We start from the raw sequence: 219505 nt of genomic DNA, 5'->3' as shown, positions 1-219505 counted from the left end.
TGCCAGGCCGGGGTGCCCGGCACACCGGCGATGCCGGTGCCGCGGTGCGCAGCCGCCTGCCACACGCCGAAGACGGCACCCGACGGGTCCGAACAGATGGCGAGGCGCCCGGCCTCCTCCGCGTCGAGCGGACCCACGCCGAGGGTGCCGCCGCACAGCCGTACCGTCTCGGCCGTCTGATCCACGTAGTCGGAGGCGAAGTAGGGGGTCCAGGCGATCGGCAGGTGCCGGTCCGGAGGAAGCCGGCCGATGCCCGCCACCTCGCGGCCGTCGAGCAGCGCCCGCACATAGGGGCCGAGTCGCTGGGGGCCGGGACGGAACTCCCAGCCGAACAGCGATCCGTAGAACTCCTGGGTCGCTGCCACCCCGTGCACCATCAGACTCACCCAACAGGGCGTGCCGGGCGTGTACCGGGCGTGTGCTTCGCCGTTCCCGCCGGCCGACCCCCGTGCTTCGGTCATCGTCACCCTCTCCTCGGCCCCTCGCGGTGGCCGTGTCGCCTGCGCTCTCCGGACCCCGTGCCGATGCTCGCACCGCCCTCGGTGTCGCGCGCTCCGGGCGCGCCGCCGCATCCTGGCCTGCCCGTGCTCGGAGGATGCCCGATCTGCGGTTTCTCACCTTGTCCAGGCGATTGCTCCCGGGTGTCGATCGGCTGTACAGCATGTGCCCGATCCCGTACGCCTTGTGATCGAACCTGTCCGGCCGAGCAGAGTAGTCGGACATGGACGATGCGGCCACCCCATAGGCGAGGATGGTGGCCATGAACGCCATCATTTCCGCATCCGAACTCGCGGGCGTCCTGGCGGGCGCGAACCCGCCCGTGCTGCTGGACGTCCGTTGGCAGTTGAGCGTGGCCAAGGCGGCCGGTGAGCCGCCGTTCGACGGGCGGGCCGAGTACCGGGCCGGGCACATCCCCGGCGCGGTCTTCGTCGACCTCGACCGGGAACTGGCGGGGGCGCCGGGCGAGCGGGGCCGGCATCCGCTGCCCGACCTGGCCGAGTTCGGCGCTGCGATGCGTCGGGCGGGTGTGTCGTCCGGGCGGCCGGTCGTCGTGTACGACGGTGGGCAGGGCTGGGCTGCGGCCCGGGCCTGGTGGCTGCTGGGGTGGACGGGGCATCCGGATGTGCGGGTGCTCGACGGGGGACTGCCCGCGTGGGAAGGTCCGCTGTCGGTGGAGGAGCCGACGCCCGAGGAAGGCGATTTCCAACCGGTGCCCGACCCTGAAGGGTTCCTCGACGCGGACGCGGCTGCCGCGCTGGCCCGCTCTGGTGTGTTGTTCGACGCGCGAGCGGCGGAGCGGTATCGCGGGGATGTGGAGCCGATCGACCGGGTGGGCGGGCATATTCCGGGGGCGGTGTCGGCGCCTACGACCGAGAACGTGGGGGCGGACGGGCGGTTCCTGCCTGCGCAGGAGCTGCGGGCGCGCTTCGGTGCGCTGGGGGCGCACGACGGTGCGAAAGTCGGCGTGTACTGCGGCTCGGGTGTTTCCGGGGCGCATGAGGTGCTGGCGTTGGCGGTCGCGGGGATTCCGGCGGCGCTGTACGTGGGGTCGTGGTCGGAGTGGTCGTCGGATCCGTCGCGGCCGGTTGCGGTGGGGCCGGAGCCGCAGTAGCGGGCGTTGCGGCTGGGCGGACGGGCGTGGTGCGCTCGCCTGCGCTGGCGGGGTGCCGCTGCGCCCACCCGTGCCGCCCCAGCGGCACTACTGTCCGCAGCTACGTCTGGTACAGCAGCCGCGGCCACCTGTGCCGCCCTGGGAGTCCCCAGGCCCTTAAGGCACTGGGGAAGGCACGGTTGCCCGCAGCTAAGTCTGCTGCTGCGGGCTCTCGTTTTCGTGCGGTTGCGTACTACTCCTGCTTCTTCCGTCGTGTCCCGAACACGATCTCGTCCCAGCTCGGGACCGCCGCTCTGCGGCCGGGGCGGACGCCGTCGGCCTCGGCCTGGCGGTCGGTGGCGCCGACGAGGCGGTCGCGGTGGCTGCCGACGGAGCGCGGCATCAGGACGTCCGCATAGGCGGACCCGGCCGAGGCGGCGGGAGCCGGGGGCTCCTCCGCCGCGGGCGGCTCGGCGGGTTCCTCCGCAGGCTCCGGCGACGGGCGCTCCGGTACGACGAGGTCGCCCCTGAAGCTCGGCACCGCCTCCAGCAGGCTGGTCAGCGAGTCCCGCTCGCCCGTGCTCTCCTCGGCAGGCTCCGGCGACGGGGCCGGCAGGACCGGCCGCTCCCGATCCGGGGCACGCTCCACCGAGCGGTCGCGCGGCAGCCGTGCGATACGCGGGACGAAGGGAAAGCTGGGCTCGGGCGTGCCGAGGTCGTCGGACTCGCCGATCAGCGAACGCGCCTCGTCGTCGACGGCCTGGACGAGCCGCCGGGGCGGGTCGTACGTCCAGCTCGCCGAGTGCGGCTCGCCCGCGACGCGGTAGACGAGCAGGACCTCCCAGGTGCCGTCGTCGCGGCGCCAGGAGTCCCACTGCACGGTGTCCTTCTCGGCGCCGCGCAGCACCAGCCGTTCCTGCACGGCCTCGCCGAGCAACGGGCCGGAGTTCTCGCCGGGGCGACGCACCGGTGTCTTCCGGGCGCGCTCGGCCATGAAGGCACGCTCGGCCAACACGGGGCCCTCGAACCGCCGTACGCGATCGACGGGGATACCGGCCATCTGGGCGACCTCTTCCGCGGTCGCACCCGCACGTATCCGCGCCTGGATGTCTCGCGGGCGGAGATGGCTCTCCACCTCGATCTCGATCTGGCCGAGGCGGGGACGGTCGCCGCGCACGGCGGCGCGGAGCCGTTCGTCAATCGGAAGCGTGTACTCCGTGCTGTCCGCAGCCTTCAGCACCAGCCGTGTGCCGTCATTCGAGACGGCCACGACACGCAGTTCGGGCATGGGGACCTCCCGGGTGGTGCCTGCCGACGTCACGTGCGTCGCTGCTTCCGCTAGTCGAGTGTGGCCTGCCCGGGTGCAGCCTGCCACAACCTTGCCGAGTTGCCCGGCGTGTCGGGCGCGGGCCCTGGATCGCCGTTATGGCACGGTTACCTATCCGCAACGCTAAGTGACAAAATCCGTCACCCTGTGCAACAAGCCCCCTCCCGGCGGTCCTTGAAGGCCCCGGACACCCTGGCGGGAGACCGGACCCAGGGCTCGCAACAGTACTCCATTCGGACCACGTGCGTGGATTGCCGCGCCGCCAACTTCGTCCCGGGGGCCGTACTTGGCCGCAGCCGGCCGGATTTCTCGATCACAAACGTGGCGTACTTCACGGATTCACCAGAAACGGAACCAGCGGTTTCGTCGGTACGTGTCCGGGTCCGAGGGCGGCACCGGTGACTGTCCGGACGCCGGCCACCACGCCCGCTACGACCCCAGAACCCTCCGCAAGTAGTCGTTCTGGAACCGCCGTTCCGGGTCAAGCCGATCCCGCAGCGCCGTGAACTCGCCGAAGCGCGGGTAGGCCCGGGCGAAGTACTCCGCGTCCCGGGTGTGCACCTTGCCCCAGTGGGGTCGCCCCTCATGCGCGGTGAAGATCCGCTCGGCGGCTGTGAAGTACGCCTGATAGGGGGTGCCTTGGAACATGTGGACGGCGATGTACGCGGTGTCCCGGTCCGATGCCGTGGACAGCGTGATGTCGTCGGCCGGGGCGGTGCGCACCTCGACGGGGAAGCTGATCCGCAGGCGTGAGCGGTCGACCATCGCCTTCAGCTCGCGCAGCGTCTCGACGGCGGCCTCGCGCGGGACGGCGTACTCCATCTCGACGAAGCGCACCCGGCGCGGAGACGTGAAGACCTTGTAGGGGATGTCCGTGTAGGTGCGCGCGGACAGGGCCTTGCTGGAGATCTGGGCGATGGCCGGGATCGTGGCCGGCGCCGCGCGGCCGACCCAGTTGGCCACCTGGAAGACGCCGTTGGAGAGGAACTCGTCCTCGAACCAGCCCTTGAGCTGCCCCACCGGCCGCTCGGGGCCGGCGCTGCGGTTGTTGCGCTTGGTGTTGGTGCTGCCGGTGTGCGGGAACCAGTAGAACTCGAAATGCTCGTTCTCGGCCCAGAGTTCGTCGAAGGTGCTGGTGACCCGGTCGAAGCTCATCGGCTCCTCGCGGGCGGTCAGCAGGAAGATCGGCTCCACGGCGAAGGTGATCGCGGTGATGATGCCCAGCGCGCCGAGGCCGATACGGGCGGCGGCGAAGACCTCCGGGTTCTCCTTCTCCGAGCAGGTGAGCACCGAGCCGTCGGCCGTGACCAGCTCCAGGGCCTTGATCTGGGCGGCGATCGACGCCGACTCACGGCCTGTGCCGTGAGTGCCGGTGCTGGTGGCCCCGGAGACCGTCTGCTCCATGATGTCGCCCATGTTGGTCAGCGACAGACCCTCACGAGCCAGGGCCATGTTGAGCCTCTTGAGCGGCGTGCCCGCCTCGACCGTGACGGTGCCGGCATCCCGGTCAATGTTGCGTATGCCCGTCAACAGTTGAGGGCGAATCAACACACCGTCGGTCGCGGCGATCGACGTGAACGAGTGGCCGGTACCGACCGCCTTCACCTTCAGGCCGTCCTCCGCAGCCCGCGCCACTGCCGCGGACAGCTCCTCCACGGAGGCGGGCATGACCGCCCGTACGGGCCGGGCGGTGACGGTGCCGCCCCAGTTACGCCACGTGCCGTTCTTCCCGCTCGCTGTGCTGCTCAACGGTGCCTCCCCGACCCGGAGCCGGCTGCTTGAGCCGGCGGTACCCGAGGAAACCGACCGCGACCGCGACGGCCCCGGCCACCGCCGGAACCCCGTACCCGGAGCGCGCACCGGCCGCGTCGATCACCCAGCCGGCCACGGAGGAGCCGAGGGCGACCCCCACCGCGAGCCCGGTACTCACCCAGGTCATGCCCTCGGTCAGTTGCGCGCGTGGTACGTGCTCTTCAATCAGGGACATCGTCGTGATCATCGTGGGAGCGATGGACAGGCCCGCGACGAAGAGCGCCACGGCCAGAAACGGCAAGTTTCCGACCAGTAGGAGGGGGATCATACTCACGGCCATGGCGCAGACGCCCAGGAGCCAGCGAGGTTCGGGCGCCCCCTTGAAGTGCAGCAGCCCGAAAACGGCTCCCGCCACACAGGAGCCCAGCGCGTACACCGCGAGTACGACGCTCGCGGCGCCCTTGTGGCCCTGCTCCTCTGCGAAGGCCACCGTGACCACGTCGACCGCCCCGAAGATTGCCCCGGTCGCCACGAAGGTGGTCACCAGTACCTGCAGACCGGGTGAGCGCAGCGCGCTGCCCCCGCCGTGCCGCTCGCGCGGGTGCGGCGCGGGCTCGGTGGCCCGCTGAGCGGTGAGCCAGAAGACACCGGCCGCGAGGAAGCAGGCGGCCAGCAGCGGGCCGGCCTCCGGGAACCACGCCGTGGACAGGCCGATGGAGATGATCGGCCCGAAGATGAAACAGATCTCGTCCACCACGGACTCGAAGGAGTACGCGGTGTGCAGTTGCGGCGTGCCGCGGTACAGGGCGGCCCAGCGTGCCCGGATCATCGCGCCGATGCTCGGCACGCAGCCGATGGCCACACAGAACACGAACAGCAGCCAGTCCGGCCACCTGTAGTGCGCGGCGAGCAACAGCCCGGCCGCGCCCAGCAGCGCTATCAGGGTCGCCGGGCGGAGCACCCGCCGCTGCCCGTACTGGTCCACCAGGCGCGAGACCTGCGGGCCCGCCACCGCGGCCGCCAGCGCGATCGTGGCCGACAGCGCACCCGCCAGCCCGTACCGCCCGGTGAGCTGCGAGACCATCGTGACGACGCCGATGCCCATCATCGACAGCGGCATACGGCCGAGGAATCCCGCGGCGGAGAAGCCCTTGGAGCCTGGGGCGGCGAACAGGGCGCGATAGGGGCTGGGCACTGGGTCTCCGGCGGCTCGGTACGGCGTATCGGCCGGCGTGACGTGGCCGATACGGCTGCGGTAAGGCATAAAGGTGGCTGATACAGCTTACGAGTCGGCTGCCGTCCGAGACACCCCGGGAGGAGGCCAAGAACACGTCGGTCACCCGCCGTTTCCCGGCTGTCAGTGCCGGGTGGCAGGATCGACTCATGCCAGACGCGCTCGATGCCACCCCCTACGACGCCTTGCTCCTGCTCTCGTTCGGCGGCCCCGAGGGGCCGGACGACGTGGTCCCGTTCCTGGAGAACGTGACGCGCGGGCGCGGCATCCCCAAGGAACGCCTGAAGGAAGTCGGGCAGCACTACTTCCTGTTCGGCGGGGTCAGCCCGATCAACGACCAGAACCGCGCCCTGCTGGACGCCCTCCGCAAGGACTTCGCGGACCACGGCCTGGACCTGCCGATCTACTGGGGCAACCGCAACTGGGCCCCGTACCTCACGGACACCCTGCGCGAGATGATCCGCGACGGCCGCCGCCGCATTCTGGTCCTGGCCACCAGCGCCTACGCCTCGTACTCGGGCTGCCGGCAGTACCGCGAGAACCTCGCCGACTCGCTCGCCGCCCTGGACGCCGAGGGCCTGCCGCTGCCGAAGATCGACAAGCTGCGGCACTACTTCAACCACCCAGGCTTCCTCGAGCCCATGATCGAGGGCGTGCTCCGGTCCCTGGCCGACCTCCCCGACAACGTCCGGGACGGAGCGCACATCGCGTTCACCACCCACTCCATCCCGAACTCCGCCGCGGACAGCTCCGGCCCCGTCGAGGACCACGGCGACGGCGGCGCGTACGTCAAGCAGCACCTGGACGTCGCGCAGCTGATCGCTGACGCCGTCCGCGAGCGCACCGGCGTCGACCACCCCTGGCAACTGGTCTACCAGTCGCGCTCCGGCGCCCCGCACATCCCGTGGCTGGAGCCCGACATCTGCGACCACCTCGAGGAGCGCCACGCCGCGGGCGTCCCGGCCGTCGTGATGGCCCCCATCGGCTTCGTCTCCGACCACATGGAGGTCCTCTACGACCTCGACACGGAGGCCGACGCCAAGGCCGAGGAACTGGGCCTGCCGGTGCGCCGCTCGGCCACCGTCGGTGCCGACCCGCGGTTCGCCGCCGCGGTCCGCGACCTCGTCCTGGAGCGCGCCGCCGTCGAGCGCGGCCAGGAGGTCACCCCCTGCGCCCTGGGCGCCCTCGGTGCGAGCCACAACCTCTGCCCGGTGGGCTGTTGCCCGGCCCGCACCCCCCGCCCTGCCGCCGCAGGCGCCGACAGCCCCTACGCGTGAGGAGCACCGTGACCGACACGCTGCACACGGACCTGCTCCAGCTCGCCCGGGAGGCCGCCCGCCGGGCCGGCGAGCTGCTGCGGGACGGGCGTCCGGCCGACCTCGCGGTCGCCGCCACCAAGTCGAGCCCCATCGACGTGGTGACGGAGATGGACATCGCGGCGGAGAAGCTGATCACCGACCTGATCTCCGGCCACCGTCCCGACGACGGCTTCCTCGGCGAGGAGGGCGCCTCCAGCGAGGGCAGCAGCGGCATCCGCTGGGTGATCGACCCCCTGGACGGCACGGTCAACTACCTCTATGGGCTGCCGACCTGGGCCGTCTCCATCGCGGCCGAACAGGACGGCGAGATCGTCGTCGGGGTCGTCGCGGCCCCGATGCGCGGCGAGGCCTACGGTGCGATCCGCGGCGGCGGCGCCTGGGCCACCGGTGCCTGGGACGGCGAGCGCACCCTCGCCTGCCGCCCGGCGCCGCCCCTGGACCAGGCCCTGGTCTCCACGGGGTTCAACTACGTCACCGGGGTCCGCACCCACCAGGCCGACGTGGCTCGCAGGCTGATCCCGCTCCTGCGCGACATCCGGCGCAGCGGATCGGCCGCCGTCGACCTGTGCGACGTCGCCGCGGGCCGCCTCGACGGTTACTACGAGCGCGGACTGAACGCCTGGGACTTCGCGGCCGGCGACCTGATCGCCCGGGAGGCGGGCGCGCTGACCGGCGGACGCCCCGGAGAGCGCCCGTCACGCGACCTGACGGTGGCGGGCACTCCGGGCGTCTTCGAGCCCCTCCAGCGGCTCCTGGAGGACTTCGGCGCCTGGCACGACTGACGAGTCAAAAAACTACAGCGGGCCCCGGCGATGGATTCGCCGGGGCCCGCTGTCGTACGTGTGAGCCGGTCAGACGCCGGACGCGCCGACTTCCACGCCATGCTCGGCGGCGAGGCGGCGCAGGTCGTCGAGCTCGCCCTGCTCCACCTCGACGAGGAAGTCGTCGCCCTCATCACGAGCCCGCGTCAGGTCGGACTCGGTCGCCCTTATGCGCTGCAGAAGTCCTGCGGTGAAAGCGTCCATGCTGCGCCCCCTCGTCCTGGGTCGTGGGTCGGTGGCACGGGGGTGTGCCTTCGGGAGGGGCGATCACGTCTGTGGGTGCCCAGCGCTGCCCTGCTGGGCGGCGACGGTGCCGGACACCCACGCCCACTCTGCGGAAAGCGGACCGCGGTGTACCGCATGGTGCTGCGGCACAAGCAGAGCGTGATCGCGGGGTGTATTCGGTCCTCCCCCCGCTCCCTTCTGCGGAAACCTCAACCGGAGGAGAAAATCTCGCATTCCCGGATCCGGCAACCCGTCCGCGCGGGCTTCGCGCAGGGTCCGCCCGGTGCCCGCTCCGCCGTCTTACTGCCCACTTATGGCCGAAAAGGGCAGGATGGAGGTCAACACACCCCCGAAGACCCCTGCCCGCGTGTGCTCAGGCGCTACGCGGGTGGACACAGGAAGGACAAGCGACGTGCGCGTACTCGTCGTCGAGGACGAGCAACTGCTCGCCGATGCGGTGGCCACCGGACTGCGCCGGGAGGCCATGGCCGTCGACGTCGTGTACGACGGTGCGGCCGCCCTGGAGCGCATCGGCGTCAACGACTACGACGTGGTCGTCCTCGACCGCGACCTCCCCCTGGTGCACGGCGACGACGTGTGCCGCAAGATCGTCGAGCTCGGCATGCCCACGCGCGTGCTGATGCTCACGGCGTCCGGCGACGTCAGCGACCGGGTGGAGGGCCTGGAGATCGGCGCCGACGACTATCTCCCCAAGCCCTTCGCGTTCAGCGAGCTGACGGCACGCGTGCGTGCCCTCGGCCGGCGCACCAGCGTGCCGCTGCCGCCCGTCCTGGAGCGCGCCGGGATCAAGCTCGACCCGAACCGCCGCGAGGTCTTCCGGGACGGCAAGGAGGTCCAGCTCGCGCCCAAGGAGTTCGCCGTCCTGGAGGTGCTGATGCGCAGCGAGGGCGCCGTCGTCTCCGCGGAGCAGCTCCTGGAGAAGGCCTGGGACGAGAACACCGACCCGTTCACGAACGTGGTGCGCGTGACCGTCATGACCCTGCGCCGCAAACTGGGCGAGCCGCCCGTCATCGTCACCGTCCCGGGCTCCGGCTACCGGATCTGATCGACCGTGGCAGCGAACCCCGCGCCTCCCCAGGCGCCCCCGAAGCCCACCTGGGACCCCAGGAAGCCACCCCCGTTCCCGATCCTGCGCCCGACCATCCGGATAAGGCTCACGCTGTTGTACGGCGGCATGTTCCTGATCGCCGGCATCCTGCTGCTGTCGATCATCTACCTGCTGGCGGCGAACGCGCTGAACGTGGGCAGTGACCTGCCCTTCAAGATCCTCTCCGGCCAGGTGGCGAGTGAGGCCTGCAACTTCCCGTCGCAGCCGACCGCCACCGAGCTCAACCACGCCATGAACGACTGCGTCAACGAGCAGCGCCAGCACGCCCTGGACAATCTGCTCAGCCGCTCGCTCCTGGCGCTCCTCGGGCTCGCCGTGATCGCCTTCGCCTTCGGCTATGCCATGGCCGGCCGTGTCCTGTCGCCGCTGGGCCGGATCACCCGCACCGCGCGCGCGGTGGCCGGCTCCGACCTGTCCCGCCGGATCGAGCTGGACGGACCGGACGACGAGCTGAAGGAGCTGGCCGACACCTTCGACGACATGCTGGAGCGGCTGCAGCGGGCCTTCACCGCACAGCAGCGCTTCGTCGGGAACGCCTCGCACGAGTTGCGGACCCCGCTGGCGATCAACCGCACGCTTCTCGAGGTGCACCTGTCCGACCCGAGCGCGCCGATGGAGTTGCAGCAGCTCGGCAAGACGCTGCTGGCCACCAACGAGCGCAGCGAACAGCTCGTCGAGGGGCTGCTGCTGCTCGCCCGCAGCGACAACCAGATCGTCGAGCGCAAGCCGGTGGACCTCGCCGAGGTGGCCTCGCAGGCCATCGACCAGGTGCACGCCGAGGCGCAGGCCAAGGGCGTGCAGATTCGCGGCAAGCGCGAGCGCGCGGTCATCCAGGGCAACGGCGTCCTGCTGGAGCGGATCGCCCTGAACCTCGTGCAGAACGCCGTGCGCTACAACATCCACGAGGGAGGCTGGGTCGAGGTCACCACGGAGATCCAGCACGGGCAGGCCGTCCTGGTCGTCGCGAACACCGGGCCGGTGGTGCCGGCGTACGAGATCGACAACCTCTTCGAACCGTTCCGGAGACTGCGTACCGATCGCACGGGGAGCGACAAGGGCGTCGGCCTCGGCCTGTCCATCGTCCGGTCCGTGGCCCGGGCGCACGGCGGGCATATCGCGGCGCAGCCCCGGGAGGGAGGAGGGCTCGTGATGCGGGTCACCTTCCCGATCTGAGACCATGGAGCCGACACACCCGAGGAATGTTCGCTTTGCGCGGAATTTTCGGGGCACCCGTCCGGCTGTCCTATGTGTGATCGATCACAAGGGCGATTTTCAGGCCATCTACTCTCCGTGATCATTTAGCTGCCGGAAAGCCCAAAAAATCCGGGTTTTCCAGGGGCTTGATCACGGGAAGTACACGATGAGGCCCCTTTGAAGTGCGACATTCGGACCGTGTACGGTCCCGATCGCCATCCAAGCCGATCACTCGTGAGGAGTCCGGTTGGGTGTCGATTGAGTAACAGACCTTGATGTGAGGCAAAATCTCCGCCTCGGGTCGGGCACAAGTCCGGCCTCTCACGCGTTACGTGCGCTGGAGACACCGCAGACACCCGGAGGGGGAGAGCGACATGGCAACCGACTACGACACCCCACGCAAGACCGACGACGACGTCGACTCGGACAGCCTGGAAGAGCTGAAGGCCAGGCGGAACGACAAGTCCGCCTCGGCGGTCGACGTCGACGAATTCGAGGCCGCCGAGGGCCTGGAGCTTCCCGGCGCCGACCTCTCGAACGAGGAACTGGCGGTCCGTGTGCTGCCGAAGCAGCAGGACGAGTTCACCTGCATGAGCTGCTTCCTGGTGCACCACCGCAGCCAGCTGGCCCGGGAGAAGAACGGTCAGCCGATCTGCCGCGACTGCGACTGAGGCGGGGTCGGCCGTGACTGGCTCGACCCCACCTCGGAAGCGCCGCTTCCACTGGGGAGCGGACCCGGGGCCGTCCGACGGCCCTCACGGCGTGCGTGACGACGAGCGAGGCTCCTCCGGTACGGGACTGCCGGTCCCTGCGGAGTCAGCCTCGCTCGAACCGGCCGGTGACCGGGCCGACCTCCCGGTACCGGCTCAGGGTCCCACCCCCGTCGCCAGGATGGGGGTCCCCCCGCTCGAGCGAAGCCGAGAGTGGGGGAGGGCGGCGGTGATCCGGGACAGGGCCAGGGACCTGGCCAAGGCCGGCGTCCGCAAGAGCGGCAGCGGCGCCAGGGCGGGCCTGGCGTATCTCGCCGACCGGATCATCGAGATCGCCCCGCGGATCCCCGTACGGGACCTTGCGACGCTGCGCAGGCAGTTCCCGGGCCTCGGGCCCGAGCAGCTCGCGGACAAGCTCGTGGCGGGCGCGGCGAACGCGTCGGCGACGGTCGGAGCGGGAGTCGGCGCGGCGGCCATGCTTCCCCTGCCGCCCGCGATGCCCACGGAACTGGCGGCAGAGGTCACCGGGGTGGCCGCGATCGAGCTGAAGCTGATCGCCGAGCTCCACGAGGTCTACGGCGTGCGGCCGCCGGGCAATCTGAAGGACCGCAGCAGCGCGTATCTGAAGTCCTGGTCGGACGAGCGCGGCATCGACCCCATGAAGCCGACCACGGTCAATGCGGCTCTCGGCGGTCAGATGAAGCGGGAGCTGCGGCAGCAGATCATGAAGCGCATGATGCGCAATCTGCCGAACCTGATGCCGTTCATGGTGGGAGCCGCGGTGGGCGCGGTCATGAACCGGCGGGACACCAGGAAGGTCGCCGCGCGGATCCGGACGGACCTGCGGAAGATGCAGGTGCCGTGGGACCGGCTGTCGGAGCTGCCGCCGCTGGAGCGGCCCGCGGATGCGCTGCCGATCGAGAAACCCCTTGAGGAGCCCGGGCGTCCGGGCCCGAACGCGACCGAGTGATCGGCGTAGTCGGCTACGCCGTACACGCCGCCTTGGCTGCCCTGATGGCCTCCGCCAGCCGCTCGGGCTCACGCGTCGACAGGTACAGGTACGGCGTCGGGTCGGCCGGGTCGATGACCTCCACGCGCAAGGCCGTGGGGATGTAGGCGCGCAGCAGCAGGAAGGCGCGGGTGTCGGCCTTGTGGGTGCGCCAGGCGCGGGCCTCCTCGGGCTCCAGGATCTCCGCCTCGCCCAGGGCCGTGACCGGGATCTTCGCCTCGCCCGCGATCAGAGAGTCGTTCACCACGCGGATGCGGACCGAGCCGTACGAACTCGCCGCGACCGCCGCGACCGCGGTGCCGCCGGCCAGGCCCCCCAGCATCGGCAGGATGCCGAAGGGCAGCAGGATCAGGGCCATCGAGACCCCGGTCAGGAGGCTGACCAGCCACCAGGAGCGGGGCGCGGTGAGGCGTTCTTCGTACGGGGCGGCGGAAAGCTGCATGGAATCAAGCTTGGCACGGTGTCCGCGGGGAGGCAGGGTCAGGGGGGCCGGGGTGAAGCGCCGGGTAAGGTCTGCGGCTGTGAGTGGTACATCCGCAGCTCTGGAGCCTCCCGTCGGCGCGACGAAGCCGGTGCGGCACCCCGACGCTCCCGCACCCGGCGAGCTCCTCGGCCCGCACTACGGTGAGTGCTTCGGCTGCGGCGGCGACCAGCCGCACGGACTGCACCTCGCGGCGCGGGCCGGCGAAGGGGTGTCGATCACCGCCGAGTTCACCGTGCGGCCCGAACACCAGGGCGCTCCGGGCCTGGCCCACGGCGGAGTGCTGGCGACCGCCCTCGACGAGACCCTCGGCTCGCTGAACTGGCTGCTGCGCACCATCGCCGTGACCGGACGGCTGGAGACCGACTTTGTGCGTCCGGTGCCGGTGGGGACCACGCTCCAGCTGGCCGCCGAGGTGACGGCGGTGGCGGGGCGGAAGATCTACTCGAGGGCCACCGGACGCATCGGCGGCCCCGACGGGCCCGTCGTCGTCCGCGCCGAGGCGCTCTTCATCGAGGTCGAGGTCGACCACTTCATCGACCACGGCCGCAAGGAAGAGATCCAGGCCGCCATGAACGACCCCGACCAGATCCGGCGCGTCCGCGCCTTCGAGGTGAACCCGTGAGCCGCGACCCCGTGAACGTGCTGATCCGGCGTGTCGATCCGGACGTACCGCTTCCGACGTATGCGCACCCCGGCGACGCGGGAGCCGATCTGCGCACCACCGAAAGCCGTGAACTGAAGCCGGGTGAGCGGGCCGTACTGCCCACGGGGGTGTCTGTGGCACTCCCGGAGGGGTACGCGGCCTTCGTGCACCCGCGTTCCGGTCTCGCCGCCCGCTGCGGCGTGGCCCTCGTGAATGCCCCGGGGACGGTTGATGCCGGGTACCGTGGGGAGATCAAGGTGATCGTGGTGAATCTCGACCCGCGCGAACCCGTGCGGTTCGAGCGCTTCGACCGGATTGCCCAACTGGTCGTCCAGCAGGTCGAGAGGGTCCGCTTCCAGGAGGTGGCGGAGCTTCCCGACTCGGCACGGGCCGAGGGGGGCTTCGGGTCCACCGGCGGCCATGCCGCCGTGGACGGCGGGCGCGGCACAAACGGTCAGGCCGCCATCGGCGGCAACGCGGGTGGGAATCGATACGCTTCGGTCGTATCCGACCGGGAAGGACAGTGACGTGTTCGGACGTCGCAAGAAGAAGGGTGCCGCCGAGGACGCGGCCGGCGAGGCCGAGCAGGTCGTCGACAGCGTCGACACTGAGGCGGACGAGGTCGAGCGCGAGCGGGTGCGGCTCGAGCCGGAACCGCGGCCCGACGGGCCCTGGGACAGCACCGAGGTGCGGGACCCGGCCGAGGGGCGGGTGGACCTGGGTGGTCTGTTCGTGCCGGGCGTCGACGGCATGGAGCTGCGGGTCGAGGTCGCGGGCGACGCGATCGTCGCGGCGACCGTCGTACTGCGGGACAGCGCCATCCAGCTGCAGGCCTTCGCCGCGCCCAAGCGGGAGGGCATCTGGGGCGAGGTGCGCGAGGAGATCGGCTCCGGCATCACCCAGCAGGGCGGCATCATCGACGAGGTCGAGGGCCCGCTCGGCTGGGAGCTGCGGGCCCAGGTGCCGGTGCAGCTGCCGGACGGCACGGGCGGCTTCCAGGTGGTCCGGTTCGTCGGTGTGGACGGGCCCCGGTGGTTCCTGCGGGGTGTGATCTCCGGGCAGGGTGCCGTGCAGCCGCAGGCCGCCGGCCTCCTGGAGCAGATCTTCCGGGACACGGTCGTGGTCCGCGGCGACGGACCGATGGCGCCCCGCGACCCGATCGTCCTGAAGCTGCCGAACGACGCGCAGATGGTCCCCGAGGGCGTCCAGCAGGACGACCAGGCCGGTTCCCGCTTCTCGGGCGGCATGGGGCAGCTGCAGCGCGGGCCGGAGATCACCGAGGTTCGTTAGACGTCAGCGCACGCAGGGCCGCATCCCCCGGAGGGGTGCGGCCCTCGTCGTGTGCGAACGCTTGAACGGGTGGGCGTCGCTTCGTGATACTGGCGCCCGGATCACGGGGGAGGCGACATGAGCCAGGTGGTCACCGAGACCATGGTGCGCGTCGAGAACGTCCACAAGTCGTACGGCGAGGGAGCCGCCGCCGTGCACGCCCTGCGCGGGGTCTCCTTCGACGTCCCGCGCGGTGAACTCGTCGCCCTCAAGGGGCGCTCGGGGTCCGGGAAGACGACGTTGCTCAACATCGTCGGCGGCCTCGACGAGCCGGACCGGGGGCGGGTCGCGGTCGACGGGCTCGATCTGTCGGGGCTCGGCGAGAACGGCCTGCTGGAACTGCGCCGGGACCGCATCGGCTTCGTCTTCCAGTCCTTCGGGCTCATCCCGATCCTCACGGCCGCCGAGAACGTCGGCGTACCGATGCGGCTGCGCCGGGCCGACCCGCGGGAGCGCGAGGAGCGCGTCGAGCTGCTGCTGTCCCTGGTCGGCCTCGCCGACCACGCCGCCCAGCGGCCCGGCGAGCTGTCCGGCGGTCAGCAGCAGAGGGTGGCTATCGCCCGGGCCCTCGCCAACAGCCCCTCGCTCCTCATCGCCGATGAGCCGACCGCCCAGCTGGACGCGGAGACCGGTCACGCGGTGATGGAGCTGCTGCGGGCCGTCGTACACAGTGAAGGCGTCACGGCGCTGGTCGCCACGCACGACGCGACCCTGCTCGACCTGGCCGACCGGGTCCTGGAGCTGAGCGACGGAGCGGTCGTCGAACGCTAGTTCGTTCAGCGGGGTGCCGTCAGGGTTCTGTCAAAGACGCCCCCGGCCCTCCCGGCCGCCCCATTTGCCCGGAACGTTGGCCGTAAGGTCGACGCTGCGTACGCGCAGTTTGCAGAAGACGGACAATGAGGCCATGGCACGCGGCAAGCTTCGGATCTACCTGGGTGCGGCACCGGGGGTGGGCAAGACGTACGCGATGTTGTCCGAGGCGCACCGGCGGGTGGAGCGGGGCACGGACTGCGTGGTGGCCTTCGTCGAACCCCACGGCCGGCCGCGCACCGAGGTGATGCTGCACGGGCTGGAACAGGTGCCGCGCAGGGAACTCGAGTACCGCGGCGGGGTGTTCACCGAGATGGACGTGGACGCGGTCCTCGCCCGGCGGCCGAGGGTGGCCCTGGTCGACGAGCTGGCGCACACGAACATCCCCGGCTCGCGCCATGCCAAGCGCTGGCAGGACGTGGAGGAGTTGCTGGCGGCCGGGGTCGATGTGGTCTCGACGGTGAACATCCAGCATCTGGAGTCGCTGGGTGACGTGGTGGAGTCGATCACGGGGATACGGCAGCGGGAGACCGTCCCCGACGAGGTGGTGCGGCGGGCGGATCAGGTCGAGCTGGTGGACATGTCGCCGCAGGCGCTGCGGCGGCGGATGGCGCACGGCAACATCTACCAGCCGGACAAGGTGGATGCGGCGCTGTCGAACTACTTCCGGCCGGGCAATCTCACCGCGTTGCGGGAGTTGGCGCTGTTGTGGGTGGCGGACCGGGTCGACGAGTATCTGAATCAGTACCGCAGTGATCACCGGGTGTCGAGGATCTGGGGTTCGCGGGAGCGGATCGTGGTGGGTCTGACGGGGGGGCCGGAGGGGCGGACGCTGATCCGGCGGGCGGCGCGGCTGGCGGAGAAGGGGGCCGGTGGTGAGGTGCTGGCGGTCTACATAGCGCGCGGTGACGGGCTCACGGCGGCCTCGCCGAAGGAACTCGCGGTGCAGCGCACGCTGGTCGAGGACCTCGGCGGGACCTTCCATCACGTGGTCGGCGACGACATACCCGCTGCCCTGCTGGACTTCGCCCGCGGTGTGAACGCCACCCAGATCGTGCTGGGTTCGTCGCGGCGCAAGAGCTGGCAGTACGTGTTCGGTCCGGGGGTGGGGGCGACGGTCGCCCGGGAGTCCGGTCCCGATCTGGACGTCCACATCGTCACGCACGACGAGGCCGCCATGGGGCGCGGGCTGCCGGTGGCGCGCGGTGCACGGCTGGGGCGGGCCCGGATCATCTGGGGCTGGCTGGTCGGCCTGGCCGGGCCGGTGATCCTGGCGGTCCTGCTGAACACCGTTCACCTCGGCCTCGCCAACGACATGCTGCTGTTCCTGACGCTGACCGTGGCGGCGGCCCTGCTCGGCGGGCTCTACCCGGCGCTCGCCTCGGCGGCCTTCGGAACGTTTCTGCTCAACTACTTCTTCACACCGCCGCTGCACCGGCTGACCATCGCCGACCCGAAGAACATCGTCGCCCTGGTGATCTTCATAGGCGTCGCGGTGTCGGTGGCGTCGGTGGTCGACCTCGCGGCCCGGCGCACGCATCAGGCGGCCCGGCTGCGGGCGGAGTCGGAGATCCTGTCGTTCCTCGCGGGCAACGTGCTGCGCGGCGAGACCAGCCTGGAGGCGCTGCTGGAGCGGGTGCGTGAGACCTTCGGCGTGGAGTCGGTGGCGCTGCTGGAGCGCGAGAGCGACGTGGCGCCGTGGACGTGCGCGGGCCGGGTGGGCCTCGGCGGCCCGGTGGAACGGCCCGAGGAGGCGGACGTCGACATGCCGGTCGGCGACCACATGGCCCTCGCGCTGACCGGACGGGTGCTGCCCGCCGAGGACCGCCGGGTGCTGGCCGCGTTCGCCGCGCAGGCCGTGGTCGTCCTGGACCGCCGCCGGCTCCGGGAGGAGGCCGACCGGGCCCGCGCGCTGGCCGAGGGCAACCGCATCCGCACGGCCCTGCTGGCGGCCGTCAGCCATGACCTGCGGACGCCCCTGGCCGGCATCAAGGCGGCCGTCTCCAGCCTGCGGTCCGACGATGTGGCGTGGTCCGAGGAGGACCAGGCCGAACTGCTCGAAGGCATCGAGCAGGGCGCCGACCGCCTCGACCACCTGGTGGGCAACCTGCTCGACATGTCCCGCCTGCAGACCGGCGCGGTCACGCCGATCATCCGCGAGGCCGACCTCGACGAGGTGGTGCCGAGGGCGCTGGGCGGCGTGCCCGGGGACGGCGTGGAGCTGGACGTCCCGGAGACGCTGCCGATGGTCGAGGTCGATGCCGGACTGCTGGAGCGTGCCGTGGCCAACGTCGTGGAGAACGCGGTCAAGTACAGCCCGCCGGGTGCGCCCGTGCTGGTCGCCGCGGGTGCCCTCGCGGACCGCGTCGAGGTCCGGGTCGTGGACCGCGGGCCGGGCGTTCCCGACGAGGCGAAGGAGCGGATCTTCGAGCCGTTCCAGCGTCACGGCGACGCCCCGCGCGGTGCCGGCGTCGGCCTGGGCCTCGCGGTCGCCCGGGGCTTCGCCGAGGCCATGGGCGGCACCCTCGACGCCGAGGACACACCCGGCGGCGGCCTCACCATGGTGCTCACCCTCCGCGCGGCAGGAGCGCGCCCCGTGCTTCTTTCCTCCGCACCCCGAGAAAGGCAGGCTCAATGAACCGGGTGCTCGTGGTCGACGACGAGCCGCAGATCGTTCGCGCCCTCGTGATCAACCTCAAGGCGCGCAAGTACGAGGTCGACGCGGCCCAGGACGGGGCCACCGCCCTCCAGCTCGCCGCGGCTCGCCACCCCGACGTCATCGTCCTCGACCTGGGGCTGCCGGACATGGACGGCGTCGAAGTGATCAAGGGCCTGCGCGGCTGGACCCGCGTGCCGATCATCGTGCTGTCCGCCCGGCACTCATCCGACGAGAAGGTCGAGGCACTCGACGCGGGCGCCGACGACTACGTCACCAAGCCCTTCGGCATGGACGAACTGCTGGCCCGGCTGCGGGCGGCCGTCCGCCGCGCCGAGCCCACCGGCGCCGGCGAGGACGAGGTGATGGTGGAGACCGAGGAGTTCACCGTCGACCTCGTCGCCAAGAAGGTCAACCGCGGCGGCAAGGACGTACGGCTGACCCCCACGGAGTGGCATCTGCTGGAAGTGCTGGTGCGCAACACCGGCCGGCTGGTCAGCCAGAAGCAGCTGCTGCAGGAGGTGTGGGGACCGTCGTACGGGACGGAGACCAACTACCTGCGCGTGTACATGGCACAGCTGCGCCGCAAGCTGGAGGCCGACCCGTCGCACCCGAAACACTTCGTCACGGAGCCGGGGATGGGATACCGCTTCGAGAATGAGCTTCCGAGCTGTGACAAAGGGGTTACGTGACTGTCGGTGCACCCCGGTAGGCTTCAGACATGAGTGCTGTTCCTCGTTCCGAAAAGCCGGTGGGCCGGTTCCGGCGCATGCTTGACCGGCTCTCCTCTTCGCAGGAGGACCTGGAGTCCGAGGAGCTGCGGGAGGACGCCGAGACCGCGGGCTGTACGCGGATCGGTGACTGCCACGACCGGCAGATCGTCACGGTTACTGGTACCTTGCGCACGGTCACGCTGCGTCCGCGCGCGGGAGTCCCGGCCCTGGAGGCCGAGCTGTTCGACGGCTCCGCCGCACTCGACGTGGTGTGGCTCGGCAGGCGCTCCATCGTCGGGATAGAACCGGGGCGCAAGCTGATCGCATCGGGCCGGATCTCGATGAGCCGGGGCCGCCGGGTGCTCTTCAACCCGAAATACGAACTGAGACCCCTCGGACGGGAGTAGCCGGTGACGTCGCTCGACAAGCCGACTGAACACACCGAAGACACCGATCAGGACGCCCGCGCGGTCACGGAGGCCGCGCTGTTCGAGGCGTTCGGCGGCGTGCGGGGCATGGTCGAGACGGTGCTGCCGGGCCTGCTCTTCGTGACCATCTACACGATCAACAAGGACCTGCACCTGTCGGCGATCGCCGCCCTGGGCGTGTCCCTGCTGCTCGTCGTGGTCCGCCTGGCGATGAAGGACACCGTCAAGCACGCCTTCAGCGGTGTCTTCGGCGTGGCCTTCGGCGTCGTCTTCGCGATGATGACCGGCAACGCCAAGGACTTCTACCTGCCCGGCATGCTCTACACGCTGGGCCTGGCGCTGGCGTACATCATCACGACCCTGTGCGGCGTCCCGCTGATCGGCCTGATGCTCGGCCCGGTCTTCAAGGAGAACCTCTCCTGGCGCACCCGCAACCCCGGCCGCAAGAAGGCGTACGCCAAGGCCAGCTGGGCCTGGGGCCTGATCCTGCTCACCAAGTGCGCGATCCTCTTCCCGCTGTACTGGTGGGCCGACACCACACAGCTGGGCTGGGTGCTGGTGACCCTGAAGATCCCGCCGTTCCTGCTGGCGGTCTGGCTGACCTGGGTCTTCCTGGCCAAGGCGCCGCCGCCCATCGACGTGTTCGCCGAGATGGAGGCCGAGGAGCGCGCCGAGCAGGAGCGCCGGGCGTCCGCTGCGCGGTCGGCCGAGTAGGCACACGGACTGGAAAACGAGGGCGCCCGGAAATCACCGGGCGCCCTCAGCCGTCGTACGGCTCGCTTCGGCTAGCTCGTCGCGTCTTCCCGCCGCACCGACAGCAGATCCTCCAGCTGCTCCTCCCGGGCCGGCGCGGCCACGAACAGCAGCTCGTCGCCCGCCTCCAGGGAGTCGTCCCGAGTGGGCGTGAGGACACGGGTGCCGCGGATGATCGTGACCAGGGAGGTGTCCTCCGGCCACTGCACATCGCCGACCTGGGTGCCGGCCAGGGCCGACTCGTCCGGCAGGGTCAGCTCGACGAGGTTGGCGTCGCCGTGGCTGAAGCGCAGCAGGCGGACCAGGTCGCCGACGCTCACCGCCTCCTCGACCAGGGCCGACATCAGACGCGGGGTGGAGACGGCGACGTCCACGCCCCAGGCCTCGTTGAACAGCCACTCGTTCTTGGGGTTGTTGACCCGGGCGACGACGCGCGGAACGCCGTACTCCGTCTTGGCCAGCAGCGAGACGACCAGGTTCACCTTGTCGTCGCCCGTTGCGGCGATGACGACGTTGCAGCGCTGGAGCGCCGCCTCGTCCAGGGACGTGATCTCGCAGGCGTCGGCGAGCAGCCACTCGGCCTGCGGGACGCGCTCGACCGAGATGGCGGTCGGCGCCTTGTCGATGAGCAGGACCTCGTGGCCGTTCTCCAGCAGTTCACCGGCGATCGACCGGCCGACCGCGCCGGCTCCGGCAATGGCGACCCGCATCAGTGACCGCCCTCCTTCTCAGGGCCCTCGGCGAACGCCGCCTCGACCTTCTCGACGTCGTCCGAGCGCATCATCACGTGCACCAGATCCCCCTCCTGCAACACCGTCTGCGAGGTGGGCAGGATGGCCTCGCCGAGGCGGGTGAGGAACGCCACGCGGACGCCGGTCTCCTCCTGCAGCCTGCTGATCTTGTGGCCGACCCAGGCGTTGGAGGCGTGCACCTCGGCGAGCTGGACGCCGCCGGTGGGGTCGCGCCACAGCGGCTCGGCGCCGGACGGCAGCAGCCGGCGCAGCATCTGGTCCGCCGTCCAGCGGACCGTGGCGACCGTCGGGATGCCGAGGCGCTGGTAGACCTCGGCGCGCCGGGGGTCGTAGATACGGGCCGCGACGTTCTCGACGCCGAACATCTCGCGGGCCACGCGGGCGGAGATGATGTTCGAGTTGTCACCGCTGGAGACGGCGGCGAAGGCGCCGGCCTCCTCGATTCCGGCCTCGCGCAGGGTGTCCTGGTCGTAGCCGACCCCGGTCACGCGGCGGCCGCCGAACGAGGATCCCAGGCGTCGGAAGGCGGTGGGGTCCTGGTCGATCACGGCGACCGTGTGCCCCTGTTGCTCCAGGGTCTGGGCGAGAGCGGAACCCACTCTGCCGCAGCCCATGATGACGATGTGCACGACCGTCCTTCCGATATCAAGTTGCTGACTTGCCTTGATTTAGGGTCTCAGACCGGCCACCAAGCTACACACGCACGGTCCGCGGAGGGCACCCCCGTGCACGGTTTGCCCAGATCAGCGGCGGCTGATGCTCCACACGCTGAGGACGGTGAGGATTCCGAGGCCGACGAGTGCGGCGGTGGCGCCGATCAACTCCGCGGTCGCAGACATGGGACCTCCCACGGTTTCTGACATAAGGGTTTTGTCATATAGGCATGAGGGCCCTCGTGTCGGCCGGACCCGTGGCCTGACCGGCCCGGTATTCACTCGTGGGGCAGATGCCGGGAAGGCGGGTGGGCGAAGCCCTGTTCGAAGCCTTACGATCCTCTGTTGTGTCCAAACTGACCGACGTGCCCAAACGGATCCTGATCGGGCGCGCACTGCGCAGCGACCGGCTGGGCGAAACGCTCCTGCCGAAGCGCGTCGCACTTCCCGTGTTCGCCTCCGACCCGCTGTCCTCCGTGGCGTACGCGCCCGGAGAGGTCCTGCTGGTCCTCTCCATCGCGGGCGTGTCGGCCTACCACTTCAGCCCCTGGATCGCCGCCGCGGTCGTCGTGCTGATGTTCACGGTCGTCGCCTCCTACCGGCAGAACGTGCACGCCTATCCGAGCGGCGGCGGCGACTACGAGGTGGCGAACACCAATCTCGGCCCCAAGGCCGGCCTCACCGTCGCCAGCGCCCTGCTCGTCGACTACGTCCTGACCGTCGCCGTCTCCATCTCCTCCGGCATCGAGAACCTCGGCTCCGCGATCCCCTTCGTCGTCGAGCACAAGGTGCTCTGCGCGGTGGCCGTGATCCTGCTGCTGACGCTGATGAACCTGCGCGGGGTCAAGGAGTCCGGCACGCTCTTCGCGATCCCGACGTACGTCTTCGTCACGGGCGTCTTCGTCATGATCATGTGGGGTGCGTTCCGCGGGCTGGTGCTCGACGACACCATGCGGGCACCGACCGCCGGGTACGAGATCAAGGCCGAACACGAGGGCCTCGCGGGCTTCGCCCTGCTCTTCCTGCTGCTGCGCGCCTTCTCCTCCGGCTGTGCCGCGCTGACCGGCGTGGAGGCGATCTCCAACGGCGTGCCGGCCTTCCGCAAGCCCAAGTCGAGGAACGCGGCCACCACGCTCGCGCTGATGGGCCTGCTCGCCGTCACCATGTTCTGCGGCATCATCGGGCTGGCCATGGCGTCCAACGTCCGGATGGCCGAGAACCCGGCCCACGACCTGCTCGACAAGGGCGTCCCGGTGGGCTCGGACTACGTCCAGAACCCGGTGATCTCGCAGGTCGCCGAGGCCGTCTTCGGCAAGGGCAGCATCCTGTTCCTCGTGCTCGCCGCAGCCACCGCGCTGGTGCTGTTCCTCGCCGCGAACACCGCGTACAACGGCTTCCCGGTGCTCGGCTCGATCCTCGCCCAGGACCGCTACCTCCCGCGTCAGCTGCACACGCGCGGCGACCGCCTGGCGTTCTCGAACGGCATCGTGCTCCTGGCCGGCGCGGCCGCACTCCTGGTGTGGGTCTACGAAGCCGACTCCACGCGTCTGATCCAGCTGTACATCGTCGGCGTGTTCGTGTCCTTCACGCTCAGCCAGACCGGCATGGTCCGCCACTGGAACCGCCACCTGGCCACCGAGCAGGACCCCGCCAAGCGCCGCCACATGATCCGCTCCCGCGCGATCAACGCGTTCGGTGCCTTCTTCACCGGTCTCGTCCTGGTCGTCGTCCTGGTCACCAAGTTCTCCCACGGCGCCTGGGTCGCGCTGCTCGGCATGGTGATCTTCTATGTGACGATGACGGCGATCCGCCGCCACTACGACCACGTCTCCCAGGAACTCGCCGCCCCCGAGGGCCCGAGCGACGACAGCCTCCGACCCTCGCGGGTGCACTCCGTGGTGCTGATCTCCAAGATCCACCGCCCCGCCCTGCGCGCCCTCGCCTACGCCAAGCTGCTGCGCTCGGACACCCTGGAGGCGCTCAGCGTCAACGTGGACCCGGCCGAGACCAAGGGCCTGCGCGAGGAATGGGACCAGCGCGGTATCGACGTACCGCTGAAGGTGCTCGACTCGCCGTACCGGGAGGTCACCCGGCCGGTCATCGACTACGTCAAGAGCCTGCGCAAGGAGTCCCCGCGCGACGTGGTCTCCGTGATCATCCCGGAGTACGTCGTCGGCCACTGGTACGAGCACCTGCTGCACAACCAGAGCGCGCTCCGGCTGAAGGGCCGGCTGCTGTTCACGCCGGGGGTCATGGTGACCTCGGTGCCCTACCAGCTGGCGTCGTCCGAGCTGGCCAAGAAGCGGGCCGGGAAGCGGCAGGAGTGGAACGCTCCGGGTTCGGTGCGGCGTGGTCCGGCGCAGGTGCGGCCGAAGGAGCCCAACGCCAAGGACTGACGTGTGCAGGAGCACGTAGACTGGTGGGCTGTTGTCCAGCCGTAGTCCTTCTCATCTCTGGAGTCACCCCGCCATGCAGGCAGAACCGAAGAAGTCGCAGGCGGGGTCCCTGGCCGGGCGGGAGTACGAGGTCGAGATCGGCCCCGTCGCCCACGGCGGCCACTGCATCGCCCGCACCGAGTCGGGCCAGGTCCTGTTCGTCCGGCACGCGCTGCCCGGCGAGCGGGTCGTGGCCCGGGTGACCGAGGGCGAGGAGGGCGCGCGGTTCCTGCGCGCGGACGCGGTCGAGGTGCTCTCGGCGTCCAAGGACCGCATCGAGGCGCCCTGTCCCTACGCCGGTCCCGGCCGCTGCGGCGGCTGCGACTGGCAGCACGCGAAGCCGGGTGCCCAGCGGCGCCTCAAGGGCGAGGTGATCGCCGAGCAGCTGCAGCGGCTCGCGGGCCTGACGCCTGAGGAGGTCGGCTGGGACGGCACGGTGATGCCGGCCGAGGGCGACAAGCTGCCTGCCGGGCAGGTGCCGCAGTGGCGGACGCGGGTGCAGTACGCGGTGGACGCCGACGGCCGTGCGGGCCTGCGGCGGCACCGGTCGCACGAGGTGGAGCCCATCGACCACTGCATGATCGCCGCCGAGGGGGTCAGCGAGCTCGGCATCGAGAAGCGCGACTGGACCGGCATGGCCTCGGTCGAGGCGATCGCGGCGACGGGTTCGCAGGACCGCCAGGTGATTCTGACGCCCCGGCCGGGCGCGCGCCTGCCCATCGTGGAACTGGACAAGCCCGTGTCCGTGATGCGGGTGGAGGAGAAGGACGGCGGGGTGCACCGCGTCCACGGCCGGCCCTTCGTCCGTGAGCGCGCGGACGGGCGTACCTACCGGGTCGGGAGCGGTGGCTTCTGGCAGGTCCATCCCAAGGCCGCGGACACGCTGGTGACGGCCGTGATGCAGGGCCTTCTCCCGCGCAAGGGCGACATGGCGCTCGACCTCTACTGCGGCGTCGGCCTGTTCGCGGGCGCGCTCGCCGACCGGGTCGGCGACCAGGGCGCGGTCCTCGGCATCGAGTCCGGCAAGCGGGCCGTCGAGGACGCCCGCCACAACCTCGCCGACTTCGACCGGGTCCGCATCGAACAGGGCAAGGTCGACTCGGTCCTGCCGCGCACCGGAATCACCGAGGTCGACCTCATCGTCCTGGACCCGCCCCGAACCGGGGCCGGCCGGAAGACGGTCGAGCACCTGTCGTCGCTGGGCGCGCGTCGCATCGCGTACGTCGCGTGCGATCCGGCGGCACTGGCGCGGGATCTGGGGTACTTCCGGGACGGGGGGTACCGGGTGCGGACGTTGCGGGCGTTCGATCTGTTTCCGATGACCTCGCACGTGGAGTGCGTGGCCATTTTGGAGCCTGCCGCGAAAAGCCTCTGACCTGCTGGTTCTCGGCTTTTTGAGGTTCCGGGTGGGTCGGTCCGACCTGTTTCCTAAGTGCATGACGTGAAGCGCGTCGTATGCTCACGTACGCCGCTGACCTGCCGTTCCATGGCGTCGTGCCGGGATGACGGGTGAATCTCCTCCGTTTCGGCCCGGACGGCGGCAGATCGTTTCGACGCTGAGATGACGCTCCTTCTGACGTGCTGTCACCTTGCGGCTGGACCCATTGAGTGATCTTCTCGCTGGTGAAGCGCTCGTATGTGAGACCTGCGGTATTCCGTGGGGTCTGCTCGGCGAGGAGATCGTCAGTGCCCGCAGGAGCACCTGCCGATGTGAGGCCGAGAGCGTGTCTCTTTGGTGGGTTGATCAGTTGATCGGATGTGTCCGTCCGATCAGTGATCACCGATGCGATGTGGGACCGGATCGAGCCGCTGATGCCGGCGGATCCGGTTCGCGGGCGGCGATGGGCCGACCACCGCCGCACTCTCGCGGCCATCGCGTGGAGGTACCGCACCAACTCGCCCTGGCGGGACCTTCCCGACGAGCTCGGCTCTTTCCAGACCGCTCACAAGCGGCTGATCAGATGGGCCCTCGATGGCACCTGGGAGAGGATCCTCGCCGCGCTCCTGGCGGCGGCGGACGCCGACGACGACCTCGACTGGACGGTGTCGGTGGACTCCACGGTCGTCCGGGCCCACCAGCACGCTGCCGGAGCACTCAAAAAGGGGCGGCCCACTCCGACGAGCCCGCCGATCACGCGCTCGGACGCTCCCGCGGCGGACTGAGCACCAAGGTCCACCTGGCCGCAGACGGCCGTGCACGGCCCCTCGCCTTCACCGTCACAGCAGGCCAGGCAGGTGATGCACCCGCATTCGAGACGCTGATGTCCCGCATCCGTGTGCCCCGTACCGGCTCGGGTAGGCCCCGGACCCGGCCCCTGGCGGTTCTGGCCGACCGCGCGTATTCCTCACGTGCCATCCGCAGCCACCTCCGGCGCCGGGGCATCCGTGCGGTCATCCCGCAGCCGTCCGATCAAGTCGGCCACCGCCTGCGGCGAGGCCGACTCGGTGGCCGCCCGCCCAGTTTCAACAGCGAGGCGTACAAGCAGCGCAATGCCGTCGAGCCGCCCAGCCAACACGTTGCCTCAAGCAGTGGCGCGGCCTCGCCACACGGACCGACAAGCCCGCAATCGCCTACCAGGTCGCACTTCACCTCGCGGGCATCCTCATCTGGACCCGACGCTGGCCGAAGACAGAACCTAGGTTTCGCGCCCGATGGAGGTCATGACCAGCAAAGGGTCGATGGGGTGGTGCGGGGCCTGGTGTTCGAGGTCCACGTCCAGGACCGGGGTGTCCGCGAAGAACAGCAGTTGGATCTTGCCGCGCTCGGCGGCCTGCGCGTACCGCACGAACTGGTCCATGTCCGTGTAGCTGGACAGGTTCGCCCCGGGCAGGCGCCATGCTCCGGGTTCGGCTCCGTAGCCGCTGGTGAACTGCATGCACAGGAGCATCTGTCGGTTTGTCATGGTCGCTCCTCCAGACTGGGCGAGAGAAAGCGGAAGGAGCCTCCGTTTACTTCCCCGACAATACGGAGGATGCCTCCGTATTGTCAAAGGAGCGCGGTGTGGCGGCTGACAGGGGTGGCGGACGTCGAGGACCAGGGCGCGCAAGTGGAGCGCGGGCATGCCGAACCCGGCCGTAGCGCTCCGCGCGAGAGGAGCCGTAGGGGGACCTCTCGCACGGGGTGTGCACCGCGGCCGGTGGCAGGTGTTGTCACCGGTGGGCGGCGCGGTTCATCTCGACGACGTCCTCCAGGGTGGGATTGGCCCCGAGGGCGGCGAAGCGCTCCGGCATGCTGTCACGGACGGCCGCGTCCTTGACGCGATCGGCCGCGGCCAGGGCTGCCGGCAGCTCCTCCAGGGTCAGTTCGGTGCAGTAGGCGGGGCCCATCGGCTGCTGACGCCAGGAGTCGGCCAGTGTGCCGGCGTCGTAGGGGTCGAAGCCGGTGTCGTCCACCAGGCGCATGGCCACGCGCTTGGCCTCCTCGGAGTCGCCGGCGACCGGGATGGCGATCCGGCCCTCAGTGCCCGCCGGAACACCCTTCGTCCGCTGGGTCTCGGCCAGGGCGGCGTTCCATGCCTTGACGACGGGGCGCCCCAGGAGTTCGGAGGTGTACACGCTCTCCACCGCGCCGTTCTCCACGGCCTCGATCCGCCCGTTGAGGTGCGGGTAGTAGTTGGAGGTGTCGATGACCACCGTCTCGGCGGGGACGGAGGCGAACGGATCGGCCGGCTGTCCGGCCACTCCGAAGGGGATGGCCAGGATGACGGCATCCCTGCCCTTGACGGCGTCCTCAAGTGCCACGGCGCGGGTACCGGTCTCCAGGACCTCGGGCGCGACGGCCTCGGGGCCGCGGGCGTCCGCCACCTCGACGTCGTGACCGGCTCCGCTGAGCTTGCGGGCGAGGTTGCCGCCGATCACGCCGGCACCGATAACGGAAATTTTCATGATTTGTCCTTCAGGAGGTCGCACCGCCCCCAGGGTGGTGCAAAGTGATCACTGTGGGATGGAGGTGCCGGACACCGCCCGGAGCTTTCCGGGCGTTCCGGTGATCGACAGGCGGGGGCCTACGCCTGGGTGTCCCGTTTGCGGTAGCCGGCGGCGATGAGCGCGCGAACGCGGTCCAGCGACTCCTCTTCGGCGGCGCCGGCACCCTTGAGCCAGGCGACGGAGAGGGCCGCGAGGAACAGGTCGTACCCCTTCACCGACTCGCGCACGTACCCCGTCCGCTGAGCGGCCTGCACGTACTCGTCGGTAGCGGTGATGACCGTGTCACAGGGGAGCGTGAGCGGGTTGTCCGGATCCTGCGCCCTGGCCGCGGTCATGAGCGGCTCCGGCAGTCCGCTGAACGCGCTGAAGTACTCCTCCAGCGCGCGCAACCACTGTTCCAGCGCTGTGTCGGCGTCGCCGAGCTGCGCGATCTCCGCCTGGCGGGCCACCAGCTCCTCGGAGCGCGCCTGCAGCACGGCCGCCAGCAGCGCTTCCCGGGTGGGGAAGTGCCGGTACAAGGTGCCAGGCCCGACGCCCGCCTCCTTGGCCACCGCCTCCAGGGACGTGCCGACCCCATACTTCAGGAAGTGATGCTGTGCCGCTCCCAGGAGGGCGGCACGGTTGCGCTGGACGTCCGCACGGGGCTTGCGACCCTGCTGTCCACCGGCATTCATACGCCCTCCTGGCACTTCCTAAAACGGAGGCTACCTCCGTACTGCTTCCACAGTAAAGCGGAGGCACCATCCGGTCAAATGGCGACTCTCCCGCGCCCTCCTCCGGACACTGTGGTCAGGGGCTACGGCCGTGAACACTGCCAGGCGGCAAGGCAGGGAGCCCAGCTGTTCCCGGCAAGCTGGGACCAGCGCTGGGCGGTCGCGGGACTGATGCCGAAGAGGTCTGCGGCAACGATGGACGGCAGGTCGGTGACGGCTTCCATCAGCGCTGTGTTGCGTGTGGCGCGTACAGGAAGCCCGTGTCGCCTCATTTGGTCGGCCAGGCGTGCAGGGTTGCGGGGGCGGCCGGGCGCGGCCCCCGGCGGAAGGCATCGGGGGCTCGGGAGGGCGGGGGCTCGGGAGGGCGGGGGCTCGTCGAAGTGGGCGATCTGCTCGTCCACGAGATGGGCCGGCGCCGGTGGGGCAGGGTTAAATATGGAAACCGATCGGTTTACGGTGAGCGTGAAACCGACCGGTTTCCCGTGTTGACGGTGGTCTGAACGTGATCTGGGAGCCGTCGCCGACGGCAGATGGTCAGGAGCGCACCGCCCTCAGTCGGCCGTGTGCGCCGGTGGTTTCCGAGGGACGCCGGCCTGCGATGGCACTGTCCGGTCTCCTCTCGATATGGCTGTGCTGTCGAGACCGGAGTAAGTCATGAGTGGGATTCATCCCTTCCGCGTACTGCGTGCCAAACCTCTGCGGATCGCCAATGGCGTCATCACGGGCCTTCTCGCGCTGCTGTTCACGGTGTTCTACGTCGGCGCCGACATCGATCCGGTCGACCATGTGAAGAAGCTGCCCGTCGGGCTGGTCAACGCCGACAACGGAGCCGGCGCCGGCAGCAAGCAGGCCAACCTGGGGGCGCAGATCACCGAGTCGATCAAGAAGTCCACCGCGGGTGGGGGCAAGATCGACTGGAAGGTGATGGACGAGAAGAAGGTGAAGGAGGAACTCGGAGAGGGCAAGCTGTACGGCGCACTCGTCGTCCCCGCCGACTTCACGGCCTCCACCTTTGCGTTGACCGGCACCGCGACCACCGTGGCTCCGGCCCGCCCGACCCTGACGGTGCTGACCAACCAGTCCGCTGGCAGCCTGGGCTCCAGCCTGGCCCGGTCGGCGACGACGCAGGCGGCCGAGAGCGCCTCGCTCCAGGTGGGCAAGGAACTCATCGCACGGACCGGGCAGGCGAAGCTGCCGGCCGCGGCGCGCATCCTGCTCGCCGACCCGGCCGCCGTCACGGTCGAGGACGGCCATCCGCTGGACTCGCACAGCGGCCTGGGACTGACGGCGTTCTACTACGCGCTCGTCCTGGTGGTCTGCGGCATGCTCTCCGCCAACGTCATCAGCGGACAGGTGGACCACGCCCTCGGCTACACCCACAACGACATGGGCCCGCTGCGCCGGCACCGCCCGCTGATCCGGGCGACCCGGGTGCAGACCCTCGCCATCAGCAGCACCCTCATGATCGGCCTGTCCCTGCTGATGGGCGCCCTGGTCACCGTGGGCGCGGTCGGCATCATGGGGATGGCCGCCTCCCACCTGCCGCTGCTGTGGCTGTACTCGGTGTGCGCCATCGCGGTCTCCGGGATCGGCGCGCTCACCCTCCTCGCCGTCTTCGGCACCCCCGGCATGCTGGTGGTCACGCTGGTCTTCATCGGGATGGCGGTGCCGACGGCCGGCGCCACCACCCCCATCGAAGCGCTGCCCGGCTTCTACCGCTTCCTGGCGGAGTTCGAGCCGCTGCGGCAGATCACCGGCGGCGTCCGCTCGATCCTCTATTACGACGCCCAGGCCGACGCCGGTCTGACGCGGGGCTGGGTGATGATGGCCGTCGGCCTCATGGCGGCCGCGCTGTTCGGCTTCGGCGTGACGGGCTAGTGCCGCGGCAGGCAACGTTCGCCCCGTCGCGACGCCCGGCACGCCCTCTCGCCGCACCGGCCGAAAGCCCAAGTACGTCCAGTACGAGGACTTCCGGCCGGCACGCCGAGAGCACGCACCGGACGCCGCTCCTTGACGGGCAAACGTTGCCTGCCGCGGCACTAGTAGGGCTTTGTTAGGTCCTGTGGTGGGGTTCGGGTGCTGGTGCGGGTTGGCCGCATATCGAGCAGGCGCCGGTCCAGGTGGCCAGGAGGGCCTGGAGTTCGCGGAGGACCGCGTAGAGGGTCAGGCCGGCGCAGGGGCTTTTGGGTCGAGCCTGAGCATGGTGCAGAAGGCCTGGGCGAGGGACGCGAGGGTGACGTGGCGGTGCCAGCCGAGGTAGTTGCGGCCCTCGAAGTGGTCCAGGCCCAGACCGTCCTTGAGCTCGCGGTAGTCGTGCTCAACTCGCCATCGGATCTTGGCGATTCGTACCAGTTCGCGCAGTGGGGTGTCGGCGGGAAGCGTCGAGAGCCAGTAGTCGGTTGGCTCGGCGGAGTCGGGTGGCCACTCGACGAGCAGCCAGCAGTCGGGCAGGGAGCCGTCGGCGGCGCGGCGGATGGTGCGGTTGGCCGGTCGGACCCGCAGGGCCAGGAACTGCGAGCGCATCTCGGCGTTCGGGTTGCGTCTGGTGGCCTTGCTGCCCTGGCGCCAGGTGACGGTGCGGGTGGCCGCTCGGCCGACGGCCAGGGCCAGGGCGCGCAGGGTGGTGTGCGGTTGGGGGTAGGCGGACACGGGAGGGCGGCCCTGCCCGGAGTACGGCGGGCGTTGGGGTGTGGCATTGCCGGGGTGCGCGGTCGTGGTGGCTTTGACCGCGACCGCGTAGGTCAGGCCGCGCTCGGTCAGGCCCTCGCGAAAGCCGGTGGCGTCGCCGTATCCGGCGTCGGCGGCGACCGGAAGGTCGGGCAACTCCCAGTTGTCGCGCACCTCGTCGAGCATGTCCAGCGCCAGGCGCCACTTCTCCCGGTGCCGCTCGGTGTCCGGGATTCCCGCCTTGGCGCGGCGGCGCCGGATCGCCTCGGCCATCAGCGCGTCCTCGCCGTACTTGGTGTCGTCCCAGCTCTCGGGCAGGAACAGGCGCCAGTCGACAGCCGATGACGCACGGTCACTGACCAGGTTCACACTGACGCCGACCTGGCAGTTGCCGCGCTTACCCAGGGCGCCGCAGTACATCCGCGCCACCCCCGGTGAGTCGTAGCCGTCCTTGGGGAAGCCGACATCATCGATCGCGTACGCCTCGGGAGAAATGTGCGCGGCAGCCCAACGGGCCAGCCGCTCACGGACCTTGGAGTAGTCCCAGGTGGACGATGAGACGAACTGCTGCAGCTGCTGGTGGTCCACGCCCAGGCGCTCGGCCATCGGCTGCATGGACTTGCGCTTGCCGTCCAGCATCAGCCCGCGCAGATACAGCTCGCCCTTGGCCCGCTGGTCCCGACGCGCCAGCGAACCGAGCATCTCCGCCGCGAACGCCTCCAGGCGCGGGCGGACCGTCTCCATCTCCTCAGGTGTCACACCTGACAGAACATCACAATCTACCTGACGATGATCAATCGGGGTACCTAACAAAGCCCTACTAGTACGACCGCAGGGGGCTACACCGCATCCCCGTCGAGACGAAGCCCGGGAAGACCGCCGCCCTGACGTAGCGGACCCGTGACCCACCCGGACGGGGCTGCGGTGCGGAGTGGCCCCGGTGTGCGTCGCCCTGCTGGACGGCAGGCGCGCACACCATCAGGGCTCGGCGACGGTACCTTTCCCCCGGGGGCCGTCGCCGAGCCTCTGTGCGGCCTTCAGGTGTCCGCTCCGTCGCGTGGGCAGCACCGGTCGTCCCGGCCAACCGCGGAAACCGATCGGTTTATATTTCGCCGGAATCGAGTTAACCTCACACTATGAGCACCGAAGTGAAGGCAAGTCCCCGAGAGCGACTCCTGGAGGCGGCGGCCACACTCACCTACCGAGACGGCGTCGGCATCGGCATCGAGGCGCTGTGCAAGGCGGCGGGGGTGTCGAAGCGGTCTATGTACCAGCTGTTCGAGAGCAAGGACGAACTGCTGGCGGCGAGCCTGGAGCAACGCGCTTCCGCCTTCGTGGCGACACTGCTGCCCGCGACGGACGATGGCCGCTCACCCCGCGAGCGGATCCTCCACGTCTTCGAACAGGTGGAACTGCAGGCGGGTGCGCCCGAGTTCCGAGGCTGCCAGTACCTGGCCGTCCAGATCGAACTCAAGGACCAGAGCCATCCCGCGAGCCGGGTGGCCCACCGCGTCAAGGGAAACCTGACGGCCTTCTTCCGGGCCGAGGCCGAACAGGGCGGAGCGAGCGATCCCGACCTGCTGGCCCGACAGCTCAGCCTGGTCTTCGACGGCGCCAGCGCCCGCGCGGGGATCGGAGCCGACACCCTCACCGGGCTCATCGCCCCCACGGTGGCCACCCTGCTCGATGCGGCAGGCGTGCGCTGACGCACCACCTTTTCGAGCAGGCCCGGCGACCGATGCGCTCTCAGGGCTGACGCCTGTCTCCGGCAGTCGGAGCAGCTCCGACGGATCACGGCTTTGCTTCCCGGCAGTCGGGGGGAAGCCCGATGGCCGTAAGGGTGTTGATGAGCATGCCGTGCGCGAGGAAGGCCGTGGCCTCCTCGGCATTTGCGCCCAGCGGCAGGCGCACGGCTTCCCAGAGGCTCATCCAGCCGGCGCGGACGAGCTCGCCGATCTGGTCATCGCCCTGTGCCTCGGCGGCTGCCACGAGGGCGTATCCCTGCATCTGCATCAACAGCGTTTCCGGGTGCGCGGAGACCAGTCGCGCGTAGGCGTTCACCATGGCGTGGAGGGCCTGCTCGCCGCCCTCCACCCCTTCGGCTGCGCGCTCGAAAGCCAGCCGGGTGTCTTCCATGCTCCGCGTCAAGGCTGCGATGAAGATCGCCCGCTTGCCCGGAAAGAGCCGGAAGAGGTACGGCTGCGTGACACCGACGCGCTTGGCGATCACTTCGGTGGAGGTGCCGTAGTAACCCCTGAGTGCGAACTCGGCGATGGCCGCGCGGATGACACTCTGACGTCTCTCCTGTGCGCTGATCCTGCCCATGCCGCCATTCCTGCCGGGTGCCGGTCGGGGTGCTCCCCGGACTTGCAGCCGGAAACCGATCGGTTTACGGTAGCAGAAACCGATCGGTTTCTCAGTGAGTCCGGGAGTCCATGATGAGCACGCATCGGCCGGTGGCACTCGTGACGGGTGCATCATCCGGCATCGGGAAGGCAGCCGCGCTCGCGCTGGTCGAAGCGGGGTTCGACGTGGTCGGCACAAGTCGTGACACCTCCCGCGTCACCCCGCTCGACGGCGTGACCTTCCTCGACCTCGACGTGACCAGTGACGCGTCGGCCACCGCCGTGGTCCAGCGGGTGGTCGACCGGCTCGGGCGGATCGATGTCCTGGTCAACAATGCCGGCGTGGGCTTGATAGGGGCGGCCGAGGAGAACTCGGTCGCGCAGGCCCAGGTCGTCTTCGACGTCAACGTCTTCGGCGTGATGCGCATGGTGCAGGCGGTCCTGCCGCACATGCGCGCCCGTGGACGCGGACGCATCATCAACCTCTCTTCCGTGGTCGGCTTCCTCCCTTCGCCTTACATGGCCGTCTACGCCGCGTCCAAGCACGCGATCGAGGGGTACTCCGAGTCCCTGGACCATGAGATCCGCGGGCACGGCGTCCGGGCGCTTCTCGTCGAACCCGCCTACACCAGCACTGGTTTCGAGGCCAGCAGCCCGCGGCCCGACACGCCCCTGCAGGTCTACGCGGACCAGCGGCGCGCCTTTGACCGCATGATGCAAACAGCGATCAAGGACGGCGACGATCCCGCCGTCGTCGCCAAGGTGATCGTCGCGGCGGCGACCGACCCGAAGCCGAAGTTGCGCTACACCGCCGGCCCCCTGGCCGGACGTGCCAGCGCACTGCGCCGCATCGCCCCTGCCGGGGTCTTCGACAAGCAGATCCGCAAGCTCAATCGGCTGGCCGGCTGATCCTGCCCGCACCCAGCACACCCACGAGAAAGCGACGCACAGGAGCGGCACATGGCGCAGATCCAGATCGACTTCGACGTTCCGGCGCAGATGCGTGACGGCACGGTGCTGCGCGCGGACGTCTACCGGCCCAGCGGCAGCGGACCGTGGCCCGTACTGCTCACTCGGCTGCCGTACGGCAAGCACACGCCCGTTATGGCCATGATGCTCGATCCCTCGGCGGCGGCGCGGCGCGGCTTCATGGTCGTCATCCAGGACACCTGCGGACGGTTCGCCTCCGAGGGGGAGTGGGGGCCGTTCACCTACGAGGAGAGCGACGGCTACGACACCGTACGGTGGGCCGCTGCCCTCTCCGGCTCCAAGGCTCCGTCGGCATGATCGGTGGCAGCTACTTCGGCAACACCCAGTGGATGGCGGCGCTCTCGAAGCCGCCGGAGCTGAAGGCGATCGCACCGATGATCACATGGTCCGATCCGGACGACGGACTGTGGACGCGCGGCGGCGCGATCGAACTCGGCATCACCGCTCCCTGGTCCCTCATGCACGGCGCCGACACCCTGATGCGCCGTCACCGCACCGACCTCGACGGGCTCGTGAGCAGCATCACCGGGCTCGTGCAGGAACTCGACGGCCTCGCGACCGCCGGTTCCGGGAAGTTGCCCGCCGGAATGTTTCCCGCGTTCGCCCGGCACGACCTGCCCTAGCTCGGCTACGAGCGTTCCCGGCGGGAGCCCGACTGGGCACGGTTCTGCCGCGTCGCGGGTCGTCACGACGAGGTCGACCTGCCCACCTTCCAGGTCGGCGGCTGGTACGACATCTTCGGCCAGGGCACGCTCGACAACTTCACCGCCATGCGCGGGGCCGGCCGGTCCGCCACGCTGATCATGGGACCCTGGGCCCACACCAACTGGCAGCACGTGGTCGGTGACGTCAACTTCGGGTTCGGCGCGAACTCCGATTTCATGGGCATGCGGGGACGCCTGCACGACCTGCAGTTCGACTGGTTCCGGCGCACGATCGGCGACGGCGAGGCGCCGGAGCCGGACACGGGCAAGGTGCTGCTGTTCGTCATGGGTATCAACCAGTGGCGCGGGGAGACGGAATGGCCGCTGTCGCGGGCGGTGGACACGGACTTCCACCTGCGCGCGGACGGATGCCTCACCCCTGAGCCACCGTCCACCGCCGAGCAGCCCGAGGAGTTCACCTACGACCCCATGGATCCGGTGCCCACCACCGGCGGCGCGCTCCTCATGTCCGACGAGTTCCGCCCCGGGCCGCTCGACCGGACGGCCGTGGAGGCGCGCGAGGACGTCCTGGTCTTCACCACCGAACCGCTCGCCGAGGACGTCGAGGTGACCGGTCGCGTCCGGGTGGTGCTCTTCGCCGCCACGGACGGGCCCTCGACCGACTGGGTCGCGCGCCTGTGCGACGTGGACGAGCACGGCGTTTCCCGGAATGTGGCCGACGGCGTCGTGCGGGTACGGGCGGCGACACCGGGCGAGGCGGCCGAGCACGTCGTGGATCTGTGGTCGACCAGCATCGTCTTCCGGGCGGGTCACCGCATACGGGTCCAGGTCACCTCCAGCAACTTCCCGCGCTGGGACCGCAATCTCAACACTGGTGAACCCGAGGAGAGCGCGACCACGGCCCGAGTGGCCCGGCAGCACATCTTCCACGACTCCACCCGGCCGTCCCGCATCGTCCTGCCGGTGGTTCCGGCCCGGTAACAAGCGCTGCAGGTCCCATGGGTGAGGTGGTCGACGCCATCTAGCCCGGATCGGCCTTCGCCAGGCCGCGGCCTCATTCGTGGACGGGGCCGCACGGGGACCTCGACGCGGCCGAGTGCTACGTCCGTAGAGCCGCCGCATGTGGGCTGATCGTCTCCCGGCAGCTCCCCGGGCGCGGGCTGGGACACCCGGAGGGTGCGGCCTGTCCGCGCATGTCCTGCCCGTTGGCCCCCTGCGGACTGGACGACGGCCTGGGACACACGGCTACTTCACTGATCAGTCACCCGAGGCGGTGGGCCAACCGCCGCACCGATCCCTGCAGCGGTGACCTCGCGCCCCGAGTCCCCGTCGGTGCCGAGGCCGTCACGGCCGCCCGAGTGGCTGCCGCCCCTGACTTCCCCGTGCTGCCGGAAGCTGGTCGCTCCTGATCGCCGACCCGGGTGGGCCCGTAAAGCCGCTGGCGGGGCATCCATGCGACGCCGAGCCGTAGGGCGGCTACGCCTCATTCGCCGCCGGACTCCGGACCAGGTCATCGCTCCCCGTGGCTGCTGACGAGACGCAACTATGACCCGACTTGCGCGAGGAAACCGATCGGTTTACGGTGAGGGAAACCGATCGGTTTCCAAGCTCTTGGGGGTAGTCGTGACCGCAATCGAAGGCGCCACCGTTCTCGTCACCGGAGGCGGCCGGGGTATCGGCAAGATGCTCGTCGAGGAGCTCTACGGACGCGGAGCCGGCAAGGTCTACGCCACGGCCCGTGATCCGCGCACGGTGACGCACCCCGATGCCGTTCCGCTGGCTCTTGAGGTCACCGACCCCGCATCTGTGACGGCCGCCGCCGAGCAGGCCCAGGACGTCACCATCCTGATCAACAACGCCGGCGCCTCGGTCCGCGCCTCGTACCTCGACTCCCCGATGGAGGAGGTGCGCCGCGACCTGGAGACCAACTTCTACGGGCCGCTGCTGGTCACCCGGGCCTTTGTTCCGGTCATCGAGCGCAACGGCGGGGGCCACCTCCTCAACGTCCACTCCGCCCTGTCCTGGCTGGCCGACGGCACGCCCTACGGCGCCTCCAAGGCCGCCCTGTGGTCGCAGACCAACTCCCTGCGTCTGGAGCTGCAGCCGCGCGGCATCGCGGTGACCGGGCTCCACGTGGCCTACGTGGACACCGACATGACGTCGGGCCTCGACGCACCCAAGGCCGACCCCCGCGACGTCGCCGTAGCCGCACTCGACGGCATCGAAGCGGGGGCGCACGAGGTGCTGGCCGACGACACCACCCGCTGGGTCAAGTCGCAGCTGTCCGCCGATCTGGAAGCCCTGTACCCGCAGTTGAACAACTAGTACGCACTCACCGATTTCAAGGTAATTCTCATGGAAAGTTCGCTCACCCACCGCTTCGTCGACGTGAACGGGGTCAGACTGCACATCGCCGAGCAGGGGCAGGGGCCGCTGGTCCTGCTGCTGCACGGCTGGCCGGAGAGCTGGTACTCCTGGCGTCACCAGTTCGGGGCGCTGGCAGCGGCCGGGTACCGGGTCGTCGCCCCGGACCAGCGCGGCTACGCCCGCAGCGAGCAGCCGCCGGACGTCACCTCGTACACCCTGCTCCACCTAGTCGGCGACGTCATCGCCCTGATCGAGGAACTCGGCGAGGAACAGGCGGTCGTCGTGGGTCACGACTGGGGCGCACCCGTCGCCTGGACCGCGGCGATGCTGCGCCCCGACAAGGTCCGTGCGGTGGCCGGGCTCAGTATTCCGCCGATCCTGCCCGGCGGGATGGTCCCGCCCTCGATCACCCGCACCCAGTACGGCGAGGGCTTCTACCAGGTCTACTTCCAGCAGCCGGGAGTCGCCGACGCCGAGTTCGCCAAGGACGTCCCGGAATCCTTCCGCCGCCTCCTGGTCGGTGCCTCGGGCGACAACCCGCTTGGCAAAGAGCCCCGCCCGCTGGTCATACCCGACGGCCTGGGCCTGCTGGACACCATGCCGGTCTCGCCCGACCTCCCGGTCTGGCTGACCGAGGAGGACATCCAGGCGTACGCCGAGGACTTCGCCCTCCATGGCGAGCAGGCGTTCACCGGAGCCTTCAACTGGTACCGGAACATCGAACGCAACAACGAACTGCTCGCTGCTTTCAGGGGGCGCGGGATCGACGTCCCCGCACTGTACGTGGTGGGAGACCGCGACATGGTCACCTCGCTGCGCGGCCCGGACGGGGGCAGCTCGCTGAGCGACATGCTTCGGGGCGAGGGCGGTTCGGGCAACCCGCTGACCGCTGTCGCGCCTCAACTTCACGACGTGGTGGTGCTTTCGGGCTGTGGGCATTGGACGCAGCAGGAGCGTCCGGCGGAGACCAACGCCGCACTCTTGGCCTTCCTCGCCCACATCGACGGCCTCGCGCCCCGATGACACTGCGCAGAATCCGCCTGGCCGGCACGGTTCGGCGGGAGGAGGGCCCAAGGCCCGCGTGGAGGCGGCCATCGAGCCAGGCGGCTTCGCCGTCATCGACCGCTTCCGGCGGGCATGGTCACGTCCGCGAGTGCGACCGAGACCCTGGCCTGCCACCTCGCCGAGCAACGGCATAGACGCCCCAGGCGACCGGAGCGGCGCATAACGATCGCCGGCCACATCCCGTGGCTTTCCGTACAGCTGACTCACCGCAACCAGACAGAGGAATCATCGATGTCAGAGCGCAATCCCATCCTGATCACCGGAGCCGCCGGCCATATCGGCGGTGTGAGCCGAACGATCGTCGACATGCTGCTTGAACAAGGGCACCCGGTGCGCGCGTTCGTGCGGCAGGACGACGACCGCGCGCAGGCACTCCGCCAGGCCGGCGCCGAGGTCTTCGTCGGAGACCTGCTCAACATCGCCGACGTGACCGCCTCGCTGAAGGGCGTCCGCCGCATCTACTTCAGCATGAGCCTGTCGCCGTACTACACCGACGCCGTAAGCCTGATGGCCGCGGCGGCACGGGCCAAGGGCGACATCGAGGTCTTCGTCAACATGTCCGAGTACGAGCAGTCGTTCATGACGTTCGAGAAGATGACCGCGCCGGACGAGGAACGGCGTGCATGGCTCGGCGGACTCGTCGCGGACTGGTCGCCGCAGCAGCGCGCCCACTGGGTCGCCGAGCGGGTGCTGGAGTGGTCCGGCCTCCCGACCGTCAACGTACGGGCGGCCATGTTCGTCGAGAACCCCCTGATGACCTGGCTGGCACTGGGCCCGCTGAGCAACGGTGAACTGCGCCTGCCCTTCGGTAACCACCGGATCGCGCCCATCGCGGGTTACGACGTGGGGGAGGTGTGCGCGAAGATCCTGGCCGACCCCGCGCCGCACATCTCGAAGTCCTACGAGCTCAACGGTCCGGAAGTGAAGGACATGCACGGGTTCGCGGAGGACTTCGCGGCCGTGCTGGGACGCCGGGTCACCTACGTTCCCGAAGAGGTCGAAACCTGGAACGAGACCTACGTGGACCCTGCCCTGGCCGAGTTTCCGCACACCGCGGAGCACATGAAGACCCTGACCCGGCTGATTGGCGGCGGCGGATACCGCGGCGTCAGCGACCAGCTCCAAACCCTGCTCGGGCGGCCGCCGAAGACCGTGCGCTGGGCGCTGGAGAACCATCCGCGCATCCAGAAGCTGGCGACTGGCTGAGTCGCCGAGCGGTCGAACTGCGGTCATGAGCGAGGAGACGAGCGGTGATGTTGCCGGGATCTATGGAGGAACAACCTTCACACTGGCAGTTGGAACGCGTCGACTTGGGAGAAGTACCCTACGCTGCGGCGCAGGCGGACATGGCCCGCTGGGTTGAGGAGCGCAAACAGGGCCTCGCTGCCAACCGGCTCTTCCTTCTCACGCACCCGGCGGTGATCACCTACACCGCCCGGACGTCGAACGACCAACTGCCCGACGCGGACTCAGCCATCGCCCTGGTGCAGACAGACCGCGGCGGGCATGCCACCTACCACGGTCCCGGCCAGCTGATTGGCTACCTCGTGCTCAACGTGCGCGAGCTCGGTCCCCGTGGTCTGATCCGCCGCGTGGAGCAGGCGCTGATCGACGCGCTGGACACCCTCGGTTTCCCAGCGATCCGCCGCGAGACGCCGCCGGGATCGGAGAGCCTGGTGGGCGTGTGGACCCCCGATCACCGCAAACTCGCCTCGATCGGCATGCGCATCAGCGGAAGCGTCTCCAGTCACGGCTTCGCCCTCAACATCGACCCCGACCTGAGCGTCTACACCACCTTCACCGCCTGTGCCCTGCCCGGCGTCCGGATGACTTCCCTGACCGAACTCGCCGCCGAACGCGGCCTGCCGACCCCAACCCACACCGAGGTGCGCGACGCGGTCGCACGAGCGGTCACGACGCACCTGACACCACGCTAGTGCCGCGGCACTAGAAAACAGGAAAGGATGCCCGATGGCCAGCAAGAACAAGCTCGCCGACCATCCCACAGTCGTCAAAGTTCGCCAGCGGCAAGATCGCGCCGTCACCCGGCCCGCCGAGCCGCTGGATGCGTCCTGGCTGCGGCAGCTGTGTCTCGACGCGGGTGCGGACGATGTTGGTTTCGTGGAGATCGACCGGCCAGAAATCGCCGACCAGCGAGCGGACCTGGAAGCCGCGCTGCCGGGTGTCCGAGTGCTGATCAGCTTCGTGACCCGGATGAACCGGGAGAACATCCGCACCCCAGCGCGCTCGGTGGCCAACCTGGAATTCCATCACACCGGCGACCACTCCAACGAGGTCGGCCGGCAAGTGGTCGGCAAGCTGGAAGCGATGGGCGTGCGCGCCATCAACCCCGCGATGGGTTTTCCGATGGAGATGGACAAGTTCCCCAGGAAGACGTGGGTCGTCGGGCACAAGCCGGTCGCCGTGGCGGCCGGACTCGGCAAGATGGGCATCCACCGCAACGTCATCCACCCCAAATTCGGCAACTTCATCCTGCTGGGCACCATCCTCATCGACGCCGAGGTCAGCGACCTCTCCCAGCCCATCGAGTACAACCCCTGCCTGGAATGCAAGCTGTGCGTGACAGCCTGCCCGACCGGGGCAATCGCGTCCGACGGTCACTTCAACTTCTCCGCCTGCTACACGCACAACTACCGTGAGTTCATGGGTGGCTTCGGCGACTGGGCCGAACAGGTCGCTGAAAGCCGCAACGCCCACGACTACCGGTCGCGAGTAAGCGACAGCGAGAGTGCGTCGATGTGGCAGAGCCTGTCCTTCGGCGCCAACTACAAAGCGGCCTACTGCATGTCGGTGTGCCCGGCCGGCGAGGACGTCATCGGCCCCTGGTTGGAAAATCGCAAGTCACACCTGACCCAGGTCGTGCGCCCACTGGTGGACAAGGAAGAGACCGTCTACGTCGTCCCGGGTTCCGACGCCGAGCAACACGTGGCCAAACAGTTCCCGAACAAGCGGACGAAGCACGTGGCGATGAGCTTGCGAGCGAACAGCATCGACGGTCTGATGGAAGGCCTGCCGCTGATCTTTCAGCGCGAACAGGCCAAGGACATGTCCACCACCTACCACTTCACCTTCACCGGCGACGAGTCCAGGCAGATCACCGTGACCATCCGCGACCGCGAACTCCATGTCACCGACGGACATCACGGTGAGCCGGATCTCAAGATCACCGCCGACACGGCCACCTGGCTGCGTTTCCTCACCAAACCGACGTTGCTGGCGTGGGCACTGGTCCGTCGCCAGATCAAGTTGCAGGGCTCTCCTCGACTGCTGCGCGACTTCGGCCGTTGCTTCCCGTCCTGATCAGTCAGAAAAGGACGCATCACCGAATCATCACTGTAAGAAATGGAAGGCCGATCATGAGCACACTCAGCACCGAAGTCGAACTCGACCTCGTGTTGGAACGTAAGGAAACGATCGCCGAAGGTGTCGTGCTGCTGACACTGCGCGACCCGGAAGGCCGTCCGCTGCCGGAATGGCAGCCGGGAGCCCACATCGATCTGGTACTGCGAGCCGACCTGGTCCGGCAGTATTCACTGTGCGGGGACCCGGGAGACCGGTACCGCCTTCAGGTCGCGGTGCTGCGTGAACCGGAAAGCCGAGGCGGGTCGAGCTACGTGCACGACCTGCTCACGGAAGGTGAGTCGGTACGCATCCGCGGGCCACGCAACCACTTTCCGCTCGTGAAGGCCAAAAACTACCTGTTCATCGCAGGCGGAATCGGGATCACCCCCATCCTGCCCATGGTGGCAGCCGTCAACGCGACCCGCGCCGACTGGCGCCTCGTCTACGGGGGCCGCACCCGAGCTTCGATGGCGTTCGGTGAGACGTTGCAGCGGGCCTACGGAGAGCGGGTGAGCCTGCGGCCACAGGATGAACACGGGCTGCTGGACCTGCCTTCGCTACTCGGCAAGCCGCAACGGAAGACAGCCGTCTACGCCTGCGGTCCGGAACCGCTGCTCGCGGCGGTCGAGGCCGGCTGCGAGAAGTGGCCGAGCGGATCTCTGCACCTGGAGCGCTTCGCCCCGAAGAAAGACGTCACCGCCGGGCCGCAGAGCAGCTTCGAGGTCGAGCTGGCCCAGTCCGGCAGGACGCTGCTGGTCTCTGAGGACATGTCCATTCTTGAGGCCATCGAAGCTGCCGGTGTGCCGGTGATGACCTCCTGCGAGGAGGGAATCTGCGGAACCTGCGAGACGAAGGTGTTGTCCGGGGAGATCGACCACCGCGACTCGGTCCTGGACGACCAAGAGCGCGCCGCAGGCGACACCATGATGATCTGCGTCTCCCGAGCCAAGGGCGACCGCCTGGTCCTCGACCTCTGAAACTCCTTGTCTCCCGATCGTGACGCTCGTTTGACGCTCCGAGGGCCTGAGTGCCCGCCAGAAGAGCCGGAAAATGCGGTCTGAACCGGGGTTTCTTCGTCCCGTGTCTCATATGGCATGTTTTCGATGACGCATCATGTGGAGTGCGTGGCGATTCTGGAGCCTGCTGCAAAGAGCCTCTGACCTGCGGGTCTTCTGGATTGCCCGGGCGTGGCCGGGTGCGTTTGACCTGTTTTCCGAAGTCCACCGCGTGGAGCGTGTCGCAGGCTCCCGCCACGTGTCTCACCTGCGGCTTCGCGCAGCGGGGCGCGGGTGGGGAGCGCTCTGCCTCGACTCCGTGAGGGGCGGCCGGGGGAAACGTCTTGACGCTCGTTCGACGCTGATTCTGGCGGAGCGTCATGACGCTCGCTCGGCCGGCTGTCGAGACCAACTCGAACATCGCGCCGATGCACGTCCGGGCTGCGGGCTGGGCCGGCAAATTTTCTCGCCCGCCGGTCACAGGCTTGACCTTGACATAGTGACAAGGTGTCCCCTGGGTGCAGGAGGTGGTTTCGATCAACCCGACAAACGGAACCCCGCAGAACGCCCGCGTGGCGGACGCCCTGAGCGCCGAGGACTCGTCGGTCCGTCTACAGGCGGCCCTGGCGGTCGGCTCGACCCCCGACCCTGGCTTCCTGGAGACGCTCGTCGAGCGGTGCGCGGTCGAGCCGGACTTCTTCGTGCGGGACATGCTGTCCTGGGCGCTGACCCGCCTCTCGCCGGAGATCACCCTGCCCCGGATTCGCCAGGAACTCGCCTCCGAGCGCACCCAGGCCCGCAGCCAGGCGTTGCACACGCTCTCCAAGATCGGCAACAAGAGCGCGTGGGCCTGGATCACGCGCGACATGCTGCGCGATGCCGACGACGAGGTCGCGCGGACCGCGTGGCGCGTCGCGGTCGTCCTCGTGCCCGAGGACGAGAAGAAGTACCTGGTCGACGAACTGGTCATGCAGCTCGGCCGCGGCGACCGGAATGTGCACCTGAGCCTGAGCCGGGCCCTCGTCGACCTCGGTGACGTGACCAAGCCCGCTCTGGACAAGGCCGCGGCGAGCCCCGACCCGGCGGTGGCCGCCCACGCTCGTGCCACCGAGCTGCTCCGGCGGAACCCGGAGACCGGTTTCGACGCGGCCATCGACGAGGCGAAGCGAGTCGTCACACTCGGCCCGGAACGAGCCGTTGCCGCCGCCGCGGCCGCGTCGGGAGTCGTCGAGACCGCGAAGACCACCGACGCCGCGGAGACTGCCGAGCCCACGGAGACGACCGAGTCGACTGAGGTTGCCGAGGCCGCGAACGCTGTGGAGACCGCGGAGTGCTGATCGGCGAAGTGGCCCGTCACTCGGGGGTGAGCACCCGGATGCTCCGGCACTACGACGCCCTTGGGCTGGTACGACCGACCGGTCGCACCGTCGGCGGCTACCGCGAGTACTCCGCCGAGGACGTCCGCAGGATCTTCCACGTGGAGGGCCTGCGGTCCCTCGGGCTCTCGCTCAAGCAGATCGGGCGGGCGCTGGAGGATCCGGCCTTCACGCCGTCCGCCTTGGTCAGCGACCTCATCCGGTGGACGGAAGACCGCTTGGAGCGGGAACGGCAGTTGCTCGATCGGCTCCGCGCGATCGATGCGTCGGCGCCTATGGGCTGGCAGGACGTCCTGCGCATCGTCGAGCTCATGCAGGGGCTCGACTCGACCAGTGCCGCGCGCAGGCAGCAGGCCGTTCTGGCCCGGCCGGGGGGCGTGTCGGTTCCCGCCGAGGTGCTGGCCGGGGCGGTCCTGGCCGAATCCGATCCCAACGTCGCGGGCGCCCTGCGCTGGGCGCTCGCCAGATCGGGCGGCGACGGCGTGGCGGCACTGACCGCCGGCGTGCACTCGGAGGACGTCGACATCCGGCGGCGCGCGGTGCTGGCGATCACCGAGATGGCCGAGGCCCCTGGGGCGACCGCGGTGCTTGCGGACGCGCTCGGGGACCCGGACACGACGGTGCGCAGGTACGCGGCTCTCGCGTTGGGCAGGCGTGGCGTGACCGGGGCCGTGCCGACACTCGTCGGCATGGTGGTCGAGGGCTGCAACGACGTCGAAGCGGCGGAGGTCCTCGGAACGCTGTCCCAGGACCCTGGGTGTGCGGACCGGATTCTGACCGCGCTGGTCGATGAACTCGCCGCGCCCTCCGCAGACCCCGCGACGCGGATTCGTCTGACCCAGGCGCTGGTCGAGCTGCCGGGGACCACCGTGCAGGAGATCCTGCGCCAACTGGCCCACGACGACGACCGCGCCGTCGCCCTCGTTGCCTCGGCCTTTGTCACGGTTCTCGACGAGCGGTCTCCCGAAGACCGAGGCGACGAGGATTCCTGACTGCGCGCGGCCGAGGCGCTGCGGCACCCTGTCCCGACGGTATGCAGCCCCTGGATCGGAGGCGGCGACGACTTCCTAGCGGTCGTCACCACCCTGTTGGTGCGAATGACCACACAACCGGATGTGACCATCGACCTCCAGCGGGCAGGGCCGGGTCCTCGGAGTCAGGCAGTGGCACCACCAGCTGGCTGATCCGATGTCCAGTACGTGCCAGGGCAAAGACGTTGCGAGTCCCCCCAGAGCGCCAGTGGCTGTTCCCGTGGAGGCTGGGGCTCGCGGCAGCAAGGTGTCCGCGTCGGCGTAGCGTTTCGGGGAGACGGGGACAGCCTGCACCTTGCTTTTGAGCGGGGTCTACTCAAGGGGACTAGACGGGCAGGCTCGCCGGGCAGGAACACCACCGCCCAGCCGTCGCTGAGGAGATTCCGCGCCCAGGCAGCTGACTTCGGTGCGGCGAATGGCGGCACGCTCCTTGTGTCCGTGCCCTGCCCCCATAGGAAGGACTCGCGCCACTCTCTTTCGCCTTGCCATCCTCCAGGCGGCTCGTTCTGCCCTGAGCAGGAGGATCAGGCTGTCGGCCGTGACGCTCGTTTGATTCTCGGCGTCCGCGCCCGAAAGGTCCCTCGGTGTGGGGTGCTGTGGGCTGGAGGGCATGGCTCCATTGTGGCGGCCGGACAACGGTCACGGGCCTCATGCGTGATCTCGGCGACGACCGGCTGCTGTGCCTCGGTCACTCGGAGATCCCACGGACCGCGGATGTCGGCGACGGCCCCGGCGACAGCGCTGTCGAAATCGTCGGCGTCGCCGGGGAAGCCGTAGCCCATGACGAGGGCCGCGCGGAGTTCGCCGATGGTGCGCATCGGAGGCAGGTGAGGCGGTTCGGAGGCTGCCGGGTGCGTGGTCATGGCGATGCCGGCTCCTTCTTCGCGATGTCGGTTTTCACCGAACCTGGGCGTGCCCGGTGTTCACCTGATCTGCCGTTCTGTCTCCGCGCCGTTCGACCCGTTCACGCCCAGCTTGGTCCGGCTGCGCTCGTTGGCTTCGGCGAGGCGGGCGCGGAGCAGTTCGGCGGGGGTGAGCGGCTGGATGCGGTGCGGGTCGGCGTCCCATTCCCGGCCGCCGGAGAGGGGGCGGAGCTGGAGGTACGGCCCCTCGTGGCCCATGACGATGCCGATGCGGTCGCGGGTGGGGTCGTAGACAGCGGTGCCGGGTGGGGGAGGGGCGGACTCGGACTCGGGCGCTGGGGTGGTCATTCGGCGGCGCCCTTGGCGATGACGGTCGCGAGCGCGAGGGCGACGGGGGCGGAGCAGACGCCGAGGTGGACGAGGGCGTAGCGGGCGCTGGCGGGGGTGCGGGTGCCTTCTGCGGTGCCCTCGGTGTCGTCGGGGAGCGGGTCACTCCACGGGGTGCGGACGTCCATCGCGGGGAGCTGGATGCCGACCTGGGTGAGGGCAGCGGCGAGGGCGTCGCGGGCGGCGGTGGCTTCCTGGAGCTTAGGGATGAGTGCGCGGGTGCCGGGCGTGGTGGGGTTCGGCATGTGCGTCCTTCTGGCAGGGGGGTGGGGTGCTGGTTGCTCATTCCTGGTTCGGCTGCGTCGAGCACGTGCGGTGAATTACCGTGTGTAGTCGGCGCGTTACGAGAATGCCGTCAGGTGAGCCGGGACATGCCGTGGGCGGGGTCCCGTTCCCCGCCGGATGGTGCACGTTCCACAACTTCCACAAGTACGTCTGCGTAGGGAGGGAGCCGCGATGCCGCAGCGACGCGTCGTCACGGGCCGCAGTCAGGAACCGCGCCAACGGTTCGCCGAGGAGTTACGGCGACTGCGGGCCGACAAAGGGGACAGCCTGCGGCAGCTCGGTGAGCGGCTGGGGTGGGACTGGTCGCTGTTCGGCAAGATGGAGAAGGGGGAGACGCTGGGCGGGCCGGAGGTCGTCCAGGCGTTGGACCAGTACTTCGGGACGCCGGGGATGTTGCTGGCGTTGTGGGAGTTGGCTCGGGCGGATCACACGCAGTTCCGCGAGCAGTATCGGCAGTACATGGCGTTGGAGGCCGAGGCGGTCAGCTTGTGGCACTTCGCCGTGAGCGTGTTGCCGGGGTTGTTGCAGACGCCGGGGTATGCGCGGGAGGTTCTGGCTGCGGGTGGGCTGAAGGGGGAGGAGTTGGAGCGGCAGGTCGAGGCTCGGATGGGGCGGCGGGAGCTGCTGGAGGGGGAGGATGCACCGCCGTTCCGCACGATCCTGTCGGAAGCTGTCCTGCGGACACCGCTGCGCAACGGGTCCGCGTGGCGAGAGCAGTTGGAGTACCTCGCAGAGATGGCCGAGCAGCCGAACGTGACCGTGCATGTGCTGCCGTTCAGCGCTGGCCCGTACGGCCTGGACAGTACGGACGTGTGGTTCCTGAGGCTGCCGGATGGGCGTACGGTGGCCTACACCGAGAACGCACACCGCGGCGAACTGATTGAGGGGTACGGCCCCGTCGAGCGCCTGCAACGTGCCTACGATGCGGTGCGCGACATGGCTATGTCCCCCGCCGAGTCGCGGAAGTTCATCCTGCGCATGTTGGAGGAAGTACCGTGCGACCCCTCACCCTGAACGCCGTGACCTGGCGCAAGAGCTCCTACAGCAACTCGGATGGCGGCGCGTGCGTCGAGATCTCCGACGACTTCGACGCCGTCGTCCCCGTACGTGACAGCAAGCAGATGAACAGCCCTGTGATTGCGTTCGCGTCTGATGGATGGGCCGCGTTCGTGACGGCCCTGAAGAAGGGCGAACTCGGCACTTGACTCGCCCCTGACCAGCGGGCTCAGCGCTGCTCGGCCAGGTCCTTCTCCAGGGCGTCTGCCGTGGCGTTCAGCGCCGTCACCAGGGACTGGAGGGTGTGCGGGTCGTAACGCACGCTGGGCATCGACACCGACAGGCTGGCCAGCGCGGTGCCGTCCCGGCCGCGCACCGGTACGCCGACGGCGACGAGACCGCGTTCGGAACGCTCCTTGTTGACGGCGAACCCGTTGCGACGCAGACGCCTCAGCTCCGCCCGCAGCCGGGCGAGATCCGGGCGATCGGCCGGACGGTCGCGGTAACGCTCGGGGGCGTAGACCTCCTCCAGTTCGTCGTCGGTGAGGTCGGCGAGCAGGAGCAGCCCCGCCGTCGTGCGGTGGGCCGGGAACACCATGCCCTCGCGGGAGCCGACCCGCAGTGCCTGCCGGCATTCGACGCTGGCGATGAACCGGGCCGTGTCCCCGGTGCGCACGAGCACCCGCGAGTGGTTGCAGGGCAAGATGTGGGACTCCACCACCCCGGTCGGCCCGTACCTCGTCACCCCCGACGAGTTGCCGGGCGGGGTCCGCCCGTCGCTGGACGTGCGCCTGCTCGTCGACGGCGAGGTCATGCAGTCCGACTCCACCGGCGACCTGCTCTTCGACCCGGTCGACCTGGTCGAGTACGTCTCCACGATCGTCCGCCTCAACCCCGGGGACATCATCGCCACCGGCACCCCCGGCGGCGTCGGCCACGCCCGCAAGCCCGAGCGCTACCTCCTCGGAGGCGAGACGGTCGTCACCGAGATCCAGGGCATCGGCCGCCTGGAGAACCGGGTCGTCAAGGAGCAGGCGTCCTGATGCGCCGGACCTTCGACGACGCCCGCCGCTGGGCCCGGCTCGGCACCGAGCTGATGCTCAAGGCCGCCGCCGGTCTCGACGACGACGGGTTCGCCGCGCCGAGTGCCCTGCCCGGCTGGAGCCGGGCACACGTGGCGGCGCATGTCGCCGCCAACGCCGAGGCGCTGTCCAACCTGGTGCACTGGGCCGCCACCGGCGAACCCACACCCATGTATGCCTCGCCCGAGGAACGCGCCGCCGGCATCGAACGGGGCCGTGCCCTGCCGGCCGCCGAGCTGACCGTGTGGCTGCGCGGCTCGGCGGACGCGCTGGAGACGGGGATGGCCGCGCTCGGCGAGGAGCAGTGGCGCGCGCAGGTCGTCACCGCGCAGGGCCGGACCATGCCGGCCACCGAGGTGCCCTGGCTGCGTTCCCGTGAAGTGTGCGTGCACGCCGTCGACCTGGCGAACGGCGTGTCCTTCGCCGACCTGCCGACCGACTTCCTCACCGCCCTGTGCGACGACGTCGTGGCCAAGAGCGCCGCGGCCCCCGGCCCGGCCATGACCTTGCGGGCACCGGCCACCGGAGCCGCCTGGGACCTGCCGGGCGACGGCGAAGCCGCCCTGATCACGGGCGAACTGCACGACATCGCGGCCTACCTGACCGGACGGGACGCCGGCCCGCTCACCGCCGACGGCACGCCCGTCCCCACGCTGGGCGCCTGGCTCTGACCCCGGGCCTGCCTCGCGACCGAAAGAACAGATCATGAATCCTGAATCCATCCCCGTCGGCCGGCCCGACGTCCTCGTGGTCGGCGGCGGCATCGGCGGCCTCAGTTCCGCCTACGCCCTGGCCCACCAGGGACTGCGCGTGCGCGTCCTCGAACGGGCCAAGGAGTTCGGCGAGGTGGGCGCCGGCCTGCAGATCGCGCCCAACTGCACCCGCATCCTCGCCGAGTACGGCCTGCTCGAGGAGGCCAGGACTCTGGGCGTCGTCCCGGAGAACATGGTGATGCGTGACGCGCTCGACTCCCGGGAACTGACCCGGCTGGACCTGCACGACCTCGAACGCCACTACGGCCACCCGTACATGGTCATCCACCGCAGCGATCTGCACGGCATCTTCCTGCGGGCCTGCCGGCGGGCCGGCGTCGAGCTGCTGACCGACCGGACCGTCGTCGACTACGAGCACACGGACGGCGGCGCCCTGATCCGCCTGGAGGACGGCAGCACCGAGGAGGCGCCGCTGGTCGTCGCTGCCGACGGGCTGCACTCCGTGGCCCGCCGCAAGCTGGTCGGCGACGACGTGGTCAGCTCCGACTACGTCGCCTACCGCGCGGCCGTCCCGATCGAGCAGGTCCGGGACAACGGCATCGCGGAGAAGGACGTCACCGTCCACGTCGGCCCGCGCTGCCACTTCGTCCAGTACGCGTTGCGCGGCGGCGACATGTTCAACCAGGTCGCCGTGTTCGAGTCGCCCAAGGCCCTGGCCGGACGAGACGACTGGGGCACGCCCGACGAGCTCGACGCGACCTTCGAGCGGACCTGCGACACCGTCCGCAAGGGCATCCCGCTGATGTGGCGCGACCGCTGGTGGCAGATGCTCGACCGCGACCCGATCGAGACCTGGGTGCACGGCCGGATCGCCCTGCTCGGCGACGCCGCGCACCCGCCGCTCCAGTACATGGCACAGGGTGCGATCATGGCGATCGAGGACGGCTGGGTCCTCGCCCGGCACTACGCCCGGCTGGCCGAGGCCGCTCCGGGGGGCACCCGACCGGACTGGGACGCCGCGCTGACGGCGTACGAGGCGGTCCGGGTGGAGCACTGCCGCCGGGTGCAGACCACGGCCCGCGCCTGGGGAGAGCTGTGGCACCTCGACGGAGATCCCCGGCACCGGCGCAACGCGATCATGCGGGCGCGGGACACGTACGACTACTCCTTCACCGACTGGGTGTACGGCCCGACCGCGCTGACGCCGGACGAGGAGCCGGAGATGTTCACCCCGATTCCGCTGTCCTCGGCGGTCGTCGAGGACTCGGAAGGCGAACCACTGACGGTGACGGGGAACGGCACACCGTGAGCGACGCCTATCTCATTTCCGGGACTTGAGTCCGGCCGTCCGTTCCCTGCCCCTACCGTGGAACCCTGGACGACCGGGGCAGCTGCGGAGGGGGTAGGAGGTCGTGCGCAGGGTTCCCACAGAGATGTTCCGGTTCACCACGGGTGAGCGCGCCGATCTGTACAACGCGGTACTCGACGCCTTCGGCGTCGCGGGGGAGCATCTGGAGACGGCGCTCGGACTGGATGGCGTACGCGAGCGACTGCGCACGGTGGGCCGGCTGGCGGCGGTCGAGGACCAGGAGCTGCACGAGGCGTTGACGCAGCTGGTGCGCTGGGGGCTGCTGGACGTGATCCAGAACCATGCGGAGAACTACCGCACGGCTGAGGAATACGAGCGGCGCAACCTGCAGTACTCGCTGACCCGGCGCGGCGAGGCGGCACTCGCCGGGGTGCGGCACGCGCTCGATGTCCTCGCCGCGACGGGGGCGCTGCAGAGCGCCGTCCTGGAAGCGATCACCGACCGCCTCGACGAGCTGTGTCTCCTGGCCGGCGAGCCCGCCTCGGCCGACCGCCGGATCTTCAGCGCGCTACGGGAGCTCGAGGGCCACCTCGAGGCCCTGGTGGAGAACACCAAGGCGTTCAACGGTGAGTTGCAGCGCCTGCTGCGTGCCGAGGGCGCGGACCTGGGCGTGTTCCGTGAGGTGAAGGCCGCCACCGTCGCGTACCTGCAGGAGTTCCTGGTCAACCTGGACCGGCGCGGACATGCTGTGGCCGCGGCGGTGGCGTACGGCGTGTGCTCTTCCCGGGAATGGGAGAGCAGCGCTACGAGTCGCTGCTGACCGCCCTCCTTCAGCTGCGCCAGCCCAAACTGTCGGAGCGGCTCGACCCGTCCCTGCTCTCCACCCTCCTGTCGCGGTCTCTGCCGCCGCTGGGCGAAGGCGAGATCGCCGAGCTCGCAGAGGGCTTCGAGCGGCTGGACCGACAGCGCGAGCACCTGAAGCGGCTCGACGAGGAGGTGGCGGCTGCCGAGACTGTCGCATCCCGACAGCGCGGCTACGCGCGGCGAGTGCTCCGCGCCGGCTCCGCCGCCCTGATCTCGGCGACCACCGAGATGGACAACCTCACCCGCGTCGCCCGAGCGAGCGCCCAGGAGCACGAACAGGCCCTGGAAGAGCGGGAGTCGGCCCAGGCGCGGCGGGAGGAGCACGAGCGGCGCGGGCACGCGCTGGAGGAGACCGTCGAGGGGCTGCGGGAGAGCGACGCCTACAAGCGCGGCGAGGAACTCGACCGGCTCCGCCGCCGTACCGACGACGCCGAGGCCACTGCCCGGCGGTCGCGTGCCACCGCGGAGCTCCTGCGAGGCCGCGCGGAGGGGGACCGGGCACGGGCCGACGAGGCCGCACGCCGCGCTCGTACGCGGAACGACCATGCCCACGAAGCCGCCGAGGACGCCCGCCGGTCCGCTCGGGCGGCGGGCCTGGAGTCCGTTCACCATGAGGCGAGGGCGCTGCTCGAAGGGGTGCGCTCACGCGCCGACACCGACGAGAGCGCATCGACGGACAGCAGGGCGGGTGACGACCGGTCCCGGCACGCCCGCCAGCTGTTGCGGGGGGCGGTCAGCTCCCGGCGGGAGCAGATCAGGCTCATCGCCGAGGCGATGGACACGCACGAGCGTGCGGTGCGCGACCGCAGCTCGGCCGAGCAGACGTTGGAGCAGACCCGCACGCGGCTCGCGGAGGCCGTCGCCCTCCGGGACGACGCGGCCCGCGCCTGGGAGGACGCCCTCGCCCGACAAGCGGAGCGGTTGCGTTCCTGGGCCGAGGGCTGCACGGAACTGCGGATCACCGATCGCGAGGAACTTGCCGCCCGGGCGGGCTCCGAGACCGAGGTGATGACCCTGGTGGACGCCGCCGTCCGCAGGGTGGAACGGGAGATCGCGGAAGGCGAGGCCGACGCCCGGACCGCCCACCAGGGTCTGCTGGACGAACGGACCGGGCTCGTGGGGGAGGTGGAACGGCTGCGCCGGGAGACGGACCTGCCCCCCACGCCTCCGCCGACCCGGACCGCGGACCGCTCCGCCATGGCGGGCGCGCCGCTGTGGCGGCTGGTCGCCTTCCACGACTACGTCCCGGCCGCCGTACAGGCGGGAGTGGAAGCCGCGCTCCAGGCATCAGGTCTGCTGGACGCCTGGGTCAGCCCGCACGACGGCGTCACGCTGCCCGCCCACGACACCCGCGCCGAGGCGACGCTGGCCGTGCCCGTACCGGGCCCGAGCCTGCTGGAGGTGCTGCGTCCCGAAGAGGAACTCCCGGTCCCGGCCGCGACCGTCACCCGCCTCCTCGCCGGCGTCGCGTACGGCACGCACCTGCCCGACGGCCACCCGGCCGCCATCGCAGCCGACGGTGCCTGGCGGCTCGCCCCCGCCACGGGAACCTGGAACAAACCGGAACCCGCGCACATCGGCGCCCTCGCCCGACAGCGCGCCCGGGAACGCCGCATCGCCGAACTGACCGACCGTATCGGCGAGGTGAACGCCGCACTGGCCGCACTGGACGACCAGCTGCGCGCGCTGGCCGCACGCAGGGCCTGCCTCGACGAGGACCGTGCGGCCCGCCCGGCTCACCGGGAGCTCGATGCCCGGCTCCGCGACTGGGATCGTGCCGAGGAACGGGTGGCCGCACGGGACGATGCCGTACGCGAGGCCGTGGCCCGCCTGGAACAGCGCGAGGAGGACGTGGCGGCCGCCCTGCGCCGGTTGAGCCGGCGGTCCGCCGAGCACGGCATGCCCACCGACCGCGGCCTGCTGGGTGAACTGTCCACCGCCGTCGACGCGTTCCGGGACACCGCCGACACCTGGGTGGACGCGTGCCTCAGCGCGGCGGCGGCCGCCGAGAGCGCCGGGCAGCTGGCTGCCCAGGCGGAGCGTTCCGCCCAGGCCGCCCGGGAACAGGCCGAGGAAGCGGCGGGCGCGCAGGCCGAGGCCGACGGGCTGCGGGCGCGACTCGAGGCGGTGGAGTCCACCGTCGGCGAGGACTACCGGCAGGTCGTCGCGCGCGTCGCCGACACGCGGGCCGAGCTCGTCCGCTGCCGTGACGAGGCCCGACGCGCGGGCGAGGACCTGCTGCGCCTCGAAGGGCGTATCGGAGAACTGCGGGCCACCAGTGAACAGGACGCCGAGCGGAGGGAGCAGGCCGTCGCAACTCGGGACGGTGCGGCACGCCGGTTCCGGCACCTGTGCCTGCTCGGCCTGGCCGAGGACGCCGGCATCACCCTGGAGCTCGGTGCCGAGGACGGCGCCAAGGCCACCCTCGAGGCCGCCCGCGCGACCGCGGCGAAGTGGCCGGACACTTCGTACGCCCCACGCAATCTGGGCGACGCCGCCAACCGCCTGTCCGAATCCGTCCACCAGGCTCGTCAGCACCTCGGCGCCCGTGCCGACCTGGACCTCGAGACCGACGACGACGTTCAGCTCTTCACGGCCGCACTGGACGGCGTGCGCGTCGGGGCAACGGGCTTGCTGAGGACGCTGACACAGGAGCGCGACGGCAGCCGCGACGACATCAGCGCCGCCGAGCGCCGCCTGTTCGATCAGATTCTCACCGGCGACATCCGCCGCCACCTCGCGGCCCGTATCCGCCAGGCCCACGAACTCGTCGACCGCATGAACGGTCACCTGGAGCGCGTCCGAACCGCCTCCAACGTCGCCGTCCAGCTGGTGTGGCAGGTACGCCCGGATCTGCCGGACGGCACGCGCACCGCCCGCGAGCTGCTGCTCAAGGACCCGGGCCGGATCACCGAGGCCGACCGCGAGGCACTGCACGACTTCTTCCGCTCCCGCATCGATCAGGCCAAGGACACTGATACCGCGGCGAGCTGGGAGGGGCAGCTGGGCGAGGTGCTCGACTACACGGCCTGGCACCAGTTCACCGTCCGGCTCGACCGCGCGAACGGGGCGGGCTGGCAGCCACTGACCAAGAAGCTCCACGGCGCGCTGTCCGGCGGTGAGAAGGCCATCGCCCTTCACCTTCCTCTGTTCGCCGCCGTCTCCGCCCACTACGAGGCCGTGCCCGAGGCACCCCGCCTGATCCTGCTGGACGAGGTCTTCGTCGGGGTCGACACCGTCAACCGCGGACAGGTCTTCGGCCTGCTCGCCGCGCTCGGCCTCGACCTGATGCTCACCTCCGACCATGAGTGGTGTACCTACGGCGAGCTGCCCGGTATCGCCGTGCATCAGTTGCTCACCGGTGCGGACGGAGACGATGCGGTCACCACCGCCCGATTCGTGTGGAACGGGACCGAACTCGTATGACGCACACGGGAATGACACAGGGCGAGGGTGTGCTGCGCCGCCCCGATCTGCGTCCGTTGTGGCTGGCCGTCCACGACCGGCTCTCCTCCGGGCGACCCGTCGCCCGCGTACGCGTCGGACCGCTCGACGAAGCTCAGCGTGCGGCCCTCGCCGACCTGCTCGGCCTGGAGCGGCTGCCGGACGCACGCCCCGCCGTCCCGCTGGCCCGCCTCGAGGAGGCGGTGGCCGAGCTCTGCGGCCGCACGGTGCATGACGTCGTCGCCGAGCTGGTGGGCCCGCTGGGCGACCGCGCGGCCGAGCGGCGCCGACAGGGCGACGAACGGGCCGAGTTGTGGTCGTGGTTGGCAGGCCACGACATCGTACGAGCCCAGCCCGCCCTCGCCGACTGGTCCGCCTCCTGCCGGACGGCAGGCCTGGTCGGCGGCTCACCGGAGCGCACCCGGGAGCTGCTCACGGCCGCGCTCGCCGTGCTGGAGGCGCTCCCTGCCCAAGGGGAACCCCTGCCTGCCTTCGCCGCACGGGTTCTGAACGGCGACTCCCACGCGCTCGACGACGGCACCCGCCTGTCCTCCCTCGTACTGCGGGCATTGGCGGCGGTCCATGGCATCGACGCGCCGCAGTCCGCGCAGGACCGGCGCGCCCTGTGGGCCCGCGCGGGCATCGCCGACGACGAGTTGTCCACCACCGTCCTGGCCGCCGGGCTGCGCCTCATGGGCGACGGACCGCTGGCCCGCGTGGTGCGCGTCTGCACCCGAGCCGGACAGGCCGCCAGCCTCACCCTCGCGCAGGTGCGTGGTCCGGGTGAGTTCGCCCTCGCCGCGGCGCCCGAGCCAGTCGTCCACGTCACGGAGAATCCCAGCGTTCTGGCCCTCGCCCTGCGGCGGTTCGGCCCGCGGTGCCCGCCGATGGTCTGCACATCGGGCTGGCCCAACAGCGCGGCCATCCGCCTCCTGCGCCTGCTCGCGGACGACGGGGGCGAGCTCCGCTACCACGGCGACTTCGACGGCGAGGGCATTCGCATCGCCGCCTACGTCATGGACAAGACGCCCGCCCGGCCCTGGCGCATGACGGCGGCGGACTACCTCACCGCCGCTGCCCGCGCACCGGGTGGTCCCGGTCCGGGGCGACTGACCGAGGCGCCCTGGGATCCGCAGCTGGCATCCGCGATGGCGGACCACGGCACCGCCGTGGTCGAGGAACTCGTCGCCGACATGCTTCTGGCAGACCTTGCCGGTTTCGCCGCGCGGGACGACACGAGCGGCGGCTGACAGCTTCTCCCAGTAGCCGCGCAGCTCTGCGTCTCCAGCATGGCGTGCATGATCTTGTCGGAGTCCGGTGTGTCCGGCCGGCCGAAGTCGCCGTAGGTGTTGATGTTCCTGTCGGAGCGCCCCCCTCGGCGCAGTGCGGTGGCCGGGTACCGCCATGGCAGGCAGCATGCAATCCGGCCAGGCCATAACGGCGTGAATCGGTCATATGTGCGGCCGGGAGAGGATTCCATGCCATGAGCGACGCGCAGCAGCAGTACCGACCGCACAAGCGCCCGCGGCACCGAGCCCCGAGGGCTCTCACCGCTTTAGCCGCCGCCGGTGCCTGTGCGGTCGCGCTCGCCGCCTGTGGCGACGGCGACGGCGACGGCGGCGGTACCACGTTCACTCCGCGCCCGTCGCCGCCGGCCACCGAGTCGTTCACGGGCAGTCCGCCCGCGCCCCTCGCGTCGGCGGCCCAGTCCGCGATCGAGTCCGCGCGCGCCTCCGCATCGGCCGCGGCGTCGTCCGCCTACGCGCGGGCCTCGGAGTTCGAGGCGTCCGTGTCGGCGGAGATCGCGCGTGCCAACGCTGCGGCCGAGGCCGAGTTGAAGGACGTCAAGGGCCGGGGCAACGCGACGTCCGATGTCTCGCTCACCGGCAAGCCGCGATCCGAGACGGGTGGCCTGCTTGCCGTGGTCGTGAACATCACCAACAGCACGGACAGCACCGCCTCCTATGCGGTCCAGGTCGACTTCCACGACCCCGACGGGAAAGTCGTCGAGACCCATTTCGTGGGCGTGGAGGACCTCGAACCCGGGGAGCGGGCCCAGCCGCTCGCCATCAGCCGCAAGCCGCCCGAGCCGAGGCTGACCGCCGAGATCGCCAAGGCCCAGCGCTACTGAACGTGAGGTCGGCCCGGTGGCTGATGGCCGCCTAACCGGTGCTTAAGCCCCGCCCCGGACGATGAACGGACCCGCCGCCGCGTACGGGCAGTACGGGTCCCGAGCGCGGTCGCCAACAGTCCGGAGACAGGGGTAGGGACAGCAGATGAGAATCGCAGTCACGGGGTCGATCGCCGAGGACCATCTCATGGTCTACCCGGGCAGGTTCACGGAACAGTTCATCGCCGAGAGCCTGGACAAGGTGTCGCTCTCGTTCCTGGTCGACGAGTTGGAGATCCGTGCCGGGGGAGTGGCGGCGAACATCGCCTTCGGCCTGGGTTCGCTGGGCCTGCGTCCCCTGCTCGTGGGCGCCGTCGGGCCGGGCTTCGAGGAGTACCGGGCGCGGCTGGAGCGACACGGCGTCGACACCGGACCGGTCCGGGTGAGCGAAACCAGGCACACAGCACGGTTCGTCTGCACCACGGACCGGGACCACAACCAGATCGGGTCCTTCTATGCCGGCGCCATGAGCGAGGCCCGGCTCATCGATCTGCGGACGGTGCAGGAGCGAACGGGCGCCCTCGACCTGGTCGTCGTATCGCCCAATGACCCGGAAGCGATGGTGCGGCACACCCGCGAGTGCACCGAACTGGGCATCCCCTTCGTCGCCGACCCCTCGCAGCAGTTGGCGCGCATGGCGCGCGACGACGTCCGAGCGCTGCTGGCGGGACCCGAGTTCCTGTTCACCAACGAGTACGAGAGCGTGCTCATCCAGGAGCGAAGCGGCTGGACCGAGCAGCAGATCCTCGGCCGGGTGGGCGGCTGGGTGATCACGCGGGGTGCCGAAGGCGCCGTCGTCCAGCGAGCCGGGCACCGCCCGGTCGTCGTCAAGTCGGTGCCGCCGTCGGGCGCGACCGAGCCCACCGGCGCGGGGGACGCCTTCCGGGCCGGCTTCCTCGCGGCCGTCGCCTGGGGGCTCGGCCAGGAGAGCGCCGCGCGGCTGGGGAGTGCCCTGGCCACCACGGTTCTGGAGTCCACCGGTACACAGCAGTACACGCTGTCCGGTCCGGATCTGCTGGGCCGGATCCGCGACACCTACGGCGTGTCCGCGGTGGACGGGCTCGCCGCTCGTCTGGCGGCGCGGCGATGACAGCCGCGGCCCCGCGGAGCGGATCGGGGTCCGGCTGTCCGAGGAGTTCCGGAGAACGACGATGACGACCTTCTCCTTCGAGTTCTTCCCCCCGAAGACCGAGGTGGGCGAACGCACCCTCTGGGACACGATCCGCCGTGTGGAAGCACTGCGTCCCGACTTCGTGTCCGTCACCTATGGAGCGGGCGGCTCGTCCCGGGACCGGACCGTGTCCGTCACCCGGCGTATCGCCGCCGAGACCATCCTGCGGCCGGTCGCCCACCTCACCGCGGTAGGCCACTCGGTCGCGGAACTGCGCCACATCATCGGCCAGTACGCGGACGCGGGCATCCGGGACGTCCTCGTGCTGCGGGGCGACCCGCCCGGTGATCCGAACGGCCCGTGGACACCTCACCCGGCCGGATTCACCTACGCGCGTGAACTCGTCGAACTCGTACGCTCCCTGGGGGACTTCACCATCGGGGTGGCCGCCTTTCCCGAAGGGCATCCGCGGTCGCCCGACCGGGAGAGCGACCTCCGGCACTTCGTCGCCAAGTGCCGGGCGGGCGCCGACTACGCGATCACGCAGATGTTCTTCGACGCCGAGGACTATCTGCGGTTGCGTGACCGGGTCGCGGCCGTGGGCTGTGAGACCCCGATCATCCCCGAGATCATGCCCGCCACGGACGTGCGCCAGATTCGCCGCTTCGCCGAACTGTCCGGCGCAGCCTTCCCCGAGGACCTGGCCCACCGGCTGGAACAGGCCCGCCACGAACCGGACACGGCCCACCGCATCGGTGTCGAGTACGCGACGGCCATGGCCGAGCGCCTCCTCGCCGAGGGTGCCCCGGGGCTGCACTACATCACCCTCAACCGGTCCACGGCGGCACTGGACATCCACCGGAACATCCAGAGCGCAGCAGCCTCGGTGCCGGCACCCCGCCCCACATCCGGAGCGTGAGCCCGGCGCCGGGCGACATGGGCAGCGAGCCCCCTGACACGGACCGGGAACGGGCCGTTGGCGGGGGCTCTCGCTGTGTTGCAACGTGCGTCCACTGTGGCCTGTTTCAGCAGCTCTTCCGCGATTTCAGGCCACTGCCGGGTCCGTGGTTCGCGGGAGTGCCATCATGCGGCTGAGGGGGTCTGGGATACGGGGTGGCCGGGTTGGGCGACCAGGTTGACGTGGCAGGACGTCGTTGACACAGCCGTACTCCCATGCCACCATTTAGATAGCTCGCTACGTAATTAAGTTACCGCCTCGACATCTAGGCGCGGTGCTCCGTCTGGCTGACGCGCCGCTTGCTGGAGGAAAGTCGTAGTGCTCCCAGACCAACACCACTTACGCGATCCCGGGCACACACGACCCACATCCGTCGTCGTGCTGGGCGGCAGTCTCTTCAGTCGGATCGAGACCGTGTCGACTCTCGGCAAGGAGGAAGGATTCTCCGCAGCGGGGTATGCCGCCGACCCGGGCAAGGTGCAACGGATCATCACCGAGCGCCGGCCCGACATCGCGGTGGTGTTCGGCGCCGACGCGCTTCCCCTCATTCACGCGGTGGCGGCCAGTACGCCCCGGCCGCGCCTCCTCGTCGTATCGCCCACCCACAAGCGTGGGGAAGGGGATCTCACCCGTGCCCGCATCGCCGGAGTCGTGGTCAACCGGACCAGTCACGCGACCCTGATGCCCGCGCTCAGGCTGCTGCGCTCCGGATACCTGCTCATCGCGGAACACCGCCAGTCGGGCCAGACGGTGCCCGCCCAGCGGCGTCCGCCGTGGCGGTTCGACCGGCTCACCGCGCGGGAGACCGAGGTCGTCCAGCTGATGCTGCGCGGCTGGAGCAATGTGGAGATCGCCGAAGCACTGGACCTGAGCGAAGCCACCGTCAAGAGCCATGTGCACAGCCTCATGGGCAAGCTCGAACTCAAGAGCCGGATCGACGTGATCACCACGGCCTACCGAACCGGTCTCGTACGCCCGGGCAGCCCACGGTTCACGCGGATGCCCCGCGCGGCCGCCGGCCGGCTCTGACATCCCCTCAGTACTCACCAAGAGAGATGAGCGAGATCATGGCCACGACCACTCGGCCCCCGGTTTCACCCTTCCTGAAGTTCGGCAACAAGATGATGCAGATGTTCCACTCCATGGGCATGCCCGTGGGGCCCATGCACCTGCTGCGCGTCAAGGGCCGGGTGTCCGGCCGGGAGTTCACCAACCCGGTGGCTCCGGTGAAGATCGACGGCGACATGTACATCCTCCAGGCCTTCCCCAAGTCGGACTGGGTGAAGAACGTCCGCGCCGCCGGCCGGGGCACCATGATCCGCGGCCGCAAGGCCCGGCCCGTGCAGCTGATCGAGGTTCCCGAGGCGGAGCGGGGGCGGATCGCCCGCGAGTTCCCGACGCAGGTTCCGATGGGTGCCGGCATCTTCGTGAAGAACGGTGTGGTCGCCGACAAGAGCCCCGAGAGCTTCGAGCGGGCGGCCTCCGGAATCCCGATCTTCCGGGTCGTTCCCGTCTGACGGTCCGAACGGAAGAACCCGGCACGGCGTCCGTACCGTGCCGGGTTCCTCGTGTGCTCCGGGGGGCTGGGCGTGGGGGCGGCGAGGGCGAAGGGCCCTGAAGGCGAGCGCCGTTCAACCCGCCGTGCGTACCTCGCACAGCGGGGCACCCCGCGACACACCGGTCCCCGCGGACACCTTGATGGCGTGCACCACGCCGGGACGGTGGGCCTTGACGGGCTGCTCCATCTTCATCGCCTCGATGACGAACAGCACGTCGCCCTCCGAGACTTCCGCGCCCTCGGTGGCGGACACCTTGACCACCGTACCGACCATCGGACTGGTCAGGACCGTGCCGTCCGATGCCGTCGTCGCCGACGAGGGACGCGCCTTGCGTCGCACCGCGGATCCGCCCGAGCGCACGGTGGTCACCGCCTTCGGTGCCGCGAGTGACTCGGGCAGCGCCACCTCCAGCCGGCGCCCGCCCACCTCGACGGTGTAGGTCACCTGCTCGGGCCGCTCGGCGGTCTCGGCCGGGTCACCCTCCCACGGGTCGATCCGCAGCGCCGCCTCCGACTCCAGCCACCGCGTGTGCACGGCGAGGCCGACGGCGGGGTCGCTCGCGGTGAACTCCGGGCTGTCCAGCAGCGCCCGGAACAGTGGCAGGGTTGTCGGTACCCCGTCGACCTCGAACTCCCCCAGGGCCCGCCGCGCCCGCGCCAGCGCCTGCCCCCGGTCGGCGCCGGTGACGATGAGCTTGGCGAGCATCGAGTCGAAGGCCCCGTCGACGACGGCGCCCTCCTCGATCCCGGTGTCCACCCGGATGCCGGGACCGGCCGGCGTGCGCCACCGGGTGACGGTGCCCGGGGTGGGCAGGAAGCCGCGCCCCACGTCCTCGCCGTTGATCCGGAACTCGACCGAGTGGCCTCGCCGGTCCACCGGGTCGGTGAACCCGAGCGGTTCGCCCGCGGCGATGCGGAACTGCTCCTGGACCAGGTCGATCCCGGTGATCTCCTCGGTCACCGGATGCTCCACCTGCAGCCGGGTGTTGACCTCCAGGAACGAGATGGTGCCGTCCTCCCCGAGCAGGAACTCGCAGGTGCCCGCACCCACATAACCGGCCTCGGCGAGCACCGCCTTCGACGCGGCGCGCAGCGTCTCCTCCTGTTCGGGGGTGAGGAAGGGCGCGGGCGCCTCCTCGACCAGTTTCTGGTGGCGCCGCTGCACGGAGCAGTCACGGGTGGAGACCACCACCACGTTGCCGTGGCTGTCCGCGAGGCACTGCGTCTCGACGTGCCGTGCCCGGTCCAGGTACTTCTCCACGAAGCAGTCGCCCCGACCGAAGGCGGCGGCGGCCTCGCGGGCGGCGGACTCCAGGAGTCGGGGGATCTCCTCCAGGGTGCGGGCCACCTTCAGTCCGCGACCGCCGCCTCCGCCCACCGCCTTGATGGCCAGCGGCAGTCCGTGCTCGCGGGCGAAGTCGAGGACCTCGTCCGGGCCGGTGACGGGACGGTCGGTGCCGGGTGCGAGCGGGGCCCGGACCCGGCGGGCGATCTCGCGGGCGGCCACCTTGTCGCCGAGCTGCTCGATCGCCTCCGGCGGCGGGCCGATCCAGGTCAGGTTCGCCGCGCGCACCGCCCGGGCGAATCCGGCGTCCTCGGAGAGGAAGCCGTAGCCGGGGTGGATCGCGTCCGCGCCGCACTCGGCGGCGGCGGCCAGGATCTTGCCGACGTCCAGATAGGTGTCCGCGGCCGTGTTGCCGTGCAGGCCGTACGCCTCGTCGGCGAGCCGGGCGTGCGGCGCGTCCCGGTCCTGGTCCGCGTACACGGCGACGGAGCGCAGCCCCGCGTCCCGGCAGGCCCGGATGACGCGCACCGCGATCTCGCCGCGATTGGCCACCAGTACCTTCTCCATGCGATGTGCTCCCGTTCTCGGGTGACGTGGAGCCACGTCAGACGAGGCTCATTCCGACGATCGCCGCGGCGAAGCCGACCAGGGCGATCCAGGTGCGGTGGCGGTTGGCGCGAGCCCACCGGCTGCGGGTCTCGGCCCAGGCTTCCGGCAGCCGCTCGGGTTCCCAGGTGTCGATGATCCGGTTCATCCGGACGTTGGACAGTTCCGACACCAGCGCGACACCGACGAGTCCCGCCTCCGCCACGGCGAAGGCGAGCTTCGCGTCCGCGCCGGGTGCCAGGACGATCAGCAGCAGACCGACACCCAGCGCGATCTTGTCGATGGTGGGCATGAGCGGGTCGAAACGGGGGTCCAGGAGCCGGTGGACCTGCACGTACCGCCGACCCGGCAGATCGGCGAGCATGGGGACCACCGCGATCTCGACGGCGACCAGTACGCCTGCCAGCGCACCGCTGAGCAGGATGAGCAGGGCCGCCAGGGCGTCGACGAACATGGGTAACCGGCTCCTCGGTCGTCAGTAGTCGAAGTTCATCATCAGGCGGTAGGTCCCCTTCTTCGCGAAGGTCCCGAAGAACGCGCGCATGAACAGATCGCGCGCCCCGCACACCAACGAGCCGCGCCACTTGCCGAGTTCGCCGATCCGGTACGCGCCGCGCACCATCGCCTCCACCCGCTCCCGGCGCAGCTTCTCGTACTGTGCGATGGCGGTCCCCAGATCCGGCTCGCGGGCCAGCAGCCCGGACAGCACGACACCGTCCTCGATGGCCTGGCCGGCGCCCTGACTGAGGTTGAGGGTCATGGCGTGCGCCGCGTCACCGACCAGCACGACCCGTCCGTGGCCCCAGGCCGCGTCACGCGTCGGCGGACGGTCCGCGATGTCGATGGGCAGGATCGCGTCCTCGCGGGTCGCCGCCAGGATCCGCGGAATGGGGTCGGGCCACTGCGCGTACGTCTCGCACATCACGTCCCGCTTGGTCTTGCGGAACATGTCGAAGGCGGCGCTCGTCTCGTCGGATGTGATCGCGTCCCAGTAGACCTCGCGGTCGTTGAGCCGGCAGTAGAGGAAGCGCAGTCCGTTACGCCCCCACAGGTTGAAGAAGGTGCCGCTGGGGACGACGTCCTCGCCGGGAAGCTCGGCGATCGCCTGCCACGCCGTGTAGCCGGCGTAGCGGGGCGGCAGGTCGTGGCCGTGCCGCAGTGTGCTGCGTACGGCCGACCGCATGCCGTCGGCGCCGATCAGTACGTCGGCACGCTCCACGGATCCGTCGGCGAACCGGGCGGTCACCCCCTCGGCGTCCTGCTCGAACCCGACGCACTGGGCGCCCATCACGACCGAGTCACCCGCCTCCTCCAGGAGGAGGGAGTTGAGGTCGGAGCGGCGCAGCGCCACGGCGGGCGCGCCGATGCGCTGCGCCTCGGGCCCGATCTGCCAGCGGGCCAGGGTGCGGCCGCTGTCGGAGCGGAACTCGTGGACGAGTATCTCCGAACTGACCTTGGCGACCTGGTCGTCGAGGGACAGCTTCCGCAGGGCGACGAACGCGTTGTGCCACAGCATGAAACCGCCGCCGGTGAGCAGCCGGCTCGGTTCGGTCCTGCGCTCGAACACCTTGACATCGACGCCGGCCTGCCGCAGACCGATCGCCGTGGTGAGGCCGCCGATACCGGCGCCGATCACCAGTGCCTTCTGCACGGACATGGCGATCCCCTCAGCCGGCCGCGGGCAGGTCGCCCGGGGTGCGGTACGACTCGAGCGTGGCGCGCACCTCGTGGATCGAGCGCCGGAAGGAGTCGGCCCAGTACGGGAACATGGCGGCCGACTGCCGCATGTGCTCGGGGTCGTCCGCCCACGTCCGGAACAGCTCCTCCGACTCCCACTCGGCGATCAGCGCGTACTTCGTGGGGTCGGAGGTGTCCCGCACCAGTTCGTCCCGCAGATGGCCGGGTGTTCCCCGGACCTTGCTGGTGACCTCGATGTACGCCTTCTCGAAGGCCTCGAAGTCCTCCGGCCCGATGGTCGCGGTCATGATGACGCGGATGCTCATCGCGGAGCCGTTCCTTTCTCGGTCGGTGAGGTCTCGCTCGGTGCGGGCGAGGCGATGTGGGCCACCACCTCGAAGAGGGTCTTCGTCGCCGAGTCCCGGAGCTGATCCAGCGCGGCGGACAGCGCCTGCCGGTCCTCGCTGCGCTGGTAGCGCGCGAGGTGCTCGGCCGTCTCCCAGTCCGCGGTGATGGTGTAGCGCAGGGGGTCCTCGGCGCCGCGCAGCATCGTCTGGCCGATGGAGCCGGGGTAGCGGCTCGCCACCTCGGCGGCGTCCCGCCAGGTCCGCTCGAAGGCATCGGTGCATCCTTCGCGGACGCGCATGTCCAGTGCGGTGCGGATCACGGCCGCCCCCAACCGCCGGTGCGGTGCCCGGTGAAGGGCTGCCAGACGGGTCGCTCGGGCCGGACCGCAGGCGGTTCGGTGGACGGGTCGCCGAGCCGGGCCACGAGCAGGGCCACCACCGCGGCCGTCTCGTGCGCGTCGGGTGTGCCCCGCACGATCCGCAGCACGTCCGGGGCCGCGGTCACGCGTTCCACGAGTAGAACTCCTTGGCCATCGCGTCGGCCGGACCGCGCCAGGTGACCGGGTCGTAGGCGGCGATGTGCGGCTTCAGCTTCTCGTTGACGTCCTGGAAGAGGTGGTGGCCGCGCGCCTCCTCGATCCGGCCGCCGATGTCGCCCTCGGAGCCGATCAACTGGAAGTAGAGGCCGTGGAACTGGAAGAGCCTGCGGTGCTTCACCCCCACGAGACGGGGGAGTTCGGTGGCGTCCGACTCGGCCCAGATGTCAGAGACGACCCCGCTGTCCTCGGGGGCCATGCGCGCGACGATGAGCGTGTACTGCATGAGCACTCCTTTTCCCGGTGGCCGATCGGTCCCCGACCGCCTGGCGACATCCTCGATGTCACGGATAAAGCCGTTGTGAGGGGGCGACAAACGGCCCGGCGGATCAACCAATTAGGTTGCTGGCTAACATTTTTGGGCTATCGTGGCCATGGGCTGCCGCTGTGATCCCCCGCCAGCGGCAGCCCTCTCATGCGATTCGACCTGTCACGAGCCTCACCATGACCAGGAAGGCACGGCATGATCACTCGAAGAGCACTGCTCGGGGCGGCCGGGGCGGGGGCGCTGCCCCTTTCCCTCGGGGCCGCACCGCCCTCGGCCGGGCCGCGGGGCACGGCGGACTGGGACCGGCTGCGGGCCCACCTGAAGGGCCGTCTGGTGCTCCCGGGGGACAGCGCCTATCCGCTGGCCAAGCAGCTCAGCACCGCCGAGTTCGACAGCATCCACCCGCAGGCCGTCGCCTACTGCGCGAGCCCCGCCGACGTGGCGCTGTGCCTGGCCTTCGCCCAGGACGAGGACATCGCGCTCGCCGCCCGCAGCGGCGGTCACAGCGCCGCCGGATACTCCACCACCACCGGCCTCGTCATCGACGTGTCCGGGCTCGCAGGGGTGAGCGTCGGCCCGGACCGCGCGACGCTGGGCGCCGGCACCCAGCTCGTCGACGCGACGAACGCGCTCGCTCCGCACGGCCTTGCCGTGCCCGGCGGGTTCTGCCCCACCGTGGCCCTCGGCGGTTTCCTGCAGGGCGGGGGCACGGGACTGCTCACCCGTTACGCCGGCATCGCCAGCGACACCGTGCGAGCCGCCCGGGTGGTGCTCGCGAACGGACGGCACGTCCGGGTCTCGCCCGACCGCCACGCCGACCTGTACTGGGCGATCCGCGGAGGCGGCGGCGGCAACTTCGGCATCGTGACGTCGTACGAAATCGACCCCCTGCCCGTCACCGAGCTCTCGCGCGCCACCCTGGAGTGGAGCTACGACGCCGCCGTCGACGTGCTCGACGCCTGGGCGCGCTGGATCGTGGACGCCCCGCGCACGGTCGGCGGCTCCGCGGTCGTGGCCCTGCCCGACGCGGCGCCGGGCAACACCCCATTGGTGTCCGTCCTGTTGGGCTCGATGGGCGGACCGGAGGTGCTGGCCGCGGAGGCGGCACGGCTGCTCTCCGCGGTCGGCCGGGCCCCCGCCCGGCAGCAGACCACCACCAAGCCCTACGTCACCGCGATGATGGAGCAGTACGGCTGCGGCGACTACTCCGTGCCGCAGTGCCACCGGACCGGCTCCAACCCCGAGGCACGGCTGCCCCGGGCGGCCTTCGCCACGGAGCGCAGCCGGCTCTTCGACGGGCCGCCGGCCCGCACCATGTGGGAGGACGTGGTCGGACTGTTCGACCAGGTCCGGGTGCCGGGACAGCGGCATCTCCTCCAGGTGGGCGCCCTGGGCGGGGCCGCCAACGACCCGGGCCGCACCGACACCGCCTACGTCCACCGCGACACCCTGTTCAACGTCAGCTGCCTGGGCGTGATCGCCGTGGGCCCCGTGGACGCATCGGCGCGGGCCGCCGCCCGGCAGTGGGCGGACACCGGTTTCGGCGTCCTGGACCCGCACGCCAACGGCGAGACGTACCAGAACTTCATCGACCCGCGGCTGGAGAACTGGCGCTCCGCGTACTACGCGGAGAACTACGCCCGCCTCGTCGAGGTCAAGCGCAGGTACGACCCGTACCGGCTGTTCCGCTTCCCGCAGAGCATCGGCTGAGCCAGGACGAGCGGCCCACCGGAGCCGGGGGCCGCTTCTCCTGTGTGCGGGAGTGTCACGCGGCGAGGCGGGCGCGCTCCTCCACCCGGCGGCGGATCAGCGCCAGTTGCAGCGAGGAGTTGGTGCTGATGCGGGCCGTCATGGTCTCGGTGTCGACCGGCGCCTGCGGCTTCATGGCGAAGTCCTGGACCCAGCGCATCTCGACACCCCCCTCGACCTTGCGGTACGTCCAGACGATGTCCATGAACTCGAACGGGCCGGTCTCGACCCGGCGGGCGCGCACCGTGCCCGTCTCCGGGTCCAGGGTCCGCTCCGACACCCAGCTCCACACCGTTCCGTTCTCGTCGGGGTGCATGCTGAGCCGGAAGGTCACGGAGTTCTCGGCGGTCTGCAGGATCTCGGCCTTCGCGTACTCGCTGAACAGCTCGGGCCAGGCGGCGACATCGTTCGTCTGCCGCCACACCTCCTCGTAGGGGGCGTCGATGACGATGCTCTGCTCGGTGTGGCCCGCCGTCAGCAGGCCGGCGTCGACCAGCCGCCGGTTCAGGGCGAACAGCAGCGCGGTGGCGCTCTTGCTGTGGTCGGCGCCGCTGTCCGGCTCCAGGCCGTAGCGCTGCTCCAGCTCGGCGACGACGCCGAGCACGCCGAGCGAGTCGACGCCGAGGGAGTCGAAGGACACCGTCTCGTCGAGGAGTTGGTCGGCGGTGAGGCCCGCACCCGAGGCACGGTTGATCAGTTCGGCGTACTCGTCAAGGGAGATCACGGTGACGGTCACGGTGGGGTGTGCCTTTCTGTGAGTTCATGAGTCGGAGGTCCTACACGGACCGGATGACGACGGCCGCGTTGAAGCCCTCGAAGCCGCGCGCCAGCACCAGCGCGGTGCGCACGGTCGCCTGACGCGTCTCGCGTACGACGTCCAGGTCGATGCCGGGGGCGAGCTCGCCCAGGCTCGGGGTGCCGGGGACGACGGAGTCCCGGATGGACAGCAGCGCCATCGCCACGTCCAGCGGTGCCCCGCCCGCATGCAGGCGTCCCACGAGGCACTTGGGCACCGTCACCGGCACCCCGCGGGCACCGAAGACCGCGCTGATCGCCTCGGCCTCGGCCCGGTCGGCCTCGGGCACTCCGAGCCCGTCGGCGAAGACCACGTCGACCTCGGACGGGTCGACCCGGGCATCGGCCAGCGCTCGCACGATCGCCCGCCGCAGTCCGCGCTCGCGGCCCGAACCGGGACGCGGGTCGAAGGTGGCGGCGTAGCCGGCGAGCACTCCGTAGCCCGGACCGGCGTCGCGGGCGCGTACGGTGTCCTCTGCCTCGAGGATGAAGATCGCCCCGCCCTCGCCCGCGACGTATCCGTCCGCCCCCGCGTCGAAGGGCCGGTAGGCCCCGACCGGGTCCCGCCTTTCCGTCAGCAGCCGGGACGTGGCGTGACAGGCCAGCGCGTAGGGGCCGAGCGGGGCGTCCGTGCCGCCGCTGACCACCGTCGTCGCGTCGTCGACCAGCGCCCGACGGGCCTGGCCCAGCGCGTCGAGACCGCCGGCCTGCTCGCCCACCAGCACCCCGCAGGCGCCCTTCATGCCGTGCCGGATGGAGATCTGGCCGGTGGTCGCCGCGTAGAACCAGGCGATGGACTGGTACGGCCCGACATAGCGCGCGCCCTTGTCCCACAGTTTCTGGATCTCGCGCTGACCGAACTCGTTTCCGCCCGACGAGGTCGCCGTGATCACCGACATGTCGTACTCGTCGAGGGCCGCCGGATCGATCTCCGCGTCCTCGAGCGCGCGTGCCGCGGCGACCAGGCCGAGCTGCGTCCACCGGTCGGTCTGCACCATGAGCCGGCCGTCGATGCTGTCGCGCGGCGCGAAGTCGGCGACCTGGCCGGCCAGATGGACCGGATATCCGGAGGCGTCGAAGGAACTGATCGGCCCGATGCCGCTGACACCGTTGAGGGTCGCGTCCCAGAACTCCTTGGTGGTGGAACCGTTCGGGGCGATCGCTGACACACCACTGAACACGGTGCGACGGTTCTTGGTCATTCCGTCACTTCCTGCTTGCCAGGCCGGGCCGGGCCAGCAGCATCGCCGACTGGAAGCCGCCGAAACCGCTGCCCACGCTCAGCACGATGTCGTTGACGTTCTTGCGCGCGGCCAGCGGCACGTAGTCGAGGTCCAGAGCCGGGTCCTGGTGCTGCAGGTTGGCCGTGGGCGGGACCGTGTCGGTCTCGATCGCCAGCGCGCAGGCAGCGACCTCCAGGGCGCCGATGGCGCCGAGCGAGTGACCGATCATCGACTTGATGGAACTGACGGGAACCCGGTAGGCCGCCTCGCCCAGGGCCTTCTTCACCGCCGCCGTCTCATGACGGTCGTTCTGCGCCGTGCCGGAGCCGTGGGCGTTGACGTAACTGATCATGTCGGGCGTGACGCCGGCCCGGCGCATGGCGATCTCGATCGCCTCGGCCATGTCGAGCCCGTCCGGCTTGAGCCCGGTCATGTGGTAGGCGTTGCTGCGCTGCGCGAACCCGATGATCTCCGCGTAGCCGTGCGCGCCCCGGCGGGCCGCGTGCTCCCGGCTCTCCAGGACCAGCACCGCGGATCCCTCGCCGAGCACGAAGCCGTCCCGGTCCCGGTCGAAGGGGCGTGAGGAGTGCGCGGCGTCCTCGTTGTTGCGCGAGGTGGCGCCGATGGCGTCGAAACAGGCCACCGTGATCGGGGAGATCGGGGCGTCGGTCGCCCCGGCGATCACGACATCGGCGGCGCCCTCCGAGATGAGCTGCACCCCGTGGCCGACCGCGTCGAGCCCGGAGGTGCAGCCGGTGGAGACCACCGTCGTCGGCCCCTCCGCGCCGGCCGTCCACGCCACCTCCACCGCGAGGGTGCTCGGAATCAGCGCCCGGTAGAGGTGGTCGGTGGCGAACTCGGGCGAAACCTCCCAGTTCTTGCCCGAGTCGCTGACCAGCACGTACTCGTCCTCGAGCCGGGTGGTGCAGCCGACCGCACTGCCGATGCTGACGCCCACCCGCTCCGGGTCGGCCTGCCCGGGCTCCAGACCGGCGTCCGCGAGGGCCTCGCGGGCGGCGACCACGGCGAACTGTGCGCTGCGGTCCATGCGTTCCACCTCGTGCGGCGTCAGCCCCGCCGCGGCGGCGTCGAAGTCGACCTCCGCCGCGATCCGGGACTGGAAGCCGGCGGCGTCGAACAGGGTGATCCCACGCGTCGCGGTCCGGCCGGCGGTCAGCAGATCCCAGTAGGCCGCCCGGCCGACGGCACCCGGGGCCACCACGCCCACCCCGGTGACGACGGCTCCCCAGTCGCTCATCGCGGCTCTCCCGCGGGGGCCAGCTCGGGGAAGGGCAGGTCCTCGGTGTCCACGTGCCCGAGGTCGGGACGCGGGGCCAGCGGGCCCAGGTGGTAGACGAGCTCCGCGGCCTCGGTGCCCTTGTTCTCCAGCCGGTGCCGGACCCCGATCGGGACGAGGATGCCCTCCTGGGGGCCCAGCTCGATGTCCTCGCCGTCGAGCCGCATGACGATCCGTCCGGACAGCAGCAGGACGAACTCCTCCGAGTAGGGGTGGTAGTGCTCGCTGATGTACTCGCCGGGCTCGAGCCGGGCGTGGCCCATGAACCCGCTGGTGGCGCCCACGTTCGCGGGTCCGAGCAGGGTGCGCAGCGTGCCGCCCCGGTGCCGGTTCACGGGCACCTCGCCGAAGGCGACCTTGCGGAAGCTCTTCCGCGCGCTGTCCGTGCTCTCGTTGCTCATGAGACGTGACTCCTCAGGGTGTCGGGTGCGGTCACAGCGGCGAGTTGCCGTGCTTGCGCTCGGGAAGGGTGACCCGCTTGGAGCGGAGCATCTGCAGTCCGGTGTGGATGGCCGACCTGGTCTCGCGCGGGTCGATGACGTCGTCGACGAGGCCGCGCTCCGCTCCGTAGTACGGGTGCATCAGGGTGCGCTGGTACTCCTCGATCAGCCGACGCCGGGTGTCCTGCTCGTCGTCGGCGTTCTGGATGGCCCGTCGGTGGATCACGTTGGTCGCCGCCTCGGCGCCCATCACGGCCACCTCGTTGGAAGGCCAGGCGAGGGAGAGGTCGGTGCCGATGGACCGGGAGTCCATGACGATGTAGGCCCCTCCGTACGCCTTGCGCATCAGCACCTGGATGCGGGGCACCGTCGCCTCGCAGTACGCGTACAGGAGCTTGGCCCCGTTGCGGATGATGCCGTTGCGTTCCTGGTCGACACCCGGCAGGAAGCCCGGGACGTCCACCAGCGTCACCAGCGGGATGTTGAAGGAGTCGCAGAACCTGATGAACCGGGCCGCCTTCTGCGAGGCCTCGATGTCCAGGACGCCGGCGAGGACCATGGGCTGGTTGGCCACCATGCCGACGACCTCGCCGCCGATCCGGGCGAGACCGATGACGACGTTCCCGGCCCAGGCCTGCTGCAACTCCAGGAAGTCGCCGTGGTCGACGATCTCCTCGATCACCTGACGTACGTCGTAGGGCTGGTTGGGGGAGTTGGGGACGATGTCGAGCAGACGGTCACAGGAGCGGTCGACCGGGTCGGCCGGGGCTTGTGCGGGCGGGAACTCCCGGTTGTTCGAGGGCAGGTACGACAGCAGCCAGCGCAGCGTCTCGAACGCGTCGTCCTCGTCGTCGTGGACGAACGTCGCCTGCCCGGACTCGGCGTGCACGTCCGCGCCGCCGAGCCCCTCCAGGCCGATCTCCTCCCCGGTGACCGCCTTGATCACGTCGGGCCCGGTGACGTACATGCTCGCCGTCCTGCGCACCATCAGCACGAAGTCGGTGAGTGCCGGTGAGTAGGCCGCGCCGCCGGCGCACGGTCCGAGCATCACGCTGATCTGCGGGATCACCCCCGACGCCGCGACATTGCGGCGGAAGATGCCGCCGTACCCCGCGAGGGCCATCACGCCCTCCTGGATGCGGGCGCCGGCACCGTCGTTGAGTCCGATCAACGGAGCGCCCGCACTCTGCGCCAGATCCATCACCTTGTGGATCTTCGCGGCGTGGGCCTCGCCGAGTGAGCCACCGAAGATCCCGAAGTCGTGCGCGTACACGAAGACCTTGCGGCCGTCGACCGTGCCCCAGCCGGTCAGCACACCGTCCGTGTAGGGGCGTTTGGCGTCCATCCCGAAGTCGGTGGCCCGATGCCGGCGCAGCATCTCCAGCTCGGTGAAGGAACCCGGGTCGAGCAGCCGCTCGATCCGCTCCCGCGCCGTCAACTTGCCCAGCCGGTGCTGCCGCTGGGCCGACTCCTCGTTCAGGCCCTCCACCACGCGCTGCTTGATGACGGCGAGTTCGGTGGTCCGGTCGATGAGCCCCTCGGCGGGCAGTCCGGCCGGGGCATCGAGTTCCTTCTCCCGCACCTCCGTCACAGCAGTGCCATGCCGTTGATCGTCCGACACGCCACTCACGCTCCCTCCAGCAGACGCGCTTCACGTGGCCGGCCCGATCGACCGGCACCCGTCGGAGTCTGCTGCGGCGAAAAAAAGTTCCTATTAGTCCGCCGCAAAGCCGAGGGACTTCGACGCCGCTTATTCGGCGCTTTATCGGGGCCGCCGATACTCGTGGCAGCCGAATGACCGGAAGGAAAGGGCGGACAATGACTGCGACGCGCGGACGCGTAGTCCACCTGGACGGCGTCAAGCCCATCAAATGGGCTGGTGAGACGGGGCGTTGGCTGCTCCGTGGAGAGGATACCGGTGGTCTGTATTCCTTCTTCGAGGTGACGACACCGCCCGGGGGCGGACCGCCGTTGCACATTCACGAGGACGTCGACGAGTCCTTCTACGTCATCGACGGGGAATACGAGATCGAGCTCGACGGAGAAAAGCACAAGGCGCCGGCCGGCAGCCTGGTGTACGGGCCCCGCGGGGTGGGGCACGCCTTCGTCAACACCTGGCACAGGCCGAGCAAGATGCTGTGCATCGCCACCCCGGGTGGCGTCGAGAACTGGTTCGAGGAACTGGGCCGGCTGATCGACGGTCAGGGCCCGCCGGACTGGGAGAAGATGCAGGCGCTCGCCACCAAGCACCACATCGTCGGGTTCCGTCCCAAGCGCGGTCCGCTCGCGGCGGGCGGCGGCCGGCCGGGCGGTCCGGGCGGTCCGGGCGGTCCGGGCGGTCCGGGCGGTCCTCCCGAGGGTGGACGTCCGGGCGGTGCTCCCGGTGGTGCACCCCTGGGACGGGGCTGAGCCATGGCTGGGAACTCGGCCGACCTCGTTGTGGAGACGGTCGCGGGCGTCGCCGTCATCCTGACCGCGGGCTCGCTGCTCGTTCCGTTGCTGCGGCGCGTGAAGCAGCCACCCGTGATCGCCGAGATCCTCGCGGGGATTCTGCTGGGTCCCAGCCTCCTGGGCCTCCTACCAGGAGACCTGCCCGGGCTTCTGTTCCCGGAGGAGGCTCGCTTCGGACTGTCGAGCATCGCGCAGGTGGGCATCCTGCTCTTCATGTTCCTGGTCGGCTGGGAAGTCGACCTGAGGCAGATACGGGCCCGGCGGAACACGGTGCTCAGCATTTCCCTGTCGGCGATCGTGGTGTCCTTCGGCGCGGGCGCCGCCCTGGCGGCCTGGCTCCACTCCCGCCACGACAGCGTGGACGGCCACCATGTGGGACAGCTGTCCTTCGTCCTCTTCATCGGCACCGCGATGTCCATCACGGCCTTCCCGGTGCTTGCGCGGATCATCCTCGAACACCGGCTCCAGCACACCCGCGTGGGAATCCTCGCGCTGGCGAGTGCGGCGGTGGACGACGTGCTCGCCTGGTGCATCCTCGCGTTCGTCTCGGTCGTGGCGGCTTCCTCGGGCTCCGGCCAGGTGGTCACGGTCGTCGTCGGCTCGCTGGTCTACCTCGCCGTGCTCGCGGTCGTGGTACGTCCGCTGTTGCGCCGTCTGATCGACCGGATGACCCGCAACGACGTCGTCTCACCGCGGCTGCTGCCGATCATCGCGGCAGGTGTCTTCGTCTCCGGATACGCCACGCACGAGATCGGACTGGACGCGATCTTCGGTGCGTTCGCCTTCGGCCTGGCCATGCCACGTGGCTCGATGAAACTGCTCAAGTCCCAGGTGGGCGTTCCGTTCGAGCAGGTCACCACGCTGCTGCTGCCCGTCTTCTTCATCACCACCGGGCTCGCGGTCGACGTCACCGGACTCGGCGGGACCGGGCTGCTGGAGCTGCTCGCCATCGTGGCCGTCGCCTGCTTCGGAAAACTGGCCGGTGGTACCGGCGCGGCACGCCTCTCGGGGATGGGCTGGCGGGAGTCCTGGTCCATCGGCGTCCTGATGAACACCCGCGGACTGACCGAGCTGATCATCCTGAACGCCGGTGTCCGGATGGGCGTCCTCGACAACCAGATGTTCACGATGATGGTGCTGATGGCGCTCGTGACCACAGCTCTGGCAGGCCCGCTCGTCCCGCGCAAGTCCTACGCGCGCAGCGACGGCGACGCAGAACTGCCGCTCGCGGAGGAAGCCCTTCCGGGGGCCAAGTAGACCAAGTGGGCTGCGCCCTCCGCCGGCCCTGCCACCGCCCCGTTCCCGTACCCCCGTCCGGCCAGAGGGAGACCGACGATGTCCTACCCGTACAAAAGCGCCTTCATCACCGGTGCGTCGAGCGGCATCGGCGCCGAGTTCGCCGAGCAACTGGCCCGCCGCGGCGCCGATCTGACGCTCGTCGCCCGGCGTGAGACCAGGCTCAAGCAGCTCGCCTCCAGACTCTCCGAGCAGTACGGGGTGTCGGCCGAGGTGCTCGCGCTCGACCTGGGCGACGAGAGCGACCTGGAGATCGCGGCCGGGCGGGTGAGCGAACCGGGCCGGGCGGTCGACCTGCTGGTCAACTGCGCCGGCTACGGATCCACCGGCTACTTCCGGGATCTGCCGCGGGAGCGCGAGACCCACCAGATCCGGGTCAACCTGCTGGCTCCGGTGGTCCTCAGCCACGCGGTCCTGGGACGGATGAGCGAGCGTCGGCACGGCGGAATCCTCAACGTCTCGTCCATCGTCGCGGCGCTGCCGATGCCGAAGTCCGCGGTCTACGGGGCGTCCAAGGCGTTCCTCGGCTCCTTCAGCGAGAGCCTGCACCTGGAGGCGCGCAGCAGCGGCGTGCACGTCACCACCGTACGGACGGGTCTGGTGCGCACGGAGTTCCACGAGGCCGCAGGTATCGACACCGCCGGGCTGCCCAAGCTGGCCTGGATGACTCCCGAGCAGATCGTGGAGCCGTCGCTGCGGGCCGTCGCCAAGGGCAAGGCCTTCGTCACGCCCGGCGCGATGAACCGTTCGCAGCCGTTCTTCCTCGGCGCCCTGCCGCGCCCTGTGTTGCAGGCGATGGTGCGCCGTATGTACCGAGTGTGAACCGGCGCTCCACACGACCGGGCCCCGGCCGCGTTCGCGCGGCCGGGGCCCGGTCGTGTCGTGCTCAGGCGCGTCGGTGAGCCGGCGCCGCGGGCTCCTCCTCCCCGCCGTTCAGGACGGTGTCGTTCATGTCCACGAGACCCAGCTCATGGGCGAAGATGACCAGGCAGAGCCGACTGCGCAGGCCGAGTTTGCGCATCAGGCGCTGGACGTGGGAGCGCACGGTGTTGCTGCTCACCCACAGCCGGGCCGCGATCTCGGCGTTGTTGCGGCCGGTGCCGACCAGGGTGAGGACCTCACGCTCCCGGCGGGACAGACCGCCCAGCGCGGACTGGGTGTCGTTGTTCAGTGTCCATTCGAACGCCAGTCGGCCCTCGCTCAGCCGCTCGTCCTCGATGATCTCCTCGGACACGACGATGTACCGGTTAGAGACCAGCACGGCGGCGTCGGCCAGTTCGCGGTCCGACGCGGAGCTGAGGATCAGCCCGTAGGCACCGAACCACATCACGCCGGCCAGTTCCTCGAACGGTTCCTCCACCACGAGCAGCGTCGGTGCGAACACCCCCGCGAGGTTGGACGCGACCCGGCGGGTCAGATTCAGACTCTCCCGGTCTGCCGCCAGCACGGCCACGTCGGCGGCTTGGAACTCCCCTCGGCCATGAGGCAGGACGCTGAACCCGTCGAGGGCCGCGAAGCGCAGCTCCAGAGCGGTTCTCCGGGACGCGTCATGACTCATGACTATGACCGCTACCAATGGACTCCCCCTGTCCAGTCGTGAAACGCCGCGGTGGCCAGACACGCGCACACGCAGGCGTACGGTACGACTCCGCACGATGTCATACGAAGGGCTACCGCAAGGTGATGATGCGACGACGCGCTCAACCGCCGACCGGTCGGCGGACGCCCGCCTTCTCCAGCCGCGGGATGACCTCGGAAGTGAAGAACTCCAGTTCGCCCAGGTAGTCGACGAAGGACAGCGCGAGGCCGCCGAGGCCGGCGCGGACGAACGAGACGATCGTTGCGGCGATGTCGTCGGGGGTGCCCACCAACGGCAGTCCGCCGTGGCCGGCGGCGAAGCGGGGCCGGAACATCCGGATCTGCGCCTCGCTGAACGACTGCGGGTTGATGCCCTGACCGCTCATCACCGTGTCGACGCCCTGCCAGTCGGCGTTCTCCTCGGCGTAGTACCGGAGGAACTCTTCCGCCTCGCTCCGGGTGGGCCGACACACCACATACGCGTTGGACATGACCGTCACCCGGCGCCCGCCGTGCTGCGCGGCCGCCCGCTCGACGCCGTCGACCAGGGCGGAGCCCCGCTGCGGGTCGAAGGCCGCCGTCAGCAGGAAGTCGGCGTTACGGGTGGCGAAACCGCGCCCGGCCTCCGACACCGCGGCGTTGATGACCGGCAGCCTGCCGGCCACCGGTCTGGGACTCGTGTGCAGGCCGGTCAGGGCGGGGAAGAACTCGCCGTCGTGGTCGAACGGTTCCTCGCTGCTCCACAGCGTGCGCACCACGTCCCACCACTCCTGGGCGTGGGCGTAGCGCTGCGCCGGGGAGCCTGGCAGGTCGAGGCCGAACGCCTCGTACTCCGCCTGGTACCAACCGGCCACGATGTTGAGTCCCGCACGCCCGTCACCGATCCGGTCGACGGTGGCCAACTGCTTGGCCGCGACGACGGGCGGCAGCAGCGCGCTGTGGACCGTGGCGAACACCGAGATGCGCTCGGTCACCGCCAGCATCCCGCCGGCCCAGGTGATCGTCTCCAGGACGCTGTCGTGGAAGGTGGTGCCGGGCCAGCCGATCCAGCGGCCCACCGGAAGCAGGAAGTCGATCCCCAGCTGGTCGGCGAGGACCGCGAGAGCTCGGTTGTCCGCCCAGTTGCCCGACCAGCGTTCGGGGATCGTGGTGATGGCCAGGCCGGATGACGCGTTGGGTGCGAACAAGCCCAGCTTGAAGCCGTTGTCGGCGAACATGCCGTTCTCCATGGGACAACCCTCCCGTTCGTACGGACCGGTCCCCTCGGGGGCCAGCGCGAACGGGCCGGGACCGTACCGGCGGCGGGGCAGGGTCCGGCCGTGGCACCGTTGTTCCGGACCCTTCCGCTGCGTTCGCGTGACCCGTGAGGTCACGAGTACGGTGGCACATCGCAATTAAGCCGCCATAACACCGCGGCACCGATGCCGCCGGAGCAGGCACGAAGAGCAGGTCGGCCCGCTCAGCCGATCCACGAGTCCCGCGCCTGGTACGCGGGCAACCAGAGGGTTTTCAGAGCCGTGCGCATCGGCATCGGCATGAAGGAGTTGATCCTTCGGACGTTCTCGGGTGTGGCCTCGTCCAGCAGCCAGGGGAAGAATTCGGCCGCTCCGGTGAGCCCGAGGCTCTCGCGCTGGTCGGCGGTGAAGGCCTTCCACTCCTTTTTCGAGAGCGCCTCCTGGACGTACGGGAGACCCTCCTGCTCCTCATGCTCCAGATGCGAGACCAGGCAGTCGCCGAACTCACCGACCGCCTGCTCGAGCGCGGCGGAGTCCGCCTCCGGATCCGCGAACGCGGCGTCCACACGGGCGATCAGCGGGTCGATCCGCTGGTGCTCCGCCTCCAGCTCCGCCAGCGTGGCGAGGGTGTCCGGGCGGTGGGCGAGGCCCTTGGCCATCCGGGGCCACAGGTCCCGGTCCTCGCCCTCGTGGTGGATGTGCAGCTGGGTCTTGAAGATCTCCCAGCCCGTCTCGACGCGCTTGCGCTCGAGCGGCCCGGACTGTGCCCGGCCGGCCGCGGCCTTCTCCAGCCGCCGGATGTCACGGCGGAAGGCGTCATGGCTGACCAGCATGATCGTGAGGTCGACGTAGCTCTTGGAGGTCTTGGCGTTCTGGGCGTTCTGGGCGTTCTGGGCTTTCTTGGCGTTCGTGGCCATGTCCTGTGCACTCCGTTTCCTCATCGGCTGCTCATGGGCGACGGCGGCCGGCCGGATGATCCGGCCGGCCGCCGCCGGGACTTCGGTCGAGGTCAGGCGCGCTTGCGGCCGACCACGGCCGTCGCGTGCGCGGGCAGCCGGAAGACGGACTCGACGTCGAGGCCGGCCTCCTCCATCCAGCTGCGGCACTCGGCCGCCGTGTACTCGTTGCCGGCCGGGGACTGGAGCATCATGGTCAGGCTCATCAGAAGGGTGTCGGCGTCCGTGCGGGCGTCGTCGATCATCGGGTCGTAGACGATGACCGCGCCACCCGCGGGGACCCGCTCGGCGGCCTGGGCGATCAGGCTCTTGCGGGCCTCGACCGGGCAGTCGTGCAGTACGTTGCCGAAGACCACCACGTCGGCGGACGGGATGTCGTTGACGTAGAAGTCGCCTCCGTGGAAGCCGACCCGGTCCGGCACACCGCGCTCCTGCGCCAGTTCCTCGAGGAACGGCTTCATGACAGGGCGGTCGAACACCCCGCCGGTGAGGTGCGGGTGGGCCAGCAGCAGGGTGCACGCCAGGTTGCCGCGGGCGCCGCCGACGTCCACGAAGGACTTGTGCTGCGACCAGTCGTACTGCCGGGCGAGTTCCGGGCCGATCGCGCCGTTGAGGCTGTCCATGGCCGACAGGAACTGCCGCAGCCGCTGCGGGTCACGGAAGATCTGGGCGAACGGCACCTTGTTGGCGTCCTGCCCGTGGGCGTCGCCCGAGCGCAGCATGTCCGCCAGGCTCTCCCAGCCCGCGCCCATGAAGTCCGTGGTCATCTGCAGGAAGCCGCCGACGTAACCCTGCTGACCGGGGATCAGGTGCCGGCCCGCGGCGGGGCTGTTGCGGTAGACGCCCGCCTCGTCACGGGCCAGCACCCCCAGGGCGACCAGGGCGTCGAGGAAGTCGGGCACTCCGCGCTGGTGCAGGCCCAGCCGGCCGGTTATCTGCTCGGCGGTACCGGATTCCTTGCTGAGCGCTTCGAACAGGCCCAGCTCCATCGCGGTCAGCAGGAGCTTGCTGCGCATGAACGACCAGCCGACGAGCATGATGTCGAAGGCGTCGTCGAGGGGCCCGTCGACTCCCCCGGCCGTCGCGCCCGGCTGGTTCGGGGTGCTCGTGTGCGTGCTCATCTCGTTGTCCTTTCGGTTCGCGATTCAGGCGGTCCACATACCGGCGTGCTCCAGCGCCGCCCGGTCCGAGTCCAGAACGATCTGGTGGACCAGACGGAGTTCGTCGCCCGGCTCGATGCCGAGCTCGTCCACGAGACGTCGTCTCATGTTTCGGTAGACCTGCAATGCCTCGCCGCTACGACCCGACAGGAAGAGCGCGATCATGAGCAGCCCGTGCAGGCGTTCGTTGTAGGGATTCCTGGCGATCAGTTCGCGCAGCCGGGCGATGGCCTCGCCGCGGCGCCTGCCCAGGCGCACCTCCAGGGTGATGCGTCCCTCCTCGACCGCCATCCAGGACTCCTCGAGCCGGGACGCGGCGCTCTGCAGGAGCATTCCCTCGCGCAGGCCGGCGAGAGGCGCGCTGCGCCAGAGGTTCGCGGCCGCCGCGAAATGGCGTAATGCGGCCTCCTCGTCGTGCGCTTCCAGAGCTGTTGTGGCGAGTTCGTGATGCCGGTCGAATTCGACGACATCAAGCATTCCCTCATCAATGGAGAGACAGTAGCCGGGCGGTTCGCCGATCAGGCAGATTCGGCCGTTCGCACTGCTGTCGTGCAGCATCTTCCGAAGCTGCGAAATGTAGACCCGCAGTGCCTGCAGTGCGGTCCGAGGAGGGCCCTGCGGCCACAGCTCATCGATGAGGGACTCGATCGAGAGAACTTGGCGGTGATTCACCAGAAGGGTGGCCAGTAGTACGCGCAGTTTATGTGCCCGAGGCGTCAGAATGCGGTCCCCGTCGTGCACCTGCAATTGCCCCAACAGCTTGAATCGCATGATTCAATTACCCCCGTGTTCGGCTGATCACTGGTACGTATTTATTTTGTGCATTGCGCCGGCGAAGAAGGCCAGCGGCTTGCCTTCGCGGCGCAGCAGTCCGATGTCGATCACGCGGCCGATCACGATCACGTGGTCACCACCTGGAACCTCCTGTTCCACTTCGCAGGTCGCATAGGCCAGCGAGTTGGTGAGCACCGGGCTCCCGCCCCGGCCGGGCACCGAGTTGACCTTGAGGAACCGATCGACGCCGGAGGCGAAGAGAGCGGCGATGTCCCGCTGCTCCTCGGACAGGATGTTCACGGTGAACGAGGATCCGACGCCGAGCGCGGCACGGAACGAGGACCTGCTGTGCAGGCAGAAGAGGGCGAGTGGGGGATCGAGGGAGAGCGACGTGAAGGAGTTCACGGTCACTCCGAAGAGCTCCCCGGAGTAGTTTGCGGTGATGACCGTCACGCCGGTCGTGAAGCGCCCGAATATGGCACGCAACTCACGCTGATCGATGATGTTGGCGACGTCTTTATCGCCGTCGGTTGCCTGGCCTACCATCACGCTGTTCCTCCTGTGTTACATCAAGAGGGCGAATTGCACCGGAGCGGCCGGACGGAGTCTGGTCCCCGTGCTGGGGTAGATTTATGCTCGAGGTGCGGTGATTAGGTCTGCGCTTTTCCGTGAGACCGAAACTATCACGATCACGTCGAGGGCATATCCAACCGCGGGATGAATAAGCTGCGGAATGCCGGGGCGCGGCGGGGGTGGACATGGCTGCGGCTCAAGGCATATGCCTTGAGCCGCAGCATGCGTCGGAGGCGGCTGGGCGCCGGCCCGCCGGTCAGAGCATCGCGGTGCCCCCGTCCACCAGGAGGTAGCTGCCGGCGAGGTACGAGGAGCGCTCGGAGGCGAGGAAGAGGATCGACTCCGCGACGTCGGACGGCACACCGTTCCGCTTGACGGCCGTCCGCTCGGCGTTGGCCGTCCGCACGGCCTCCGGCACGCTCGACGACAGGCCGCTGATGATCAGCCCGGGCGCCACCATGTTGACCCGCACTCCGGCCGGCCCCACCTCACGGGCGAGCGTGCGGACCGCGGCCTCCAGTGCCGACTTGGACATGGAGAGCGCCCCGAACCCCTCCGGGGAGCGTCGGGACAATGACGCTCCCACGGCGACCACCGCGCCGCCGTTGCCGCGGTCGACCATGCCCGGCACCAGCGCGTGCACGGGGTTGAGGAAGGCCTTCAGCTGCGCGTCCACCACGTGCAGGGCGTGCTCCGGCGGGGTCTTGAGCATCGGCCCGGGCCGAGCGGTCCGCCCGTCGACCCCGGCCGCGTTGGCGATCAGGATGTCGATCGGCCCCACCTCCTCCGCGGCCCGCGCGACCATGCGGTCCACCTCCTCGGCGACGGTGACGTCAGCCTGCAGCGCCACCGCCGTGCCGCCCTGGGCCCTGATCTCGTCGACCACGGCGCGGGCCGCCTCCTCGTCGGCGCGGTAGTTCACCACCACACCGGCGCCGTGCCGGGCGAGCAACAGCGCGGTGGCGGAGCCGATCCCGCTGCTGCCTCCGGTCACCAGTGCGGCCTTGCCGGTGAAGTCCTCATGTCGAACTGCGTCCATCGGGCGTTCGTTCCCTTCGTGTGTACGGCTGGGTCAGTGCCTGGAGCCCGCCTGCAGTCGGCGGAGCGGGAGGAGAAAGACGAGCAGGAAGACCAGGGCGTAGACCACCAGCTCGTAGCGGAGGCTGGTCTTCATGGAGCCCGCGAAGTGCCGCTGTGCGGTGTCGGTGAGCGTGGTGTTCACCAGGCGGCCCACGGCCGGCTTCCCGGTCCGGCGTGCCTGGTCGGTCAGCGTGGTGCAGCTGGGCGGAGCCTCGGTCCGGTCCCCGGCCTCGGCCCGTGCCGTGAAGCAGTCGACCAGGGAGCGCTCCAGGCTTCGCGCGGTCTGCACCGGTACGGACAGCTGCCTCAACTCGGCCCGGAAGTGGGGCAGTCCGTCATGGACGGCGGCTGAGGCGTTGCCGCTCAGCAGACCGAAGAAGATCGCGCCCAGTACGGCGACCCCGAGCGCGTTGCCGGACTGGCCCACCATGGCCTTCACCCCGGCCGCGGATCCGGCGCTGGGGCCGACCGCCTCGGCCAGCACGACGTCGTTCACCGTGGTCACGATCACGCCGAGGCCCAACCCCACCACGAGCCCGGCGGGTGCCAGCCGCCAGAAGGACAGGTCAGTGGGGTAGGCGCTGAGCGTGGCCATCAGGGCGATCATCCCGAGGATCATCACGGCGGCCCCGAGCTGTACCACCCGCTTGCCCAGCCTGGGCATGAGCGGGATGGCGATCCCGGAGGCGAGACCCGTGCCGAACGCGATGGGCAGGAAGGCCAGTCCGGTTCGGAGCGCTGACCACTGGTACCCCGCCTGCAGTTCCACGGCCAGCACCAGGAAGAAGGCCGAGATTCCCGCGAAGCTCATGAACTGCACGACCAGGCCGGTGCCGAAGGACCCGCCGCGGAACAGCCCCAGGTCGATCACCGGCCATCCGCCGCGCTGTTCGAGTCGGCGCTGGTGCAGCAGGAACAGCAGGACGGCAGGTGCGGAGAGGGCGAGCAGACCCCAGATCCACCACGCCCAGTCGGCGTCCCGCCCCTGGATCAGCGGGAAGACGACCAGGGTTACGGCGAGGGTGCCCAGGACGGTGCCCCACAGGTCCAGCCGGGGGCGCTGCTCGGACCGCCATTCGGTCACCAGCAGTCTCGCCCCGATCGCGGCGAGTACCCCGATGGGCACGTTGATCAGGAAGATCATCCGCCAGCCGGTGCCGAACAGGTCCAGTTCGATCAGCGCCCCGCCGATCAGTGGCCCGGCGATGCCGGCGAGTCCGGTCACGCCGCCCAGCGCACCGAACGCGGCGGCGCGGTACCTGCCGGTGAAGGTGACGTGGACAAGCGCCTGGACCTGCGGGAACATCAGGGCCGCGGCGAGCCCCTGGAGCAGCCGGAACAGCACGATCTGCGGGCCGCTGGAGGCGATGCCGCACAGCAGTGACGCGCCGGTGAACGCCAGCACGCCGTAGACGAAGACGCGTCGACAGCCGTAGATGTCGCCGAGTCGTCCGCCGGCCACCAGGCCCGCGGCGAAGGTCAGTTGATAGCCCGCCAGGATCCACTGCACCTGGGCGTAGCTGGTGTGGAAGGAGCCCTGGATCTCCGGCGATGCCACCGTGACCACGGTGACGTCCAGCAGTTCCATGAAGGCGGCCAGGAGGATGACGGCGAGGCCGAGCCATGCGCGTCGCGACGGTGGTTCGGTCCCGGCCGGGGCTGAGGGGGCAGCGGCTTCGGTACGTAACTCACTCACGTTGGCTCCCGCTGGTTGCCGGTCCGCAAAATAGTTAGTACCCTAACGAATTAATTGATTCATGGTCAACCTGCTTTTGCTCGCCGGAAGGACGGCGGGGGATACTCACGGTGAGCAAGGGACGAGCGGAGGCGCGGGTGCCGCGGCACGACACGAATGGGGCGGACGCCGGTCCGATGTGGCTGCGTAGCAGCATCGCCCCCAAACTACGACTGGTCGCGAAGGAGTCGCGCGCGTTCTTCGAGGCGGAGCTCGGCAGATCCGGCGTCACCTTCGCCACCTGGACCGTGCTGGCCACCTTGAAGCTCGAGGGGCCGATGATCCAGCGCAGACTCGCCGAGTACCTGAGCATCGAGGGACCGACGCTCACACGCCATCTGGAGACGATGGAGCGCCGGGGAATCGTGCTGCGGACGCGGAGCGGTGCCGACCGCAGGGCGGTCACGGTCGAGCTCACCCCGGAGGGCGACGCGATGTACTCGAAGATCGAGTCCATCGCCCTGCGCAGCCATGAGCGGATGCTGGAGGGAATCAGCGACAGCGAGATCGCGCAGCTGAGCCGGCTACTGGAGAAGATCCTCGCCAACGTCACGACGGAATGAGCCGTAGGGGCCGAGTGGGCCGGTGCTGCTGTCATGCGTTCGCCTCACTCCGCCGGGTCCGCTCACCGCTGTCCCCACCCATCTCAGGGGAGTCGGATGAAGCGGCCGTCAAGCAGACGAAAAAGGGCCGGCTGTCTCCCCCCGACGGGGAGGCAGCCGGCCGCTCGGCGGGGCCCTACTCGGTGATGAAGTCACCCATCATGGCCATGTCCTCGTGCTCCAGGTTGTGGCAGTGGAGCATGAAGGGGCCCGCGTAGTCCGTGAAGCGGACGACCACTTCGACGGCCTCGGCCGGACGCAGGTCCACGGTGTCCTTCCAGCCGTGGTCGAACGCTCCGGGATCCCGGTTGTTGCGCGAGACCACCTGGAAGTGGTCCAGGTGGAGATGGATCGGGTGGTGGAAGTTCGTGGTGAACCGCCACACTTCGGTCTGTCCCAGCTTGGGCCGGGCCAGCGCCCGACCGGGCTGGTACTCCAGGTCGTTGATGGTCCAGCCCTCGGCCGAGCCGCGGAAGTGGAAGTCCCGGGTGACCGAGGCTCGGCCCGGATCCAGCGAGACCACCTCGCTCAGCTTCTCGGGCACCGTCGTGTCGTCCGCGGGCGACCCCGACCCCACGTCGAAGCGCATGACCTCGGCGGTCGTGCCGTCTCCGAAGCGGTTCAGCAGGCGCACCTTGGTGCCCGGCCGGTACCGGGAGAAATCGACGACGACGTCGAAGCGCTCGGCGGGGGCGATCTCCAGGGAGTCGTGACGGCGGGGGCCGGCCAGCAGCCCGCCGTCGCTGCCGATCTGGACGAAGGCGTCGCCGCCCTCCGGCTGCGGGTCCAACTCCAGTTTGTACAAACGGGCGTTGGACGCGTTGAGGAACCGCAGTCGATAGCGGAGCCGCTCCACCTCGTGCACCGGCCAGGGCGCACCGTTGACCAGCACCACGTCACCCAGCACGCCGTTCATATAGGCATCGGTGACGCCCGGAGTGTGGAACTCCGGATCCACCAGGGGATAACGGAACGATCCGTCCTCCGCAAAGGACCGGTCCGTGATCATCAGTGGAATGTCACGATCGCCGCCCGGCAGTGGCAGCCGCTCCTCCTCGTCGTCGTGGACGAGATGGAACCCGGCCAGGCCCATCCACACGCTCGCCCGGGTGTACCCCATGCGGTGATCGTGGTACCAGAGCGTCGCGGCGCGCTGCTTGAGCGGATAGGTGTAGCTCCGCACGCCCTCGGCCAGGTCCATCGTCCCGTGGTCCATGGACATGCCGTGCTTGCCGCCGGCCATGTCCTGGGCCGCACGATGGGCGTCGTAGGAGCCGTTCGCGGGGAGGATCAGCGAGGTCGGATAGCCGTCACTCGCCGCCGGGGTGTGTCCGCCGTGCAGGTGCACGACTACCGGCTGGTCCAGCTCGTTGCGGTGCCGGACCACGGTGCGCCGCCCGGAGCGGGAGACGATGGTCGGCCCTGGGAACGTACCGCCGTACGTCCAGGCCTTCGTCCGCAGACCTGGCAGGATCTCCAACTCGGCCACGCGCTGGGTGATGTCGTACGAGTCCGTGGTGCCGCTGGTGGAGGCGGGCTCCAGCACCGGCGGTACGGGCAGGGGGACCTGGTAGGGCTCGGGCAGTTTCGCCGTGCTGCTCAGCAGTTCGCCGGGCTTGCCCTCGCTGAAGTAGGAGCGCAGCAGCGGCCATCCCGCCAGCGTCACGGCTCCCACGCCGAGAACGGCGCCGCCCGTGCCCAGGAAGGTGCGGCGCCTCACGAGACCAGCTCCGACTCACGCTTCGGCGTGCCGGAGGGGTTTCCGGGCGGCAGTGGTGTGGTCATCACGCGCTGGGAGAGGACGGCGACGGCGGCGACGATGATCACGCCGAGCAGCACATGCGCGGCCACGCTGCGGTTCAGGCCGAGCGCCATCTGGCCGATGAGCGCGAGCAGCAGCACGACCGAAGTGCCGAGGATCGACGAGGGTCCGCCCGCCCGGCGCACCAGGAAGGCGGCCACAGCCATCAGCAGGGCCACCACCACGATCCCGCGGGCCAGTACGCCGTGCATCTGCAGCATGTCGAAATGCCCGCCGAGGAAGCCACCGGCCAGGGCGACTTGGGCGATGAGGAGCACGGACTGGAGCAATGCTGCTATGCGTAGGCAGAGGAGGGAACGACGTAAGGACATACGAATACCCCGTGTTGTGGATTACGGCACTTGTGACATGCGGAAGTGCACACAGTCGTAGGACTCGGTAATCAAACCGTCTGGCTGCCCAGGGGCGCAAGCCCGTCCTGTCGAGTGTGCGGTGAAGAGGAGATTAAGCGCGCTGTCAGTTCTGGTTTAAGCCGGCGATTCCCTTGTTTCCCCCACTTGTTGTGCTGCCTACGCTCGTGCCCGGCACTGCATCCGATGAAAGAGGCGGCTGCCGCCTCATGTGCTGGAGGGCGTTGCGATGCTGACGCACACAGAAACACCTTGGATACGGCGGCTGGTCGCGGCCCCGGACAGCTCGGTCCGCGTGGTGTGCTTTCCGCACGCGGGCGGGTCCGCCAGTTACTTCCGCCCCCTGGCGATCGAGCTCGCCCCGCATGCCGAGACCCTCGCGGTTCAGTATCCCGGACGTCAAGAGCGGCGTGCGGAACCGCCGTTGGAAAGCATCGTGGAGCTCGCCGATGCGGCGTTCGAGGCCCTGCGACCTGCGGTGGAGGGGCCCTTCGTGTTCTTCGGGCACAGTCTCGGTGCCCTCGTCGCCTTCGAGGTGGCCCTGCGTTTCCAGCAGGTTTCCGCTCCCGGTCCCAGGCGTTTGTTCGCATCAGCGGTTTCCGCGCCGTCGGTTTTCAGACAGCCGACGGCGCATTTCGGTGATGACGATGCACTCGTCGCCGAATTGTGCAGACTCGGCGGCACCGATCCCGCCCGCCTGTCCGCGGCGCAGATCCGCGCGATGTCACTGCCCGCCGTGCGGGCCGATTACCGGGCGGTGGAGAAGTACCGGCCGGCTCCGGACGCGCGGGTGACCTGCCCGATAACCGCGCTGGTCGGCACGCACGATCCGATCGTCTCGCTCCGGGACTCCGCGGCATGGCGGGCCCACACCACGGCCAAGGGCGAGCTGCGCGTCTTCGAGGGCGGGCACTTCTATCTCGACCACATGGTGCGGGACGTGGCCGCGACCGTCCTGAACGCGTGGTGAAAACCGTGTGAAACCGGCTGGTCGCCCGGCGATTCACGGCAGGCCGTCACCGTGCTTTCGCGGTGCTTTATCGGCCGTCCGTACCGTCGAAGCGTCATCGGTCCCGTGATCTTGCGCGGACGGTGACGTCCGGCAGATCCCGCCCGTCCGGCGGGTGAATTCACGACTCATCACTGGGAGCCGATCGATGACTACCGGAACGGGCCAGGTCAAGCCGGCCGACGTATGGCGTGAGGCTGACGACGCGAAGAAGTTCCTCGACCAGGCCGCGATCGTGCTGGCGTCCGTCAAGAGGGAACTCGACGACATGCTGCGCGTGACCACCGGCAGCCATGTCCTGGACGTCGGCTGCGGCACCGGCGCCGATGTGCGGGCGATCGCGCGGCGGGTCGGCCCCGGCGGCAGGGTCGTGGGGATCGACTCCAGCGAGCAGCTGATCGCGCAGGCGACGCCGGCCGGCCCCGGGGCCGCCGAGGTCGAGTTCCTGCACGGCGAGGCGGGTTCGCTGCCGTTCGCCGCCGACACCTTCGACGCCGCTCGCGCGGAGCGCGTCATCGAGCACGTGCCCGACCCCGCGGCGGCCGTCGCCGAGATGCTCCGGGTGGTCAAGCCCGGCGGGCAGGTGCTGATCACCGACCCCGACCACGGACTGTGGGCACCGGACCTGACGGACCGTGACCTGACCCGGCGGATCATGACCTGGTGGGGCGAGCATGTGCCCAACGCCTGGGTGGCGCGCCAGCTGCGCAGGCTGCTCATCGAGGCGGGCGCCGTCGACGTCACCGTCAAGCTCCTGCCCGTGGCGCTGACCAGCCTGGCCGCCGCCGACGCCCTGACCTGGGTGGGCAAGGCCGCCGCGGCCGCCGCCGCGCAGGGCATCGCCGAGGAGACCCGGGCCCTGGGCTGGGGCGAGGAGATCCAGCGCCGTGACGCCCAGGGCACCTTCCTGATGCTCGGCACCTTCGTCGTCGTTTCCGGGACCAAGAAGTGACCGGCGCCACCGCGGCACCGGAGCACGCGCGGCTCGCCGAGTTCTGGTTCGCCAAGGGCTGGGCCGAGGGCGATGTGAGCGTCGCCGGGGAGGTCTTCGCGGACGACTTCGTACTGAACGGCAGGAAGGTCGGCCCGGACGGGCCCCGCCGGAGCGTGCGTGCGGTGCACAGCGCGTTCTCCGACATCGGCGTCACCTTGGACCTGGTCCTGACGGACGGCAGCCATGTCGTGACGCACTACACCACGACCGCCCGGCACACCGGTGTGTACCGGGGGGTTCCCGCCTCGGGACGGTGGATCAAGGTCTCCGGGATCGTCATCTGGGAGATCCGCGACGGCAAGGTCGTGCGGGACTGGAATGTCTTCGACACCGGCGAAGTCGTCGCGCAGATCACCGCCCCGGCCGCTGACGGCAAGTGAGGAAGAGGAGACCGACATGACGCGATCCGGCGCGGTCGAGTACGACTACGACGTCATCATCCTGGGCGCGGGCAGCGCCGGCACGGTCCTCGGCGCCATCCTGGCGCGCCAGGACGTCCGGGTGCTGCTCATCGACGCCGCGGTGCATCCGAAGTTCGCCGTGGGGGAGTCCACGACTCTGTACACCCTGAAGGGGTACCGGCAGCTCGCCGAGCGCTACGGCATTCCGGAGCTGGAGTACCTGACGTCGTACGAAGGGGGCCTGCACAACATCGGCCCGACGTCCGGGGTCAAGAAGCACTTCGGCTTCATGCTGCACAAGGAGGGCGAGGAGCCCGACCCCCTGGAGGTCAACCAGTTCAGCCCGCCCTCCAAGGCGCTGCAGACCGGGCACCTGTTCCGGCAGGACACCGACGCCTTCCTCTTCCACACCGCGATCAAGTACGGCTGTGCCGTACGACAGGGCTTCCGGGTCGCCGACCTGGAGCTGGGCGAGGACCAGGTCGCCGTGGCCGACGCGGCGGGGGAGCGCTTCACCGCCCGCTACCTCGTGGACGGCAGCGGCTTCCGCTCGCCGGTGGCCGACAAGCTCGGGCTGCGGGAGGGACCGGACGCCCTCAAGCACCACTCGCGGTCCCTGTTCACGCACATGATCGGGGTGAAGCCGACCGACGACGTCCTGCGGATGGAGCCGGAGGACCTGCCGCCGATCCCCTGGGTGCAGGGCACCATGCACCACATGTTCGAGCGGGGCTGGATCTGGTCCATCCCGTTCAACAACGAGCCCAGGTCGAAGAACCCGCTGGTGAGCGTCGGCCTGACCTACGACGAGCGGCTCTATCCGAAGCAGGAGGGGGTGACCCCCGAGGACGAGTTCCGCACCTTCGTCAAGCGGTTCCCCGCGGTCGAGCGGATCTTCGCCGACGCGGTGACGGTCCGCCCCTGGGTCTCGACCGGCCGGCTGCAGTACACCTCGAAGGAAACCGTCGGGCACCGCTGGTGCCTCATGTCGCACGCCGCGGGCTTCCTCGACCCGCTCTACTCGCGCGGCCTGACCAACACCACGGAGATCATCAACTCCTTCGCCTGGCGTCTGCTGGACGCCCTGCGCGAGGACGACTTCGACGTGGAGCGGTTCCGCTACGTCGACACCCTGCAGAAGGGTCTCATCCGCTACAACGACCAGCTGGTCAACGCTTCGTTCATCGCGTTCTCCGACTACGAGCTGTGGAACGCGGTCTACCGCGTGTGGGCGGCCGCCGAGGTGCCGATCAACCTCCGCTTCGACCGGTTCATCGAGCGCTACCGCAAGACGCGGGACGACCGTGTCTTCCGGGAGATGGAGGACGTGCCCTACCCGGGCCTGCTGCTTCCCGACCAGCCCGAGTACAAGGCGGTCTTCGATCAGATGGTCACCCTGTGCGACGCCGTCGACCGGGGTGAACTCCCCGCCGCCGTCGCCGGCCGACGGCTCATGGCGGCCATCGAGAACTCGCCCGGCATCCTGCGCGGCATCGGCATCGAGGACAAGAACCGCCGGTTCATGTTCCCGGGCATTCCGGAGCTGAAGGCCATGTCCGCATGGCTGCTCGACGAGGCTCCCGAGGAGATGCGCTACCTCGCCCCCATGGAGTCGACGGCCGGCGCGAGCGGCGCGTCCGCCCCGCGCGAAGTGATCATCCCGGAATAGGCGGGGGAGCGGGCGCGTCATGCCGGACAGAGAGCGCGAAGCGGACGGGGAGAGCCCGTCCGGCGGTCCCGGCGAGGACAAAGGGGAGAGCCAGGGGTACTTCGCAGCCCTGTCCCGAGGAGTCGTCGTCTGCGGGACGTGGTTCCTGACCACCGTGTACGAGGGGCTCAAGGCCGCGGGTCTGATGTGGGTGCACCCGCCGCCGCCCGAAATCTCCGCCGCGCAGCCGGAGTCGCCGGCACCACTGCTCGACGCCCCGCCCGACGGGCATCCGGAGCGGCTGAGCAGCCATGTGCCGCTGTCCCCCGACGAGATCGACATCTGGGCGCGTTTCTACACCGACCCCTGATCAGCGCCCCGGCGGCCCGTGCCGCCGGGGCCACCACCCTTCCCTCGTACCCCCTCGCACCCCCTCACACTTCGCAACGGAGCACACGATGGCCAAGCGGCTGTTCACCTCGGAGTCGGTGACCGAAGGTCACCCGGACAAAATCGCCGACCAGATCAGTGACGGGATCCTCGACGCGCTGCTCAGCCGGGACCCGACCGCGCGTGTCGCGGTGGAGACGCTGATCACCACGGGCCAGGTCCATGTCGCCGGTGAGGTCACCACCTCGGCGTACGCGGACATCGCCGCGCTGGTGCGGCAGACCGTGCTGGAGATCGGCTACGACTCGTCGGCCAAGGGGTTCGACGGCGCGTCCTGCGGGGTCTCGGTGTCGATAGGAGGCCAGTCGCCGGACATCGCGCAGGGGGTGGACACGGCCTACGAGACACGAGTGCAGGACCCCGGCGCGGGCGACGACGAGGCACTCGACCGGCAGGGCGCCGGCGACCAGGGCCTGATGTTCGGCTACGCAAGCGACGAGACGCCGAGCCTGATGCCCGTGCCGATCGAGCTGGCGCACCGGCTGTCCCGCAGGCTGACCCAGGTGCGCAAGGACGGCACCGTCCCCTATCTCAGGCCCGACGGCAAGACGCAGGTCACCATCGAGTACGACGGCGACCGCGCCGTACGTCTGGACACCGTCGTCGTCTCCACGCAGCACGCCGCGGACATCGACCTGGACACGCTGCTGACGCCCGATGTCCGTCAGCATGTCGTCGAGCCGGTGCTGTCCCAACTGGCCGAGCAGGGAATCAAGTTGGAGACCGACTCCTACCGTCTCCTGGTCAACCCGACCGGACGGTTCGAGATCGGCGGCCCGATGGGCGACGCCGGCCTGACCGGCCGGAAGATCATCATCGACACGTACGGCGGCATGGCCCGCCACGGCGGCGGCGCCTTCTCGGGCAAGGACCCGTCGAAGGTGGACCGGAGCGCGGCGTACGCGATGCGCTGGGTCGCCAAGAACGTGGTCGCCGCCGGACTCGCGCGACGCTGCGAGGTGCAGGTCGCGTACGCCATCGGCAAGGCCAGGCCCGTGGGTCTGTTCGTCGAGACCTTCGGTACCGAGACGGTCCCGGTGGAGCGCATCCAGCAGGCGGTCACGGAGGTCTTCGACCTGCGCCCGGCCGCCATCGTCCGGGACCTCGACCTGCTGCGTCCGATCTACGCGCAGACGGCCGCCTACGGCCACTTCGGCCGTGAGCTGCCCGACTTCACCTGGGAGCGGGCCGACCGCGCCGCCGCCCTGCGCGAGGCGGCGACGAAGTAACGAGGCCTGCCTGTTCGGAGCCGCACGATCTTCAGGAGGAGTGATGAACGAGGAGCAGGAGGAACAACTGCTGGACCGTGAAGAGGTGCGGGAAGAGCTGTTGGTGCCCGTGCTGGGGCTCGCCGGCGTGGAGGAGGAGCCGATCGAGCCCCATATCGTCCGCGGTATCGACTGAGCCGAACCGGCCACATCTCCACCCCACCATGCCCAGCGCAGTCCCGCGGCCCGGCCGCGCGACTGCGCTGGGCGCGTTGGCGGGATGCGTGGTTTGCCCTGGATTGATGGGGGCTTTGCCGCCTGCTGGGACCGTCTATGGGTCGACCCGAGACTTCAGTGAGGCGAAAATGACCAAGCCCGGCAACGAAGAACTGCAGCCACCGCCACTGCGGAACGTCCGTTCCCTCACCGGTCTGCGGTTCCTGATGTCGATGACCGTGTTCATCTCCCATCTGGCGGTGCTGATGCCCGTTCCGCACGTCAACGACGTGCTCGGGCTCGCAGGTTCCGGCGGCACCTTCTTCCTGGTGCTGTCCGGGTTCGCGCTGACCTGGAGCTTCCGGGGCAACGACCGGCTGGGGTGGTTCCTCGGCCGTCGCATGGCGCGGATCTGGCCCACGTTGGTGATCGCGCTCGCGCTGCCCCTCGGTTTCGCGCTCGCCGACCCCGCCACCGACGCCGCGCACATGATCGGCGCCGCCGTGGCCGCGCTGTTCTTCGTGCAGGCGTGGATACCGCCAGTCGTGCTCGAGTCGACCAACCCCGTGACGTGGATGCTGTCGTGCGTCGTGTTCTTCTACGCGATCTTCCTGTGGGTGGGCCGGTTCGCGCTGCGGCGCACCCCCCGGCAGCTGCTGTGGCTGGCCGGCCTGACGCTGGTCTACGGCTGGGTGATCAGGATCGCCCTGTGGGCCGCCTACCCGCCCGGCGAGCCGCTCGCCCTGGAGGACGCGAGTGGTCTGACCTTCGGCATCTACTCCCCGCTGGGCCGTATCCACGAGTTCCTGTGCGGTGTCTGGATGGCGGCGGCGATGCGGCGGGGCCTGAAGTTCCGCTTTTCGGTCGGCCAGGTGTACGCGGCCATGGCGGTCGTGCTCGGCGTGATGCTGGCGATGAGCGGCACCTCGGTGCGCAGCGAGGTGCCGCACGACCCGCTGGACCTCGTCATGGCACCGATGTACGCCCTTCTGCTGGCCGCCTACACGCAGCGCGAAGTGGACGGCCACGGCTCGCTGTTCAGCAGGCCCGCCCTGGTGGCGCTCGGCAAGACGTCCATGGGCGTCTACCTGTTCCACTTCACGGTGCTCTTCACGGTCGCGGCGATGGTCTACCCCGACAAGGAGATGGTGGACTTCTTCCTCGACCCCGTCACACCGGTCAACGCCCACTGGCTGTGGGGCGCCGTCAGCCTCGCGGTCTCGCTCCTGGTGGGCTGGCTCGTGCACCGCTTCTACGAGGATCCGATCGAGCGCAGGCTACGGGCCTGGCTCGCCACCCGCGCCGAAAAGCGCAGGTCCGCCGAGGTACCCGCGGAGAAGGGCGAGCTGGTGAGCTGAGCTGTCGACGCAGAACGCCTCCGGCCGCCGCCCGCCGAACTCGCGGGCAGCGGCCGGAGGCGTGCAGCACGGCCGGCGCGTGGAGCGGCGTCGTCAGTCCGCGCCCGGGGTGATCAGGCCGGACTCGTAGGCCACGATCACCAGTTGGGCCCGGTCACGCGCGCCGAGCTTGCCCATGATGCGACTGACCTGGGTCTTCGTGGTCAGCGGGCTCACGCCCAGGGCGTCGGCGATCTCCTTGTTGTTGAGGCCGCGTGCCACCAGGGTCAGCACCTGGCGCTCCCGGGCGGTCAGCATCGTCAGACCGGCGACGGGGGCGGAGCGCGGTGCCGCGTCGGGGGCGCGCAGCACCTGGGCGATGAGCCGGGCGGTCGGGCCCGGGGAGAGCAGGGCGTCTCCGGCGGCCACCGTCCGGATGGCCTCCAGCAGTTCGGCGGGCTTGGTGTCCTTGACGAGGAACCCGGAGGCGCCGGCGCGCAGCGCCTCGATGATGTGGTGGTCGGTGTCGAACGTCGTCAGCGTCAGCACCTTCACGCCGGCCAGGTCCTCGTCGGCGGCCAGCAGCCGGGTCGCCTCGATCCCGTCGAGGTCCGGCATGCGGATGTCCATGACGACGAGGTCGGCCCGGGTGGAGCGGGCCAGTTCCACGGCCTCGTGGCCGGTGCCGGCCTGGCCGACGACCTCCATGTCCGGGGCCGAGTCGACCAGCATGGCGAAGGCGGCCCGTACGAGCGTCTGGTCGTCGGCGAGCAGGACACGGATGGGAGCGGTCTCGGTCACTGGGCACCGCCACCGGACGGATCGAGGCGAAGGGGTCTGCCGAACGCGGCCGTCACGGACGGGCGTGCGGAGGCCGCCGCCCGGGCGCCGGCCGGGGTTGGCTCGGTCGGCTCGGCGGACGCGGCGGACAGCGGAGAGGTGGTGAAGGGCAGCACGGCCCGCACCTCGAAACCGTCGTCCCGGCGCGGCCCGGCCTCCAGCGTGCCGCCCACGCTGCGGGCCTGTTCCCGCATGCCCACGAGGCCGAAGCCGGGCGGATGCGCCGAGGGCACGACGGGTGCGGTGCCGCGGTTGGTGACCGACACGTGCAGGGACCCGGTCCGCTCGCGCACGGTGAGGCGGATCGCAGGGTTCGGGCCGCCGTGCCGTACCGCGTTGGTCAGGGCCTCCTGCACGATGCGGTAGGCGGCCGCGCCGACGGCGGCCGGCGGTTCCGTCTCGGCGACGTCCAGGCGCACCGTGGCTCCCGCGGCGCGGGCCGTGGCGACCAGGTCCGACAGGGCGTCGAGGCCGGGCAGCGGGCCGCGCGTGTCGTCCGGTCCCGACCTGAGGACCTGCAGGGTGGCGCGGAGTTCGACCCGCGCGGCACGGCACGCCTCGGCGATGTCCTCGAGCGCCTGGGCGACGGCCGCACGGTCCAGGCGATCGGGATCCTGCTCCAGCACGTGCGCGGTGACGGAGGTGCGCACACCGACGAGCGTGATGCTGTGCGCCAGCAGATCGTGCAGGTCGCGGGCGATCCGCAGCCGCTCCTCGATGACCCGGCGGCGGACCTCCTCCTCGCGGCTGCGTTCGGCGCGTTCGGCCCGTTCGAGGACGGCGGCGACGTGTTGGCGGTGGTAGCGGATGCAGATGCCGAGGACGAGGAAGGCGATGATCCACCCGGAGACGCGCAGCGCGGCGGTGCCCTCGTTGAGGCCCTGCGCGAACTTCACCGCGAGCATCAGTCCGACCACCCCGGCTCCGGCGAGCGCGGAGCGCAGGACGGGACCCGTGGAGGCGATGGTGTACAGGGCGGCCATCGAGGCGGCCATCAGCGCCCCGTGGTCGTAGTCGAGGGCGTGGTAGGGCACCAGAAAGGCCGTCAGGGCAAGGAACGAGCGGATCGGCGCCGTACGCCGCCACACCATCGGGATGTGCGCCGCCAACAGCAGCAGCCAGCCGAAGGCGTCGGGCGCACGGCCGCTGGTCCCGCCGATCTGCGTGACGACCACGGCGCTTGCGGCCATCGCCGCCGCGAGCAGACCGTCGTCGACCATGACCCGGCGGTTGCCGGGCACAGCCCTGCCCAACCGCCGTAACGTGTCACTCACATTCACACCGCCATCCTCTGTCGAAGGGGCGCCCCTCTGAAAGAGGGACGCCCCCGGTCGGCGAACCGTCACGCGGTGGGGGACAGTTCCCGCTCGACGGAACGCGCCGCCGGCCGCCGGGACAGCGGACCCGGCCACCAGACCTTCCGGCCGAGCGCGAGGCTCGCCGAGGTCACGAGGTACGTACGCACCAGGAAGGTGTCCAGCAGCACACCGACCATGATCGTGAAACCGAGCTCGACGAGCTGCACCATCGGCATGTTGGTGAGCACCGCGAACGTCGCCGCGAGCACCAGGCCCGCCGAGGCGATCACGGATCCGGTCGTCCGCAGCGCGGTCAGCGCGGCGACTGAGGGTTCGGCCCCGTCCAGGCATTCCTCGCGCATGCGGTGCATCAGGAAGATGCCGTAGTCCACCCCGAGGGCGACGAGGAACACGAAGGACAGCAGCCCCAGTCCGGGGTCGGTGCCCTCGAAGCCGAACAGCGGCTCGAAGACCAGACCCGCGATGCCCAGCGAGGCGCCCCACACCGCGACGACCGCCGCGAGCAGGATCAGCGGTGCGACCAGGCTGCGCAGCAGGGCGATCAGGATGAGCAGTACGGCGGCCAGGACGATGGGCACGACGACGACACGGTCGTGGTTGTTGGTCTCCTTCAGGTCGAGCTGCTCGGCGCTGGGGCCGCCCACGTAGGCGCCCTCGCCGTGCAGTTCGCTCCGCAGCTTCTTGATCGTCTCGGACTCGGCGGGGGTCTGCGGAACCGACTCGGTGATCACGGTGATCTCGGTCCAGCCGCCGCCGGACCGCCCGAGCTCCGCGTTCTCGACGCCCGACGTGCCACGCACCGTGCCGAGGATCGCGTCCGCCTTGTCGGTCGGCGCGGTGACGACGACGGGTTCCGTGCCGCGCTCGGGGAACGCCTCGGCGAGCGTCTTCATGGCCACCACCGAGTCCGGCGTCTCGGTGAAGGAGTCCTCCTGCTTGAGACTGCCGGGGAGGTTCAGCGTGCCCAGGGTCAGCGCACCCAGCACAACGACACCGCCGAGCAGGACCGTCACCGGTCGGCGGCCCGCGGAGCTGCCCATGGAGGCGAACAGCGAACGGCGCTCCTTGGGCTGTGAACCGTAGGCCGGCACCACCGGCCAGAACACCCGGCGGCCCAGCAGCACGAGAAGGGCGGGCAGCAGCGTCATCATCGCGACCAGCGCGCACAGCACGCCGACGGCACCGAGCGGCCCCATGCCGCGGCTGCTGCCGAGGTCGGCCGCGAGCAGGCACAGCAGACCGGCGGCGACGGTGCCGGACGAGGCGAGGACGGCGGGGCCGCAGCCGCGCAGCGCGGCCCGCATCGCGTCGTACGGGTGCACGACGCGCCGCAGTTCCTCGCGGTAGCGGGCGACGATGAGCAACGCGTAGTCGGTGCCCGCGCCGAACGCCAGGATCGTCATCACGCTGGAGCTCTGGCTGCTGATGGTCGTCCCGAACAGTTCGTGGAGGCCGTACGCGACGCCCATCGACATGAAGTCGCCGATACCGGCGACGATGAGCGGCACCAGCCACAGGAACGGGCTGCGGTAGATGAGGACGAGCAGGATCGCGACGATGGCGGCGGTGGTGTAGAGCAGCGGACCGCCCAGGGAGCCGTACACCTCGCGAGCGTCGGTGGAGATGGCGTCGGGGCCGCCGACCTTCACATCGAGTCCGTCACCGCCACGGGTGATGTCCCGCACACCGGCGACGAAGTCGTCACGGGCCTCGTCGTCCTGACCGGGCGCGGTGGTGCTGACGGGGTACATCACCGTGGTGCCGTCCTGGGACGTCACGGCCTGCGGCTCGGCGCTGAGGTCGAAGTCGCCGTCGACCTGCGCGATCTGGTCCGCCGCGGTGGTGCGGTCCACTTCGGTGAGGCCGCCGTCGCGGTGGTAGACGACGACGATCGAGGTGGCCTCACCGCCCGGCAGACTGTCCTGGATCCTGGCCACCTGCGTGGAGTCCGCGCTGGTCGGCAGATAGTCGACCGCGCGGTTCACCTGTACGTCCGAGAGCTTGCCCGAGAACGGGGCGATCAGGACCAGTAACCCGACCCACAGGCCGAGCACCGCCCAGGGCAGCGCCCGTCGTCGTTTGCCGCTCTCGCTCTGCTGCGCCGCGCTGCCCATGTGGCCAGCCTCCTTCTGGATGTCCGCCGTTCAATCAAAAGTTGTGAGCGCATCCAGGCTTCCGCAGCGAAAGGCACGCTGCGTCGCGCAGAAGGGGGAAACGGGCGGTACTCCCCGGGGCGTTCCGGGGGTGGCAATACACCCACGGGAGTACGTCGGCGAGAGTACCGGCGAAGAAAAGCAACACGCAGAAATGGCAGGGCGATTCGAGTGGCCGAGCCGAGGAATGCCGATCAATTCGCATTCCCGGAACGGCACCGAATTTCATGAGTACGTCGACGGGCGGCTCGGCGGTAATGCGTCGGAATCGTCGGTCAAGGCATCGGAGCCAGGACGCGTCGGGTTCGGCGGGCGGGCCGGCGCAGCAGGCCGACGGCGGCTCCCACGGCCAGTCCGGTGCCGGCGAGTGCGAGCGCCTTGGCGGTACGGCCCGGAGGCGCGGGGCGGGTGCCGTACCCGCCGTCCGGGGCGCCCGGCAGCGCGGAGGCCAACAGCTCCGCCAGGTGGACCGCCTCGTGGCCGGCGCTGTCGAACTCGTGGATCTGCATACGGCAGCTGAAGCCGTCGGCCAGGACGGCCGTCTCCGAGTCCGTCTCGCGCAGTCCCGGCAGCAGTACGCGTTCCGCGCACGCCCGGCTGACCTGCAGGTGACCCCACTCGAAGCCGAAGTTCCCGGCCAGCCCGCAGCACCCGGACTCCAGCCGCTCCACATCGGCCCCGGCGCGCTGCAGCAGCTCCCGGTCGGCGTCCCAGCCCAGCACCGCGTGCTGGTGACAGTGCACCTGCGCCAGCGCCCGCGCGCCCGGCACCTGAGGCGGCGCGTAGCCGGGGCTGTGCGCGGTGAGCAGCTCGGCCAGGGTCACCGTCTGGCTGCGTAGCGTCTCTGATCAGCTAAGTGATCCTGTGTGATCCGCAGGTTGTGGGATCGGTTGGATCGTTTCCCACCGTGGTGGGGTGGCGTGGGCGTGCAGGTGGAATCCCGCGCCCAGTACTGCCCCTCTCGGCCAGTGTCGGCGGGTGGTGGGTGTGCTGATCGTCGTCACGCCCTGGTGCCGGTGGGCTGCGCGGGGCAGCCGCGTCCGGCCCGGTGGTGCGTGTCCCTCCGGACGCTTGCCCGCCGGACCCGAGGGGCCGGTGGGGGAGGGTGCCCTGCGTCGCCTGGGCGCGGGGCGTGAGGTCCTGCACCGGGTGGGCCCGGTCTTCGACCGGTCCCGGCGAGTGTGTGGGGTGGCCGGTCCGACCACCGCGGTGGCTTCGAGTGCGTCGACCACGTTGCGGATGGCCATGGCGCCGCTGGCGCGGTCGGTGGCGGTCTTGGTCTGGTGGGTGAGTCCACGGGCGGCGATGCGCTGCCACGCGCCCATGTCGCGGTCGCCCTGCCAGCCGCACTCGGGGTTCGGGCAGGTGGCCCATTTCCAGCCGGGTGTGGCGGGCCGGTCGGGGGCTTTTCGGTGGCGCAGCGGGACCAGGCAGCGGGGGCAGTGCCGGGAAGTATTGCGGGGCGGGACGGTGACCACGGCGATACCCCCCTCGGCGGCCAGGTGCCGCATCCGGTCCACGATCTGCCCGCGGATCTGCTGGGACAGGCGGGTGTTGAGGGTGCGGCCCATGCCCCGAGCCTCCAGCGAGCGGAGGTCCTCGATGTAGATGACGCTCGCACCGGCGGTGATGGCCTGGTCGACCGTCCACCGTGCGGCGGACCAGGCGAGGGCGTCGTTGAGGTTGGAGCGCCGGTCCGACACGTGCCGGATCTCCTCGGCCAGCACGGCGTGCCTGCCGGTCAGACGATGCCCGTCGGTGTCGTTGATGAGCCGCTGGTAGTGGTCGGCTTTGGCGTGCAGGTACTCGGACTCGCACCGCAGCCGGTGCTGTTTGGCCAGCACACCGGCCGCGCGGAACTGGGCACCGGCCCCGACAGCGGTGATCGTCCCGTCGTCGTGCAGCCGGACGGCGCCCGCGCTGAGCAGGGTGTTCAGGCCCCAGTCCACGCCGAGTGCGATCGTGTGCCCGGTGCGCCGGGCCTTCGGCACGGCGTGGGTGTAGGCGAGGTCGGCGTGGACCCGGCCGGAGCGGGTGCGCAAGGTGGGCAGGTGCAGTACCGCGCCGGGCGGGACGGTCGGCGGGAGTGTGATCGGGCAGGCCACCCACGTCCAGTCCCGGTAGGAGCGCGGGGCGGGGCAGGTGGGCAGTTGCAGCCGCAGCAGCGCCCGGCCCGGATCGTCGGCGCGGGCGAGGGTGGCCTGCTGCCCGTCACAGGCCGACAGCAGCAGCATCCGCGCCGCGTCGGGTGCGGCCTCCAGCTCGAACACGTCAGCCGGCATGCGGCCGCGCCTGTGCTGGAAGGCGGCGATCTGCCGGGTCCGGGACCTGATGATGCTGGAGGGCAGGTGCCGGCCGTCGGGGACGGCCTCACGGACGGCATCCCACTCGCCCGGGGTGCGCCTGCCTGGATCGGCGGGCCACGTCGCGAGGACTCCCGTGGTCAGATCGGCCCGCCACTTCGCCGACCGCAGCAGGCGCCCGGCCTGCTCCTGGGCCATGCGCATCATCCGGTCATTGACACGGACACCCTCCGGCGGGCTGATCGTCCAGCCCAGGCGCCGCAGTGCCATCCACGCGTTCGTCGGCAGCGCCCTGCCCCCGGCATCTACACCAGCGGCCAGCGCGTCCACGTCGGCGGCGTTCCAGCGCGCGGCCAGCAGCCCGGCAGCCATGCGGGACACCAGATCGGCCGCCCACCCGACCCGCTCCGCCAGGGCCGCGGCCGACAGCACCTCGCCCGTCTTCTCCACCACGCCCGTCCGCAGCAGGCCACGGGCACAGGCGGTGCGGACCGTCTCGCCCTCACCGAGCGGCAGCCTCCGACTCACCGGCCCCCCTTCCCTTACCCGTGGTGCTGTCATCCGATCAACGACACACCCACGGAAAGGTCACGCATTCGATCCACGCACTCATATACGACACCGGTATCAGTGCCTGCCCCATGACACACCACTACGGATCACTACGGATCCCAAAGGAAACACGGGAGCCTGCGCACGTCGTGGTCCCCGGGGAAGAGCTCTCCGGCGTCGGCCGGAAGACGGCCGTGCAGCTCGGTTCCAGGCCGACCACCAGCTCGCCGGCCCGGAGATGCCCGGCGAGGCGCCGCACGGTGCGGGCCAGGATGCGCTCGGCGGTGCCCAGTTGGCTTGTGGGGATCCAGGTTAGCTCGCAGCACAGCGGCTCGTCGGGGACGACGACCTGCCAGCCCGCGTGCTCCAGCAGCCGTACCGCCGCCTGGCCGATCTCGTCGCCGTAGGTGTCACGGAGGGCGCGCAGGGCGCGGTACACGGCGGCCTGCGGATCGCCGCGACGCTCGATCCCCGCGTATTCCTCGTCGCTCGTCTCCCCGCACCAGAACCGGGTGCCGTCGTACAACAGCACCTCCAGCCGGGCGATGTTGTCGACGACCTTGCCGGTCGCCTGGGCGGTGGCGCCGCACGAGTTGTTGCCGATCATGCCGCCGATCGTGCAGTTGGCGTGGGTGGCGGGCTCCGGGCCGAACCGCAGACCGGTGGGCGCGAGGTGCCGGTTGAGCTCGTCCAGCACGATGCCCGGCTGGACGACGCAGGTGCGCGCCTCCTCGTTCACGGACTCGACCCGGTTGCAGTACTTCGACCAGTTGAGCACCACGGCAGTGTCCGTGCACTGTCCGGCGAGGCTCGTCCCGCCGCCCCGCTCACCTGCGCCGATGAGGTGCCGTTCCTTGAAGCCGGCCTGATCCGCTGGACAGGCCCTACTCGGCGCGCGCCTCGCCGGTGAGCCTCGGCAGCAGGCCGGACAACGCGTCCCGTTCGGCCGGTCCGACGCAGGTGGCGAGGGCCTCGGTGACCGTCTCCGCCAAGGCCCCGGACGCCTCCTCCAGCAGGTGCCGGGCCTGGTCCGTGACGGTGACCTCGATGCCCCGCCGGTCTCCGCAGGCCGACCGGCGGGTGACGAGACCGGCGCGCTGGAGGCAGGCGATCTGGTAGGTGAGCCGGGTCTTGGGACGGCCCAGCAGCTCCGCGATCCGCGTCATGCGCAGGCCGCCCTCGGGCTGCTCGGCGAGCAGGCACAGCACCAGGAACTCGTCGTGGGACACGTCGAGCCGTTCCTTCACCACCGATCGCAGCCGCTGCTCCACGGCCCCCGTCGTGGCCCGCAACAGCATCCAGGCGCGCAGCTCCGGCGGCAGCAGGCCACCGCCCTGCGCGGACGGGCATGCGGGCAGGTCAGCGGGGTGCTTGGCGGGGTCGGCCATGGTTTCGAGTGTACCTGTCGTCCAATTTTGGACGAGTAAGTTGTTCAGATTTGGACAGTCCGCTGGCGTGAGGTCATCCAAATTTGGAGTACTCATTCGGAGTGCCCGGTCGACAGGAGAACGATCATGAGTGTCGCCGTGGAAACCGGCATGTGGCAGCTCGACACCACCGCCTCCACCGTCGCCGTGCGGCACAAGACGTTCTGGGGCCTGGTCACCGTCAAGGGCGCCTTCGGGACCGTCAGCGGCCGGGGCGAGGTACGCCCCGACGGCACCGCCATCGGCACCCTCACCCTGGACGTGGCCTCCCTCGACACCAAGAACGCCAAGCGCGACACGCACCTGCGGTCCGCCGACTTCTTCGACGCCGACAACCACCCGGAGATCACCTTCGTCGCCCGCGAGGCCGAACTGCGCGACGGTGACAAGGTGCACGTCGGCGGTCAGCTCACCGTGCGCGGCATCAGCAGGCCTCTGACCTTCGTCGCCCGCCTCCTCGGAGCCGACGCCGAACAGGTCACGTTGGATGCGGAGTTCACCGTGGACCGAAACGAGTTCGGCATGACCTGGAACCAGCTGGGCATGATGGGCGGCCTGACCACGATCGCGACCACGCTCCGCTTCACCCGCGCCGCCACCTGAGGGAAATAAGCCGCAACTCCGGAGGAAAGGGCCACAGAATCGTCGCAGACCGTGTCGCTGTTCGGCCGAACGGGTGACTTGCCGTAAGAATTGCCTGGTGCAGGCGACGAGTGCGAGTCAGATCGGGGGGAGCCGGTGAACAGCCACGACGTCACCGATGAACAGTGGGAAGGACTCGCCCAGGTCGTTCCGTTGCGCGGCCGCGACGCCTGGCCGTCCGCCGTGGACCACCGGGCGCTGCCGGAGGCGGAGACCGAGACGCGCCGTCGTTTCGTCGTGCTCCGGGTCAATGTGTTCGGGGACGCCCGCGAGGTCGCCGAGACGCTGATGGCGGGCATCCCGGTGCTGCTGGACCTGACCGGCGCCGAGACGGAGGTCGCCAAGCGGGTCCTGGACTTCAGCACGGGCGTCGTCTTCGGCCGGGGCAGCGGAATGCACCGCGTGGACCGCAACGTGTTCCTGCTGACGCCGCCCGGTACCGAGGTGCAGGGCCTGATGGAGGGCGCGGGTGTGTCCGGCCCGTGAGGGTCGGCGCACACCGGGCGGGCGCCCCCTGTGGGTGACATCGCCCCCGTAGGGTCGCCCGATCGTAGGAAGGTCCCGGAGGCGGAACGGTTCGTCCGATCATGGAGTCCTACGGTCCGGATATGGCCGTGTCATCCATGACGTCCGCGTCCGGCACCTCCACCCCGCCCCGCCCCGGGTCGCCGGACCGGCCGCACGTCACCGAGCTGCGACTCTCCGCCTTCGCCGGACACCGCGGTGCCGTACTCCCGCTCGGCCCGCTCACCCTGCTCGCGGGACCCAGCGGCTCCGGCAAGACGAGTGCGCTGCGGGCGTACGACGCACTGGCCCGGCTCGGTGGTGGAGCCGAACTCGGCGAGGCGTTCCCCGCCCCGGCCGCCTGCGTGCCCGAACGCGCCCGGCCCGACGCCCAGCGCCGCCGCGGCTTCCGCATCGGCTGCACGGCCGACGGCCCCGAGGGCCCGGTCCGGCTCGACGTCGCCGTCCAGGCCGAACCCGACCTGCGTGTCGTGGGGGAGCGGCTGTCGGCCGACGGCGTGGTCCTGTTGGAGACCGCCCTGCGCGACCCGGGCCGGCGCGCCGTACAGGCCGCCTGGCACACGGCCGGCTCGGCGCCGGTGACCCGCGCCCCGCTGCCCGACGACCGGCTCGGCACCGCGCTGCTGCCGCTGCGGGTGGCCGGCAAGACCGACGGACAGCGGCGCGTCCTCGCTGCCGCCGAACAGATGGTCGTCGCCCTGCGCTCCGTTTTTGCCTGCGACCCGCGGCCGGAACGCATGCGCATCCCCGTGCCGATGGGCTCCGGCCGGCTGCTCGGCGGCTGCGACAACCTGGCCGACGTCCTGTGGCGCACCCGCGCGGAGTGCGCCCGGCGGCATGCGCAGCTCGTCGCCGCAGTGCGCGCGGGATGCGCCGGAACCGTCGCGGAGGTCCTCGCCGAACCGCTCGGCGACGGCACGGTCCGCGCGGTGCTGGACCGGGGCGACGGCATCCGGACCGCCCACGAACGGCTCGGGGACGGTGAGTTGAGATACCTCGCCCTGACCCTGGTGCTGCTCACCGGGCCGGGCGTCCTGGAGGTCGACCCGGTCGGCGAGGTGCCCGCGGCCCTGCAGACGCTCACCGTGCTCGCCGACGGTTTCGACCGCGCACTCGACCCACGGCAGTGCGGCGAACTGCTGCGGCTGGCGGCGCGGATGTGCGAGCGCGGCCACATCCGCCTGGTCGGCGCGGTGAGCGACGCGTCCTGGGCGGCGGGGACGGACGGAGTCACGGTGGTACACCTTGACGCGTGAGTGAAGAACTGGACGTGGCGAAGCTCCAGCGCAGGCTGGCCGAGTTCGCCGCCGCGCGCAACTGGCAGCGCTACCACACGCCCAAGAACCTCGTGGCCGCGCTCAGTGTGGAGGCCTCCGAACTGGTCGAGATCTTCCAGTGGCTGACGCCGGAGGAGTCGGCCCGCGTCATGTCCGACCCCGACACCGCGCACCGCGTCACGGACGAGGTGGCCGACGTCCTCGCGTATCTGCTCCAGCTGTGCGAGGTGCTCGGCATCGACCCGCTGGCCGCGCTCGACGCGAAGATCGACCGCAACGAACGGCGGTTCCCGGCACCGGACGGGCCCTGACCCCGCTCCGGTTCCGGGGGCGGGAGTCGCAGGCTCCACTTTCACTCTCCGCAGTCGAAATCTGAACCGCATCCGAATTGTTGTCCACAGATTTCCGTCTTCCTCTGGCTTTTCGCCTCACACTCCCTCACTCTGGGTAGTGGACAAGGGAGTTCGGGCGACGTGCTGAGAGCGCGGCGGGACAGACGGGGGCAGCGCATGGATGCGGTGCGGCTCATCCTGACGAGCAGGCGTGCCCTGGCGGCAAGCGGCGATATGGCTCAGATCATGACGGAGGTGTGGCAGGCGCAGGCCCTGGCCCAGGCGATAGGCAGTCGGTTCGCGGTCTTTGGACCGCCCGAACTGCGCGGTGAGGCACTGGGATTGACCGAGCTGGCGGGCAGAGGCTGCGGCGTGCTCGACACGCCGGAGCTCGACACGGGTGAGCTGCGCGCGGCCCAGCTCACCGAGCTGGGCGACGCCCGGCAGACTCTGCTGCACCTCGGCGGCCTGCTCGGCGAGGTCGGCATCGCCCTCGTCGGCATCGCCTGCTCCGTGCCCGACGAGGGCACCTACTGGCAGTGCATGGAGGCCATCGACGCGGCGGACGAGTCGCGGGACCGGGTGCTGGAGATGCTGCGCAAGCTGGCGGACCGGGAGCATGTGGTGCCGGAGCGGGAGGCGGGCTAGCCAGGTCGGACATGACGGCCTCCTCGGCGTTGGGACCAATGACGCCGTGCGGAGGGCGAGGGGGCAGGATGGAAGCATGGATCTTCGAATCTTCACCGAGCCCCAGCAGGGGGCGACCTACGACACCCTGCTCACCGTGGCGAAGGCCACCGAGGACCTTGCCTTCGATGCCTTCTTCCGTTCAGATCATTATCTGAGGATGGGCTCCGGGGACGGCCTGCCCGGCCCCACGGACGCCTGGATCACCCTCGCCGGCCTCGCCCGTGAGACGAAGCGCATCCGGCTCGGCACGCTGATGACCGCGGGCACCTTCCGGCTGCCCGGCGTCCTCGCCATTCAGGTCGCCCAGGTCGATCAGATGTCCGGCGGCCGTGTCGAATTCGGCCTGGGCGCCGGCTGGTTCGCCGAGGAGCACGCCGCGTACGGCATCCCCTTCCCGAAGGAGAAGTTCGGCCGCCTCGAGGAGCAGCTGGAGATCGTCACCGGGCTGTGGGCGACGGAGGTCGGCCGGACCTTCGACTTCCACGGCAAGTACTACGAGCTCAAGGAGTCGCCGGCGCTGCCCAAGCCCGCCCAGCCGAAGATCCCCGTACTCATCGGCGGCCACGGTGCCACCCGCACCCCGCGGCTGGCCGCGCAGTACGCCGACGAGTTCAACATGCCGTTCGCCTCCGTCGAGGACAGCGAGCGTCAGTTCGCCCGGGTCCGCGCCGCCGCGGAGGAGGCCGGCCGTAAGGGCGACGACCTCGTGTACTCCAGCGCCCTGGTGGTCTGTGTCGGCAAGGACGACCAGGAGGTGGCCCGCCGCGCCGCCGCGATCGGCCGTGAGGTCGAGGAGCTGAAGACCAACGGCCTGGCCGGCACTCCGGCCGAGGTGGTCGACAAGATCGGCCGCTACGCCGGGATCGGCACCCGGCGGATCTACCTCCAGGTCCTCGACCTGCACGACCTGGACCACCTGGAGCTGATCTCCTCCCAGGTCCAGTCGCAGCTGTCGTAACACTCGTACGACCGATCGACGACCCGGCGGATCCGGCCGTGCAGCGCGATCCGCCGGACCGGCGGTCATGGCTTGCGTGCAACTCCTACGTACAGCGGGATTTCTTCACCGCCGTGCCGGTCACCGAGCTCGGGATGCCACTGAGCCGCGAGCACGACGCCGGGGTCCACCAATTCGAGACCCGTGAAGAATCCGGAGAACTCACCGCGCGAGCGCACCTGCGCCGGCGTGCCGCCCTTGCGGTACACCTCTACGACCCGCTCCCAGGTCTCCGGGTCGAAGTCCCCCGTCGCATGGGAAAGCGTCAAGTAGCTTCCGGGCGCGAGTGGTTCGAGCAACTCACGCACGATCCGGCCGGGCTCGTCCTCGTCCGCCACCAGATGCAGGAGAGCCACGAGGGACAGCGCGATCGGCTCCGTGAAGTCGAGGGTCTCCCGTGCCGTCGCGAGGATCTTTCCCGATTCCCGTACGTCGCCCTGGACGTAGGCGGTCTTTCCCTCTGGTGCGCTGTGCAGCAGGGCTTCGGCGTGCCTGAGGACGATCGGATCGTGGTCCGCGTACACCACACGAGCGTCCGGGACGATGCCCTGCACGATCTGGTGGAGGTTCGGCTCGGTCGGTATTCCGGTTCCGATGTCGAGGAACTGGCGGACACCTCGCTCGGCCAGGAGCCGGGAGGCGCGGTGCATGAACCAGCGGTTGGTCCGCGCCATGTCCCGGACGGCGGGGAAGAGGGATATGACCTGCTCGGCCGCTGCCGAGTCGACCGGATAGTTGTCCTTCCCGCCCAGGAAGTAGTCGTACATACGGGCAGAGTGGGGCTTACTGGTGTCGATGCGGTCCGTGCCTGACCCGGCGTCTGTCACTGAGGCCTCCGCTTCTGTGCGTGCCTGGGCGCTCATGCCGTCTGTCCCCCGAACGCGCCCGGTCGGCCGGGAGGCTAGCGAAAATTCCCGAGTGCTGCCGATGCCCGCTCTGTACGGTGTGCGTATCCGCAGTTCAGACCACTACTCCGAGGCCAGTCCACCGTGTTTCTGACGATCAGCACCACCGGCACCCCGGAGCGCCCCGCCACCGACCTCGGCTTCCTGCTGCACAAGCACCCCGAGAAAGCGCAGGCGTTCTCCACGTCCTACGGCACCGCGCACGTCCTCTACCCAGAGGCGGACGCCGAGCGCTGCACGGCGGCGCTGCTGCTGGAGGTCGACGCGGTGGCGCTGGTCCGGCGCGGGAAGGGCAAGGGCCGGGGCGGGGCGCCCGACGCCGCGCTCGCGCAGTACGTCAACGACCGCCCCTATGCCGCATCTTCGCTGCTGGCCGTGGCGCTGAGCGCCGTCTTCTCCAGCGCGATGCGGGGAGTGTGCAACGCCCGGCCCGAGCGAGCCGTACAGCCGCTGCCGCTGCGCATCGAGATACCGGCGCTGCCCGCCCGGGGCGGGCCCGACCTCGTACGACGCCTCTTCGAGCCGCTGGGATGGGCGGTGACCGCCGACCCGGTGGCGCTGGACAGTGAGTTCCCGGAGTGGGGCGACTCCCGGTATGTGCGCCTCGTACTGGAGTCGGAGGTGCTGACCCTCGCCGCGGCCCTGCGTCATCTGTACGTCCTGCTCCCGGTTCTCGACGACGCCAAGCACTACTGGGTCTCCTCCGACGAGGTGGACAAGCTGCTGCGGGCCGGTGAGGGCTGGCTGCCCGGCCACCCGGAGCAGAAGCTGATCACCAGCCGCTATCTGTCCCGCCGCTGGTCGCTGACCCGGCAGGCCATGGAACGGCTCGAACTGGTCCGGCTGGCCGAGGCCGACGACAGCGAGGTCGAGGACCTCGACAACGCGGTCGAGGCCGAGACCGAGGAGGCCGAGAAGCCCACGCCGCTCGCCGTGCAGCGGCGGGATGCGATCGTTGCGGCCCTGCGTGCGTCCGGAGCCGCGCGGGTTCTCGACCTCGGCTGCGGTCAGGGCCAGCTGGTGCAGGCGCTGCTGAAGGACCCGCGGTTCACCGAGATCGTCGGCGTGGACGTGTCGATGCGGGCACTGACCATCGCCTCCCGGCGCCTGAAGCTGGACCGCATGGGGGAGCGGCAGGCCTCGCGCGTCACGCTCTTCCAGAGCTCCCTCGCCTACACCGACAACCGGCTCAAGGGGTACGACGCCGCCGTGCTCAGCGAGGTGATCGAGCACCTCGACCTGCCCCGGCTGCCCGCGCTGGAGTACGCGGTGTTCGGCGCCGCCCGACCCCGGACGGTCCTCGTGACCACCCCGAACGTCGAGTACAACGTCCGCTGGGAGTCCCTCCCGGCCGGTCACGTCCGGCACGGCGACCACCGCTTCGAGTGGACGCGGGACGAGTTCCGCCAGTGGGCCGGAAAAGTCGCCGAACGGCACGGCTACGAGGTGGAGTTCGTGTCCGTCGGACCCGACGACCCCGAGGTGGGGCCGCCCACCCAGATGGCCGTTTTCTCCATGAGCACAGCCACGATCAGGACCACGAAGGAGGAGAAGGCCGCATGACCGTCGACACCGAGGGGCGTACCCTGCCCGTCACCGACCTCTCCCTCGTGGTGCTGATCGGCGCCTCCGGCTCGGGCAAGTCCACCTTCGCCCGTCGGCACTTCAAGCCGACCGAGGTGATCTCGTCCGACTTCTGCCGCGGGCTCGTCTCCGACGACGAGAACGACCAGGGCGCCACCCGGGACGCCTTCGACGTCCTGCACTACATCGCGGGCAAGCGCCTGGCAGCCGGCCGCCGCACGGTCGTCGACGCCACCAGCGTGCAGCCGGACGCCCGAAGGAAGCTGATCGAGCTGGCCAAGCAGTACGACGTGCTGCCCATCGCCATCGTGCTCGACGTGCCGGAGCAGGTGTGCGCCGAGCGCAACGCGGCCCGCGTCGACCGGGCCGACATGCCGCGCCGGGTCATCCAGCGGCACACCCGCGAACTCCACCGCTCCCTGCGCCACCTGGAGCGCGAGGGCTTCCGCAAGGTGCACATCCTGCGCGGAGTGGAGGACGTCGAGAACGCCACGATCGTCACCGAGAAGCGCTTCAACGACCTCACTCACCTCACCGGCCCCTTCGACATCATCGGCGACATCCACGGCTGCTCCGCCGAACTGGAGTCGCTGCTGGGCAAGTTGGGGTACGTCGACGGAGTGCACCCCGAGGGCCGTACCGCCGTCTTCGTCGGTGACCTCGTCGACCGCGGGCCGGACAGCCCCGGTGTGCTGCGCCGTGTGATGTCGATGGTGACGTCGGGCAACGCCCTGTGCGTGCCCGGAAACCACGAGAACAAGTACGGGCGTCACCTCAAGGGCCGCAAGGTCCAGCACACGCACGGGCTCGCCGAGACCATCGAGCAGATGGAGAGGGAGAGCGAGGAGTTCCGGCAGCAGGTACGGGAGTTCATCGACGGGCTCGTCAGCCACTACGTCCTCGACGGCGGCAGGCTGGTGGTCTGCCACGCCGGTCTGCCGGAGAAGTACCACGGCCGGACGTCCGGCCGGGTCCGCTCGCACGCGCTGTACGGCGACACCACGGGCGAGACCGACGAGTTCGGGCTGCCGGTGCGCTACCCGTGGGCGGAGGACTACCGGGGCCGGGCGGCGGTGGTGTACGGCCACACTCCGGTCCCGGAGGCCACCTGGCTGAACAACACCATCTGGCACAACATCACCCCGTCAGCCACGAACACCTCACAGGACAGACCGTCGTTTGGCGCTGCTGCCTGAGTCCAGCGGGGAGTAACCGCAGGTCAGTGAGCTGCCGCAGCGTTCGACTGCGCTTCTGACGGGTCAGCGTCCAGCACTTCGGATGGCGCCGGGATGCGCACGGCCGGTACCTGGGGAGCGACTGGGGAGATCTTTTTCATTCCCCCCTCAAACCAGTTCTGCATAGCCGTCCGGCCCCGGCCGTCAGCCTCGGGCATCATGTGCGCGTAGATCCGGAGTGTGATCGACGGATCCGCGTGGCCCAGCCACTTAGAGACTGACACGACAGACTCGCGCGCGTCCAGCTGTACCGAGGCGAAGGTGTGCCGCAGTGAGTGGAAGCCCATCTCCCTGTCCTCGGCGTACCGCTTCACCGTCCGGAACCGCCCCGGCTTCCCCGCGATCGGCCGCTTCAGTACCTCCGGCGGAGCAATGAGGCCCGCAGCCTCCAGGGCCGGCTTCCACACGGTGTCGTTGAAGTATTCCCGCCTCCAGGCTCCGCCGCGCACTGCAGTGAGGAGCAGGTTGAACGTGCGGGGCGCCCGCTCCTTGATCTCCTTCTCCGTCTCGCCGTCCGCAGGATCCCCCCACGGAAGCGTCACCGCAGTCGCCGGCCACCGCGCGAGGTGATCCCTTACCTGCCGCAGCAGATGCGGCGGCACCGGCACGGAGCGGGTCTTGCGCCCCTTCGGCAAAGCGAAGATCAGCTTCGACCCGACCTTCTTCACCTGCCTCTGCACATGAATGACCATGGCGTCAAAGTCGACGTCTTCCAGGGCCAGTCCGAACACTTCCCCCTGGCGCAGGCCGGCTCCGACCCCGAGGTCAACAGCGAGGCGTGCACGCTCGTCGATCGCATCCCGTACCTGCAGGACGCGCTCCCGCGACCAGGCTTCCGCACGGGGCTCAGGGCGGGCCGGTGGACGCACGGTCTTCTGGGAACGGCAGTAGTTCTTAGTAATGCGCTCGTCATCAACTGCGGCCTGAAGGATGGCGGACAGCGCGCCCCACACATCGTTGACCGTGCCCGGTCCCAACTGCGCGTTCAGCGTCTTCAGCCACACCCGCAGCTGCGGCGTCTTGATCCCATTCAGCGGCTTCGCGCCGAGGTGAACCAGGATGTGGTTCCACACCTTGCCCCTGACGGTCGCCCTGGTGATCGGGTCCCGGTAGTTCTGGTTGGGCCACCAGTGCTCGACGACGTAGTCACGCAGCAGCAGCTTGCCGTCGCGCGGGTCAATGAACTCGCCACGAGAGGACTCGTGTTGCGCCTTGGCCAGCCAGGCTTTGGCGCCGTCCGCGCCGGTGAGCTTGTCGAAGCTCCGGTCCTTCACGCCTGGGACGCCAGCAACGCGGTACCGCTTGCCCTGATTGCAGCGGTCGGTGGGGATGGTGCGTTTGCCGTCGGGGCCCTTCTTGTACCAGCGGTCCTCGATGTAACCGGCCATGCAGTACCCCCTGGTGGCGCTGAGTCAGGCAGCGGCGCTGCCCGGTGAGTCCATGGTCACGATCTCACCCTGCCACAGCTGGAACCACTGGCCGCCGGCCAGGAAGCGCTCCGTCGAGGGGTTCATGGCCTTCGCGAACTGATCCGCCGTTGCGGAGCTGGCGACGTGCACCACCACGAGGCCGCAGGACTCACGGACCTCCACGCATTTGCGGAGGTCGATCTGGTCGTCCGCCTGGTAGGTGACGGTGAGCGGGCTGTCGGGGGAGTTGGCGCTGATGATTCGGCCGCGCCAGATCTGGAACCAGTTGCAGTTGGCGAGGAACCGCTTCAGCGCGACGGTGAGGGCGGCGGTGTACTCGTCGGCGCCGGAGTCCCGTTGGATATTGACCCTTACCTGGCCGCGGGATTCCGTTATGTCGACGATCTGTTCAGGCATCAGCTCTGTGGTGGCTTCGTACACAACGCGCAGCATGAGGCGCCCTCCCATTGATGCGGTGCGCTTGGGCGACGTGTGCCGGTGCGCACGGTTGTGGAAGGGTACGCCGCGTGAACAGATGGCGACAATCCGTTCAAGGGAATGTCTACTTAGGGACTTTTTCGGCCATCTGTCGATGCTGCTCAGCGATGTCTGCTACTCGCTTTCGCGCCGCGCCCGCTCGTCCGCCTCGATCATCGCCCGCCAGCGGCGCAGTTCAGACTCGGGCATGTCGCCAAGGTGGGCGACGATGATGCGCACGTCGTCGTTGTAGCCGGCCAGCTCTGTCGCCTCGTATTCCAGCCACTGCGCTGCAGCGGCGGCCTTGACGCGCCTCGCGCTGACGTTTAGGGCGTTGGAGAGGGCCTTCAGCTGGGCTGGGCTGGGAGCGTTGGCCGGCGGGTTGGCGACCAGGCGCTGGAGGTAGGGCTTGGACAGCTTGGTGCCGGTCTCGGAGTCGACGGCCCGGTCGGACATCTTCTGGTAGGAGAGGCCGCGGTCGTTGGCGTCCTGGATGAGCTGCGACAGCGCACCGCGGGGACTCGGCTCACCCAAACCGGTCGCCCGGTCGGGAACCGCTGCCGTCATGTCCTCTTCCTCTCGCGTCACGTCAGATACCAGCTGTCTCTGTGGGGGTCGGCGTGCTCGGGAAAAGTACCAGCTCAGTCCCTACAACCATCCTGGATCCGAGACACTTCGTCTACAGATCGATATTAACCAGCCAAGAACTTTGCCGATAGCTGGCGGTCGACCGTCTCGGATCTGTAGACGAATCGGCTCGACTGTGCTTTGCTCTGTTAGGCAAACAGTTCCGCACCACTCGGGGGAATCGTGAGCCGACGCTGGTCCCTGCGCAGCATCCCGTTCTTCAGGCACTGCATGCTCAACCCCGGCCGGGGAGAGTCCTTCTCCGTCCGAGGCCTGGCTGAAGCCTCAGGCGTGAGCCAGGGAGTCATAGACAAACTCCTGGCCGGAAGGCAGCGCACAGCCGACGTGCTCGACGCGATAGCCCTCACGGAGGCCCTTGGAGTCGCCATCAACGTCCTTTTCGCGGCCCCGTCGTCTCCGGACCTGAACCGAACGTCTCGAACCCCCACCCCTGCGAGCGAGGAATAGACCCATGCCGAACAAGCCCAAGCCCCCGCCGAAGGGCTGGCTCTGGAGTGAAGACGCCGCCGACTACCTCGGCGTCCACGTCGTCACGCTCTACCGCTGGCGCCGCGACGGCACCGGCCCGAAGGGCGTGCGCCACGGGCTCCGCCGCTACAAGTACAAGATCAGCGACCTTGACGCCTGGATGAACGGCGAAGGCACCGAAGACGACCGAGCTCAGCCGGCCCGTACCCCCGCCGCCGCCTAAGCGGCTTGAGCCCCGCCCACCGGCCGCTACCGGCAGCCGGGGCCCCGCGGCCTAGCCGCGCGATCCACCCCTAGAACCCTGAAGAAACAGGAGTGAACCGTGAGTTCATCTTCCCAGAACCCTGACCGCGACGCGTACATCGCTGGCCTGCGGCAGCTCGCCGACTGGCTGGAGCAGCACCCGGACATCGCCGTGCCTTACGTCAAGGAGATCAGCGTCCCGTTGACGACCAACCAGCGGGTCGCGGAATTCGCGACGGCTGCCGGTGTAGGCGTCGAGACGGACGAGGACGGCAACGCCAAGGCCACCGTTCAGTTCGGATTGCTCACCTACTACGGCTTCGGCTACGCCGATTTCCCGTCGTTCAACGAGCAGCTCGCCGCGGACCGTGCCCGTAGCTGGGCGGAGCGCAACGACATGGTCATCCAGCCCCGCGAGGGCGGTGCCCGGTGACCGCCCCGACTCCTTCCCCGCTGACGGAGCAGCTGGACTCCAACATCACCGAGATCCAGGTGTTGCCGGGCTTTGGTAACCGGCTTCAGGTCCTGTTCCACACCGGCGAGGGCCTTCCGACGCCGCTGAAGGGCGCGGTCGCTTCGGTGACCGTGTACGGCGACGGCCGCATCTCCTACGAGCCCATCGAGGAGGTGACGGCATGAGCGTCGACATCTCCCGCCTGGACGTGCCCGCCGCCGCGGTCGAGGACGAGGCCGCCCGCCTGTGGGCGGAGCGTGACCGCCGTATCGCGAAGGCCCGGTTCGCGGCCCGCATGGACCGTCTGGCCGACCTGCTCGCCCATCCCGAGTACGCCGCCAGCGGCAAGCCCGCCCCGGCCGGTGAGCGCGCCGAGCTGCGGCACCTCCTCATCACCGCCGACGCAGACGACACCACCCGCCCGTTCGTCGACCTCCGGAAGGGGAGGACGCTGTGACCGACTACCCGGAGGAGCGGGCAGCGCTCCTGGAACTGCACGACTGGGACGAGCTGGTCTTCGGCGGCTTCTACTGCCTGCACTGCACGCCCGATGATCCCGACAGCCTCGACGACCCGATCTCGTGGCCGTGCCAGCCGCTGCGCGAGGCCGGCGTCACCGACGACGAAGCCCGAGGGCTGATCCTCGCGCACCGGCAGAAGGTCGCCGACGAGTACCAGGCGAAGCTCGAAGCCGAGAAGCAGGAAGGCCAGCGCAAGGCCGACGAGTTCAACCGCCTGTACCCGGTCGGCACCCCGGTCATCGCCTACCCCGGCGCCCGGCCCGAGGGCCACCGCGACGCCCGCCGCCTGCTGACCCGCACGCGCAGCAAGGCCACCGTCCTCAGCGGCCACACCGCCGTTGTCTGGGTCGACGGCCACAGCGCCTGCATCGCCCTCACCCACGTCGACCCTTTCCGGGCGACGGACAACAGTCCGGAGGCGCGCGCGGCCCGCTGGGTGCCGAACAACCCGCGCCCGCTGTGCCGGGACTTCCAGCCGAAGCCGGAGCCGTCGGAGTTCTGGTGCGCCACGTGCGGCTGGAACGAGCCGATGCACGACGACGAGGACCGGCGGGCCGCGATCGCCGAGGCGCTGAAGTGCCTGCCCGCACCGAAGGAGGTGGCGTCGTGATGCACACCCCGACCCAGCTCCTGGGTCTGACGATCGCTCTCGGCGACAACCCTGACGCGATCGAGCTGGACGTCCGCAACGGCCACTTGACGATCGTCCTCGGCCCGGACGCGGCAATCGTCCTCGACCTCGCCGACGACGACACGATCAACAAGCTCGCCACGGTCGCCGCCGAGGCCCGAGTCGTGAAGCGCACCCGCGACATGTGGCAGGTGGCGTGATGGTGACCCTGTCCGTGACCCGCTACCGCATCGCGAACGTCCTCAACCGGGCTGCCGACATCGTCACCGTCGACGGCTGGTACCCGGCACGACGCCCGGTAATGCGCGCCATCGATGCCGCCGCCGGCTTCATCCCCGGCAACGGCAGCCCGGACGCCGAGGACACGACGCTGCAGGCGTTCGACGCCCTCGCCACCCACCTGCAATGCCCGGTCGGCACATGGGAGCGCATCCCCGGCCTCACCGCCGGAGACGTCGCACAGGCACTGCGTGAAGCAGCTCGGGCGGTGACCGGATGACCGCCAACGCGCCGTTCCTGGCCGTCCTCCTCGGCCTCATCGAAGTACTGCGCCTCCAGGTCGACGACCTCGGCCACCGCGTCGAGCTGTCCCGCGTCGGCAAGAAGAAGGCGGGCCGCGAACTCGACGGCCGCACCTGGGACGAGTTCCCCAAGGCGGTGGCGTCGTGACCCTCAACCTGATCCCCGCCGCCCTGAAGGGCCACGGCCGCCGCCGCGCTGTCGACGAGGTCGGCAGGCTGCGCGAGGACAACATCAAGCTCCTCAACCGGCAGGCCGCCGCCGACGACTACTTCGCAATCCTCCAGCAGAACCGCCGCGAGGTGTACGAGGCGTGGCAGTTCGCCGAGCACGGCCGTCAGGCGGCCGAAGCGATCGTCGTCGACCAGGAGCGGCAGATCCGCGACCTCAAGCGGCAACTCGCCGACACGCAGCGGCGCCTGGACATCGGCGTCAAGGCCAACGCCGCCGCCGACCAGACGCAGCCGATCCCCGTCATCACCCCGGTGCCGCTGCACCAGGCGCCGATGGCCGTCACCGACCCCGGCCACGTGCCGCCGTCGTGGGCGCGCGGCAGGAAGGAGAACGCCTGATGCCCAGCTACAAGCCCTGCAACCCCGGCAGCAAGCAGCCCCGCCGCCGTGGCCACAGCCCCAGCACCGGGGTGATGCTCCAGGGCCGCGCCGCCGGCCTCGGCCACTGGGACGACGAGATCCGCTCCGACGGCGGCAAGAAGAAGCTCCACCGCATCGTGCGCGCCCGGGAGAAGGCCGCCCTGCGCCGTGCGATCGGCACGGGGGAGGAGCCGTGCTGAACACGCCCATCCCCAGCGACCTGTGCGCCGTCCACCGGGAGATGTTCCGCCAGTACCGGGAGAACCACTACAGCCCGTGGAAGCCGCCCGAGTGGCCGGGCGGCAGCCATATCAAGGACTGCCGCGTCAGCCACAAGGAACGTGAGGCGGACTGGGACCGCAAGAACCTCCAGATGATGGAGGGGATCGCGGAGACGTGCAGGTCTGGTTGGTCGCCTCAGTGCGGTGACGCTGTCGTGCCGGAGGTGGCGTAGATGGCGGTCAAGGCGAAGACCGTCTACATCGCCGTCTGCGACCTCTGCGGCGCCGCCTACGGCGAAGACGAGCAGTGGGAGTACCACTTCGACACCCCCAACGACGCACTCGCCTGGGTCGAAGGCGGCACCGGCTGGCTCAAGGACGGCGACCAGCTCATCTGCGACGCGCCCGACGACCGCCACGACCAGGCCCGCATCCCCGGCGTACTCCTCTGACCCGCCGCTCTCGCCGGATGAAGCCCGGCCGGCGAGGCGGCGCCACAACGCACGAACCCCCGGACGACGCAACCGCCCGGGGATCCGACACCAGCATCCCAGGAGTACCCGAACATGACCGAGTCCTACGACGCCCAGACGAAGCGCATCACCGCACTGCACGAGTACGAGCGCGTCGCCAAGGCGCACGCCCTCGGAAACGCCAGCGACGAGGACCGCGCAACGGCCCAGCAGGCAGCCCTCGACACCGGAGCCGACTACAACGCCCTCTACTGCGCCGCCACCGGGTTCATCCCCGAGAAGATCCGCATCGGCGACTACCCGCACCCGGTCGGCACGATCGTGCGGGGCACGGGCGGCCTGCACACCGTAGTCGACCGGGACGGATGGGCGTTCTTCGCCTGCTGCACCGAGCACCACACCGAGGGCCGAGCCAGCGGCTACTTCCCCCAGATCAGCCACGGCCGCCACCTGGCCCGCGTCGAGCCCGCGACCGTCGACAGCTACGACTGCCCGTTCCCCAACGGCTTCTTCGGCTGACCTCCGCCTGATCCACAACCGATGACCGCGGCGCGTCGAGCCCCCCACTCCGCGCCGCCACCCAGGGCCTCCGCCCCAACCCACCCCCCGGACGGGGCGGAGGCCCGCCCATCAGCACACCCTCAGGAGCGTCACATGAGCATCAGCAGCCCCACCATTCCGCCGGATGTCGCAGCGCACGTCCTCGCCCACTACGGCCGCGGCGGATACCCCGCCGGCGACTGGGCTGAGTCCCTCATCAGCCTCATCTCCCGCGCCGACGACATCAACCGGGACCGGTTCGCCGCCGGCTTCCCCGAGTACGTCGCAGCCATCACCGCCATCAAGTACGACCCGCAGGGCATCGAACGCCTGCAGGACATCGCCGCCGGCCGCTGCACCCGCTGCAAGAACGACGACGGGCCCAACACCGCCGACGGCCGGTGCGAGGCGTGCGCCCGCCCCATGCCCCTGGACGGTGTGGCGTGACCGACCCCAAGCACGCGCGCGACACCGACAACGGTCGCTACTACACCGACCCGGCCGGCGGCCCCGACCTTGTGTCCGTCACCAACGTCCTCGACACCTCGGTCAACAAGCGGGCTCTGATGCCGTGGGCCGTCAAGGTCACCGTCGAGTGGATCCTCGACAACCGCATGGAGGTCGCCCGCCGCGCCATCACCGACCGGGCCGAACTCACCAGGCAGATCAAGCAGATTCATCGCGACGCCCGTGACACCGCGGCCGACCTCGGCGACCGCATCCACAAGGCCGCCGAACTTCGCCTCCTCGGCGCCCCGATCCCGCACGACCCCGAAGTGGCGCCGTACCTCGCCCAGTTCGATCTGTGGCTGTCGTACTGGGGTGTCGACCTGAGCGAGCACGTCGAGGCCACCGAGATCACGTGCCTGCACCGACGCCTCGGCTACGCGGGGACCGCGGACCTCATGATCTGGCTGCCCACCGGTAAGGGCGGCGCCCTCGAGCTGTGGCTGATCGACTTCAAGACGTCGGCGACCCGCCCCGCGAAGTCGGTCTACCCGGAGAACACGCAGCAGCTCGCCGCGCTGCGCTTCTGCGAGTCCGTCCTCCTGCCGGACGACACCGAAGCACCCATGCCGAAGATCCAGAAGGCCGGTGTCCTCAACCTGCGGGCCAAGTCCCACGCCCTCGTCGAGATGCCCGCCGGCCGCGACGCCCACCGCGCATTCCGCGGCGCCCTCGCCAACGCGCTCTGGCATCACGCCGCCCCGTCCACCTATCCGGCGCTCCTCGCCCCCGGCCAGCCTGCCCCGGCGCGGCGCCGCACTACCCGAAAGGCAGCCTGACCATGGGCTCGCGACTCCGCAACATCCAGGCCCGCGCGGCTGAACACGGCCGCCTGCGCACCGGTTACACCCAGGGCAACCGGCCCATGCGGTCGGCGACATGGGTCGTCACCTCGCACTCCGAGGAGCACGTCCGCACGGCCGCTGAGCTGTGGGGCGGCGCTCCGGAGCAGTGGACGCCGCTCAACTCGACGATCACCCAGTGGCGCGTCATCACGAAGGCGTCCTCCATCGAGGCGCTCATCACGCCCGGCGACCCGCTGAACCAGTACAACGAGATGTGGTCCAAGGGCGGTTGCCAGCGTCGCTGCGACGGCGAGACGGAACTCCTGACCCGCCAGCCCTGCATCTGCGCCGCGCGGTTCGGTGAGGACTGGCACCAGCAGAAGAAGGGTGTCGTCTGCTCGACCACGTCTCGCCTGAACGTGATGCTCCCGGACCTGTCCGGCATGGGCATGTGGCGCGCCGAGACCCACTCCTTCTACGCCGCATCCGAGTGGGGCGGCATGGTCGACATGGTCCTCGCCGGGACCGACGGCCGCGGCTTCGTGCCGGTGACGCTGCGGATCGAGCCGCGACAGGTGGTCCGGGACGGGGAGACGAAGAAGTTCCCGGTCGTCGTGGTCGAGCTGCGTGGGGTCACCCCGCGGCAGGCGCTGGCGGGGCCGCTGCCAACCGCGGTCGCTCTGGACCCGGGCCGCAGCGGGCAGGCGGTCGCCGCCATCGAGGCTCCCCGCCCGGACTACCTGGCCCTCGCGGAAGGCGCCCTCACCCCCGACGACGTCGGCGATGTCTACCGCCAGGCGCACGCGGCTGGCCACCTGAACGACCAGTTGATCGCCGACCTCAAGGCCATCGCTGACCGCAAGAAGGCGGAAGAGGCCGGACCGGACGAGGACGGGGTCTACCCCGCCGAGCTCGTCGACACCACCCAGCAGTAGCCCGCACACACGCCGGCCGCCCCGCGGGCAGTGCGGGGCGGCCACCCCAAGGAGACCAACGCCATGACCAAAACCGCAACCCCCGCCGAGCAGGCCCGTATCAGCCGGGAACTGCAGGCGTTCATCGACTCCGTGTCCGAGTGGGACAAGGCCCTCATCGAGCAGGCCATCGAGATCTTCGGCGCCGACGGTCGGCCGTTCTCCATGAACACCTTCCGGGACCTGCTGCCCGAGATGGCCCACCACACCGCCGGGCTGGTGTTCCTGTCGATGGTCAACCGCAAGCCGAAAGCCATCGTCGAGATCGGCCGCGTCCGCTCCAGCTCCGGCCCGACCCACAACAAGGAGATAAAGGTCTACGTCCTCGCGCAGTACGCCACCTGGAAGGCGGTTGCGTGATGCAGGACGTGTACCTCTTCTGCGGCGTCTTCGGCCTGCTGTTCAGCCTGGTCGCCGTCATCGCCACCATCGCCGACCGCAGGCACCGGAGGCGGCGATGACCCCCGAGCAGATCGACGGCCTCATCAACGCCTGGGTGAAAGTCGACAACGCGATCGACACTTACGGGCCCGGACTGTTCGCCGCAGCCGTCGCATTGGCCACCTGGTGGGCACTCCGTCGGGCCGCCGACTACCGGGCCCGACGCCGCACCATCCGCGCCACCCGCCGCCAACTTCAGCGCGAACGCCAGCAGATGGCCCGCCTCGCCGCCGCCATCCAGGCCGCACCCCTCATCCCCACCCAGCCCGGCCACGACGACAACCTGCTCGCCCAGTGCTGGAACGCCTGGAACGCCGAACCCCGGAAGGAGAACCCGCAGCCGTGACCACCGCCGCCAAACCCCTGCCGCCGCACGGCAGCTACGCCCGCGCCAACGGAAGCCCCGGCTACCGCAAGCCCTGCTATTGCGAACCGTGCGTGATAGAGAAGCGGCGGGCCCGCAAACGGAGCAAGGTCAACCGAGAGCTCGGGCGAAGCCGCTTCACATCGACCGCTCGCGCACGGCAGCACCTCATCGAGATCCACAAGACGATGGCCTGGAGCGACATTGCCGCCGCCTCCGGAGTCGACGACCGCAGCCTGTGCCTGATCTACAGCGGCCGGCGCGAGCGCATCTCACTCGTCACTGAAAGGAAGATCCTCGCTGTTCAGGCCGAATCAGCGAGCCCTGGTCAGTACGTCGATGTGACCGGCTCCATGCGCCGCATCCGAGCCCTCATGAGCATCGGGCACTCCGGTCGGGTCATCGCTGAAGCCGTCGGAAGTTCGCAGGCCCGCATCCATCTCATCGCCGCCGGCAAGCAGGCCACGATCCGCCGCGGGCTCGCCTTGCGCATCGAAGCCGCCTGCGAGCGCCTCGCCCAAGAGCCCGTCGAGGACAACCACTTCACGCGTCGCGTCCGCAATGGAGCTGCGCGCAAGGGCTGGCGGGATCCGCAGTGGTGGGAGGACTACGGGCACATCGACGACCCGACGTTCGACCCGGACAAGGCCGATCGCGTCCTCAGCTTCCACGAGCGGGCCCGCCTTCGCCGCGAGGAGATCGAGCACCTCGCCTGGTGCGGCCACGAACCGGACCAGATCCTCGACCGCCTCAACGGTGAGGTCTCCATCTCCACCGTCCGCCAGATCGTCCAGGAATGGCGCACCGGCCAGAAGCGTGACCGTCGCCTCAACACCGAAAGGACCGCCGCCTGATGTCCCGCGCACCCAAGCAGAAGACCCGCACGGCCACGCACCGGCCGGCCGTCAAGCAGCGCCGATTCCGCCACGACGAGTACGTCGCGGTCGACCTCTTCAGCGGCTTCGGCGGCCTCACCGAGGGCATCAAGCGCGCCGGATTCACGACGATCATGGCCGCGAACCACAACGAGTACAAGGTCCAGGTCCACGAGGCGAACCACTCCTACGCCGAACACTGGATCGCCGACCTTGTGAACCCCGAGTCGTCCGACTACCACTCGGTGCGCGACCTCCCGGCAGCCGATCTGCTCGTTGCTGGCGTGAGCTGCGTCAACCACTCGCAGGCCAACACGCTCAAGGCCTACGCGCAGGGCCTGACGCTGTTCGGGATGGACGACCCGGACTACGAGGACAGGGTCACCCGCTCGGAGCGCGACCGCGCCACCGCGAACTGCGTGCTGCACTACACGCAGACGCACCGGCCGCGGATGATCCTCGTCGAGTGCACGACCGAGCTGCAGTCCTGGGGTCCGCTCCTGCCGGGCAGCAAGAAGATCGGCGACGGCAGCACCTACCGGTGGTGGCTCAAGCAGTTCGACCTGCTCGGCTACAACGGCACCGTTCGGTTCCTGAACTCCCAGTTCTTCGGTGTCCCGCAGTCCCGCAACCGCGGCTACTGGGTTTTCGTCCACAAGTCCCTGCCCATGCCGGACCTCGAACACCGGCCCGTGTCCCGCTGCCACCGCTGCGACAAGGACGTCGAAGCGGTCTGGACCTGGCGCACCGGGATCCCGCCGACCGGGAAGGTCGCCTACGGCGAACAGTACGAGTACCGGTGCCCGTCCTGCCGCAGCGCGGTAGTCCCGCCCATGACCCCGTCGATCACCGCGCTCGACCTCACCGATCTCGGCACCCGAATCGGGGACCGCCCGATCAAGACGTTCAAGGACGGCCACCGCGGTCCGTTCGCTGCATCGACGACTGCCCGCATCGAACGCTGCCGCCAGAAGTTCGCCGACTTCCCGGCCATCCTCATGCCCGCCAAGGGCGTCCACGGCTCGGAACGGCTGCTGCTGCAGCCGCTGGCAACACAGACCAGCCAGCAGGAAGCAGCGCTCCTATCCACCGGCCCCACTCTGTGGGATGAGGCGACGCTCGCACTCGCCGTCGACAACTACCAGGGCGCACCGCGAGGCGCCGGTGAGCCACTGCCCACACAGGTCGCCTCCGAGACGCTCGCGCTGGTGACCTCTGGGGTCATCCCGTACCGCAAGCACACCGTGCCCGCGGTGCACACGGAGCCGATGTCGACGTTCACCTCCGAGCAGATCCCCGGACTGCTCACCGCGGCCGGCTGGTTCAAGCAGAACGGCCCCACGGGCACCGAGACCGCCGCCCACCCCGTGACCGATCCGCTCGGCACACTCACGTCCCGGGACACAACGGCACTGCTCACGGCCACCTGGGGGCCCGCACTGTCGCAGGTGCCATTCGAAGAGTGCTTCTACCGCATGATGGCCGCCCACGAGATCGGCCGCGGCTGCGGCTTCGACGTCGACTTCCGCGATTACCGAGGCACCTTCACCGTCTGGGGCTCGGCCCGCGATCAAGTGGACGGCTTCGGCAATGCCGTCAGCCCGCAGGTCGGCACCTGGATCGGGGAACGACTGCGCGCCGTCCTCCACACCCCCCAGGACCGCGGCCCCGAGCTCGTCACCGCCGCCTGACCAACCACCCGCACACGACAAAGCCCCGCCGAAAGGCGGGGCCCGGAGGAGAGGAGGAGAGATGTCAGTCGGGTTCGTAGTCGGCGAAGCGCTTGGCCTTGGCCGCGTCTCGCTCCTCGAGCTCCATGAGCTTGCGGGCCATCTGCTCGAGGAACTCCTGCGTGGTCGCGGGCTGCGGCCGTTCGCCGGCCACGAAGTGGAACGCCTCCACCTTGCGGCGGTCGGACTGTGCGGCTTCGAAGGCGCCTGGCGTGACGAGGTAGGCGCGGCGACGGCCGCGGACGGTGAGGGCGCTGACCAGCCCGTCTTCACGGACCTGCTCGATGAGTCGCGTCAGGAGGGCGCGCGCTCGGGTGAGCGGCACCTCCTGAATTCCGTCCTCGGCAATGCGGGGCTCCAGGTCAGAGGCCATGTCGAGAGTGTAAGCCATGGTGATTCCTTCCATTCTTTCCAATCTTTAAAGTAGTATGGCAGCGGAGGACCGGCGCTGCCAACAAGCCCCGCCCTTTGATCAGTTGCGACCGAGAGAAGACACCCGTGGGAATCCGCCTGATCGTCGAGGTGCTCACCAGCGCACCCGAGGCCCTGACGCACCGGGAGAAGCTGCTCCTCGTCGTCCTGGCCGAGGACGCCAATGACGACACCCGCATCACGTGGAACAGCGTCGAGCGGCCGGAGGTGCTCCGCGGCGCCAAGCTCAGCCGTGCGCAGCTCTACGCCGTACTGAAGTCGCTGACCGCCAAGGGCGCTCTCGAGAAGCTGACAGCTGGCCAGAAGAACGGTGCCGCCAAGTACAGGATCTCCAAGTTCCCCGAGTCTCAGTGTCCGCAAATCCCTGACACTGAGCCCCCGTCTCAGGGTCCCGGAAACGCGGACACTGACGCCCCTCAGCGTCCCGAAAGTCCTGACACTGACACAGATGCTCAGTGTCAGGGAATCGCTGACACTGAGCCGTCTCAGTGTCAGGAAATCCCGGACGTCAGTGTCAGGGAATCCCTGACCCCTACCCCTCTTAACCCCTCAACTACTACCCCTCTAGCTAGCAAGCAGGAGGGCCAGCCCGACGCACTCGGCTACGGCATCCCCGAAGCCGCGCGTCCCCTCGTCGACGGGATCACCGCAGCAGGCGTCTACGTCCGCTGGCCCTTCAAGGGCAACTCCTGGTTCCCCGTCCTGGCGATGATCAGCAAGAGCGGCGTCACGGCCATGGTCGACCACGCCCTGAAAGCCGCCTCCCGGACCGACGTCGAGTCCGCGAACTACTTCCTCAAGGGCTGGGGCGAACTCCCGCCGCTGCCCGGACCGGACGTCGAACGGCCCAAGCTCCGCCCCGTCGGCTCCAAGAAGCACACGCCGTACCAGCCCCCCACCGACCCCTCCGTCTACGAGAGCGGATTCCACACCCATGCCCGATCCCAAGCCTCTGGCGAGTGAGGCCGTCATGCAGCGCATGCAGCAGATGCTCGAAGCGCGCGGCCTCGGCCACATCACCGCTGGCCCCATCGACGACACCCCGACCCCCGACGAGCCCGGCCACCCGGAGTACCACCGCCGCCAGCGCGCCACCATCGCCGTTAGCCGGTGGAAGACCGCGACGCCGTACCGCTACCAGGAAGCCGAAGCCACCCACCCCCAGGTGGTCGCCTGGGCAGGCCGGGCCATCGACGACCCGCGGACCGCCGGGATCCTTTTCCTGACCGGCCCGTTCGGCACCGGTAAGACGCACCAGGCCTACGGCGCGCTCCGCCGCATCGCGGAAGCCGGGCCCGACCGGTTCGAGCTGCTGGCGCTGACCGCTCCCGACATGTACGCCCTCATGCGCCCGGGCGGCAGCGAGAAGGGCGCCGAGTACGAGGTCAAGCGGCTCATGCGGATACCGCTGCTGCTGATTGACGACCTCGGAACCGAGAAGATCAGCGAGTTCACCGAGGAAGCCACCTACCGGATCCTCAACGAGCGGTACAACGAATGCCGACCGCTGATCATCACCAGCAACCTGCCCGTCGCCAACCCGAACGGCACAGACCTCCACGACCAGCTCGGCGCCCGCATCACCTCCCGCCTCGCTCAGACCACCACCGTCGTCGCCCTCGGCGGCAACGACCGCCGGCTCGGGGTGGCGTGATGAAAACTCAGCCGATTCTCCGCCTCCTGTCCCTCGGTGCTGGCGTCCAGTCCACGACGCTGCTGCTCCTTGCCGCAGAGGGTGCCCTGCCCAAGCTCGACGGCGCGATCTTCTCGGACACCGGGTGGGAGCCCCGCGCTGTTTATGAGCACCTTGACCGGATCGACCGCGAGGTTGCCCAGCCTGCCGGAATCCCGATCTATCGCGTGTCCGTCGGCAACATCCGCAACGACGCCCTCAACCCCGAGCACCGCTTCGCGTCGATGCCGCTATTCGTCAAGAACCCTGACGGCGGCGACGGCATGACGCGGCGCCAGTGCACGTCGGAGTACAAGCTGAAGCCGATCAAGGCGCAGGCCCGGCGGCTGCTCGGATACCCGCACCCTCGGCCGGTGCCGCGCGGCGTGTACGCCGAGCAGTGGATCGGCATCAGCCGAGATGAGTTCGGCCGCGCCAAGGACTCCGGCATCAACTACCTGAAGTCGCACCACCCGCTGCTCTACATGGACGGCGCCGCCGACGGCCGCGAAGGCTGGACCCGCGACGACTGCCTGCGTTACCTGCGGGCCAGCGGCTGGGATTCCACGCCCAAGAGCGCATGTGTCGAGTGCCCGTTCCACGGCAACCGGCAGTGGCGCCTTCTTCGCGACACCTGCACCTGCGGCCATCACCGCGACCAGCACGTCGACATCGACGGGCGCCTGCTGTGCGACGTCTGCCCACACGACCACCCGCGAGTCTGCGCAGAGTTCACGGCCCCCGAGTGGGACGACGCCGTCGACTTCGACGCCGCCATCCGCTCCGGGAACGCCCGCGGCAACGCCAACGGCAAGCCCCTGCTCGGCGAGGCATACCTGCACCGCTCCCGGCTTCCGCTCGACCAGGCGCCCATCGACCGTGTCACCGCCCACGAGTGGGCCAGCAAGCAGACCGACATCTTCGGTCAGATCGCTGATGCCGAGTTGGAGCAGGGCGACCCCGACGGCTGCTCTCCGTGGACCTGCCGATCCGGCCAGCCCGTCACCGAAGGAGAGGCCGCGTGAAGTCCGCCGTCGCTATGCCGGTGCTGCCCATCGGTACCCGCGTCTGGATCACCTGGATCGGCAAGGACCGCCATCACCGCGACTTCGGAGTCGTGGCCGCGAACTGGCCCTGCGGCGTGTGTTTCCACGAGGCCGACCAGTCGCAGACCGCCTCAGTCGAGCAGATCGAGGAAGCCGGAAGCAGGTGCAGCCGACCCGGCATGTACCGGGTCCGCACCGACCGCGGCCGGGACGTCCTGGTCACGCCCCACGACGCGCGAGTCCTGTGCATCCCTGTCGCTGATCGGGGTGAAGCATCGTGACCGCCGAGCAGATCCCGGACGACGACGGCATCCAGGTCGAGGACATGAAGGCCGTTCGCCGTGAGGGCCGCGGGGAGCTTCGGGCGCTGATGCGGGCGCAGATCCAGATCGGTAAGTCCCGCCGCGAGGACGCCCCCAAGCCGGCCGCCCCACCGTCTCCGCCCGGCCACCGTCCCGGCGCCTGGCCGACCGGCACGTCCCCGCCCGGCCCGCCTCCGGAGTGGTCGCTGCCGAAAGCGGCCTGGGATGCGGCTGTCCGGCACTACCGCAACACCGAGCACTTCCCCGACCAGCCCTGCGACTGCGGCAACTGCCCGCCTGAGGAGACCCGATGACCCTGCACGCCGGTGCCCCGATGCCCGCCGAACTCCGCCACCAGATGCGCGCCAAGCAGCGCCCCGCCCGATCCGTGCCCTGCCCGCACTGCGGGGCTGCTGCCCACCGGCCGTGCGTCCTGCGCACTACCGGCCGCCAACTGCCGCAGCCCCACCCGCAGCGCGTGTCCGAGTGGGCCCGCACCGTCGCCTGCTGCCCCGACTGCCAGGTCGAACCCACCACGCCGTGCCACGACGAAGGGCGCGCCCGCACCACCGTCCACAACCGCCGCTACCAGGAAGCCGAGGCCACCGCCGCGTGAGCGCCAACCTGCCCGCCATCCGACCCCGGTGCCGACAGCACGGGCCGATGGAGCTCCGCCCCGGCTACACCGCCGAGCAGCAGTGGTGCGGCACCTGGTACGCCTGCGCCGCGCACCGCTGCCAGACCGCCACGCTGATTCCGTCCGCGGCTCTCACCGCGCAACTGACCGCCCAGGCAGGTGCCTGATGGATGCCTACGAGCGCCTGATGGCGGAGGCGATCCCCACCGGCACGTTCGGCCACGCCCGGCCCGCCCGCCGCCGCAACGCCGAGCCCGCACCCGCGTGGACGCCAGAGGAGCAGGCCGCCCACCGGGCCGCCCTCGAAGCCGAACTCGACGCCTACGACAAGCGCCCCCGACGGCCCCGCCTGCGGGTCATCGACGGCGAGGCCGACCGTCCCGCCGCCTGATGTCGCCCGTTGATCCCCGCCCGCCCCGGGAGCCCGTGACACCCCGCAGCCACCCCACCCCCGCACCGACACGAAAGGCACCACGATGACCGACCAGACCCCGCTCACCGACGAGCAGCTCGACGAGATCGACGCCCGCCGACAGGCCACCACCGCAGGACCGTGGGGCGTATACGAGAGCGGCAGCATGATTGACATCGCTGCCGACCTGAAAGAGACCGGCTGTGGCTACCGGGCCCGCCGCGAGATCTGCCGCCTCGAAGACGAGCCCCTCGATAACGACCCGACGCACCGCGAGTGGACGGCCGAAGAGGACTGGGCGCAGGTCCAGGCCGACGCGGAGTTCATCGCCCACTCGCCGGAGGACGTGCGTGTGCTGCTCGCCGAAGTCCGCCGCCTGCGCGCCGCCATGGAGGAGATCCGGCACCTGCACAAGGACTCGCCGATGGGCCCCTGCCCCGTCTGCATCGACGCTGACGCGGTCGCGGCGGGCGGTGACGGCCTCGTGCCCTACCCGTGCCCGACAGGCCGTCTCGCGGGCGCACAGGACTGCGACCCGCCGCACATGCGCGTCGCCGCTCCTGTTGTGGCTGCCGTGTCGTCTGCCGCCGAGAACGGAGACCAGCCGTGACCTACCCGCCGCCCGACGACCGATTCCGCCACCTGCTTGCCCAGCGGATCAACTGCCACGTCGACACCTGGAAGCTCGCGTTCTTCATCGCTGGAGCCATCGTCGACGACCCCGAGATCCGCGCCGAGCTCGACCGCGTAGCCGCCGCCCATGCCGCGGGGCAGCCCTGCGGGGACCGGAACTGCCGCGCCTGCTTCACCGCGGCGACCGACGGCCCTCCCGCCCCGTGACCACCCGCGAGACCGGCCGCCCGTGTTGGAGCCACGGGCGGCCGGCCACCCCGATCCCACCACACCCACCAGGAGCTGACCATGACCGACCGTCTCACCCTCAACCGCGCCCAGCTCGCCGCGCTCCTCGCCCACCACGCCGACGTCCTCGCCGCACGCTGGCGCGCCGTTGCCCCTGGCGCTGGCGCCTGGGAGGTCGCCGCCGCCTTCAGCCTCACGGCTCACGCCAATGAGCTGACCGCCGACAGGGAGACGCCGGCCGTCGCCGAGCTCCTCGACTCGATCATCACGTGCCCTATCGAGCAGCCGGCCGCCGTGGAGCCGTCCGACCAGCCGCGGCTGTTCCACCTCCAGCGCGACCACGACGTCTCCGGCGTCTCCGGTACCGGCCGCGTCGCCAACGGCGTCCTCTGGCCCGACGGGACCGTGTCGCTGCGCTGGATAGGCGACCGGCCGTCCACGGTCCACTGGGACCGCCTGGAGGACGCCGTACACGTCCACGGCCACGGAGGCGCCACGCGGATCGTGTGGGCCGACGAGCAGCCGCCTTCCAACCGGGCCGCCGGCCTCCGCGAAGCCATCGCCAAGGTGCGCGCGATCCCTGTCCAGTGCACCGGCCTGACCGGCCCCGTCTGGTTCGGGCAGGGCTGGAACGACGCCATCGGCGAGTTCGAGGAGATCGCCGACCGCATGGCCGACGAGGCGCAGCCCGCCACAGAGACGCAGCCTGAGTCCTGCGCGCACTGCGGCAAGGACATCCTGCGCATCAGCGGCACCCTCACCGAGTGGTGGGTCCACGACCCGGGCGGCCACACGATCTGCTTCCCGCAGCAGGCAGCGAGCAGCCCCCGCGCCACGCCGAAGCCCGCCGCCGGGGCGCGGCAGGACGGGGCGCAGACGGAGGCCGCCAACCCGCGCACCGTCTGCGTCTGCGGCCACACCCGAGCCGAACACGTCACCGTCAGCGGACGCCTGCTCTGCGACGTCTGCGAACCCGACAGCACCGAGAACCTCGTCTGCAAGGAGTTCGAGGCCCTGTGATCGCTGAGGCCATCGACACACTCATCACCCTCGGCTGGGCCCTCGCCGCTGTCGCTGCGGTCGTGTTGCTCGCCGGGACCGCGGTCGGCGCGTGGGCCGTGCGCGGACTGTGGCGGACGGTCAGGGCGCGGCAGGCCCGAGAAGCCCGCTGTACGCCCGTCTCCCGCCCGCAGAGCCCGCTTCGGCTCCCGCGCGGCATCGAAGACGCCCCCAGAGCCTCACAGAGGCCTTCACGCCCCGCGCCCTCGTGGGCGCACGCCGACCACCACCGAAAGGAAGCAGCATGACCCGCGGACCCGCCCGCATGCCCCTCACCCCGAGACAAGTCCAAGTCCTCACTGCCGCAGCAACCGGAGCACCCCTCCGCGAAGTCGCCAACCAACTCGGCATCACCCGCGAACACGCAGCATCCCTGCTCTCCGGCGCCTACCAGCGACTCGACGTCACATACCTCCCCCGCGACCAACGGCGCGCCGCCGCCGTCCGGGCCGCCGTCCGGCGCGGACTCATCGCCGACCCCGCCCACGACGCCGGGCCGTCGGTCCGCGAAGCGGCGCGGGATGACGCCGCCTACTGGGCCGCCCACTACGACGCCTGACCGCCCCGCCCGCACCACCGAGGAGCACCGAGATGGAAGCCGCCCCGACGCCCGCCTGCACCATCTGCCTGCGCGCCCTGTACGCCGACGAGTTGACGCACCAGGCGTGCCGCCCCTGCACCGACCGCGTCGACCAACAGCTGCGCGCCCTCGCCGGACCCGACGGGCTGTACGCCCGGCTCAGCGCCTCCCTGACGCCCGGCAGCAGCAGCGGCGGGCCGGCCGTCTCCGGCAGCCGCACCGCGCCGATACCCGTCCGGCTGGACCCGCTGTCGCTCGCGGCGAGGGGCGGGGTGGTGACCATCCTGCAGACGTGGTTGATCGACTGGCACGACCTGCTCGGCTACCGGCACCCCCGCTGGGAAGGCGGCCTCCAGCAGCAGTGCGATCAGGTCGTGCAGCGGCTGCGGGTGCTGCTGCCGTGGGCGGCCGAAGCACACGGCGCGTTTTCAGAGTTCGCGCATGAGCTGGGCCAGCTGCGGCGGCAGTGTGAGGCGGCCACCGGCGGCGAGAAGCCGACGCGCAGGTTCGGTGTCGCCTGCACCTGCGGCGCCACCCTGAAGATCACCATCGAGAGCCCCGGGAAGAAATGCGCAGCCTGCGGGGCGCAGTACGGGCTCCAGGAACTGCGACGGCTCCCGCTCGCCGAGAGGCGGGCGGCGTAGTGAAGGCCCCGGCCATGACGGTCGGGGCCTTCCTGCTACGGCCAGTACAGCTTGACGTCGTCCTGCGAGACCCGTGGCCGCACCACCTTCGGAGGTTGCACCGCATATCCCAGAGCCCGCAGCACCTCCGCCGCAGCTTCAGGCGCGTCGCGGACCGCCGACATCAACTGGATCTCCCGCCAATTCCGCAAGTGCTCGTCGATCACCGTGCGCCACTTCTCTGCCGTGTCGACCGCGAACTCGCGCTTCAAGAACAGCAGAACGTCCTCCAACGCCGGCCGCATCCGGTGGCCACCCACAGGCAGATGCATCTCCGACAGACGCGGCAGTTTCCGCCGGCGGTACCCCTGCCTGGGCCGTCCAGCGTCAGCAAGCCGCAGCAGATAGGCCATCTCGTCGCGATGCGCATGCACCTGGATGTGCGCCCCAGGTGGCTCCTTGCTGCTCCGGACATACTCGAAACGGATCAACGGATCGGAGATCCCGGCATAGTGGACGTGGATATCTGCCTGATCCGTTGCCAGGAACGTGCTACTCCCGTCCCAGCAGCAGTAGTAGCGCGCCATCAGGCTCAGCACTGGCTCGCCGTTCACGGAGATTGGGATACGCAGCACCTTCTCGTCCGCCGATATCGGCGAAACCCGTACCCGCTGCCCCATGTTGAGGGCAGCAAAACGCGGGGTGTCCTCACCCAGAACACCCCGCGTCAGAGCAGTCAGATCATCCGCGAACGCGGTCGCCAGCTCGTCGAGCCTCGACATCCCCTCGGCAGTCACCGTCGAGAAGGTAGTCGATCCCCTCGATCGTGTGCCACACGTCCAGCTCATCCATCGACAGGCTGTACACCTCGGCCCGGTCCCGCAGTTGCTCATAGGACATGCCGACCTCGGCCAACAGCCTGGCCCGCTGCTCGCGTAGCTGCTCCGGCGTCCTGTGAATCACCGTCGTCATAGCGAACCCCCAGTTCGTTGCTGACCGCCAGTCAAGCAGCACCCACTGACAACCAGCTAGGCACCCCGCAGATACAGCATCCGACCGAGTGAAGCCCACTGGATAAGTACCCGCAAGACCGCTAGCGAAAGCGCAGGTCGCAGCGTCAATCCCGTCACAGAAGGGAGCCCCGGCCGCATTACTCCGACCGGGGCTCCCCTGGGACTTGCTGCCGTCAGGCGCGCGACACCTCGAGCGGCGCCGGCACCGGCGGGGCGTCCAACCCCAGCCCCTCCGCGAGCAGCATCCGCGCCGCGGTGTCCCGCTCGAAGCGGCTGCGGCCCGGCGGCATCGAGAGGATCAGCGAGCCGTCACGGCGCTGAACGAGCGCGCCGAAGAACGTGGGGTCGGTGATCGAGCTGTCGGTCAGTTCCACGCCGTGGGCAGCGAGCAGGTCGGGGAGTGGCGCATCCAACAGGTGATCGGTCGCCAATCGGGGCGACGGTAAGGGCGCCGTGTGGGTAGCCTGCATAGGTAACTCCGATCTGGACAGGTTGGGTTGCTGGTCAGCGAGCCGCGAACTCGCTGGTCGAACTGGCCGGACGGTCGCCACCGTCCGGCTGTTCGCGTTCCTGGGGCCTGTTCTATTCACTCACTCGGGTGACGAGCGCACCAGACGCACAATCGAGTGAGAGCTGGGCCACAACTTCAGTGGGGGAGTACCTCGTCGAGGTACTCCTGGACCGGCCCGTAGAGGCCGTAGGGCACCAGGTCGGGGATCTCCCCGTGGCTCACCCAGAGCACCTTGTCGAGTTCCTCCTCGTCTGCGACGCGGGCCTTGCCGTCGACGACCTCGCACGCCGTGTACGCCATGAACGCCCCGCTCTTGGGGTGCACACGGTCCCCGATGTACTTGACCGGCTTCACGGTCAGGCCGGTCTCCTCGAGCGTCTCCCGGACGGCCGCCTCCTCCGCCGTCTCACCGTCCTCGACGCCGCCGGCCGGGAACTGCCAGGAGAGCTCGCCCTCCTTCACGCGGCGGCGCACCATCAGGACACGCTCCCCGTCCGTGATGATCGCGGCGCTGACGTCGGGCTTCTTCGTCTCGGTGGTCATACCGTTGCCTCCAAGGCGTCCAGGATCGGCGGGTAGATGCGGTCGGTGGGGATGTATCTGGCGAGGTCCCCTATGGGAGCCCACGCGACATCGACGTTCTCGGCGGAATCCCCGTTGACCGCCTCGCCGTGCACGTAGTCGCAGATGAAGTAATCGCACATTGCGCGCGTGATCGGATGAAGCCGTTCACCCAGGTGCTCCCGGACTGCGCAATGCACGCCCGTCTCGTCGAGGGTTTCCCGCACGGCCACCTTCTGCGCCGATCCGCCCGGCTTCACGATGCCGGCAGGGAACTGCCAGGAGATGTCCGCACCGTCCTGCCTGCACACGAGGAGCACGTCACCGCCCCGCCGGACCACAGCGATTGCCACGCGCAGGGCCTGCGCCTGGGGCTGCTGAACAGATGGGCGCGACAAATGGATGAACCGCCGACGCACCGCATCACCTGCCCTTTCGTAAGCCGTGTCCAGGATTCGCTGCGTCTCGTTCTGCGGAATCATGCGCGGGTGTGCGCGCCAAGCGGCGACGCTGCGCACCGACACTCCGAGACGGTTCGCGAACTCTTCCTGGGTCATCTGGAATGCGTCTTGGAGCCAGGCGGCTTTCCGCCCGGTCCATTGCTGCTGTACGTCGTCCACTATCGGCTCCCTGGCCGCAGTCGTGGGCTCTCCTGCATTGGGTCTGCATGGTGCCTGCATGCCCGCTGCGTGATCACTGCATGTTGCTGCATGGGGTCTTCATGGTCTGGGCGCGCTCGCACGCGAAGACTCGATCCCATGCAGCCTCGGTCACTTCCCCATGCCGAACTGGTGGGCGCGCTGGTACGTGACGCCCCCCATGATTTCCCCGATCTCCTTCCACGTCTTGTTCTCCGCTTTGAAGCCCTGGGCGATCTCTTGGCGCTGGCGTCTGCGGAACATCTCGAGCTCGCGTTCCAGGTACGTGGCGAGGTCGACGTATGCGGCCCAGCGCTCATGAAGGTCGGTGATCGCGCGCAGCTGGTCCTCGTAGCGGGTGAAGGGAGCGTCGGGGGAGTCGGCCATGACGTGAGGGTACGGGCGATCCGACACCCACTCAAGACACAACTAGAAGAGTTGAGTTGTCCGCTTGACGCGGCATCGCGAGCCCTCTACGGTCGTACCAAGCCGCTCAAATCTCGATTTGAGACCGGCCCCGCTGTCCACTCTCACCGGACCCAGTCCGCGGGCGACGCACAAAAGAAGACGGGCCGGACAACGCGACTCTCACCTCGCGTGCCGGCCCTAACCACCAGGTTCTGACAAGGAGACCCTGTGGCTACGACCGATCTTACGTCGGCGCTCGAGCGCGCCGACCACGCGGGCACCGCCCCGCTTCCGCCGGCCGCTGTCGAGGCGATGCACCGCCCGGAGCTGGCGCTGACCGTCCCGGCTGAGGTTGTTGCCGCGGTCACCGTGCACGAGTCGGCTGCCGTCCGTGCCGCGGAGCTGGCTGCGAAGGCTGCGACTGGCGTGGACTTGCCCGCGCTGGATATCCGCGCGTGGGAGTTCGCCGAAGAGCTGATGGCCGGCGCCCGTGCCACGCTCGCCGCCGCCGGCCGCCTCGACCTGATCGGGGTGGCGTGATGGCGACGAAGCATTCGCACGGCCCGAACTTCGGCAAGAAGGTCGACGGCTGCCCCCGGTGTGACGATCTCAAGGCGGGTGCCGAACCGGTCCGCTGGGCGATGTCCCGCCGGGAGCAGGACGAGCTGCGTGCTGCGGAGATCCGCGCGCACGACTGCAAGGCGTCCGGCTGCTCCATCGTCTGCACGTTCGGGGACTGGTGACCGCCATGAAGGCTCGCCAGATCCTGGACCGCTTCCCGGCCGGTAACCCGCGTGGCTCCTGGCCGGCGGAGGAGCGGGCGCAGCAGCTGCGAGAGCAGGGGCAGCCCGCCGACGTGGTCATGGACCTGCCGTCGGACAGCTTCCTCGTCGTGGTCCCGGGCGGTGAGTCGTGACTGCCTACGACCCGTTGCACGGTCCGGATGACGTGACCCCGGAGCCCGCGACGCTGGACGTCGAGATCGCCGTCACCCGTCGGATCCTCGACGAGACGGTCGGCCTGAACATCCACTCCGGGCGCGACATGCTGCAGGCGGCCGTCGCACTGAACGCCCGAGTGCGCGCCCTGCTGGCCGCGATCGAGGCCGAGCGAGGTGGGCGGCAGTGACGGACAAGGAGCGCGACGCCCTGCGCCGCAAGGTCGCCGAGACCAACCGGCGTAGCGAGTCCCGGCCGAAGTAGGCCCCCAGTCCGCCGCGGGTGGCGGTGAATCCCCCGTCCCACCGCCCGCGGCTTCCAACCCCATTCGTCCCGGCATGACCAACCGAGGAGATCAGCCATGCCTGCTTCCGGCGAGATCGTCGAGCCCGGCCGCTACGACTACGACCTGACCGTCAAGTTCCCGAGCGTCTACATCCCCGAGCACACGCCGCCCGCGTTCCGGAACGCCTACGCCCAGCAGACGACCCGGACGCGCTGGGTCTCGGGCCAGTTCGACCTGACGGAGCACGTCGGCCGCGAGGCGCTCCGCGACCACTTCGTCCGCCAGGTCTGCGCGGACGTGGACCTGAACATCGTCGACGTCACCCGCTTCGACCTGACTCCCGTCTCCACCTGACCCCCCTGTTCCTGCTGACCCGGAAGGGCCGATGACCTATGTCTCCGTACCTGATTTCCGACGCCGATCTGGCTGCGACGACCGAGCTGGGCAAGCTGCGCCGCGACCGCACGACGGTCGCCGAGGCCGAGGCTTCGAACGCTGCCGAGATCCACGCCGACTACGTGCGGGCCCTCGCGGCCGGTGACGGCGAGCAGATGGCGCTGATCCGCGACCACGCCTACGCCATCGACCCCGACCTGGTCGCCGAGCTCGACGGCTTCGACTACCCGGCCGCCGCCTGACACCCAAGTCCATTCCCAACCAGAGAGGAGCCCGCCATGGGCAGCACCACCGAATACTTCCAGATCGCCACGGACCGGGGCCTGTTCCGCAAGGGCGAGACCGCGCCCCACGGAACGGTCACCACCTCGATGGGCGCCGACATGATGCCCGTCGTGGAGTCGTACAAGGAGGACGGCGACTGGGTCGACATCAAGCTGTCCGGCGGCTACACGCTCAGCCTCCACCAGACCCGGATCAACTACATCCTCACCCGCGACCCGGCCGCCGCCTGAATCGCTGACCCGCCGCCCTGGCGGGCGGCCCCGAGGACGACCAATAGCCACCGGACCCTGAAAGGAACCCACCCAGATGAGCGACTACGAGCGCGAGATCCGCAAGCTCGCCGACTACCACGCGGAGCAGGCCACCGAGCTTGAGCGGAACAGCAGCGACGACGCCTACTTCACCGGCGTCGAGGGAGCACGCCGCGAGGCCGACCGCGCCCGGGCCATTCAGAGCCACCGTCGTAAGGCTGCCGAGTTGACCGCCGAAGCGGCCCGCCTGACCCCCTGATCCGCCGGGCGGCGGTCGTCCCCCGTCTCGCCGCCCGGCACCCCGGCTCTGGCCGGGCCCGAGGTCGCCCCGCACCCCACCCCACCCCTCAGCGGGGCGGCCCCGAGCACGACCAGCACCAACTCAAACCGATCACCGAACGAAAGGAGCCCAACATGGGCCTGTTCAGCAAGAAGGCCACCACCGCCAAGCCGCTCAGCGACGCGGAGTTCAAGCGGCGCCTGGCCGAGATCGAGGCCCGCGGCGAGGCGGAGCGCAAGGAGATCCGGAAGGCCGTCGAGAAGCGCGGCCGGGAGTGGAGCTTCCTGTCGACCGGCATCGACCTGGACGACTGACCGGCTGACCGCGTCGCCCCGTCCATCAGCCGCTGACCGACTGCACGGAGGAACCGTCATGACCGAACTGTTCGAGACCGTCCGTTACACCGCCGACGTGGTCGTCACCACGACCAACGGCCACGTGCTGTTGATCGAGCGCGACTGGGAGCCGTTCAAGGGCCAGTGGGCGCTGCCCGGAGGTCACGTCGACCCCGGTGAGACGAGCCGTGCCGCCGCTGCCCGTGAACTCGCCGAAGAGGCCGGCGTGTACGCGGCGCCGGAAGAGCTGACCCAGATCGGCGCGTTCGACGAGCCCGGCCGTGACCCGCGCGGCAGGTACGTCACTGTCGCCTACCAGCTGACCGTCATCCCCGGAACGATCATCGAGGCCGGCGATGACGCGACCAACGCCCAGTGGTGGCCCCTGAGTGATCTGCCGGCGCTTGCGTTCGACCACGCCGACATCATCAGCGCGGCCGTGGCGTCCAGCAGTACCTGAGGCCCTGCCGGAGGCCGCATCCCCGGGTGCGGCGCCCAGCACGACCAGCAGCAACCCCATCCATCCGATCCGAGAGGACTGATCGTCATGCCCCGTACCAGGATGCCGTTCGGTGTCACCGCCCAGTTCCCCAACCGGTCCGGCGCCATGGTCAACGTGGCGGGCTGGGCCATCCACGAGTGGTACTGCGACGGCTGCCCGGCCCGCAGCAAGCGCGGAGGCTCAACCGACCAGGCCGAGATCGCCCGACAGGCGCAGGCCCACGCTGACGCGTGCAGCGGAATGCCGAAGTGAGCGCCATGCCTGGCACGAAGAAGCTCAAGTGCTGGCTCTGCGGGCGCCCCGGCGCCGTCCAGGAGCGGACGCTCCTCGGTTTCAAGAAGCCCGTATGCCCGCCCGGTAAGGGCTGCTCCTTCCGACCGAAGCGGTAACTACCACCCAGCTGAAGGGATTTGATCCGCCATGACTGCCAGCCCGCCGAAGGTGAACGGCGCTGTCCGTCCGCCCGTGCCTGTGCTGGGGGACTGGCAGCCCATAGAGGCCACCCCCACCACCGAGGCCAACACCCCCACACCCGACACCACCCACCCTGAGCCGCAGGTCGACAGCGACCTGGTCGCGCAGGCCAAGGCCGAAGCGATCCGCGCGAAGGCGTGGGCCGAGGCCGAGGAGCAGCGGCTCAAGGCCGAGGCCGAGGCTGAAGCGATCCGCGTCAAGGCGGAGGAAGAAGCCCGGAAGCTGCGGCTCTCCAACGACCGGCAGGAGCGCAAAGCCCGCGAGGAGGAGGCGGCCACGCAGGCGCGGATCGCTGAGCACAACCGGCGCCGCGACGAAGCCGACCGCGCCCGCGAGGACGCCGCCCGGCAAGCCGCCGAGCAGCAGCAGACCGAGGAAGCCCAGGCCGCCGAGGTTGCCCAGGCTGAGGATCGGTGGCGCGGCTACGCCCTGAAGTTCTACATCGTCTGCGCGATCGTCGCCCTGCCCGTCCAGGTCGCCGCGTTCTACAACCCGAGCGCGCTGTGGCTGATGGCCGCGCCGCTCATGCTCGAAGGCGGCGCCTGGGTCGTCCTCAAGGGTGCCGCTGCCGCGGTCGCCGCCCACCGCCCGCACTGGCACTACCGGCTCATCGCGTGGGCGCTCGCGTTCATCGCCGCCGGCATCAACCTGTGGCACGGACTGCACGCGTTCGACCCGGCGACCGCGATCGGTACGGCGTTCGCCTCGATCGCAGGACCCGGTGTGTGGGATCTGCACGAGCACGGCCGGATCCGGAAGCGGGACGGCGTGCTGACCCGCCGCGAGCGCAAGGCGGCGGAGAAAGCGGCCAAGGAAGAGGCGCGGCAGAAGGCCGTCGAGGAGCAGCGCCGGGCCGCCGAGAAGGAGGCCGCCGACAAGGCCGCTGCGGAGGCTGCGAAGCAGCTGGCCGAGCGGCGCGCGGAGCTCTTCCCGAAGGTGTGGGATCACGCCGAGAAGCTCGCCACGGACCTCGGCGCGACGACTGTCACTCAGGCGATCTGGGAGCGCGCCAAGCTCGACGTCGAGGGCGCCAAGCCTGGCGAGTCCGCAGAGGTTCTGCGGATGCGCAATGCGGCCGAGGCGAGGGTCGAAGCGGCCCGCCAGAAGCGCCCCGTGAACGGATCGTCACAGCAGGTCGCATCGCAAGTGCCCGCGGCCAAGAAGCCCCGCGTCTACAACCCGCCCGCGCGCCGCGGAGTGCGCACCAAGGGCGACGTGAAATACGCGCCCGGCGCCAGCCGCCAGGCCTCCATCGCAGCCCGCCAGGCCGCTGCCAAGAACTCCCGCCCGAACGACAACTAACCCACTCATTGGAGAGATCAGAAATGAACACCACCATCCGCCGAATCGCCGTCTCGGGCACCGCGGCCGTCGCCCTCCTCGGAGGCGCCGCCGCGACCGCGTCCGCCGACACCAGCGAGCACCACGCCACCGTCGTCGCCATCGCCCGCACCGACACCCAGCCCGGCAGCGCCGACGGCATCACCAACGACCTGACCCCCAACGGCGGGGTCGGCGCGCCGCTGCAGAACCCGGTCACCGGGCAGATCCCGGCAGGCACCAACGAGCAGATCCAGACCCAGGCGTCCGGCGCGGCGATCGGCACGGGCGTCATGGCGATCGCCGTCCTCGGCCTGATCGTGTTCTTCCGGGTCAAGGGCGGCCACCTGAAGCCCGGTGACGCAGTCGTCGTCACCCTTCTCGGCGTCGCCCTTGCGGGAACCGTGATCGGCGGCATGGCCGATCAGATCACCGACTCCGGGATCGCCTCCCTCGGCGGCATCCTCAGCGGCCTCTAACCCACCCTGCGGGGCCCGTGCCGGGCCCCGCCCCCACCCACGGAAGGAATCAGGCCAGTGGCCACCGAAGTGCAGCCCGACCACATCGAGCAGCAGCCCGTCGAGGAGGCCGCCGAGCCCACCCGCAAGGACCGGATTCGTGCGGCCTTCAAGGAGCAGCGCGGCCACGTCGCCGCCCGCACCCGGGACTGGCTGGCCACCGGCGACCTCGACCACGTCGACGTCATCCAACTCGCCACCCAGCAGAAGCAGAAGAAACACGACGAGAAGATCGCCCAGCAGCAGCGTGCCGTCGCCCACGCGCACGCCCGGTTCGCCATCGCCAGGGCCCGCTCCGAGCAGGAGGCCAGCAGCGTCAACCCGAGCGCCCTCGCCCGCACGGCCGGTGAGGTTGCCGAAGCCGAGGCCCGGCTGGAAGCGCTCAAAGCACAGCCTGTTCTGCCACCCACCGACCGCGAGATCAGCAAGGCCAGGCACGGGAAGAAGGCGGGCCGCGCCGCCCTGCTTGCAGGGGGCGGTGTCGCCTCCCTGCCCGCTCTCGGTACCGCGATCGAGCAGGCCGCGAGCGGTCAGCCGCTGCTGCTTGCCGCGCTCGGCACCGCGGCCGGCTACGGCTGGTACCTCGTGAGCCGCCCTTTCGACGCCGGCCAGCCTGTACCTGCCCCGAACACGGAGATGCAGCTGGCCGAACCCGTCGACCTGGTGAAGCAGGAGCAGCCTGGAATGCGGGAGTTCAACGCCCCGCCGCCGCCCGCGCTCACGGTTGAGGAACTTGACCAGGCACTCCGCAACATCGGCGAAGTCCGTGGCGAAGAGCAGATCCAGATCCTGGCGGTGCCGCAGCGCGACAAGGACGGCAACACCACCGTCGTGTTCGACCTGCCGCCCCGCACTACCGTCGCCGAGCTGAAGAAGAAGCTGCCCAAGCTGGCCGGTGCGCTCGGCCGCGACGTGTCCATGGTCGACGTCCAGAAGGCAGGCACGGAGGTTCGCACCTCGCTGTGGATGACCGACCGGGACCCGTTCGAAGACGCCCGTCCGTCGCCACTGCTCAAGAAACCGAGCCAGCTGGACGCCTGGAGGGACGGCGTTCCCGTCGCCTGGAACAAGCGAGGCATCACGATCCGGCTGGCGATCACCAACAAGTCCTATGTGATCGCAGGCATGACGCGCTCCGGTAAGGGTGTTGGTGCATCCAACCTCGTCGTCGGCGCTGCCTTCGACCCGCGGATCAACCTGCGGATCGTCGCCGGAAAGAACAACGGCGAATGGGACCCCTACGCCAAGACGGGCGTGGCCAGCACGTACTTCAAGCCCAGCCCGGAGCGGCTGCTGGCCCTCCTCAACGCCCTCCTTGCCGACAAGGACCGGCGCGAGCTGGATCTCGGCAAGCTCGGCAAGAGCAAGATGGTCGCACCCGTCATCGAGCAGGTTGGCGGCATGGAGATGCTGGTCATCGACGAGGTGGCCACGTACACCCGCCCGGGCAAGCCGCTGCGGGACGAAATCCTGGAAGCCCTCATCGAGTTGTCCGCGGTCGCTGCCGGGGCCGGCATCATCCTCGTACTGATCACCCAGTACCCGGAGGCTGACGTCATCCCGCAGGCGCTCAGCATGAACTGCGGCGCCAAGTGGGCGATGCGTGTAGAGAACGCCACCCAGTCCAATGCGATCCTCGGAGCCGGACAGGCCAGCGCCGGCCGGGACGCCTCCAAGTTCGACCCGCCGCGGCCGGGCTTCGGCTGGCTGGTGGACCCGTTCGCCGGGGTCACCGACCTTGCTCGCTCGTTCGACCTGGACGAGGACGAGCGCGGCGAGATCACGATGCTGCTGCAGAAGGCAGCCAAGATCCGCGAAGGCGCGGGTCGTCTGGCCGGGCAGTGGGAGGACCCGATCGAGCGGCACCTCCTCAACGCGACCGGCCTTTCCTCGGCGGCCGGCGGTCCCAAGCGGGACGGCGTCCCGGGTCGGAACGTCCTGCACCACACGCCGGAGCAGCGCATGCAGATGGACGCGCTGCGGGGTTGCCTGAAGGCCATGGACGACCTGCAGCGGGATGTGGCGCAGCTGCGGGAGATGGCCGAGCTCATCGGCGGCGGCATGACCGAGATCCGGCTCAGTCAGCTCCTGCGGGATGCCGGGGCCGGAGGAACGGTCAAGGTCGACATCCCGGGCCTCGGGCGCCGTAACGGCTACCAGAAGGCCGACATCGCCGACGCGCTGAGCCTCCTCGAAGGCAACTGAACCCCGCCCGCTATGTGAACTTTGCGCCAGGCTGTCTGCCCAGACATCACCCGTAATGCCCCGGTCTGTCCACCCGGACAAGCCGGACGGCACCCGGACACCGCCCGGGCCGTGTCCGCCCACCGTCCAACCCCGACCGGGGTGCATACCGGGGCAAACGCGCCCCTGTCCGCCTCGTAAACCACCGCAAACCGGAAACGGAGACCCGTCATGCCCAAGACCTGGCAACCCAGCGACGCGAAGCGATTCGCCCGCGAAGTCAAGCTCAACAAGCCCTACTACATCGTCTACAACATGGCCACGAACCTGGCCCCCTACGAGGACTCGAAGACCTACAGCGAGATCGTCTTCACCGACCGGCTGCCCTTCACCGGCAATCCGTGCACCCGCGGCGGCACCTCCGCCGTCGGCATCTGCCAGCGCTTCGGCCCGGTGTACGACACCCCGCCCCGCGGCATGCGCAACATCGCCGGCCCCGCCCCCCAGGTCGCCGGACCGGTCCCCGAAGGCTACGAGGCGTACCTCGACGAGGCGGAGATCCGCGGCCTCGAGAAGCAGGTCCGCGACGGATCCAACCCGCGCATCCGCCGCCCGCTCGGCGGCTGGCGCGTATGAGCCGGGGCGCCCCGCAACGCCTGGACAGCACCGGGGCGCCCCTCCCACCCACCACGCGCGAACGCGCAGAAGGCAGCACCACATGACCACGCACGCCCCGACCGCGGCAAGCCCGCCGCAGGCCCCACCCGAACTCGACCTCGACGCTCGGCTTGTCCTGCTCGGCGCCCTCATGACCGTGCGTCTCGATCAAGCCGCGGTCGCCTTCGAGGTACGCACCGCCCACATCCCGGGCGCCGCCCCCATCCCCGAGATCTCCGCACCTCTGCCGATCACCCCGACCGCCGCCCCCTGCCCCTACAGCACCCCGATCGCTGAGCTGCTGCACCGCGCCCGGGTGCGGATCGAGACGGACGGCTGGTGCCGGGACGCCGCCTTCGACGAGCAGGGCGCCGTCTGCCCCATCCGCGCCATCCGCCTCGAAGCCGCCAGCCGCCGCGACGCCGACGACGCCTGCGTGCTCCTCCTCGAAGCCATCCAACGCGACTTCCGCAACGCGGAGACGATCCCCTCCTGGAACGCCCAGCAGACCAGCCCCGCACCCATCCTCCTCGCATTCGACCGAGCCGCCGAACTCGCACACGCGCGCAACCTCTGACCCAGAAAGGACCACGACATGGCCAAGCAGCCCACCCCCGAAGAAATCCGGGAAGCCGGCCGCCAGCTCCAGCGCGGCGGAATCCTCGGCCGCGGCAGCAGCAAGAAGGCCGATCAACTCATCGAGGAAGCCGTTGCCGCCGGAGCAGACCGGCAGCAGATCGCGATGGAGATTCTTGCGGCAGCAGCCGACTGCCAACCCCGACCGTGGGCGCGCTAGTCCACAACGGCAGGGCCCCGACCGCCATCGGTCGGGGCCTTTCGCATGGGTACGGCGCGGGCGATCCAGCCGCGGCCGGTGCCGGCGATCGCGGCCGTACACAGATCGCACACAAATAATCAGCTCAGATCACTTCCGTTTGCCGTACAACCGCGGGGCGCGCTCGCGAGTCCTTCACACGTCAGTCACAACTGCCTAAGGATCCAAATGACCCGCAGACTCGCCGCCACCGCCGTCGCTGCCGCCATCACGGCAGGCACCCTGGCGGCCGTCGCCGCCCCGGCTCAGGCCGCCGAGTACTCCTCAGCACTGAAGATCCGCGGAGCCCAGTACGACGCCCCCGGCCGGGACTCCAACAGCTGCTCCACCGGCAACACCGACGAGGAATACCTGACCATCAAGAACTACTCGTCCACGGCGACCATCAACCTCAAGGGCTACGTCGTCAAGGACGCCGCCGGCAACCGCTTCGCCTTCACCGCCAACCACTACCTGCAGCCCGGCGACTACGTGAAGCTCCGCGGCGGCAACGGCACCGACTCCGACGCCAACAACGTCGTCTACCGCGACAACTGCAACTTCATGTGGAACAACGACAAGGACACGATCTACCTGTACAAGCCGTCCGGCAGCCGCGCAGACGTCCACGCCTACACCAAGAGCGCGAACGACGCCGACGGCAACGGGTACATCAACTTCCACAGCTGAGCCACAGCCAGGCAGTCGCCCGCTGGTACCACTGCTGGATGAGGCCGTAGCCGTCAAGGCTCTTGCTTGACCGCGTCGATCACCGTATGTCACAGTGCCCCCAGGGCAGGACACGTGTGCCCGCAAGCCTCTAGGCCCCCAGCTACTGCCGGGGGCCTTTTGCATGTCCGGGGGAGGCGCCATGGACGTGACCGAGCTGTACCCCGACGACCTGGTCTTCGAGGACCAGGCCGTCGCCGAGACCGGCGTTCCCGGCACGGTGATCCGGCAGTGGGCGCGCCGCGGGAAGATCCACCGCTTCCAGGGCAACGGACAGTTGACCGGCCAGGGCCACGAGTACAAGACCATGTACGCCCTACCCGAGATCCGCGAACGCGCCCGCACCTACCGGCCCATGCCACAACGCGCACCCCGCGCCGCCTGACCCCCCGCCGTCCGCAACGCCCCCGTCACGGACGGCGGGGCTTCCACACGTCCGGGTCACAACACGGCCACAGCGTCGCCGCAGTGGCTCCGCGCGGCGCATGATGCCCCCTCAGCGACACAACGTCCTTGGGGGGACCATGAAGACCCGCACAGCCGCCATAGCCGCCCTCCTTGCCCTCGCAGCCCTGACGGCCGCATGCGGCAAGTCCGAAGAGGAGATTGCAGCGGACTGCCAGAAGGCGCTCGCCAACACGACCGTCGGCGTCGGAGATGAGCGGCCCGAAGCCTGCGAGGGACTGTCCGAGGACGACTACAACGCCCTGGTCATCTCGCAAGGGCTGAGGGACAGCGGCGTCATCGACGAGAACGGCGATGTCGACATGGGTGAACTGCTGGACGACGACCAGTAAGGAGGTGGCGCCCGTGGCCGGCAACCCGCGCAACGGGCGCCCCTATCGGCGGTTGTGCGAGCAGCAGCGGGCCCTCGGTCTTCCCTGCTGGTGGTGCGGTGGGCAGATCCGCTACGACATCACAGGCCCGCTCGCCGGCCGTCACCGCGACGCCTTCACCCTCGACCACGCCGTGCCGCTCAGCCTTGGCGGTGACCTGCTCGACTTTGCCAACGCCCGCTCAGCGCACCGCCGCTGCAACTCGGCCCGGGGCAATCGCACTGACATCAAACGCCAGCCAGTGCGGTCGTCACGGAGGTGGTGACGCTGCGTGCTGTACGTCGTTACCGGTCCTCCCGCAGCGGGTAAGAGTAGCTGGATTACCGCACGTGCTCGGGCAACGGACATCGTCATCGACCTCGACCGCATCGCTCTCGCCCTTGCCGGTCCTGGCGCACCCAGCTGGCAGCACGACGAGACCTTGCTGAAGGTTGCGCACCGTGCACGGTTCGCTGCCATCGACGAGGCGGTCAAGCACCGGGACACCGTGGATGTCTACCTCATTCACACGATGCCCAGCCCCAAAGCGCTCGCTCGGTACCAGCGGCTGGACGCTGAGGTAGTCGCCGTGGACCCAGGACAGGACATCGTCATGCAGCGCGTGCGGGACATGCGTGACCCGGCCATGACCGCAGTGGCCACCCGCTGGTACCGGCAGCACGCACGGCGCAAGCTCGGTCGCTCGGCAGGACGCCAAGCCTCCCGCACCTGGTAGCCCTGCGTACACACACGTCTGGTCACCCACCGTGCACCCCGCCCTGGCGCAGGGTGGTAGGGCAGGGCACCCCGGCCCGGGCAGGCCGGCCCACCCCGACAGGCCCATGGTGCGAACGGTCAGCGACCAGAGGCGAAGTGGTCACGCTCAACCCAGTCACATTCAGCAATCGTTGCGCTGAGCTGCGACGATGCGGTGTGGCCAGGGCAAGGGGAGGGGGGCCTTGAGTCATCGTGGATTCCGAAGACCGGGCGACCCAAACGCCCTTGTCGCCCGATTTTTTGCGCGGCCATTTTGAAAGCCTATTTCGGCGAAGCGAACTCCAGCGATTTAGCGGACGTCACTCAGCGTGACGTAACGCTCTGTCACCGTCGGGGGTGATCGTGAACGTCGCCGACAAGATCGACGCCGAGCTTGACGATCTGCACGCGCACGGCACTGCTCCCGGCATGGCGGCCGTAGCCCTCGAACTCGCCCGCGCGATCGACGGCTCGGACGCCCCCACGGCGAAGGCGGTCGCCGCCCGCGAACTCCGCTCGATCATGTCCGACCTGCGCAAGCTCGCCCCTGTCGGGGAGGAGGGGGACGCGGTCGATGACATTGCTCAGCAGCGAGCGAAGCGCCGAGCAGCTGCCCGCGAGCAGGCTTCCAGCGGATGACGGCCGGATGTACGGCTGGCAGGAGCCGCCAATCCAGATCGCTCCGCCATCAGTGTCGACCGCGGGCCAGGAAGCGATCGACCTGGCGGCGAAGGCTGGGCTGAAGTTGGACCCGTGGCAGCAGCACGTGCTGCGCGTCGGCATGGCGGAGAAGGCGGACGGCAGTTGGGCGGCGTTCGAGGTGGCCGTCAACGTCCCTCGCCAGAACGGCAAGGGCGGCATTATCGAGGCCCGGGAGCTGTGGGGTCTGTTCGTCGGCGGCGAGGAGCTGATCCTCCACTCGGCGCACGAGTTCAAGACGGCGAAGAACGCGTTCCGACGGATCGAGCGACTGATCCGCGGGTGCCCTGACCTGCATAAACGCGTGAAGCAGTACCGGCAGACCGTGGGCGAGGAATGGATCGAGCTGCACGACGGAGCGATGCTGCGCTTCATCGCCCGCTCCAAGGGCTCGGGTCGAGGCTTCAGTGGGCACAGCAACATGCTCGACGAGGACATGATCCTGGGCGACGCGGAGATGGACGCCCTGCTGCCCACGATGGCCGCCATCGAGGACCCGCAGATTTGGTATCTCGGCTCGGCTGGCATCGGCGCTGCCTCCGTGCAGCTCGCGCGTCTGCGCCGCCGGGCTCTCAAGGCGATCGAGGACGGCGTGCCGGACCCGTCGCTGGCCTACATGGAGTGGTCGGCCAACCCGCACGTCAAGGAGTGCCCGAAGGACTGCACCGCCCACGACGACCCGGCCTCCGACGAGGCCGTACTGAAGTCCAACCCGGCGGTCGGCTACCGACTGTCCCTGGGCAAGGTGGCCAACGAGCGGGCCACGCTCAGCGCGGAGGGCTACGCACGCGAGCGGCTCGGCGTGGGCGACTACCCGTCCGACGAGGGCGACGCCTGGGCCGTCATCGGCAAGGACGCCTGGGAGGCCCTGGCGGACGGTGACAGCCAGCCGGCCGATCCTGTGGCGTTCGCGGTCGATGTCACGCCGGAGCGCTCGAACGCGTCGATTTGCGTGGCTGGCCATTACGGCGGCGGCGTGCACGTCGAGGTCGTGGACAACCGGCCTGGCACTGCATGGGTTCCTGAGCGCCTGCGCGAGCTGGCGGAGCGTCATGGTCCGCGCTGTGTGGTCATCGACCCGGGGAGCCCGGCTGGCGCGCTCATCACCGACGTGACTGAGGCGTTGAAGGTCGACCCGGACGAAGAGGTCGGCGAGGACGAGGAGCCGCGGCTTCTGGTGCCGATCGTGCAGATGAAGACCCGGGACGTCGTTCAGGCCACTGGCCAGTTCTATGACGCGGTGGCCGCGGGTCGTGTCTCGCACCTCGATCAGGCGCCTCTGTCGACGGCTCTGGCGGGCGCGAGGAAGCGAGAGCTCGGCGAGGCGTGGGCGTGGGCCAGGCGTGGCGTCGGAGTGGACATCACGCCGCTGGTCGGCGTGACAGAGGCGCGTTGGGGCCTCTTCGTCGAGGTCGAGGGGCCGGAGGAGGAGGTGGAACCGTGGGCCGAATTCGGATGACACCGGCGGGCCGTGCCCGGGCGGGCGTGCTGGCGGGCGGGGCGATGGCGGCGGTGGGCTCCGGTCTCGGGCTCGGTCTCGCGGTGGGCCTGGTGGTGGGTGGGGTGCTGTTGGTCGCGTACTGCCTGCTGCTCGCGAATGTGGACGCCGATGATGGGGGTGGCCCGTGACGAGCCTGTGGCGGGCCGCTCGGGGCCGCACGGAGACGCGGGCCATCAGCACCATCGACGACTACGCGCTGGCGCTTCAAGAGGCGCTGGGCTACGGCGGCTGGTCAGCGCTGGGCATCACGCAGACCCAGCCCGGCCAGGCCGCGGAGAAGGCGTCGGGAGACCTTCCCGGATATGCGCAGTTGTTCGCTACGAACCCGGTGATCTGGGCGTGCATGGTGGCCCGGCAGATGGTGTTCTCAGCACCGAGGTTCGTCTGGCAGCGGCTGAACAACGGGTCCCCGTCGCAGATGTTCGGTACTCAGGATCTGCGGCTCCTTGAGGAGCCCTGGACGGGCGGCACCACGCAGGACCTGCTGTCCCGGGTGATCCAGGACGCCGACCTGGCGGGCAACAGCTACTGGACGGGCGCTGACGACGAACTGGTGCGGATGCGGCCCGACTGGACGTACATCGTGCTGGAGCGCCGCATGATGCGCGGTGGGGTCCTCGGCTGGCGGAAGGTCGGATACGTCTACCAGGAGCCTGGCGAGGAGCCGGTGCCGCTACTCGCGGATGAGGTGGCGCACTTCGCGCCGGTGCCGGATCCGCTCGCCACGTACCGGGGCATGTCGTGGCTGACGCCGGTGATCCGGGAGACGCAGAACGACGGCCTGATGGCCACGCACAAGCGGAAGTTCCTGGAGAACGCGGCCACTCCGAACATGGTGGTGAGGCTGGCCCGGGAGGTCAGCCCGGACGCTTTCGCCAAGTTCAAGGCCAAGATGGAGGCCAACCACCGCGGCGTCGAGAACGCGTACAAGACGCTGTACCTGGGTGGTGGCGCTGATGTGACCGTCGTCGGCGCCGACTTCCAGCAGCTCGATTTCGCGAAGGTTCAGGGCGCTGGCGAGACGCGCATTGCGGCCGCCGCGGGAGTGCCGCCGATCATCGTTGGCCTCTCTGAGGGCCTACAGGCTGCGACCTACAGCAACTACGGCCAGGCCCGCCGGCGCTTCGCCGACGGCACGATCCATCCGCTGTGGCAGAACGCAGCCGGGAGTTTCGGCCGTCTGGTGCGGCCGTCGGGCGGGGGCTCGTCCGGCGCTGTGCGGCTCTGGTACGACGCGCGTGACGTGCCGTTCCTGCGTGAGGACGCCCGGGATGCAGCCGAGATCCAGGGCACGCAGTCGCGGACGATTCGCACGCTGGTCGACGCCGGTTACACCCCTGAGTCTGTCATGGCCGCGGTGACGGCCTCCGACTGGTCCCTGCTCGTTCATACGGGCCTGTTCTCCGTGCAGTTGCAGGCGCCCGGGACGGCCGGGCCTGCTGCTCTTCCCGCTCCGACCGAGGAGGGTTCTTGATGCCCACTCTGACCGCTACGGTGCGGGACCTGGAGAGGTCCGCGCCGTTCCAGCTGCTGCGCGCCGAGGGGGGCGAGGGGGGCGACGGCCGCACGCTGTCCGGCTATGCCGCCGTGTTCGGCGAGCCGACCCTGATCGACTCCTGGGAAGGCGTGTTCACCGAGACGATCCGCAAGGGTGCCTTCCGTAAGACGATCCGGGAGAACACGCCGGTCATGCAGTTCGATCACGGTCGGCATCCGCTGATCGGGAGTATTCCGATCGGCGCGATCACGGATCTGCGGGAGGACGAGCAGGGCCTCTATGTGGAGGGCCGCATCACCGATAACTGGCTGATGCAGCCGATCCGGGATGCGATCTCCGAGCAGACGGTGAACGGCATGTCGTTCCGGTTCGAGGTAGTCCGCGAGGAGTGGCGGGACGCCAACGGCAAGCTCGTCAAGCCCGAGGAGGTCCTGGACCTGTTGTGGATGCCGGGCGACCGTGGGCCGCTGCAGCGTGAGCTGATCGAGCTGAAGTGCCGCGAGCTTGGGCCCGTTGTCTTTCCGGCCTACGGCGGCACCAGCGTGTCCGTCCGGGCTCGGGACATGGCGGCCGGGCTCGTCCACAACGACAGCATGACCCGCCAGATCCGCGCCTCGCTGGCACGCGACGCTGCGACCGTGGCACCCCAGGTGCCCGACGATCCGCAGCTCCGCCGCGAGGTAGCTGCCGCGCTGCTCTACCAGCAGCCGGACCACCAGACCCGCGAGGCCGCGCCGCTCTCCGACGAGCACCCGAACCCCGCACGCCCGACTGGCGCGCCGCCTGAGCCTGGGCACCCGCCGACCCCCAGCACCACCGACGCGCCGCCCGCCGATGGGCACCCGTCGCCTTTCCCGCGCACAGCCGCCCTCCGGGATCAGATTCGCGAGATCACCGGCCTTATGGGCGAGCGCCTGGCGCTCATCGACGAACAGAAGGAGAAGAGCTGATGGAGCTCTCCCACTCCCAGGCGGTCATCCGCCTGCAGGACATCAAGGCTGAGCTCGAGCGGCTCGGCGAGAAGGACGACCTGACCACGGAGGACGAGCAGTCCTTCGATGAGCTCACCCGCGAGTTCGCCGAGGTCGACAACCACCGCCGGCAGCTGGAGCGCAAGTCGGCCCTGGAGCGGGTCCGCTCGGCGACGAAGGCGACCGAGCGTGGCCCGGCCGCGCTGAAGGTGGAGGGCGGGACGCCGACGTCGTCTCGCGACGGCTACGACCTCGACCCGGTACTGCACCCGGACTCCGTCGAGGACTGCCGGTTCCGCAACCCGTGGGACCTGTCCGAGGTGCGCACCTTCGGCCAGTCTAAGGAGAAGGTCGCGCAGGAACTGCGGGCCCGTGCCCTGTCGGCCATTGAGAAGATGGGCGGCGCCAACGACGCTGTCCGCTCGGCCGCAACCGGCATCATCGAGAAGTTCGATGACGGCGAGTCGCGCATCGCGAAGCTGGTCCTGGCGGCTTCCAGCCCGGAGTACCTGCGGGCGTGGTCGAAGGTCGCGGCCGGCCGCGGGCACATGATCTCCCCCGAGGAGCAGCGCGCCCTCGAGCGGGCCATGAGCCTGACCGACAGCGCGGGCGGCTACCTGGTGCCGTTCCAGCTCGACCCGACGGTCATCATCACCGCGAATGGTTCCCGCAACCAGATCCGGCAGGTTGCCCGTCAGGTCGTCGCCACCGGCGACGTGTGGAACGGCGTCTCCTCCGGCGCGGTGTCCTGGTCGTGGGATGCGGAAGGAGCCGAAGTCTCGGACGACTCGACGACGTTCGCGCAGCCCACCGTGCCGGTGCATAAGGCGGCCGGGTTCGTGCCGATCAGCATCGAAGCGCTGGAGGACGAGGCCAACGTCACGCAGGAGGTCGCGCGTCTGCTGGCGTTCGGCCGTGACGTGCTCGAGGCCGCGGCGTTCACCACGGGCACCGGCTCCGGCCAGCCCACGGGCATCGTCACCGCCCTGACCGGCACCAGCTCGGTCGTCACGTCGACCACCACGGACGTGTTCGCCGCGGCGGACATCTACAAGGTCGACAACGCCCTGCCGGCCCGCTACCGCGGGAACGCGACGTGGCTGGCGAACCGGGCCGTGTACAACCTGGTCCGCCAGTTCGACACCAGCGGTGGTGCGCAGATGTGGGAGCGCATCGGCGCCGATGTTCCGCCGCAGCTGCTCGGGCGCCCGGCGCTGGAGGCGGAGGACATGGACGGCGTCGTCAACGCCACCCAGGACAACTACCTGGCGGTGTACGGCGACTTCCAGAGTTATGTCATAGCCGACCGGGTCGGCATGACGGTCGAGTTCATCCCGCACCTCGTGGGGGCGAACAGGCGGCCGACCGGCCAGCGCGGCTGGTACGCGTATTACCGAGTTGGTGCCGACTCGGTGAACGATGGGGCGCTGCGCCTCCTCAACGTGACCTGAGTCACAGTCAACTTCGCGATGGAAGGCCCGGATTCCCAGGAGTCCGGGTCTTCCGCATGCCCGAGGGAGAGAGGACCCATGCGGCAGACCCTGTACAACACCGCCCGAGCGAAGGCGACTCTGGCGATTGCGCTGCGCACCAACGGCACCGTGAACGGCACGGGCGTCGATCTCCACGAGAACAAGGACGCTTCCCGGTCGGCGATGCTCATCGTCCACTCCGGGACCATCACCGACGGTTCGCACGCGGTGACCCTGCAGGAGTCCGACGACAACTCGACGTTCACGAACGTGGCGGCTGCCGATCTGCAGGGATCCAACCCCACTGTGACGAGCACGGACGACGACAAGATCTATGAGGTCGGCTACGTGGGGTCCAAGCGGTACCTGCGCGCGTCCGTGACCACCTCTGGCGCCACGACTGGCGGCACGCTCGGCGCGGCCATTGTGCGTGGGTTCGTGCGCCGTCCGCCGATCTCGCGAAGCTAGGAGAGACAAGTGGCGATCAAGCGCTGCAAGAGCCCGTTCAGCGTCTGGAAGAACGGTGTCCCGCGCGTCATTACGGGCGGGCAGCTCGTGGAGGACACCGACCCCGTCTACAAGGGTCACGAGCACCTCTTCGAGGACGTCGAGACGTTCGTTTCCGACCGCGCCGCCCAGGTGGAGCAGGCAACAGCCGACCCTGGGGAGCCGCGCGACCTCACCCCGCCCGCGGCGGCGGACAGTAAGAGCGGCGACGGCGAGAAGCAGCCGCCCCGGCGCGGCCGCCGCACCACCAAGTAGGGGAGTGGACGGTGCCGTTCGATCTGGGCGCCACGGTGCGCCTTACCGGAGAGTGCCGGGATCCGGGCGGCACGCTCACCACGGCAACGACAGCCGTCGTGACGATCACACTCCCGGACGGGGCCGCCGTCACGCCGGCTGTCACAGAATCGGACACAGGCCAGTACCAGGCCGATTACGTGACGACCGTCCCGGGCCGGCACTCGGTGCGCTGGGTTTGGGCCGAGCCGGCCGCCGCACATACGGACGTGTTCGACGTGCAGGAGGCTGCGCCCCCGTCGATCCTGTCGCTGGCCGACGCCAAGAAGCACCTCAACATCACCAGCACGCGGGATGACGACGAGATCCGGTTTTGGAACAACGCCACGACGAAAGCCGTGGAGTACTACGTCGGCCCCGTCATCGCCCGCTCCTTCACCGAGCAACACCAGGTGCGCGACGCCCGCACGGTCGTGCTGTTGAAGACACCCGTCCTCGAGCTCACTGCCGTCGACTCCGTGCTGACGGGCGGCGTCGCCTACGACATCGACGGCTTGGACGTGGACGGCGCCACCGGCGAACTCTTCCGGATGGACGGCGGCCGACTGTCCGGGCGGCTGCGTGTTACCTACCGGGCCGGGCGCACGGTCGTTCGGGAGAACATCACCGCCGGGGCGCGCATCATCCTGGAGCACCTGTGGCGCACGCAGCGGCCCGCCCGTGGTGGTCTGGCCGGTGGTGGTGAGGACTACAGCGTCACCGAGCCCATTCCGGGTCTTGGTTACGCCGTGCCGAACCGCGCGCTTCAGCTGTTGGAGCCGGATCGACTTCCCCCGGGGGTGGCGTAGTGGGATCCCGTGTTCCCGAGGTCATCGACCGCCTGGTGGCTTTCGGCGCGGCCGATGCGGAGCTGACCGACGTGCGTGTGTCGGATGGCCCGGAGGTGACCGAGGACGCCGCGATGGACTGGCTGATCGTCGGGTTCGACGGCGACCCGAACGGCGACTTCCAGGCTGCCCAGTCCCTGGGCGGCTGGTCGGACCTCGGCAGGGGCCGGGAGGAGCAGTTCCAGATCACTGTGGCGGCGATCGCTCAGCGCGGCGACACCGATGTACGGGCGGCCCGCGCGCGGGCGTATGCGATCGGCGCGCGAGTGGAGGCCTGGCTGCGCGCCGATCCGAGTATCGGCCTGGCCTCGCTGGAGGCCGCCATCGAAGCCACCCAGCTCACGCAGGACCAGACGAACCAGGGAGCGCAAGTCGTACTGCTGCTGACGGTGGCCGGCCGCGCATTCACGTAGAAGGGAGCCGCGCGGTGGGCGTGCGGATGAGTCACGACGGGATCGAGCAGGAGATCGAGGTGCCGGAGATCTCGGTACCGGTGTACGAGCGGTCGGGCTGGAAGGTCGTGGACGACCAGGCCAGCGAGTCCGGGGAGAAGACGGCCGCGGCGAAGGGCCGTCGGCGTGAGGCAGGAGAGAACTGATGGCGACTCCGATCAACGCGTCGGTCCGCTACTACCGGCGTGGTGTGACCCGCGTCCTGTGGGTGCCGACGATCGCGAACAAGAATTCGCCGACCAGGGCGGAACTGACTGCAGGTACGGCGTTGGAGGCCGAGACCGGCGCCATGTCCGGGTGGCAGACCACGTCCGGGACCGTGCCCACCCCCGCTCTGGGTAGCCGGTTCACGCCGGTTGTGGGCGGCGAGATCACGGCCTCCGACAGCTCGCTGACGTTCTGGGCGTCGAAGGACGGCGACGACGTCCGTAGCCTCCTGGTCCGCGAGGCAGACGGATTCATTGTGTGGATGGACGAGGGCGACGTGCCCACGCAGACCATGGACGTCTACCCGGTCACTGTCACCTCGCAGGCCAAGGTCCGCGAGCTCGACACCGCGGCGCAGATCATGGCGCAGTTCGCGATCACGAGCGAGCCCGCCGAGAACGTCACCATCCCCGCCGCGAGCTGACGATGCCGAGTTCGGTACGGATCCTCGGCACCGGGCAGCTGGTGGACTTGAGCCGCCGCATGCGGGGCGGTGGAGGTCCGAGGCTGCGGCAGAACTTCAGCCGCAGGATCCGGCGAGCTGCTGAGCCGCTGTATAAGGATCTGCAGGACGCAGTGCGAACGATGCCCTTGCAGTCCGAGGGGCGGAAACGAAACCGAGACGGCCGTATGCCGCACGGGGGTGCCTCGCCCACAACGCGCCCATTCCGGCAGATGCTCGCTGGCAGTGTCCGGCTCTCTGTGCGAACGACGAGCAATCCGGGCGCGCGCATCTGGATCGACCGCAGCCAGATCGAACCGAAGGCCAGGAACGTGCTCAACCAGATCAACAAGGACGGCAGGTTGCGGCACCCCGTGTTCGGCAATCGCAAGCGCTGGGTGAACCAGAGGTCTCAGGCGGGCTGGTGGTCGCGCAGGGTGCAGGCTGGCGTGCCGCGGATGCGGGCCGAAGTCGAACGGGTCCTCGGCGACGTCCGCCGCGACCTTCAATGAGAGCAGGGACGATCAATGATCATTTCGTGCAAGAAGGACGACGGCAGCGTGGAACGGGTTTCGACCGACGACCTGTCGGCGCTCGAGGCGGCCGCCATCGAGGAGGCCATGGGCGACACCCCGTGGCGGGCCATCGAGGACCGGCTAAGGGCGCAGGACCCCACTGCGATGCGGGCGGTGCTGTGGGCGTTCCGGCGGCGTGAGCAGCCCGGCCTGGCGTTCGCCGAATTCGACGTACCCGGCTGGCGGCGGCGCCTGTCGGCGCGCATCGAGCGCGCTGAGATCGACGAGGTCCTCAGTAACATCATGGCCGAGGCCCTCGCCAAGTCGGAGGACTCCGCGATCGACGCGGTGGTGCCGCACCTGCGCAAGCTCGCCGACAACCGGAGCGACATCGACGCCGCCCTCGACGCGCTGGGAAAAGGCCACTTGGTGCGCCACCGCCAGGACTCCGAGGGCTGATCACCGAGTACCGGTGGCTGCTCGCGCACTACCTGCACATCCGCCCCTGGGAGATCCGCCGCCTGTCCGCCGAGGACCTCGAATCGGCGGTGGCCTGGCTGCAGCACCACGTCGCTACACGCTGAGGAGGTGACCGGTGGCCGAGCGCCTGACCTTCACCCTCACCGGCCGCGACGAGTTGTCCCGCGTCCTGAACGGCACCGCCGACAGCGCCGACCATCTGCGGCTGCGGATGGCCGGCCTGACGGCCGATGCTGACGGGAACCTGCGTGACCTGCAGGGCCGATTCGTCTCCGTCACGGACGCGCAGCGGCGACTCGCCGGGCAGACCGACGACACCGCCCGCCGCTTCCGCGGCCTGTCGGATGAGACCGGGAAACTGGGCGAGTCTCTCCGGGCGAACCTGATCAGCCTCGCCCCGGCCGCGATCCCGGCGGCCGCCAGCCTGGCGGGGACTGCGGCCACGCTGGCAATCCAGTTCGGCGCCGTCGCCCTGGCGGCGGGCGCCTACGCGCTCGCGCTGGGCCCGCAGATCTCCGCGATCGGTGAGGCGGCCGACGCGCAGAAGAAGTACGAGGCGGCCGTCGAGACTTCCGGGGCCACCTCGGAGGAGGCCGTCAAGGCGCAGGCTGAGTACCAGCGCCAGCTGGAGAAATTGCCGCCGGCCACGCGTGAGGCGGCGGTGGCCGTCGGCCTCCTGAAAGACAACTATCAGGAGTGGTCCGACTCCCTGGCCGACGACGTCATGGCCCCGTTCACCAAGGGCATCGCCGTCACCAACGCGCTACTGCCCACGACGACGGATCTCGTCCAGGGTGCGTCCGGCCAGTTCGACCGGCTGATCACCCTCGTTGGCGGCGCCATCAGCACGCCAGGGTTCGACGCCCTGAACAGCAAGGTCACCACCTTCGCCAACGACACCCTGGACCAGGGCGTCGACAACCTGACCATCTTTCTGGCGAAGCTCGACAGCGGCGAGTACGACGACAGCGGCCTGTCCGAGTTCTTCGACTACGCGCAAGCGCAGGGGCCCCTCGTCTGGGACACGCTGGAGAACGTGGCCGAGGCGCTGCTGCACGTCCTCGAGGCCGGATCCGGCGTCGGTGTCAGCATGCTCGAGGTCATCAACGCCCTGTCAGGGATCGTCAGTGCGGTACCGCCCGAGGCGATCGCCACGCTCCTGCAGCTGGCCATTGCCATCAAGGCCGTGAAGCTCGCGGCTGTGGGAGCGAGCGCTGCAGGTACGGCCATGGCCGCGCTCGGTGTTCAGATTGCAGCCGTGCGCGCGGCGGCAGCAGCGGCGCCCGGCCCGCTCGCCGCCACGACCGCGGGGATCGGCGCCCTTTCCCGTACCGCCAAGTTGGCCATGGCAGGCACCGGGCTGGGCTTGTTGCTCATCGGCCTCGACTACCTGTCGTCCAAGAGCGAGAAGCCCAAGGTGGACGTCGACAAGCTGGCGACGTCGATCACGGAACTGGGGCAGTCAGGCGAGGTGGGCGGCGAGGCCCTGCGCGCCTACGGCAAGGACCTCGGCGGCCTGGCGGACAGCCTGCAGAAGGTCGTCGACCCGGAGGGCCTGGACCAGGTTCAGCAGTCGATCGTCAGCTTCTTCGGCACGGACTCAACCCCGGTGAAGCAGGCCAAGGAGGACATTGACGCCCTCGACAAGGCGCTGGCCAGTCTCGTGTCGAACGGGCAGGCCGACCTTGCTGCGGCAGGCCTGGACAAGATCATTGCCTCGCTGGAGAAACAGGGGTTCACGTCCGAGGAAGTCAAGGGCCAGCTCAACGACTACAAGGACGCACTGGCGGGGCAGCGCCTCGAGCAGGAGTTGACCGCCCAGAGCATGGGGCTGTTCGGGGAGCAGGCCCAGACCGTGCAGGCCAAGCTCGATGCGCAGAAGGCGTCCGCGGACGGCCTGCGCCAGAGCATCCAGGCGCTGAACGACATCAACCGGCAGGGCTTGGCCGGCATGATCGGATTCGAGGCGGCGATCGACGCTGCGTCTAAGGCGGCGCAGGAGAACGCTGGCGTCCTCGACATGCAGGGCGGGCAGCTCGTCCTCAACACGGAGAAGCAGCGCACCGCCGCCCAGGCCCTCAACGACCTCGCCGCGAAGACCGACGAGGCCACCGCGTCCGCCCGGGACTCGGGCGCTTCGTGGAACGAGGTGTCTGGCATCTACGAGCGGGGCCGGCAGCAGCTCATCAAGAATGCGATGCAGATGGGCCTCAACCGGGAGGAGGCCAGAGCGCTGGCCGATCAGATCCTCAAGACGCCGAACAAGACGGCGTTCCTGAAGGGCGATGTTGAGGACCTGAAGCGGAAGATCGCCGATGCGCGGGAGCGACTGCGTAAAGCGCCGAGCGAGAAGAAGGCGCATATCCGGGGTGAGATCGAGGACCTGAAGCGGAAACTCCGAGAGGCTCAGGATCGGATCAACGGCCTGCACGGCAAGACCGTGATCCTCAACGTCGACGCGGTCGCCAGCCGCAATGCGAAGAACCTGGCGGGCTACGCGTCGGGTGGCCTGATCCACAGGGCAAACGGTGGCCTCATCCCCGGCTTCCCTGGAGGCGGTCCGGTCATCGGTCCGGGCACCTCCACCTCGGACTCGGTCCTGTTGTGGGGATCGAACGGCGAGTACATGGTGCGCGCTGCGGCCGTCGACAAGTACGGGCTGAAGTTCATGGACGCCCTCAACGAGGGGCGCCTGCCCGTGGGCCGTCCGGCGCGCCCGGGCCTGCCCGCGGCGCCCGCCGCGGCGGTGGCCGGCTCCGACAGCGGCCGGCCGCCGGTGACGTACAACGTGTATCCGCGCGCCTCGGTGATCAGTGTGGAGGACCTGCGGCTGATTCAGCGGCAGGAAGAGGCGCGGCAGCGCGTGGGGAGGCCCGAATAAATGCCCCTGGTCACAGCACCGGTCGTCACCCCTGAGGAGCCGACCACACCGCCGGTCGATCTGCCCGAGATCGGCTACGCGTCGGTCACGTACATCGATCCGGCTGGCACCCGGTGGCCGATGACGGATGTGACCGCAGACTGGTACACCCTCGCCGAGGGCGTGTCAGGGCTGGGGGCGGCGCCGTACACGCTGACGTCGGATCCGCACCCGCGCGGCGGTGCCCGGCTGCGGCATGTCCAGCCGCGGCCGCGCACCATCGTGTGGCCGGTCCTGGTCAAGGGCACCGACCACCTGAAGTTCACGGCGAACTGGCGAGCAATGGCCAGGGCGTTCACGCGGACACTGCGCCCGACCGAGGGGCCGGGCACGCTCGAGGTGGCGCGCCCGGACGGCACCGCTCGCCGTATTGACGTGTACTACAGCGACGGCTGGGACGGGCGCGGGCAGACCGCGACGGGCATCACGTGGGACTCTGCGGTCGTCACCCTGTGGTGCGAGGACCCGTACTGGGTGGATGCCGAGCCGGTGACGGTGCACCGGGAAACCGGAACGCAGGTCGACTACCTGGTCCCCTTCCCGTCCGTGTCGTCGTCGCAGGTCCTCGGGGCCACAACGGTGGTCAACCCGGGCGACGTCGACGTTTGGCCAGCGTGGACGATCACCGGCCCCGCCTCTGTCATCACGTTCACCCGCGGGGACACCGGCGACAGCTTCACCCTCGACATGGCCGACACCGTGCACGGGCCGCTACTGGCCGGCGAGACCGTCACGGTGTCCACCGACCCGCCGCGCGTGCGGTCCGGAACCGGCGAGAACCTCGTCGCCGGGCTGAACTGGCCCTACGCCGTGCTGTGGTCGCTGCCGCCTGGAGAGACACCAGTGACCTTTCAGCTCGACGGCGCTGCGGCGGGTAGCGCCGTCGACCTGACGTTCTATCCGAGGTACGAGACGGCATGACGATTCAGCTGCTGGTCACCGACCGCAACCTGAACGTGCTCGGTGACCCGCTCGCCGGGTGGACCAAGCTCGAATGCGATCTGAATTTCAACAAGCCTGCCTCCGGGCAGGTGACGCTGCCGGCGTTGCCTGAGTACATGCAGCTGCTGCAGCCCGGCCGCCGCATGGTGGTGATCCGCGACGGCAGTATCTGGTGCGCGGGCCCGATGGAGCAGCCGCAGGCCTACACCTGGGATCTCGGGCAGAACGCCGGCCCGGGCACCGTCACCGTTGCCTTCAGCGATGACCTGGCGCGGGTCGCCGGGTACCTCACCTATCCGAACCCGGCCCTCGCGTTCGAGGGGCAGACCACCACGGCTGACGTGCGGTGGTCACGCCAAAGCGTCAACGCAGAGCTCATCATCCGCGCCTTGGTAGATGAGAACTGCGGGCCAAGCGCGCTGACCACGCGACGGATTGAGGGCCTGGTCCTCGATGCCGTCGCCGGGGTCGGCACCAACAGGTCCATCACCACACGGTTCGAGCCGCTGCTCGATGCATGCCGCAGGGCGGCTGCCTGGAACCGGCTGGGCTTCAGGACCAGGCAGGTCGGCGACGAGATCCGGTTCGGGGTGTACGCGCCAGTCGACCGCACTGGGAGCGCCCGCTTCTCCTCCGGGCTGGGCAACCTGCGATCCGTCGCCTTCACCATGGCTGCCCCGCTCGCGACGAGCGAGCTGGTGCAGGGCGGCAACGACCCCAAGCAGCCGCCGCTCGAGGGCGAACCGCCCAACGCCCGCGTATACGTGGAAGTCGAGTCCGGTTCACAGGCCGACTGGTACCGGGTGGAGAAGCTCATCGAGGAGAGCGGCAAGGACGACAGCGACGGCGAGCTCACGCAGGCCGGGACGCTCGCCCTGGGCGACGACAATCCCCAGGCATCGCTCGCGACCGTGACCGTGGACACCGAGGACCTGAAGGCCGGCCGCGACTTCGGGCTCGGCGACCGGGTCACGGTCGTCCTCCCGACTGGCCTGGAAATCTCCGACGTCGTCCAGACCATCCGGCTGGACGCCACCCCCGACGACGGCGAGCTGGTCACCTCCGTCATCGGCGACTCCGACAAGACCACCACAACGGCCACGGTGCGCACCGTGCGAGACCTGGCCCGCAGACTCGGACGACTGGAAGCGAGGTAGCCGTGGCTCAGGACTCCTGGCCCAGCCCAGCCCACAACAGCCGGGCAGTAACCGATCTCGAGAACGAGAAGATGGCTGCCCGGTTCAGCGACAACGGCGTGTACGGCACCCCCACCGACGCCGCCGTGGTGTCCGCGGGGACCGGCCTGTCAGTGACCATCCGCGCAGGCGTCGAGGGATCCCTGCGCGGCCACGCCTGGACCTCTGGCGCCACCGCCGTCACGCTGCCCGTCACGGCCAACTCCAGCGGACAGACACGCATCGACCGTGTCGTGCTGCGCCTCGACCGGTCCGCGTGGACGGTACGCGCGGCCGTCAAGCAGGGCACTCCCGGGGCGGGTGTGCCTGCCTTGTCCCAGTCGACGGGAGACACCGGCACCTACGAAATCCCGCTCGCCGAGGTCACCCTCCTCAGCGGCGCCGGCACGGTCACCGTGACCCGCAAAGAGCTGTACGTCGGGACTCGCGTGCGCCCGTGCACCTCCTCGACACGCAACCCGCTCCCGGTACCAGGAGAGATCAACTTCGAGACCGACACCGGGCGTGCGGTGCAGTGGACAGGCAGCAGCTGGCGGTCCGTCTTCGACGACTCGGGCGTCATCAACGTCAACGCGCCCACAGCGGCCTGGTCCAACGAGGTGGACTGTGTCCTGGAGAAGCGCAACGGCAACGTGCACCTGCGCCTCGGCGCATTCAAGCGGGCAGGCGGCACCCTCGCCGACGACATCGAATCCCGCCTCCCCGCGATCATCCCCGCCGCATACCGGCACCCGACCCGCGACCAGTACGGCCTGGCCTACATCACCGGCGTGAACATCGGCCGCTTCATCGTCTACTCCAACGCTTCCACCAGGGCCGGTCAGGTGTGGCTGGTGAACAAACCGACCATCAGCAGCGGCGACTCTGTGTTGCCGATGTCCGGACTGAGCTGGGTGGTGGACTGATGGCACGGCAGGAGTTCGGCGCCGGCATCGCCGACTACGTGGTTCAGCCCAGTGACGGCCTGTGGAGCATCGCCCCCGGCGCGACCATCACCTTCTGGTCCGCGGCCGACGGCGGTACCCAGTACACCGACCTCCTTGACGAACTGAACGCGCCGGTCACGCAAGTGACCGCGGACGCACAGGGATTCATCCCCACCTTCTACGGCCCGGATGGCATCACCGGGATGTGGGCGGACGCGGGCGGTTCCAGCCGCGCGTGGATGGAGGCCCACAACGTCGGCGACAGCGAGGAGGCGTCGGCCGGATCGGTGCGGGACTGGCTGAACGTGAAGGACTTCGGCGCGCAGGGCGACAACGTCACCGACGACACGCTCGCCATCCAATCCGCGCTCGCGGCCTGCCCGATGGGCGGCATCGTCTACCTGCCCGCGGGCGCGTACCGCACGTCGGCTCCGCTGACGATCCCGCCCGCGGTGACGCTGATGGGCACGCACACCAACCTGATGACGGTGGTCGGGCTCGTCGATCCGCCGTGCTACATCGCGCCCTTGCCCTCATTCGTCGGCGACGCTGTGCTCAAGTTCCTCGACCAGGCCGAGGGCGGCTACTCCACCATCTCAGCCGAGCACCGCATCCTGAACGTGATGATCGACGGGTCGGCGGCCGCCACCCCGGGCATCGACGGGATCCTGGCCAAGGGAAACATTCAGAACGTCGGGCTCCGGGACGTGACCATCCGCAAGGTCACCGGCGCGGGCATCAACACCCAGTTCAACGCTGGTTTCTTCCCCTACTCGTGGCGCTGCCACCGGGTGATGGTCGACAACTGCGGCTGGCACGGCATCCACGTGCAGGTGATGACGGACATCACCCTCATCGACTGCCAGGCCATCGGCAACGGCGCCAACGGTTTCGAGATCAACAACGCCGCGAACTCGCAGATGATCGGCTGCCGCGCGGAGTGGAACGCGAACAACGGGTTCCACATCACCGGCGACTGGGCGACCGGCACCGGCTCCGGCGGCATGCTGCTGGGCGACTGCAGCACCGACCGCAACGGCTTCAACGGCGTCCTGGTCGACGCGACCGGCAACCCGCCGATCCAGATCGAGAACCTCCACACCCGGCGCGACGGCCGCAACGGCGGTGCCGGCGGCGGGAATTATGCGGGCCTCGCCTGCAACGGCGCCACCGTGCCCGTCCTCGTCGGCATGGTCACCTGCTACCCCGGCACCGACGACAACGGCACCCAGACCAACTCCCCGCAGTTCGGGGCCAGGTTCACCAACTGCGAGTACGTATCCGTCGCCTCCGGATTCCTGCACGCCGCGAATGCGGGCTGGTCCGACGGAGGCGGCAACACCGTCTTGCGCAGGGGCCTGAACATAGCCGAACGCACCGGCACCACTGCGGCGCCTGTCGACGCGTTCGCTGGGCCGACCGACGTCGCCGGGAACCTGAACGTCGGCGGCTACCTCGCCGCAGCGTCCGGCCAGTCCGGCGGCGTGTGGAACATCTGGGACGCAACCCCGAAGGCGCTGAACCTCGGCACGGCCGGCGGCGGCGTCGCCATCAAGGAAGGCGCCAACGCCCGCATGGGCGTCGCCACGCTCAACGGCACTACCGCCGTGACCATCGCCAACACCTCGATCACCGCCAACACTCGCATCTTCCTGACGATCCAAACACCCGGTGGGACGCCCGCCAGCCCGTACATCTCAGGGCGCACGGTGGGCACGAACTTTCAGATCAAGTCCACCGGCGCCAGTGACACTTCCGTTGTCGCCTGGGCCCTGTTCGAACCCGCATAAGGAGCTTAATGACCACCACATACGTCGATGACGAGCAGATCTACACATTCAATGCGGACGGTCCCACGTTCTTCGGGTCGTTCACTCTGCGCCTCAGCACGCGTGGCACCGGCTTCAACTACTCGGAGGCCGACGTGGACGCCGCCATTCAGGCCTTCACCGACTCGCTCAACGCCAGCGGGCACGAGCACATCGACAGAGTCACTAAGACCATCTCGGCCGCCGGGATCAGCGACTGGATGTACGAACCCGCGTAGCACAGAGCCCGCCCACCTCGCCCCGCCCCGCGCCGCCGGCCGGGGCCTTCTGCATGTATGGAGACCTGATGGCCACACCTCTGCCTGCGGCCACGTTCCTGGCCGTGCTCCGCGCCGAGGGCGTGACGGTCCGCGAGTACCGGTCGTGGCGCACCCATGAGCGGGACGACGAGACCGGCAAGACCTTCGGGCCTGTGCACGGGGTGGTCATCCACCACACGGCCGGCCGGGACTCGCTGGCGCTCTGCTACAACGGCACCGCATCCCTGCCCGGGCCCCTGTGCCACACCCACCTGAGCAAGAGCGGCGTGGCCACCATGGTGAGCGCTGGCCGCGCGAACCATGCGGGGACGTTCGCGGCCAATGCCCACCAGGCGGTCCTGAACGAGTCGTCGACGCATCCGCGGCCGGATGCGGCGGAGCCGATCGACGCGAACGACTGCTACTACGGCATCGAGATCGAGAACCTCGGCGACGGCCGCGACCCGTATCCGGCCGTGCAGTACGAGGCGGCGGTGCGGTGGGCGGCGGCGATCTGCCGGGCGCACGGCTGGACCGCGAACTCGGTGATCGGGCACAAGGAAGGCACCCGCAGGAAGATCGACCCCTCGTTCGCGATGGACGCCTTCCGCGCGGCCGTTGATGAGCGTCTCGCCCACGCCGCCGACTGGAACCCCAACGACCCCGACGAGGAGGAGCCCGTGGCTCTGACAGCTGCCGACGCCAAAACCCTTTGGCTGACGGACGGGTTCGTGAAGAACCCCAACCCGGACACCGCCAAGGACAACCCCTACATTGCCCCGGCGACCGGCCTGCAGAACATCGAGATCATCGCCCGCCGCACCGAGGCGAAGCTCGCCGCGCTGCAGGCCACGAACGACAAGCTCGTCCAGGCCGTCGCGACCCTCGCCGCGAACATCGGCGACCTCGACCCGGCCGCGATCGTCGCCGAACTCCGCGCGGAGCTCGAATCCATCAACATCCGCATCGACGTCCCCGACGCTTCATGATCCTCAACCTCACACCGCACCCGATCCGCCTGTACTGGGCCGAGCGCGAGGACGGCATCGACGACCTCGAACCGCATCTGCGCGAGGTCATCGAGCCCGAGCCCGTGCCCGCCCGGCTGGCCACGATCGAGCTGGGCGGTGGCATCGCCTTCGAGATGGTGGAGTTCGGGCACGCCCAGAACCTCCCACCGAAGCGCGACGGCTACCAGTACATCGTGCCCCTCGTCGTCGCCCTCGCTCTCGCCGACCGGCGCAGCGACCTGCTCGTCCCCTACCGGGAGGTCCGCAACTCCAGCGGAACCGTCATCGGCTGCCGCTCGTTCGCGCAGCCCGTCTGAAACGAGAACCATATGAAGACCTTCGGCAGGGAGCCCGCTCTCCTCATCGCCACGATCAGCGCCGCGCTGTCGCTGCTCGTCACCTTCAACTTCGGCCTCAGCAACGAGCAGGCGGGCGCGATCGTCGCCGTCATCTCCGCCGTGTTCGCCGCGGCCACCGCCGCCATCACCCGGCCCATCGCACCCAGCGCGTTCACCGGTCTCGTCGCCGCCGTGGCCGCACTCCTCGCCGCCTACGGGCTGGAGCTGTCCGCGGAGAAGGTCGGCGCGCTGAACGCCGTAGTCCTCGCCGCGCTCGCCCTCATGACCCGCGGCCAGGTCTCCCCGGCCGGCCCGACCACGAAGAGCGTCTGACCCTGCCAGATATGCGCGACCGGAAGGGCGCCTCATGGACGCCGCCATGGTTACGGCGATAGCCGCTCTCGTCGGCGGGCCCGTGGCCGCAGTGGCAGCCATGTACGGCACGAAGGGCGCCAACCGCGCGCAGCGGGAGGGCGGAGTCATCACCGGATACAACTCGCTGACTGACCAGCTCCAGGAGGAACGCAAGGAGCTGCGCGCTGAACTCGCTCAGGTGCGCTTGGAGCTGGCCACGGAGAGGGCGGAAGTCACCCGCCTCAAACTGCTGGTGCAGCAGCTCGGGGGTGACCCGTGACACGCGCGGAGAGCCTGCTGTACCGGCGCCGTCACCTCCTGTGGATTGTTGCGGCGCTGCTGTTCCTCGGCGGTGCTATCGGCGTCGTGTGGCTGCAGGGGCAGCAGCAAGTCGACCGTCTCTCCGCCGAGTACGCGCAGACCCGTGCCGAGGCCGACCTCCGCGGCGACGCGGTAGCCACCCTCGCCGGAGACGTGCGGGCGCTGCGCGAGCAGGTCAAGGCCGAGGGCGGGACGCCCGTTGCGCCCGACCCGACGAAGGCTGTCGAGGGCCTCCCCGACCGCGCCGAGGTGCCGGTGCCGATCCCGGGGCCACCCGGCCCCAAGGGGGATCCGGGCGAGTCGGGCAAGCCCGCGCCCACCATTACGCCGTCGCCTGGCGCGTCCGGGGCCCCGGGGCGACCTGGCGCGGACTCCACAGTGCCCGGTCCCGAAGGGCCCCCAGGCGATACAGTGACCGGCCCTCCAGGCCCTCAAGGCGAGCGCGGTGAGCAGGGGATCCAGGGCGAGCGCGGCGAGCAGGGTCCGCCCGGCCCGCCGCCGTCGGGATGGACGTTCGTGTACAAGGGCGCCACCTACGAGTGCACCCCGGACGGCGACGGCTCCACGCACTACACGTGCCGCCAGACCGGCGGCGGCGACGACGATCCACTCGTCCCGCTTACTGCCGGCCTCGACCCGACCCGTCGCCAGTACCCGTAGGAGACGCCCATGCCCGACCCGATTCCCTTGCAGCCGCGCCGGGATGACACGGCCGCGGACATGCGGTCGCTGGTGCAGCTGGGGGAGGCCCCGCCCCAGCCCGTACCCGCACCGGCGACCAACCCGTTCCAGGAACCGGTGTACGACCCGCCCCTCGAACCCCTGTCGGACGAACCCGCGTGACAGACGCCCCCGCAGCCTTCGGGCTGCGGGGGCGCTCTGCTACGTCCTGACACAGGGGCGCCCGTCGACTCTTTACCGAGTCATTACCAGGGCATCAGAGGGCCGCTAGACCCCCGCACACACACGCGTCCCTATAGGGGTAAGTCGGCGCGATTTGTGGGGGATTGCGCGCAATGCCGGGAGCAGGGCAGCATCAGAGTTACCCCAACCCGCTCCACCCGCCCAGGAGTTCACCGATGACCGCCACCTACCAGGACCTGCCCGTCTACAGCACCGGCAGCGCCCCCACGCACCTCATGACCCGTGCTCAGCTCCGGGACGCAGGGCGCCGACTGCGCCCCGGCCAGAAGGCCCGCCCGCGGGCGTGGCTGTACTGCATGCCCCGCCACCACCACGCCCCGCTCTACACACTCGAACAGACCACCGCACGGCCCAAGTCGACCCCTGCCCAGCTCTCCGCACTCGCCGCCGGACGGGCGATCTGGTGGAAGCAACGGTCCTGCCCGCACTGCGACGGCATCCACAAGGGATGGTGCGAGCAAGAGATGGTCGCGATGTTTCGCCAGGACCACGACGCGGCTGCCCTGTGGGCGCGCAGGGTCCTCGAGGATCCGGCCTCAGTAGTCCTGGACACGGAGACCACCGGCCTCCACGACGGGGCGCGCATCGTCGAGATCGCCGTCCTCGGCATCGACGGCAGCGTTCTCCTCGACAGCCTCGTCAACCCCGGTGCGCCCATCCCGGCTGAGGCAACCCGCATCCACGGCATCACCGACGACATGGTCAAGGACGCCCCCAGCTTCAGCGACCTCCTCGTCTTGCTCACCACGGCTCTGCACAACCGCAAGGTCATCATCTACAACCGGGAGTTCGACAAGCGCCGCCTCGCCGTCGAACTCCACCACCACTACCGCACCCGCTACGTGAACCTGGAGAAACCCCGCAACAGCCGGCGGCGCATCCACCCCGCGGCGCGCGCCTGGCTGGCTGCCCAGACGTGGGAGGACTGCGCTATGCAGTCCTACGCCGAATGGTGCGGCGACTGGACGTGGGACTACGAAGCGCGCGACGACGAGCCGCTGTACCGGCAGGGCGACTACCGGTGGCAGTCCCTGCCCGGCGCAGGGCATCGCGCGGCCGACGATTGCCGGGCCGTCTTGGGGGTGCTCAAGGAGATGACGGCTAGCGCATAACGTTCCCTGAAGCGCACCCGGTTGGGGTGTAGCCGTCCGTGACTGTCCATCAATCGATCGATTGCTGGCTAGTTGAACAACGGGAGGATGAAACGGGCATACCTGCACTGCGAGTTGTCCAGAAAGGGTGCGCAGAAAGTCTCAATGTTCATATACCAACGATGACCCTTTGTTGGACAATGGGTCCATGGAACCCGACCCCTCAGACCTCCTCGCCCCAGTCGGTGGCGGCGGCGCCCTCATCGGGTACGCCCGCGTCAGCACCAAGGGCCAGAACCTCGACCGGCAGATCGCCGCCCTCCAGTCCTGCGGCTGCCAACGGATCTTCTCCGACAAGAAGTCCGGCAAGAACGCCGAACGCGAGGAACTCCAGAAGGCTCTCGACTACCTTCGACCGAACGACACCCTCGTGGTGCCGTCCCTCGACCGCCTGGGCCGCTCCATCCAAGACCTCATCAACATCGTCGGCAGCCTCCGCAAGGAAGGCATCGGCTTCCGCTCCCTGCACGAAGCCCTCGACACCACCACCCCCGGCGGTCGGCTCGTCTTCCACGTCTTCGCCGCCCTCGCCGAGTTCATCCGCGAACTCATCGTCCAGGGCACCCACGAAGGCATCGCCGCCGCACGCGCCCGCGGGCAACGGCTCGGACGTCCGCCGGCCATGACGGAGGAGCAGATCCGCCACGCGCGTGCGCTGCTCGCCGACCCCGAGGCGTCCATCAGTGCCATCGCGAAGCTGCTCGGAGTCAGCCGCACCACTGTCTACAAGTACGTGCCCGAGCTCCGCGCAGGCGGGCGGACTGAACTCACGGCCAATTCGGAGGCGACGCGATGACCGTTCATGAGGACCTGGCCGAGTCGGTCTGGCAAGACATCCAGAAGGATCACAACGCTGTTGCCGCGATGTTCAGGCTCCGCAACCGACATATCCGCGGAGAGATGGACGAGGGCGGAATCCATGGGACGGGCTACGCCGATGCTCTTGGTAGCTCGGCTCGGTACCGACCCGAGAAATGGCCCCTCCACCAGCACGCTGCCTTCGTCGAGCTCCACGCCCTCATCGGTGCTGGAGACGTGACCTACACGTGCATCAGTACCGGCGGGACCCCAGGGGCCGACGCAGACCGCACCGGCAACGCGGCGAAGCTAGCACAAACCCATGACCGGTTCACGGCAGAGCTCGACATGTGCCAGAACGGCGCGGACTCTGACGGCACGCTCAGCTGGAGCGGGCCGCTGCGCGTGAGCCGACCGACGGGTGCCTTCTTCTACCCGAGCGCGTGCAGGAATGCGCAGCAGTCGATCCTGGTCTACCCGACGGAAGTGCGCGAAGGGCGTGCCCCGCTGGAGGTGGGCGACTCGTGGCCCTCGCGCACCCTCATGCATCTGCAGCAGTACGGCGCGGTTGCCCGTTGGCCCTACGGATCAAGGCTCATCTGGCTCTTCCTCGACTTCAACCGTCACTTGTAGCCGCCTGTCCCATGCCACACTGGCCGTAGGCCCCGCCAAGCATCCCCCGTCTTGGCGGGGCGTCTGGCATTCTGGGGGTAGCTCTGACGCGCCGTGCATGGTGCTCAGTGGTCGTGGTGGCGGTCTCCGTCGCGCGACGGCCAAACCCCGAGCGCCCGGCCGTCTGGTCGGGCGCTCGCGCATGCCATCCTGGCCGCATGCAGCCCGGCCGCTTCCACCTCACCCTGACCACCGCCGGCCGCCCGGCGGCGCACGGCTGGTGGGGGAGCGAGGAGACCGCGCGCCGCAAGTTCGCGTCGTGGGTCGGCGACTGGGGCAGGCCGGGCGCCCGCGTCACCCTCGTCGACGAGGAGACGGGCGAGACGTTGACGACGTGGCCCGGCGAGGCGTGACCGTCTGCCATGCTGGCGGTATGACCGAGTCGTGGATCGACCACTTCCCTGAGCCCGCCGCTGACGCGGTTCACCTCGACGTGGTGATGGACGACGACCTCGGAGTCATCGTTCGAGCCGTGACGAGCGACGGCCGCGAGGCCACCGCTGCCGAGAGTTGGTGACTGATGGCCTACCGCCCGTACCCGAACGTCGACCGCGCGCTGAAGCAGCTCGACCGGCACTACCCGGATCCGCCCGCGATCGAGATGCCTGAGGGGCTGCGCCTGCTGGCGAAGTCGTTCGCGCAGCTGCGGGCGAACACGCGGCGGGCTGCCAAGCAGGGCTTCGGGGCAGGACGGTACGTGCTGTCCACGCGTCGCCCCGGCGTTGTCAGTGCCGCCTCGTAAGCTGATCGCACTATCAACCCATGCTGGCTGCGTGAGTTGAGCTCCGCCCCGTCTGGTCACGCAGGCGGGGCGCGCTGCTGTCAGCCCGCCCCGTGCCTGACGGCCTTCTTCAGTGCCATCTCCACCACGTGCCGGTCGTGCCCGGCCGCGGTGGCGAACGCGGTCACGCCCTCCTGTACGGGCGGCGGCCTGGTCGGGGGTGAGGGTCCCGGCCTGGATCGCAGCCCAGGCGGAACGCTCCAGCTCCAGCAGGTTCTCGGGGAAGTCGATGGTGGCCACGGCCGGATCCTACGTGGCGGCGTCCGCCATACTGGACGCGCGGCCTCGCACTAGGTGAGAGCTGTTCCGACGCCAGCGGGCAACCGTGAAGAGTGCTGAGGAGGGCAGCCGCCGCACAACCCACCCCGCCCCTTGCGGGCGGGGTTTCTTCACGCCGCGGTCGTCATCTCCTCGTGCACGGCCCGCACCCACTCATCCCGCAGCCGCTCGTACCGCTCCCGCGTAGGCCCCCACAGCCACGTCCCGGTCTCCGCCATCAGCGCGCGGATCTCCTCATTCACCACGGCAGCCGGGCGCACACGGCCACACGGCGGGGGAGAGGGAGGCATGCCGAGATCGTATCGGCCGGGTCGGACAGCGGGCTATGAGATGGAGCGGTCGACGACGAAGATGCCCATGCCGGTGACCGTCTCGACGAGCCCCTCGTCCTTCAACACCTGCGTGGCTTTCCGCAGTGTGTCGCGGGCGACGCCGTAGGTCTGCTCCAGCTCCACCATCGACGGGATGCGCCGGCCCGGGGGAATCGTTCCGTCCTCGATCTGCCGCCGGAGGTCGTCGGCGATCTGCCGGTACGGCGGCACGGGCCCTTCCCTGTCGATGATCACGCCTGGACGGTAGGCGACGCCCCCTGACCTGCCATAGCTACCCACGGGGGTAGTAGGGGGTAGTACGGTCAATGGAGCACACAGAGACCCCCGCGACCGCGGTCACGGCCCGGGGGCATGGCCGACGATCGGAGCGTCGACGTGGACGAGGGTAGAGACGACACCCCCAGCGCGGGAAGGCGACATCCCCTCGCATCCGCCGGAAGCAGGCTCAGCCCCCTGCAGCAGGCCTGGAGCGAGTACGTCACCCACGCCACGCACTGCCCTGTATGCAGGGACATCGACCGCGGACGCTGCGACCAGGCCGAGCAGCTGTGGCACGCCTACCGCGAGCAGGGCGACGACGCCTACCGCCGGCTCCACGGCGAGACGGCATGACAAGCCGTTAGCTGCGGATTCCGTACCCAACCGGTACTAACTGATCGTTCAGTCGTGCCTCACAGGAAAGCCCTGGCCAGAGCATCAAAGGTGAGCATTCGTCAATATCGTGCACTGTATGAACTGTGTGTAGATAAATGCAGATCAGGCATTCCGTTACTGCGGGTTTCGTGCTCAAATCTCGGTGGACGATCACTGCGTCCGCGCAGGTCACCCGTGAAGGAGGTCGGTCACGTGCACACGCAAGGCGTGAGCGACGAGCAGGAGATGGCTCAACTTCATCTCATGGCCGGCTTCCATGCGCTGGATCGTCGACCGGTCCAGGCCCGAGGTGTGAGCCAGGCTCTCCTGCGTCATGTTCTGGTGCAGCCTGCGTACCCGGATGCGGTCGCCGACGGCCCGGCGGGCGTCGAGGATCCATGCGGGTTGATCGGCTGGCACTCGAGCAACGCTTTACCGACCATGATCATAAGTCAGCAGCAGATTTGCGGCATTCTCCGATCATGAAAGCTGTGCGACGGACGGCGCGGTCCTCCCCGTAGGGCAGGCGGAAGCGTCACCGCGCCTCCACCGCACCACCACTGCCACCCCCCACTGGCAGCCCTGCGGTCTGGCATATGCCGCAGGGCTACAGGTACTGTCAGCGTTCGAACGTCTGTTCACGCCTTCGAGTGAACGGCCCGACGCCCACGCATCCCACAGAGCGGCCCGGGCATCAGGGCCACACCCCCCGCTTACCACTAGGCCAACTCACTGGGAGACCGACATGGACCGCCAGCAGATCCTCGACCTCTACGAGTGGGACGACGGCGTCTGCTTCCGCCACCCCTCCAAGGGGGAAGTGCTCACGGCCCACGTGAAAACGATCCGGCCCCCTGCCGGTGGAATTCAGGATGTCCGGGCCTGCCAGGAGTGCGTGATGGCCATGGAGGAGGAGCGCCGAAGCGTTGCCGCCCGGAGAGGGGCGCCTTACAGCCCGGGGGGCCTGGCCGCCGAATAGCCCCTGAGGGAGTCCTGGCTGGGGGATGAATCCTGGGGAGTGTCTGGGGAGTCGGGTGGGTGGGGGAGCCCTCGGGGAGCGTCAGATTACTCGGTTGCGCTACGCAATGTTCGTCTAAGTTCGCCAATGTCTTGCTGGTCAGAGCCCTGAGCGTGGTCGCCGGAAGTGAACCCCCACGTCGACCACCTTGTATGTGGCTGAACAACACCATCTGCTTGGATACGGGCGCCGTCTTCGGCGGCAAGCTCACCGCGCTGCGCTGGCCGGAGCGGGAACTGGTCGACGTACCGGCGGAGCGCGTCTGGTACGAGCCGGCCAAGCCGCTGAGGTCCGAGGCACCCGGCGGGCATGACGGCCGGCCGCTGGACCTGGCGGACGTGCACGGCCGCAGGGTGGTGGAGACCCGGCACGCCGGCCGGATCTCGGTCCGCGAGGAGAACGCGGCGGCCGCGCTGGAGGTCATGAGCCGCTTCGCGGTCGACCCGCGTCTGCTGCCGTACCTGCCGCCGACCATGGCACCGACGGCGACCTCGCAGGTCGACGCCCGCGGCGGAGCCGCTGATGAACACTTCCTGGAGCACCCGGCCGAGGCGTTCGCGCAGTACGCGGCGGACGGGGTCGCGCGGGTCGTGTGCGAGGAGAAGCACATGGGCTCGCGGGCGGTGGCGCTGGTGTGCCGGGACGCGGATGCGGCGCGCAAACGGTTCGGCGTCGACGGGGCGACGGGGTCCCTCTACACCCGTACCGGCCGTCCCTTCTTCGACGACGTGTCCGTCACCGAGGAGATCCTCGGCCGGCTGCGGTCGGCGGTCGACGCGGCCGGTCTGTGGGCGGACCTCGACACGGACTGGCTGCTGCTCGACGCCGAGCTGATGCCGTGGTCGCTGAAGGCGTCCGGGCTGCTGCGCAGTCAGTACGCGGCGGTCGGCGCCGCCTCCGGGGCGGTGTTCCCGGGCGCGCTGACCGCGCTGGAAGGCGCGGCGGCCCGCGGCGTCGACGTGGCCGGCCTCCTGTCCCGCCAGCGTGAACGGGCAGCGGACGCCGCCGCGTTCACCGAGGCGTACCGCCGCTACTGCTGGACCACGGACGGCCTGGACGGCGTCCGCCTGGCCCCGTTCCAGATCCTCGCGGTCCAGGGCCGCAGCCTCGCCGGACTGCCGCACGACGAGCAACTCGCCCTGCTCGACCGGCTCGTCGAGCACGACGGCAGCGGACTGCTCCAGACCACCCGGCGTCTGTATGTCGACACCGGCGACCCGGAGTCGGTCCAGGCCGGCATCGACTGGTGGCTGGAGATGACCGGCCGGGGCGGCGAGGGCATGGTCGTCAAACCGCTCGGGGCGCTCGTGCGGTGGGGGCGCCCCCGCTCGAGCGAAGCCGAGAGTGGGGGAGGAGAGGGACGTCTGGTGCAGCCCGGCATCAAGTGCCGTGGCCGCGAGTACCTGCGGATCATCTACGGTCCCGAGTACACGCGTCCGGACAACCTGGCCCGGCTGCGGCAACGGTTCCTGAACCACAAGCGGTCGCTGGCGATCCGCGAGTACGCGCTCGGTCTGGAGGCCCTGGACCGGCTGGCCGAGGGTGAGCCGCTGTGGCGGGTGCACGAGGCGGTGTTCGGGGTGCTCGCCCTGGAGTCCGAGCCGGTGGACCCGCGGCTGTAGTCCTGCTCCGGTCGCTGAGCCGGCCCGCGTCCTGGAGGCGGGCCGGCTCCGCGGGCGCTGAGCACGGGGCACATGAAAAGGGGGGTGAACAGGAGCGCGAATGGTCAGGATGGAGGCATGGGATTCCATGTCGACTCCGAGGCCGGGCGGCTGCGCCGCGTCATCCTGCACCGGCCCGATCTCGAGCTCAAAAGGCTCACGCCCAGCAACAAGGACGCCCTGCTCTTCGACGACGTCCTGTGGGTCCGCCGGGCGCGGGCCGAGCACGACGGGTTCGCCGACGTGCTGCGCGACCGTGGCGTCACCGTCCACCTGTTCGGCGATCTGCTCACCGAGGCCCTGGAGATCCCGGCGGCCAGGAAGCTCGTCCTGGACCGGGTCTTCGACGAGAAGGAGTACGGGGTGCTCGCCACCGACCACCTCCGTGCCGCCTTCGAGGGCCTGCCCTCGCGCGAGCTGGCCGAGGCCCTCGTCGGCGGCATGACCAAGCGGGAGTTCCTGGAGGCGCACCCCGAACCGACCTCCGTGCGCTTCCATGTCATGGAGCTCGACGACTTCCTCCTCGCACCCCTGCCCAATCACCTCTTCACCCGTGACACCTCCGCCTGGATCTACGACGGGGTCTCCGTCAACGCCATGCGCTGGCCGGCCCGTCAGCGCGAGACGGTGCACTTCGAGGCGATCTACCGGCACCACCCGCTCTTCCGCGACACGGGCTTCCACGTCTGGTCCGAGGGGCAGGCCGACTACCCGTCCACCATCGAGGGCGGGGACGTCCTGGTGATCGGTAACGGCGCCGTCCTCATCGGCATGAGCGAGCGGACCACGCCACAGGCCGTCGAGATGCTCGCGCACAAGCTGTTCGCCGCGGGCTCCGCGCAGACCATCGTGGCCCTCGACATGCCCAAGCGGCGCGCCCTGATGCACCTCGACACCGTGATGACGATGGTCGACGGTGATGTCTTCACCCAGTACGCGGGGCTCGGCATGCTTCGCTCGTACACCATCGAACCGGGCGTCGGTGAGAAGGAGCTCAAGGTCACCGACCACCCTCCGGAGCACATGCACCGGGCGATCGCCGCCGCGCTGGGCCTGAGCGAGATCCGGGTCCTGACCGCGACCCAGGACGTGCACGCGGCCGAGCGCGAGCAGTGGGACGACGGCTGCAACGTCCTCGCCGTCGAGCCGGGCGTCGTCGTCGCCTACGAGCGGAACTCCACCACCAACACGCACCTGCGCAAGCAGGGCATCGAGGTGATCGAGATCCCGGGCAGCGAGCTGGGCCGGGGCAGGGGTGGGCCGCGGTGCATGAGCTGTCCGGTCGAACGGGATGCCGTATAGGAATCCCACCGGGTGCATAGAAATGTCGACAGTCGTATAGACTTCCAGGAATCCGTGTACCCGTAACTCTGGAGCGCCCGATGGCGACAGCCCCGACCTCACTCGCCGGCCGCCACTTCCTCAAGGAACTGGACTTCACCGAGGACGAGTTCCGCGGCCTGATCGAGCTGGCCGCCGAGCTGAAGGCCGCCAAGAAGGCCGGGGCCGAGACCCGGTACCTGCGGGGAAAGAACATCGCGCTGATCTTCGAGAAGACCTCGACGCGCACCCGCTGCGCCTTCGAGGTCGCGGCCGCCGACCAGGGCGCCTCGACCACGTACCTCGATCCCTCCGGTTCGCAGATCGGGCACAAGGAGTCCGTGAAGGACACCGCGCGCGTCCTCGGCCGGATGTTCGACGCCATCGAGTACCGGGGCGACAGCCAGGCCGACGTCGAGGAGCTGGCGGCGTACGCGGGCGTGCCCGTCTACAACGGACTCACCGACGACTGGCACCCCACCCAGATGCTCGCCGACGTGCTCACCATGACCGAGCACAGCGCCGAACCGATCAAGGAGATCGTCTTCGCCTACCTCGGCGACGCCCGCTTCAACATGGGCAACTCCTACCTGGTCACCGGCGCCCTGCTCGGCATGGACGTCCGTATCGTCGCCCCGAAGTCCTACTGGCCCGCCCAGGACATCGTCGACCGGGCCCGCGCGCTCGCCGAGACCAGCGGCGCCCGCATCACGCTCACCGAGTCCCTGGACGAGGGCGTCCGGGGCGCCGACTTCGTCGCCACGGACGTCTGGGTCTCCATGGGGGAGCCCAAGGAGGTCTGGGACGAGCGGATCGCCGCCCTCAGCCCGTACGCCGTGACCATGGACGTCCTGCGTGCCACCGGCAACCCGGACGTGAAGTTCCTGCACTGCCTGCCCGCCTTCCACGACCTGGGCACCAAGGTCGGCCGCGAGATCCATCAGCGGCATGGCCTCGAGTACCTGGAGGTCTCGGACGAGGTCTTCGAGTCCGCCCACTCGGTCGTCTTCGACGAGGCGGAGAACCGGCTGCACACCATCAAGGCCGTGCTGGTGGCCACGCTGGCCTGACCCGGCGCCTTATGCTGTCCGGCGGCCCGGAGCCACCCCTTCCGCGGCCGCCGCGCGACCTGACCCGGTCGCACCCGCACCACCAGAAACGAACACCACCCGTATGCCCCGCATCAAGTCCCCCGCCCTGCTGGTGGCCATTCCGGCGCCGACCGCGAAGGCCACGGCCTGAAGCGCACCATGGGCCTGTTCCAGCTCATCTGCTTCGGCGTCGGCGCCATCGTCGGCACCGGCATCTTCGTCGGCCTGTCCGACTCGGTCGCCCAGGCCGGCCCCGCCGTCGTCGTCTCCTTCGTGCTCGCCGCGATCACCTGCGTGTTCACCGCGTTCGCCTTCGCCGAGCTGGGCGGCGCGATCCCCGTCTCCGGCTCCTCGTACTCCTTCGCCTACGCGGGCCTCGGCGAGACCACGGCCTTCCTGGTCGGCTGGTGCCTGCTCCTGGAGTACGGCGTGTCGGTGTCCGCCGTCGCGGTCGGCTGGAGCCAGTACGTCAACGAACTGCTCGACAGCCTCATCGGCCTGCAGCTGCCCGCCGCGCTCTCCGCGAGCCCCGGCGACGGCGGGGTCGTCAACCTGCCCGCGGTCCTGGTCATCGCCATGGCCGCCGCCCTGCTGGTGCGCGGCGTTCGCGAGAGCGCCCGGGCCACCGCCGCCATGGCGGCGCTCAAGCTCGCCATCCTCGTCGCGTTCTGCGCGATCGGCTTCAGCGCCTTCCAGGACGGCAACCTCGTGCCGTTCGCCCCGGCCGGACTGGCCGGCATCGGCGCGGGCACCACGGCCGCCTTCTTCTCGTACATCGGCTTCGATGCGATCACCACCGCCGGTGAGGAGGCGAAGAACCCGCGCCGGGACATCCCGGTCGCGATCCTCGTCTGCATCGGCCTGGTCACCCTCTGTACTGCGCGGTCGCCCTGGCCGCGATCGGCGCCATCGGCGGCGACGAGGTCGGCGGCCGGCCCGCCGCGCTGTCGTACGTCGTCGACCAGGTCACCGGCTCCGGCGTCGGCGGCACAGTGATCGCCTTCGGCGCGGTCGTGGCCATCGCCTCGGTGGTGCTGGCGGTGATGTACGGCCAGAGCCGCATCCTGATGTCGATGTCCCGGGACGGGCTCGTCCCGCGCGTCTTCGAGAAGGTGTCGCCGAGGACCGCCACGCCGGTCGCCGGCACCCTGATCATCGCGGTGGTCTTCGCCGTCCCGGCGGCCTTCGCGTCGCTGGACTCCGTGGTCAACCTGTGCACCATCGGCACGCTCGCCGTCATGGCCGTGGTCAATGTCGCGGTGATCGCCCTGCGCCGCCGCGAGCCGGACCTGCCGCGCACCTTCCGGGTGCCGCTGTACCCCGTGCTGCCGCTGCTCGGCGTCGGCTTCTGCCTGTACCTGATGTACGAGACCGGCCGGGCGACCTGGATCCAGTTCGCGGTGTTCCTCGCGGTGGGATTCCTCGTGTACGTCGGCTACGGGCGCCGCAACTCGCGGCTCGCCCAGGTCACGCCGGACGAGGCCGTCGCTGACGAGGTACCGCAGGCAGTCTGAACCACACCGCCTTGCCGGACTCGGTGGGGCGGTGACCACAGGAGGAGCTGAGGGTACGGATCAGCAGCAGACCGCGCCCATGCTCCTGCCACGGGTCGGGCGGACCGTCGCCGGGCCGGGTGAGGTCGCCCGGCGGCGCCGGGTCCGGGTCGTGCACCTCCACCTGGCAGGCGGTCGGCAGCAGCTCGACCACCAGCTCTATCGGGGCGCGGCCGGCCGTGTGCTCCACGGCGTTGGCGACCAGCTCCGCCGTGAGCAGCTCCGCGGTGTCGCTGTCGGCGCCGTGCTCCAGCTCGGCCAGCGCGGTGCGGACCAGCGCGCGAGCCACGGGCACGGCCGCGGCGGAGTGCGGCAGTGCGACACGCCAGGAGGCAGACGGCAGGGGCGGCACGAAGTGCCTCCGTGAGGGGAGGTGGTCGGGCGGCGGGTGGGCAGAGGGGCGTTCGTGCAAGGCGAGTCCGTTCATGGAGCAGGCTCCTGGGGCCGACATTCAGGCTGTCCTGCTTTCAACTTCAGGAATGGTACGACGCCCTCGAAACGCGCTCACGACGGGCGTCGCCCGGGACCTTCGGCCCCGTATGACCGGCTTACCCGGGTGAACGGACGGTCTCGCACAGCTGCTCCCGCTGTTACCACGTTATTGATCTTCGGTGACGTATGTGACGGAAGCGCACCCCTGGGATCAGGACCGTGACCACGGCTTATAGCGCCATCGTGACGGTAGTCACAGATTGGTGATAGCGTCTTGGGTAAGAGGTCTTGAGGCAGTGCCCGCCCGAGGAGGCCGCACCCCATGAGTCCCTTCACCGGCTCCGCCGCACCCACCTCACGCTGGCGCCATCTGCGCGTCGACCGCACCGACGGCATCGCCACCGTCACTCTCACCCGCCCCGAGAAACTCAATGCCCTCACCTTCGGCGCCTACGCCGACCTGCGCGACCTGCTCGCCGAGCTGGCCCGGGAGCGGTCCGTGCGCGCCCTGGTGCTGGCCGGCGAGGGACGCGGCTTCTGCTCCGGCGGGGACGTCGACGAGATCATCGGCGCGACCCTCTCGATGGACACCGCCCAGCTCCTCGACTTCAACCGGATGACCGGCCAGGTGGTGCGGGCCCTGAGGGAGTGCCCCTTCCCGGTGATCGCCGCGGTGCACGGCGTGGCGGCCGGCGCGGGGGCCGTCCTCGCCCTGGCCGCGGACTTCCGGGTCGCCGACCCCACCGCCCGCTTCGCCTTCCTCTTCACCCGGGTCGGCCTGTCCGGCGGCGACATGGGCGCCGCGTACCTGCTGCCGCGGGTCGTCGGACTGGGCCACGCCACCCGCCTCCTCATGCTCGGCGAGCCGGTGCGGGCACCGGAGGCCGAGCGGATCGGCCTGCTCAGCGAGCTCACCGACGAGGGCAGCGCCGACGAGGCCGCCCAGGCCCTGGCCCGCCGCCTGGCCGAGGGCCCGGCACTGGCGTACGCCCAGACGAAGGCGCTGCTGACGGCGGAGCTGGACATGCCACTCACCGCGTCCGTCGAGCTCGACGCCGCGACGCAGGCCCTCCTGATGAACGGCGAGGACTACGCAGAGTTCCACGCGGCGTTCAAGGAAAAGCGCCCTCCAAAGTGGCGGGGGAGGTAGGGGATGTTCTCGGCCGAGGGGACTGCGCCGACCTCAGGGGCGCGGGGAACTGCTCGACAAGCCACAACGGACCCGCAGCCGCTCCATGAGACCAACCACCCCCTACGAGTCGCGATCATCGGCGGCGGCCCCGGAGGGCTGTACGCCGCCGCCCTCCTCAAACGCCTCCACCCCGAGCGTGAGCTCACCCTCTGGGAACGCAACGCCCCCGACGACACCTTCGGCTTCGGAGTCGTCCTCTCCGACGAAACCCTGGGCGGCATCGAACACGCCGACCCGGTGGTGTACGAGGCCCTGCAGCAGCACTTCGTACGGTGGGACGACATCGACATCGTGCACGGAGGCACCCAGCACACCTCCGGAGGACACGGCTTCGCCGCCCTCGGCCGCAAACGCCTCCTCGAGATCCTGCACGACCGCTGCCGCACCCTCGGCGTAGAGCTCCGCTTCCGCACCGAGGCCCCGCACCCGGCCCGGCTCGCGGAGACGTACGACCTGGTCATCGCCGCCGACGGCGTGCACAGCAGCACCCGCGAGGCCTACGCCCACATCTTCCGGCCCCAGGCGGCAGCCCACCGCTGCCGCTACATCTGGCTCGCCGCCGACTTCCCCTTCGACGCCTTCCGCTTCGAGATCGCCGAGACCGAGCACGGCGTGATGCAGCTGCACGGCTACCCGTACGCGGCCGACGCCTCCACCGTGATCGTCGAGATGCGCGAGGAGGTGTGGCAGGCGGCCGGGTTCGCGGAGCTCGACGAGCAGGAGTCGATCAACCGCTGCGCCAAGATCTTCGCGGACGCGCTCCGCGGCCGACCCCTGCGCTCCAACAACTCGACGTGGACCACCTTCCGCACGGTCGTCAACGAGCGCTGGTCGCACGGCAATGTCGTCCTGCTCGGCGACGCCGCCCACACCGCCCACTTCTCCATCGGCTCCGGCACGAAGCTCGCCGTCGAGGACGCGCTGGCGCTCGCGGCCTGTCTGGAGGAACAGCCTTCGCTGCAGCGGGCGTTGGCGGCGTACGAGGAGGAGCGCAAGCCGGTCGTCGCCTCCACGCAGCGCGCGGCCAGCGCCAGCCTGGAATGGTTCGAGAACCTGGAGCTGTACCTCGGCCGGCCGCCCCGCCAGTTCGCCTTCAACCTGCTCACCCGCAGCCGCCGTGTCACCCACGACAACCTCCGGCTGCGCGACGCGCACTTCACCGAGGCCGTCGAGCGCGAGTTCGGCTGCCCACCCGGCACGCCCCCGATGTTCACCCCGTTCCGGATGCGCGGCCTGACCCTGCGCAACCGGGTCGTCGTCTCGCCCATGGACATGTACTCCGCCACCGACGGCGTCCCCGGCGACTTCCACCTCGTCCACCTCGGCGCCCGCGCCCTCGGCGGCGCCGGACTGGTGATGACAGAGATGGTGTGCATCAGCCCCGAGGGGCGGATCACGCCCGGCTGCACCGGCCTCTACACCGGCAAGCAGGCCGAGGCGTGGAAGCGGATCACCGAGTTCGTGCACACGCAGGCGCCGGGCACCGCGATCGGTGTGCAACTCGGCCACTCCGGGCGCAAGGGCTCGACCAGGCTGATGTGGGAGGGCATCGACGAACCGCTGCCCGACGGCAACTGGCCGCTCGTGGCCGCCTCACCCCTGCCGTACAAGCCGGACAGCCAGACCCCGCGACAGCTCTCCCGTGCCCAACTCACCGATCTGCGCGAGCAGTTCACCGCCGCAGCCTGGCGGGCCGCCCGCGCGGGCTTCGACCTGCTCGAACTGCACTGTGCCCACGGCTATCTGCTCTCCGGCTTCCTCTCCCCGCTGACCAACCTGCGCACCGACGCCTACGGCGGCTCCCTCGCCAGACGGCTCCGCTTCCCGCTGGAGGTCTTCGACGCCGTACGGGGCGTGTGGCCGGAGGAGAAGCCGATGACCGTCCGCATCTCCGCCACCGACTGGGCCGAGGGCGGGACCACGGCCGAGGAGGCCGTCGAGATCGCCCGGGCCTTCGCCGCGCACGGCGCCGACGCGATCGACGTGTCGACCGGGCAGGTCGTGGCCGACGAGCGGCCGGAGTTCGGGCGGTCGTACCAGACACCGTACGCGGACCGCATCCGTCACGAGGCGGGCATCCCGGTGATCGCGGTCGGCGCGATCTCCTCCTGGGACGACGTCAACTCCCTGATCCTGGCCGGGCGCACGGACCTGTGCGCGCTCGGCCGCCCGCACCTCTACGACCCGCACTGGACCCTGCACGCCGCCGCCGAGCAGGGCTACGAGGGGCCGGGCGTCGCCTGGCCGGCGCCGTACCGCGCGGGCAGCCGGCGCCCCCGGACCGGACGCACGGACGCCCCCAAGCCCCGCCTCACGCTCGGGAGTTGAACTCCACCGTGCCCGCGTCACACGCCGACGAAGGCCGCGCCGGCGTCCCTCAGGCGTTCGTGCAGGCCCCGGAACACCGCGGCCGAGCGGACGCCGGGCCAGTTCGCGGGCAGCAGACGCGCGGGCAGGCCGGGGTCCGTGTAGGGCAGATGGCGCCAGGAGTCCAGGGCGAGGAGGTAGTCGCGGTAGGCCTCCTCGGGCGGGGTGTCCGTGCGCCGCTGCCAGTCCTGCAGCACGCGCGCGTGCCGGTCGAGGAACGCCTCGTGCTGCTTGGCGATCGCGGCCAGGTCCCACCAGCGGGCGACCGCCTCCACGGTCGGCGCGAAGCCGAGGTGCTCGCCGCGGAAGAGGTCGACGTACGCATCGAGGCGCAGCCGCTGGAGGGTGTGCCGGGTCTCCTCGTACAGCCGGGCCGGGGCGATCCACACACCGGGCGCCGCCGTGCCGAAGCCGAGGCCGGCCAGTCGGGAGCGCAGCACGTGCCGCTTCTGCCGCTCCGACTCGGGAACCGAGAACACCGCGAGTACCCAGCCCTCTTCCTCGGGCGGCGCGGTCGCGTAGATGCGCCGGTCGCCGTCGTCGAGCAGCTGGCGGGCGTCCGGAGAGAGTTCGTAGCCGGCCGCGCCCTGCTTCGTGCGGGCCGGCACGAGCAGGCCGCGCCGTTTCAGCCGGGACACCGACGAGCGCACCGAGGGCGCGTCCACCCCGACCGCGGCCAGCAGCCGGATCAGCTCGGCGACGGGTACGGGGCCGGGCATGGAGCGGCCGTACGCGCCGTAGAGCGTGACGATGAGAGACCGGGGAGCGTGCTGGTCGGACACGTTGATCATCTTAGGTCGTGCGGATCACTGCTGGTCACCCTCGGTACGTAGGCGGAACCTCTGAAGTTTTCCGGTCGCCGTGCGCGGCAGGGCGTCCAGGAAGACGATCTCGCGCGGGCATTTGTACGGAGCCAGTTCGGACTTGACGAAGCCACGCAGCGCCTCGGCGTCCCGCTCGGCGCCCTCCTTGAGGACGACGAACGCCACCACGGCCATGCCGCGTGCCTCGTCGGGCCGCCCGACGACCGCCGCCTCCACCACGTCCGGATGACGCAGCAAGGCGTCCTCGACCTCCGGTCCGGCAATGTTGTACCCGGCGGAGATGATCATGTCGTCCGCGCGGGCGACATGGCGGAAGTAGCCGTCGCTCTCGCGGACGTAGGTGTCGCCGGTGATGTTCCAGCCGCCCCGCACGTACTCGCGCTGCCGTGGATCGGCGAGATACCGGCAGCCGACCGGTCCGCGCACGGCCAGCAGCCCCGGCTCCCCGTCGGGCAGCTCGCGTCCCTCGCCGTCCACCACGCGCGCGTGCCAGCCGGGGACGGGCAGACCCGTCGTGCCCGGCCGGATGTGCTCGTCGGCCGCCGAGATGAAGATGTGCAGCAGCTCGGTGGCGCCGATGCCGTTGATGATGCGCAGGCCGGTGCGCTCGTGCCAGGAGTGCCAGGTGGCCGCGGGCAGGTTCTCGCCCGCCGAGACACAGCGGCGCAGACAGGTCACGTCGTGTCCGTCGAGCTCGCCGAGCATGGCGCGGTACGCCGTCGGCGCGGTGAACAGTACCGACACCCGGTGCTCGGTGATCGCGGGCAACAGCTGTTTCGGCCCCGCCTGTTCGAGCAGCAGCGCGGTGGCGCCGGCCCGCAGCGGGAAGACGACGAGACCGCCGAGACCGAAGGTGAAGCCGAGCGGGGGACTGCCCGCGAACACGTCGTCCGTGTGCGGGCGCAGTACGTGCCGGGAGAACGTGTCGGCGATCGCCAGGACGTCCCGGTGGAAGTGCATGCACCCCTTAGGGCGGCCGGTGGTGCCGGAGGTGAAGGCGATCAGCGCCACGTCGTCGGCCGCGGTGTCCACGGTGGGATACGGGGTGTCCGGCGCCGGGCGATGCAACAGGTCGTCCGGGGCGTCACCGCCGTACGTCGTGATCCGCAGCCCCGGGATCTCGGCCTTGGCGAGGTCGTCGACGGCCCGGATGTCGCACAGGGCGTGCCGCACCCGCGCCATCTCGCAGATCGTGCTCAGTTCGTGCGGGCGCTGCTGGGCCAGCACGGTGACGGCGACCGCGCCCGCCTTCAGCACCGCCAGCCAACAGGCGGCCAGCCAGGGCGTGGTCGGGCCGCGCAGCAGGACCCGGTTGCCGGGGGCGATCCCGAGGCCGGAGGTGAGGATGTGCGCGAGCCGGTCGACGCGGGCGCGCAGCTCGCCGTACGTCCACGGCTCGCCGTGCGGGGTGCGGAACGCCGTGCGGTCGTCCGGGGGGCCGTGGAGGAGTTCGGCGGCGCAGTTCAGCCGTTCGGGGTAGCGCAGCTCCGGCAGGTCGAAGCGGAGCTCGGGCCACTGGTCGGGCGGCGGGAGATGGTCGCGCGCGAAGGTGTCGACGTGGGCGGAGCGGGTCAGTCCGGCCATGGCGGTTCGCCCCTTGCCTGGTGGGCGTCGGGTGGGCTCGCACAAGGAGCGTAGCGCGTTGGTGACGGCAGTCAATGTCGCGCGATACCGTCGAGGTGTCACGCCCCGGAGGGAGGACCGGCAGTGCCCGCATTCTCGCTCGAACCGGACCAAAGCGCCTGGTGTGCCGAGCTGCGCACCCTCGCCGCCGAACGACTGCGCCCGCTCGCCGAGAAGGGTGAACCCGGGCACGTCAACCGGCCGCTCCTCGCCGAACTCGGCCGGCTCGGGCTGCTGCAGCGGCTGTTCACCTCCGGCGCGCTCGACCTCTGCCTGATGCGTGAGTCCCTCGCGTACGCCTGCACGGAGGCCGAGACCGCGCTCGCCCTCCAGGGCCTGGGCGCCCACCCGGTGCACGCCCACGGCACCCCGGCCCAGCGTGCACGTCTGCTGCCGGGGGTGATCGAGGGCACCACGGTCGCGGCCTTCGCGCTGAGCGAGCCGGGGGCGGGGTCGGACGCGGCGGCGCTGTCCCTCGCCGCCGAGCCCGACGGCCCGTCCCGCTGGCGGCTCACCGGGGAGAAGTGCTGGATCTCCAACGCCCCCGAGGCCGACCACTACACCGTCTTCGCGCGGACGACACCGGGCGCGGGCGCACGCGGGGTGACCGCCTTCCTCGTGCCGGGCGACCGGCCCGGCCTCACCGGCACCGGCCTCGACATGCTCTCGCCGCATCCCATCGGAGCCCTGGACTTCGACGCCGTGCCGGTGACGGCGGACGACGTGCTCGGCGAGGCCGACCGCGGCTTCCGCGTCGCCATGGGCACCCTCAACCTCTTCCGGCCCAGCGTCGGCGCCTTCGCGGTCGGGATGGCGCAGTCTGCGCTGGACGCGAGCCTCGCCCACACCGCCCGCCGGGAGGCCTTCGGGGGCCCGCTGAGGGACCTTCAGACCGTGGCCCACCGGGTCGCCGAGATGGCGGTCCGGACGGAGGCGGCCCGCCTGATGGTGTACGCGGCGGCGACGGCATACGACGAAGGCGCCGACGACGTCCCGCAGCGCGCCGCCATGGCGAAACTGCTCGCCACGGAGACCGCCCAGTACGTCGTCGACGCGGCCGTCCAGCTGCACGGCGCGCGGGCGCTGCGCCGCGGGCATCTGCTCGAACACCTCTACCGCGAGGTGCGCGCACCGCGCATCTACGAGGGGGCCAGCGAGGTCCAACGCGGCATCATCGCCAAGGAGTTGTACGCGAGTCTGGAGGCGACCCCGTGACCGCCGAGCGCATCGACCCGCCCGACCTCTCCCCGGCCACCGGCTTCTCGCACGCCGTCGTCGCCACCGGATCCCGCCTGGTGTTCCTGGCGGGTCAGACCGCCCTCGACACCGACGGCAAGGTCACCGGGGCCACCCTTCCCGAGCAGTTCGAGAAGGCGCTGACGAACCTGCTGACCGCGCTGCGGGCGGCGGGCGGCACCCCGTCCGACCTCGCCCGTGTCACCGTCTATGCCACGGACGTCGCCGCCTACCGCGCCCACGCTGCCGAACTGGGCGGCATCTGGCGGCAGTTGGCGGGCCGGGACTACCCCGCGATGGCGGTCGTCGAGGTCGTACGGCTGTGGGACGAGGAGGCGATGGTGGAGCTCGACGGGTTCGCGGTGCTGCCGTAGGAGGAGTCCCAGCCACCTCGGTCAGAACGGATAGTGGGCGTGTTGGGTGGCCAGCGTCACCCAGCGGGTGTTGGAGAACGCCTCGATGCCCCAGCGTCCGCCGAACCGACCGTACCCCGACGCCTTGGCGCCGCCGAACGGGGCCTGCGGCTCGTCGGCGACGGACTGGTCGTTGATGTGCACGATGCCGGTGTGGACACGCCGCGCCACGCGCAGCCCGTGAGTGCCGTTCTCGGTGATGATGCCGCACGTCAGGCCGTTCTCGGTGTCGTTGGCCAGCGCGACGGCCTCGTCGTCGGTGGCGAACGGCGTCACCACGCAGACCGGCCCGAACGCCTCCGCGCGATACAGGTCCATGTCCTCGGTGACGCCGGACAGCACCGTGGCCGGATGCACCGCTCCCTCCGGCGCGCCGCCCCCGACGAGCACGGTGGCACCCTTGTCGGCCGCGTCCTGCACCAGTGCGGCGACCCGCTGAGCCGCGCCGGCGCTGACGAGCGGACCCACAACGGTGTGCGGGTCGCCGGGGTCGCCCGCTTGGAGCGAGGCGACATCACGCAGGGCACGGCCGCGGTCGGCGCCCCGGAGGTGTGGAAGGCGCTCACCGGTCGGGCCGACCCGGCCGACGCGTCCGTCGTCATCGCGTCCCGGTTGCCGAGGATGACCGCCGGGCTTCTCGTCGGCGCCGTACTCGGCATGGCGGGCGCCGCCCTGCAGGCGGTCAGCCGCAACGTCATCGCCTCGCCCGACACCCTCGCCGTCAACGCGGGCTCCTACCTCGCTCTCGGTGTGGCCGCCGCCACCGGCGTCTCGCTCCCGCTGCTGGCCTCCTCCGGCGTCGCGTTCGCCGGCGGCCTCGCGGCGGCGGCCGTCGTCCTGGGCCTGTCCGGCCTCGGCGCCGGCACCGTACGGCTCGTCCTCGCGGGCAGCGCCCTCACCCTGGGCCTCACCGCCGTCACCGAGGGCCTGCTTCTGCTGTTCCCCCAGCAGACGGAGGGCCTCTACCAGTGGAACCAGGGCAGCATCGCCCAGAACGGCTTCGACGGCGTGCTGCAGATGGCCCCCATCGGCATCGCGGGCCTCGTCGGACTACTGCTCCTCGCCCGCCGCGTCGACGCCCTGGCCCTCGGCGACGACGCCGCCCGCGGCCTCGGCGTCCCCGTCCGTGCCACCCGCGTCACCGCGGTCGTGCTCGCCGCCCTGCTCTCCACGGCCGCCGTCACACTCGCCGGACCCATCGGCTTCGTCGGCCTGTGCGCCCCCGCCCTCGTCCGCCCCTCGCCCGCAGGTTCCGCGCGTTCACCCGGACGCGTTCGAGCCTGCCGGTCGTGGGTCTCACCGGTGCGGCCTTGGTGCTCGGCTCCGACGTACTGCTGCGCGCCGTCGTGCCCGCGGACACCGCGGTCGCCGTGCCGACCGGCGTCGTCACCAGCCTCGTCGGCGCCGTCTTCCTGATCGTCATGGCCACGCGGGTCCGCGACACGGCCGGAGCCACCGCACCCGACCGGCTGCGCATCAGGAGCAGGACCGTCTTCCTCGTCACCACCGCCGTCCTGGCGGCCGTACTCGTCGGCGTGGCCATTGCCGCCGTGCTGCTGGGAGACAGCAAGCTCCTGCTGGGCGACGTGATGAACTGGGCGCAGGGACGGGCCGGTCAGACCGTCACCTTCGTCCTCGACACCCGGGTGCCCCGCGTGCTGGCCGCCCTCCTCGCGGGCGCGGCACTCGCCCTCGCGGGAACCCTCGTCCAGGCCGTCACCCGCAACCCCCTCGCCGAGCCGGGCGTCCTGGGCGTCTCCGGCGGTGCCGCGCTGGGTGCCGTACTCCTCGTGACGACCGTCCCGTCCGTCGGATCGTGGGGCGTGGCCGGAGCGGCGTTCGCGGGCGCCGCGATCAGTTCCGTCCTCGTCTTCGGGCTCGCCGCGCGAGGAGGATTCCAGCAGAACCGGCTCGTCCTCGTCGGGTTCGGCGTCGCCACCGGGGCAGCCGCCCTGATCAGCCTTCTCATCATCCTCACCGACCCGTTCAACGCGACAAAGGCGCTCACCTGGCTGTCGGGCTCCACCTACGGGCGGGCCCTTCCCGACGTGGCGCCCCTCGCGGCCGTCCTCGCCGTCGGCGTGTTCGTCGCGGTGCTGCGGCGGACCGAACTCGACCTCGTGTCGCTCGACGAGGACACCCCGAGGCTCCTCGGGCTCAACCTGGCACGGGGACGCCTCGGCTTCCTCGCCCTCGGCGTCCTGCTCAGCGCCACCGCCGTGGCCGCCGCCGGCACGATCGGCTTCGTGGGGCTCGTGGCACCCCACGCCGCCCGTGCCCTCGTGGGTCGGCAGCACGCCCGCGTGGTGCCGGTCGCGGTGCTCCTCGGCGCCATCCTCGTCTGCACCGCCGACCTCGTGGGCCGCACCGTCATCGCACCGGCCCAGCTCGGCGCCGGCCTCATGACGGCGGTGATCGGCACGCCGTACTTCCTCCATCTGCTGGTACGCAGCCGCCGGTAGGGGGAAATACGGCACCTCGTCGGGCTACTCCAGTTCCGCGAACGTCTCCACCGCCCGGGTCTTGCCGGTGACGATGACGACGTCGCCGGGGTGGACGACCGTCTCGGCCGTGGCGTGCGTGAAGTCGGCGCCGGGGCGTTTGATGCCGACGATGGTCACGCCGTACGTACTGCGCACCCGGCTCTCGCCGAGCGGCACCCCACCGACGACCTTCGGGGCGAGGGTCTTGATGAGGGCGTAGTCGCTGTCGAAGGCGATGAAGTCCAGCATCCGGCCGGTGACCAGATGGGCCACGCGCTCGCCCATGTCGTGCTCGGGCAGGACAACATGCTGGGCACCGATACGTTCCAGGATCCGACCGTGCTGCCGGGTCGTGGCCCGGGCCCAGATGTGGGGGACGGCCGCGTCGACGAGGTTCGAGGTGGTCAGGATGCTGGCTTCCAGGTGGGTGCCGATGCCGACCACCACACGGGAGAACTCACCGACGCCGAGTTGCTGCAGCGCGGCGGGGTCGGTGCAGTCCGCGGTGGCGGCGTGGGTCAGCTCGGCGCCGACCTTCTGGACGAGCCCGGCGTCGGCGTCGATGCCGAGCACGTCCCAGCCGCGTCGCATCAGCTCGCCCGCCACGGACCGTCCGAAACGGCCCAGACCGATGACCGCGACCCTGGAGTCGCGGGCCGGGCGACGGTCGGCGGCGGCGCTCCGACGCCGGTGCGCACGACGGAACCTGAAGTGGTCAGCCAATGACGGGTCGCTCCTCGGGCAGGGTGTAGCGGCGGTCGCGCCGGCGCAGGGCGAGCGCGCTGGCGAGAGTGATCGGGCCGACGCGTCCGACGAACATCAGGACGATGACGGTGAGTTGGCCCGCTGCGGGAAGGTCGCCGGTGATGCCGGTGCTCAGGCCGACCGTGCCGAAGGCGGAGACGGCCTCGAACAGGACCGCCTCGGCCGACTCCTCGGTGACGGCGAGCAGAACCAGCGTGCCGACCATCACGAGACCCACGCCCAGCAGCGCCACGGTGAGGGCCTGGCGCAGTGTGGCGCCGGAGAGCCGGCGGCCCATGATGTCCGCGTCGGCGTACCCGCGGATCTCGGCATGGATCGCGGCGGCCAGCACCGCGAACGTGGTGACCTTGATGCCGCCGGCGGTGCCCGCGCTGCCGCCGCCGATGAACATCAGCACGCAGATGCCCAGCAGGGTCGCCGACTCCATGGCACTGGTGTCCACGGTGTTGAAGCCCGCGGTGCGCGCGCTGGCAGCGGTGAAGAACCCGCTCAGCAGCTTGTGCCCCCAGCCCATGGGGCCGAGGGTCCCGGTGTTGCTCCACTCCAGACCGCAGGTCAGGGCGGTGCCGACGGCGAGCAGGATCCCGTAGGTGACGAGGGTGAGCCGGGTGTGCAGGGACCAGCGATGTCTGGTGCTGCCCGCAGTTGCGTTGCGGCTGCGCAGCAGTTCCAGCAGCACGGGGAAGCCGAGGGCGCCGAGCACGCAGGCCATGGCGATCGGCAGCAGGATCCATGGATCGTGCGCGTAGTCGACGAGGTTGTTGTCGCGCAGCGCGAACCCGGCGTTGTTGAAGGCGGAGATCCCGTAGAAGATCCCGTGGTGGACGGCTTCACCGGGCGCCACGCCGTGGCCGAAGCGGAGACGGACCGCGACCACGGCGGCCGTGGCCAGCTCCACGGCGAGCGTGGTGCCCGCGATGCCCAGCAGCATCCGGCGGATGGCACCCACGCCGAGGCCCCCCGTTTCCGTCTCCGCCTGCGTGGTGAGCTGCGCCCGCAGCCGCAGCCGGCCGGAGACGAGCAGGGCCAGCAGCGACGCGAACGTCATGATGCCGAACCCGCCGATCTGGATCAGCGCCAGGACCACGCCCTCGCCGAACGGGCTCCAGTGGCTGCCGGTACCCACGATGGACAGACCACCGCTGGCCGCACCCGTGGCGGTGAACAGGGCGGTCAGCGCGCCGGTGTCCCGAGCGGGGGCGGTGGCGCCCGGCAGCATCAGCAGGGCCGCACCCAGCGCGACGACCAGCGCGAATCCCAGCACGACACCGCGGGTGGGATGAACGGCCAGCCGGGACCACCGGGCCTGCTTCGCCCCCACGGCCACCAGCCACCTCCGATGTCCCGACGCCACATTTTCGGCCGCGGCCCGTCGCACGGCATGGTGGCCGAAAGCGGCCACCCCACCCCGCACAGCATCCCCGCACCAACCGGCGTACGGAACGCGGCACGGCGTCAAGAACGTCAAGAAGTCGCCGAAACCGCCCATGGCTCTGGCTGCCCGCGTCCCTCGGCCTCAGCTTCTACACCGATGCCGTGCGCGTCGAGGTGAGCTGCACCGCAGCCCGCTTCTCCTCCGCAGCGGCACTGACCGCCTCAACCGCGATGTTCCGGCAGAGGAGATCGCGGCCGGGGGAGACAGGTGGCGCCTGACCCGCACATACGGCAGGAGACCCCTGTATCCGCCATGCCGCCGCCTCCCACCAGCGATACTGGACGCATGGATGCGACGACCACCGCCCCCCGCGCCGAGGTGCTGCGGGACCGCTACCGCAGCCGGCTGCCCGAGCGCCTGCAGGAGCTGGCCGGCCCCGTCGAGGGCACCGTCGACCTGCCGCTCCACATCGTCTGGTCCGGGCGGACGAGCTACAGCCTGGACCGCCCGAAATCCCGCATGACGCTCTACCGGACCGTCCTCGCCGAGGGCCTGCGCGAGGACCTGGCGGCCTTCCTTCACCACCGGCTGCTCACCGAGCAGTGGCCCGTTCTGCGTCGCTTGGTCAGTCCCTACATCCGCGAGGTCTGGGAGGACGCCTTCCCCGAACTGCCCCGCACCGCTCCGGCCGACACGACCGCCGCGTGAAGCTCACCCCGCTCCACGAGCGTCTCCTTGCCGACATCCTCGACCTCGGCTCCCCCTATCCTCTGGTCCTCACCGGCGGATACGCCGTGCAGGCCCACGGCCTGGTCGAACGCTTCAGCCGCGACCTCGACGTCGCCACCGAGAACCCCGCCCCGATGGACGAGATCGTCGCCTCCCTCACAGCCGGCCTCACCGCGCGCGGCTGGCGGACCACGCATGTCCAGACCGACCCGCTCAGCGGCCGGTTCCTCGTCACCGACCCGGACACCGGCGAGGAGTGCGAGGTCGACGTCCTCAAGGAGGCATTCTGGGCCCCGCCTGCCCAGACCCCCTACGGCCCCGTACTCTCCCTCGACGACGTGATCGGCACCAAGGTCCGCGCCCTCGCTGACCGCGGCACCGTCCGCGACCTCATCGACGTCCAGGCCGCTTCCCGCCACCGCTCCACCGCCGACCTCGAATCCCTCGGCCGCCGCCGCGCCCACGACGAGTTCAGCCTCGAGGATCTCCGCGACCGGCTCACCGGCGCGGACTGGTATGAGGACGAGGACTACGCCGCGTACGGGCTCACCTCCCGGCAGATCGAAGAGCTCAAGACGTGGGCGCTGGAGTGGGCGGAGGATCTGGGAGCGCGGATCCACGACGAGAACGCCTGACAAGAGGCGTACCCCGCTCCGGTCGGCTTGATCACCCGCAGCTCGGTGGTGCCGAGAGCTCGGCCCGGGCGGTCTTGCCGCTGGACGGGCAGGGCACGCAGTCCCAGTGGTCGGCGAGGGCGGCGACGAGCGACAGGCCACGCCCGCTGGCGAGAAGCGCATCGGGCGGAAGGATCTGCGGGTACAGGTCCCCGCGGGCGTCGGTGACTTCCACGCGCAGGCGTCCGGCCGACGGGTTGAAGCGGGTATGAGCCGGAAGCAGCGGCCGGGCAGACGGCCGTGGAGGACGGCGTTGGCGGCAAGCTCAGTCATGTCAATTACGCGGCCGCGCATCAGGCCGTGCTGCGGGGCTGGGGAGCGCGCTGATGGCGGGACCGCAGCCGGGGACACAGGGCCCGGGGCCCGGCGGGCAGAACGGCACCATCGACGTCAAACCGTCCGATCTGTTCCGGGTGTCCAACGGGGTCGCCGGACAGCAGACACCCATGGACAAGGGCGCCAAGAATCTCGTCGACGAGCTCAACAAGTATCCGGATGCAGGCGGTTACGGAATCGCGCCCCAGGCGTTCGCGGCCTCGTACGTCAAAGTGGGGAACCGCTTCCTCGAAGTGTGGGCCAAGAGTGTCGTGAGCATCGGCGGCGCGGCGGTCGGCTTCACCACCACGCCAACAACTACGCGAAGGCGGAGGCCGCCAACGATCCCTCGGGCGCGACGAAGGCGGTCACCCAGGCGCCACCGCAGGTCATCGACAAGCCGCCGGTCTACGGTCCGGTACCAACCTCAAATGGGGTGACGACGACGGCGGCGACGACTTCATCCGAAGCCTGCTGGAATGGGTGCCGGAGCCGGTCAGGGAAGTCCTGCGCCCGATCGTGAAGCACGCCTTCCGGATGGGGAAGGTCGCGGACGTCTACCCCTATCCGCAGCAGCACTACCTCAACTCGCTGTCCAAGGCGTGGATGGCGATGACCACCACGCTCTCCATGTCCGAGAGCGCGCTCACCGGGAACGTCAGCAGCATCACGCAGCAGAGCAACAGCGAATGGCACGACGCCATGCGGCAGTTCTGCAGCGCGCTGTGGGGGACCACGGCGTGGGGCACCAGCACCGAGGGCTATGAGTGGAAGCACGACTCCGCCTCGTCGCAGACCGCCTCGCATCCGGTGATGACGGTGCTCTTCGACATCGCGCAGAAGGTCAGCGACCTGCTGTACGAGTTCGCCGAAGCGGCCGTCTACGTCAACGGCGAAGTGTGGGACGTCTATGTGGAGGCGATCAAGGACGCGATCCCCAAGGTGGAGGTCAACCTCAAGGACGGCGTCGGCATGGACGACGTCAAGGGCCTCATCAAGGGTGTGGTGAAGGGGGTCGCCAAGGGGGCCAGCCAGCTCGGCGCGGGCATCGTCCTCAACATCGACACCGCCAAGCTCAACGCGATCGTCACCGAGTACAACCGGCGGGTGAACGCGCTGGTGCCGCGGCTCGACGCGCTGATGGGGCCGCTGGACGAGGCCTATCGCAGCGCTCCGTCCTTCCACGCGGAGGAGGCGCGGGCGCAGGCCTTCGGCGCCCGGGCGCTCAACGAGTTCAAGACCGAGCACAAGTACATGGTCCCGGGCGAGGACCCCAAGGACCACTTCTATCCGCTGGACCTGGCCAGCCAGGAGGGCATCCACGGCAGCCATGGCGTCGACAAGCACATCGGACTCACCGACGACCAACTGAGGCAGCGTCTGCGGGACCAGGGGAACGCCCCGTCTGCCTCCTCGTACAAGGACCTGGCCTCCGCGCAACGCCTGACGCAGATGGCGCTCGACGACATCGACAACGCCGACCGCGTCGACAAATGGATTGAGAGGGTGGAAGGCGGATGGCTAACAATCCGAACTGGAACCCTGACAACTCGAGCCTCAGTCCGCCTCTCACACTTACCGTGAATGAAGCGACCGGACGTACCGTGGAGCGCGGCGACTACGCCTCGCACGGTATGAATGCCTCGGCGAGTGAGGTGCATTCTGTGCAGGTCGCGCTGAAGTACAAGAGGGGTATCGACCCGCCTTTCGTCGTTGTCACGTCGTACCTTGTCAGTCCTTAGCGGATCGCAAGTTCATTGGTGATTCATGTTCATGACTACGAGGACGGTGACAGCTTGATCGTGCACACCGCGCGTCTCTTCATCGACGGCCCGATGAGAAGGGTCCTGGAGCTCGCCGCCGCGGTGCGGGATTCCGGGGGATCGCTGTCCCTCGACGCCGAGCTGCGGCGTTTCATCCGGACTACGCGCGCGACCGTCGCCACGGACTGGGTGTGCCCGCTCGCCACCGTGACTGCGCTGCTCGACCATGTCGCCGGTCTCTGTGCCGACGGCGCAGGAGCCCCGCCCCGGGAATTCCGGCAGCTTCTGGAGCGAGCTGGCGCCGGAGCGGACGCTGCCGCGTACCTGCACTCCCTGGCGGAGAAGCTCCGAGCCCTGGAACAGGACCCGCAGGACGACTACGATGAGCTCCCTTTGTCCCGCTGGGAGATCGACGTCAGATTTCCCCAGCTTTCCGGATTCGGGGTCAACTGGGTGTACGAGGGGGAATTCGCGACCCTTGAGGAGTCCCTGGAGGCCGCGATCGATTCCGAGCATCCCTACTGCGGTGAGTTCCTGGCTCCGCTCGCCGCGGAGGCCCAGTCCGCGCTGGTGCTCTTCCCGGGGGAGCGGGCCATGCAGGACGGCTTGTCCCCCGTCGTAGGCTGGGCGACCCCCCAGGCGCTACGTGACCTGCTCCAGGCCGTCGACGACCACATGCAGCAGGAACACGTCGCACTGCCCTGACCCGACATCCATCAGAGGTCCCGTCTGCCATGCCGTCCGTGAACCGGTCCGCCACCTATCCCGACCGTGAAACCGCCCAGTGGGCCACGCAGCAGGTCGTCACCGCCAACGAGCAGCTCATCCACCGCTGGCTCGCCCAAGGCACTCGCCCACGCCTGACCATCGAGGCGTCCTGGCCGTCGAGGCCGGAACCGGTCGGCCGGGTGCTGTTGCAGGCGATGATGCTGGCGGGGCGGGAGCCCGTCGATGTGCGTGCCGCGCGGGTCGTGCTCAGGCGGGACCCGTCCGCCCCGCACGGTTTCGTCGTCCATGCCACGTTCCCCGTCTACCTGTAGCCAGTCCACCGCCGATCATCCGTAAAGGCCGATCCCCGTGCCCCTGAGCCCTCTCGAACACGACCGCCGCTACGGCGAACTGGACCAGGTGGTCCGTGCCTACGTCGGGCAGCCGGCGGACGACACCCCGGACGCGCCCGGCGAAGCCTTGACGGCCTACCTCCGGTATACCTGGCACACCCGGCCCTGGGCACTGGCTGTCGCCGAACGACAGGTGCGGGAGTACGCCGAGAACCCGCCCGGACGGCTCCGGCTGCGACTGGGCGAGTTCTACGCCATTCCCGACGTGGGCCTGCCCGAAGGCGAGGTCCAGGAGTGGCTGTTCACCCTCGCCGACCACCTCAAGCGCAGCGTCGAGCAGGGTGAGGTGCCGCCGCCCGCCACGCCCGCCACCCACTGGGAGCGGCATGCTCGCTTCCCGGAGCTGGGCCAGTTCCTCGGCGGATGGTTCTCGCAGGACATGCCGGACGAGTTCGCGGACCACGACGCGGCCGTCGCCGACTACCGGGCCGCCACGGACCCGCGGCTTGTCGCCCGCCTAGTCGGTGAGCTGTACGAACTGCTCGCCCTCGACCTCGACGAGTCCGACTACGCGCTGGCCGTCGGTGAGCTGGGCATGGAGGTTGACCCGCCCGCCCCGTACACCCCGAGCGGCTGGCTGGCCCACGTGGCCGACCGGCTCGCGCAGCCGATCGCCGAGTACGGGTCGTCGCCGCGGGCCGGGCAGGAGTAGCCCGGACTCTGCCGACACCAGGTCGACGACAAGGTGTTGTCGCAGTCCAGAGGTACCGGATCACACCGACCGCCGTCAGGCGAACAGAGCGAGGCCCCGCGACCATCGCTAGAACCCAAGCCGAGAAGAGTGACGGGGCCTCGGTCGAACGAGAACGCGTGGCGTTTTCGCCGATCTGTCCTGCTCGCTAGATGTCCCGGAAGATCTCGATCTGCGCCCCGATCGAGTTCAGCCGCTCCGCCAGATCCTCGTAACCCCGGTTGATGACATACACGTTGCGCAGTACGGACGTGCCCTCCGCCGCCATCATCGCCAGGAGGACGACGACCGCGGGGCGCAGGGCCGGCGGGCACATCATCTCGGCGGCGCGCCAGCGGGTCGGGCCCTCGACCAGGACGCGGTGCGGGTCCAGCAACTGGAGGCGGCCGCCGAGGCGGTTGAGGTCGGTCAGGTAGATCGCGCGGTTGTCGTAGACCCAGTCGTGGATGAGGGTCTTGCCCTGTGCGGAGGCCGCGATCGCCGCGAAGAACGGCACGTTGTCGATGTTCAGACCGGGGAACGGCATCGGGTGGATCTTGTCGATCGGCGCCTCCAGCTTGGAGGGCTTGACGGTGAGGTCCACCAGTCGCGTACGGCCGTTGTCGGCGACGTACTCGGGCGTGCGGTCGTGGTCGAGTCCCATCTCCTCCAGGACCGCGAGCTCGATCTCGAGGAACTCGATCGGCACCCGACGCACCGTCAGCTCCGACTCCGTGACGACGGCGGCGGCGACCAGGCTCATCGCCTCGACCGGGTCCTCGGAGGGCGAGTAGTCGACGTCGACGTCGATGTTCGGCATGCCGTGCACGGTGAGCGTGGTGGTGCCGATGCCCTCGACCTTGACGCCGAGCGCCTCCAGGAAGAAACACAGGTCCTGGACCATGTAGTTGGAGGAGGCGTTGCGGATCGTCGTCACGCCGTCGTGGCGGGCGGCGGCCAGCAGTGCGTTCTCGGTGACCGTGTCCCCGCGCTCCGTCAGCACGATCGGGCGGTCGGGGCGGACGGAGCGATCGACCAGCGCGTGGTACTGGCCCTCTGTCGCCGCGAGGTCCAGACCGAACCGGCGCAGCGCGATCATGTGCGGCTCGACGGTCCGGGTGCCGAGGTCGCAGCCGCCGGCGTAGGGCAGCTTGAAGCGGTCCATGCGGTGCAGCAACGGGCCGAGGAACATGATGATGGACCGGGTGCGGCGGGCCGCCTCCGCGTCGATGGAGTCGAGGTCGAGGTCGGCCGGCGGCACGATCTCCAGGTCGATGCCGTCGTTGATCCAGCGGGTGCGCACGCCGATGGAGCCCAGTACCTCCAGCAGGCGGTACACCTCCTCGATGCGGGCGACCCGACGCAGCACCGTGCGGCCCTTGTTGAGCAGCGAGGCGCACAGCAGTGCCACGCACGCGTTCTTGCTCGTCTTCACATCGATGGCCCCGGACAGCCGGCGACCGCCGACCACCCTGAGATGCATCGGGCCCGCATAGCCCAGGGAGACGATCTCGCTGTCCAGGGCTTCACCGATACGGGCGATCATCTCAAGGCTGATGTTCTGGTTGCCGCGCTCGATGCGATTGACGGCGCTCTGGCTGGTTCCGAGCGCCTCGGCAAGCTGCGACTGTGTCCAGCCCCGGTGTTGCCGGGCGTCACGGATGAGCTTGCCGATGCGTACGAGGTAGTCGTCTGCCATGGGGCTGAGGTTATCTCAGATATGAGATGGCGCCCATTGGGGGGTCCATTCGGGTGACGGCACGTCAACGTCGCCGCGTGGAACGGCTTCCACGCCATCCGAAAGTTCTGGATAAATCCACTGATGTCGTACGACGTCCTGTGCTGCTGCGCGTTCGACGCGGCCCATGTGTGCGTACCTTCCTTCGGGGTTCCGTCGGGCGAACCCGGCCCTCCTCGGTTACCCCCGCTCGGCGTACCGAAAGGTGGCCGCCGGAGAACATCGCAACGAGGCCGGGCATGACCATCCCGGCCGCATGTACTAGAGTTATCTCGACATCGAGATATCTGCCGAGGTGCACCGCAGCCGCGCGGCATCACCGGTCTGGCGGTAAGGGTTACCTAACTTAGCCTTACCTTAGCGGATCGGCCAAGATGCCGTGGCGGCAGGATCGTGGTGGTACGCGCACATCAATGAAGGAGACTGTCGTGTCGGCGAACAGCTTCGACGCCCGCAGCACGCTGCAGGTGGGCGACGAGTCGTACGAGATCTTCCGCCTGGACAAGGTGGAGGGCTCGGCCCGGCTCCCCTACAGCCTTAAGGTCCTGCTGGAGAACCTGCTCCGCACCGAGGACGGCGCGAACATCACCGCCGACCACATCCGCGCCCTCGGCGGCTGGGACTCGCAGGCCCAGCCCTCGCAGGAGATCCAGTTCACGCCGGCCCGCGTCATCATGCAGGACTTCACCGGCGTTCCCTGCGTCGTCGACCTCGCCACCATGCGCGAGGCCGTCAAGGAGCTCGGCGGCGACCCGGCGAAGATCAACCCGCTTGCCCCTGCCGAGCTGGTCATCGACCACTCCGTCATCGCCGACAAGTTCGGTACCAACGACGCCTTCCAGCAGAACGTCGAGCTGGAGTACGGCCGCAACAAGGAGCGCTACCAGTTCCTGCGCTGGGGCCAGACCGCGTTCGACGAGTTCAAGGTCGTCCCGCCCGGCACCGGCATCGTCCACCAGGTCAACATCGAGCACCTGGCCCGCGTCGTCATGGTCCGCGACGGCAAGGCCTACCCCGACACCCTGGTCGGCACCGACTCGCACACCACGATGGTCAACGGCCTCGGCGTCCTCGGCTGGGGCGTCGGCGGTATCGAGGCCGAGGCCGCGATGCTCGGCCAGCCGGTCTCGATGCTCATCCCGCGCGTCGTCGGCTTCAAGCTGACCGGCCACCTGAAGCCCGGCACCACCGCGACCGACCTGGTGCTGACCATCACCGAGATGCTCCGCAAGCACGGCGTGGTCGGCAAGTTCGTCGAGTTCTACGGCGAGGGTGTGGCCGCCACGAGCCTCGCCAACCGCGCCACCATCGGCAACATGTCGCCGGAGTTCGGCTCCACCGCCGCGATCTTCCCGATCGACGACGAGACCCTGAACTACCTGCGCCTGACCGGCCGCTCCGAGCAGCAGGTCGCGCTCGTCGAGGCGTACGCCAAGACGCAGGGCATCTGGCTGGACCCGGCCGCCGAGCCGGACTTCTCCGAGAAGCTGGAGCTCGACCTCTCCACGGTCGTCCCCTCCATCGCCGGTCCGAAGCGCCCGCAGGACCGTATCGTCCTGGCAGGCGCCGCCGAGCAGTTCAAGGTCGACGTCCGTAACTACGTCACCGACGAGTACGAGGCGAGCAAGGAGTCCTTCCCGAGCTCTGACGCCCCCTCGTCGATCCCGAACGGCGCGCCGTCCAACCCGGTCCCGGTCACCGCCCCCGACGGCACGACCTACACGCTGGACCACGGCGCCGTGACGGTCGCCGCCATCACCTCCTGCACCAACACCTCCAACCCGTACGTCATGGTCGCCGCCGCCCTGGTGGCCAAGAAGGCGGTCGAGAAGGGCCTGACCCGCAAGCCCTGGGTCAAGACCACCCTCGCCCCGGGTTCGAAGGTCGTCACCGACTACTTCGACAAGGCGGGCCTGACCCCGTACCTCGACAAGGTCGGCTTCAACCTCGTCGGCTACGGCTGCACCACCTGCATCGGCAACTCCGGCCCGCTGCCGGAGGAGGTCTCCAAGGCCGTCAACGACCACGACCTCGCCGTCACCTCGGTCCTCTCCGGCAACCGCAACTTCGAGGGCCGCATCAACCCCGACGTCAAGATGAACTACCTGGCGTCCCCGCCGCTGGTCGTCGCCTACGCGATCGCCGGCTCCATGAAGGTGGACATCACCAAGGACGCCCTGGGCACGGACCAGGACGGCAAGCCGGTCTACCTGTCCGACATCTGGCCGTCCGAGGCCGAGGTCAACGACGTCGTGGCGAACGCCATCGGCGAGGACATGTTCAACAAGTCCTACTCCGACGTCTTCGCCGGCGACGCCCAGTGGCAGGCGCTGCCGATCCCGACCGGCAACACCTTCGAGTGGGACCCGGAGTCGACGTACGTCCGCAAGCCCCCGTACTTCGAGGGCATGACGATGGAGACCACCCCCGTCTCCGACATCTCGGGCGCGCGCGTCCTCGCCAAGCTGGGCGACTCGGTCACCACCGACCACATCTCCCCGGCCGGGGCCATCAAGGCCGACACCCCGGCCGGCAAGTACCTCACCGAGCACGGCGTCCAGCGTCGTGACTTCAACAGCTACGGCTCCCGCCGCGGCAACCACGAGGTCATGATCCGCGGTACGTTCGCCAACATCCGCCTGCGCAACCAGATCGCGCCGGGCACGGAAGGCGGCTACACCCGCGACTTCACGCGGGCCGCCGAAGGTGAAGGGGGTGCCCCGGTCTCCTTCATCTACGACGCCTCGCAGAACTACCAGGCCGCCGGTATCCCGCTGGTCGTCCTGGCCGGCAAGGAGTACGGCTCCGGTTCGTCCCGCGACTGGGCGGCCAAGGGCACCGCACTCCTGGGCGTCAAGGCCGTCATCGCCGAGTCGTACGAGCGCATCCACCGCTCCAACCTCATCGGCATGGGCGTCCTGCCGCTGCAGTTCCCGGAGGGCCAGTCCGCCGAGTCCCTCGGTCTGACCGGCGAGGAGACCTTCTCCATCTCCGGCGTCACCGAGCTCAACGAGGGCACCACGCCGCGCACGGTCAAGGTCACCACCGACTCGGGCGTCGAGTTCGACGCGGTCGTCCGCATCGACACCCCCGGTGAGGCCGACTACTACCGCAACGGCGGCATCATGCAGTACGTGCTGCGCCAACTTGTCGGTTCTTGACCTGACGTGAACGAGCGCCCTGCCCCTGCATCTCGCGGGGAGCGGGGCACTCGCGCTCGACGGGGCGGAAGACGCCGCCTGTGACCATGATCGCAGGCGATCTGTTCCCGGAGCGGAGCTGCGCATCCTACGACGACGAAGAACCCCGCACCTGGTACCAGGTGCGGGGTTCTTCTGTGGGGTGTTCACGAGTGTCTCTGACCAGGCGGGACAGAAACGGTTGAAGATCGCTTCCCAGTCAGCCGAAGATCGTTGTCCCGTCTTAAATGATCTGGTTCGGTGTTGGGCTGCTGACGTTGCCCTTGCCGAGAACTCCGTCCGTGCAGTTCAGGCGGCATGTCGGTACTCGTGGAGGGTGCCGCCGAGGTGGTCACGTCGGCGTATGTCGAGGTGGGTGAGCTGCTCCAAATCGGTGATCGGTGGGGGCAAGGCGTGCAGTGGTCGGGCGTTGGCGATGCCCTGGTGGGGCCGGTGGGAGTTGTAGTGCTGCTCGAACTCGCGCAGGGCGTGGAGCAGATGGTGCTGGTTCCAGATCAGGGTGCGGTCCAGCAGCTCGTGCCGGCAGGTCTGTACCCAGCGTTCCATGAGCGCGTTCATGCGCGGTATCCGGACGCCGGTCAGCACGACGTCGATCCCCGCGTCCTTGAGGACGGTGTCGAACAGGGCGGGGAACTTGCCGTCGCGGTCCCGGATGAGGAACCGTGCCCGGCAGCCGGTGTCCTCGAGGTCCATGACGAGGTTCTTCGCGGCCTGTATCACCCAGGAGGCGGTCGGGTGTGCGGTGGCGCCCAGGACCCGGATGCGCCGGCTGGCGTGCTCGAGCACGGCGAACACGTACAGCCGCGTCCCGGACAGAGTGATGGTCTCGAAGAAGTCGCAGGCCAGCAGGGCATCGGCCTGGGAGCGCAGGAAGTCGGCCCAGGTCGTTACGGCGCGTTCGGGTGCCGGGTCGATCCCGGCATCCTTCAGGATCTCCCACACGGTGGAGGCGGCCACCTGCACGCCCAGGACGAGCAGCTCACCGTGGATGCGCCGATATCCCCACCCGGGATTCTCCCTCGCCAGGCGCAGGATGAGAGCGCGGATCGAGCGCACCGTGCGTGGCCGTCCCGAACGTTTCGGACGGGAACGGGCCGCATGGCGGCGCGCGAGAAGATCACGGTGCCAGCGCATCACCGTGTCCGGCCGCACCAGCAGCCGCACCCCGCGCAGCACCTCCGTCGGCAACCGGCGCAGCAATGCTGCCAGGAACGCGCGATCGCCCGGGGCGAACCGCACTCTCCGGCCGTCGAGTTGGCGCTCCAGTACCCCGATCTGATGGCGAAGAGCGAGGATCTCGGCGTCCTTGCCATGGTCGCTCATCGGCAGTAGGCGCAGCAGGGCGAACACGTTCGTCACACCCAGGTAGGCCAGTCGCAGCAGCACGGCCGGCCATCATGCCGGGGCGACCACCAGCCGCGCGAGTACCCTGCCCCCCAGACAGACCCTCACCTGCATGGATGAGGTTTCCGGCAAGCACAACGCCCACATCGGCGTCACCGCCACCGTCTACGCCCACGTCCGACTCCGCCTCCAGCGCCACGCCATCGACATCCTCAGCACCGCACTCGACGGCACGACAGACACCAACCCGGCCCACGACGACGGCGACGACACGCCACTCTGCGCGGCCCCCTTCCGCTGACGTTGCCGTCAACTACTGCCGTCAAGCACCCCAGAAGCCCCGCCAGAGATGCTCTGGCGGGGCTTCAGATTTGCGCTTGCACCCAGACTCTTACCTCCGGGTGGAGCTACGTCAGCGCATCGATCATCTGGTGAAACCAGAGGGACATAGCGATCCCATCCTGACGCGGATCGTACGAGGCGCCGGCCGTCTCAAGCCAAACCTCAGCCAAGCCGTCCTCCCCCATACCCGAAGCTACGATCTGCTCCAGGGATGCTCGCAATTCTTCGACTGTCTCAGGGGGTTCGACCTCCCGAAACTCCGTCAAAATTTGAATCGGCTCTTCCGCTTCAAGGTCGTAATCCTGATGGAAATACGCCTGCGCAAGGTAACGCATCGAGTCCGCCTTCATTACGGCATCGGGTACGAGGTCACGATGTGGTAGCCGTTAGGCATTGAGGGATTACGTTGGAGCACTGTGGTCACACCTGTTGGACTGAGGGTGCTTTGCGTGGCACGCTCATACACCCTTCCCCCGGAAGCATCCATCGGACCATTAATCACGAGTCGATTCCCTCTCCCTGCGAGCCACTGATTGATGCCTGCCTGATTAGCGGCGAGATTACCACCGGTCGCCCTATTGGCCGCAGCGAGGTCAGTAAACGTCGAGGAGTATCGGATGTTGCGTGCGGCCAGTTCAGCATCGGTTTTGCCGACATGCCGACTGATTGCGTGCCCCCCCGCGGCCTCATGCGCAGCAAGATCGCAGTTGCTGTTGTGAACCAGAACCGGCGTCTGCCCCGCCAGCACATAGTACGTGTGCTACGCGATACCCCTCTACCTGCTTCTTCGCAGGTCAGCGCGTGATTTGCGCTCCGCTGGTGTCCGTGGTCGTGCGGGGGAATCCGTGGGTGTTGCCGTCGCTACTGCCGTCAGGAGTCGGGCGGCTTGTGCTGGTGCCATTTCTCGCTCCGCCGGTCACCGCGGCGTTTGTCGGGCCACCGTGTATGCGGTGGGGCCAGTAAGCCCTGTCCCTGTGCCGTCGAGCATGTCCAGGACCTCGAAGCCGGCGCCCTCCGCGTAGCGTTCGAGCTCCTGGGGGAACAGGACACGCCTGCGGATCTCATCTCGGGCCTCGTCGCCCGAGGGGAGCATCCAGTGCCGGTGCATGGTGTTGATCTGGGTCCGCAGGTCCCACGTGTGGCGGATGGTGACGGTCGCGGATCCCGTCGGGGTGTCGACCGTGGCGGTGGTCGGCTCGGTCCGGGTGATCGGGGCGACGGGGGAACACAGCACGAGCAGCGCTCCTGGCCGGGCGTGGGCGGCGAAGGTGGCGAAGACCTGGCCGATGTCGTTGTTGTCGTGCACGTAGGCGAGGCTGTTGCCCATGCAGGTCACCGCGTCCATGCGGCTGCCGAGTCGTGCGGTGCGCATGTCGCCGGTGCGGATGTCCAGCCCGGGCCGGGCCTGGTGGGCGTAGTCGACCATGCCGGGCTGGAGGTCCACGCCGATGCACTCGAAGCGCTTGGCGAGGATCTCCAGGTCGCGGCCGGTACCGCATCCGAACTCGACCAGGGTCCGGGCGTCCGGCCGGTGCAGCTCGATCAGGGTCTGGCACATTCCGGCGCTGGTGCTGTCGGACTGGACCACGTCGTAGAGTGCCGGATCGCGGTACAGGAGGTTTGTGGCTTCCACGTGCTCGGCTTCCGTGTTGGGGCTGGTCACATGAGGCTTCGCAGTCCAACCTCCAGGGCGAGCACATCGCACAGCAGATCGGAGACGACCGGCGCGGAGTCGGCGTTCCTCCGCGCCTTGGCGAGAGCCTTGCCGTCAACGTAGCCGAGGTCCACCAGGATGGACTCCTTCAGCATGTCGTCCAAAACCGGCAAGCCGTAGGAACGTAAACCCTTCTCCAGGACGGCCAGGAAGTTCTCCGGTTCGGTCGGCGCGGCCACCCACTCGGGCAGCCCGGCCCGCCGAATCCGCTCGCGGAACAACGCCTTGCCGCGCTTGTGCTCAGGTGGTAGCTGCTCCATGAACCGCACGATCCGCGGGTGCGCGAGCGGACTCACCGGCCAGATTCCGGCCCGGAGGAAGCCGGGGTTGTGCATCCCGAACGCCATCAGGGTCGGTACGGGCAGCACCGGGATGGGGGCCATGTGCTCGTTGACCTCGGCGAGCGCTCGGATTGCTTTGTCGCCGAGCCACGGCACGGGTTCCGGCGTCGGCAGTTCGGCGTGCGTCCTGGAGTGGTGGGCGTTGACTTCGTCCCCGCCGCTGCCCGTGAACATGACCTCGCACCGCCGGGCGGCTGCCTGCTCGCGCACGACATCGAACGCCTCCTGGTAGAAGGCTCCCGCCGGATCGTGCGGCTTGCACAGATCGCGCACGCCTCCGGCGCAGAAGGGTGGGTGCTGCATGGCGGGGGTGGCCGTGTCTCGGAAGCCGCAGTGCTCCAAAAGGGCCCGACGCCGCTCGCCCTGTTGCCTGCCGGTGCTCCCTCCCACCAGCAGGCCGAAGCTGTACACCTCGGGGAAGCGGGCTGCTTTCACGGCTAGAGCGACGTTCCCGGAGTCCGCGCCGCCGGACAGCTCAACACCCACACATCCGGTAGCCGTCGGCGCCTGGCGGATCACGTCGGTCAGCAACTCGTCCAGAGCCACGAGGGGATCAACGCCGGGCCGCAGCGTACGCGGCTCAAGTACGTGTTCGGTGGGTTCGGGGTAGTGGACGCTGAGTCCCGAAGGGGTGAACGTGGCCGCTGCCCGTTCGGTGAGGCGGTAGACGCCTTCGAAGAGCGTCTCGGACGTGTAGCGGTGCTGCCTCGTCAGCGTGCGGGCGACAACGCGCGGCACCAGGCGGTCGGCCTGCATATACGGTCGCAGTAGTGTCAGGTCCCAAGAGGCATGGAGCTCGCCGACCTTCTCTGCCAGGTAGAGCGGGGCTATGCCGAAGACACCCGCCGCCAAGCGGGCTTGTCCGGGCTCCATCGTGAGCGCGACGAAGTCGGCCTCGTCCCGCTTGCACTCCTTCACGCGGACCCGTACGCGCGGCGCCTGGTCGTCGTTGACCTCCATGACCAGAGTGGACACGTTCGCGGCCTCGATCCAGCTCTCGCCATTGATCCAACGGCCGCCCTGTGATCTCCACTTGGGCTCCTGGAGATCGGCCAGGCGCAGACGCATCGACAACATGTAGTCTCCTTCCGATGTCGTGCGGCGGGGCGGGGCCGCGAACGGCCCCGCCCCGCCTGGCGTCAGCCCTGGATCACTTACTGCAGTGGTCGCCGTTGTTGTCGCCACCGCCCGGCATCTTGTCGAGCAGCGCGGCCTCGACGGCCGGGACTCCGGTGATCAGGTCGCCGGTGAACAGCTCGTCCACGTTCATCGCTTTCTCCCTTACGGTTTTCAGTGGACTCCGCGGCGGATGCTGCGGAGTTGGACCCGTCCGGCTGCCGGACCCTTGCGAAGAAGGCAGCCGGACGGGGTACCCACCGCCTCCGACGGCGGGCCCTCCCTCATCACAGGTGGGGAGCCTGGATGCGTGACGGGGAGGAGTCAGGTGGGTGGGGATGCGGCGGCGACGCCCAGCACGAAGCCGACCGATCCCGAGATGGTGATGATCAGGAGTGGTCCGGCGTAGCGGCCGACGGCTGCGGCTAACCGGTTCACAGCCGCTCTCCACGGCTGCGCTCGTTGGCCTCGCGTACTGCGACGCTCAGCTTCTCCGCGCCGCACTCGGGCGTGGCACTGCCGTGCTGCGGGCAGCGACACGGCGAGAACCGATTCGAACCCGGCGGCAGGTCTGCGCCCTCGTAGGTGTCGATCCTCAACACCCCGTCCATGCCCCGCTCCTCGGTCATCCGGGCCAGACGGGCCCGCGCTTCGCTTCTCATCCCTCAGCCCCTCAGACGACGGCTGCGGCGAGGTCTCGCCGTTCCCTGCTGTCTCTACGCAACCGCACGGCCACGCTCAGCGGTACCGTTGCCGCAGCGTCAGGACTTGAAAGCCTTGAAAGTTCGCAAGGGCATGGGGAGTTGAGGGCATGGCCAAGCGTGAACCGAACGTGGCGCTTGGGCGCCTGCTCGCCGAGAGCCGTTGGACTCACCGCCAGTTCGCGCGGGCGGTGAACCGCGTCGGCACGGAGACCGGAATCCCTCTGCGCTACGACGAGTCGGCGGTGAGCCACTGGCTGGGCGGCACCGTCCCTCGGGGTGCGGTGCGCGCATGCATCCTCGAAGCCCTCTCCCGCCGCCTCAGCCGCCCCGTCACCCATGCCGAGGCCGGGCTGCCCGTTCCACACGATCGCTCCTCCGCGGCTGCGGATACCGTGGAAGGGGTGATCGACCTGGGGAGGCTGGATATGGACCCGTCCCGCCGCAGTGTCCTGGGTGCCGGCCTGTTCTCCGTGGCCGTCACCATTCCCGGCTGGCCTGATGTAGTTGGGCGTGCCGATGCCATTCAGTCTGGCCGCACGAGTCGCATCGGCATGAACGAAGTGGACATGGTCATCGCCATGACCGAGCGTGTTTCGGAACTGGACGACGAGTTCGGCGGCCGTCACGCACGCCCCATGGCGGCCTCGTTCATGGTCAACACCGTGGCCTCCTACCTGCGCGCCGACGCACCCGAGGACGTACGCAAGGCGATGCTGTCCGCCGCCTCGGACCTGCTCTACCTGACCGGCTACATGGCCGTGGACGAAGGGCTGCACGGTCTCGCACAGCGCTACTACGTCAAGGCCCTGGAGCTGGCGGGCGCGGCCGAGGACCACCTGACGTACTGCACCACCCTGCGGGGCATGAGCGTCCAGGCAGTCGACCTCCGCCACGGGGCGAAGGCCATGGAGCTGGCCGACGCCGCTGCCGCCGCCTCCCCGAAAGCCGGACCCCGGATGCTGGCCTTCCTCGTCGGCCAGCAGGCACACGCCGCCGCGCAGACCGGCGACCGTACGGGCGCGCTTCGCTACATCCGGGAGGCCGAGGCGGCCATGGACCGTGCCGAGTCACGCGGCAAGGCGTTCGGCTCGTATGACCCTTCTTCGCTCAACTACCACGTCAGCCAGGTACGTTACGAACTCGGTGACAAGGCCGGAGCCGTCGACGCCATGCAGCAAGCGGACCGGCTCCGCCCCAGCGTGTACCAGCGCACACGAGTACATCGTCGTGGCCTGTTGGCAGAGCGGCAGTTGGAACTCGGCCACCTGGAAGCGGCCTGCGCCACCTGGCACCAGGCCCTCGACGACTACCCCAAGGTGCAGTCCGGCCGAGCCGACGAGCGCGTGAAGGCGATGTTCGGTCTCCTGCGCCCTCATCTGAAGAACGCGACGGCGCTCGACCTATACGACCGAGCACGGACGATCGCGCCACCGTCGCTGGTCGCCTGATCCCCGTCGAACCTTCAAGCTCGGCCACAGAAAGTCAGCCACGACGGCGGGTGCGCCGAGAGATCACCCGCCACGTGTGCTTCCAGCAACCCCGCACCGTCCTCAACCACGCCGCTTCCTTCCGTCACGGCATCCGCCCTGCTCCTGCGTGGCCGTGTGGCAGCGGGCTGGGCTGCTCGATCTGTGGCCTCGCCTGTGACCGCACGCCGGCGACGATCGCGGCTTTCGGCTGCCGCGGCCTGACGTGGTGCTGTGCGGCGTTCGGCGGAGTCGGCCTGGCGGCGCCGCTACGGGCCGATGCTGTTGCTTCCGGGATCGGGGTCGGCTCGCTTGCCTGCCACTGCGCGCCGAGTGGCCGGTGGGCGTCGCCAGCGGGGCGGCAGACAGGAGCGGGCGGCGGTCACCGGCCGCCGGCGCGCGGCGGCCCGCGCCAGCGGGACGCCCTTCTTGATCAAGTAAAGAAACTCTGAACAGCTCACCCTGCGGCGCTGCCTCGTGTCCCGCCGCTCTGCCGCGTGCGGCCGGTTCAGCGTCGGCGTCTGCCTTCGTTCAGCCGGTCGTGCAGTCGCTGGGCTTTGGCGGCGTTCTCTTCTGGCGTGTAGTTGCCGCTGAGGCGCTTGCGTTGTTCCACGACGGCGCGCATGGCGTCGCGGTGGGCGGTGGCGGCTTCGAATTCGGTGCTGGCCTTGGTGAACCGTTCCTCGGCGGCGGCGAGTTCGGCGGCTACCTCGTCGTCGGTCTTTCCGCTGAGCCGTACCGCTTCCTCGTCCGCCCGGCGCTGGGACGTCATCTCCTCCAGCGTCTCGTTGTAGCGCTTGAGGAACTGATCGCGCGGGCTGAGCTGGCGGACGAAGACGCCCCGGCCCTGCACGGAGTAGATCAGCCCCTCCTCCTTGAGGACCCGCAGGGCGTTCTGCGCGGTGGAGTTGGCGATGCCGTACTGAGCTTGCAGGTCGCGGGCGGAGGGGAGCTTGGCACCAGGCGCGAGCCCGCCGTCCTGGATCTGCTTGCGGAGCTCGTCCGCGGTCCGCACGTAGGGAGGGCGGGGATCGTCAGCGGGACTGTCGGCGGTCCTCCAACCGCGCCGGAGGTCACCGAGACCGGTGTACTCGGGGTCGGACTCGCCGGGATCGGCCTCGTCTTCCTCTGCTGCGGCCACCTGCGCTTCGGTGGGCACCATCGGCTTCGGCGCGCGTACGTAGCTGCCCCGGCCCAGGACGGAGTAGATCAGGCCCTCCTCCTTGAGCAGTCGCAGAGCGTTTTGGACCGTGGAGCTGGCGATTCCGAAGCGCCGTTGCAGGTCGCGCGCGGCGGGAAGCCGCTCGCCCGGGCGCAGCTCGCCGTCGTGGATGGCGGCGCGCAGGACGTCGGCGGCCTGGACGTACGGCGGCCGGGGGTCCTCTCCCAGGGGCAGCTTCATGGCACGAGGGTAGCGGCGTCAGCACTCGCGGCACACCCGGGCGTCCTCGGCGTTCTAGCCGTATCACTGTAGCGATACGAATCGAGTGTTGCGGGTGTAGCGAGTGTGCCGCTATGGTCATGGCGAGTCGATCAAGCGACTCCATCGAACGAGGATGTGGTGGCATGGCCATGTCTCGAATCCGTGTTGCCCTGCTGGCGTCGGCGGTGTGCATCGCGGGCACCGACCCGATGCTGAAGATCAAGGACCAGCAGACCGGGGAGGTTGCCACCGACCGGGAGACCGGTGCGTCGCTGTACACGGTGAGCGTGATGCTCATGGAGGACGGCCGGGCCGAGGTCCTGAAGATCACGGTTCCGGAGACGGGCCTGGCGGCCGGCCTCAAGCCGGGTGCGATGGTGCGGCCGGTGGAGCTGTTCGCGACCCCGTGGGCGCGGATCTTCAACGGTCAGCTCTCCGACGGTGTCGCCTACAGGGCCGCCCGTCTGGAGCTGGTGACGGTGGAGGCGGCCCAGTGATCCGCTTCGAAACCCCCGTACTGGAGCGGGAGTTGTTCCCGCTCCGGCCCCTGCCGGGAGCCGAGGGCAAGGCCGCGTTCGCTGTCTCGGCGGCGGTGCTCGATCTGTTCGGCCTGAGCCCGGAGCACGCGGCCCGCCTCGACCTGGGCCACATGCTCCGCCTGATACGCGAAGAGGGGGCGTGACGTGGAAGCCGTGATGGGATGCGCGCCGGACGCGCTGCTGGTCGCGGTCGTGCTGGCCGGTGTGTGGCTGCTGGTGACGGTGCTGCGCTACGTGCGGGCCGACCGGGGCACACGGGTCAGCATGCGGCAGGCCGTGCGGGTTCGCTGGGGCTGGGTACGCCTCGCGCGGATGGCCGGGCTGACGGTCACCGACAAGACGCCGGGCCTACTCGCGCAGATCACCGCGTCCAAGGACGGCCCCGCTCCCACGCCTCGGGTGCTCACGCCCCGGATCAAGGTGAAGCCGGACCGGTTCGGTGTGATCGTCCGGGCCCGGACGCTGCCGCAGGTCGGGCTGGAGGAGTACCAGAAGTCGGCGCGGTTCCTGGCCGATGCCTGGCGGTGCACACGGGTCTCCGTCCTGCCGGACGGCCCCGGCCGGGTGGTGATCCGGGGCGTGCGTTCCGACCCGCTGACCACGCCGACCGCGCACCGTCCCACCGGCCGCCCACCCACGGACCTGACCTGCTGGGAGTTGGGCGTGGACGAGTACGCCGCCCGGGTGTGCGTGTCCTTGGCCAACGTGCCCGGGGTGACCGTGGCCGGCGTCCCCGGTGCGGGCAAGACCTCGGGGGTCAACAAGTTCGTCTGCGACTTCGCGCCGTCGGCGTCCGTGCAGATCGCGACTGCGGACGGGAAGGTCTCGCGGGCCTCGGAGGGCGACTACGCCGACCTGGTCAAGCGGATGTTCGCGTTCTGCGGGGACGATCTCGACGAAGCCAACGCGCTGTTCAAGCGTCTGGTGGAGTTGCGTAAGCGGCGCTCTGCGGCCATCCGTGACGTGCTGGGCGTGAAGAACATGTGGCATGTCGGCCCCTCACCGGAGTGGCCGCTCACGGTCCTGATCATCGATGAGGCGCACACGTTTTTCCGCGAGTACAAGGGCAGCGATGCGACCACCAAGCGGCTGGCCGCGCTGACGGCGGAGAACGCCCGGCTGGTGGAGGACCTGGTCAAGAAGGGCCGCAGCGTCGGCATCCTGGTGATCCTGATCAGCCAGAAGACCACCGGCGACGCCATCCCCACCTTCATCCGTGACGTGTGCCCCGTCGGGCTGTCGTTCGCGCAGAAGACGGTGGAAGCCGCGGTGGCCGCACTCGGCGAGGACATTCGCAACTGGCCCGACGCCAGCCCCGTGACCTTGCAGGACCCCGCCTACGTCGGCGTCGCGGTGATGGCGATGCAGGGCCGCCCCGGCTACACCCGCATCCGCACCCCCTACGTCTCCGACGCCGACGCGGCCCGCGTCGCCGAAGAGACCTCGCAACTGACCGCCGACCCGGACCTGTGTCTCGACGCTCTTCTCCGCTCGACCGGCCGGACGACGACCCCCTTGCCGTCGCTCACCAAGTAGCCCTGAAGAGCCACGCCAGAAAGGAGGTTGAGGACATGGCGAAGGAACGGTTCACCCGGCGCACCGTGACCGTGGTCATGGCGGTCATCGCGGCCCTGGCCTTCGTCTTCTCCTTCGGTAACGTCTGGGCGCTCGCCCTGCGGCTCGGAGTTCCCCGCCCGATCGCGCCGCTGATCGCCCCCATGGTGGACCTGTCCGTCGTCGGGCTCCTGGTCGCGCTGCGCTTCCTGGCCCTGCGCGGCGTGTCCAAGGCGGAGTTGCGGGCCGGCACCCGGCTGCTGCACCTGTGCGGACTGCTCACCCTCGCCCTGAACACCGCCGAACCCCTGCTGACCGGACGCTACGGCCGCGCCTGCCTGGACACCGTCGCCCCGCTCCTGCTGCTCGGCTGGGGCCACGTCGGCCCCGCCTTCCTCGCCCAGTTCCACACCCTCACCCGCCCTGTCCCGCAAGTGGAGGCCACCGCTCCCGTCTCTGAACCGGTTCCCGACGAAGCACCCGCATCCGAGCCCCCGACGCCCGGCCCGGTCGTCGCCGCCTCCCCGGCCGAGGAGCCGCGGATCGCCCCGGCTCCAGCCGCCGCTGTCGCCAAAGCGGCCCAGCCCGCCGCTGGCCCGACCCTGCCGGCCGCCCTGCTGGACGCGGCCCGGCGCATCGCGGACGCCCACTGTGCCGAGCACGGGACACCGATCACCGCCGCTCACCTGGGGACGCGCATGGGCGTCGCCCTTCCGGTGGCCACCGCGGCGCTCGCTCAGCTCTGAGTCCCGGCCCTCGCTGCCCGAATCCCCCTCGCCGCACCACGCCCGCCCATGGGCCTGGTTCGTCATGCCCCGAGCAGTACCAACAAGCCTTCCTGCCTGGCTAGTTGCTGCTCGGGGCCACCCACCCGAACAGAAGGGACACGCCCCGAATGGTCACCCTGGACCTGCGCCACGTGGCAAGCCCCGCCGTACGGGACCTGCTCCACCTGGTCAACCACCCCGACTTCGACCGCGCACAGCAGCAGATCGAACGCCTCGGCGGCTGCACCGAACCCGTCCGCCTGACCGGCCAGAGCACCACCGTCGACACCACGACCGGTGAGGTTCTGCGCACCTACACCGCCTCCGACGAGCCCACCGGCAGCCTGCTGACCACGTGCGGCAACCGCCGCGCCTCACGCTGCCCGGCCTGCTCCCGCCTCTACGCCGCCGACACCTACCACCTCATCCGCGCCGGCCTCTCCGGCGGCAAGACCGTCCCCGACGCCGTCCGCACCCACCCCCGCGTCTTCGCCACCCTCACCGCCCCCTCCTTCGGCCCTGTCCACAACCGCCCCGACGCCCGGCCCTGCCGCTGCGGAATCCGCCACGAGCCCACGGACCCACTGCTCGGCACACCGCTCAATCCGGCGACGTACGACTACACGGGTGCAGTCCTCTTCAACGCCCACGCCGGAGCCTTGTGGGCCCGCTTCACCACTTACCTGCGCCGCGAGCTCGCCGCCCGGCTCGGCCTCACCCAGAAGGCCGCCCGCGCCGTGCTGCGGGTCTCCTTCGCCAAGGTTGCCGAGTACCAGAAGCGTGGCCTGGTCCACTTCCACGCCGTGATCCGCCTCGACGGGCCCGACGGCAGCACCCAGCCCCCGCCCTCGTACGCCACCGTCGCCGTGCTCACCGACGCCATCCGCGCCGCCGCACCGCGCGCCCGCATCTCCGTCACCTCGGACGCGGTTGGGGAACGCGAACTCACCTGGGGCCAGCAGCTCGACGTACGCGAGATCGCCGCCTTCGGCACCGAAACCGAACTCACCGACCATGCCGTCGCCGCCTACGTCGCCAAGTACGCCACCAAGTCCGCCGACGCCTCCGGCACCCTCGACCGCGCCCTGTTCTGCCGCCCCTGCCAGGGACGCGGCGCCACCCTCCTGCCCCACGGCACCCCGCTCCCCTGCACCACCTGCGACGGAACCGGACAGGGCCGGCCCCTGCCCCGCCTCGCGGTCACCCGGCACGTGCGGCAGATGATCCGCACCTGCTGGGAGCTGGGCATCCTGCCGGAGTTCGCCAATCTGAAGCTGTGGAAGTGGGCCCACATGCTCGGCTTCCGCGGCCACTTCTCCACCAAGTCCCGCTCCTACTCCACCACCCTCGGCGCGCTGCGCGACGCCCGCCGCACCTGGCGTACCGAACAGGCCCGCGTCTACGCCGGCCTGCCCGAGCACGACCCGGACACCACACTCGTCCTCGGCCACTGGGACTACCTCGGCTCGGGCTACAGCCCCGGCGCCGCGCTCCTCGCAGCCGCCGTCTGGCACCGCCGGGAACTGGAACGCCGGTTCATCGCGGAAGGGGGCTGCGGATGAACGCGCAGGAACCCGCCCCGACCCGGCGGGGACTCAGTACGCCGGAAGAGCTGCTGACGGTCCCCCAGGTCATGGCCCGCCTCCAGCTCGGCCGCTCCGCCGTCTACGACCTGCTCCGCACCGGGCAGCTCGCCTCGATCACCCTCGGCCGCGCCCGCCGCATCCCCGCCCACTCCCTCACCGACTTCATCCGCGCCCGCCTCGAACAGGAAGCTGCCTGATGGCCACGCCTCGCGACACCCCCGCCTCCCGCCGAACCCGCGCCAACGGCGACGGCACCGTCTACCAGCGCAAGGACAGCCGCTGGGAAGCCGCCGGATACGTCCTCGCCCCCGGCAACACCCGCCACCGCGTCCGCGTCTACGGCACTACGCGCAAGGAAGCCCTGGCCAAGCTCACCGAGAAGATCGCCGCCAGCAACCGTGGCCTCCCCGTGCCCTCCGCACAGGGCAGCGTCGGCGCGTACCTGACGTACTGGCTCGATGCCGTTGCCGTCCACCACCTCCGCGAGAACACGCACACCCGATACACCGCCTGCGTCAACCGGTACCTCGTCCCCGGCCTGGGCAAGAAGAAGCTCGCCAAGCTCTCCGCCAAGGACGTCCGCACCTGGCTCAACCAGCTCCGCACCACCTGCCAGTGCTGCGCGCGCGGCATCGATGCGGGGCGTGATGAGCCCCGTTGCTGCGCCACCGGATCATGCTGCTCCAAGCGGCTCTCTCCTTTGACGCTGACCTACATCCACTCCGTACTTAAGTCCGCCCTGGAACACGCCGTGCGCGAGGAGGAAATCCCGCGCAACGTCGCCCGCAACGTCCGCACCGGCACACCCCGCCCCCGACGCTTCGAACCCCTCACCGCCGACGAAGCCCGCCAGTTCCTCACCGCCGCGCGTGGACACCGGCTCCATGCCCTGTTCGAACTCGCTCTCCACACCGGACTCCGCAAGGGCGAACTCCTCGGCCTCCGCTGGGAAGACCTCGACCTCGAACGGGGCACGGCCGCCGTCCGCCGCACCTTGCAGCGCACCAGCACGGGCGGACTCACCACGTTGCCCACCAAGACCCGGGCCTCCGAACGCCGCATCGCCCTCCCCGCCCGCTGCCTCCAGTCGCTGAAACACCATCTTGAGCAGCAGCAGCGGGAGCGGGAGGCCACAGGCACCACGTGGCAGGACGACGGTCACGTGTTCACCACTCCCCAGGGCAGACCGATCGACCCGACCAACCTCACCCGCGCCTTCACCACGCTCCTCCGCATGGCCGGCCTCCGCCGCATCCGCTTCCACGACCTCAGACACTCCACCGCCACCCTGCTCCTGGAACAGGGCGTCGAACTCGTCGTGATCAAAGAGCTCCTCGGCCACGCCCACATCGGCGTCACAGCCACCGTCTACGCCCACGTCCGACTCCGCCTCCAGCGCGACGCCATCGACACCCTCAGCACCGCACTCGGCTCCCCGGAGGCCACCGAGACGGCCAACGGCGATGGCGACGAACCGCCGCCCTGCTCCGCCCACGTCCGCTGACGTTGCCGTCAGCTACTGCCGTCAAACACCACGAGGCCCTCCCGAAAGCTCGGGAGGGCCTCGTGGCAATGGTTACGAGAATTCCGCCAACCATTCCCAGTCGCCGGGCCGGGACCGCAACCGACTGAATCCCTGTTCGAGACAGTCACTCAGGCTGGAAGATTCAGCACGAATAAATCCCTGCTCGCCCAGCCCTGGACCCGACATCACCAAAGTCCAGGGCTCGCCACCTTCTGCCATCCTCTCGTCGTCCACCTTGAGGATCACGGTGACGCCTGAGCGGCCCAGCCTCTCCATGAGCTGCTCAATATCCATCCCTTGAACTCCCATCAGTAACCCCTCAAGGCTGCCGAGATGTCGCTGACGTCGTGCAGCTGACCTTTGCCAACTCTGTCGATGACGCTTCGAAGGTCGGCAGAGGTTGGGCCGCTCGTGACCCGGTTCCGACGCATCAGCTCTTCCACGACAGCCTGGGCGGTGCGCTTGTTTCCATTGTTGAACATGTGGCTACCGGCAATATCGCGAATTACGACGGCCGACTTGTCCCAGAAGCTGTTGTATCGGCTGGCGTTAGCCATGGTGTTGGCCGGTGAACCACTAAGCAGGGTTTCACCACCGAAACCACGATTGATATCGGCGATCTCGTCAGGGGTCACACCTGCCTTGAAGCCGCCGGTCAGCGGGCAGTTGGAATTGTGAACGAGGACCGGGGTCTGCCCTGCCAGCACATAGTACGTGTGAAGGTCGTCGACAGTGAGGTTGTAAGTCCTCGCATGCTGGGTGTACGCCCTGTTTCCCGTGACGAGGACGACATCGCCGTCGTCGGTGAGCAGGGTCATGCCGGGGGTGAGGGCGCCAGCCTCGATCCACTGCTGCTCCGACGGTGACCAGAAGGGGTGTTCATGAGTCGCCGTCAGCTCGTCCACACCGTCTTCGGTGGCTATGGAGAGCTCGTTGAAGTACTTGTCGTCCTCGGTAACGATGAGGCGGGTGACCTCGCGCGGACCGGTTTCACCGGTTTCCGGGTCGGTCGCCTGGACCTCGTCGCCGAGTTCGACGTCTTCGATGTCCTTGGTGGTGCCATCGGCCATGAGGACGTTGGTGCCGGGCAGGAAGCACTTGCAGCCAGCCTTGTTTCGGGAACTGCCGCGAAGACTTCCTGGCCGATGAGCGAAAACCGCCGCTAGAGCGCTGGGGACTTGATAGTTATCGCTGGTGATGTCGTAGCCGTAGCCTGCGACCCACTGGTCGAACTGAGCTCCGTAGTCACAGCCGGGCGCTCCGGGGCCGCCATTTCCGCGGCAGTCGCTGTCGAAGATCCAGCCGAAGTATTCCGCCGTGTGCGGAACGTTGCTGACGGCCCCGTAGAACAATTCACCAACCGTGGAGCAGGCTCCCGCAAGGAATCCCCAGGATGCGCAGCCCTCGGAGTCACCCGGTCCCTTCTTCACGTTCGAGTGCGGTGTGCTGCCGCTGCTGGTGTTCCCGGAGCTGTCGGTGCTCGCCGTCCCACCGCCGTTGTAGCTAAGGCCCTGCTCGGCGTACTCCGCGTTGGCCGACGGCTTTGGCTTGCCCGGAACGTGCCCCGGTGTGGTGTTCTGGTACCCGGGCCCCGGGCGCGTCGGGCAGTCGATGTCCGCACACATGCCGGTCGGGTCGGCGGTGGTGACCGGGTTGTTGTTGGCGTAGGAGTAGCCGTTGAGTGACTGGTGTGCGTCCGGGATGAGGAGCGGGTCGACGCTGAGGAACTGGCCAATCACCGGGTCGTATTCACGCGCGCCGATGTGCGTCAAGCCCGTGGAATCGTCGGCTGGTTTGCCCAGGAAGGCCTTGTCGTCGGGCCAGCCGGTCGCCTTGGTTCCGCGGCTGCCGCCGAAGGGCGAGGTGTAGCGCTTGGTGACCGCGTAGGTGCCTGCTTCGAGGGCGGTGCTTGAGGTTCCGTGGTGGTCGCTGGCGAGGAAGCTGAGTTTTGTGCCCGAGACCCCGCTGGTCGCGGTTCGGACGGCGATGGTCTGACCGTTGGCCGCGTAGTAGCGGGTACCGGTGAGTGTCTTCGTGGTGCCCTTGGCCGTGAGGCGGACTTCGGTGCCGCCGCCCAGGTAGAGGACCGTGTCGCCGTCGCCCTTGGCGCGGCGGATGAGCAGTTCGCCGTCTGCGTCGTAGAGGTAGCCGGTTTCCTTGGTGCCTTCGGTGAGGGTGGTGAGGTCGCCTTCGGTGTTCCAGGCGAGCGTCTGCTGGCCTGTTGGGCCGGGGCGGGAGGTGGTGTTGCCGGCGCTGTCGTAGCGGTAGCTGGCGGAGCGGGCGCCGGTCGTCTTGTCGAGGGTGTGTGGTTTGTTGTCGGTGGTGTCGTTGTCGTTGTAGGTGTAGGTGGTGGTTTGGTTGTCTGTGGGCGTGTGTTGTGTCTCGGTTTTGCGCTGGCCGCTGTCGGTGTAGGTGTACGAGGTCCAGTACGGTGCTGCCCCGTCGATGTTGGAGATGGTGCGGCCGGTTGCCGCGCAGTCTGCGGTCTTGGGGGTCCAGGCTTCGGTCATGCGGCGGTGGCCGTCGTAGGTGAAGCACTGGTAGTCGGCCTTGGTGGTGCCGCCCTGGGTGGTGGCGTCGAAGACCGAGGTGACGTTGCCGGCGTCGTCCTGGGTGTACTTCAGTTCCTGCGGCATGTAGCCGTGGACGTCGTCGGTGACGAAGGAGCGGGTGAGGCGGCGGGTGCCTGGCTCGTAGTCCCAGTTGAGGTAGGCCTTCTTCGCGGAGCTGGTGGGGTCGGTGCCCACGGTGAGCTGGCGGAGGTCGCCCTGGGGGGAGAAGGCTGCGCCCTGCAGGTAGCTGGTGGTGCCCGTGGAACTGATCTGGTGGCCGGTGGCGTTGTACTTGTAGGACACCGTCTCGGCAGGAAGGCCGCCCGCTGCTGGGGATGCGTGCTGGCTGATCGTGCCGTCGGCGTTGTAGCCGGTGGTGAACGACAGGGTCTTCGGAACGAATTGCCCGGCGACCAGTGGTTCGGTGTCGGGGAGGATCAGCTGGTTGCCGGTGGGGCGGTAGAGGCTGTCGTAGGCGGTGATCTTCCGGGTGTAGGCCTTGCCGGGGGGAGTCAGGCCGCCGTCGTAGCGGACCGAGCTGTCCAGCTGGCCCTTGGCCAGGGTGTCGAATGTCCAGGCTGCGAGCTTGTTGGCGTCCGTCTTCGTGGCCTGCCACGTGCCGGTCATGCGGCCGAGCACGTCGTACTCGTACAGCAGCTTCTTGCTGCTGTCGTCGTTCGGGGTGGTGCTGATGCTCTGGTCGAGGGCGTTGTACTCGGTGGCGGTTTTGCCCTTGTCCGGGTCGGTGGCCGTCACCTGGCGGCCGAACAGGTCGTAGGTGTACGACCACGTGGTCTTGTCCGGAGCTGTGATCGTCTCCTGCTGTCCTGCCGGCGTGTAGGTGTAGCTCGTTGTGGTGGAGTCGGTGCCGGTCGGCTGAGGGCCTGCGTATTCGCGGCGTTCCGTTGTCTGTCCGAGCGCGTTGGTCACGACTGCGGTGGCCTGGCCGCCGCTCGGGGCCGTGGTGGTGGCGGTGTCACCGGTGTAGGTGGTGTTGATCGTCCAGCGCGTCGTGCTGTGTGTCTTGGTCACGGCCTTGATCGGGCGGGCCGCTCCGTCGTACGTCGTGTCGATCTGGATCGGGGCCTGGCCTTCGGAGGTTTCCACCGGCGTGGAGGCGGGTGTCGAAGTGCTGTCCCAG

Annotated in this window: 248 protein-coding genes and 10 pseudogenes (2 of these 258 only partly in view); 181 read left to right on the top strand and 77 right to left on the bottom strand. The window is 69.7% G+C overall.

Annotation, left to right across the window (positions count from 1 at the left end; genetic code table 11):
* Window positions 1-461, bottom strand: the 5' portion of a protein-coding gene (locus ACKTSN_RS12710) for a VOC family protein (RefSeq protein ID WP_409469224.1). Its footprint begins 343 nt before the window's first position; only the first 461 of its 804 coding nucleotides appear in the window; it begins with the start codon at window positions 459-461; the stop codon falls past the left edge of the window.
* A gap of 299 nt (window positions 462-760) precedes the next feature.
* On the opposite strand from ACKTSN_RS12710, the gene ACKTSN_RS12705 reads away from it, so the two are divergent.
* On the top strand, window positions 761-1612 hold the full coding sequence (locus ACKTSN_RS12705; RefSeq protein WP_409469223.1) for a sulfurtransferase: 852 nt from the start codon (window positions 761-763) through the stop codon (window positions 1610-1612).
* 232 nt (window positions 1613-1844) lie between these two features.
* On the opposite strand, the gene sepH is transcribed toward ACKTSN_RS12705, so the two are convergent.
* From sepH to ACKTSN_RS12690, 3 genes are all read right to left on the bottom strand, one after another.
* Window positions 1845-2879: a septation protein SepH gene (sepH, locus tag ACKTSN_RS12700; protein ID WP_409469222.1), complete on the bottom strand. Its 1035-nt coding sequence runs from the start codon at window positions 2877-2879 to the stop codon at window positions 1845-1847.
* Window positions 2880-3347: 468 nt separating this feature from the next.
* Window positions 3348-4667 (bottom strand): D-arabinono-1,4-lactone oxidase, encoded by a 1320-nt coding sequence (locus ACKTSN_RS12695; RefSeq protein WP_409469221.1) that lies wholly within the window; start codon window positions 4665-4667, stop codon window positions 3348-3350.
* On the bottom strand, window positions 4627-5865 hold the full coding sequence (locus ACKTSN_RS12690; protein ID WP_409469220.1) for an MFS transporter: 1239 nt from the start codon (window positions 5863-5865) through the stop codon (window positions 4627-4629). Before ACKTSN_RS12690 ends, ACKTSN_RS12695 begins: the two co-directional genes overlap by 41 nt.
* A 188-nt stretch (window positions 5866-6053) precedes the next feature.
* Here ACKTSN_RS12690 and ACKTSN_RS12685 point away from each other — a divergent pair, with 188 nt between their 5' ends.
* Window positions 6054-7181: a ferrochelatase gene (locus ACKTSN_RS12685; protein ID WP_409469219.1), complete on the top strand. Its 1128-nt coding sequence runs from the start codon at window positions 6054-6056 to the stop codon at window positions 7179-7181.
* Window positions 7182-7189: 8 nt separating this feature from the next.
* Window positions 7190-8005: an inositol monophosphatase family protein gene (locus ACKTSN_RS12680; protein WP_409469218.1), complete on the top strand. Its 816-nt coding sequence runs from the start codon at window positions 7190-7192 to the stop codon at window positions 8003-8005.
* Between the two features lie 69 nt (window positions 8006-8074).
* Here the strand turns inward: ACKTSN_RS12680 and ACKTSN_RS12675 are convergent, their stop codons facing one another.
* Window positions 8075-8248: a hypothetical protein gene (locus tag ACKTSN_RS12675; protein WP_165396400.1), complete on the bottom strand. Its 174-nt coding sequence runs from the start codon at window positions 8246-8248 to the stop codon at window positions 8075-8077.
* Window positions 8249-8681: 433 nt separating this feature from the next.
* Between ACKTSN_RS12675 and ACKTSN_RS12670 the strand changes: the two genes are divergently transcribed.
* From ACKTSN_RS12670 to ACKTSN_RS12655, 4 genes are all read left to right on the top strand, one after another.
* A complete protein-coding gene (locus tag ACKTSN_RS12670) occupies window positions 8682-9335 on the top strand; it encodes a response regulator transcription factor (protein WP_007385219.1) in 654 nt (217 codons plus the stop codon).
* A 6-nt stretch (window positions 9336-9341) separates the two neighbouring features.
* Window positions 9342-10571 (top strand): sensor histidine kinase, encoded by a 1230-nt coding sequence (locus tag ACKTSN_RS12665; protein ID WP_409469217.1) that lies wholly within the window; start codon window positions 9342-9344, stop codon window positions 10569-10571.
* 395 nt (window positions 10572-10966) lie between these two features.
* The gene (locus ACKTSN_RS12660) at window positions 10967-11263 is read left to right on the top strand and encodes a DUF4193 domain-containing protein (RefSeq protein WP_003993510.1); all 297 of its coding nucleotides are present in this window, start codon (window positions 10967-10969) and stop codon (window positions 11261-11263) included.
* 13 nt (window positions 11264-11276) lie between these two features.
* A complete protein-coding gene (locus ACKTSN_RS12655; protein WP_409469216.1) occupies window positions 11277-12272 on the top strand; it encodes a hypothetical protein in 996 nt (331 codons plus the stop codon).
* 13 nt (window positions 12273-12285) lie between these two features.
* On the opposite strand, the gene ACKTSN_RS12650 is transcribed toward ACKTSN_RS12655, so the two are convergent.
* Entirely contained in the window at window positions 12286-12753 is a 468-nt protein-coding gene (locus ACKTSN_RS12650) for a DUF3093 domain-containing protein (RefSeq protein ID WP_409469215.1), read from the bottom strand.
* Window positions 12754-12832: 79 nt separating this feature from the next.
* Here ACKTSN_RS12650 and ACKTSN_RS12645 point away from each other — a divergent pair, with 79 nt between their 5' ends.
* From ACKTSN_RS12645 to ACKTSN_RS12610, 8 genes are all read left to right on the top strand, one after another.
* Window positions 12833-13417: a PaaI family thioesterase gene (locus tag ACKTSN_RS12645; RefSeq protein WP_409469214.1), complete on the top strand. Its 585-nt coding sequence runs from the start codon at window positions 12833-12835 to the stop codon at window positions 13415-13417.
* A complete protein-coding gene (gene dut, locus ACKTSN_RS12640) occupies window positions 13414-13965 on the top strand; it encodes a dUTP diphosphatase (RefSeq protein WP_409469213.1) in 552 nt (183 codons plus the stop codon). Before ACKTSN_RS12645 ends, dut begins: the two co-directional genes overlap by 4 nt.
* Window position 13966: 1 nt before the next feature.
* Window positions 13967-14728 carry a DUF3710 domain-containing protein gene (locus tag ACKTSN_RS12635; protein WP_409469212.1) on the top strand — a complete coding sequence of 254 codons (762 nt, stop codon included), beginning with the start codon at window positions 13967-13969 and terminating at the stop codon, window positions 14726-14728.
* A 117-nt stretch (window positions 14729-14845) separates the two neighbouring features.
* A complete protein-coding gene (locus ACKTSN_RS12630; RefSeq protein ID WP_409469211.1) occupies window positions 14846-15538 on the top strand; it encodes an ABC transporter ATP-binding protein in 693 nt (230 codons plus the stop codon).
* Window positions 15539-15671: 133 nt separating this feature from the next.
* A complete protein-coding gene (locus ACKTSN_RS12625; protein WP_409469210.1) occupies window positions 15672-18215 on the top strand; it encodes an ATP-binding protein in 2544 nt (847 codons plus the stop codon).
* The gene (locus ACKTSN_RS12620; protein WP_409469209.1) at window positions 18212-18925 is read left to right on the top strand and encodes a response regulator; all 714 of its coding nucleotides are present in this window, start codon (window positions 18212-18214) and stop codon (window positions 18923-18925) included. The genes ACKTSN_RS12625 and ACKTSN_RS12620 overlap by 4 nt, the downstream gene beginning before the upstream one ends.
* A gap of 29 nt (window positions 18926-18954) precedes the next feature.
* The gene (locus tag ACKTSN_RS12615; RefSeq protein ID WP_105968602.1) at window positions 18955-19353 is read left to right on the top strand and encodes an OB-fold nucleic acid binding domain-containing protein; all 399 of its coding nucleotides are present in this window, start codon (window positions 18955-18957) and stop codon (window positions 19351-19353) included.
* A gap of 3 nt (window positions 19354-19356) precedes the next feature.
* Window positions 19357-20088, top strand: a complete 732-nt coding sequence (locus ACKTSN_RS12610; RefSeq protein WP_409469208.1) for a DUF3159 domain-containing protein — start codon at window positions 19357-19359, stop codon at window positions 20086-20088.
* Window positions 20089-20159: 71 nt separating this feature from the next.
* Here ACKTSN_RS12610 and ACKTSN_RS12605 read toward each other — a convergent pair whose 3' ends face one another.
* Both ACKTSN_RS12605 and ACKTSN_RS12600 read right to left on the bottom strand, forming a co-directional pair.
* Window positions 20160-20837, bottom strand: coding sequence for a potassium channel family protein (locus ACKTSN_RS12605; RefSeq protein ID WP_409469207.1), 678 nt, complete (start codon window positions 20835-20837; stop codon window positions 20160-20162).
* Complete coding sequence (locus ACKTSN_RS12600; RefSeq protein WP_129801021.1) at window positions 20837-21508, bottom strand: potassium channel family protein; 672 nt, start codon at window positions 21506-21508, stop codon at window positions 20837-20839. Before ACKTSN_RS12600 ends, ACKTSN_RS12605 begins: the two co-directional genes overlap by 1 nt.
* Before the next feature lie 371 nt (window positions 21509-21879).
* Between ACKTSN_RS12600 and ACKTSN_RS12595 the strand changes: the two genes are divergently transcribed.
* The 3 genes and pseudogenes from ACKTSN_RS12595 (at window position 21880) to ACKTSN_RS12585 (ending at window position 26632) form a co-directional block, all read left to right on the top strand.
* The gene (locus tag ACKTSN_RS12595) at window positions 21880-23928 is read left to right on the top strand and encodes an APC family permease (protein ID WP_409469206.1); all 2049 of its coding nucleotides are present in this window, start codon (window positions 21880-21882) and stop codon (window positions 23926-23928) included.
* Window positions 23929-24001: 73 nt separating this feature from the next.
* A complete protein-coding gene (locus ACKTSN_RS12590; protein ID WP_409469205.1) occupies window positions 24002-25342 on the top strand; it encodes a class I SAM-dependent RNA methyltransferase in 1341 nt (446 codons plus the stop codon).
* A 383-nt stretch (window positions 25343-25725) separates the two neighbouring features.
* Window positions 25726-26632 (top strand): annotated as a pseudogene (locus ACKTSN_RS12585) (IS5 family transposase).
* Here the strand turns inward: ACKTSN_RS12585 and ACKTSN_RS12580 are convergent.
* The 3 genes from ACKTSN_RS12580 to ACKTSN_RS12570 all read right to left on the bottom strand — a co-directional run bounded on the left by ACKTSN_RS12580 (window position 26604) and on the right by ACKTSN_RS12570 (window position 28568).
* A complete protein-coding gene (locus ACKTSN_RS12580; protein WP_409469204.1) occupies window positions 26604-26870 on the bottom strand; it encodes a hypothetical protein in 267 nt (88 codons plus the stop codon). The pseudogene ACKTSN_RS12585 and the gene ACKTSN_RS12580 sit on opposite strands and share 29 nt — an antisense overlap.
* A gap of 247 nt (window positions 26871-27117) precedes the next feature.
* On the bottom strand, window positions 27118-27852 hold the full coding sequence (locus ACKTSN_RS12575) for an NADPH-dependent F420 reductase (RefSeq protein WP_409469203.1): 735 nt from the start codon (window positions 27850-27852) through the stop codon (window positions 27118-27120).
* Window positions 27853-27971: 119 nt separating this feature from the next.
* Complete coding sequence (locus ACKTSN_RS12570; RefSeq protein ID WP_409469202.1) at window positions 27972-28568, bottom strand: TetR/AcrR family transcriptional regulator; 597 nt, start codon at window positions 28566-28568, stop codon at window positions 27972-27974.
* A gap of 693 nt (window positions 28569-29261) precedes the next feature.
* Here ACKTSN_RS12570 and ACKTSN_RS12565 point away from each other — a divergent pair.
* Window positions 29262-30485, top strand: a complete 1224-nt coding sequence (locus tag ACKTSN_RS12565; protein WP_409469201.1) for an SNG1 family protein — start codon at window positions 29262-29264, stop codon at window positions 30483-30485.
* Between the two features lie 285 nt (window positions 30486-30770).
* On the opposite strand, the gene ACKTSN_RS12560 is transcribed toward ACKTSN_RS12565, so the two are convergent.
* The gene (locus ACKTSN_RS12560) at window positions 30771-32033 is read right to left on the bottom strand and encodes an IS701 family transposase (protein WP_409467247.1); all 1263 of its coding nucleotides are present in this window, start codon (window positions 32031-32033) and stop codon (window positions 30771-30773) included.
* A 377-nt stretch (window positions 32034-32410) separates the two neighbouring features.
* Between ACKTSN_RS12560 and ACKTSN_RS12555 the strand changes: the two genes are divergently transcribed.
* Entirely contained in the window at window positions 32411-32980 is a 570-nt protein-coding gene (locus ACKTSN_RS12555; RefSeq protein WP_409469200.1) for a TetR/AcrR family transcriptional regulator, read from the top strand.
* A gap of 85 nt (window positions 32981-33065) precedes the next feature.
* On the opposite strand, the gene ACKTSN_RS12550 is transcribed toward ACKTSN_RS12555, so the two are convergent.
* Window positions 33066-33599, bottom strand: a complete 534-nt coding sequence (locus tag ACKTSN_RS12550; RefSeq protein WP_409469199.1) for a TetR/AcrR family transcriptional regulator — start codon at window positions 33597-33599, stop codon at window positions 33066-33068.
* A 113-nt stretch (window positions 33600-33712) separates the two neighbouring features.
* Here ACKTSN_RS12550 and ACKTSN_RS12545 point away from each other — a divergent pair, with 113 nt between their 5' ends.
* The 12 genes from ACKTSN_RS12545 (at window position 33713) to ACKTSN_RS12490 (ending at window position 45432) form a co-directional block, all read left to right on the top strand.
* On the top strand, window positions 33713-34528 hold the full coding sequence (locus ACKTSN_RS12545) for an oxidoreductase (RefSeq protein ID WP_409474814.1): 816 nt from the start codon (window positions 33713-33715) through the stop codon (window positions 34526-34528).
* Window positions 34529-34579: 51 nt separating this feature from the next.
* Window positions 34580-34906: a CocE/NonD family hydrolase gene (locus ACKTSN_RS12540; protein WP_409469198.1), complete on the top strand. Its 327-nt coding sequence runs from the start codon at window positions 34580-34582 to the stop codon at window positions 34904-34906.
* Window positions 34903-35232 carry a CocE/NonD family hydrolase gene (locus ACKTSN_RS12535; RefSeq protein ID WP_409469197.1) on the top strand — a complete coding sequence of 110 codons (330 nt, stop codon included), beginning with the start codon at window positions 34903-34905 and terminating at the stop codon, window positions 35230-35232. Before ACKTSN_RS12540 ends, ACKTSN_RS12535 begins: the two co-directional genes overlap by 4 nt.
* 78 nt (window positions 35233-35310) lie before the next feature.
* Window positions 35311-36255, top strand: coding sequence for a CocE/NonD family hydrolase (locus tag ACKTSN_RS12530; protein ID WP_409474813.1), 945 nt, complete (start codon window positions 35311-35313; stop codon window positions 36253-36255).
* 642 nt (window positions 36256-36897) lie between these two features.
* Entirely contained in the window at window positions 36898-37599 is a 702-nt protein-coding gene (locus ACKTSN_RS12525) for an SDR family oxidoreductase (protein ID WP_409469196.1), read from the top strand.
* Between the two features lie 30 nt (window positions 37600-37629).
* Window positions 37630-38664 carry an alpha/beta fold hydrolase gene (locus tag ACKTSN_RS12520; protein WP_409469195.1) on the top strand — a complete coding sequence of 345 codons (1035 nt, stop codon included), beginning with the start codon at window positions 37630-37632 and terminating at the stop codon, window positions 38662-38664.
* Window positions 38665-38778: 114 nt separating this feature from the next.
* Window positions 38779-39912 (top strand): NmrA family NAD(P)-binding protein, encoded by a 1134-nt coding sequence (locus ACKTSN_RS12515; RefSeq protein ID WP_409469194.1) that lies wholly within the window; start codon window positions 38779-38781, stop codon window positions 39910-39912.
* 47 nt (window positions 39913-39959) lie between these two features.
* A complete protein-coding gene (gene lipB / locus ACKTSN_RS12510; protein WP_409474812.1) occupies window positions 39960-40643 on the top strand; it encodes a lipoyl(octanoyl) transferase LipB in 684 nt (227 codons plus the stop codon).
* A gap of 34 nt (window positions 40644-40677) precedes the next feature.
* Window positions 40678-42027 carry an SCP2 sterol-binding domain-containing protein gene (locus ACKTSN_RS12505; protein ID WP_409469193.1) on the top strand — a complete coding sequence of 450 codons (1350 nt, stop codon included), beginning with the start codon at window positions 40678-40680 and terminating at the stop codon, window positions 42025-42027.
* A 56-nt stretch (window positions 42028-42083) separates the two neighbouring features.
* The gene (locus ACKTSN_RS12500; protein WP_409474811.1) at window positions 42084-43046 is read left to right on the top strand and encodes a PDR/VanB family oxidoreductase; all 963 of its coding nucleotides are present in this window, start codon (window positions 42084-42086) and stop codon (window positions 43044-43046) included.
* Window positions 43047-43582: 536 nt separating this feature from the next.
* Complete coding sequence (locus ACKTSN_RS12495; RefSeq protein ID WP_409469192.1) at window positions 43583-44401, top strand: HEAT repeat domain-containing protein; 819 nt, start codon at window positions 43583-43585, stop codon at window positions 44399-44401.
* Complete coding sequence (locus tag ACKTSN_RS12490; protein ID WP_409469191.1) at window positions 44395-45432, top strand: MerR family transcriptional regulator; 1038 nt, start codon at window positions 44395-44397, stop codon at window positions 45430-45432. The genes ACKTSN_RS12495 and ACKTSN_RS12490 overlap by 7 nt, the downstream gene beginning before the upstream one ends.
* Before the next feature lie 962 nt (window positions 45433-46394).
* Here the strand turns inward: ACKTSN_RS12490 and ACKTSN_RS12485 are convergent.
* The gene (locus ACKTSN_RS12485) at window positions 46395-46682 is read right to left on the bottom strand and encodes a hypothetical protein (RefSeq protein WP_409469190.1); all 288 of its coding nucleotides are present in this window, start codon (window positions 46680-46682) and stop codon (window positions 46395-46397) included.
* Complete coding sequence (locus ACKTSN_RS12480; RefSeq protein WP_409469189.1) at window positions 46679-46966, bottom strand: hypothetical protein; 288 nt, start codon at window positions 46964-46966, stop codon at window positions 46679-46681. Before ACKTSN_RS12480 ends, ACKTSN_RS12485 begins: the two co-directional genes overlap by 4 nt.
* 211 nt (window positions 46967-47177) lie before the next feature.
* Here ACKTSN_RS12480 and ACKTSN_RS12475 point away from each other — a divergent pair, with 211 nt between their 5' ends.
* Window positions 47178-48020 carry a helix-turn-helix domain-containing protein gene (locus tag ACKTSN_RS12475; protein ID WP_409469188.1) on the top strand — a complete coding sequence of 281 codons (843 nt, stop codon included), beginning with the start codon at window positions 47178-47180 and terminating at the stop codon, window positions 48018-48020.
* Entirely contained in the window at window positions 48002-48211 is a 210-nt protein-coding gene (locus tag ACKTSN_RS12470; protein ID WP_409469187.1) for a DUF397 domain-containing protein, read from the top strand. The genes ACKTSN_RS12475 and ACKTSN_RS12470 overlap by 19 nt, the downstream gene beginning before the upstream one ends.
* Before the next feature lie 20 nt (window positions 48212-48231).
* On the opposite strand, the gene ACKTSN_RS12465 is transcribed toward ACKTSN_RS12470, so the two are convergent.
* Window positions 48232-48678: an IclR family transcriptional regulator domain-containing protein gene (locus ACKTSN_RS12465; RefSeq protein WP_409474810.1), complete on the bottom strand. Its 447-nt coding sequence runs from the start codon at window positions 48676-48678 to the stop codon at window positions 48232-48234.
* A gap of 4 nt (window positions 48679-48682) precedes the next feature.
* Between ACKTSN_RS12465 and ACKTSN_RS12460 the strand changes: the two are divergent.
* The 11 genes and pseudogenes from ACKTSN_RS12460 to ACKTSN_RS12410 form a co-directional block, all read left to right on the top strand.
* A pseudogene (locus tag ACKTSN_RS12460) lies at window positions 48683-49045 on the top strand (fumarylacetoacetate hydrolase family protein); the annotation flags it as partial.
* Window positions 49045-49755 carry a maleylpyruvate isomerase family mycothiol-dependent enzyme gene (locus ACKTSN_RS12455; RefSeq protein WP_409469186.1) on the top strand — a complete coding sequence of 237 codons (711 nt, stop codon included), beginning with the start codon at window positions 49045-49047 and terminating at the stop codon, window positions 49753-49755. The pseudogene ACKTSN_RS12460 and the gene ACKTSN_RS12455, both read left to right, overlap by 1 nt.
* A 34-nt stretch (window positions 49756-49789) precedes the next feature.
* Complete coding sequence (locus ACKTSN_RS12450; RefSeq protein ID WP_409469185.1) at window positions 49790-51106, top strand: FAD-dependent oxidoreductase; 1317 nt, start codon at window positions 49790-49792, stop codon at window positions 51104-51106.
* Between the two features lie 124 nt (window positions 51107-51230).
* Window positions 51231-51872 (top strand): annotated as a pseudogene (locus ACKTSN_RS12445) (TIGR02677 family protein); the annotation flags it as partial.
* Window positions 51873-51895: 23 nt separating this feature from the next.
* Window positions 51896-55396, top strand: a complete 3501-nt coding sequence (locus ACKTSN_RS12440) for a TIGR02680 family protein (RefSeq protein ID WP_409469184.1) — start codon at window positions 51896-51898, stop codon at window positions 55394-55396.
* The gene (locus ACKTSN_RS12435; RefSeq protein ID WP_409469183.1) at window positions 55393-56664 is read left to right on the top strand and encodes a TIGR02679 family protein; all 1272 of its coding nucleotides are present in this window, start codon (window positions 55393-55395) and stop codon (window positions 56662-56664) included. Before ACKTSN_RS12440 ends, ACKTSN_RS12435 begins: the two co-directional genes overlap by 4 nt.
* 233 nt (window positions 56665-56897) lie before the next feature.
* Window positions 56898-57545: an FxLYD domain-containing protein gene (locus ACKTSN_RS12430; protein WP_409469182.1), complete on the top strand. Its 648-nt coding sequence runs from the start codon at window positions 56898-56900 to the stop codon at window positions 57543-57545.
* A gap of 145 nt (window positions 57546-57690) precedes the next feature.
* Window positions 57691-58674, top strand: a complete 984-nt coding sequence (locus tag ACKTSN_RS12425) for a carbohydrate kinase family protein (protein WP_409469181.1) — start codon at window positions 57691-57693, stop codon at window positions 58672-58674.
* Between the two features lie 61 nt (window positions 58675-58735).
* The gene (gene metF, locus ACKTSN_RS12420; protein WP_409469180.1) at window positions 58736-59614 is read left to right on the top strand and encodes a methylenetetrahydrofolate reductase [NAD(P)H]; all 879 of its coding nucleotides are present in this window, start codon (window positions 58736-58738) and stop codon (window positions 59612-59614) included.
* 453 nt (window positions 59615-60067) lie between these two features.
* Complete coding sequence (locus ACKTSN_RS12415; protein WP_409469179.1) at window positions 60068-60682, top strand: helix-turn-helix transcriptional regulator; 615 nt, start codon at window positions 60068-60070, stop codon at window positions 60680-60682.
* A 38-nt stretch (window positions 60683-60720) separates the two neighbouring features.
* Window positions 60721-61170 carry a nitroreductase/quinone reductase family protein gene (locus tag ACKTSN_RS12410; RefSeq protein WP_409469178.1) on the top strand — a complete coding sequence of 150 codons (450 nt, stop codon included), beginning with the start codon at window positions 60721-60723 and terminating at the stop codon, window positions 61168-61170.
* A gap of 114 nt (window positions 61171-61284) precedes the next feature.
* Here the strand turns inward: ACKTSN_RS12410 and ACKTSN_RS12405 are convergent, their stop codons facing one another.
* The 7 genes from ACKTSN_RS12405 to ACKTSN_RS12375 are packed head-to-tail and all read right to left on the bottom strand — an operon-like array spanning window position 61285 to window position 65948.
* Window positions 61285-63063 (bottom strand): acetyl/propionyl/methylcrotonyl-CoA carboxylase subunit alpha, encoded by a 1779-nt coding sequence (locus tag ACKTSN_RS12405; RefSeq protein ID WP_409469177.1) that lies wholly within the window; start codon window positions 63061-63063, stop codon window positions 61285-61287.
* A gap of 37 nt (window positions 63064-63100) precedes the next feature.
* A complete protein-coding gene (locus tag ACKTSN_RS12400) occupies window positions 63101-63556 on the bottom strand; it encodes an anthrone oxygenase family protein (RefSeq protein ID WP_224736384.1) in 456 nt (151 codons plus the stop codon).
* A gap of 21 nt (window positions 63557-63577) precedes the next feature.
* Entirely contained in the window at window positions 63578-64759 is a 1182-nt protein-coding gene (locus ACKTSN_RS12395; protein WP_409469176.1) for an FAD-dependent monooxygenase, read from the bottom strand.
* A gap of 10 nt (window positions 64760-64769) precedes the next feature.
* Window positions 64770-65105 carry an antibiotic biosynthesis monooxygenase family protein gene (locus ACKTSN_RS12390; RefSeq protein ID WP_409469175.1) on the bottom strand — a complete coding sequence of 112 codons (336 nt, stop codon included), beginning with the start codon at window positions 65103-65105 and terminating at the stop codon, window positions 64770-64772.
* A complete protein-coding gene (locus tag ACKTSN_RS12385) occupies window positions 65102-65446 on the bottom strand; it encodes an antibiotic biosynthesis monooxygenase family protein (RefSeq protein WP_224736387.1) in 345 nt (114 codons plus the stop codon). The genes ACKTSN_RS12390 and ACKTSN_RS12385 overlap by 4 nt, the downstream gene beginning before the upstream one ends.
* Window positions 65443-65640: an acyl-CoA carboxylase epsilon subunit gene (locus tag ACKTSN_RS12380; protein ID WP_409469174.1), complete on the bottom strand. Its 198-nt coding sequence runs from the start codon at window positions 65638-65640 to the stop codon at window positions 65443-65445. The genes ACKTSN_RS12385 and ACKTSN_RS12380 overlap by 4 nt, the downstream gene beginning before the upstream one ends.
* Window positions 65628-65948 (bottom strand): TcmI family type II polyketide cyclase, encoded by a 321-nt coding sequence (locus ACKTSN_RS12375; protein ID WP_409469173.1) that lies wholly within the window; start codon window positions 65946-65948, stop codon window positions 65628-65630. Before ACKTSN_RS12375 ends, ACKTSN_RS12380 begins: the two co-directional genes overlap by 13 nt.
* Before the next feature lie 237 nt (window positions 65949-66185).
* On the opposite strand from ACKTSN_RS12375, the gene ACKTSN_RS12370 reads away from it, so the two are divergent.
* On the top strand, window positions 66186-67700 hold the full coding sequence (locus ACKTSN_RS12370) for an FAD-binding oxidoreductase (protein WP_409469172.1): 1515 nt from the start codon (window positions 66186-66188) through the stop codon (window positions 67698-67700).
* 55 nt (window positions 67701-67755) lie between these two features.
* Here ACKTSN_RS12370 and ACKTSN_RS12365 read toward each other — a convergent pair whose 3' ends face one another.
* The 6 genes and pseudogenes from ACKTSN_RS12365 to ACKTSN_RS12340 all read right to left on the bottom strand — a co-directional run bounded on the left by ACKTSN_RS12365 (window position 67756) and on the right by ACKTSN_RS12340 (window position 73076).
* The gene (locus ACKTSN_RS12365; RefSeq protein WP_409474809.1) at window positions 67756-68217 is read right to left on the bottom strand and encodes an SRPBCC family protein; all 462 of its coding nucleotides are present in this window, start codon (window positions 68215-68217) and stop codon (window positions 67756-67758) included.
* Between the two features lie 87 nt (window positions 68218-68304).
* A pseudogene (locus tag ACKTSN_RS12360) lies at window positions 68305-68463 on the bottom strand (acyl carrier protein); the annotation flags it as partial.
* Between the two features lie 52 nt (window positions 68464-68515).
* Window positions 68516-69736 carry a ketosynthase chain-length factor gene (locus ACKTSN_RS12355; RefSeq protein ID WP_409469171.1) on the bottom strand — a complete coding sequence of 407 codons (1221 nt, stop codon included), beginning with the start codon at window positions 69734-69736 and terminating at the stop codon, window positions 68516-68518.
* 4 nt (window positions 69737-69740) lie between these two features.
* Window positions 69741-71015: a beta-ketoacyl-[acyl-carrier-protein] synthase family protein gene (locus ACKTSN_RS12350; RefSeq protein WP_409469170.1), complete on the bottom strand. Its 1275-nt coding sequence runs from the start codon at window positions 71013-71015 to the stop codon at window positions 69741-69743.
* Window positions 71012-71455, bottom strand: a complete 444-nt coding sequence (locus ACKTSN_RS12345) for a cupin domain-containing protein (RefSeq protein WP_224736392.1) — start codon at window positions 71453-71455, stop codon at window positions 71012-71014. The genes ACKTSN_RS12350 and ACKTSN_RS12345 overlap by 4 nt, the downstream gene beginning before the upstream one ends.
* Before the next feature lie 31 nt (window positions 71456-71486).
* Window positions 71487-73076 carry an acyl-CoA carboxylase subunit beta gene (locus ACKTSN_RS12340; RefSeq protein WP_409474808.1) on the bottom strand — a complete coding sequence of 530 codons (1590 nt, stop codon included), beginning with the start codon at window positions 73074-73076 and terminating at the stop codon, window positions 71487-71489.
* A gap of 236 nt (window positions 73077-73312) precedes the next feature.
* Between ACKTSN_RS12340 and ACKTSN_RS12335 the strand changes: the two genes are divergently transcribed.
* From ACKTSN_RS12335 to ACKTSN_RS12325, 3 genes are all read left to right on the top strand, one after another.
* Window positions 73313-73903, top strand: a complete 591-nt coding sequence (locus ACKTSN_RS12335; RefSeq protein WP_409469169.1) for a cupin domain-containing protein — start codon at window positions 73313-73315, stop codon at window positions 73901-73903.
* A 3-nt stretch (window positions 73904-73906) separates the two neighbouring features.
* Window positions 73907-75202 (top strand): cation:proton antiporter, encoded by a 1296-nt coding sequence (locus tag ACKTSN_RS12330; protein WP_409469168.1) that lies wholly within the window; start codon window positions 73907-73909, stop codon window positions 75200-75202.
* 78 nt (window positions 75203-75280) lie between these two features.
* Window positions 75281-76063 carry an SDR family NAD(P)-dependent oxidoreductase gene (locus ACKTSN_RS12325; RefSeq protein ID WP_409469167.1) on the top strand — a complete coding sequence of 261 codons (783 nt, stop codon included), beginning with the start codon at window positions 75281-75283 and terminating at the stop codon, window positions 76061-76063.
* A 64-nt stretch (window positions 76064-76127) separates the two neighbouring features.
* Here the strand turns inward: ACKTSN_RS12325 and ACKTSN_RS12320 are convergent, their stop codons facing one another.
* The 8 genes from ACKTSN_RS12320 to ACKTSN_RS12285 form a co-directional block, all read right to left on the bottom strand.
* Entirely contained in the window at window positions 76128-76799 is a 672-nt protein-coding gene (locus tag ACKTSN_RS12320; RefSeq protein ID WP_409469166.1) for a helix-turn-helix transcriptional regulator, read from the bottom strand.
* A gap of 142 nt (window positions 76800-76941) precedes the next feature.
* On the bottom strand, window positions 76942-78048 hold the full coding sequence (locus tag ACKTSN_RS12315) for an LLM class flavin-dependent oxidoreductase (protein ID WP_409469165.1): 1107 nt from the start codon (window positions 78046-78048) through the stop codon (window positions 76942-76944).
* 230 nt (window positions 78049-78278) lie between these two features.
* The gene (locus tag ACKTSN_RS12310; RefSeq protein WP_409469164.1) at window positions 78279-78971 is read right to left on the bottom strand and encodes a hemerythrin domain-containing protein; all 693 of its coding nucleotides are present in this window, start codon (window positions 78969-78971) and stop codon (window positions 78279-78281) included.
* A gap of 92 nt (window positions 78972-79063) precedes the next feature.
* The gene (locus ACKTSN_RS12305; protein WP_409469163.1) at window positions 79064-80131 is read right to left on the bottom strand and encodes a methyltransferase; all 1068 of its coding nucleotides are present in this window, start codon (window positions 80129-80131) and stop codon (window positions 79064-79066) included.
* Window positions 80132-80155: 24 nt separating this feature from the next.
* Entirely contained in the window at window positions 80156-80941 is a 786-nt protein-coding gene (locus ACKTSN_RS12300; protein WP_224736400.1) for an AfsR/SARP family transcriptional regulator, read from the bottom strand.
* A gap of 27 nt (window positions 80942-80968) precedes the next feature.
* Entirely contained in the window at window positions 80969-81490 is a 522-nt protein-coding gene (locus ACKTSN_RS12295; protein WP_409474807.1) for a flavin reductase family protein, read from the bottom strand.
* 283 nt (window positions 81491-81773) lie between these two features.
* Window positions 81774-82556 carry an SDR family NAD(P)-dependent oxidoreductase gene (locus ACKTSN_RS12290; protein WP_409469162.1) on the bottom strand — a complete coding sequence of 261 codons (783 nt, stop codon included), beginning with the start codon at window positions 82554-82556 and terminating at the stop codon, window positions 81774-81776.
* Between the two features lie 33 nt (window positions 82557-82589).
* Window positions 82590-84293, bottom strand: coding sequence for an MFS transporter (locus ACKTSN_RS12285; protein WP_409469161.1), 1704 nt, complete (start codon window positions 84291-84293; stop codon window positions 82590-82592).
* Window positions 84294-84403: 110 nt separating this feature from the next.
* On the opposite strand from ACKTSN_RS12285, the gene ACKTSN_RS12280 reads away from it, so the two are divergent.
* Complete coding sequence (locus tag ACKTSN_RS12280; RefSeq protein ID WP_409469160.1) at window positions 84404-84895, top strand: MarR family winged helix-turn-helix transcriptional regulator; 492 nt, start codon at window positions 84404-84406, stop codon at window positions 84893-84895.
* Between the two features lie 175 nt (window positions 84896-85070).
* Here ACKTSN_RS12280 and ACKTSN_RS12275 read toward each other — a convergent pair whose 3' ends face one another.
* Window positions 85071-86654, bottom strand: a complete 1584-nt coding sequence (locus ACKTSN_RS12275; RefSeq protein WP_409469159.1) for a multicopper oxidase family protein — start codon at window positions 86652-86654, stop codon at window positions 85071-85073.
* Window positions 86651-87067, bottom strand: a complete 417-nt coding sequence (locus ACKTSN_RS12270) for a hypothetical protein (protein WP_409469158.1) — start codon at window positions 87065-87067, stop codon at window positions 86651-86653. The genes ACKTSN_RS12275 and ACKTSN_RS12270 overlap by 4 nt, the downstream gene beginning before the upstream one ends.
* Window positions 87068-87335: 268 nt before the next feature.
* Between ACKTSN_RS12270 and ACKTSN_RS12265 the strand changes: the two genes are divergently transcribed.
* From ACKTSN_RS12265 to ACKTSN_RS12230, 8 genes are all read left to right on the top strand, one after another.
* On the top strand, window positions 87336-88076 hold the full coding sequence (locus ACKTSN_RS12265; RefSeq protein ID WP_409469157.1) for a thioesterase II family protein: 741 nt from the start codon (window positions 87336-87338) through the stop codon (window positions 88074-88076).
* A gap of 187 nt (window positions 88077-88263) precedes the next feature.
* Window positions 88264-89067 carry a methyltransferase domain-containing protein gene (locus ACKTSN_RS12260; RefSeq protein WP_409469156.1) on the top strand — a complete coding sequence of 268 codons (804 nt, stop codon included), beginning with the start codon at window positions 88264-88266 and terminating at the stop codon, window positions 89065-89067.
* The gene (locus tag ACKTSN_RS12255; RefSeq protein ID WP_224736409.1) at window positions 89064-89489 is read left to right on the top strand and encodes an ester cyclase; all 426 of its coding nucleotides are present in this window, start codon (window positions 89064-89066) and stop codon (window positions 89487-89489) included. The genes ACKTSN_RS12260 and ACKTSN_RS12255 overlap by 4 nt, the downstream gene beginning before the upstream one ends.
* A gap of 16 nt (window positions 89490-89505) precedes the next feature.
* Window positions 89506-91179 (top strand): NAD(P)/FAD-dependent oxidoreductase, encoded by a 1674-nt coding sequence (locus tag ACKTSN_RS12250; RefSeq protein WP_409469155.1) that lies wholly within the window; start codon window positions 89506-89508, stop codon window positions 91177-91179.
* A gap of 19 nt (window positions 91180-91198) precedes the next feature.
* On the top strand, window positions 91199-91528 hold the full coding sequence (locus ACKTSN_RS12245) for a DUF6059 family protein (protein WP_409469154.1): 330 nt from the start codon (window positions 91199-91201) through the stop codon (window positions 91526-91528).
* A gap of 88 nt (window positions 91529-91616) precedes the next feature.
* Window positions 91617-92837 carry a methionine adenosyltransferase gene (gene metK / locus ACKTSN_RS12240; RefSeq protein ID WP_409469153.1) on the top strand — a complete coding sequence of 407 codons (1221 nt, stop codon included), beginning with the start codon at window positions 91617-91619 and terminating at the stop codon, window positions 92835-92837.
* A gap of 43 nt (window positions 92838-92880) precedes the next feature.
* Window positions 92881-93012, top strand: a complete 132-nt coding sequence (locus ACKTSN_RS12235) for a hypothetical protein (RefSeq protein ID WP_409469152.1) — start codon at window positions 92881-92883, stop codon at window positions 93010-93012.
* 169 nt (window positions 93013-93181) lie between these two features.
* Complete coding sequence (locus ACKTSN_RS12230) at window positions 93182-94390, top strand: acyltransferase family protein (RefSeq protein WP_409469151.1); 1209 nt, start codon at window positions 93182-93184, stop codon at window positions 94388-94390.
* A gap of 93 nt (window positions 94391-94483) precedes the next feature.
* Here ACKTSN_RS12230 and ACKTSN_RS12225 read toward each other — a convergent pair whose 3' ends face one another.
* The 7 genes and pseudogenes from ACKTSN_RS12225 to ACKTSN_RS12195 all read right to left on the bottom strand — a co-directional run bounded on the left by ACKTSN_RS12225 (window position 94484) and on the right by ACKTSN_RS12195 (window position 102924).
* Complete coding sequence (locus ACKTSN_RS12225) at window positions 94484-95101, bottom strand: response regulator (RefSeq protein WP_240797811.1); 618 nt, start codon at window positions 95099-95101, stop codon at window positions 94484-94486.
* Window positions 95102-95166: 65 nt separating this feature from the next.
* Window positions 95167-96483: a sensor histidine kinase gene (locus tag ACKTSN_RS12220; protein WP_409469150.1), complete on the bottom strand. Its 1317-nt coding sequence runs from the start codon at window positions 96481-96483 to the stop codon at window positions 95167-95169.
* Window positions 96484-96551: 68 nt separating this feature from the next.
* A complete protein-coding gene (locus tag ACKTSN_RS12215; RefSeq protein WP_409469149.1) occupies window positions 96552-98642 on the bottom strand; it encodes an MMPL family transporter in 2091 nt (696 codons plus the stop codon).
* 314 nt (window positions 98643-98956) lie between these two features.
* Window positions 98957-99505, bottom strand: coding sequence for a hypothetical protein (locus tag ACKTSN_RS12210; RefSeq protein ID WP_409469148.1), 549 nt, complete (start codon window positions 99503-99505; stop codon window positions 98957-98959).
* 24 nt (window positions 99506-99529) lie between these two features.
* On the bottom strand, window positions 99530-101512 hold the full coding sequence (locus ACKTSN_RS12205) for a zinc ribbon domain-containing protein (protein WP_409469147.1): 1983 nt from the start codon (window positions 101510-101512) through the stop codon (window positions 99530-99532).
* A gap of 415 nt (window positions 101513-101927) precedes the next feature.
* Window positions 101928-102362 (bottom strand): annotated as a pseudogene (locus ACKTSN_RS12200) (FAD-binding oxidoreductase); the annotation flags it as partial.
* Window positions 102363-102420: 58 nt separating this feature from the next.
* A complete protein-coding gene (locus ACKTSN_RS12195; RefSeq protein WP_409469146.1) occupies window positions 102421-102924 on the bottom strand; it encodes a MarR family winged helix-turn-helix transcriptional regulator in 504 nt (167 codons plus the stop codon).
* Window positions 102925-103050: 126 nt separating this feature from the next.
* Between ACKTSN_RS12195 and ACKTSN_RS12190 the strand changes: the two genes are divergently transcribed.
* The 6 genes from ACKTSN_RS12190 to ACKTSN_RS12165 all read left to right on the top strand — a co-directional run bounded on the left by ACKTSN_RS12190 (window position 103051) and on the right by ACKTSN_RS12165 (window position 107387).
* The gene (locus tag ACKTSN_RS12190; protein ID WP_409469145.1) at window positions 103051-103566 is read left to right on the top strand and encodes a YceI family protein; all 516 of its coding nucleotides are present in this window, start codon (window positions 103051-103053) and stop codon (window positions 103564-103566) included.
* Between the two features lie 135 nt (window positions 103567-103701).
* Window positions 103702-104091 carry a cell division protein SepF gene (locus ACKTSN_RS12185; protein ID WP_206307028.1) on the top strand — a complete coding sequence of 130 codons (390 nt, stop codon included), beginning with the start codon at window positions 103702-103704 and terminating at the stop codon, window positions 104089-104091.
* Between the two features lie 122 nt (window positions 104092-104213).
* Window positions 104214-105386, top strand: coding sequence for an AAA family ATPase (locus ACKTSN_RS12180; RefSeq protein WP_409469144.1), 1173 nt, complete (start codon window positions 104214-104216; stop codon window positions 105384-105386).
* Window positions 105383-105718 (top strand): nucleotide pyrophosphohydrolase, encoded by a 336-nt coding sequence (locus ACKTSN_RS12175; RefSeq protein WP_409469143.1) that lies wholly within the window; start codon window positions 105383-105385, stop codon window positions 105716-105718. The genes ACKTSN_RS12180 and ACKTSN_RS12175 overlap by 4 nt, the downstream gene beginning before the upstream one ends.
* A gap of 198 nt (window positions 105719-105916) precedes the next feature.
* A complete protein-coding gene (locus ACKTSN_RS12170) occupies window positions 105917-106387 on the top strand; it encodes a DUF6099 family protein (protein ID WP_409469142.1) in 471 nt (156 codons plus the stop codon).
* A gap of 76 nt (window positions 106388-106463) precedes the next feature.
* Window positions 106464-107387 (top strand): LLM class F420-dependent oxidoreductase, encoded by a 924-nt coding sequence (locus ACKTSN_RS12165; protein WP_409469141.1) that lies wholly within the window; start codon window positions 106464-106466, stop codon window positions 107385-107387.
* A gap of 65 nt (window positions 107388-107452) precedes the next feature.
* On the opposite strand, the gene ACKTSN_RS12160 is transcribed toward ACKTSN_RS12165, so the two are convergent.
* Window positions 107453-108253, bottom strand: a complete 801-nt coding sequence (locus tag ACKTSN_RS12160) for an SAM-dependent methyltransferase (protein ID WP_409469140.1) — start codon at window positions 108251-108253, stop codon at window positions 107453-107455.
* A gap of 162 nt (window positions 108254-108415) precedes the next feature.
* On the opposite strand from ACKTSN_RS12160, the gene ACKTSN_RS12155 reads away from it, so the two are divergent.
* Together ACKTSN_RS12155 and ACKTSN_RS12150 are read left to right on the top strand one after the other, a co-directional pair.
* Window positions 108416-109894 carry a 3' terminal RNA ribose 2'-O-methyltransferase Hen1 gene (locus ACKTSN_RS12155; protein WP_409469139.1) on the top strand — a complete coding sequence of 493 codons (1479 nt, stop codon included), beginning with the start codon at window positions 108416-108418 and terminating at the stop codon, window positions 109892-109894.
* Window positions 109891-111042: pseudogene (locus ACKTSN_RS12150) on the top strand (AAA family ATPase); the annotation flags it as partial. The gene ACKTSN_RS12155 and the pseudogene ACKTSN_RS12150, both read left to right, overlap by 4 nt.
* Before the next feature lie 92 nt (window positions 111043-111134).
* Here the strand turns inward: ACKTSN_RS12150 and ACKTSN_RS12145 are convergent.
* From ACKTSN_RS12145 to ACKTSN_RS12135, 3 genes are all read right to left on the bottom strand, one after another.
* Window positions 111135-112538 (bottom strand): tyrosine-type recombinase/integrase, encoded by a 1404-nt coding sequence (locus ACKTSN_RS12145; protein ID WP_409469138.1) that lies wholly within the window; start codon window positions 112536-112538, stop codon window positions 111135-111137.
* A gap of 24 nt (window positions 112539-112562) precedes the next feature.
* Window positions 112563-112976, bottom strand: a complete 414-nt coding sequence (locus tag ACKTSN_RS12140) for a hypothetical protein (protein ID WP_409469137.1) — start codon at window positions 112974-112976, stop codon at window positions 112563-112565.
* 195 nt (window positions 112977-113171) lie between these two features.
* The gene (locus tag ACKTSN_RS12135; RefSeq protein WP_409469136.1) at window positions 113172-113603 is read right to left on the bottom strand and encodes a hypothetical protein; all 432 of its coding nucleotides are present in this window, start codon (window positions 113601-113603) and stop codon (window positions 113172-113174) included.
* Window positions 113604-114135: 532 nt separating this feature from the next.
* Between ACKTSN_RS12135 and ACKTSN_RS12130 the strand changes: the two genes are divergently transcribed.
* The 20 genes from ACKTSN_RS12130 to ACKTSN_RS12035 all read left to right on the top strand — a co-directional run bounded on the left by ACKTSN_RS12130 (window position 114136) and on the right by ACKTSN_RS12035 (window position 123984).
* The gene (locus tag ACKTSN_RS12130) at window positions 114136-114375 is read left to right on the top strand and encodes a helix-turn-helix transcriptional regulator (protein WP_409469135.1); all 240 of its coding nucleotides are present in this window, start codon (window positions 114136-114138) and stop codon (window positions 114373-114375) included.
* 99 nt (window positions 114376-114474) lie between these two features.
* The gene (locus tag ACKTSN_RS12125; RefSeq protein WP_409469134.1) at window positions 114475-114828 is read left to right on the top strand and encodes a hypothetical protein; all 354 of its coding nucleotides are present in this window, start codon (window positions 114475-114477) and stop codon (window positions 114826-114828) included.
* On the top strand, window positions 114825-115034 hold the full coding sequence (locus tag ACKTSN_RS12120) for a hypothetical protein (RefSeq protein WP_409469133.1): 210 nt from the start codon (window positions 114825-114827) through the stop codon (window positions 115032-115034). The genes ACKTSN_RS12125 and ACKTSN_RS12120 overlap by 4 nt, the downstream gene beginning before the upstream one ends.
* Entirely contained in the window at window positions 115031-115306 is a 276-nt protein-coding gene (locus ACKTSN_RS12115; protein WP_409469132.1) for a hypothetical protein, read from the top strand. Before ACKTSN_RS12120 ends, ACKTSN_RS12115 begins: the two co-directional genes overlap by 4 nt.
* Window positions 115303-115980, top strand: coding sequence for a hypothetical protein (locus ACKTSN_RS12110; protein ID WP_409469131.1), 678 nt, complete (start codon window positions 115303-115305; stop codon window positions 115978-115980). The genes ACKTSN_RS12115 and ACKTSN_RS12110 overlap by 4 nt, the downstream gene beginning before the upstream one ends.
* The gene (locus ACKTSN_RS12105; protein WP_409469130.1) at window positions 115977-116201 is read left to right on the top strand and encodes a hypothetical protein; all 225 of its coding nucleotides are present in this window, start codon (window positions 115977-115979) and stop codon (window positions 116199-116201) included. The genes ACKTSN_RS12110 and ACKTSN_RS12105 overlap by 4 nt, the downstream gene beginning before the upstream one ends.
* Window positions 116201-116500, top strand: coding sequence for a DUF6197 family protein (locus ACKTSN_RS12100; protein WP_409469129.1), 300 nt, complete (start codon window positions 116201-116203; stop codon window positions 116498-116500). Before ACKTSN_RS12105 ends, ACKTSN_RS12100 begins: the two co-directional genes overlap by 1 nt.
* A complete protein-coding gene (locus ACKTSN_RS12095; RefSeq protein ID WP_409469128.1) occupies window positions 116497-116670 on the top strand; it encodes a hypothetical protein in 174 nt (57 codons plus the stop codon). The genes ACKTSN_RS12100 and ACKTSN_RS12095 overlap by 4 nt, the downstream gene beginning before the upstream one ends.
* Window positions 116667-117092, top strand: a complete 426-nt coding sequence (locus ACKTSN_RS12090; RefSeq protein WP_409469127.1) for a hypothetical protein — start codon at window positions 116667-116669, stop codon at window positions 117090-117092. The genes ACKTSN_RS12095 and ACKTSN_RS12090 overlap by 4 nt, the downstream gene beginning before the upstream one ends.
* Window positions 117092-117313 carry a hypothetical protein gene (locus tag ACKTSN_RS12085; RefSeq protein ID WP_409469126.1) on the top strand — a complete coding sequence of 74 codons (222 nt, stop codon included), beginning with the start codon at window positions 117092-117094 and terminating at the stop codon, window positions 117311-117313. The genes ACKTSN_RS12090 and ACKTSN_RS12085 overlap by 1 nt, the downstream gene beginning before the upstream one ends.
* The gene (locus tag ACKTSN_RS12080) at window positions 117307-117567 is read left to right on the top strand and encodes a hypothetical protein (protein ID WP_409469125.1); all 261 of its coding nucleotides are present in this window, start codon (window positions 117307-117309) and stop codon (window positions 117565-117567) included. Before ACKTSN_RS12085 ends, ACKTSN_RS12080 begins: the two co-directional genes overlap by 7 nt.
* Entirely contained in the window at window positions 117568-117786 is a 219-nt protein-coding gene (locus tag ACKTSN_RS12075) for a hypothetical protein (RefSeq protein ID WP_409469124.1), read from the top strand.
* Window positions 117787-117900: 114 nt separating this feature from the next.
* On the top strand, window positions 117901-118326 hold the full coding sequence (locus ACKTSN_RS12070; protein WP_409469123.1) for a hypothetical protein: 426 nt from the start codon (window positions 117901-117903) through the stop codon (window positions 118324-118326).
* Window positions 118327-118461: 135 nt separating this feature from the next.
* Complete coding sequence (locus tag ACKTSN_RS12065; protein WP_409469122.1) at window positions 118462-118794, top strand: hypothetical protein; 333 nt, start codon at window positions 118462-118464, stop codon at window positions 118792-118794.
* A complete protein-coding gene (locus ACKTSN_RS12060; protein ID WP_409469121.1) occupies window positions 118791-119633 on the top strand; it encodes a hypothetical protein in 843 nt (280 codons plus the stop codon). The genes ACKTSN_RS12065 and ACKTSN_RS12060 overlap by 4 nt, the downstream gene beginning before the upstream one ends.
* A gap of 2 nt (window positions 119634-119635) precedes the next feature.
* The gene (locus ACKTSN_RS12055) at window positions 119636-120574 is read left to right on the top strand and encodes a hypothetical protein (RefSeq protein WP_409469120.1); all 939 of its coding nucleotides are present in this window, start codon (window positions 119636-119638) and stop codon (window positions 120572-120574) included.
* Between the two features lie 63 nt (window positions 120575-120637).
* A complete protein-coding gene (locus tag ACKTSN_RS12050; protein ID WP_409469119.1) occupies window positions 120638-120973 on the top strand; it encodes a hypothetical protein in 336 nt (111 codons plus the stop codon).
* Between the two features lie 97 nt (window positions 120974-121070).
* Window positions 121071-121400 (top strand): hypothetical protein, encoded by a 330-nt coding sequence (locus ACKTSN_RS12045; RefSeq protein ID WP_409469118.1) that lies wholly within the window; start codon window positions 121071-121073, stop codon window positions 121398-121400.
* The gene (locus ACKTSN_RS12040; RefSeq protein ID WP_409469117.1) at window positions 121397-122272 is read left to right on the top strand and encodes a hypothetical protein; all 876 of its coding nucleotides are present in this window, start codon (window positions 121397-121399) and stop codon (window positions 122270-122272) included. The genes ACKTSN_RS12045 and ACKTSN_RS12040 overlap by 4 nt, the downstream gene beginning before the upstream one ends.
* Window positions 122272-123984, top strand: coding sequence for a DNA cytosine methyltransferase (locus ACKTSN_RS12035; RefSeq protein WP_409469116.1), 1713 nt, complete (start codon window positions 122272-122274; stop codon window positions 123982-123984). Before ACKTSN_RS12040 ends, ACKTSN_RS12035 begins: the two co-directional genes overlap by 1 nt.
* 64 nt (window positions 123985-124048) lie before the next feature.
* Here the strand turns inward: ACKTSN_RS12035 and ACKTSN_RS12030 are convergent, their stop codons facing one another.
* On the bottom strand, window positions 124049-124414 hold the full coding sequence (locus tag ACKTSN_RS12030; protein WP_409469115.1) for a hypothetical protein: 366 nt from the start codon (window positions 124412-124414) through the stop codon (window positions 124049-124051).
* 107 nt (window positions 124415-124521) lie between these two features.
* Between ACKTSN_RS12030 and ACKTSN_RS12025 the strand changes: the two genes are divergently transcribed.
* The 14 genes from ACKTSN_RS12025 (at window position 124522) to ACKTSN_RS11960 (ending at window position 131668) form a co-directional block, all read left to right on the top strand.
* Window positions 124522-125418, top strand: coding sequence for a hypothetical protein (locus ACKTSN_RS12025; RefSeq protein WP_409469114.1), 897 nt, complete (start codon window positions 124522-124524; stop codon window positions 125416-125418).
* The gene (locus ACKTSN_RS12020) at window positions 125390-126109 is read left to right on the top strand and encodes an ATP-binding protein (RefSeq protein ID WP_409469113.1); all 720 of its coding nucleotides are present in this window, start codon (window positions 125390-125392) and stop codon (window positions 126107-126109) included. Before ACKTSN_RS12025 ends, ACKTSN_RS12020 begins: the two co-directional genes overlap by 29 nt.
* Window positions 126109-127152 (top strand): hypothetical protein, encoded by a 1044-nt coding sequence (locus ACKTSN_RS12015; protein ID WP_409469112.1) that lies wholly within the window; start codon window positions 126109-126111, stop codon window positions 127150-127152. Before ACKTSN_RS12020 ends, ACKTSN_RS12015 begins: the two co-directional genes overlap by 1 nt.
* Complete coding sequence (locus tag ACKTSN_RS12010; RefSeq protein ID WP_409469111.1) at window positions 127149-127454, top strand: hypothetical protein; 306 nt, start codon at window positions 127149-127151, stop codon at window positions 127452-127454. Before ACKTSN_RS12015 ends, ACKTSN_RS12010 begins: the two co-directional genes overlap by 4 nt.
* A complete protein-coding gene (locus tag ACKTSN_RS12005) occupies window positions 127451-127789 on the top strand; it encodes a hypothetical protein (protein WP_409469110.1) in 339 nt (112 codons plus the stop codon). The genes ACKTSN_RS12010 and ACKTSN_RS12005 overlap by 4 nt, the downstream gene beginning before the upstream one ends.
* A complete protein-coding gene (locus tag ACKTSN_RS12000; RefSeq protein ID WP_409469109.1) occupies window positions 127786-128091 on the top strand; it encodes a zinc finger domain-containing protein in 306 nt (101 codons plus the stop codon). The genes ACKTSN_RS12005 and ACKTSN_RS12000 overlap by 4 nt, the downstream gene beginning before the upstream one ends.
* 47 nt (window positions 128092-128138) lie before the next feature.
* Window positions 128139-128279, top strand: coding sequence for a hypothetical protein (locus ACKTSN_RS11995; RefSeq protein ID WP_409469108.1), 141 nt, complete (start codon window positions 128139-128141; stop codon window positions 128277-128279).
* On the top strand, window positions 128279-128503 hold the full coding sequence (locus tag ACKTSN_RS11990; protein ID WP_409469107.1) for a hypothetical protein: 225 nt from the start codon (window positions 128279-128281) through the stop codon (window positions 128501-128503). The genes ACKTSN_RS11995 and ACKTSN_RS11990 overlap by 1 nt, the downstream gene beginning before the upstream one ends.
* A gap of 85 nt (window positions 128504-128588) precedes the next feature.
* Complete coding sequence (locus tag ACKTSN_RS11985) at window positions 128589-129134, top strand: hypothetical protein (protein WP_409469106.1); 546 nt, start codon at window positions 128589-128591, stop codon at window positions 129132-129134.
* Window positions 129131-129364, top strand: a complete 234-nt coding sequence (locus ACKTSN_RS11980; protein ID WP_409469105.1) for a hypothetical protein — start codon at window positions 129131-129133, stop codon at window positions 129362-129364. Before ACKTSN_RS11985 ends, ACKTSN_RS11980 begins: the two co-directional genes overlap by 4 nt.
* 81 nt (window positions 129365-129445) lie before the next feature.
* Window positions 129446-130405 (top strand): hypothetical protein, encoded by a 960-nt coding sequence (locus ACKTSN_RS11975; protein ID WP_409469104.1) that lies wholly within the window; start codon window positions 129446-129448, stop codon window positions 130403-130405.
* The gene (locus tag ACKTSN_RS11970) at window positions 130402-130692 is read left to right on the top strand and encodes a hypothetical protein (protein WP_409469103.1); all 291 of its coding nucleotides are present in this window, start codon (window positions 130402-130404) and stop codon (window positions 130690-130692) included. Before ACKTSN_RS11975 ends, ACKTSN_RS11970 begins: the two co-directional genes overlap by 4 nt.
* Window positions 130689-131003 carry a hypothetical protein gene (locus tag ACKTSN_RS11965; protein WP_409469102.1) on the top strand — a complete coding sequence of 105 codons (315 nt, stop codon included), beginning with the start codon at window positions 130689-130691 and terminating at the stop codon, window positions 131001-131003. The genes ACKTSN_RS11970 and ACKTSN_RS11965 overlap by 4 nt, the downstream gene beginning before the upstream one ends.
* 32 nt (window positions 131004-131035) lie before the next feature.
* The gene (locus tag ACKTSN_RS11960; protein ID WP_409469101.1) at window positions 131036-131668 is read left to right on the top strand and encodes a hypothetical protein; all 633 of its coding nucleotides are present in this window, start codon (window positions 131036-131038) and stop codon (window positions 131666-131668) included.
* A gap of 35 nt (window positions 131669-131703) precedes the next feature.
* On the opposite strand, the gene ACKTSN_RS11955 is transcribed toward ACKTSN_RS11960, so the two are convergent.
* From ACKTSN_RS11955 to ACKTSN_RS11930, 6 genes are all read right to left on the bottom strand, one after another.
* Window positions 131704-132444 (bottom strand): hypothetical protein, encoded by a 741-nt coding sequence (locus tag ACKTSN_RS11955; RefSeq protein ID WP_409469100.1) that lies wholly within the window; start codon window positions 132442-132444, stop codon window positions 131704-131706.
* Window positions 132389-132619, bottom strand: coding sequence for a hypothetical protein (locus ACKTSN_RS11950; protein WP_409469099.1), 231 nt, complete (start codon window positions 132617-132619; stop codon window positions 132389-132391). Before ACKTSN_RS11950 ends, ACKTSN_RS11955 begins: the two co-directional genes overlap by 56 nt.
* 214 nt (window positions 132620-132833) lie before the next feature.
* Entirely contained in the window at window positions 132834-133091 is a 258-nt protein-coding gene (locus tag ACKTSN_RS11945; RefSeq protein ID WP_409469098.1) for a hypothetical protein, read from the bottom strand.
* Window positions 133092-133306: 215 nt separating this feature from the next.
* Window positions 133307-133714: an NUDIX hydrolase gene (locus ACKTSN_RS11940; protein WP_409469097.1), complete on the bottom strand. Its 408-nt coding sequence runs from the start codon at window positions 133712-133714 to the stop codon at window positions 133307-133309.
* The gene (locus tag ACKTSN_RS11935) at window positions 133711-134352 is read right to left on the bottom strand and encodes an NUDIX hydrolase (protein WP_409469096.1); all 642 of its coding nucleotides are present in this window, start codon (window positions 134350-134352) and stop codon (window positions 133711-133713) included. The genes ACKTSN_RS11940 and ACKTSN_RS11935 overlap by 4 nt, the downstream gene beginning before the upstream one ends.
* 150 nt (window positions 134353-134502) lie before the next feature.
* Window positions 134503-134757, bottom strand: coding sequence for a hypothetical protein (locus ACKTSN_RS11930; RefSeq protein WP_409469095.1), 255 nt, complete (start codon window positions 134755-134757; stop codon window positions 134503-134505).
* 249 nt (window positions 134758-135006) lie between these two features.
* Between ACKTSN_RS11930 and ACKTSN_RS11925 the strand changes: the two genes are divergently transcribed.
* The 54 genes from ACKTSN_RS11925 to ACKTSN_RS11660 all read left to right on the top strand — a co-directional run bounded on the left by ACKTSN_RS11925 (window position 135007) and on the right by ACKTSN_RS11660 (window position 170545).
* Entirely contained in the window at window positions 135007-135318 is a 312-nt protein-coding gene (locus ACKTSN_RS11925) for a hypothetical protein (RefSeq protein ID WP_409469094.1), read from the top strand.
* Complete coding sequence (locus ACKTSN_RS11920; protein ID WP_409469093.1) at window positions 135318-135521, top strand: hypothetical protein; 204 nt, start codon at window positions 135318-135320, stop codon at window positions 135519-135521. The genes ACKTSN_RS11925 and ACKTSN_RS11920 overlap by 1 nt, the downstream gene beginning before the upstream one ends.
* 5 nt (window positions 135522-135526) lie before the next feature.
* Window positions 135527-135694 (top strand): hypothetical protein, encoded by a 168-nt coding sequence (locus tag ACKTSN_RS11915; protein ID WP_409469092.1) that lies wholly within the window; start codon window positions 135527-135529, stop codon window positions 135692-135694.
* Window positions 135691-135906 (top strand): hypothetical protein, encoded by a 216-nt coding sequence (locus ACKTSN_RS11910; protein WP_409469091.1) that lies wholly within the window; start codon window positions 135691-135693, stop codon window positions 135904-135906. The genes ACKTSN_RS11915 and ACKTSN_RS11910 overlap by 4 nt, the downstream gene beginning before the upstream one ends.
* 171 nt (window positions 135907-136077) lie before the next feature.
* Window positions 136078-136356, top strand: coding sequence for a hypothetical protein (locus tag ACKTSN_RS11905; RefSeq protein WP_409469090.1), 279 nt, complete (start codon window positions 136078-136080; stop codon window positions 136354-136356).
* Between the two features lie 38 nt (window positions 136357-136394).
* Window positions 136395-136640 (top strand): hypothetical protein, encoded by a 246-nt coding sequence (locus ACKTSN_RS11900; protein ID WP_409469089.1) that lies wholly within the window; start codon window positions 136395-136397, stop codon window positions 136638-136640.
* Window positions 136641-136676: 36 nt separating this feature from the next.
* Window positions 136677-136913, top strand: a complete 237-nt coding sequence (locus ACKTSN_RS11895) for a hypothetical protein (RefSeq protein ID WP_409469088.1) — start codon at window positions 136677-136679, stop codon at window positions 136911-136913.
* A 76-nt stretch (window positions 136914-136989) separates the two neighbouring features.
* Complete coding sequence (locus ACKTSN_RS11890; RefSeq protein ID WP_409469087.1) at window positions 136990-137193, top strand: hypothetical protein; 204 nt, start codon at window positions 136990-136992, stop codon at window positions 137191-137193.
* Window positions 137194-137348: 155 nt separating this feature from the next.
* Window positions 137349-137528, top strand: coding sequence for a hypothetical protein (locus ACKTSN_RS11885; protein ID WP_409469086.1), 180 nt, complete (start codon window positions 137349-137351; stop codon window positions 137526-137528).
* Between the two features lie 58 nt (window positions 137529-137586).
* A complete protein-coding gene (locus tag ACKTSN_RS11880) occupies window positions 137587-138009 on the top strand; it encodes an NUDIX domain-containing protein (RefSeq protein WP_409469085.1) in 423 nt (140 codons plus the stop codon).
* Between the two features lie 87 nt (window positions 138010-138096).
* The gene (locus ACKTSN_RS11875) at window positions 138097-138303 is read left to right on the top strand and encodes a hypothetical protein (RefSeq protein WP_409469084.1); all 207 of its coding nucleotides are present in this window, start codon (window positions 138097-138099) and stop codon (window positions 138301-138303) included.
* Between the two features lie 168 nt (window positions 138304-138471).
* Complete coding sequence (locus ACKTSN_RS11870) at window positions 138472-139827, top strand: hypothetical protein (protein ID WP_409469083.1); 1356 nt, start codon at window positions 138472-138474, stop codon at window positions 139825-139827.
* 23 nt (window positions 139828-139850) lie between these two features.
* Window positions 139851-140324, top strand: a complete 474-nt coding sequence (locus ACKTSN_RS11865) for a hypothetical protein (protein WP_409469082.1) — start codon at window positions 139851-139853, stop codon at window positions 140322-140324.
* Between the two features lie 57 nt (window positions 140325-140381).
* Window positions 140382-142568 (top strand): hypothetical protein, encoded by a 2187-nt coding sequence (locus tag ACKTSN_RS11860; RefSeq protein ID WP_409469081.1) that lies wholly within the window; start codon window positions 140382-140384, stop codon window positions 142566-142568.
* Between the two features lie 210 nt (window positions 142569-142778).
* The gene (locus ACKTSN_RS11855) at window positions 142779-143183 is read left to right on the top strand and encodes a hypothetical protein (RefSeq protein WP_409469080.1); all 405 of its coding nucleotides are present in this window, start codon (window positions 142779-142781) and stop codon (window positions 143181-143183) included.
* Window positions 143184-143265: 82 nt separating this feature from the next.
* Entirely contained in the window at window positions 143266-143781 is a 516-nt protein-coding gene (locus tag ACKTSN_RS11850) for a DUF6197 family protein (protein WP_409469079.1), read from the top strand.
* Window positions 143782-143799: 18 nt separating this feature from the next.
* The gene (locus tag ACKTSN_RS11845) at window positions 143800-144000 is read left to right on the top strand and encodes a hypothetical protein (RefSeq protein ID WP_409469078.1); all 201 of its coding nucleotides are present in this window, start codon (window positions 143800-143802) and stop codon (window positions 143998-144000) included.
* A gap of 207 nt (window positions 144001-144207) precedes the next feature.
* A complete protein-coding gene (locus ACKTSN_RS11840) occupies window positions 144208-144708 on the top strand; it encodes a lamin tail domain-containing protein (protein ID WP_409469077.1) in 501 nt (166 codons plus the stop codon).
* A 181-nt stretch (window positions 144709-144889) separates the two neighbouring features.
* Window positions 144890-145132 (top strand): hypothetical protein, encoded by a 243-nt coding sequence (locus ACKTSN_RS11835; RefSeq protein ID WP_409469076.1) that lies wholly within the window; start codon window positions 144890-144892, stop codon window positions 145130-145132.
* A gap of 139 nt (window positions 145133-145271) precedes the next feature.
* The gene (locus ACKTSN_RS11830) at window positions 145272-145544 is read left to right on the top strand and encodes a hypothetical protein (RefSeq protein WP_409469075.1); all 273 of its coding nucleotides are present in this window, start codon (window positions 145272-145274) and stop codon (window positions 145542-145544) included.
* 13 nt (window positions 145545-145557) lie between these two features.
* Entirely contained in the window at window positions 145558-145848 is a 291-nt protein-coding gene (locus ACKTSN_RS11825; RefSeq protein ID WP_409469074.1) for an HNH endonuclease, read from the top strand.
* Between the two features lie 6 nt (window positions 145849-145854).
* Entirely contained in the window at window positions 145855-146298 is a 444-nt protein-coding gene (locus ACKTSN_RS11820) for a hypothetical protein (protein WP_409469073.1), read from the top strand.
* A 383-nt stretch (window positions 146299-146681) separates the two neighbouring features.
* Window positions 146682-146957 carry a hypothetical protein gene (locus ACKTSN_RS11815; RefSeq protein ID WP_409469072.1) on the top strand — a complete coding sequence of 92 codons (276 nt, stop codon included), beginning with the start codon at window positions 146682-146684 and terminating at the stop codon, window positions 146955-146957.
* Window positions 146893-148476 (top strand): terminase, encoded by a 1584-nt coding sequence (locus tag ACKTSN_RS11810; RefSeq protein WP_409469071.1) that lies wholly within the window; start codon window positions 146893-146895, stop codon window positions 148474-148476. Before ACKTSN_RS11815 ends, ACKTSN_RS11810 begins: the two co-directional genes overlap by 65 nt.
* Window positions 148458-148646, top strand: a complete 189-nt coding sequence (locus tag ACKTSN_RS11805; RefSeq protein WP_409469070.1) for a hypothetical protein — start codon at window positions 148458-148460, stop codon at window positions 148644-148646. The genes ACKTSN_RS11810 and ACKTSN_RS11805 overlap by 19 nt, the downstream gene beginning before the upstream one ends.
* The gene (locus ACKTSN_RS11800) at window positions 148643-149992 is read left to right on the top strand and encodes a phage portal protein (protein WP_409469069.1); all 1350 of its coding nucleotides are present in this window, start codon (window positions 148643-148645) and stop codon (window positions 149990-149992) included. The genes ACKTSN_RS11805 and ACKTSN_RS11800 overlap by 4 nt, the downstream gene beginning before the upstream one ends.
* Window positions 149992-150966 (top strand): HK97 family phage prohead protease, encoded by a 975-nt coding sequence (locus ACKTSN_RS11795; protein WP_409469068.1) that lies wholly within the window; start codon window positions 149992-149994, stop codon window positions 150964-150966. The genes ACKTSN_RS11800 and ACKTSN_RS11795 overlap by 1 nt, the downstream gene beginning before the upstream one ends.
* Window positions 150966-152438, top strand: coding sequence for a phage major capsid protein (locus ACKTSN_RS11790; RefSeq protein WP_409469067.1), 1473 nt, complete (start codon window positions 150966-150968; stop codon window positions 152436-152438). The genes ACKTSN_RS11795 and ACKTSN_RS11790 overlap by 1 nt, the downstream gene beginning before the upstream one ends.
* A gap of 78 nt (window positions 152439-152516) precedes the next feature.
* A complete protein-coding gene (locus ACKTSN_RS11785; protein WP_409469066.1) occupies window positions 152517-152927 on the top strand; it encodes a hypothetical protein in 411 nt (136 codons plus the stop codon).
* 9 nt (window positions 152928-152936) lie between these two features.
* The gene (locus tag ACKTSN_RS11780; RefSeq protein WP_409469065.1) at window positions 152937-153221 is read left to right on the top strand and encodes a hypothetical protein; all 285 of its coding nucleotides are present in this window, start codon (window positions 152937-152939) and stop codon (window positions 153219-153221) included.
* An 11-nt stretch (window positions 153222-153232) separates the two neighbouring features.
* Window positions 153233-154048, top strand: a complete 816-nt coding sequence (locus ACKTSN_RS11775; RefSeq protein ID WP_409469064.1) for a hypothetical protein — start codon at window positions 153233-153235, stop codon at window positions 154046-154048.
* Window positions 154048-154500, top strand: a complete 453-nt coding sequence (locus tag ACKTSN_RS11770) for a hypothetical protein (protein ID WP_409469063.1) — start codon at window positions 154048-154050, stop codon at window positions 154498-154500. The genes ACKTSN_RS11775 and ACKTSN_RS11770 overlap by 1 nt, the downstream gene beginning before the upstream one ends.
* 26 nt (window positions 154501-154526) lie before the next feature.
* Window positions 154527-154685, top strand: a complete 159-nt coding sequence (locus tag ACKTSN_RS11765) for a hypothetical protein (protein ID WP_409469062.1) — start codon at window positions 154527-154529, stop codon at window positions 154683-154685.
* Window positions 154685-155170, top strand: coding sequence for a hypothetical protein (locus tag ACKTSN_RS11760; protein WP_409469061.1), 486 nt, complete (start codon window positions 154685-154687; stop codon window positions 155168-155170). Before ACKTSN_RS11765 ends, ACKTSN_RS11760 begins: the two co-directional genes overlap by 1 nt.
* 278 nt (window positions 155171-155448) lie before the next feature.
* Window positions 155449-155700, top strand: coding sequence for a hypothetical protein (locus ACKTSN_RS11755; protein WP_409469060.1), 252 nt, complete (start codon window positions 155449-155451; stop codon window positions 155698-155700).
* Between the two features lie 15 nt (window positions 155701-155715).
* Window positions 155716-156162 (top strand): hypothetical protein, encoded by a 447-nt coding sequence (locus ACKTSN_RS11750; protein WP_409469059.1) that lies wholly within the window; start codon window positions 155716-155718, stop codon window positions 156160-156162.
* Window positions 156163-156298: 136 nt separating this feature from the next.
* Window positions 156299-159064: a hypothetical protein gene (locus tag ACKTSN_RS11745; protein WP_409469058.1), complete on the top strand. Its 2766-nt coding sequence runs from the start codon at window positions 156299-156301 to the stop codon at window positions 159062-159064.
* Window positions 159065-160024, top strand: a complete 960-nt coding sequence (locus tag ACKTSN_RS11740) for a phage tail protein (RefSeq protein ID WP_409469057.1) — start codon at window positions 159065-159067, stop codon at window positions 160022-160024.
* Entirely contained in the window at window positions 160021-161202 is a 1182-nt protein-coding gene (locus ACKTSN_RS11735; RefSeq protein WP_409469056.1) for a siphovirus ReqiPepy6 Gp37-like family protein, read from the top strand. Before ACKTSN_RS11740 ends, ACKTSN_RS11735 begins: the two co-directional genes overlap by 4 nt.
* 71 nt (window positions 161203-161273) lie before the next feature.
* Window positions 161274-162146: a hypothetical protein gene (locus ACKTSN_RS11730; protein ID WP_409469055.1), complete on the top strand. Its 873-nt coding sequence runs from the start codon at window positions 161274-161276 to the stop codon at window positions 162144-162146.
* A complete protein-coding gene (locus tag ACKTSN_RS11725; RefSeq protein ID WP_409469054.1) occupies window positions 162146-163957 on the top strand; it encodes a right-handed parallel beta-helix repeat-containing protein in 1812 nt (603 codons plus the stop codon). The genes ACKTSN_RS11730 and ACKTSN_RS11725 overlap by 1 nt, the downstream gene beginning before the upstream one ends.
* A gap of 8 nt (window positions 163958-163965) precedes the next feature.
* Complete coding sequence (locus tag ACKTSN_RS11720) at window positions 163966-164214, top strand: hypothetical protein (protein WP_409469053.1); 249 nt, start codon at window positions 163966-163968, stop codon at window positions 164212-164214.
* Window positions 164215-164282: 68 nt separating this feature from the next.
* Entirely contained in the window at window positions 164283-165224 is a 942-nt protein-coding gene (locus tag ACKTSN_RS11715) for an N-acetylmuramoyl-L-alanine amidase (protein WP_409469052.1), read from the top strand.
* The gene (locus ACKTSN_RS11710; RefSeq protein WP_409469051.1) at window positions 165221-165562 is read left to right on the top strand and encodes a hypothetical protein; all 342 of its coding nucleotides are present in this window, start codon (window positions 165221-165223) and stop codon (window positions 165560-165562) included. Before ACKTSN_RS11715 ends, ACKTSN_RS11710 begins: the two co-directional genes overlap by 4 nt.
* Before the next feature lie 12 nt (window positions 165563-165574).
* Complete coding sequence (locus tag ACKTSN_RS11705) at window positions 165575-165916, top strand: hypothetical protein (RefSeq protein WP_409469050.1); 342 nt, start codon at window positions 165575-165577, stop codon at window positions 165914-165916.
* Between the two features lie 34 nt (window positions 165917-165950).
* On the top strand, window positions 165951-166217 hold the full coding sequence (locus tag ACKTSN_RS11700; protein WP_409469049.1) for a hypothetical protein: 267 nt from the start codon (window positions 165951-165953) through the stop codon (window positions 166215-166217).
* Window positions 166214-166918, top strand: coding sequence for a collagen-like protein (locus ACKTSN_RS11695; RefSeq protein WP_409469048.1), 705 nt, complete (start codon window positions 166214-166216; stop codon window positions 166916-166918). Before ACKTSN_RS11700 ends, ACKTSN_RS11695 begins: the two co-directional genes overlap by 4 nt.
* Before the next feature lie 9 nt (window positions 166919-166927).
* A complete protein-coding gene (locus ACKTSN_RS11690; protein WP_409469047.1) occupies window positions 166928-167101 on the top strand; it encodes a hypothetical protein in 174 nt (57 codons plus the stop codon).
* Between the two features lie 236 nt (window positions 167102-167337).
* Entirely contained in the window at window positions 167338-168294 is a 957-nt protein-coding gene (locus ACKTSN_RS11685; RefSeq protein WP_409469046.1) for an exonuclease domain-containing protein, read from the top strand.
* 187 nt (window positions 168295-168481) lie between these two features.
* Window positions 168482-169129 (top strand): recombinase family protein, encoded by a 648-nt coding sequence (locus ACKTSN_RS11680; RefSeq protein ID WP_409469045.1) that lies wholly within the window; start codon window positions 168482-168484, stop codon window positions 169127-169129.
* The gene (locus tag ACKTSN_RS11675; RefSeq protein ID WP_409469044.1) at window positions 169126-169764 is read left to right on the top strand and encodes a hypothetical protein; all 639 of its coding nucleotides are present in this window, start codon (window positions 169126-169128) and stop codon (window positions 169762-169764) included. The genes ACKTSN_RS11680 and ACKTSN_RS11675 overlap by 4 nt, the downstream gene beginning before the upstream one ends.
* Before the next feature lie 197 nt (window positions 169765-169961).
* Window positions 169962-170156, top strand: coding sequence for a hypothetical protein (locus ACKTSN_RS11670; RefSeq protein ID WP_409469043.1), 195 nt, complete (start codon window positions 169962-169964; stop codon window positions 170154-170156).
* A 20-nt stretch (window positions 170157-170176) separates the two neighbouring features.
* Window positions 170177-170320 (top strand): hypothetical protein, encoded by a 144-nt coding sequence (locus ACKTSN_RS11665; RefSeq protein ID WP_409469042.1) that lies wholly within the window; start codon window positions 170177-170179, stop codon window positions 170318-170320.
* Window positions 170321-170323: 3 nt separating this feature from the next.
* On the top strand, window positions 170324-170545 hold the full coding sequence (locus ACKTSN_RS11660; protein ID WP_409469041.1) for a hypothetical protein: 222 nt from the start codon (window positions 170324-170326) through the stop codon (window positions 170543-170545).
* Window positions 170546-170973: 428 nt separating this feature from the next.
* On the opposite strand, the gene ACKTSN_RS11655 is transcribed toward ACKTSN_RS11660, so the two are convergent.
* Both ACKTSN_RS11655 and ACKTSN_RS11650 read right to left on the bottom strand, forming a co-directional pair.
* Window positions 170974-171153: a hypothetical protein gene (locus tag ACKTSN_RS11655; RefSeq protein WP_409469040.1), complete on the bottom strand. Its 180-nt coding sequence runs from the start codon at window positions 171151-171153 to the stop codon at window positions 170974-170976.
* A gap of 33 nt (window positions 171154-171186) precedes the next feature.
* Window positions 171187-171429: a GntR family transcriptional regulator gene (locus ACKTSN_RS11650; protein WP_409469039.1), complete on the bottom strand. Its 243-nt coding sequence runs from the start codon at window positions 171427-171429 to the stop codon at window positions 171187-171189.
* 141 nt (window positions 171430-171570) lie between these two features.
* On the opposite strand from ACKTSN_RS11650, the gene ACKTSN_RS11645 reads away from it, so the two are divergent.
* Window positions 171571-171807 (top strand): hypothetical protein, encoded by a 237-nt coding sequence (locus ACKTSN_RS11645; RefSeq protein ID WP_409469038.1) that lies wholly within the window; start codon window positions 171571-171573, stop codon window positions 171805-171807.
* A 210-nt stretch (window positions 171808-172017) separates the two neighbouring features.
* On the opposite strand, the gene ACKTSN_RS11640 is transcribed toward ACKTSN_RS11645, so the two are convergent.
* Complete coding sequence (locus ACKTSN_RS11640) at window positions 172018-172248, bottom strand: helix-turn-helix domain-containing protein (protein WP_409469037.1); 231 nt, start codon at window positions 172246-172248, stop codon at window positions 172018-172020.
* A 325-nt stretch (window positions 172249-172573) separates the two neighbouring features.
* Between ACKTSN_RS11640 and ACKTSN_RS11635 the strand changes: the two genes are divergently transcribed.
* From ACKTSN_RS11635 to ACKTSN_RS11615, 5 genes and pseudogenes are all read left to right on the top strand, one after another.
* The gene (locus ACKTSN_RS11635; RefSeq protein ID WP_409469036.1) at window positions 172574-172807 is read left to right on the top strand and encodes a hypothetical protein; all 234 of its coding nucleotides are present in this window, start codon (window positions 172574-172576) and stop codon (window positions 172805-172807) included.
* Window positions 172808-172995: 188 nt separating this feature from the next.
* Window positions 172996-174468, top strand: a pseudogene (locus ACKTSN_RS11630) (polynucleotide kinase-phosphatase); the annotation flags it as partial.
* Window positions 174469-174585: 117 nt separating this feature from the next.
* Entirely contained in the window at window positions 174586-175809 is a 1224-nt protein-coding gene (locus ACKTSN_RS11625) for an arginine deiminase (RefSeq protein WP_224736427.1), read from the top strand.
* An 80-nt stretch (window positions 175810-175889) separates the two neighbouring features.
* Window positions 175890-176897: an ornithine carbamoyltransferase gene (gene argF / locus ACKTSN_RS11620; protein ID WP_409469035.1), complete on the top strand. Its 1008-nt coding sequence runs from the start codon at window positions 175890-175892 to the stop codon at window positions 176895-176897.
* Between the two features lie 103 nt (window positions 176898-177000).
* Window positions 177001-178432, top strand: a pseudogene (locus ACKTSN_RS11615) (amino acid permease).
* Here ACKTSN_RS11615 and ACKTSN_RS11610 read toward each other — a convergent pair.
* Window positions 178386-178898, bottom strand: coding sequence for an ATP-binding protein (locus ACKTSN_RS11610; protein WP_409469034.1), 513 nt, complete (start codon window positions 178896-178898; stop codon window positions 178386-178388). The pseudogene ACKTSN_RS11615 and the gene ACKTSN_RS11610 overlap by 47 nt on opposite strands.
* Window positions 178899-179225: 327 nt before the next feature.
* Between ACKTSN_RS11610 and ACKTSN_RS11605 the strand changes: the two genes are divergently transcribed.
* Entirely contained in the window at window positions 179226-180053 is an 828-nt protein-coding gene (locus ACKTSN_RS11605) for an enoyl-CoA hydratase family protein (RefSeq protein WP_409469033.1), read from the top strand.
* Window positions 180054-180056: 3 nt separating this feature from the next.
* Window positions 180057-182423 carry a bifunctional salicylyl-CoA 5-hydroxylase/oxidoreductase gene (locus ACKTSN_RS11600; protein ID WP_409469032.1) on the top strand — a complete coding sequence of 789 codons (2367 nt, stop codon included), beginning with the start codon at window positions 180057-180059 and terminating at the stop codon, window positions 182421-182423.
* A gap of 17 nt (window positions 182424-182440) precedes the next feature.
* Here ACKTSN_RS11600 and ACKTSN_RS11595 read toward each other — a convergent pair whose 3' ends face one another.
* Complete coding sequence (locus ACKTSN_RS11595) at window positions 182441-183253, bottom strand: PaaX family transcriptional regulator (RefSeq protein ID WP_409469031.1); 813 nt, start codon at window positions 183251-183253, stop codon at window positions 182441-182443.
* A 15-nt stretch (window positions 183254-183268) separates the two neighbouring features.
* The gene (locus tag ACKTSN_RS11590) at window positions 183269-184870 is read right to left on the bottom strand and encodes an AMP-binding protein (protein WP_409469030.1); all 1602 of its coding nucleotides are present in this window, start codon (window positions 184868-184870) and stop codon (window positions 183269-183271) included.
* A 123-nt stretch (window positions 184871-184993) separates the two neighbouring features.
* Here ACKTSN_RS11590 and ACKTSN_RS11585 point away from each other — a divergent pair, with 123 nt between their 5' ends.
* Entirely contained in the window at window positions 184994-186124 is a 1131-nt protein-coding gene (locus ACKTSN_RS11585) for an acyl-CoA dehydrogenase family protein (protein ID WP_409469029.1), read from the top strand.
* Window positions 186121-186519, top strand: a complete 399-nt coding sequence (locus ACKTSN_RS11580) for a RidA family protein (RefSeq protein WP_409469028.1) — start codon at window positions 186121-186123, stop codon at window positions 186517-186519. Before ACKTSN_RS11585 ends, ACKTSN_RS11580 begins: the two co-directional genes overlap by 4 nt.
* A 21-nt stretch (window positions 186520-186540) precedes the next feature.
* Here the strand turns inward: ACKTSN_RS11580 and ACKTSN_RS11575 are convergent.
* Window positions 186541-187071 (bottom strand): annotated as a pseudogene (locus ACKTSN_RS11575) (aldehyde dehydrogenase family protein); the annotation flags it as partial.
* Here ACKTSN_RS11575 and ACKTSN_RS11570 point away from each other — a divergent pair.
* Window positions 186994-189020, top strand: a pseudogene (locus ACKTSN_RS11570) (iron ABC transporter permease). The pseudogenes ACKTSN_RS11575 and ACKTSN_RS11570 overlap by 78 nt on opposite strands.
* Before the next feature lie 24 nt (window positions 189021-189044).
* On the opposite strand, the gene ACKTSN_RS11565 reads toward ACKTSN_RS11570, so the two are convergent.
* A complete protein-coding gene (locus ACKTSN_RS11565; protein WP_409469027.1) occupies window positions 189045-189764 on the bottom strand; it encodes a potassium channel family protein in 720 nt (239 codons plus the stop codon).
* The gene (locus ACKTSN_RS11560) at window positions 189757-191127 is read right to left on the bottom strand and encodes a TrkH family potassium uptake protein (protein ID WP_409469026.1); all 1371 of its coding nucleotides are present in this window, start codon (window positions 191125-191127) and stop codon (window positions 189757-189759) included. Before ACKTSN_RS11560 ends, ACKTSN_RS11565 begins: the two co-directional genes overlap by 8 nt.
* A gap of 399 nt (window positions 191128-191526) precedes the next feature.
* Here ACKTSN_RS11560 and ACKTSN_RS11555 point away from each other — a divergent pair, with 399 nt between their 5' ends.
* Window positions 191527-191889 (top strand): hypothetical protein, encoded by a 363-nt coding sequence (locus ACKTSN_RS11555; protein WP_409469025.1) that lies wholly within the window; start codon window positions 191527-191529, stop codon window positions 191887-191889.
* Window positions 191886-192545, top strand: coding sequence for a nucleotidyl transferase AbiEii/AbiGii toxin family protein (locus tag ACKTSN_RS11550; RefSeq protein ID WP_409469024.1), 660 nt, complete (start codon window positions 191886-191888; stop codon window positions 192543-192545). The genes ACKTSN_RS11555 and ACKTSN_RS11550 overlap by 4 nt, the downstream gene beginning before the upstream one ends.
* Window positions 192546-192576: 31 nt before the next feature.
* Here ACKTSN_RS11550 and ACKTSN_RS11545 read toward each other — a convergent pair whose 3' ends face one another.
* Window positions 192577-192759, bottom strand: a complete 183-nt coding sequence (locus ACKTSN_RS11545) for a hypothetical protein (RefSeq protein WP_409469023.1) — start codon at window positions 192757-192759, stop codon at window positions 192577-192579.
* A 623-nt stretch (window positions 192760-193382) separates the two neighbouring features.
* Here ACKTSN_RS11545 and ACKTSN_RS11540 point away from each other — a divergent pair.
* The 4 genes from ACKTSN_RS11540 (at window position 193383) to ACKTSN_RS11525 (ending at window position 196435) form a co-directional block, all read left to right on the top strand.
* Window positions 193383-194483 (top strand): RNase A-like domain-containing protein, encoded by a 1101-nt coding sequence (locus tag ACKTSN_RS11540; protein ID WP_409469022.1) that lies wholly within the window; start codon window positions 193383-193385, stop codon window positions 194481-194483.
* 218 nt (window positions 194484-194701) lie between these two features.
* Window positions 194702-195367, top strand: a complete 666-nt coding sequence (locus tag ACKTSN_RS11535; RefSeq protein ID WP_409474806.1) for a hypothetical protein — start codon at window positions 194702-194704, stop codon at window positions 195365-195367.
* Between the two features lie 29 nt (window positions 195368-195396).
* On the top strand, window positions 195397-195702 hold the full coding sequence (locus ACKTSN_RS11530; RefSeq protein ID WP_409469021.1) for an RNase A-like domain-containing protein: 306 nt from the start codon (window positions 195397-195399) through the stop codon (window positions 195700-195702).
* A 37-nt stretch (window positions 195703-195739) separates the two neighbouring features.
* Window positions 195740-196435 carry a contact-dependent growth inhibition system immunity protein gene (locus ACKTSN_RS11525; protein ID WP_409469020.1) on the top strand — a complete coding sequence of 232 codons (696 nt, stop codon included), beginning with the start codon at window positions 195740-195742 and terminating at the stop codon, window positions 196433-196435.
* A 187-nt stretch (window positions 196436-196622) separates the two neighbouring features.
* On the opposite strand, the gene ACKTSN_RS11520 is transcribed toward ACKTSN_RS11525, so the two are convergent.
* Window positions 196623-198152: a helix-turn-helix domain-containing protein gene (locus ACKTSN_RS11520; RefSeq protein WP_409469019.1), complete on the bottom strand. Its 1530-nt coding sequence runs from the start codon at window positions 198150-198152 to the stop codon at window positions 196623-196625.
* Between the two features lie 452 nt (window positions 198153-198604).
* On the opposite strand from ACKTSN_RS11520, the gene acnA reads away from it, so the two are divergent.
* Window positions 198605-201352, top strand: a complete 2748-nt coding sequence (acnA, locus tag ACKTSN_RS11515; RefSeq protein WP_409469018.1) for an aconitate hydratase AcnA — start codon at window positions 198605-198607, stop codon at window positions 201350-201352.
* Between the two features lie 327 nt (window positions 201353-201679).
* Here acnA and ACKTSN_RS11510 read toward each other — a convergent pair whose 3' ends face one another.
* Entirely contained in the window at window positions 201680-202777 is a 1098-nt protein-coding gene (locus ACKTSN_RS11510; protein WP_409469017.1) for an integrase core domain-containing protein, read from the bottom strand.
* A 70-nt stretch (window positions 202778-202847) separates the two neighbouring features.
* Between ACKTSN_RS11510 and ACKTSN_RS11505 the strand changes: the two genes are divergently transcribed.
* The gene (locus ACKTSN_RS11505) at window positions 202848-203036 is read left to right on the top strand and encodes a hypothetical protein (RefSeq protein WP_409469016.1); all 189 of its coding nucleotides are present in this window, start codon (window positions 202848-202850) and stop codon (window positions 203034-203036) included.
* A gap of 106 nt (window positions 203037-203142) precedes the next feature.
* Here ACKTSN_RS11505 and ACKTSN_RS11500 read toward each other — a convergent pair whose 3' ends face one another.
* From ACKTSN_RS11500 to ACKTSN_RS11480, 5 genes are all read right to left on the bottom strand, one after another.
* Entirely contained in the window at window positions 203143-203427 is a 285-nt protein-coding gene (locus tag ACKTSN_RS11500; RefSeq protein ID WP_409469015.1) for a contact-dependent growth inhibition system immunity protein, read from the bottom strand.
* The gene (locus ACKTSN_RS11495) at window positions 203427-203825 is read right to left on the bottom strand and encodes an RNase A-like domain-containing protein (RefSeq protein WP_409469014.1); all 399 of its coding nucleotides are present in this window, start codon (window positions 203823-203825) and stop codon (window positions 203427-203429) included. Before ACKTSN_RS11495 ends, ACKTSN_RS11500 begins: the two co-directional genes overlap by 1 nt.
* Window positions 203826-203993: 168 nt before the next feature.
* Window positions 203994-204740: a class I SAM-dependent methyltransferase gene (locus tag ACKTSN_RS11490; protein WP_409469013.1), complete on the bottom strand. Its 747-nt coding sequence runs from the start codon at window positions 204738-204740 to the stop codon at window positions 203994-203996.
* On the bottom strand, window positions 204737-206209 hold the full coding sequence (locus ACKTSN_RS11485; RefSeq protein WP_409469012.1) for an asparagine synthase-related protein: 1473 nt from the start codon (window positions 206207-206209) through the stop codon (window positions 204737-204739). The genes ACKTSN_RS11490 and ACKTSN_RS11485 overlap by 4 nt, the downstream gene beginning before the upstream one ends.
* Window positions 206210-206682: 473 nt before the next feature.
* On the bottom strand, window positions 206683-206910 hold the full coding sequence (locus ACKTSN_RS11480) for a hypothetical protein (protein ID WP_409469011.1): 228 nt from the start codon (window positions 206908-206910) through the stop codon (window positions 206683-206685).
* 149 nt (window positions 206911-207059) lie between these two features.
* On the opposite strand from ACKTSN_RS11480, the gene ACKTSN_RS11475 reads away from it, so the two are divergent.
* On the top strand, window positions 207060-208400 hold the full coding sequence (locus ACKTSN_RS11475) for a tetratricopeptide repeat protein (RefSeq protein ID WP_409469010.1): 1341 nt from the start codon (window positions 207060-207062) through the stop codon (window positions 208398-208400).
* A 526-nt stretch (window positions 208401-208926) separates the two neighbouring features.
* On the opposite strand, the gene ACKTSN_RS11470 is transcribed toward ACKTSN_RS11475, so the two are convergent.
* Window positions 208927-209820: a GntR family transcriptional regulator gene (locus tag ACKTSN_RS11470; protein WP_409469009.1), complete on the bottom strand. Its 894-nt coding sequence runs from the start codon at window positions 209818-209820 to the stop codon at window positions 208927-208929.
* A 164-nt stretch (window positions 209821-209984) separates the two neighbouring features.
* On the opposite strand from ACKTSN_RS11470, the gene ACKTSN_RS11465 reads away from it, so the two are divergent.
* The 7 genes from ACKTSN_RS11465 (at window position 209985) to ACKTSN_RS11435 (ending at window position 215791) form a co-directional block, all read left to right on the top strand.
* Window positions 209985-210338 (top strand): hypothetical protein, encoded by a 354-nt coding sequence (locus ACKTSN_RS11465; RefSeq protein ID WP_409469008.1) that lies wholly within the window; start codon window positions 209985-209987, stop codon window positions 210336-210338.
* Complete coding sequence (locus ACKTSN_RS11460) at window positions 210335-210523, top strand: hypothetical protein (RefSeq protein WP_409469007.1); 189 nt, start codon at window positions 210335-210337, stop codon at window positions 210521-210523. Before ACKTSN_RS11465 ends, ACKTSN_RS11460 begins: the two co-directional genes overlap by 4 nt.
* Window position 210524: 1 nt before the next feature.
* On the top strand, window positions 210525-211916 hold the full coding sequence (locus ACKTSN_RS11455) for a cell division protein FtsK (protein ID WP_409469006.1): 1392 nt from the start codon (window positions 210525-210527) through the stop codon (window positions 211914-211916).
* 35 nt (window positions 211917-211951) lie between these two features.
* The gene (locus ACKTSN_RS11450) at window positions 211952-212680 is read left to right on the top strand and encodes a DUF2637 domain-containing protein (protein WP_409469005.1); all 729 of its coding nucleotides are present in this window, start codon (window positions 211952-211954) and stop codon (window positions 212678-212680) included.
* A gap of 149 nt (window positions 212681-212829) precedes the next feature.
* Window positions 212830-214263 (top strand): replication initiator, encoded by a 1434-nt coding sequence (locus ACKTSN_RS11445; protein ID WP_409469004.1) that lies wholly within the window; start codon window positions 212830-212832, stop codon window positions 214261-214263.
* Window positions 214260-214484, top strand: a complete 225-nt coding sequence (locus ACKTSN_RS11440) for a helix-turn-helix domain-containing protein (protein WP_409469003.1) — start codon at window positions 214260-214262, stop codon at window positions 214482-214484. Before ACKTSN_RS11445 ends, ACKTSN_RS11440 begins: the two co-directional genes overlap by 4 nt.
* Window positions 214484-215791, top strand: a complete 1308-nt coding sequence (locus ACKTSN_RS11435) for a tyrosine-type recombinase/integrase (RefSeq protein WP_409469002.1) — start codon at window positions 214484-214486, stop codon at window positions 215789-215791. Before ACKTSN_RS11440 ends, ACKTSN_RS11435 begins: the two co-directional genes overlap by 1 nt.
* Before the next feature lie 72 nt (window positions 215792-215863).
* On the opposite strand, the gene ACKTSN_RS11430 is transcribed toward ACKTSN_RS11435, so the two are convergent.
* A complete protein-coding gene (locus tag ACKTSN_RS11430) occupies window positions 215864-216106 on the bottom strand; it encodes a hypothetical protein (RefSeq protein WP_409469001.1) in 243 nt (80 codons plus the stop codon).
* Window positions 216107-216120: 14 nt separating this feature from the next.
* Window positions 216121-219505: the 3' portion of a polymorphic toxin-type HINT domain-containing protein gene (locus tag ACKTSN_RS11425; protein WP_409469000.1), read on the bottom strand. 3617 nt of this gene lie beyond the right edge of the window; 3385 of the gene's 7002 nt are visible here — the last part of the coding sequence; its start codon lies beyond the right edge, outside the window; it ends in the stop codon at window positions 216121-216123.

Origin of the sequence: Streptomyces flavusporus (assembly GCF_046267975.1) — a bacterium.
In the GTDB taxonomy this organism is placed as follows: domain Bacteria; phylum Actinomycetota; class Actinomycetes; order Streptomycetales; family Streptomycetaceae; genus Streptomyces; species Streptomyces flavusporus.
This window is presented reverse-complemented; position numbering and strand designations above follow the sequence as displayed.

What these genes read in the sequence shown, in the direction of transcription:
- ACKTSN_RS11705 (WP_409469050.1), top strand. Translation starts at nt 165,575, where the DNA reads ATGAAGACCTTCGGCAGGGAGCCCGCTCTCCTCATCGCCACGATCAGC.
- ACKTSN_RS11750 (WP_409469059.1), top strand. Translation starts at nt 155,716, where the DNA reads ATGATCATTTCGTGCAAGAAGGACGACGGCAGCGTGGAACGGGTTTCG.
- ACKTSN_RS12130 (WP_409469135.1), top strand. Translation starts at nt 114,136, where the DNA reads ATGCCGAACAAGCCCAAGCCCCCGCCGAAGGGCTGGCTCTGGAGTGAA.
- ACKTSN_RS12270 (WP_409469158.1), bottom strand. Translation starts at nt 87,067, where the DNA reads ATGTCCTTACGTCGTTCCCTCCTCTGCCTACGCATAGCAGCATTGCTC.
- ACKTSN_RS11680 (WP_409469045.1), top strand. Translation starts at nt 168,482, where the DNA reads ATGGAACCCGACCCCTCAGACCTCCTCGCCCCAGTCGGTGGCGGCGGC.
- ACKTSN_RS11720 (WP_409469053.1), top strand. Translation starts at nt 163,966, where the DNA reads ATGACCACCACATACGTCGATGACGAGCAGATCTACACATTCAATGCG.
- ACKTSN_RS11730 (WP_409469055.1), top strand. Translation starts at nt 161,274, where the DNA reads ATGGCTGCCCGGTTCAGCGACAACGGCGTGTACGGCACCCCCACCGAC.
- ACKTSN_RS11520 (WP_409469019.1), bottom strand. Translation starts at nt 198,152, where the DNA reads ATGGCAGACGACTACCTCGTACGCATCGGCAAGCTCATCCGTGACGCC.
- ACKTSN_RS11450 (WP_409469005.1), top strand. Translation starts at nt 211,952, where the DNA reads ATGGCGAAGGAACGGTTCACCCGGCGCACCGTGACCGTGGTCATGGCG.
- ACKTSN_RS12515 (WP_409469194.1), top strand. Translation starts at nt 38,779, where the DNA reads ATGGTCACGTCCGCGAGTGCGACCGAGACCCTGGCCTGCCACCTCGCC.
- ACKTSN_RS12230 (WP_409469151.1), top strand. Translation starts at nt 93,182, where the DNA reads ATGACCAAGCCCGGCAACGAAGAACTGCAGCCACCGCCACTGCGGAAC.
- ACKTSN_RS11915 (WP_409469092.1), top strand. Translation starts at nt 135,527, where the DNA reads ATGAAGGCTCGCCAGATCCTGGACCGCTTCCCGGCCGGTAACCCGCGT.
- ACKTSN_RS11670 (WP_409469043.1), top strand. Translation starts at nt 169,962, where the DNA reads ATGCAGCCCGGCCGCTTCCACCTCACCCTGACCACCGCCGGCCGCCCG.
- ACKTSN_RS11660 (WP_409469041.1), top strand. Translation starts at nt 170,324, where the DNA reads ATGGCCTACCGCCCGTACCCGAACGTCGACCGCGCGCTGAAGCAGCTC.
- ACKTSN_RS11870 (WP_409469083.1), top strand. Translation starts at nt 138,472, where the DNA reads ATGACTGCCAGCCCGCCGAAGGTGAACGGCGCTGTCCGTCCGCCCGTG.
- argF (WP_409469035.1), top strand. Translation starts at nt 175,890, where the DNA reads ATGGCGACAGCCCCGACCTCACTCGCCGGCCGCCACTTCCTCAAGGAA.
- ACKTSN_RS11795 (WP_409469068.1), top strand. Translation starts at nt 149,992, where the DNA reads ATGCCCACTCTGACCGCTACGGTGCGGGACCTGGAGAGGTCCGCGCCG.
- ACKTSN_RS11985 (WP_409469106.1), top strand. Translation starts at nt 128,589, where the DNA reads ATGACCGACCAGACCCCGCTCACCGACGAGCAGCTCGACGAGATCGAC.
- ACKTSN_RS12545 (WP_409474814.1), top strand. Translation starts at nt 33,713, where the DNA reads ATGAGCACGCATCGGCCGGTGGCACTCGTGACGGGTGCATCATCCGGC.
- ACKTSN_RS11435 (WP_409469002.1), top strand. Translation starts at nt 214,484, where the DNA reads ATGGCCACGCCTCGCGACACCCCCGCCTCCCGCCGAACCCGCGCCAAC.
- ACKTSN_RS11865 (WP_409469082.1), top strand. Translation starts at nt 139,851, where the DNA reads ATGAACACCACCATCCGCCGAATCGCCGTCTCGGGCACCGCGGCCGTC.
- ACKTSN_RS12675 (WP_165396400.1), bottom strand. Translation starts at nt 8,248, where the DNA reads ATGGACGCTTTCACCGCAGGACTTCTGCAGCGCATAAGGGCGACCGAG.
- ACKTSN_RS12265 (WP_409469157.1), top strand. Translation starts at nt 87,336, where the DNA reads ATGCTGACGCACACAGAAACACCTTGGATACGGCGGCTGGTCGCGGCC.
- ACKTSN_RS12650 (WP_409469215.1), bottom strand. Translation starts at nt 12,753, where the DNA reads ATGCAGCTTTCCGCCGCCCCGTACGAAGAACGCCTCACCGCGCCCCGC.
- ACKTSN_RS11835 (WP_409469076.1), top strand. Translation starts at nt 144,890, where the DNA reads ATGGACGTGACCGAGCTGTACCCCGACGACCTGGTCTTCGAGGACCAG.
- metK (WP_409469153.1), top strand. Translation starts at nt 91,617, where the DNA reads ATGGCCAAGCGGCTGTTCACCTCGGAGTCGGTGACCGAAGGTCACCCG.
- ACKTSN_RS12290 (WP_409469162.1), bottom strand. Translation starts at nt 82,556, where the DNA reads ATGGACGCAGTTCGACATGAGGACTTCACCGGCAAGGCCGCACTGGTG.
- ACKTSN_RS12570 (WP_409469202.1), bottom strand. Translation starts at nt 28,568, where the DNA reads ATGAATGCCGGTGGACAGCAGGGTCGCAAGCCCCGTGCGGACGTCCAG.
- ACKTSN_RS12260 (WP_409469156.1), top strand. Translation starts at nt 88,264, where the DNA reads ATGACTACCGGAACGGGCCAGGTCAAGCCGGCCGACGTATGGCGTGAG.
- ACKTSN_RS12095 (WP_409469128.1), top strand. Translation starts at nt 116,497, where the DNA reads ATGACCGCCAACGCGCCGTTCCTGGCCGTCCTCCTCGGCCTCATCGAA.
- ACKTSN_RS12020 (WP_409469113.1), top strand. Translation starts at nt 125,390, where the DNA reads ATGCCCGATCCCAAGCCTCTGGCGAGTGAGGCCGTCATGCAGCGCATG.
- ACKTSN_RS11840 (WP_409469077.1), top strand. Translation starts at nt 144,208, where the DNA reads ATGACCCGCAGACTCGCCGCCACCGCCGTCGCTGCCGCCATCACGGCA.
- ACKTSN_RS11465 (WP_409469008.1), top strand. Translation starts at nt 209,985, where the DNA reads ATGGCCATGTCTCGAATCCGTGTTGCCCTGCTGGCGTCGGCGGTGTGC.
- ACKTSN_RS12065 (WP_409469122.1), top strand. Translation starts at nt 118,462, where the DNA reads ATGAGCATCAGCAGCCCCACCATTCCGCCGGATGTCGCAGCGCACGTC.
- ACKTSN_RS11530 (WP_409469021.1), top strand. Translation starts at nt 195,397, where the DNA reads ATGCCGTCCGTGAACCGGTCCGCCACCTATCCCGACCGTGAAACCGCC.
- ACKTSN_RS12405 (WP_409469177.1), bottom strand. Translation starts at nt 63,063, where the DNA reads ATGGAGAAGGTACTGGTGGCCAATCGCGGCGAGATCGCGGTGCGCGTC.
- ACKTSN_RS11675 (WP_409469044.1), top strand. Translation starts at nt 169,126, where the DNA reads ATGACCGTTCATGAGGACCTGGCCGAGTCGGTCTGGCAAGACATCCAG.
- ACKTSN_RS11855 (WP_409469080.1), top strand. Translation starts at nt 142,779, where the DNA reads ATGCCCAAGACCTGGCAACCCAGCGACGCGAAGCGATTCGCCCGCGAA.
- ACKTSN_RS12165 (WP_409469141.1), top strand. Translation starts at nt 106,464, where the DNA reads ATGGATCTTCGAATCTTCACCGAGCCCCAGCAGGGGGCGACCTACGAC.
- ACKTSN_RS12605 (WP_409469207.1), bottom strand. Translation starts at nt 20,837, where the DNA reads ATGCGGGTCGCCATTGCCGGAGCCGGCGCGGTCGGCCGGTCGATCGCC.
- ACKTSN_RS12410 (WP_409469178.1), top strand. Translation starts at nt 60,721, where the DNA reads ATGGCCACGACCACTCGGCCCCCGGTTTCACCCTTCCTGAAGTTCGGC.
- ACKTSN_RS12075 (WP_409469124.1), top strand. Translation starts at nt 117,568, where the DNA reads ATGGCGGTCAAGGCGAAGACCGTCTACATCGCCGTCTGCGACCTCTGC.
- ACKTSN_RS12630 (WP_409469211.1), top strand. Translation starts at nt 14,846, where the DNA reads ATGAGCCAGGTGGTCACCGAGACCATGGTGCGCGTCGAGAACGTCCAC.
- ACKTSN_RS11470 (WP_409469009.1), bottom strand. Translation starts at nt 209,820, where the DNA reads ATGAAGCTGCCCCTGGGAGAGGACCCCCGGCCGCCGTACGTCCAGGCC.
- ACKTSN_RS12625 (WP_409469210.1), top strand. Translation starts at nt 15,672, where the DNA reads ATGGCACGCGGCAAGCTTCGGATCTACCTGGGTGCGGCACCGGGGGTG.
- ACKTSN_RS12055 (WP_409469120.1), top strand. Translation starts at nt 119,636, where the DNA reads ATGGGCTCGCGACTCCGCAACATCCAGGCCCGCGCGGCTGAACACGGC.
- ACKTSN_RS12190 (WP_409469145.1), top strand. Translation starts at nt 103,051, where the DNA reads ATGAGTGTCGCCGTGGAAACCGGCATGTGGCAGCTCGACACCACCGCC.
- lipB (WP_409474812.1), top strand. Translation starts at nt 39,960, where the DNA reads ATGTTGCCGGGATCTATGGAGGAACAACCTTCACACTGGCAGTTGGAA.
- ACKTSN_RS11810 (WP_409469071.1), top strand. Translation starts at nt 146,893, where the DNA reads ATGACATTGCTCAGCAGCGAGCGAAGCGCCGAGCAGCTGCCCGCGAGC.
- ACKTSN_RS11740 (WP_409469057.1), top strand. Translation starts at nt 159,065, where the DNA reads ATGCCCCTGGTCACAGCACCGGTCGTCACCCCTGAGGAGCCGACCACA.
- ACKTSN_RS11505 (WP_409469016.1), top strand. Translation starts at nt 202,848, where the DNA reads ATGGATGAGGTTTCCGGCAAGCACAACGCCCACATCGGCGTCACCGCC.
- ACKTSN_RS11725 (WP_409469054.1), top strand. Translation starts at nt 162,146, where the DNA reads ATGGCACGGCAGGAGTTCGGCGCCGGCATCGCCGACTACGTGGTTCAG.
- ACKTSN_RS11635 (WP_409469036.1), top strand. Translation starts at nt 172,574, where the DNA reads ATGGACCGCCAGCAGATCCTCGACCTCTACGAGTGGGACGACGGCGTC.
- ACKTSN_RS11710 (WP_409469051.1), top strand. Translation starts at nt 165,221, where the DNA reads ATGATCCTCAACCTCACACCGCACCCGATCCGCCTGTACTGGGCCGAG.
- ACKTSN_RS12485 (WP_409469190.1), bottom strand. Translation starts at nt 46,682, where the DNA reads ATGACCACCCCAGCGCCCGAGTCCGAGTCCGCCCCTCCCCCACCCGGC.
- ACKTSN_RS12300 (WP_224736400.1), bottom strand. Translation starts at nt 80,941, where the DNA reads ATGCGATTCAAGCTGTTGGGGCAATTGCAGGTGCACGACGGGGACCGC.
- ACKTSN_RS11905 (WP_409469090.1), top strand. Translation starts at nt 136,078, where the DNA reads ATGCCTGCTTCCGGCGAGATCGTCGAGCCCGGCCGCTACGACTACGAC.
- ACKTSN_RS12015 (WP_409469112.1), top strand. Translation starts at nt 126,109, where the DNA reads ATGAAAACTCAGCCGATTCTCCGCCTCCTGTCCCTCGGTGCTGGCGTC.
- ACKTSN_RS12235 (WP_409469152.1), top strand. Translation starts at nt 92,881, where the DNA reads ATGAACGAGGAGCAGGAGGAACAACTGCTGGACCGTGAAGAGGTGCGG.
- ACKTSN_RS11700 (WP_409469049.1), top strand. Translation starts at nt 165,951, where the DNA reads ATGGACGCCGCCATGGTTACGGCGATAGCCGCTCTCGTCGGCGGGCCC.
- ACKTSN_RS12685 (WP_409469219.1), top strand. Translation starts at nt 6,054, where the DNA reads ATGCCAGACGCGCTCGATGCCACCCCCTACGACGCCTTGCTCCTGCTC.
- ACKTSN_RS12045 (WP_409469118.1), top strand. Translation starts at nt 121,071, where the DNA reads ATGACCCCCGAGCAGATCGACGGCCTCATCAACGCCTGGGTGAAAGTC.
- ACKTSN_RS11765 (WP_409469062.1), top strand. Translation starts at nt 154,527, where the DNA reads ATGAGTCACGACGGGATCGAGCAGGAGATCGAGGTGCCGGAGATCTCG.
- ACKTSN_RS12440 (WP_409469184.1), top strand. Translation starts at nt 51,896, where the DNA reads ATGGGAGAGCAGCGCTACGAGTCGCTGCTGACCGCCCTCCTTCAGCTG.
- ACKTSN_RS11430 (WP_409469001.1), bottom strand. Translation starts at nt 216,106, where the DNA reads ATGGATATTGAGCAGCTCATGGAGAGGCTGGGCCGCTCAGGCGTCACC.
- ACKTSN_RS11995 (WP_409469108.1), top strand. Translation starts at nt 128,139, where the DNA reads ATGGAGCTCCGCCCCGGCTACACCGCCGAGCAGCAGTGGTGCGGCACC.
- ACKTSN_RS12520 (WP_409469195.1), top strand. Translation starts at nt 37,630, where the DNA reads ATGGAAAGTTCGCTCACCCACCGCTTCGTCGACGTGAACGGGGTCAGA.
- ACKTSN_RS11595 (WP_409469031.1), bottom strand. Translation starts at nt 183,253, where the DNA reads ATGATCAACGTGTCCGACCAGCACGCTCCCCGGTCTCTCATCGTCACG.
- ACKTSN_RS11610 (WP_409469034.1), bottom strand. Translation starts at nt 178,898, where the DNA reads ATGAACGGACTCGCCTTGCACGAACGCCCCTCTGCCCACCCGCCGCCC.
- ACKTSN_RS12170 (WP_409469142.1), top strand. Translation starts at nt 105,917, where the DNA reads ATGGATGCGGTGCGGCTCATCCTGACGAGCAGGCGTGCCCTGGCGGCA.
- ACKTSN_RS11960 (WP_409469101.1), top strand. Translation starts at nt 131,036, where the DNA reads ATGGAAGCCGCCCCGACGCCCGCCTGCACCATCTGCCTGCGCGCCCTG.
- ACKTSN_RS11735 (WP_409469056.1), top strand. Translation starts at nt 160,021, where the DNA reads ATGACGATTCAGCTGCTGGTCACCGACCGCAACCTGAACGTGCTCGGT.
- ACKTSN_RS12580 (WP_409469204.1), bottom strand. Translation starts at nt 26,870, where the DNA reads ATGACAAACCGACAGATGCTCCTGTGCATGCAGTTCACCAGCGGCTAC.
- ACKTSN_RS12705 (WP_409469223.1), top strand. Translation starts at nt 761, where the DNA reads ATGAACGCCATCATTTCCGCATCCGAACTCGCGGGCGTCCTGGCGGGC.
- ACKTSN_RS11445 (WP_409469004.1), top strand. Translation starts at nt 212,830, where the DNA reads ATGGTCACCCTGGACCTGCGCCACGTGGCAAGCCCCGCCGTACGGGAC.
- ACKTSN_RS12555 (WP_409469200.1), top strand. Translation starts at nt 32,411, where the DNA reads ATGAGCACCGAAGTGAAGGCAAGTCCCCGAGAGCGACTCCTGGAGGCG.
- ACKTSN_RS11785 (WP_409469066.1), top strand. Translation starts at nt 152,517, where the DNA reads ATGCGGCAGACCCTGTACAACACCGCCCGAGCGAAGGCGACTCTGGCG.
- ACKTSN_RS11475 (WP_409469010.1), top strand. Translation starts at nt 207,060, where the DNA reads ATGGCCAAGCGTGAACCGAACGTGGCGCTTGGGCGCCTGCTCGCCGAG.
- ACKTSN_RS12565 (WP_409469201.1), top strand. Translation starts at nt 29,262, where the DNA reads ATGAGTGGGATTCATCCCTTCCGCGTACTGCGTGCCAAACCTCTGCGG.
- ACKTSN_RS12590 (WP_409469205.1), top strand. Translation starts at nt 24,002, where the DNA reads ATGCAGGCAGAACCGAAGAAGTCGCAGGCGGGGTCCCTGGCCGGGCGG.
- ACKTSN_RS12450 (WP_409469185.1), top strand. Translation starts at nt 49,790, where the DNA reads ATGAATCCTGAATCCATCCCCGTCGGCCGGCCCGACGTCCTCGTGGTC.
- ACKTSN_RS12140 (WP_409469137.1), bottom strand. Translation starts at nt 112,976, where the DNA reads ATGCCTGAACAGATCGTCGACATAACGGAATCCCGCGGCCAGGTAAGG.
- ACKTSN_RS12330 (WP_409469168.1), top strand. Translation starts at nt 73,907, where the DNA reads ATGGCTGGGAACTCGGCCGACCTCGTTGTGGAGACGGTCGCGGGCGTC.
- ACKTSN_RS12000 (WP_409469109.1), top strand. Translation starts at nt 127,786, where the DNA reads ATGACCCTGCACGCCGGTGCCCCGATGCCCGCCGAACTCCGCCACCAG.
- ACKTSN_RS12145 (WP_409469138.1), bottom strand. Translation starts at nt 112,538, where the DNA reads ATGGCCGGTTACATCGAGGACCGCTGGTACAAGAAGGGCCCCGACGGC.
- ACKTSN_RS12335 (WP_409469169.1), top strand. Translation starts at nt 73,313, where the DNA reads ATGACTGCGACGCGCGGACGCGTAGTCCACCTGGACGGCGTCAAGCCC.
- ACKTSN_RS11555 (WP_409469025.1), top strand. Translation starts at nt 191,527, where the DNA reads ATGGATGCGACGACCACCGCCCCCCGCGCCGAGGTGCTGCGGGACCGC.
- ACKTSN_RS11885 (WP_409469086.1), top strand. Translation starts at nt 137,349, where the DNA reads ATGGGCCTGTTCAGCAAGAAGGCCACCACCGCCAAGCCGCTCAGCGAC.
- ACKTSN_RS11760 (WP_409469061.1), top strand. Translation starts at nt 154,685, where the DNA reads ATGGCGACTCCGATCAACGCGTCGGTCCGCTACTACCGGCGTGGTGTG.
- ACKTSN_RS11480 (WP_409469011.1), bottom strand. Translation starts at nt 206,910, where the DNA reads ATGAGAAGCGAAGCGCGGGCCCGTCTGGCCCGGATGACCGAGGAGCGG.
- ACKTSN_RS12245 (WP_409469154.1), top strand. Translation starts at nt 91,199, where the DNA reads ATGCCGGACAGAGAGCGCGAAGCGGACGGGGAGAGCCCGTCCGGCGGT.
- ACKTSN_RS11690 (WP_409469047.1), top strand. Translation starts at nt 166,928, where the DNA reads ATGCCCGACCCGATTCCCTTGCAGCCGCGCCGGGATGACACGGCCGCG.
- ACKTSN_RS11850 (WP_409469079.1), top strand. Translation starts at nt 143,266, where the DNA reads ATGACCACGCACGCCCCGACCGCGGCAAGCCCGCCGCAGGCCCCACCC.
- ACKTSN_RS12475 (WP_409469188.1), top strand. Translation starts at nt 47,178, where the DNA reads ATGCCGCAGCGACGCGTCGTCACGGGCCGCAGTCAGGAACCGCGCCAA.
- ACKTSN_RS12050 (WP_409469119.1), top strand. Translation starts at nt 120,638, where the DNA reads ATGACCAAAACCGCAACCCCCGCCGAGCAGGCCCGTATCAGCCGGGAA.
- ACKTSN_RS12505 (WP_409469193.1), top strand. Translation starts at nt 40,678, where the DNA reads ATGGCCAGCAAGAACAAGCTCGCCGACCATCCCACAGTCGTCAAAGTT.
- ACKTSN_RS12660 (WP_003993510.1), top strand. Translation starts at nt 10,967, where the DNA reads ATGGCAACCGACTACGACACCCCACGCAAGACCGACGACGACGTCGAC.
- ACKTSN_RS12225 (WP_240797811.1), bottom strand. Translation starts at nt 95,101, where the DNA reads ATGCTGGTCGACTCGGCCCCGGACATGGAGGTCGTCGGCCAGGCCGGC.
- ACKTSN_RS12320 (WP_409469166.1), bottom strand. Translation starts at nt 76,799, where the DNA reads ATGAGTCATGACGCGTCCCGGAGAACCGCTCTGGAGCTGCGCTTCGCG.
- ACKTSN_RS11875 (WP_409469084.1), top strand. Translation starts at nt 138,097, where the DNA reads ATGCCCCGTACCAGGATGCCGTTCGGTGTCACCGCCCAGTTCCCCAAC.
- ACKTSN_RS11965 (WP_409469102.1), top strand. Translation starts at nt 130,689, where the DNA reads ATGACCCGCGGACCCGCCCGCATGCCCCTCACCCCGAGACAAGTCCAA.
- ACKTSN_RS12500 (WP_409474811.1), top strand. Translation starts at nt 42,084, where the DNA reads ATGAGCACACTCAGCACCGAAGTCGAACTCGACCTCGTGTTGGAACGT.
- ACKTSN_RS11845 (WP_409469078.1), top strand. Translation starts at nt 143,800, where the DNA reads ATGGCCAAGCAGCCCACCCCCGAAGAAATCCGGGAAGCCGGCCGCCAG.
- ACKTSN_RS12350 (WP_409469170.1), bottom strand. Translation starts at nt 71,015, where the DNA reads ATGAGCGACTGGGGAGCCGTCGTCACCGGGGTGGGCGTGGTGGCCCCG.
- ACKTSN_RS11830 (WP_409469075.1), top strand. Translation starts at nt 145,272, where the DNA reads ATGAAGACCCGCACAGCCGCCATAGCCGCCCTCCTTGCCCTCGCAGCC.
- ACKTSN_RS11440 (WP_409469003.1), top strand. Translation starts at nt 214,260, where the DNA reads ATGAACGCGCAGGAACCCGCCCCGACCCGGCGGGGACTCAGTACGCCG.
- ACKTSN_RS11715 (WP_409469052.1), top strand. Translation starts at nt 164,283, where the DNA reads ATGGCCACACCTCTGCCTGCGGCCACGTTCCTGGCCGTGCTCCGCGCC.
- ACKTSN_RS12195 (WP_409469146.1), bottom strand. Translation starts at nt 102,924, where the DNA reads ATGGCCGACCCCGCCAAGCACCCCGCTGACCTGCCCGCATGCCCGTCC.
- ACKTSN_RS12535 (WP_409469197.1), top strand. Translation starts at nt 34,903, where the DNA reads ATGATCGGTGGCAGCTACTTCGGCAACACCCAGTGGATGGCGGCGCTC.
- ACKTSN_RS12425 (WP_409469181.1), top strand. Translation starts at nt 57,691, where the DNA reads ATGAGAATCGCAGTCACGGGGTCGATCGCCGAGGACCATCTCATGGTC.
- ACKTSN_RS11605 (WP_409469033.1), top strand. Translation starts at nt 179,226, where the DNA reads ATGAGTCCCTTCACCGGCTCCGCCGCACCCACCTCACGCTGGCGCCAT.
- ACKTSN_RS12370 (WP_409469172.1), top strand. Translation starts at nt 66,186, where the DNA reads ATGATCACTCGAAGAGCACTGCTCGGGGCGGCCGGGGCGGGGGCGCTG.
- ACKTSN_RS12435 (WP_409469183.1), top strand. Translation starts at nt 55,393, where the DNA reads ATGACGCACACGGGAATGACACAGGGCGAGGGTGTGCTGCGCCGCCCC.
- ACKTSN_RS11600 (WP_409469032.1), top strand. Translation starts at nt 180,057, where the DNA reads ATGTTCTCGGCCGAGGGGACTGCGCCGACCTCAGGGGCGCGGGGAACT.
- ACKTSN_RS12455 (WP_409469186.1), top strand. Translation starts at nt 49,045, where the DNA reads ATGCGCCGGACCTTCGACGACGCCCGCCGCTGGGCCCGGCTCGGCACC.
- ACKTSN_RS12575 (WP_409469203.1), bottom strand. Translation starts at nt 27,852, where the DNA reads ATGAAAATTTCCGTTATCGGTGCCGGCGTGATCGGCGGCAACCTCGCC.
- ACKTSN_RS11900 (WP_409469089.1), top strand. Translation starts at nt 136,395, where the DNA reads ATGTCTCCGTACCTGATTTCCGACGCCGATCTGGCTGCGACGACCGAG.
- ACKTSN_RS12355 (WP_409469171.1), bottom strand. Translation starts at nt 69,736, where the DNA reads ATGACCAAGAACCGTCGCACCGTGTTCAGTGGTGTGTCAGCGATCGCC.
- ACKTSN_RS11790 (WP_409469067.1), top strand. Translation starts at nt 150,966, where the DNA reads ATGGAGCTCTCCCACTCCCAGGCGGTCATCCGCCTGCAGGACATCAAG.
- ACKTSN_RS11890 (WP_409469087.1), top strand. Translation starts at nt 136,990, where the DNA reads ATGAGCGACTACGAGCGCGAGATCCGCAAGCTCGCCGACTACCACGCG.
- ACKTSN_RS12615 (WP_105968602.1), top strand. Translation starts at nt 18,955, where the DNA reads ATGAGTGCTGTTCCTCGTTCCGAAAAGCCGGTGGGCCGGTTCCGGCGC.
- ACKTSN_RS11950 (WP_409469099.1), bottom strand. Translation starts at nt 132,619, where the DNA reads ATGACGACGGTGATTCACAGGACGCCGGAGCAGCTACGCGAGCAGCGG.
- ACKTSN_RS11500 (WP_409469015.1), bottom strand. Translation starts at nt 203,427, where the DNA reads ATGAAGGCGGACTCGATGCGTTACCTTGCGCAGGCGTATTTCCATCAG.
- ACKTSN_RS12100 (WP_409469129.1), top strand. Translation starts at nt 116,201, where the DNA reads ATGGTGACCCTGTCCGTGACCCGCTACCGCATCGCGAACGTCCTCAAC.
- ACKTSN_RS12030 (WP_409469115.1), bottom strand. Translation starts at nt 124,414, where the DNA reads ATGGCTTACACTCTCGACATGGCCTCTGACCTGGAGCCCCGCATTGCC.
- ACKTSN_RS11485 (WP_409469012.1), bottom strand. Translation starts at nt 206,209, where the DNA reads ATGTTGTCGATGCGTCTGCGCCTGGCCGATCTCCAGGAGCCCAAGTGG.
- ACKTSN_RS11920 (WP_409469093.1), top strand. Translation starts at nt 135,318, where the DNA reads ATGGCGACGAAGCATTCGCACGGCCCGAACTTCGGCAAGAAGGTCGAC.
- ACKTSN_RS12115 (WP_409469132.1), top strand. Translation starts at nt 115,031, where the DNA reads ATGAGCGTCGACATCTCCCGCCTGGACGTGCCCGCCGCCGCGGTCGAG.
- ACKTSN_RS12135 (WP_409469136.1), bottom strand. Translation starts at nt 113,603, where the DNA reads ATGACGGCAGCGGTTCCCGACCGGGCGACCGGTTTGGGTGAGCCGAGT.
- ACKTSN_RS12395 (WP_409469176.1), bottom strand. Translation starts at nt 64,759, where the DNA reads ATGTCCGTGCAGAAGGCACTGGTGATCGGCGCCGGTATCGGCGGCCTC.
- ACKTSN_RS12325 (WP_409469167.1), top strand. Translation starts at nt 75,281, where the DNA reads ATGTCCTACCCGTACAAAAGCGCCTTCATCACCGGTGCGTCGAGCGGC.
- ACKTSN_RS12295 (WP_409474807.1), bottom strand. Translation starts at nt 81,490, where the DNA reads ATGGTAGGCCAGGCAACCGACGGCGATAAAGACGTCGCCAACATCATC.
- ACKTSN_RS12480 (WP_409469189.1), bottom strand. Translation starts at nt 46,966, where the DNA reads ATGCCGAACCCCACCACGCCCGGCACCCGCGCACTCATCCCTAAGCTC.
- ACKTSN_RS11895 (WP_409469088.1), top strand. Translation starts at nt 136,677, where the DNA reads ATGGGCAGCACCACCGAATACTTCCAGATCGCCACGGACCGGGGCCTG.
- ACKTSN_RS11930 (WP_409469095.1), bottom strand. Translation starts at nt 134,757, where the DNA reads ATGGCCGACTCCCCCGACGCTCCCTTCACCCGCTACGAGGACCAGCTG.
- ACKTSN_RS12430 (WP_409469182.1), top strand. Translation starts at nt 56,898, where the DNA reads ATGAGCGACGCGCAGCAGCAGTACCGACCGCACAAGCGCCCGCGGCAC.
- ACKTSN_RS11590 (WP_409469030.1), bottom strand. Translation starts at nt 184,870, where the DNA reads ATGGCCGGACTGACCCGCTCCGCCCACGTCGACACCTTCGCGCGCGAC.
- ACKTSN_RS11880 (WP_409469085.1), top strand. Translation starts at nt 137,587, where the DNA reads ATGACCGAACTGTTCGAGACCGTCCGTTACACCGCCGACGTGGTCGTC.
- ACKTSN_RS12540 (WP_409469198.1), top strand. Translation starts at nt 34,580, where the DNA reads ATGGCGCAGATCCAGATCGACTTCGACGTTCCGGCGCAGATGCGTGAC.
- sepH (WP_409469222.1), bottom strand. Translation starts at nt 2,879, where the DNA reads ATGCCCGAACTGCGTGTCGTGGCCGTCTCGAATGACGGCACACGGCTG.
- ACKTSN_RS12305 (WP_409469163.1), bottom strand. Translation starts at nt 80,131, where the DNA reads ATGAGCACGCACACGAGCACCCCGAACCAGCCGGGCGCGACGGCCGGG.
- ACKTSN_RS12400 (WP_224736384.1), bottom strand. Translation starts at nt 63,556, where the DNA reads ATGTTCGTCGACGCCCTGGCGGCCCTGCTCATCCTGCTCAGCGGTGCG.
- ACKTSN_RS12085 (WP_409469126.1), top strand. Translation starts at nt 117,092, where the DNA reads ATGCCCAGCTACAAGCCCTGCAACCCCGGCAGCAAGCAGCCCCGCCGC.
- ACKTSN_RS12215 (WP_409469149.1), bottom strand. Translation starts at nt 98,642, where the DNA reads ATGGGCAGCGCGGCGCAGCAGAGCGAGAGCGGCAAACGACGACGGGCG.
- ACKTSN_RS12375 (WP_409469173.1), bottom strand. Translation starts at nt 65,948, where the DNA reads ATGCAGTACACGCTCATCGTCGCGCGCATGGCCCCCGAGGACAGCGGG.
- ACKTSN_RS12070 (WP_409469123.1), top strand. Translation starts at nt 117,901, where the DNA reads ATGACCGAGTCCTACGACGCCCAGACGAAGCGCATCACCGCACTGCAC.
- ACKTSN_RS12620 (WP_409469209.1), top strand. Translation starts at nt 18,212, where the DNA reads ATGAACCGGGTGCTCGTGGTCGACGACGAGCCGCAGATCGTTCGCGCC.
- ACKTSN_RS12315 (WP_409469165.1), bottom strand. Translation starts at nt 78,048, where the DNA reads ATGGAGAACGGCATGTTCGCCGACAACGGCTTCAAGCTGGGCTTGTTC.
- ACKTSN_RS11940 (WP_409469097.1), bottom strand. Translation starts at nt 133,714, where the DNA reads ATGACCACCGAGACGAAGAAGCCCGACGTCAGCGCCGCGATCATCACG.
- ACKTSN_RS12345 (WP_224736392.1), bottom strand. Translation starts at nt 71,455, where the DNA reads ATGAGCAACGAGAGCACGGACAGCGCGCGGAAGAGCTTCCGCAAGGTC.
- ACKTSN_RS11990 (WP_409469107.1), top strand. Translation starts at nt 128,279, where the DNA reads ATGGATGCCTACGAGCGCCTGATGGCGGAGGCGATCCCCACCGGCACG.
- ACKTSN_RS12310 (WP_409469164.1), bottom strand. Translation starts at nt 78,971, where the DNA reads ATGGCCACGAACGCCAAGAAAGCCCAGAACGCCCAGAACGCCCAGAAC.
- ACKTSN_RS11975 (WP_409469104.1), top strand. Translation starts at nt 129,446, where the DNA reads ATGACCGACCGTCTCACCCTCAACCGCGCCCAGCTCGCCGCGCTCCTC.
- ACKTSN_RS12035 (WP_409469116.1), top strand. Translation starts at nt 122,272, where the DNA reads ATGTCCCGCGCACCCAAGCAGAAGACCCGCACGGCCACGCACCGGCCG.
- ACKTSN_RS11685 (WP_409469046.1), top strand. Translation starts at nt 167,338, where the DNA reads ATGACCGCCACCTACCAGGACCTGCCCGTCTACAGCACCGGCAGCGCC.
- acnA (WP_409469018.1), top strand. Translation starts at nt 198,605, where the DNA reads ATGAAGGAGACTGTCGTGTCGGCGAACAGCTTCGACGCCCGCAGCACG.
- ACKTSN_RS12390 (WP_409469175.1), bottom strand. Translation starts at nt 65,105, where the DNA reads ATGAGCATCCGCGTCATCATGACCGCGACCATCGGGCCGGAGGACTTC.
- ACKTSN_RS11655 (WP_409469040.1), bottom strand. Translation starts at nt 171,153, where the DNA reads ATGCCTCCCTCTCCCCCGCCGTGTGGCCGTGTGCGCCCGGCTGCCGTG.
- metF (WP_409469180.1), top strand. Translation starts at nt 58,736, where the DNA reads ATGACGACCTTCTCCTTCGAGTTCTTCCCCCCGAAGACCGAGGTGGGC.
- ACKTSN_RS12250 (WP_409469155.1), top strand. Translation starts at nt 89,506, where the DNA reads ATGACGCGATCCGGCGCGGTCGAGTACGACTACGACGTCATCATCCTG.
- ACKTSN_RS12180 (WP_409469144.1), top strand. Translation starts at nt 104,214, where the DNA reads ATGGCCGTGTCATCCATGACGTCCGCGTCCGGCACCTCCACCCCGCCC.
- ACKTSN_RS11625 (WP_224736427.1), top strand. Translation starts at nt 174,586, where the DNA reads ATGGGATTCCATGTCGACTCCGAGGCCGGGCGGCTGCGCCGCGTCATC.
- ACKTSN_RS12550 (WP_409469199.1), bottom strand. Translation starts at nt 33,599, where the DNA reads ATGGGCAGGATCAGCGCACAGGAGAGACGTCAGAGTGTCATCCGCGCG.
- ACKTSN_RS11665 (WP_409469042.1), top strand. Translation starts at nt 170,177, where the DNA reads ATGACCGAGTCGTGGATCGACCACTTCCCTGAGCCCGCCGCTGACGCG.